At 68.5% G+C, this 228,478-nt stretch carries 207 protein-coding genes and 2 tRNA genes (1 of these 209 running past the window's edge); 87 read left to right on the top strand and 122 right to left on the bottom strand.

Annotation, left to right across the window (positions count from 1 at the left end; all coding sequences use genetic code 11):
* Positions 1-1,032 carry the 5' portion of a cell division protein ZapE gene (gene zapE, locus AB6732_RS06130; RefSeq protein ID WP_370959135.1) on the bottom strand. 18 nt of this gene lie to the left of the window's left edge, so 1,032 of the gene's 1,050 nt are visible here — the first part of the coding sequence; it begins with the start codon at positions 1,030-1,032; the stop codon falls past the left edge of the window.
* 236 nt (positions 1,033-1,268) lie between these two features.
* On the opposite strand from zapE, the gene AB6732_RS06125 reads away from it, so the two are divergent.
* From AB6732_RS06125 to ybaK, 3 genes are read left to right on the top strand one after another with little or no spacing between them, the layout of a single operon-like run.
* Positions 1,269-2,186 (top strand): sulfurtransferase, encoded by a 918-nt coding sequence (locus tag AB6732_RS06125; protein WP_208188902.1) that lies wholly within the window; start codon positions 1,269-1,271, stop codon positions 2,184-2,186.
* Between the two features lie 22 nt (positions 2,187-2,208).
* Entirely contained in the window at positions 2,209-2,703 is a 495-nt protein-coding gene (locus tag AB6732_RS06120) for a SufE family protein (RefSeq protein WP_370959134.1), read from the top strand.
* 6 nt (positions 2,704-2,709) lie between these two features.
* Positions 2,710-3,198 (top strand): Cys-tRNA(Pro) deacylase, encoded by a 489-nt coding sequence (ybaK, locus tag AB6732_RS06115; RefSeq protein WP_370959133.1) that lies wholly within the window; start codon positions 2,710-2,712, stop codon positions 3,196-3,198.
* Positions 3,199-3,226: 28 nt separating this feature from the next.
* Here the strand turns inward: ybaK and AB6732_RS06110 are convergent, their stop codons facing one another.
* Entirely contained in the window at positions 3,227-4,498 is a 1,272-nt protein-coding gene (locus tag AB6732_RS06110) for an alpha/beta hydrolase family protein (RefSeq protein WP_370959132.1), read from the bottom strand.
* 57 nt (positions 4,499-4,555) lie between these two features.
* Between AB6732_RS06110 and AB6732_RS06105 the strand changes: the two genes are divergently transcribed.
* The 9 genes from AB6732_RS06105 (at position 4,556) to AB6732_RS06065 (ending at position 14,664) form a co-directional block, all read left to right on the top strand.
* A complete protein-coding gene (locus tag AB6732_RS06105; protein WP_370959131.1) occupies positions 4,556-5,050 on the top strand; it encodes a hypothetical protein in 495 nt (164 codons plus the stop codon).
* 46 nt (positions 5,051-5,096) lie between these two features.
* Positions 5,097-5,516: a peptide-methionine (R)-S-oxide reductase MsrB gene (gene msrB, locus AB6732_RS06100; protein ID WP_370959130.1), complete on the top strand. Its 420-nt coding sequence runs from the start codon at positions 5,097-5,099 to the stop codon at positions 5,514-5,516.
* Between the two features lie 338 nt (positions 5,517-5,854).
* Positions 5,855-7,225 (top strand): DUF6421 family protein, encoded by a 1,371-nt coding sequence (locus AB6732_RS06095; RefSeq protein ID WP_370959129.1) that lies wholly within the window; start codon positions 5,855-5,857, stop codon positions 7,223-7,225.
* A 37-nt stretch (positions 7,226-7,262) separates the two neighbouring features.
* Positions 7,263-7,985 carry an SDR family NAD(P)-dependent oxidoreductase gene (locus AB6732_RS06090; RefSeq protein WP_370959128.1) on the top strand — a complete coding sequence of 241 codons (723 nt, stop codon included), beginning with the start codon at positions 7,263-7,265 and terminating at the stop codon, positions 7,983-7,985.
* A 53-nt stretch (positions 7,986-8,038) separates the two neighbouring features.
* Positions 8,039-9,094 carry a low specificity L-threonine aldolase gene (locus AB6732_RS06085; RefSeq protein WP_370959127.1) on the top strand — a complete coding sequence of 352 codons (1,056 nt, stop codon included), beginning with the start codon at positions 8,039-8,041 and terminating at the stop codon, positions 9,092-9,094.
* A 136-nt stretch (positions 9,095-9,230) separates the two neighbouring features.
* Positions 9,231-9,830: a DUF3000 domain-containing protein gene (locus tag AB6732_RS06080; RefSeq protein WP_370959126.1), complete on the top strand. Its 600-nt coding sequence runs from the start codon at positions 9,231-9,233 to the stop codon at positions 9,828-9,830.
* A 45-nt stretch (positions 9,831-9,875) separates the two neighbouring features.
* Positions 9,876-11,174, top strand: a complete 1,299-nt coding sequence (locus tag AB6732_RS06075) for an HRDC domain-containing protein (protein ID WP_370959125.1) — start codon at positions 9,876-9,878, stop codon at positions 11,172-11,174.
* A gap of 128 nt (positions 11,175-11,302) precedes the next feature.
* A complete protein-coding gene (locus AB6732_RS06070) occupies positions 11,303-12,547 on the top strand; it encodes an acetyl-CoA C-acyltransferase (RefSeq protein WP_370959124.1) in 1,245 nt (414 codons plus the stop codon).
* Positions 12,544-14,664 carry a 3-hydroxyacyl-CoA dehydrogenase NAD-binding domain-containing protein gene (locus AB6732_RS06065; protein ID WP_370959123.1) on the top strand — a complete coding sequence of 707 codons (2,121 nt, stop codon included), beginning with the start codon at positions 12,544-12,546 and terminating at the stop codon, positions 14,662-14,664. Before AB6732_RS06070 ends, AB6732_RS06065 begins: the two co-directional genes overlap by 4 nt.
* 5 nt (positions 14,665-14,669) lie before the next feature.
* On the opposite strand, the gene AB6732_RS06060 is transcribed toward AB6732_RS06065, so the two are convergent.
* The 5 genes from AB6732_RS06060 to dxs all read right to left on the bottom strand — a co-directional run bounded on the left by AB6732_RS06060 (position 14,670) and on the right by dxs (position 19,090).
* Entirely contained in the window at positions 14,670-14,813 is a 144-nt protein-coding gene (locus tag AB6732_RS06060) for a hypothetical protein (RefSeq protein WP_370959122.1), read from the bottom strand.
* A 72-nt stretch (positions 14,814-14,885) separates the two neighbouring features.
* Entirely contained in the window at positions 14,886-15,863 is a 978-nt protein-coding gene (locus AB6732_RS06055; protein WP_370959121.1) for an aldo/keto reductase, read from the bottom strand.
* Positions 15,864-15,946: 83 nt separating this feature from the next.
* Positions 15,947-16,507, bottom strand: coding sequence for a hypothetical protein (locus tag AB6732_RS06050; protein ID WP_370959120.1), 561 nt, complete (start codon positions 16,505-16,507; stop codon positions 15,947-15,949).
* Entirely contained in the window at positions 16,500-17,120 is a 621-nt protein-coding gene (locus tag AB6732_RS06045; protein ID WP_370959119.1) for a DUF402 domain-containing protein, read from the bottom strand. The genes AB6732_RS06050 and AB6732_RS06045 overlap by 8 nt, the downstream gene beginning before the upstream one ends.
* Complete coding sequence (gene dxs / locus AB6732_RS06040) at positions 17,117-19,090, bottom strand: 1-deoxy-D-xylulose-5-phosphate synthase (RefSeq protein WP_370959118.1); 1,974 nt, start codon at positions 19,088-19,090, stop codon at positions 17,117-17,119. Before dxs ends, AB6732_RS06045 begins: the two co-directional genes overlap by 4 nt.
* Before the next feature lie 273 nt (positions 19,091-19,363).
* Between dxs and AB6732_RS06035 the strand changes: the two genes are divergently transcribed.
* The 3 genes from AB6732_RS06035 to AB6732_RS06025 all read left to right on the top strand — a co-directional run bounded on the left by AB6732_RS06035 (position 19,364) and on the right by AB6732_RS06025 (position 21,978).
* Positions 19,364-20,404: an NADP-dependent oxidoreductase gene (locus AB6732_RS06035; RefSeq protein WP_370959117.1), complete on the top strand. Its 1,041-nt coding sequence runs from the start codon at positions 19,364-19,366 to the stop codon at positions 20,402-20,404.
* Entirely contained in the window at positions 20,401-21,285 is an 885-nt protein-coding gene (locus AB6732_RS06030; RefSeq protein WP_370959116.1) for an alpha/beta fold hydrolase, read from the top strand. Before AB6732_RS06035 ends, AB6732_RS06030 begins: the two co-directional genes overlap by 4 nt.
* Positions 21,286-21,372: 87 nt before the next feature.
* On the top strand, positions 21,373-21,978 hold the full coding sequence (locus tag AB6732_RS06025; protein ID WP_370959115.1) for a TetR/AcrR family transcriptional regulator: 606 nt from the start codon (positions 21,373-21,375) through the stop codon (positions 21,976-21,978).
* Positions 21,979-22,088: 110 nt separating this feature from the next.
* On the opposite strand, the gene acnA is transcribed toward AB6732_RS06025, so the two are convergent.
* The 4 genes from acnA to AB6732_RS06005 all read right to left on the bottom strand — a co-directional run bounded on the left by acnA (position 22,089) and on the right by AB6732_RS06005 (position 28,872).
* Positions 22,089-24,923 carry an aconitate hydratase AcnA gene (gene acnA, locus AB6732_RS06020; RefSeq protein ID WP_370959114.1) on the bottom strand — a complete coding sequence of 945 codons (2,835 nt, stop codon included), beginning with the start codon at positions 24,921-24,923 and terminating at the stop codon, positions 22,089-22,091.
* A gap of 106 nt (positions 24,924-25,029) precedes the next feature.
* Positions 25,030-25,440: a VOC family protein gene (locus AB6732_RS06015; protein WP_370959113.1), complete on the bottom strand. Its 411-nt coding sequence runs from the start codon at positions 25,438-25,440 to the stop codon at positions 25,030-25,032.
* An 82-nt stretch (positions 25,441-25,522) separates the two neighbouring features.
* A complete protein-coding gene (locus AB6732_RS06010; protein WP_370959112.1) occupies positions 25,523-26,863 on the bottom strand; it encodes a class I SAM-dependent RNA methyltransferase in 1,341 nt (446 codons plus the stop codon).
* Positions 26,860-28,872, bottom strand: coding sequence for an APC family permease (locus AB6732_RS06005; RefSeq protein ID WP_370959111.1), 2,013 nt, complete (start codon positions 28,870-28,872; stop codon positions 26,860-26,862). Before AB6732_RS06005 ends, AB6732_RS06010 begins: the two co-directional genes overlap by 4 nt.
* A gap of 115 nt (positions 28,873-28,987) precedes the next feature.
* Between AB6732_RS06005 and AB6732_RS06000 the strand changes: the two genes are divergently transcribed.
* Both AB6732_RS06000 and AB6732_RS05995 read left to right on the top strand, forming a co-directional pair.
* Positions 28,988-29,662 carry a TrkA family potassium uptake protein gene (locus tag AB6732_RS06000; protein WP_066212282.1) on the top strand — a complete coding sequence of 225 codons (675 nt, stop codon included), beginning with the start codon at positions 28,988-28,990 and terminating at the stop codon, positions 29,660-29,662.
* Positions 29,659-30,381, top strand: coding sequence for a TrkA family potassium uptake protein (locus AB6732_RS05995; protein ID WP_066212281.1), 723 nt, complete (start codon positions 29,659-29,661; stop codon positions 30,379-30,381). Before AB6732_RS06000 ends, AB6732_RS05995 begins: the two co-directional genes overlap by 4 nt.
* A 96-nt stretch (positions 30,382-30,477) precedes the next feature.
* On the opposite strand, the gene AB6732_RS05990 is transcribed toward AB6732_RS05995, so the two are convergent.
* The 4 genes from AB6732_RS05990 to dut all read right to left on the bottom strand — a co-directional run bounded on the left by AB6732_RS05990 (position 30,478) and on the right by dut (position 32,896).
* Positions 30,478-31,251: a DUF3159 domain-containing protein gene (locus AB6732_RS05990; RefSeq protein ID WP_370959110.1), complete on the bottom strand. Its 774-nt coding sequence runs from the start codon at positions 31,249-31,251 to the stop codon at positions 30,478-30,480.
* A gap of 69 nt (positions 31,252-31,320) precedes the next feature.
* A complete protein-coding gene (locus tag AB6732_RS05985) occupies positions 31,321-31,647 on the bottom strand; it encodes a hypothetical protein (protein ID WP_370959109.1) in 327 nt (108 codons plus the stop codon).
* A 5-nt stretch (positions 31,648-31,652) separates the two neighbouring features.
* Positions 31,653-32,360, bottom strand: coding sequence for a DUF3710 domain-containing protein (locus tag AB6732_RS05980; protein WP_370959108.1), 708 nt, complete (start codon positions 32,358-32,360; stop codon positions 31,653-31,655).
* Positions 32,361-32,422: 62 nt separating this feature from the next.
* Positions 32,423-32,896, bottom strand: a complete 474-nt coding sequence (gene dut, locus AB6732_RS05975) for a dUTP diphosphatase (protein WP_066212271.1) — start codon at positions 32,894-32,896, stop codon at positions 32,423-32,425.
* 151 nt (positions 32,897-33,047) lie between these two features.
* Between dut and AB6732_RS05970 the strand changes: the two genes are divergently transcribed.
* Entirely contained in the window at positions 33,048-33,530 is a 483-nt protein-coding gene (locus tag AB6732_RS05970; protein ID WP_370959107.1) for a DUF3093 domain-containing protein, read from the top strand.
* Between the two features lie 136 nt (positions 33,531-33,666).
* On the opposite strand, the gene AB6732_RS05965 is transcribed toward AB6732_RS05970, so the two are convergent.
* Positions 33,667-33,969 (bottom strand): DUF4193 domain-containing protein, encoded by a 303-nt coding sequence (locus AB6732_RS05965; protein WP_370959106.1) that lies wholly within the window; start codon positions 33,967-33,969, stop codon positions 33,667-33,669.
* 246 nt (positions 33,970-34,215) lie between these two features.
* Between AB6732_RS05965 and sepH the strand changes: the two genes are divergently transcribed.
* Positions 34,216-35,571: a septation protein SepH gene (sepH, locus tag AB6732_RS05960; RefSeq protein ID WP_370959105.1), complete on the top strand. Its 1,356-nt coding sequence runs from the start codon at positions 34,216-34,218 to the stop codon at positions 35,569-35,571.
* Positions 35,572-35,631: 60 nt separating this feature from the next.
* Here sepH and AB6732_RS05955 read toward each other — a convergent pair whose 3' ends face one another.
* The 3 genes from AB6732_RS05955 to AB6732_RS05945 all read right to left on the bottom strand — a co-directional run bounded on the left by AB6732_RS05955 (position 35,632) and on the right by AB6732_RS05945 (position 40,365).
* Positions 35,632-36,834: an alkaline phosphatase family protein gene (locus tag AB6732_RS05955; protein WP_370959104.1), complete on the bottom strand. Its 1,203-nt coding sequence runs from the start codon at positions 36,832-36,834 to the stop codon at positions 35,632-35,634.
* Positions 36,831-37,574 (bottom strand): DUF5998 family protein, encoded by a 744-nt coding sequence (locus AB6732_RS05950; protein ID WP_370959103.1) that lies wholly within the window; start codon positions 37,572-37,574, stop codon positions 36,831-36,833. Before AB6732_RS05950 ends, AB6732_RS05955 begins: the two co-directional genes overlap by 4 nt.
* 73 nt (positions 37,575-37,647) lie before the next feature.
* Positions 37,648-40,365 (bottom strand): GNAT family N-acetyltransferase, encoded by a 2,718-nt coding sequence (locus AB6732_RS05945; protein WP_370959102.1) that lies wholly within the window; start codon positions 40,363-40,365, stop codon positions 37,648-37,650.
* A 67-nt stretch (positions 40,366-40,432) separates the two neighbouring features.
* On the opposite strand from AB6732_RS05945, the gene AB6732_RS05940 reads away from it, so the two are divergent.
* Positions 40,433-42,913: a DNA topoisomerase (ATP-hydrolyzing) subunit A gene (locus AB6732_RS05940; RefSeq protein WP_370959101.1), complete on the top strand. Its 2,481-nt coding sequence runs from the start codon at positions 40,433-40,435 to the stop codon at positions 42,911-42,913.
* A 65-nt stretch (positions 42,914-42,978) separates the two neighbouring features.
* Positions 42,979-43,497: a DinB family protein gene (locus AB6732_RS05935; RefSeq protein ID WP_370959100.1), complete on the top strand. Its 519-nt coding sequence runs from the start codon at positions 42,979-42,981 to the stop codon at positions 43,495-43,497.
* Here AB6732_RS05935 and AB6732_RS05930 read toward each other — a convergent pair.
* From AB6732_RS05930 to AB6732_RS05915, 4 genes are read right to left on the bottom strand one after another with little or no spacing between them, the layout of a single operon-like run.
* Positions 43,487-44,458 carry a GNAT family N-acetyltransferase gene (locus tag AB6732_RS05930; RefSeq protein ID WP_370959099.1) on the bottom strand — a complete coding sequence of 324 codons (972 nt, stop codon included), beginning with the start codon at positions 44,456-44,458 and terminating at the stop codon, positions 43,487-43,489. The two genes, AB6732_RS05935 and AB6732_RS05930, sit on opposite strands and share 11 nt — an antisense overlap.
* A 45-nt stretch (positions 44,459-44,503) precedes the next feature.
* The gene (gene cydD / locus AB6732_RS05925; protein WP_370959098.1) at positions 44,504-47,899 is read right to left on the bottom strand and encodes a thiol reductant ABC exporter subunit CydD; all 3,396 of its coding nucleotides are present in this window, start codon (positions 47,897-47,899) and stop codon (positions 44,504-44,506) included.
* A gap of 3 nt (positions 47,900-47,902) precedes the next feature.
* A complete protein-coding gene (gene cydB / locus AB6732_RS05920; RefSeq protein WP_370959097.1) occupies positions 47,903-48,952 on the bottom strand; it encodes a cytochrome d ubiquinol oxidase subunit II in 1,050 nt (349 codons plus the stop codon).
* 13 nt (positions 48,953-48,965) lie between these two features.
* Positions 48,966-50,552 carry a cytochrome ubiquinol oxidase subunit I gene (locus tag AB6732_RS05915; protein WP_370959096.1) on the bottom strand — a complete coding sequence of 529 codons (1,587 nt, stop codon included), beginning with the start codon at positions 50,550-50,552 and terminating at the stop codon, positions 48,966-48,968.
* 234 nt (positions 50,553-50,786) lie between these two features.
* Here AB6732_RS05915 and AB6732_RS05910 point away from each other — a divergent pair, with 234 nt between their 5' ends.
* A complete protein-coding gene (locus AB6732_RS05910) occupies positions 50,787-51,182 on the top strand; it encodes a BlaI/MecI/CopY family transcriptional regulator (protein WP_066212239.1) in 396 nt (131 codons plus the stop codon).
* Positions 51,183-51,190: 8 nt separating this feature from the next.
* Positions 51,191-52,147, top strand: coding sequence for a M56 family metallopeptidase (locus AB6732_RS05905; protein ID WP_370959095.1), 957 nt, complete (start codon positions 51,191-51,193; stop codon positions 52,145-52,147).
* A 41-nt stretch (positions 52,148-52,188) separates the two neighbouring features.
* On the opposite strand, the gene AB6732_RS05900 is transcribed toward AB6732_RS05905, so the two are convergent.
* Positions 52,189-54,297, bottom strand: a complete 2,109-nt coding sequence (locus AB6732_RS05900) for a type IIA DNA topoisomerase subunit B (RefSeq protein ID WP_370959094.1) — start codon at positions 54,295-54,297, stop codon at positions 52,189-52,191.
* 198 nt (positions 54,298-54,495) lie between these two features.
* Between AB6732_RS05900 and AB6732_RS05895 the strand changes: the two genes are divergently transcribed.
* The gene (locus AB6732_RS05895; protein ID WP_066212230.1) at positions 54,496-54,714 is read left to right on the top strand and encodes a hypothetical protein; all 219 of its coding nucleotides are present in this window, start codon (positions 54,496-54,498) and stop codon (positions 54,712-54,714) included.
* 191 nt (positions 54,715-54,905) lie between these two features.
* On the opposite strand, the gene AB6732_RS05890 is transcribed toward AB6732_RS05895, so the two are convergent.
* From AB6732_RS05890 to AB6732_RS05880, 3 genes are read right to left on the bottom strand one after another with little or no spacing between them, the layout of a single operon-like run.
* Positions 54,906-55,829, bottom strand: coding sequence for a MaoC/PaaZ C-terminal domain-containing protein (locus AB6732_RS05890; RefSeq protein ID WP_370959093.1), 924 nt, complete (start codon positions 55,827-55,829; stop codon positions 54,906-54,908).
* The gene (locus tag AB6732_RS05885) at positions 55,826-57,163 is read right to left on the bottom strand and encodes a 3-oxoacyl-ACP reductase (RefSeq protein WP_370959092.1); all 1,338 of its coding nucleotides are present in this window, start codon (positions 57,161-57,163) and stop codon (positions 55,826-55,828) included. Before AB6732_RS05885 ends, AB6732_RS05890 begins: the two co-directional genes overlap by 4 nt.
* A 16-nt stretch (positions 57,164-57,179) precedes the next feature.
* On the bottom strand, positions 57,180-58,481 hold the full coding sequence (locus tag AB6732_RS05880) for an acetyl-CoA C-acetyltransferase (RefSeq protein WP_370959091.1): 1,302 nt from the start codon (positions 58,479-58,481) through the stop codon (positions 57,180-57,182).
* Between the two features lie 100 nt (positions 58,482-58,581).
* Between AB6732_RS05880 and AB6732_RS05875 the strand changes: the two genes are divergently transcribed.
* Entirely contained in the window at positions 58,582-59,385 is an 804-nt protein-coding gene (locus AB6732_RS05875) for a TetR/AcrR family transcriptional regulator (protein WP_370959090.1), read from the top strand.
* Positions 59,378-61,453 carry an acyl-CoA dehydrogenase gene (locus AB6732_RS05870; protein ID WP_370959089.1) on the top strand — a complete coding sequence of 692 codons (2,076 nt, stop codon included), beginning with the start codon at positions 59,378-59,380 and terminating at the stop codon, positions 61,451-61,453. The genes AB6732_RS05875 and AB6732_RS05870 overlap by 8 nt, the downstream gene beginning before the upstream one ends.
* Before the next feature lie 55 nt (positions 61,454-61,508).
* Here AB6732_RS05870 and glgA read toward each other — a convergent pair whose 3' ends face one another.
* Complete coding sequence (gene glgA, locus AB6732_RS05865) at positions 61,509-62,723, bottom strand: glycogen synthase (protein WP_370959088.1); 1,215 nt, start codon at positions 62,721-62,723, stop codon at positions 61,509-61,511.
* A 101-nt stretch (positions 62,724-62,824) separates the two neighbouring features.
* On the opposite strand from glgA, the gene glgC reads away from it, so the two are divergent.
* The 4 genes from glgC (at position 62,825) to AB6732_RS05845 (ending at position 69,407) form a co-directional block, all read left to right on the top strand.
* Positions 62,825-64,276: a glucose-1-phosphate adenylyltransferase gene (gene glgC, locus AB6732_RS05860; RefSeq protein ID WP_370959087.1), complete on the top strand. Its 1,452-nt coding sequence runs from the start codon at positions 62,825-62,827 to the stop codon at positions 64,274-64,276.
* 99 nt (positions 64,277-64,375) lie between these two features.
* The gene (locus AB6732_RS05855; protein WP_370959086.1) at positions 64,376-65,827 is read left to right on the top strand and encodes an SDR family NAD(P)-dependent oxidoreductase; all 1,452 of its coding nucleotides are present in this window, start codon (positions 64,376-64,378) and stop codon (positions 65,825-65,827) included.
* An 87-nt stretch (positions 65,828-65,914) separates the two neighbouring features.
* The gene (pepN, locus tag AB6732_RS05850; protein WP_370959085.1) at positions 65,915-68,518 is read left to right on the top strand and encodes an aminopeptidase N; all 2,604 of its coding nucleotides are present in this window, start codon (positions 65,915-65,917) and stop codon (positions 68,516-68,518) included.
* A 106-nt stretch (positions 68,519-68,624) separates the two neighbouring features.
* Complete coding sequence (locus AB6732_RS05845; protein ID WP_370959084.1) at positions 68,625-69,407, top strand: phosphodiesterase; 783 nt, start codon at positions 68,625-68,627, stop codon at positions 69,405-69,407.
* A gap of 58 nt (positions 69,408-69,465) precedes the next feature.
* Here the strand turns inward: AB6732_RS05845 and AB6732_RS05840 are convergent, their stop codons facing one another.
* The 7 genes from AB6732_RS05840 to AB6732_RS05810 all read right to left on the bottom strand — a co-directional run bounded on the left by AB6732_RS05840 (position 69,466) and on the right by AB6732_RS05810 (position 74,566).
* Positions 69,466-70,170 carry a Type 1 glutamine amidotransferase-like domain-containing protein gene (locus AB6732_RS05840; RefSeq protein ID WP_370959083.1) on the bottom strand — a complete coding sequence of 235 codons (705 nt, stop codon included), beginning with the start codon at positions 70,168-70,170 and terminating at the stop codon, positions 69,466-69,468.
* The gene (locus tag AB6732_RS05835) at positions 70,167-71,225 is read right to left on the bottom strand and encodes a biotin/lipoate A/B protein ligase family protein (protein ID WP_370959082.1); all 1,059 of its coding nucleotides are present in this window, start codon (positions 71,223-71,225) and stop codon (positions 70,167-70,169) included. The genes AB6732_RS05840 and AB6732_RS05835 overlap by 4 nt, the downstream gene beginning before the upstream one ends.
* Before the next feature lie 121 nt (positions 71,226-71,346).
* The gene (locus tag AB6732_RS05830) at positions 71,347-71,601 is read right to left on the bottom strand and encodes a type B 50S ribosomal protein L31 (RefSeq protein ID WP_066213029.1); all 255 of its coding nucleotides are present in this window, start codon (positions 71,599-71,601) and stop codon (positions 71,347-71,349) included.
* A 115-nt stretch (positions 71,602-71,716) separates the two neighbouring features.
* Positions 71,717-72,127 carry an NAD(+)--rifampin ADP-ribosyltransferase gene (arr, locus tag AB6732_RS05825; protein WP_370959081.1) on the bottom strand — a complete coding sequence of 137 codons (411 nt, stop codon included), beginning with the start codon at positions 72,125-72,127 and terminating at the stop codon, positions 71,717-71,719.
* A 41-nt stretch (positions 72,128-72,168) separates the two neighbouring features.
* A complete protein-coding gene (locus tag AB6732_RS05820; RefSeq protein WP_370959080.1) occupies positions 72,169-72,975 on the bottom strand; it encodes a TrmH family RNA methyltransferase in 807 nt (268 codons plus the stop codon).
* Positions 72,976-72,982: 7 nt separating this feature from the next.
* Positions 72,983-73,768 carry a sulfite exporter TauE/SafE family protein gene (locus AB6732_RS05815; RefSeq protein ID WP_307497064.1) on the bottom strand — a complete coding sequence of 262 codons (786 nt, stop codon included), beginning with the start codon at positions 73,766-73,768 and terminating at the stop codon, positions 72,983-72,985.
* Between the two features lie 12 nt (positions 73,769-73,780).
* Complete coding sequence (locus AB6732_RS05810; protein WP_370959079.1) at positions 73,781-74,566, bottom strand: ABC transporter ATP-binding protein; 786 nt, start codon at positions 74,564-74,566, stop codon at positions 73,781-73,783.
* Between the two features lie 64 nt (positions 74,567-74,630).
* Between AB6732_RS05810 and serB the strand changes: the two genes are divergently transcribed.
* Positions 74,631-75,551: a phosphoserine phosphatase SerB gene (serB, locus tag AB6732_RS05805; protein WP_370959078.1), complete on the top strand. Its 921-nt coding sequence runs from the start codon at positions 74,631-74,633 to the stop codon at positions 75,549-75,551.
* Positions 75,552-75,629: 78 nt separating this feature from the next.
* Here the strand turns inward: serB and AB6732_RS05800 are convergent, their stop codons facing one another.
* On the bottom strand, positions 75,630-76,373 hold the full coding sequence (locus AB6732_RS05800) for an SDR family oxidoreductase (protein ID WP_370959077.1): 744 nt from the start codon (positions 76,371-76,373) through the stop codon (positions 75,630-75,632).
* 65 nt (positions 76,374-76,438) lie between these two features.
* Positions 76,439-77,164: a beta-ketoacyl-ACP reductase gene (locus tag AB6732_RS05795; protein WP_370959076.1), complete on the bottom strand. Its 726-nt coding sequence runs from the start codon at positions 77,162-77,164 to the stop codon at positions 76,439-76,441.
* A 149-nt stretch (positions 77,165-77,313) separates the two neighbouring features.
* Here AB6732_RS05795 and AB6732_RS05790 point away from each other — a divergent pair, with 149 nt between their 5' ends.
* The 3 genes from AB6732_RS05790 to AB6732_RS05780 are packed head-to-tail and all read left to right on the top strand — an operon-like array spanning position 77,314 to position 79,079.
* On the top strand, positions 77,314-77,802 hold the full coding sequence (locus AB6732_RS05790; protein ID WP_370959075.1) for a DUF3099 domain-containing protein: 489 nt from the start codon (positions 77,314-77,316) through the stop codon (positions 77,800-77,802).
* Positions 77,799-78,089: a hypothetical protein gene (locus AB6732_RS05785; protein ID WP_370959074.1), complete on the top strand. Its 291-nt coding sequence runs from the start codon at positions 77,799-77,801 to the stop codon at positions 78,087-78,089. Before AB6732_RS05790 ends, AB6732_RS05785 begins: the two co-directional genes overlap by 4 nt.
* Positions 78,090-79,079 (top strand): SURF1 family protein, encoded by a 990-nt coding sequence (locus AB6732_RS05780; protein ID WP_370959073.1) that lies wholly within the window; start codon positions 78,090-78,092, stop codon positions 79,077-79,079.
* Positions 79,080-79,210: 131 nt separating this feature from the next.
* On the opposite strand, the gene AB6732_RS05775 is transcribed toward AB6732_RS05780, so the two are convergent.
* Positions 79,211-80,812 (bottom strand): ABC-F family ATP-binding cassette domain-containing protein, encoded by a 1,602-nt coding sequence (locus AB6732_RS05775; RefSeq protein ID WP_370959072.1) that lies wholly within the window; start codon positions 80,810-80,812, stop codon positions 79,211-79,213.
* Between the two features lie 233 nt (positions 80,813-81,045).
* On the opposite strand from AB6732_RS05775, the gene AB6732_RS05770 reads away from it, so the two are divergent.
* The 5 genes from AB6732_RS05770 (at position 81,046) to AB6732_RS05750 (ending at position 85,036) form a co-directional block, all read left to right on the top strand.
* Entirely contained in the window at positions 81,046-81,723 is a 678-nt protein-coding gene (locus tag AB6732_RS05770; protein ID WP_370959071.1) for a biotin transporter BioY, read from the top strand.
* A gap of 17 nt (positions 81,724-81,740) precedes the next feature.
* The gene (locus AB6732_RS05765; RefSeq protein ID WP_370959070.1) at positions 81,741-82,448 is read left to right on the top strand and encodes an energy-coupling factor ABC transporter ATP-binding protein; all 708 of its coding nucleotides are present in this window, start codon (positions 81,741-81,743) and stop codon (positions 82,446-82,448) included.
* A complete protein-coding gene (locus tag AB6732_RS05760) occupies positions 82,445-83,086 on the top strand; it encodes an energy-coupling factor transporter transmembrane protein EcfT (protein ID WP_370959069.1) in 642 nt (213 codons plus the stop codon). The genes AB6732_RS05765 and AB6732_RS05760 overlap by 4 nt, the downstream gene beginning before the upstream one ends.
* A gap of 85 nt (positions 83,087-83,171) precedes the next feature.
* Entirely contained in the window at positions 83,172-83,639 is a 468-nt protein-coding gene (locus tag AB6732_RS05755) for an Lrp/AsnC family transcriptional regulator (protein ID WP_370959068.1), read from the top strand.
* The gene (locus tag AB6732_RS05750) at positions 83,636-85,036 is read left to right on the top strand and encodes an aspartate aminotransferase family protein (RefSeq protein WP_370959067.1); all 1,401 of its coding nucleotides are present in this window, start codon (positions 83,636-83,638) and stop codon (positions 85,034-85,036) included. The genes AB6732_RS05755 and AB6732_RS05750 overlap by 4 nt, the downstream gene beginning before the upstream one ends.
* 94 nt (positions 85,037-85,130) lie before the next feature.
* On the opposite strand, the gene AB6732_RS05745 is transcribed toward AB6732_RS05750, so the two are convergent.
* A complete protein-coding gene (locus tag AB6732_RS05745; RefSeq protein ID WP_370959066.1) occupies positions 85,131-86,630 on the bottom strand; it encodes a class I adenylate-forming enzyme family protein in 1,500 nt (499 codons plus the stop codon).
* 49 nt (positions 86,631-86,679) lie between these two features.
* Between AB6732_RS05745 and AB6732_RS05740 the strand changes: the two genes are divergently transcribed.
* Positions 86,680-87,576 (top strand): neutral zinc metallopeptidase, encoded by an 897-nt coding sequence (locus tag AB6732_RS05740; RefSeq protein ID WP_370959065.1) that lies wholly within the window; start codon positions 86,680-86,682, stop codon positions 87,574-87,576.
* A gap of 122 nt (positions 87,577-87,698) precedes the next feature.
* On the top strand, positions 87,699-88,136 hold the full coding sequence (locus AB6732_RS05735) for a hypothetical protein (RefSeq protein WP_370959064.1): 438 nt from the start codon (positions 87,699-87,701) through the stop codon (positions 88,134-88,136).
* A gap of 98 nt (positions 88,137-88,234) precedes the next feature.
* Here AB6732_RS05735 and polA read toward each other — a convergent pair whose 3' ends face one another.
* The 5 genes from polA to AB6732_RS05710 form a co-directional block, all read right to left on the bottom strand.
* A complete protein-coding gene (polA, locus tag AB6732_RS05730; RefSeq protein WP_370959604.1) occupies positions 88,235-90,889 on the bottom strand; it encodes a DNA polymerase I in 2,655 nt (884 codons plus the stop codon).
* A 172-nt stretch (positions 90,890-91,061) separates the two neighbouring features.
* Positions 91,062-91,604, bottom strand: coding sequence for a dihydrofolate reductase family protein (locus AB6732_RS05725; protein WP_370959063.1), 543 nt, complete (start codon positions 91,602-91,604; stop codon positions 91,062-91,064).
* A 79-nt stretch (positions 91,605-91,683) separates the two neighbouring features.
* A complete protein-coding gene (locus AB6732_RS05720; RefSeq protein ID WP_370959062.1) occupies positions 91,684-91,905 on the bottom strand; it encodes a hypothetical protein in 222 nt (73 codons plus the stop codon).
* A complete protein-coding gene (locus AB6732_RS05715; protein ID WP_370959061.1) occupies positions 91,902-93,113 on the bottom strand; it encodes an anion permease in 1,212 nt (403 codons plus the stop codon). Before AB6732_RS05715 ends, AB6732_RS05720 begins: the two co-directional genes overlap by 4 nt.
* Positions 93,114-93,222: 109 nt before the next feature.
* Positions 93,223-93,981 carry a hypothetical protein gene (locus AB6732_RS05710; protein ID WP_370959060.1) on the bottom strand — a complete coding sequence of 253 codons (759 nt, stop codon included), beginning with the start codon at positions 93,979-93,981 and terminating at the stop codon, positions 93,223-93,225.
* Positions 93,982-94,018: 37 nt separating this feature from the next.
* On the opposite strand from AB6732_RS05710, the gene AB6732_RS05705 reads away from it, so the two are divergent.
* From AB6732_RS05705 to AB6732_RS05690, 4 genes are all read left to right on the top strand, one after another.
* Entirely contained in the window at positions 94,019-94,639 is a 621-nt protein-coding gene (locus tag AB6732_RS05705) for an L-threonylcarbamoyladenylate synthase (protein WP_307497089.1), read from the top strand.
* Between the two features lie 172 nt (positions 94,640-94,811).
* Positions 94,812-95,780 carry a helix-turn-helix domain-containing protein gene (locus tag AB6732_RS05700; RefSeq protein ID WP_066213016.1) on the top strand — a complete coding sequence of 323 codons (969 nt, stop codon included), beginning with the start codon at positions 94,812-94,814 and terminating at the stop codon, positions 95,778-95,780.
* Positions 95,781-95,974: 194 nt separating this feature from the next.
* Positions 95,975-97,993, top strand: a complete 2,019-nt coding sequence (locus tag AB6732_RS05695; protein ID WP_370959059.1) for a primary-amine oxidase — start codon at positions 95,975-95,977, stop codon at positions 97,991-97,993.
* Positions 97,994-98,149: 156 nt separating this feature from the next.
* Positions 98,150-99,547 (top strand): aldehyde dehydrogenase family protein, encoded by a 1,398-nt coding sequence (locus tag AB6732_RS05690; RefSeq protein WP_370959058.1) that lies wholly within the window; start codon positions 98,150-98,152, stop codon positions 99,545-99,547.
* Between the two features lie 129 nt (positions 99,548-99,676).
* Here AB6732_RS05690 and AB6732_RS05685 read toward each other — a convergent pair whose 3' ends face one another.
* Positions 99,677-100,522, bottom strand: coding sequence for a molybdenum cofactor biosynthesis F family protein (locus AB6732_RS05685; RefSeq protein ID WP_370959057.1), 846 nt, complete (start codon positions 100,520-100,522; stop codon positions 99,677-99,679).
* Between the two features lie 201 nt (positions 100,523-100,723).
* On the opposite strand from AB6732_RS05685, the gene AB6732_RS05680 reads away from it, so the two are divergent.
* From AB6732_RS05680 to AB6732_RS05670, 3 genes are read left to right on the top strand one after another with little or no spacing between them, the layout of a single operon-like run.
* Entirely contained in the window at positions 100,724-101,620 is an 897-nt protein-coding gene (locus tag AB6732_RS05680) for an SDR family NAD(P)-dependent oxidoreductase (protein ID WP_370959055.1), read from the top strand.
* Positions 101,621-101,670: 50 nt separating this feature from the next.
* On the top strand, positions 101,671-102,498 hold the full coding sequence (locus tag AB6732_RS05675; protein WP_370959053.1) for an SDR family NAD(P)-dependent oxidoreductase: 828 nt from the start codon (positions 101,671-101,673) through the stop codon (positions 102,496-102,498).
* A gap of 51 nt (positions 102,499-102,549) precedes the next feature.
* Entirely contained in the window at positions 102,550-104,052 is a 1,503-nt protein-coding gene (locus tag AB6732_RS05670; RefSeq protein ID WP_370959051.1) for an APC family permease, read from the top strand.
* A gap of 108 nt (positions 104,053-104,160) precedes the next feature.
* Here the strand turns inward: AB6732_RS05670 and AB6732_RS05665 are convergent, their stop codons facing one another.
* Genes AB6732_RS05665 through AB6732_RS05650 form a run of 4 tightly spaced genes read right to left on the bottom strand, consistent with a single transcriptional unit; the run spans position 104,161 to position 108,247 of the window.
* Complete coding sequence (locus AB6732_RS05665) at positions 104,161-105,165, bottom strand: sugar phosphate isomerase/epimerase family protein (RefSeq protein WP_370959049.1); 1,005 nt, start codon at positions 105,163-105,165, stop codon at positions 104,161-104,163.
* A 3-nt stretch (positions 105,166-105,168) separates the two neighbouring features.
* Positions 105,169-106,335: a Gfo/Idh/MocA family protein gene (locus AB6732_RS05660; protein WP_370959047.1), complete on the bottom strand. Its 1,167-nt coding sequence runs from the start codon at positions 106,333-106,335 to the stop codon at positions 105,169-105,171.
* Positions 106,332-107,447 carry a Gfo/Idh/MocA family protein gene (locus AB6732_RS05655; RefSeq protein WP_370959045.1) on the bottom strand — a complete coding sequence of 372 codons (1,116 nt, stop codon included), beginning with the start codon at positions 107,445-107,447 and terminating at the stop codon, positions 106,332-106,334. The genes AB6732_RS05660 and AB6732_RS05655 overlap by 4 nt, the downstream gene beginning before the upstream one ends.
* The gene (locus AB6732_RS05650) at positions 107,444-108,247 is read right to left on the bottom strand and encodes a sugar phosphate isomerase/epimerase family protein (protein WP_370959043.1); all 804 of its coding nucleotides are present in this window, start codon (positions 108,245-108,247) and stop codon (positions 107,444-107,446) included. Before AB6732_RS05650 ends, AB6732_RS05655 begins: the two co-directional genes overlap by 4 nt.
* 168 nt (positions 108,248-108,415) lie before the next feature.
* Here AB6732_RS05650 and AB6732_RS05645 point away from each other — a divergent pair, with 168 nt between their 5' ends.
* From AB6732_RS05645 to AB6732_RS05635, 3 genes are all read left to right on the top strand, one after another.
* Positions 108,416-109,621, top strand: coding sequence for an ROK family protein (locus AB6732_RS05645; RefSeq protein ID WP_370959041.1), 1,206 nt, complete (start codon positions 108,416-108,418; stop codon positions 109,619-109,621).
* 194 nt (positions 109,622-109,815) lie between these two features.
* On the top strand, positions 109,816-110,922 hold the full coding sequence (locus AB6732_RS05640; RefSeq protein WP_370959039.1) for a Gfo/Idh/MocA family protein: 1,107 nt from the start codon (positions 109,816-109,818) through the stop codon (positions 110,920-110,922).
* Positions 110,922-111,680, top strand: coding sequence for a ThuA domain-containing protein (locus AB6732_RS05635; protein ID WP_370959037.1), 759 nt, complete (start codon positions 110,922-110,924; stop codon positions 111,678-111,680). Before AB6732_RS05640 ends, AB6732_RS05635 begins: the two co-directional genes overlap by 1 nt.
* Before the next feature lie 127 nt (positions 111,681-111,807).
* Here the strand turns inward: AB6732_RS05635 and AB6732_RS05630 are convergent, their stop codons facing one another.
* The 4 genes from AB6732_RS05630 to AB6732_RS05615 all read right to left on the bottom strand — a co-directional run bounded on the left by AB6732_RS05630 (position 111,808) and on the right by AB6732_RS05615 (position 116,943).
* Positions 111,808-113,202: a GntP family permease gene (locus AB6732_RS05630; protein ID WP_370959035.1), complete on the bottom strand. Its 1,395-nt coding sequence runs from the start codon at positions 113,200-113,202 to the stop codon at positions 111,808-111,810.
* A gap of 107 nt (positions 113,203-113,309) precedes the next feature.
* The gene (locus AB6732_RS05625; protein ID WP_066212153.1) at positions 113,310-113,942 is read right to left on the bottom strand and encodes a bifunctional 4-hydroxy-2-oxoglutarate aldolase/2-dehydro-3-deoxy-phosphogluconate aldolase; all 633 of its coding nucleotides are present in this window, start codon (positions 113,940-113,942) and stop codon (positions 113,310-113,312) included.
* A complete protein-coding gene (locus tag AB6732_RS05620; RefSeq protein ID WP_370959033.1) occupies positions 113,939-115,615 on the bottom strand; it encodes an amidohydrolase family protein in 1,677 nt (558 codons plus the stop codon). Before AB6732_RS05620 ends, AB6732_RS05625 begins: the two co-directional genes overlap by 4 nt.
* A gap of 8 nt (positions 115,616-115,623) precedes the next feature.
* On the bottom strand, positions 115,624-116,943 hold the full coding sequence (locus AB6732_RS05615) for an alanine racemase (protein WP_370959032.1): 1,320 nt from the start codon (positions 116,941-116,943) through the stop codon (positions 115,624-115,626).
* Between the two features lie 183 nt (positions 116,944-117,126).
* Between AB6732_RS05615 and AB6732_RS05610 the strand changes: the two genes are divergently transcribed.
* From AB6732_RS05610 to AB6732_RS05600, 3 genes are all read left to right on the top strand, one after another.
* The gene (locus AB6732_RS05610) at positions 117,127-118,122 is read left to right on the top strand and encodes a sugar kinase (protein ID WP_370959031.1); all 996 of its coding nucleotides are present in this window, start codon (positions 117,127-117,129) and stop codon (positions 118,120-118,122) included.
* Entirely contained in the window at positions 118,119-118,865 is a 747-nt protein-coding gene (locus AB6732_RS05605; protein ID WP_370959029.1) for an IclR family transcriptional regulator, read from the top strand. The genes AB6732_RS05610 and AB6732_RS05605 overlap by 4 nt, the downstream gene beginning before the upstream one ends.
* A gap of 84 nt (positions 118,866-118,949) precedes the next feature.
* Positions 118,950-119,354: a RidA family protein gene (locus AB6732_RS05600; RefSeq protein WP_066212148.1), complete on the top strand. Its 405-nt coding sequence runs from the start codon at positions 118,950-118,952 to the stop codon at positions 119,352-119,354.
* 114 nt (positions 119,355-119,468) lie between these two features.
* On the opposite strand, the gene AB6732_RS05595 is transcribed toward AB6732_RS05600, so the two are convergent.
* On the bottom strand, positions 119,469-119,951 hold the full coding sequence (locus AB6732_RS05595; RefSeq protein WP_370959026.1) for an Lrp/AsnC family transcriptional regulator: 483 nt from the start codon (positions 119,949-119,951) through the stop codon (positions 119,469-119,471).
* A gap of 126 nt (positions 119,952-120,077) precedes the next feature.
* Here AB6732_RS05595 and AB6732_RS05590 point away from each other — a divergent pair, with 126 nt between their 5' ends.
* Positions 120,078-120,761, top strand: a complete 684-nt coding sequence (locus AB6732_RS05590) for a YitT family protein (RefSeq protein ID WP_370959603.1) — start codon at positions 120,078-120,080, stop codon at positions 120,759-120,761.
* 1 nt (position 120,762) lies between these two features.
* Here AB6732_RS05590 and AB6732_RS05585 read toward each other — a convergent pair whose 3' ends face one another.
* From AB6732_RS05585 to AB6732_RS05550, 8 genes are all read right to left on the bottom strand, one after another.
* Complete coding sequence (locus AB6732_RS05585; RefSeq protein WP_370959024.1) at positions 120,763-121,752, bottom strand: HoxN/HupN/NixA family nickel/cobalt transporter; 990 nt, start codon at positions 121,750-121,752, stop codon at positions 120,763-120,765.
* A 49-nt stretch (positions 121,753-121,801) separates the two neighbouring features.
* Positions 121,802-122,782 (bottom strand): urease accessory protein UreD, encoded by a 981-nt coding sequence (locus tag AB6732_RS05580; protein ID WP_370959602.1) that lies wholly within the window; start codon positions 122,780-122,782, stop codon positions 121,802-121,804.
* A 2-nt stretch (positions 122,783-122,784) separates the two neighbouring features.
* Positions 122,785-123,399, bottom strand: a complete 615-nt coding sequence (gene ureG, locus AB6732_RS05575; protein WP_370959022.1) for an urease accessory protein UreG — start codon at positions 123,397-123,399, stop codon at positions 122,785-122,787.
* 10 nt (positions 123,400-123,409) lie between these two features.
* Positions 123,410-124,126: an urease accessory protein UreF gene (locus AB6732_RS05570; protein WP_370959020.1), complete on the bottom strand. Its 717-nt coding sequence runs from the start codon at positions 124,124-124,126 to the stop codon at positions 123,410-123,412.
* On the bottom strand, positions 124,126-124,599 hold the full coding sequence (gene ureE / locus AB6732_RS05565; RefSeq protein WP_370959018.1) for an urease accessory protein UreE: 474 nt from the start codon (positions 124,597-124,599) through the stop codon (positions 124,126-124,128). The genes AB6732_RS05570 and ureE overlap by 1 nt, the downstream gene beginning before the upstream one ends.
* 37 nt (positions 124,600-124,636) lie before the next feature.
* Positions 124,637-126,763: an urease subunit alpha gene (gene ureC, locus AB6732_RS05560; protein WP_370959016.1), complete on the bottom strand. Its 2,127-nt coding sequence runs from the start codon at positions 126,761-126,763 to the stop codon at positions 124,637-124,639.
* Between the two features lie 8 nt (positions 126,764-126,771).
* On the bottom strand, positions 126,772-127,074 hold the full coding sequence (locus tag AB6732_RS05555) for an urease subunit gamma (protein WP_208188992.1): 303 nt from the start codon (positions 127,072-127,074) through the stop codon (positions 126,772-126,774).
* Positions 127,075-127,235: 161 nt separating this feature from the next.
* A complete protein-coding gene (locus tag AB6732_RS05550) occupies positions 127,236-128,930 on the bottom strand; it encodes a cytosine permease (RefSeq protein WP_370959014.1) in 1,695 nt (564 codons plus the stop codon).
* Positions 128,931-129,274: 344 nt separating this feature from the next.
* On the opposite strand from AB6732_RS05550, the gene AB6732_RS05545 reads away from it, so the two are divergent.
* The 3 genes from AB6732_RS05545 (at position 129,275) to AB6732_RS05535 (ending at position 133,579) form a co-directional block, all read left to right on the top strand.
* Entirely contained in the window at positions 129,275-131,152 is a 1,878-nt protein-coding gene (locus AB6732_RS05545) for a beta-glucoside-specific PTS transporter subunit IIABC (RefSeq protein ID WP_370959012.1), read from the top strand.
* 31 nt (positions 131,153-131,183) lie between these two features.
* Complete coding sequence (locus tag AB6732_RS05540; RefSeq protein WP_370959010.1) at positions 131,184-132,617, top strand: glycoside hydrolase family 1 protein; 1,434 nt, start codon at positions 131,184-131,186, stop codon at positions 132,615-132,617.
* Between the two features lie 119 nt (positions 132,618-132,736).
* Positions 132,737-133,579: a PRD domain-containing protein gene (locus AB6732_RS05535; RefSeq protein WP_370959008.1), complete on the top strand. Its 843-nt coding sequence runs from the start codon at positions 132,737-132,739 to the stop codon at positions 133,577-133,579.
* Positions 133,580-133,648: 69 nt separating this feature from the next.
* Here AB6732_RS05535 and AB6732_RS05530 read toward each other — a convergent pair whose 3' ends face one another.
* The 4 genes from AB6732_RS05530 to AB6732_RS05515 all read right to left on the bottom strand — a co-directional run bounded on the left by AB6732_RS05530 (position 133,649) and on the right by AB6732_RS05515 (position 138,979).
* Positions 133,649-134,515: an HAD-IIB family hydrolase gene (locus AB6732_RS05530; RefSeq protein WP_370959006.1), complete on the bottom strand. Its 867-nt coding sequence runs from the start codon at positions 134,513-134,515 to the stop codon at positions 133,649-133,651.
* Between the two features lie 138 nt (positions 134,516-134,653).
* Positions 134,654-135,508 carry an alkaline phosphatase family protein gene (locus tag AB6732_RS05525; protein WP_370959004.1) on the bottom strand — a complete coding sequence of 285 codons (855 nt, stop codon included), beginning with the start codon at positions 135,506-135,508 and terminating at the stop codon, positions 134,654-134,656.
* Positions 135,509-135,667: 159 nt separating this feature from the next.
* Positions 135,668-137,713 carry a right-handed parallel beta-helix repeat-containing protein gene (locus AB6732_RS05520; protein ID WP_370959002.1) on the bottom strand — a complete coding sequence of 682 codons (2,046 nt, stop codon included), beginning with the start codon at positions 137,711-137,713 and terminating at the stop codon, positions 135,668-135,670.
* A 105-nt stretch (positions 137,714-137,818) separates the two neighbouring features.
* Positions 137,819-138,979 (bottom strand): ROK family protein, encoded by a 1,161-nt coding sequence (locus tag AB6732_RS05515; protein WP_370959000.1) that lies wholly within the window; start codon positions 138,977-138,979, stop codon positions 137,819-137,821.
* A 125-nt stretch (positions 138,980-139,104) separates the two neighbouring features.
* Here AB6732_RS05515 and AB6732_RS05510 point away from each other — a divergent pair, with 125 nt between their 5' ends.
* Genes AB6732_RS05510 through AB6732_RS05495 form a run of 4 tightly spaced genes read left to right on the top strand, consistent with a single transcriptional unit; the run spans position 139,105 to position 143,538 of the window.
* Positions 139,105-140,418: a Gfo/Idh/MocA family protein gene (locus tag AB6732_RS05510; RefSeq protein WP_370958998.1), complete on the top strand. Its 1,314-nt coding sequence runs from the start codon at positions 139,105-139,107 to the stop codon at positions 140,416-140,418.
* The gene (locus AB6732_RS05505; RefSeq protein WP_370958996.1) at positions 140,415-141,707 is read left to right on the top strand and encodes an ABC transporter substrate-binding protein; all 1,293 of its coding nucleotides are present in this window, start codon (positions 140,415-140,417) and stop codon (positions 141,705-141,707) included. The genes AB6732_RS05510 and AB6732_RS05505 overlap by 4 nt, the downstream gene beginning before the upstream one ends.
* The gene (locus AB6732_RS05500; RefSeq protein WP_370958994.1) at positions 141,704-142,666 is read left to right on the top strand and encodes a carbohydrate ABC transporter permease; all 963 of its coding nucleotides are present in this window, start codon (positions 141,704-141,706) and stop codon (positions 142,664-142,666) included. Before AB6732_RS05505 ends, AB6732_RS05500 begins: the two co-directional genes overlap by 4 nt.
* Positions 142,663-143,538 carry a carbohydrate ABC transporter permease gene (locus AB6732_RS05495; protein ID WP_370958992.1) on the top strand — a complete coding sequence of 292 codons (876 nt, stop codon included), beginning with the start codon at positions 142,663-142,665 and terminating at the stop codon, positions 143,536-143,538. Before AB6732_RS05500 ends, AB6732_RS05495 begins: the two co-directional genes overlap by 4 nt.
* A 21-nt stretch (positions 143,539-143,559) precedes the next feature.
* On the opposite strand, the gene AB6732_RS05490 is transcribed toward AB6732_RS05495, so the two are convergent.
* Genes AB6732_RS05490 through AB6732_RS05480 form a run of 3 tightly spaced genes read right to left on the bottom strand, consistent with a single transcriptional unit; the run spans position 143,560 to position 146,419 of the window.
* Positions 143,560-144,489 (bottom strand): hypothetical protein, encoded by a 930-nt coding sequence (locus AB6732_RS05490; RefSeq protein ID WP_370958990.1) that lies wholly within the window; start codon positions 144,487-144,489, stop codon positions 143,560-143,562.
* Between the two features lie 59 nt (positions 144,490-144,548).
* The gene (locus AB6732_RS05485) at positions 144,549-145,730 is read right to left on the bottom strand and encodes a sensor histidine kinase (RefSeq protein ID WP_370958988.1); all 1,182 of its coding nucleotides are present in this window, start codon (positions 145,728-145,730) and stop codon (positions 144,549-144,551) included.
* On the bottom strand, positions 145,724-146,419 hold the full coding sequence (locus tag AB6732_RS05480; RefSeq protein ID WP_370958986.1) for a response regulator transcription factor: 696 nt from the start codon (positions 146,417-146,419) through the stop codon (positions 145,724-145,726). The genes AB6732_RS05485 and AB6732_RS05480 overlap by 7 nt, the downstream gene beginning before the upstream one ends.
* Before the next feature lie 195 nt (positions 146,420-146,614).
* Between AB6732_RS05480 and AB6732_RS05475 the strand changes: the two genes are divergently transcribed.
* The 5 genes from AB6732_RS05475 (at position 146,615) to AB6732_RS05455 (ending at position 151,561) form a co-directional block, all read left to right on the top strand.
* Entirely contained in the window at positions 146,615-147,094 is a 480-nt protein-coding gene (locus AB6732_RS05475; protein ID WP_370958984.1) for a DM13 domain-containing protein, read from the top strand.
* Positions 147,094-147,582, top strand: coding sequence for a DoxX family membrane protein (locus tag AB6732_RS05470; protein ID WP_370958982.1), 489 nt, complete (start codon positions 147,094-147,096; stop codon positions 147,580-147,582). Before AB6732_RS05475 ends, AB6732_RS05470 begins: the two co-directional genes overlap by 1 nt.
* Before the next feature lie 45 nt (positions 147,583-147,627).
* Positions 147,628-149,640 (top strand): glycosyltransferase family 39 protein, encoded by a 2,013-nt coding sequence (locus AB6732_RS05465; protein WP_370958980.1) that lies wholly within the window; start codon positions 147,628-147,630, stop codon positions 149,638-149,640.
* Positions 149,641-149,741: 101 nt separating this feature from the next.
* Complete coding sequence (locus tag AB6732_RS05460) at positions 149,742-151,112, top strand: NAD(P)/FAD-dependent oxidoreductase (protein WP_370958978.1); 1,371 nt, start codon at positions 149,742-149,744, stop codon at positions 151,110-151,112.
* Positions 151,113-151,165: 53 nt separating this feature from the next.
* Positions 151,166-151,561 carry a hypothetical protein gene (locus tag AB6732_RS05455; protein WP_370958976.1) on the top strand — a complete coding sequence of 132 codons (396 nt, stop codon included), beginning with the start codon at positions 151,166-151,168 and terminating at the stop codon, positions 151,559-151,561.
* Between the two features lie 12 nt (positions 151,562-151,573).
* Here AB6732_RS05455 and AB6732_RS05450 read toward each other — a convergent pair whose 3' ends face one another.
* The 4 genes from AB6732_RS05450 to AB6732_RS05435 are packed head-to-tail and all read right to left on the bottom strand — an operon-like array spanning position 151,574 to position 156,169.
* Entirely contained in the window at positions 151,574-152,197 is a 624-nt protein-coding gene (locus tag AB6732_RS05450; RefSeq protein WP_370958974.1) for a GyrI-like domain-containing protein, read from the bottom strand.
* Between the two features lie 29 nt (positions 152,198-152,226).
* Positions 152,227-153,399: an acyl-CoA dehydrogenase family protein gene (locus AB6732_RS05445; RefSeq protein ID WP_370958972.1), complete on the bottom strand. Its 1,173-nt coding sequence runs from the start codon at positions 153,397-153,399 to the stop codon at positions 152,227-152,229.
* Complete coding sequence (locus tag AB6732_RS05440) at positions 153,396-154,661, bottom strand: beta-ketoacyl synthase (RefSeq protein WP_370958970.1); 1,266 nt, start codon at positions 154,659-154,661, stop codon at positions 153,396-153,398. The genes AB6732_RS05445 and AB6732_RS05440 overlap by 4 nt, the downstream gene beginning before the upstream one ends.
* Positions 154,658-156,169, bottom strand: a complete 1,512-nt coding sequence (locus AB6732_RS05435) for a class I adenylate-forming enzyme family protein (RefSeq protein ID WP_370958968.1) — start codon at positions 156,167-156,169, stop codon at positions 154,658-154,660. Before AB6732_RS05435 ends, AB6732_RS05440 begins: the two co-directional genes overlap by 4 nt.
* Before the next feature lie 234 nt (positions 156,170-156,403).
* On the opposite strand from AB6732_RS05435, the gene AB6732_RS05430 reads away from it, so the two are divergent.
* From AB6732_RS05430 to AB6732_RS05420, 3 genes are all read left to right on the top strand, one after another.
* Positions 156,404-157,456 (top strand): iron ABC transporter substrate-binding protein, encoded by a 1,053-nt coding sequence (locus tag AB6732_RS05430; RefSeq protein WP_370958966.1) that lies wholly within the window; start codon positions 156,404-156,406, stop codon positions 157,454-157,456.
* 121 nt (positions 157,457-157,577) lie between these two features.
* A complete protein-coding gene (locus tag AB6732_RS05425; protein ID WP_370959601.1) occupies positions 157,578-159,062 on the top strand; it encodes an ABC transporter permease in 1,485 nt (494 codons plus the stop codon).
* Positions 159,059-160,219: an ABC transporter ATP-binding protein gene (locus AB6732_RS05420; protein ID WP_370958964.1), complete on the top strand. Its 1,161-nt coding sequence runs from the start codon at positions 159,059-159,061 to the stop codon at positions 160,217-160,219. The genes AB6732_RS05425 and AB6732_RS05420 overlap by 4 nt, the downstream gene beginning before the upstream one ends.
* On the opposite strand, the gene AB6732_RS05415 is transcribed toward AB6732_RS05420, so the two are convergent.
* The 5 genes from AB6732_RS05415 to AB6732_RS05395 all read right to left on the bottom strand — a co-directional run bounded on the left by AB6732_RS05415 (position 160,210) and on the right by AB6732_RS05395 (position 163,653).
* Positions 160,210-161,214, bottom strand: coding sequence for a sensor histidine kinase (locus tag AB6732_RS05415; RefSeq protein ID WP_370958962.1), 1,005 nt, complete (start codon positions 161,212-161,214; stop codon positions 160,210-160,212). The genes AB6732_RS05420 and AB6732_RS05415 overlap by 10 nt on opposite strands.
* Positions 161,207-161,881 (bottom strand): response regulator transcription factor, encoded by a 675-nt coding sequence (locus AB6732_RS05410; RefSeq protein ID WP_370958960.1) that lies wholly within the window; start codon positions 161,879-161,881, stop codon positions 161,207-161,209. Before AB6732_RS05410 ends, AB6732_RS05415 begins: the two co-directional genes overlap by 8 nt.
* 40 nt (positions 161,882-161,921) lie before the next feature.
* The gene (locus AB6732_RS05405) at positions 161,922-162,665 is read right to left on the bottom strand and encodes a phosphatase PAP2 family protein (protein ID WP_370958958.1); all 744 of its coding nucleotides are present in this window, start codon (positions 162,663-162,665) and stop codon (positions 161,922-161,924) included.
* 134 nt (positions 162,666-162,799) lie between these two features.
* Positions 162,800-163,270: an N-acetyltransferase family protein gene (locus tag AB6732_RS05400; protein WP_370959600.1), complete on the bottom strand. Its 471-nt coding sequence runs from the start codon at positions 163,268-163,270 to the stop codon at positions 162,800-162,802.
* Positions 163,271-163,299: 29 nt separating this feature from the next.
* A complete protein-coding gene (locus AB6732_RS05395) occupies positions 163,300-163,653 on the bottom strand; it encodes an ArsR/SmtB family transcription factor (RefSeq protein WP_370958956.1) in 354 nt (117 codons plus the stop codon).
* Between the two features lie 105 nt (positions 163,654-163,758).
* On the opposite strand from AB6732_RS05395, the gene arsB reads away from it, so the two are divergent.
* The 4 genes from arsB (at position 163,759) to AB6732_RS05375 (ending at position 167,158) form a co-directional block, all read left to right on the top strand.
* Positions 163,759-164,853, top strand: coding sequence for an ACR3 family arsenite efflux transporter (gene arsB / locus AB6732_RS05390; protein ID WP_370959599.1), 1,095 nt, complete (start codon positions 163,759-163,761; stop codon positions 164,851-164,853).
* On the top strand, positions 164,850-165,260 hold the full coding sequence (locus tag AB6732_RS05385) for an arsenate reductase ArsC (RefSeq protein WP_370958954.1): 411 nt from the start codon (positions 164,850-164,852) through the stop codon (positions 165,258-165,260). The genes arsB and AB6732_RS05385 overlap by 4 nt, the downstream gene beginning before the upstream one ends.
* 66 nt (positions 165,261-165,326) lie before the next feature.
* Entirely contained in the window at positions 165,327-166,733 is a 1,407-nt protein-coding gene (locus AB6732_RS05380; protein ID WP_370958952.1) for an FAD-dependent oxidoreductase, read from the top strand.
* A gap of 86 nt (positions 166,734-166,819) precedes the next feature.
* Entirely contained in the window at positions 166,820-167,158 is a 339-nt protein-coding gene (locus AB6732_RS05375) for a transcription initiation protein (RefSeq protein ID WP_144628359.1), read from the top strand.
* A gap of 45 nt (positions 167,159-167,203) precedes the next feature.
* Here the strand turns inward: AB6732_RS05375 and AB6732_RS05370 are convergent, their stop codons facing one another.
* From AB6732_RS05370 to AB6732_RS05295, 16 genes are all read right to left on the bottom strand, one after another.
* On the bottom strand, positions 167,204-168,025 hold the full coding sequence (locus AB6732_RS05370; RefSeq protein ID WP_370958949.1) for an SDR family oxidoreductase: 822 nt from the start codon (positions 168,023-168,025) through the stop codon (positions 167,204-167,206).
* A 35-nt stretch (positions 168,026-168,060) separates the two neighbouring features.
* Positions 168,061-169,380 carry a threonine/serine exporter family protein gene (locus AB6732_RS05365; protein ID WP_370958947.1) on the bottom strand — a complete coding sequence of 440 codons (1,320 nt, stop codon included), beginning with the start codon at positions 169,378-169,380 and terminating at the stop codon, positions 168,061-168,063.
* A gap of 54 nt (positions 169,381-169,434) precedes the next feature.
* On the bottom strand, positions 169,435-169,866 hold the full coding sequence (locus AB6732_RS05360; protein ID WP_370958945.1) for a universal stress protein: 432 nt from the start codon (positions 169,864-169,866) through the stop codon (positions 169,435-169,437).
* A gap of 159 nt (positions 169,867-170,025) precedes the next feature.
* A complete protein-coding gene (locus AB6732_RS05355) occupies positions 170,026-172,359 on the bottom strand; it encodes a glycoside hydrolase family 65 protein (protein WP_370958943.1) in 2,334 nt (777 codons plus the stop codon).
* Between the two features lie 96 nt (positions 172,360-172,455).
* Entirely contained in the window at positions 172,456-173,190 is a 735-nt protein-coding gene (locus tag AB6732_RS05350; RefSeq protein WP_370958941.1) for an HAD family hydrolase, read from the bottom strand.
* Between the two features lie 9 nt (positions 173,191-173,199).
* Entirely contained in the window at positions 173,200-174,231 is a 1,032-nt protein-coding gene (locus AB6732_RS05345) for a LacI family DNA-binding transcriptional regulator (RefSeq protein ID WP_370958940.1), read from the bottom strand.
* A 172-nt stretch (positions 174,232-174,403) separates the two neighbouring features.
* A complete protein-coding gene (locus AB6732_RS05340) occupies positions 174,404-174,781 on the bottom strand; it encodes a VOC family protein (RefSeq protein ID WP_370958938.1) in 378 nt (125 codons plus the stop codon).
* A 60-nt stretch (positions 174,782-174,841) separates the two neighbouring features.
* Positions 174,842-177,703: an AAA domain-containing protein gene (locus AB6732_RS05335; protein WP_370958936.1), complete on the bottom strand. Its 2,862-nt coding sequence runs from the start codon at positions 177,701-177,703 to the stop codon at positions 174,842-174,844.
* Between the two features lie 135 nt (positions 177,704-177,838).
* Complete coding sequence (locus AB6732_RS05330) at positions 177,839-178,831, bottom strand: hypothetical protein (protein ID WP_370958934.1); 993 nt, start codon at positions 178,829-178,831, stop codon at positions 177,839-177,841.
* Between the two features lie 6 nt (positions 178,832-178,837).
* Positions 178,838-180,025: an acetyl-CoA carboxylase biotin carboxylase subunit family protein gene (locus AB6732_RS05325; protein WP_370958932.1), complete on the bottom strand. Its 1,188-nt coding sequence runs from the start codon at positions 180,023-180,025 to the stop codon at positions 178,838-178,840.
* Positions 180,022-181,218, bottom strand: coding sequence for an MFS transporter (locus AB6732_RS05320; RefSeq protein WP_370958930.1), 1,197 nt, complete (start codon positions 181,216-181,218; stop codon positions 180,022-180,024). The genes AB6732_RS05325 and AB6732_RS05320 overlap by 4 nt, the downstream gene beginning before the upstream one ends.
* Positions 181,211-182,371, bottom strand: coding sequence for an ATP-grasp domain-containing protein (locus AB6732_RS05315; RefSeq protein ID WP_370958928.1), 1,161 nt, complete (start codon positions 182,369-182,371; stop codon positions 181,211-181,213). The genes AB6732_RS05320 and AB6732_RS05315 overlap by 8 nt, the downstream gene beginning before the upstream one ends.
* Entirely contained in the window at positions 182,361-183,377 is a 1,017-nt protein-coding gene (locus tag AB6732_RS05310; RefSeq protein WP_370958926.1) for a pyridoxal-phosphate dependent enzyme, read from the bottom strand. The genes AB6732_RS05315 and AB6732_RS05310 overlap by 11 nt, the downstream gene beginning before the upstream one ends.
* Positions 183,371-184,300: a hypothetical protein gene (locus tag AB6732_RS05305; RefSeq protein WP_370958924.1), complete on the bottom strand. Its 930-nt coding sequence runs from the start codon at positions 184,298-184,300 to the stop codon at positions 183,371-183,373. Before AB6732_RS05305 ends, AB6732_RS05310 begins: the two co-directional genes overlap by 7 nt.
* 1,234 nt (positions 184,301-185,534) lie before the next feature.
* A complete protein-coding gene (locus AB6732_RS05300; RefSeq protein WP_066210431.1) occupies positions 185,535-186,140 on the bottom strand; it encodes a TetR/AcrR family transcriptional regulator in 606 nt (201 codons plus the stop codon).
* A gap of 9 nt (positions 186,141-186,149) precedes the next feature.
* On the bottom strand, positions 186,150-187,034 hold the full coding sequence (locus AB6732_RS05295; RefSeq protein WP_370958921.1) for an AvrD family protein: 885 nt from the start codon (positions 187,032-187,034) through the stop codon (positions 186,150-186,152).
* A 126-nt stretch (positions 187,035-187,160) separates the two neighbouring features.
* Here AB6732_RS05295 and AB6732_RS05290 point away from each other — a divergent pair, with 126 nt between their 5' ends.
* Positions 187,161-187,766: a TetR/AcrR family transcriptional regulator gene (locus tag AB6732_RS05290; RefSeq protein ID WP_066210435.1), complete on the top strand. Its 606-nt coding sequence runs from the start codon at positions 187,161-187,163 to the stop codon at positions 187,764-187,766.
* 169 nt (positions 187,767-187,935) lie between these two features.
* On the opposite strand, the gene AB6732_RS05285 is transcribed toward AB6732_RS05290, so the two are convergent.
* Together AB6732_RS05285 and AB6732_RS05280 are read right to left on the bottom strand one after the other, a co-directional pair.
* Positions 187,936-188,008 (bottom strand) — tRNA-Ala (locus AB6732_RS05285).
* A gap of 137 nt (positions 188,009-188,145) precedes the next feature.
* Positions 188,146-188,586, bottom strand: coding sequence for a MarR family winged helix-turn-helix transcriptional regulator (locus AB6732_RS05280; RefSeq protein WP_370958919.1), 441 nt, complete (start codon positions 188,584-188,586; stop codon positions 188,146-188,148).
* Positions 188,587-188,636: 50 nt separating this feature from the next.
* Between AB6732_RS05280 and AB6732_RS05275 the strand changes: the two genes are divergently transcribed.
* Genes AB6732_RS05275 through AB6732_RS05265 form a run of 3 tightly spaced genes read left to right on the top strand, consistent with a single transcriptional unit; the run spans position 188,637 to position 190,482 of the window.
* On the top strand, positions 188,637-189,059 hold the full coding sequence (locus AB6732_RS05275; protein WP_066210439.1) for an organic hydroperoxide resistance protein: 423 nt from the start codon (positions 188,637-188,639) through the stop codon (positions 189,057-189,059).
* 1 nt (position 189,060) lies between these two features.
* On the top strand, positions 189,061-189,456 hold the full coding sequence (locus AB6732_RS05270) for a DUF1304 domain-containing protein (RefSeq protein WP_370958916.1): 396 nt from the start codon (positions 189,061-189,063) through the stop codon (positions 189,454-189,456).
* Positions 189,457-189,471: 15 nt separating this feature from the next.
* Positions 189,472-190,482 (top strand): NADP-dependent oxidoreductase, encoded by a 1,011-nt coding sequence (locus AB6732_RS05265; protein WP_370958914.1) that lies wholly within the window; start codon positions 189,472-189,474, stop codon positions 190,480-190,482.
* Between the two features lie 190 nt (positions 190,483-190,672).
* On the opposite strand, the gene AB6732_RS05260 is transcribed toward AB6732_RS05265, so the two are convergent.
* From AB6732_RS05260 to AB6732_RS05210, 11 genes are all read right to left on the bottom strand, one after another.
* Complete coding sequence (locus tag AB6732_RS05260; protein WP_370958912.1) at positions 190,673-192,082, bottom strand: ABC transporter substrate-binding protein; 1,410 nt, start codon at positions 192,080-192,082, stop codon at positions 190,673-190,675.
* The gene (locus tag AB6732_RS05255; RefSeq protein ID WP_370958910.1) at positions 192,079-192,330 is read right to left on the bottom strand and encodes a hypothetical protein; all 252 of its coding nucleotides are present in this window, start codon (positions 192,328-192,330) and stop codon (positions 192,079-192,081) included. The genes AB6732_RS05260 and AB6732_RS05255 overlap by 4 nt, the downstream gene beginning before the upstream one ends.
* Before the next feature lie 30 nt (positions 192,331-192,360).
* Entirely contained in the window at positions 192,361-193,170 is an 810-nt protein-coding gene (locus AB6732_RS05250; protein ID WP_370958908.1) for an ABC transporter ATP-binding protein, read from the bottom strand.
* A complete protein-coding gene (locus AB6732_RS05245; RefSeq protein WP_370958906.1) occupies positions 193,167-194,303 on the bottom strand; it encodes an ABC transporter ATP-binding protein in 1,137 nt (378 codons plus the stop codon). Before AB6732_RS05245 ends, AB6732_RS05250 begins: the two co-directional genes overlap by 4 nt.
* The gene (locus tag AB6732_RS05240; RefSeq protein WP_370958904.1) at positions 194,300-195,169 is read right to left on the bottom strand and encodes an ABC transporter permease; all 870 of its coding nucleotides are present in this window, start codon (positions 195,167-195,169) and stop codon (positions 194,300-194,302) included. The genes AB6732_RS05245 and AB6732_RS05240 overlap by 4 nt, the downstream gene beginning before the upstream one ends.
* Entirely contained in the window at positions 195,166-196,200 is a 1,035-nt protein-coding gene (locus AB6732_RS05235) for an ABC transporter permease (protein ID WP_370958902.1), read from the bottom strand. Before AB6732_RS05235 ends, AB6732_RS05240 begins: the two co-directional genes overlap by 4 nt.
* On the bottom strand, positions 196,197-197,858 hold the full coding sequence (locus AB6732_RS05230; protein WP_370958900.1) for an amidohydrolase: 1,662 nt from the start codon (positions 197,856-197,858) through the stop codon (positions 196,197-196,199). The genes AB6732_RS05235 and AB6732_RS05230 overlap by 4 nt, the downstream gene beginning before the upstream one ends.
* A 379-nt stretch (positions 197,859-198,237) precedes the next feature.
* Positions 198,238-198,918, bottom strand: a complete 681-nt coding sequence (locus AB6732_RS05225) for a DNA alkylation repair protein (protein ID WP_370958898.1) — start codon at positions 198,916-198,918, stop codon at positions 198,238-198,240.
* An 89-nt stretch (positions 198,919-199,007) separates the two neighbouring features.
* Positions 199,008-199,352, bottom strand: coding sequence for a zinc ribbon domain-containing protein YjdM (locus tag AB6732_RS05220; protein ID WP_370958896.1), 345 nt, complete (start codon positions 199,350-199,352; stop codon positions 199,008-199,010).
* 126 nt (positions 199,353-199,478) lie between these two features.
* On the bottom strand, positions 199,479-200,699 hold the full coding sequence (locus AB6732_RS05215; protein WP_370958894.1) for a PLP-dependent aminotransferase family protein: 1,221 nt from the start codon (positions 200,697-200,699) through the stop codon (positions 199,479-199,481).
* A gap of 56 nt (positions 200,700-200,755) precedes the next feature.
* Positions 200,756-201,427, bottom strand: coding sequence for a TetR/AcrR family transcriptional regulator (locus AB6732_RS05210; protein WP_370958892.1), 672 nt, complete (start codon positions 201,425-201,427; stop codon positions 200,756-200,758).
* A gap of 152 nt (positions 201,428-201,579) precedes the next feature.
* On the opposite strand from AB6732_RS05210, the gene AB6732_RS05205 reads away from it, so the two are divergent.
* The 5 genes from AB6732_RS05205 (at position 201,580) to AB6732_RS05185 (ending at position 207,836) form a co-directional block, all read left to right on the top strand.
* Positions 201,580-202,569: an ABC transporter substrate-binding protein gene (locus AB6732_RS05205; protein WP_370958890.1), complete on the top strand. Its 990-nt coding sequence runs from the start codon at positions 201,580-201,582 to the stop codon at positions 202,567-202,569.
* 27 nt (positions 202,570-202,596) lie between these two features.
* Positions 202,597-203,517: an amino acid ABC transporter permease gene (locus AB6732_RS05200; RefSeq protein WP_370958888.1), complete on the top strand. Its 921-nt coding sequence runs from the start codon at positions 202,597-202,599 to the stop codon at positions 203,515-203,517.
* Complete coding sequence (locus AB6732_RS05195) at positions 203,517-204,275, top strand: amino acid ABC transporter ATP-binding protein (RefSeq protein WP_370958886.1); 759 nt, start codon at positions 203,517-203,519, stop codon at positions 204,273-204,275. Before AB6732_RS05200 ends, AB6732_RS05195 begins: the two co-directional genes overlap by 1 nt.
* Before the next feature lie 120 nt (positions 204,276-204,395).
* The gene (locus tag AB6732_RS05190; RefSeq protein ID WP_370958884.1) at positions 204,396-206,108 is read left to right on the top strand and encodes an amidohydrolase; all 1,713 of its coding nucleotides are present in this window, start codon (positions 204,396-204,398) and stop codon (positions 206,106-206,108) included.
* Positions 206,109-206,111: 3 nt separating this feature from the next.
* The gene (locus AB6732_RS05185; protein WP_370958882.1) at positions 206,112-207,836 is read left to right on the top strand and encodes a thiamine pyrophosphate-binding protein; all 1,725 of its coding nucleotides are present in this window, start codon (positions 206,112-206,114) and stop codon (positions 207,834-207,836) included.
* Positions 207,837-207,889: 53 nt separating this feature from the next.
* Here the strand turns inward: AB6732_RS05185 and AB6732_RS05180 are convergent, their stop codons facing one another.
* Complete coding sequence (locus AB6732_RS05180) at positions 207,890-208,645, bottom strand: SDR family NAD(P)-dependent oxidoreductase (protein ID WP_370958880.1); 756 nt, start codon at positions 208,643-208,645, stop codon at positions 207,890-207,892.
* 446 nt (positions 208,646-209,091) lie between these two features.
* On the opposite strand from AB6732_RS05180, the gene AB6732_RS05175 reads away from it, so the two are divergent.
* Both AB6732_RS05175 and AB6732_RS05170 read left to right on the top strand, forming a co-directional pair.
* On the top strand, positions 209,092-210,483 hold the full coding sequence (locus AB6732_RS05175) for an NAD-dependent succinate-semialdehyde dehydrogenase (RefSeq protein WP_370958878.1): 1,392 nt from the start codon (positions 209,092-209,094) through the stop codon (positions 210,481-210,483).
* A 213-nt stretch (positions 210,484-210,696) separates the two neighbouring features.
* On the top strand, positions 210,697-211,536 hold the full coding sequence (locus AB6732_RS05170; protein ID WP_370958876.1) for a ScbA/BarX family gamma-butyrolactone biosynthesis protein: 840 nt from the start codon (positions 210,697-210,699) through the stop codon (positions 211,534-211,536).
* Here the strand turns inward: AB6732_RS05170 and AB6732_RS05165 are convergent.
* The gene (locus AB6732_RS05165) at positions 211,527-212,150 is read right to left on the bottom strand and encodes a ScbR family autoregulator-binding transcription factor (RefSeq protein WP_370958874.1); all 624 of its coding nucleotides are present in this window, start codon (positions 212,148-212,150) and stop codon (positions 211,527-211,529) included. The two genes, AB6732_RS05170 and AB6732_RS05165, sit on opposite strands and share 10 nt — an antisense overlap.
* Before the next feature lie 48 nt (positions 212,151-212,198).
* On the opposite strand from AB6732_RS05165, the gene AB6732_RS05160 reads away from it, so the two are divergent.
* Positions 212,199-213,170, top strand: coding sequence for an NAD-dependent epimerase/dehydratase family protein (locus tag AB6732_RS05160; RefSeq protein WP_370958872.1), 972 nt, complete (start codon positions 212,199-212,201; stop codon positions 213,168-213,170).
* A 222-nt stretch (positions 213,171-213,392) separates the two neighbouring features.
* Positions 213,393-214,220 carry a DUF6357 family protein gene (locus AB6732_RS05155; RefSeq protein WP_370958870.1) on the top strand — a complete coding sequence of 276 codons (828 nt, stop codon included), beginning with the start codon at positions 213,393-213,395 and terminating at the stop codon, positions 214,218-214,220.
* Between the two features lie 10 nt (positions 214,221-214,230).
* Here the strand turns inward: AB6732_RS05155 and AB6732_RS05150 are convergent, their stop codons facing one another.
* From AB6732_RS05150 to AB6732_RS05090, 13 genes are all read right to left on the bottom strand, one after another.
* Positions 214,231-214,605 (bottom strand): VOC family protein, encoded by a 375-nt coding sequence (locus tag AB6732_RS05150; RefSeq protein ID WP_370958868.1) that lies wholly within the window; start codon positions 214,603-214,605, stop codon positions 214,231-214,233.
* A 121-nt stretch (positions 214,606-214,726) separates the two neighbouring features.
* A tRNA-Ala gene (locus AB6732_RS05145) sits at positions 214,727-214,799 on the bottom strand.
* A 101-nt stretch (positions 214,800-214,900) separates the two neighbouring features.
* The gene (gene rsfS, locus AB6732_RS05140) at positions 214,901-215,302 is read right to left on the bottom strand and encodes a ribosome silencing factor (protein WP_370958866.1); all 402 of its coding nucleotides are present in this window, start codon (positions 215,300-215,302) and stop codon (positions 214,901-214,903) included.
* A 68-nt stretch (positions 215,303-215,370) separates the two neighbouring features.
* Positions 215,371-216,948 (bottom strand): hypothetical protein, encoded by a 1,578-nt coding sequence (locus AB6732_RS05135; RefSeq protein WP_370958864.1) that lies wholly within the window; start codon positions 216,946-216,948, stop codon positions 215,371-215,373.
* Positions 216,949-217,017: 69 nt separating this feature from the next.
* Positions 217,018-217,683, bottom strand: a complete 666-nt coding sequence (gene nadD, locus AB6732_RS05130; protein WP_370959598.1) for a nicotinate-nucleotide adenylyltransferase — start codon at positions 217,681-217,683, stop codon at positions 217,018-217,020.
* 1 nt (position 217,684) lies between these two features.
* A complete protein-coding gene (locus AB6732_RS05125; protein WP_370958862.1) occupies positions 217,685-217,927 on the bottom strand; it encodes a hypothetical protein in 243 nt (80 codons plus the stop codon).
* Positions 217,928-218,015: 88 nt separating this feature from the next.
* Positions 218,016-219,320 carry a glutamate-5-semialdehyde dehydrogenase gene (locus AB6732_RS05120; protein ID WP_370958860.1) on the bottom strand — a complete coding sequence of 435 codons (1,305 nt, stop codon included), beginning with the start codon at positions 219,318-219,320 and terminating at the stop codon, positions 218,016-218,018.
* Positions 219,321-219,346: 26 nt separating this feature from the next.
* Positions 219,347-220,480, bottom strand: a complete 1,134-nt coding sequence (gene proB, locus AB6732_RS05115) for a glutamate 5-kinase (RefSeq protein WP_370958858.1) — start codon at positions 220,478-220,480, stop codon at positions 219,347-219,349.
* Positions 220,477-222,087 carry a GTPase ObgE gene (obgE, locus tag AB6732_RS05110; RefSeq protein WP_370958856.1) on the bottom strand — a complete coding sequence of 537 codons (1,611 nt, stop codon included), beginning with the start codon at positions 222,085-222,087 and terminating at the stop codon, positions 220,477-220,479. Before obgE ends, proB begins: the two co-directional genes overlap by 4 nt.
* A gap of 144 nt (positions 222,088-222,231) precedes the next feature.
* Positions 222,232-222,492 carry a 50S ribosomal protein L27 gene (gene rpmA, locus AB6732_RS05105; RefSeq protein WP_066210496.1) on the bottom strand — a complete coding sequence of 87 codons (261 nt, stop codon included), beginning with the start codon at positions 222,490-222,492 and terminating at the stop codon, positions 222,232-222,234.
* 44 nt (positions 222,493-222,536) lie between these two features.
* On the bottom strand, positions 222,537-222,845 hold the full coding sequence (gene rplU, locus AB6732_RS05100; protein ID WP_066210498.1) for a 50S ribosomal protein L21: 309 nt from the start codon (positions 222,843-222,845) through the stop codon (positions 222,537-222,539).
* Positions 222,846-223,131: 286 nt separating this feature from the next.
* Positions 223,132-224,679 (bottom strand): bifunctional hydroxymethylpyrimidine kinase/phosphomethylpyrimidine kinase, encoded by a 1,548-nt coding sequence (gene thiD / locus AB6732_RS05095; RefSeq protein WP_370958853.1) that lies wholly within the window; start codon positions 224,677-224,679, stop codon positions 223,132-223,134.
* A gap of 148 nt (positions 224,680-224,827) precedes the next feature.
* On the bottom strand, positions 224,828-228,391 hold the full coding sequence (locus tag AB6732_RS05090) for an Rne/Rng family ribonuclease (RefSeq protein ID WP_370958851.1): 3,564 nt from the start codon (positions 228,389-228,391) through the stop codon (positions 224,828-224,830).
* Between the last annotated feature and the right edge of the window lie 87 nt (positions 228,392-228,478).

Genomic DNA, 228,478 nt, shown 5'->3' with positions numbered 1-228,478 from the left:
CTGCTGCGCCTCGCGCGCCAGGGCTGTCAGGCGGGACACGGCACGGAAGTACTTCTTCTGGTAACCGCCGGCCATCATCTCCGGGGTGAAGAGCTGGTCGAAGGACACCCCACTGGCGAGAATCGGCACGTCCTTGTCGTAGAGGCGGTCGGCCAGCACCACGAAGCGCAGTGCGACGGCCTGCTCCGTCACCGGGGTGACGCCCTTCCAGACCACGGCCTCGACGCCGTCGAGCAGAGCGCGATACCGGCTCGGGTGCACGCCGGCCAAGTGGGAGATGAGGCTCGGGAAGTCGTCCACCGCCACCGTCTTGCCCTCGAACTCGGCCTTCATCCGGGAATTCAGCTCATCGGCACGGACCGGCTGGGGCGCCGCCGGCAGGCCGCGGTGACGGAAGTCCTCGCCGTCCACACGGATCACGTCGAACTGATCGGACAGCACCTGGATCTCGCGCTGGAAGTCGACGGCGGCGAAGCGCCCCTCCCCCAGCGAGCCCGGCAGGGTGTTGGAGGTGGCCGCAAGCTTCACGCCGGCGTCGGCCAGTTCGCGCATGAGCCGCGACATCAGGACGGTGTCGCCCGGATCGTCCAGTTCGAATTCGTCGATGCACACGAGCTTGTAGCTGCTCAGCGCTTCCACGGTCTTCCGGAAGGAGAGCGCGCCCACCAGATTGGTGTACTCGACGAAGGTGCCGAAAGCCTTCGGCCCGGGAACGGCGTGCCAGAGCGAGGCGAGCAGGTGGGTCTTGCCCACGCCGAATCCGCCGTCGAGGTAGATGCCCGCCCGGCCGGCGTCCTTTTTCTTGCCGAAGAACTTCCCGAACAGCCCTCCCGAGGAGGACGCGCCCACACCGGCCGCGAACTCCCGGAGGGCCTTCACCGCGGCGGCCTGACTCGGATGCGCAGGATCGGGACGGTAGCTGTCGAAGGACACCTCCCCGAAACGGTAGGTGGGAGCGAACCCCGCCAGGATCTCATCGGCTGAGACGGCGGGCGTCCGGGTGGAAAGCTGTTCGATCTGCAAGGGTTCCATTCCTCCAAGGCACGGCAGCCCGGGCGACTGAACCGCAGTGCCCAGGATACCGGGCCTTGGCCCCTCGACGGGGGCGGGCTTCCTCACACCCCGGGAATATCGACGACGGCGCAGTGTTGCCCGATGTGAACTCTCACCTTCCCTGGGGAGCCGGCGTGGTTAAGGTTGACTCAACGGCACAGTCCCGTCCCCGGGGCACGAGCCGATCCTGTCCCCGAAGAAAGCCAGGCTGACCCATGAGCATCGCCCCTGAAGAGAACGACAAGTTCGCCAGCTACGCACACCCGGAACGCCTGGTGTCCACGGACTGGCTCGCCGAGCAGATCGCCTCCGGCGCCGTCGCGGACGGCCGCCTCGTGGTGGTCGAGTCGGATGAGGACGTCCTGCTGTACGAGACCGGCCACATCCCCGGCGCCGTGAAGATCGACTGGCACACGGACCTCAATGACGAAGTGACCCGCGACTACGTGGACGGCGCCGCCTTCGCCGAGCTCGCCGCGTCCAAGGGCATCTCCCGCGACTCCACTGTCGTCATCTACGGCGACAAGTCGAACTGGTGGGCCGCCTACGCCCTCTGGGTCTTCACCCTGTTCGGTCACGAGGACGTCCGTCTCCTGGACGGCGGCCGCGACAAGTGGATCGCCGAGGGCCGCGAGCTCGTCACCGACGTGCCTGCCCCCGCCGCCGGCGACTACCCCGTCGTCGAGCGTGACGACCAGCCGATCCGTGCCTTCAAGGAAGACGTGCTCGCCCACCTCGGCAAGCCCCTCATCGATGTCCGCTCCCCCGAGGAGTACAGCGGCGCCCGCACCCACATGCCCGCCTACCCGGAGGAAGGCGCGCTCCGTGGCGGCCACATCCCCACCGCGGCCTCCGTCCCGTGGGCCCGCGCGGCCGCCGAGGACGGCAGCTTCCGTTCACGTGAGGAACTGGACGCCATTTACGGCGGCGAAGCCGGACTCACCGCAGGTGACGAGGTCATCGCGTACTGCCGTATCGGCGAGCGGTCCAGCCACACCTGGTTCGCGCTGAAGTACCTGCTGGGCTTCGAGAACGTCCGCAACTACGACGGCTCCTGGACCGAATGGGGCAACGCCGTGCGCGTCCCGATCGTGAAGGGCTCCGAGCGCGGCGAGGTTCCGGCCGGCTTCTGAGCCAGGCGTAGGATTGATGCCCATGAGCAGTCAGCTTCCCTCCGCCCAGCTTCCGCCAGCACTTCCACCGGCACTGGCCGAGATCGTCGAGGAGTTCCAGGCTCTTGAGGAGCGGGACCGCCTTCAGCTGCTCCTGGATTTCTCCCGGGGCCTGCCGGAGCTTCCCGCACGCCTCAAGGACCACCCGGAGCTTCTCGAGCAGGTGGTCGAGTGCCAGTCGCCCCTCTTCCTCACCATCGAGGCGGAGGGCCGCGGGGCTGACGCCCGGATCCAGCTCTTCTTCCAGGCGCCGGCCGAGGCTCCCACCACGCGCGGTTTCGCGGGTGTGCTCCATGAGGGTCTGAACGGCCTCAGCGCGGCCGAGATCCTCGCGGTTCCGGATGACATGCCGGAGCTCCTGGGTCTGACCCGCGCGGTGTCCCCACTCCGGATGCGCGGCATGACCGCCATGCTCGGAAGGATCAAGCGCAAGGTGACGGCCTACGTGGCCCAGTCGACCGCCGTCGCGCCGTCCTGATCCGGCATGGCCGGTAAGAAACACAGCACCGGGACCCCGGCCACCCTCGCTCTCGAGGAGGCCGGGGTCCCGTTCACGCTGCACGCGTACGAGCACGACCCCCGGAACACGAACTTCGGGCTGGAAGCGGCGGAGGCCCTCGGCTTCTCCCCTGACCAGGTGTTCAAGACCCTCATGGTGCAGCTCGCAGACGGCATGGCCGTGGCCATCGTGCCCGTGAGCGGCACCCTGGACCTCAAAGCCGCCGCCTCCGCGTTCGGCCAGAAGAAGGCGTCCATGGCCGACCCGGCCGCGGCCCAGCGCCGCACGGGCTACGTCCTGGGCGGGATCTCGCCCCTGGGTCAGCGTTCGCCGTCGCCCACGGTCCTTGATGACTCGGCGTTTGAGCACGCCACGATCCTGGTCTCCGGCGGACGCCGGGGTCTCGACGTCGAGCTCTCGCCGGAGGACCTGAGCCGCCTCACCGGCGCTGTGCGCGCCACGATCCGCGCCTGAGCGGCACGCCGCGCCTCACAGGACGGCCTCAGACCGCCGCGGCCGGCCCCTTCCGCTCCTCCAGCTGGGCACCGAGCCACTCCCGGAGGGTCGACTCCCAGCGCTCCCGGTCCACGTTCCACTCCCGCGTGTGTCGCGCCTGCTGGAACGGCACGAACGTCACCATCTCCGGGTTCTTGGCGGCGAGCTTCTCCGACGGCCCATAGGGGACGAAGTCGTCGTCCACGCTGTGCAGGATGAGGGTGGGGGTCCGCAGCTCGATCGAGCGGGTCACCCAGTCCATGGACTTGAGGTCCACGGGCGCGGACAAGCCGGTCAGCCGTCGGCCCAGAGGATGGGACAGCATGAACTGCCCATAGCGCCCCACCTCGGCGGGGATGCGGTTGAGCCGCGCCTGGAAGGCGAGCACGTCCACCCAGTCGATCACCGGAGCATCCAGGACCAGCGCCCTGATGGCATGCCGATTGCGGGCCTGATCCGCGGCCTGCAGGGCGACCGCTCCGCCCATCGACCAGCCGAACAGCACCACGTCCGTCGCACCGTGGTCCAGGGCGTAGCCGATCGCGGCCTCGACTTCGCGCCACTCGGTGGACCCCAGGCCGTAGCGCCCCGCATCCGCCGGAGGGGCCTCACCGTCATTGCGATAGGAGATGAGCAGGCTCGTCAGGCCGAGTTCCTGGACCACGGGCAAGGCCCGCAGGCCTTCCATCCGCGTCGCGCCGCGACCGTGCACCATGATCGCCCAGACGTTCTGACCACCGGGGGCGGCGTGTTTGCGGTGCCCCGCGCCGGAGGCGTCCTCCGGCGCGGGGACCAGCCAGGCGGGGAAATCGCCGATCTCGTCCCGAAGCAGGACCTCCTCGAAGTCGATCCCGAGGGCGGCCGGGTCCGGATAAGTAGCCCCGCCCCAGCGGCCCCACCGCACCCGGTCCAGACTGCCGGAGTAGATCTCCTCGATCTCGCGCTGCACCGTGCCTTCCAAGGGCGAATAGGAGGTGATGCGGCCGATCCTGGCCAGGCCGGCGTCGCCGTCGAAGTGGAAGCTGTAGACCCCGTCCCCGGTGTTCTCCGCCGTGGCGCGGAAGATCGCCTCGGGGCCGCGGTCACCCTGCACGACGGCGAGCAGTTCCTCCCCTTGGCTCTTCACCCGGTCCGGGGTGATGATGCGCCGGGCGAAGTAGGCGGCCAGGGCCGAGCTCCCGGCCCCCAGCAACGCCGTCGCCGCCAGGGCCGACGCGACGCCCAGTCCCGCGATCCTGAAGAAACCATGGCCACGTGCCGTGCTGCTCTGTTCTTCCATGACATCCATTCTGCTGGCTGTGGCCGGGAATCTCCTGTACCGGACTAGTCTTGTCACATGATTCAGCCAATCGTCATCCTGACGGAAACCACACTGGACGGCTCGGACCGCACGAGCCTGGAGGAACTCCTGGACGGCGGGGAGTTCTCCGCGAAGCTCCTGGTCCAGGCCGACACGCAGCGGCATCTGCTGGTCGATTTCGTCGAACATCTCTCGCTGCTCGAGTTCGCCGAGGCCTTCCGCGAGCTGGGCGCCAAGGCTCCTGACGCCGCCGACGCCCGGCAGGATGCTTCCCAGATTCTCGAGAAGTCCCTGGCCGCCCTGGAGGGCCTGTTCCAGGAGATCGACGGCAGTGTCGTCGACGAAGGGTCCGCCGTCCAGGCCCTCGTGGACGCCGTCAAGGAGACCGGCGCCAGCCAGGCCGTCGTGTTCACGCGTCCGCACGCCGTCCTGGACACCTTCCATGCGGACCTGGCGAGCAAGGCACAGCACGCCCTCGGACTTCCTGTGCTGCATCTCTACGCGGGTTCGGGATTCATCGGGGACTCCTGAGCGTTAACACCTGTGCCGAACAGATCATCGGAGTGAGGAGCACATCATGGATCGCCCGGGAAACGGCGCAGAGGTCGTCAAGAGTGACCAGGAGTGGCGTCAGGAGCTGACGCCCGAGGAGTATCAGGTGCTGCGCCAGGCCGGCACGGAGCGTGCATTCACCGGCGAGTACTGGGACACCAGGCAGGAGGGTGTGTACAGCTGCCGTGCCTGTGGCGCGGAGCTGTTCACGAGCTCGGAGAAGTTCGACTCGCACTGTGGCTGGCCGTCCTTCTTCGCGCCACTGGCCGAGGGCCGGGTCCGGTATCTCCGGGACTCCACTCTGGGCATGGAGCGCGTCGAGGTGCGCTGCGCCAGCTGTGACTCGCATCTGGGGCACGTCTTCGAAGGCGAGGGGTACGACACTCCCACCGATCAGCGGTACTGCATCAACTCGGTCTCGCTGAAGCTGCGGCCCGCCGAATAGAGCAGGAGATCACGGCTCACCGGCCGGTCCCGGACCTTCGGTGAGTCCGCTGTGAGGGGCGTGAGTCCGCTACATGAAGTAGCGGACTCACGCCCCTTGTCGCTGACTCAGCGGGGCTTGTCGAGGCGCCGGCGAACTCGGCAGGAGGAAGCTTCCGCCGTCCGTGGGCCTCGAACCGCCAGAGACCCACCAAGCATAAGAACTGCTGTTGCTTCGCCCGAATTTGCATCAGCCCTGGTTGCTCACGGCTACGCTGAATCCAGATGTCACGGTGTGGCGGATCACACATGATCCCCCGCACCTTCCCCCTCGGGGAACAGAGGAAAAGGAGCCTGGCCATGACCGCCACCACCATCGAGACCACCTCCCGCGTCACTGCCGAGCACCCGGCCTGGCAGCGTCTGAAGGCCGCTGCCAGCAGCGTGCAGCCGTTCCAGTCCAAGAACGGCGCCATCGAGGATGCCGCGAATCACGCCGCAGCGGCCGAGGCTATCGACACCGTCGTCGCAGCCGTCGCCGAGCTGGCCCCGCACTTCCCGCATGACGCCGAGTACCTCACCCTTCTGCAGAAGGACCTGAAGGCCTGGGCCGCCGCAGGCTTCGGCGAGCCGGACTTCCTCGACTCCCTCATGGCGTTCCAGCCGCAGGAGCACCGCATCGACGGCCTCCAGCACCTGGTGGTCTTCCCGATGTACACCCAGAACGGCAGCACCCAGCGTCTGCTCGAGGCCGTGCTGGTGGAGGTCCTGTGGCCCGAGTTCATCTCCGAGCTCGAAGCCGGCGCGTACTCCAACAAGCTGTTCGTCCCGCTGAGCTTCGTCGACTTCACGGCCGGTTACGACACCAACTCCGCCGTGCTCTTCCCCGAGTCCGTGGCCGTCCGCGAGACCCCGGCCTTCACCTGGGGCGCCATCTTCCAGGACCGCGAAGCAGCCCGCTTCCGCCGGGTCCTGAAGGCCGCCGCCGAGATCACCTCGCTGGACCTCCCCGAGGATGCCGCCGAGCTGATCGAGGACCAGCAGCTGACGCAGGAGGCCTTCATCATGTGGGACCTCATCCACGACCGCACCCACATGCGCGGCGATCTGCCCTTCGATCCGTTCATGATCAAGCAGCGCATGCCGTTCTTCCTCTACTCCCTCGAAGAGCTCCGCTGTGACCTCACCGCCTTCCGCGAGTCCGTCCTCGTCGAGAAGGACGAGAACGCCAGCCCCGAGGCCCGCAAGCACGCCAAGCTCGTGCAGTACGCGGTCATCTTCGACCGGATCTTCCGCTTCTCCATCACCGGCTCCCGCGTCCGCAACTACGACGGCCTCGGCGGACAGCTGCTCTTCGCGTGGATGCACCAGCACCGCGTGCTGCACTGGACCGACGGCAAGATGAGCATCGAGTGGGACAACGTCGCCGACGTCGTCGTGGCCCTGGGTGAGCAGATCGAAGAGCTGTACTGGCGCTCGATCGACCGCCCGAAGGTCGCCCACTGGATCGCCGCGTACGAGATGATCTCCGCGACCGTCACGCCGCACCCCGCCTCCGTGTGGGCCAAGGGCCCCGACGCCCTGCCGCTGACCGGCACGCCGCGCGAGATCACCGACCAGGTCATGGACGACGAGTTCCCGCTCTCCATGTTCTTCGAGGCCCTCGAGAAGAAGATGCGCACCGTCATCGAGTCCACCGCGGGCATCACCGGCGCCACCGCGCTGTCCTGAACCACGGCACCCTGAACGAGAGCCTAGACTCGACATCATGAACAACCTCACCGTTGTCGTCGCCGGCGGCAGCAGCCCTTCCGGGGTTGCTGCCGCCGCGGCGTTTTCCCAGGCTGGACACCGCGTCTACACGATCGGTTCCTCCCCCGCCCGTATCGAGGCGGCCGCGACCGCCGCCACCGAGGCCTCCGGGCACACGGTCACCCCTCTGGTCTGCGATCTCTCCGACCATGCCGCCGTGGAGCGGCTCGCGGCCGAGATCACGGACGACGCCGGCGGCGTGGACGGCGTGCTGCACCTCGTGGGCGGGTGGCGGGGCGGGACCTCGCTGCTGGATCAGAGCGACGAGGACTGGGACTTCCTGCACCGCCAGGCAGTCCAGACCCTGCGCAACACCAGCCGAGCATTCCTCCCGGCACTCCTCGCCTCGTCGTCCGGGCGGTTCGTCATGGTGGGTTCGACCATCGCCGAGAATCCCACGGCCAAGGGCGCCAACTACGCCGCCGCCAAGGCCGCGGCGGAGGCCTGGACCCTCTCCGTGGCGGACGCTTTCCGCACGTCGGAGACCGGCGACGCCGCCGCCGTCGTGCTCGCGGTGAAGTCCCTCGTGGATGAAGCCCAGCGCGCCGCCCACCCCGAACGCAAGTTCCCGGGCTACACGGACGTCACCCAGCTCGCCCAGGCGGCTCTCGACCTCTTCGGCGAAGACGCGGCGGATCTCAACGGCACGCGCCGGATCCTGCCGGCCTGGAACGCGTGACCCGCATCCTTTCCCATCGCCTCCCGACAACAGAACAGGAAACACACGCCGCCATGGCATCCGCACCCCTGCATGACGTCACCAGCCGGGGCTTCGCCTCGGACAACTACTCCGGCGTCCACCCGGAGATCCTGGAAGCCATCGCCCAGGCCAACCACGGGCACCAGATCGCCTACGGCGAGGACCAGTACACCGAACGCCTCGGAGAGGTCCTTGAGGGCCACTTCGGCGCCGGGATCGAGTACTACCCGGTCTTCAACGGCACCGGCGCCAATGTGGTGGCCCTCCAGTCGCTGCTCCCCCGCTGGGGCGCGGTGGTGTGTGCCACCACGGCCCACATCAACGTCGACGAGAACGGCGCGCCCGAGCGGATGGGCGGCATCAAGCTGCTTCCCGTCCCCACGGAGAACGGCAAGCTCACCCCCGAGCTCATCGACCTGGAGGCCTGGGGCTACGGTGACGAGCACCGCGCCCAGCCGCTGGCCGTCTCCATCACCCAGAGCACCGAACTCGGCACCGTGTACACCCCGGAGGAAGTCCGCGCGATCGCCGATCACGTGCACGCCAAGGGGATGAAGCTGCACATGGACGGCTCCCGGCTGGCCAACGCGGCCGCCACCCTCGGCCTGCCGCTGCGCGCCTTCACGCGCGACGCCGGCGTCGACATCCTCTCCTTCGGCGGCACCAAGAACGGGCTGATCTTCGGCGAGATCGTCGTGGCGCTCAACCCGGAGGCCGCGCCCGGCCTGATCTACCTGCGCAAGATGAGCATGCAGCTCGCGTCCAAGATGCGCTTCATGTCGGCGCAGTTCATCGCGCTCCTGGAGGGCGACCTCTGGCTGCGGTCCGCGAGCCACGCCAATGCCATGGCTCAGCGCCTGCGGTCCGCCGTGGAGGGCCTGCCCGGGGTGGAGATCACCCAGGACACGCAGTCCAACGGCGTCTTCGCCATCCTCCCGGAGGGCGTGGCGGACGCGGTGCGGGCCAAGTTCCGCTTCTATGACTGGGACGCCGGCCGCCGCGAGGTCCGCTGGATGTGCTCCTTCGACACCACCGAGGCCGATGTGGACGCCTTCGCCGCCGCCCTGCGCGCGGAACTCGGAGCCTGACCGGACTCCGCTGATCCGGCGTCATCGCGCCGGATCAGACACTTCGGAGCCCCAGGAGGGGCCGCCGAAGCGTCAAACTCGCAACGTGCGGGCGTGGCTCAGGCGAGCCGCGCCCGCACCGCAGTATTCTCGTGCCGTGAACGCCAATGCCCCGTTGCCCTCGGGCTTCAACAGAGCACTCTCCTCGCTGAAGGCCGCGCGGTCCCGCGCGGAACTCCGGCTCGAGGAGATCCCCGCTCCGGCACGGCTCGCGCCCTTCGCCGTGGCGCTCGGCGCGGAGATCTCCCCCTCGGCACTGGGCCCCGGCCTCGCGGACGCCGAAGGACTCGCCGACCTGGCCACCGGCCGCTTCATCCTGCTCCACGATCCGGCCGGATCCGAGGTCTGGGGCGGAGACTTCCGGGTGGTGACGTTCATCCGGGCGCAGATGGACGCCGAGATGGGTAACGACGAACTCCTGGGCACCGTCGCCTGGACCTGGCTCGTCGAAGCGCTGCAGAATCACGGCGCCGAGTACCGCTCCGCAGGCGGCACCGCGACACGGGTGCTGTCCGATTCCTTCGGGACGCTCGCCGAGCGCGGCAGCACCATCGACATCGAACTCCGCGCCTCGTGGACGCCTGCGGACTGGCGCGTGCAGAACCACCTCGAAGCCTGGGCGGACATGGTGTGCTCCTTCGCCGGTCTCCCCCCGCTGCCTGAAGGCGTGACGGCCCTTCCGGGGCGACGTTTTTGAGCCTCCGGCGGTCCCACTCCGGGGCACCGATAAACTGAGAGCACCATGACCCTGAAGCGAAACCTGACCACGGCCGGCGATCCGGCCGCTGACACAGCCTCCCATGACCTGGACGACCTCGCCCTCGAGGCGCCCGACGTCGTCGAACTGGACACCCCGCGCGAAGGCGTCCCCTTCGTCATCAGCACCGACGCCGGCCTGCAGCGCTGCGCCGACGCGCTGGCCGCCGGAACCGGCCCCGTCGCCGTCGACGCCGAACGTGCCTCCGGCTTCCGGTACGGCCAGCGTGCGTTCCTCGTGCAGATCCGCCGCGAAGGCGCGGGAACCTGGCTCATCGACCCCGAACCGTTCGAGGATCTCGAACCGATCCAGGCCGCGCTCGATGGTTCCGAATGGATCCTGCATGCCTCCACCCAGGACCTGCCGTGCCTGAGCGAGCTCGGCCTGTGGCCCTCGGCCCTGTTCGACACGGAGCTCGCCGCACGCCTGGCCGGGCTGCCGCGCGTCGGGCTGGCCGCCGTGATCGAGCAGCTCCTGGGCTTCCGCCTGGCGAAGGAGCACTCCGCCGCGGACTGGTCCACCCGCCCCCTGCCCGAGCCGTGGCTGAAGTACGCCGCCCTGGACGTCGAGGTGCTCATCGAGCTGCGGGAGGAACTGATCGAGCTCCTGAGCAGCCAGGGCAAACTGGAGTTCGCCCTGGAGGAGTTCCAGGCGATCCTGGACGCCGGCGTCGCGCCCCCGCGCAAAGAACCCTGGCGGCGGACGTCCGGCATGCACCAGATCCGTGACCGCCGGCAGCTGGCCGCGGTGCGTCAGCTCTGGCTCGAGCGCGAGGACCTGGCGCGCAAACGCGACGTCGCACCAGGCCGCCTCCTGCCGGACTCCGCGCTCATCGCCGCGGCCCGGGCCATGCCCACCACGGTGCCGCAGCTGATCGCCACCCGGGGCTTCGACGGCCGCGCGGCGCAGCGCGAAGCACCCCGCTGGCTCCGCGCCCTCATGTCCGCCCGGGACACCGACGACCTTCCCCCACTGCATCTGCCGACCAACGCCCCGCCTCCCCCGCGCGCCTGGGCGGACAAAGACCCGGTCGCCGCCGCCCGGCTGGCCACCGCCCGCCAGGCGCTCACGGATCTCGCTGCGGAGTGGGACATGCCCGTGGAGAACCTGCTCACGCCGGATCACCTGCGGCGGCTCATGTGGCGTCCGCCCACGGAACTGACCACGGAGAGTGTAGACGGCGCCCTCGCGGAACTAGGTGCGCGCTCCTGGCAGCGGAAGCTCACGGTGCCCCTGCTGCTGGAGGCACTGCTGCACCCCCAGCCGGAGTCACCGGCCGCCTGACCACACTCTCGGACACCCCTTGCCCCAACAAGTTACTGGCGAGTAACATGTGGTTGAACGCGTCCGGCGCCCGCCGGGCAGAAGCGTGTCGCCCGCTCGGCGGGCGTTGAACTCAACGAGGAGCAAGCGTGAGCCGCATCCGCAATGGCCTGGCCGGCCGCGATGTCGTCTTTGTCGACGGCATCCGCACACCGTTCGGCAAGGCAGGAGACAAGGGCATCTATGCCGAGACCCGTGCCGACGACCTGGTGGTCAAGTGCATCCGAGAACTGATGCGACGCAATCCGGGACTCCCGGCCGAGCGCGTGGATGAGGTGGCCATCGCCGCCACCACCCAGACCGGCGACCAGGGCCTGACCATCGGGCGCACCGCGGCACTGCTCGCGGGTCTCCCCCAGTCCGTGCCAGGCTTCGCCATCGACCGCATGTGCGCGGGCGCCCTGACCGCCGTGACCACCACCGGCTCCGGGATCGCCTCGGGCGCGTACGACGTCGTCATCGCGGGCGGTGTGGAGCACATGGGTCACCACCCGATGGGTGTCGGAGCCGATCCCAACCCCCGCTTCCTCGCCGAACGGATCGTGGATCCCGCCGCCCTGAACATGGGCAACACCGCCGAGAACCTCCACGACCGCTTCCCCGCCATCACCAAGGAGCGCGCCGACGCCTACGCCGTCGCCTCGCAGCGCAAGGTCGCCGAAGCCTACGAGAGCGGCGACATCCAGGCGGGCCTCGTCCCTGTGGCGAGCAAGAAGGCCGGCGCCGGCTGGACCCTGAACACCGTGGACGAGCCGCCGCGGCCCGGCACCACCCTGGAGGACCTCGAGGGCCTCCGCACCCCCTTCCGCCCGCACGGCCGCGTCACCGCGGGCAATGCCGCCGGCCTGAACGACGGCGCGACGGCGGCCCTGCTCGCCGATGCGGACACGGCCGAAGAGCTGGGCCTGCCGGTCCGCATGCGCATGGTCTCCTACGCCTTCGCCGGCGTCGAGCCGAGCGTCATGGGCTACGGCCCCGTCCCCTCCACCCTCAAGGCCCTCGAGAAGGCCGGGCTGGGGATCGAGGACATCGGACTCTTCGAGATCAACGAGGCATTCGCCGTGCAGGTCCTGAGCTTCCTGGACTACTTCGGCATCGCCGACGACGATCCCCGCGTCAACCGCTTCGGCGGCGCGATCGCGCTGGGCCACCCCCTCGCCTCCTCGGGCGTGCGCCTGATGAACCAGCTCGCCCGCCAGTTCGAACAGGACCCGAGCGTCCGTTACGGCATCACGACGATGTGCATCGGCCTCGGCATGGGCGGCACGATCATCTGGGAGAACCCCCACCACCCCGACTACGGAACCGACGCACAGGCAGGAGAGGCAGCATGAGTCTCGACGATTTCACGGAACTCGCAGAGCTCTTCAGCACGGAGACTGTGACCCACTCGCTGGTCCAGGACGTGCCCCTGCCCGGCATCGGCACGCTGGCGCTCGTGACCCTGGACAACGGGCTCGACCACCGCAAGCCCACCACGCTCGGCCCGAACACGCTCCTCGAGCTCGGGCGCACGCTCGAAACCCTTGCGGAGCGCGCGGCCAAGGGTGAGATCCAGGCCGTGGGCATCACCGGGAAGCCGTACTTCCTCGTGGCCGGCGCCGACTTGACCGCGGTCTCCGCCATCTCCAAGCCGGAGCACGGCCTGGCCATGGCCCAGCTGGGTCACGAGGTGTACGGCCTGCTGCGGAACCTGCCGGTGCCGAGCTTCGCGTTCATCAACGGCCTCGCTCTGGGTGGCGGCCTCGAGGTCGCCCTCCAGTCCACGCACCGCACGGTCAGCGCCTCCGCCGGCGCCCTCGGCCTCCCCGAGGCCTTCCTGGGCCTCGTCCCGGGCTGGGGTGGCGTCTATCTCCTGCCGCGTCTGATCGGGCCGGAGAACGCCGTCAAGGTGATGATCGAAAACCCGCTGAACAACAACCGGACCCTCAGCGGCAAGCAGGCCCTGGAACTCGGCGTCGCGGACGCCCTCTTCGACGCCGCCGACTTCCTGGAGCAATCCCTCTCCTGGGCAGCCCAGGTGCTCAGCGGCGAGGTCACACCGGAACGCACGCACGCCGTCGACGCCTCCGATCCGCAGGTGGCCGAGCGCTGGCAGGCGGCGGTCGACGCCGGACGCGCCTTCGTGAGCCGCAAGATCTCCGATGCGGCCCCGGCCCCCGGCAAGGTCCTCGACCTGCTCGAGGCCAACCGCACCCAGACGCAGGAGGAGTCCGCCGCGGCCGAGTGCGAGGCCCTGGCCGGGCTCATGCAGACCGGCGAGTTCCGCTCGACGGTCTACGCGTTCCTCGATCTGGTGCAGAAGCGCGCCAAGCGTCCCGCCGGGGCGCCGGACGCCAAGCTGGCGCGTCCTGTCACCAAGGTGGGCGTGGTCGGCGCCGGTCTCATGGCGGGCCAGCTCGCCCTGCTCTTCGCCAAGCAGCTCAAGGTGCCCGTCGTCATGACGGACATCGACCAGGAGCGCGTGGACCGCGGCGTCTCCTACATCCACGGTGAAGTCGACAAGCTGCAGGCCAAGGGCCGGATGTCCGCCGACGCGGCCAACCGGACCAAGGGGCTCATCACGGGCGCCGTGGACAAGCAGGCGTTCGCCGACGCCGACTTCGTGATCGAAGCGGTGTTCGAGGAGCTCTCCGTCAAGAAGCAGGTGTTCGCGGAAGTCGAGGCCATCGTCTCCCCCGAGTGCATCCTGGCCACCAACACCTCCAGCCTGTCCGTCACGGAGATGGCGCGCGATCTGGAGCACCCGGAGCGGCTCGTCGGCTTCCACTTCTTCAACCCGGTGGCGGTCATGCCGCTGCTGGAGATCGTGCGGGCGCCGAAGACCTCGGACGAGACTCTGGCCACGGCATTCCAGCTCGCCAAGAACCTGAAGAAGAGCGCCGTGCTCGTCAAGGACGCCGCCGCCTTCGTGGTGAACCGCGTCCTCCTGCGGCTCATGGGCGAAGTGACTGCCGCCTTCGACGAGGGCACTCCGGCCGACGTCGCGGACAACGCGCTGCGCCCCATGGGCCTGCCGATGACTCCGTTCACCCTCGGCGCCATGGTCGGCCTGCCGGTGGCGCAGCACGTGCAGGAATCCCTGCACGCGGCCTTCGGCGACCGCTTCACGGTCTCGGCCAACCTCCAGGCCCTGATCGACAACGGCGTGAAGGGCCTCTGGGCCCCGACCGACGACGGCGGCCAGGAGATCCCGGAGCGCGTGCTGGCCCTGATGACGTTCGGGGACAGCCCGTCGACGTCCGAACAGGTCCTCACGCGCACCCAGGACGCGCTGGCGGAGGAGATCGGCCTCATGCTCGAGGAGGGCGTGGTGGCAGGTCCCGAGGACATCGACCTCTGCATGATCCTCGGCGCCGGCTGGCCCATGTTCCTGGGCGGCATCACGCCGTACCTGGACCGGGTGGGCGCCTCCGAGCGTGTCAACGGCAAGCGGTTCCACGCGGCCTGAGCCACTCACCCTGAGCCGCGCGGGCGACGGGGACCACGACGACGGGGACGGCACCAGCGGGTGCCGTCCCCGTCGTCGTCGTTGCTCAGCCCGGTGCTCTCACCCGCAGCCCCCGCCCCGATCGACTGCTCCACAGGATTCCATTCCACGGAGAAATCCTTCGAAAAAGGAATCGTGGGGAGCAGTCGATGGGCCGTGAGAGGCGCCGAGACCAGCCGAGGCTAGAAGAGCGCGACCTTGGGCACGGGCGGGAAGATCTCGTCCAGGACGGTCAGATCCTCAGGGCTGAGCCGCGCTTCGACCGCGCGCGCGTTCTGCTGGATCTGCTCGACCTTGGTCGCGCCGGCGATCACACTGCTGACAGGCTCCTGGGCCAGGAGCCATGCGAAGGCCACCTCGACCTCGGTGAGTCCGCGCTCCCGTGCGAACTCCGAGTACTTGCCCATCTGCTCCCAGTCGGCGTCGCGCACCATGTTCTGGCGCGTGTGGCTGAGGCGTGAACCCTCGGGCACGCGGTCCGGCGCGTACTTGCCGGTCAGGAAGCCGTTGGCGAGCGGGAAGTACGGCAGAACCCCGAGACCGTAGGCGCGGGCGGCCGGGAGGACTTCGAGCTCCGCGCGGCGGTCCAGCAGGTTGTAATGGTTCTGGCTCGAGATGAACCGCTCGGTGCCGAGCGAGTGCGCCAGGAACTCCGCCTCGGCGATCTGCCAGCCGGCACGGTTGGAGTGGCCGATGTACCGCACCTTACCAGCCGTCACGAGGTCATCGAGGGCCCGGAGCGTCTCCTCAACCGGCGTCCCGTCGTCCGGGGTGTGGAACTGGTACAGATCGATCCAGTCGGTGCCGAGACGCCTCAGGGACGCCTCCACAGCGTTGATGATGTAGCGGCGCGAGCCACGAGCGCCGTAGTCCGCGCCGTTGGCGCCATTCATGTCCATGCCGAACTTGGTGGCCAGGACCACCTCGGAGCGTCGGTCCCCCAGGGCCTTGCCCAGCATCTCTTCGCTGAGGCCCGGCGTCGCGCCGTAGACGTCCGCGACGTCGAAGAGCGTGACGCCCGCGTCCAGCGCCGCGTGGATGACGGTGTCCGTGCCTTCCTGGGTGAAACTCGGCGTGTTCGGCCGGCCGAGGTTGTTGCACCCCAGGCCGATGGTGGACACGACGAGTCCGGATGTTCCCAATCTGCGGTATTCAGTCATGGTGCCAGCCTATCGAATGCCCCCTGGCAGTGCTCAGGCCCCTCCGGGCACACCGGAAGGGCCTGAGCAGAAGCACTCTGGAATCAGAGGCTGAACGACGCTCCGGGGCCGGCCGGGTGGCGGCGCTTGAGAGCCTCAGGCTCGGAGTACGGCGCGACGCCGACGGTCAGCTTGGTCGGGTCAAGATCGGCTTCGCGCGCCACCGACACCACGGCCTTGACGGCCTTGGACGGCTCGGGCGAGATCAGGAAGATGTTGAGCTTGCCGTTCTCGATGGTGCTCCGGTCCACCACGCCCAGGCCGCGCCACGCGAAGTGGCCCGTCAGTGCGGCGACGGCGGAACGCTCCAGGTAGCGGTCCCGTTCGGTGCCATCCTTGGTCTTCAGCGCGAACTGAGCGACCACCCAGTGCTGCTCCTCGACCGGGATCTCGGCAAAGCCGTCCTCAGCGCACTGCGCGCCGAACGCCTCCAGCAGCGCCACCGCGGCCTCGTCCGACGCCACGGACTGCACATCGTCCTTGCTCACATGGCCGACGACGCCGTGGTTGACCACGACCACGCCTTCCTCCTGCTCGTACCAGGCCTCGCGGAAGCTGAGGACGCCGTCCTCGTCGCGCCGGTAGGCGCGCAGCAGTTCATTCATCGTTCTCTCCGTCTTCTGGGATCCAGTCATCGTGCCAATCACCCGCGCGGGTGGCCTCCAGGCCTCGTGCCAGCCACGCGTCCGCCACGCCCACGAAGGGCGCCCGACGCGCTTCCACCGCTGCGAGGACGTCCCGGCAGGAGCCTTCCGTCGTCTCCACCAGCCAGGCCGGGTAATGCATGCTGACGCGCCGCTCGGCGAACTCGTCCTCGTCGTCGATGTAGCTCGCTCCGTCGGCGAGCAGGATCACATCGAGGTCCATGTCCACCACGTGGAATTCGGTGACGGCGGGCCTGATGCGCTTGAACTCGTGCCCGACCGCCATGTCCACGTACACCCGGACGTCACCGGGATGCGTCTCGTCGTAGAACGTCGCGACCCATTCCCCCTCGCGGGGCACGAGCAGCACGTTGTGGCTGCTGGTGTAGAACGCCGCGCCGGGCCGGGAGCAGAACTCGCCCTGGGCCTGGTACACCCACCAGCCGTGCTCGTCCTCACCGAGGTACCGGCCCGGCACCACCCAGTGGGCGGTGCCGTCCCATTTGCGGTTGCGGGCGACGACGAGTTCCCCGGGAACGACGTCGAGCGGACCCCGGGCGGATCCGGCCGTCACAGGGCCGGAATGCTTCCCGTGCTGGGCGCCTGCTGACCCGGGAGGGGACGCGCGAAGGGGACCTTCGTGCCGAGAACCTGGGCGACGACGTCGTGCGTCACCTGCTGCGCCGTGAGACCGACGCGCTCGAGGACTTCGCCCCGCGTGCCGTGCGCGAGGAACTCCGCGGGAAGCCCGACCTCGTTCAGCGCGGTGTCGACGCCGGCGGCCCGCATCTCCTGCCGGATCCTGGACCCGACACCGCCTGCGCGGACGCCGTCCTCCAGGCACACGACCAGACGGTGGCGCGCGGCGAGGGCGATGATCGAACGGGGCACGGGAAGGACCCAGCGGGGATCGACCACCGTGGAGGTGATGCCGTGGGCGGCGAGGCGCTCCCCCACTTCGAGCGTCAGCTCGCTCAGGGCGCCCACCGAGATGAGAAGCACGTCGTTCTCCAGCTGGCCGTCGGACGGGCGGGCGAGCACGTCCACACCGTCCTTGAGGCGCTCCACGGCGTTGACCTCGGGACCCACGGCACCCTTGGAGAAGCGCACCACACTTGGCGCGTCGTCGATCGCGACCGCTTCGCGCAGCTCCTCCCGGAGACGGCTCGCATCGCGGGGCGCCGCGAGGTGCAGGCCCGGCACGGTCTGCACCATGGCCATGTCCCACATGCCGTGGTGGCTGGGCCCGTCAGGACCGGTCACGCCGGCGCGGTCGAGCACCAGGGTGACTCCGGCCTTGTGCAGGGCGACGTCCATCAGCAACTGGTCGAAGGCGCGGTTCAGGAAGGTCGCGTACACGGCGACCACGGGGTGCAGCCCACCGAAGGCGAGCCCGGCCGCCATGGTAACGGCGTGCTGCTCGGCGATGCCGACGTCGATCACGCGATCCGGGTGCCGGGCCGCCATCTCGCTGAGACCCACGGGGATCAGCATGGCGCCGGTGATCCCGACGATGTCGTCCCGCTCGTCCGCGATGGCGGCGATCTCCTCGCCGAAAACGCTCGTCCAGGACCGGGCCCCGCCATTGGAGGTCGGCAGACCGGTCTCCGGGTCGATGACGCCGACCGCATGGAACTGATCCGCCTCATCGGCACGGGCGGGCGCATAGCCCCGGCCCTTTTCGGTGATCGTGTGCACCAGCACGGGGCCGCCGAAGTTGCGGGCCAGGCGCAGGGCCTCCTCGACGGCGGCCTCGTCATGGCCGTCCACGGGGCCGATGTACTTCAGGCCCAGGTCCTCGAACATGCCCTGGGGCGCCCACCAGTCCTTCACGCCCTTCTTGGCGGCGTGCAGGCTCTTGTAGGTGAACTGGCCGACCGGGCCGCCCTCCTGCAGGCGCGTCTTCCACCAGGTCATGGCGCCCTCGTAGCCGGGCTTGGCGCGCAAGGCGTCGATCGTGGGACGCAGCGAGGCGAGGTAGTCGGCGAAGCCGCCGACGGTCGGAGCGTAGGAGCGGCCGTTGTCATTGACGACGATGACCACCTTGCGGTCCTTGTCGGCCGCGATGTTGTTCAGGGCCTCCCAGGCCATGCCGCCGGTCAGGGCGCCATCGCCGATCACCGCGACCGTGTAGCGGTCGCTCTCGCCGCGCAGCTTGCGGGCGCGGGAGATGCCGTCCGCCCAGGACAGGGAGGAGGATGCGTGGGACGACTCGACGATGTCGTGCTCGGATTCGCCGCGGTCCGGGTAACCCGAGAGACCGCCCTGCTGCCGGAGCGTGGCGAAATCCTGCCGCCCGGTCAGGAGCTTGTGCACGTACGACTGGTGCCCGGTGTCGAAGACGATGGAGTCGACGGGCGAATCGAAGACCCGGTGCAGCGCGATGGTCAGTTCCACCACTCCCAGATTGGGACCGAGGTGTCCACCCGTCTGCGAGACGTTGCTGATCAGGAACTCACGGATCTCCGCCGCGAGGGGTTCCAGCTGGTCCTGGTTCAGCCGCTGCAGATCATGCGGTTCCCGGATACCTTCCAAGATGCCCAAGGGCCCTCCTTCTCCCGCCGGTTGTGCTCTCCCACTTTACCGCCTCCCCGGACAGGGAGACGTCGTGACTTCGCCGGAAACGGAAGACTCCGACCCCGCAAGCGAGTGGAGACGTCGGCGGTGCCGAACGCGGCAATCACCCCGGGGACCCGCGCTGGCACCCTCCTCTGCTCGCTCCGGCAGGTCGGATCGGACAGCAGAACAGCCTTGACACTTAGTTGAGTTGAGTCATAATTGAGTGTACTCAGTTATTAGTTTCCGGAAGGATCAGCCATGCGAGCGTTCACCGTCACCAGATACCAGGAGCCACTGCGCGAAGCCGACGTCGCCGAGCCGTCCCTTGGCGACCACGATCTGCTCGTGGGGGTGCACGCAGCCGGCCTCAACCAGCTGGACGAGAAGATCCGGCTCGGCGAGTTCAAACAGATCCTCCCGTACAAGCTCCCGCTGGTCCTCGGCCACGACCTCGCCGGGACAGTCCTCCGGGTCGGCGCCGAGGTGCGCGGCTTCAAGCCCGGCGACCAGGTCTATGCCCGCCCACGCGACGGCCGCATCGGCACCTTCGCCGAGCGCATCGCCGTCGCCGAGGACGACGTGGCGTTGAAGCCCACAACACTGAGCATGGTGGAGGCCGGCTCGCTGCCACTCGTGGCGCTGACCGCCTGGCAGGCCCTGGTGGAGCGGGGCGATGTGAAGCCGGGGCATAAGGTTCTCATCCATGCCGGCGCCGGAGGGGTCGGCTCGATCGCCATTCAGCTTGCCAAGCATCTCGGCGCGACCGTCGCCACCACGGCGAGCGGCGCCAACGCCGACTTCGTCCGCGGCCTCGGGGCGGACGTCGTGATCGACTACCGCGCCCAGGACTTCGAACAGCTCCTGAGCGGATACGACCTGGTGCTGGACAGCCTGGGCGGGGAGAACCTTCAGAAGTCGCTGCGCATCCTCCGGCCCGGCGGGAAGGCGATCGGGATCTCCGGCCCGCCCGACCCGGCGTTCGCCCGCGAAGCCGGCCTCAACCCGGTGCTGCGCCTTGCGATCGCCGGGCTCAGCGCCGGGATCCGCAGACAGGCGAAGAAGCTCGGCGTCAGCTACGAGTTCCTCTTCATGCGCGCCAGTGGGGAGCAGCTGCGCCGGATCAGCGCATTGGTCGACGACGGCGTGCTGCGCCCGGTCGTCGGGGAGGTCTTCGGTTTCGAGCGGACCCCGCAGGCGCTGGGATCCCTCGCCAAGGGCGGCCTCCGCGGCAAAGCGGTCGTCACGCTGGCCGACCGGGCCATGCCCACTACGGAGCCCTCAGGAAAGACGGCATCATGAGCGACATCAGCACGCCTGCGGACTCCAGCGCACCGAGCGACCCCCTGGTGACCTCCTACGCGATGGCACCGACCCGGACGATCACCGCCGGCGGCGTCACGTACGCCTACCGGGAGCTCGGACCGAAGGGAGGCATCCCGGTCGTGTTCTTCGTGCACCTCGCGGGAACCCTGGACAACTGGGATCCCCGGATCATCGATCCGATCGCGGCGAACCGCCACGTCATCACGTTCGATCAGCCCGGCGTCGGCGCCTCCACCGGAAAAGTGCCCGGCAGCATCGAGGCGATGGCGGACGACGCCTACACCTTCATCCGGGCACTTGGTTTCACGACGATCGACGTCTTCTCCTTTTCGATGGGCGGTATGATCGCCCAGGATCTGGCCCTCAAGCATCCGGGCCTCATCCGCAGGCTGGTGCTGGCGGGCACCGGGCCGCGCGGAGGCAAGGACATGGACAAGGTCGTCGGCACCACGTACCGGGATATCCTCCGCGCCGCCCTGGCCCGATCAGATCCTAAGGAGTTCCTGTTCTTCAACCGCGATGCCGCAGGAAAGCAGGCCGCGAAGGCGTTCGTGAAGCGCCTGCAGGAGCGCACGGCCGACCGGGACAAGCCGGCCAGCACCCGGGCGCTCCGGGTGCAGCTCAAGGCCATCCAGCGGTTCGGCCGCTCCGCGCCGTCGGACCTGTCGAAGCTCACCCAGCCCACCTTGATCGCGAACGGTGACAACGACCGCATGGTGCCGTCCGCTCTCTCCTGGGACCTTCACCACCGCATCAAGGGATCCGAGCTGATCATCCACTCCGGTTCCGGCCACGGCGGCATCTTCCAGTTCCACGCCGAGTTCGTTCCCGCCGCCGTCGAATTCCTGGGCGATTGACCCTCCCTCGCACCGCACCGTACCGCGCTGTCTCCGGGGATATAGTCAACTCCGAGTACGGTCAGTTTTTTCTTGGGAGGAGCCACCATGTCTGTCGCGCCCCAGCCGCTCGGACGACGCGAGCGGAATAAGCAGCAGAAGCTCGATCGCATCACCGCCGCGGCCGACGAACTGTTCACCGAACACGGCGTCGATGAGGTCACGACGCAGCAGATCGCCGACAAAGCCGACATCGGCACCGGCACCCTGTTCCTCTATGCCAGGACGAAGGGAGAGCTCCTCCTGCTCGTCCAGAACGCCCACTATGCCGAAGCGCTCGAACGAGGCCGGGCGGATGCAGAAGCCGCCCCGGAGACCCTCGACGCGGTGATGCGCATCGTGCGGCCCATCGTGGAATGCAACCGCGTCCAGGTCGACAACGGGCGCACCTACTTGCGGGAGATGGTCTTCGGAGACCCGGCCGAGCCGCACCACGCCGCGGCCCTGTCGATCGTCGCGCAGACCGAGGAGGCCATCGCCGGCGTCCTGGCCCGGGAGGAGCCTGCCGGACTCTCGGAGGCCGCGACCAGGGCCCACATCATCTCGGCGATCATGTTCCTCGGCATGGCGGCAAGCGAGAACGCCGCCCTGAGCACGGAGGCGATCGTGCAGGACATCAGGACTCAGATCAGCGTTCTGCTGCCCACCACGTGACCCGGTGACGCGAATGCCCCGTCAGGCCGAAGCCTGACGGGGCATTTGCGGTGGATCCTGGAGTGACGGTGAGTCAGCTACCAGGGCCTCCTGCCTCCGAGCCGATCAGCTCAGGAACCGCTGATCTGGCGCAGCACGTACTGGAGGATGCCACCGTTGCGGTAGTAGTCAGCCTCACCGGGGGTGTCGATGCGGACGACGGCGTCGAAGGACTTGCTCGTGCCGTCCTCCTTGGTGGCCGTGACCTTGAGGGTCTTCGGCGTCACGCCTTCGTTCAGCTGGGTCACACCCGAGATCGAGAACGTCTCGGTGCCTTCCAGGCCCAGAGTCGCAGCGTTCTCGCCCTCCGGGAACTGGAGCGGCAGGACGCCCATGCCGATCAGGTTCGAGCGGTGGATGCGCTCGAAGCTCTCGGTGATGACGGCCTTGACGCCCAGCAGCGCGGTGCCCTTGGCAGCCCAGTCACGGCTGGAGCCGGAACCGTATTCCTTGCCGCCCAGGACGACCAGCGGGGTGCCCGCTTCACGGTAGTTCTGCGCCGCGTCGTAGACGTAGGCCTGCGGGCCGTCGGGCTGGGTGAAGTCGCGGGTGAAGCCACCCTCGACGCCGGCGCCGTCGTTGAAGTCGGCGAGCAGCTGGTTCTTGATGCGGATGTTCGCGAACGTGCCGCGGATCATCACCTCGTGGTTGCCACGACGGGAACCGTAGGAGTTGAAGTCCTTGCGCTCCACGCCGTTCTCCAGCAGGTAGCGACCCGCCGGGGTGTCCGACTTGAAGGAACCGGCCGGGGAGATGTGGTCCGTGGTGACGGAATCGCCCAGCTTGAGCAGCACGCGGGCGCCCTCGATGTCCGTGACGGGCTCCGGCTGCGCCTTCATGCCCTCGAAGTACGGGGGCTTCCGGACGTAGGTGGAGTCCTCGGCCCAGGCGAAGGTGTCGCCGGCGGGGGTGTCGAGCGCCTTCCAGCGGTCGTCGCCCTCGAAGACGCCTTCGTAGCCCTTGGCGAACATGCCCTCGTCGATGGAGGAGTCGATGACCTGCTGGACCTCGACCGGGTTCGGCCAGATGTCCTTGAGGAACACATCGTTACCCTGCTCATCCTGGCCCAGGGGATCGACGTCGAAGTCGAAGTCCATGGTGCCCGCCAGAGCGTACGCGATGACCAGCGGCGGGGAGGCCAGGTAGTTCATCTTGACGTCCGGGTTGATGCGGCCCTCGAAGTTGCGGTTGCCCGAGAGCACGGCCGTGACGGAGAGGTCGTTGGCCTGGATGGCCTCGGAGATCTCCGGCTCCAGCGGACCGGAGTTGCCGATGCAGGTGGCGCAGCCGTAACCGACGATGTAGAAGCCGAGCTTCTCCAGGTACGGGGTCAGGCCGGACTTCTCGTAGTAGTCCGTGACGACCTTCGAGCCCGGGGCGACGGAGGTCTTGACCCACGGCTTGGCCGTGAGGCCCTTCTCCACGGCGTTGCGGGCCAGCAGAGCGGCGGCCAGCATCACGGACGGGTTCGAGGTGTTGGTGCAGGAGGTGATCGAAGCGATCGACACGGCGCCATGGTCCAGCTCGAAGCTGCGGCCGTCGGCGGTCGTCACGGTGACCGGCTTGGACGGACGTCCGTTGGCCCCGTTGGCGGCGGAGGCCACCACGGTGACCTCATTGTCCTCGGTCATGTGGGAGTCCGGCGAGAAGGACGGGGAGTCGGAAGCCGGGAAGGACTCGTCCAGCGCCTCGTCCACGCTGCCGTCGGCAAGCGTGACGTAGTTGTGGATGTCCTTGCGGAACTGCTCCTTGGCGTCCGTGAGCTCGATGCGGTCCTGAGGACGCTTCGGGCCCGAGATGGACGGAACCACGGTGGACAGGTCCAGCTCGAGGTACTCGGAGAAGCGCAGCTCGCGGGACGGATCGTGCCAGAGGCCCTGTTCCTTGGTGTAGGCCTCCACCAGGGCGACGTTCTCCTCGCTGCGGCCGGTGAGGCGCAGGTAGTCGAGGGTGACGTCGTCGATCGGGAACATGGCGGCCGTGGAGCCGAACTCCGGGCTCATGTTGCCGATGGTGGCGCGGTTGGCGAGCGGCACGGCCGCGACGCCTTCACCGTAGAACTCGACGAACTTGCCGACGACGCCGTGCTTGCGCAGCATCTCGGTGATGGTCAGCACCACGTCGGTGGCGGTGGCGCCGGCCGGGATGGAGCCGGAGAGCTTGAAGCCCACGACGCGCGGGATGAGCATGGAGACAGGCTGGCCGAGCATCGCCGCTTCGGCCTCGATGCCGCCGACGCCCCAGCCCAGGATGCCCAGGCCGTTGACCATGGTGGTGTGGGAGTCGGTGCCCACGCAGGTGTCCGGGTAAGCGCGCAGCTTGCCGTCCACCTCACGAGTCATGATGGTGCGCGCCAGGTACTCGATGTTGACCTGGTGCACGATGCCGGTTCCCGGCGGGACGACCTTGAAGTCGTCGAAGGCCGTCTGGCCCCAGCGGAGGAACTGGTAACGCTCCCCATTGCGCTGGTATTCGATCTCCATGTTCCGCTCGAGCGCCCCGGCATTGCCGAAGGCGTCGATCTGCACGGAGTGGTCGATGACCATCTCGGCGGGCGCCAACGGGTTGACGCGCTTCGGGTCACCGCCCAGATCCTTCACGGCCTCGCGCATGGTGGCCAGGTCGACCACACACGGCACGCCGGTGAAGTCCTGCATGATCACGCGGGCGGGGGTGAACTGGATTTCCGTGTCGGGCTCGGCTGCCGGATCCCAGGCGGCCAGGGCGCGGACATGGTCGGCGGTGATGTTGGCACCGTCCTCGGTCCGGAGCAGATTCTCCAGAAGGACTTTCAAGCTGTAGGGAAGGCTTTCCGCGCCTTCCACAGAGTTCAGCCGGAAGATTTCGTAATCGGTGCCTTTGACGTTCAGTACGCCCTTGGAACCGAAGCTGTCCACAGTGCTCATATAGCAGGACTCCTCTCGCAACACTTTCATCTTTGTCGCGTCACAGAACGCATGCTAGTTAGGTCTGCCTAACCGTTCATGACTGGCGCGCCACCGGCCGGATTCCTCACTGACCGGCGATGTTGACCATCCACGTGACGCCGAACCGGTCCACGACCATGCCGAAGGTGTCGCCCCAGATCTGCCGTTCGAGCGGCATCACCACCTGTCCGCCCTCGGAGAGTGCGTCCCAATAGCCCTGCAGTTCCGCTGCGTCATCACCCGAGAGGCTCACCGAGAAACCGGCGTGGCCCGTGAACTGCATCTGGTTCGGCGTGTCCGCCGCCATCAGCGTGAAGCCCGCGGGGGTCTTGAGCAGCGCGTGCATGATCTTGTCGGCCTCGGCCGGGTCCTCGGACGCGTGGAATTCACCGAAGGTGTTGAGCGTCAGTTCACCGCCGAGCGCACCTTGATAGAACTCCATGGCCTGCCGGGCGCTGTCCTGGAAGTTCAGATACGGGTTGAGGTTCGATGCCATGACGGGCTCCTTTCGCGGCGCCGCCATGGCGCCCCACGGTCAAGCTACACCCGGTGTCAGCACCCCGCAATGGTCCCGGACGTCAGGCTTTCGGCAAGAGCAGACCGACGGTCTCGAGGTGGTGCGTGTGGGGGTACAGGTCGAAGGCCCGCAGGCCGGCGAGCTCCCAGCCCTGGCCCTCGAAGAACTTCACATCGCGGGCGAACGACGCCGGGTCGCAGGACACGTAGGCGATGGCACGAGGGCCCGACTCCGCCAGTTGCTGGACCACGGTCCGGCCGGCGCCGGCGCGCGGCGGGTCGAGCACGACGGCGTCGAGCCGCCGGGGCCGCTGCCGCAGCACGCGCTCGACCTTGCCCTGAACGATCTCGACGTGCCGCTGACCGTGGAAGTTCTTCCGCGCGTCGCGGCTGGTCCCGGGGGCGCCCTCCACCGACAGCACGGCGCCGCTCTCGCCGACGGCGGCGGCCAAGGGGGCGGTGAAGAGGCCCGCGCCGGCGTAGAGGTCGGCGACGGAGGCGCCTTCGCGCAGGAAGCCGCCCTCACCCAGGAAGCCGGTGACGGCGTCCATGAGCGTCTGCGGCGCACGGCGGTGGATCTGCCAGAAACCTTCGCCGGTCACGCGGTACTCGAAGCCGTTCACGCTCTCCCGAACCCAGGAGCGGCCCCGCCAGCGCAGCAGCTGCTTGCTGGCCGGGTCCATCACGGCCACCGAAACACCGTCCGGGATCTGCGCGACGGCGCGATTGAGCGCTCTGCCCTGCTCCTTCTCCCCCAGCGCTTCCTCGGGCCAGAGGATCACCAGTGGCTGCGAGCCGTTCGCCGGTGCCGCCACCTCGACGCGGGTGACGCCCTTCCAGAGGTGGTCCCACAAGCCGAGGTCGACGATCGCCTCGGACGCGAGCGGCATGGAGTCGACGGGCAGCACCTCCTCCGAGCGGTGAGCGTGCATGCCGAGGCGGCCGTCCGCCGTCACGGCGAACGCCATCCTGGTGCGCCAGTGCAGGCCCTGGCCGGCGTCGTCCTCCACGGCCTCCACCACGGTGCTCCGGTCCAGACCCGCCAGACGCTGGAGCTGCTCCGCCAGCACCGCCTCCTTGAGGCGCCGCTGCGCAGGCAAGGTGGCGTGGCCGAACTCCGCCCCGCCCAGCGGCTGCGCGGAGGTCCGCGCGGCGTCAAGGGCGGACGCCTGACGCCACGGATGCTCCTGACGGTCCGGCGAGGGCTCCAGGACCTCGACGACGTCCCCGCGCCAGAAACGGGCCTCCGGGGCGGACTCGGTCAGGCGGACCCGCACCTGCTCCCCGGGCAGACCGTGGCGGACGAACACCACGCGCGAGTCGTGGCGGGCCACCGTGTGGCCACCGTGGGCAACGGGCCCCAGGGTGAGAGTGACGGTCTGCTCTGCGGAGTGTGGATTCACCTGAGTTCCTGCAATTGCTGGGCTTCCTTGGACGATTTGAGCTGCCACGGCACACTGGCCACCATGACTCCGGGTTCGAAGTGCAGACGGGTCTTGATGCGCAGAGCGGTCTGGTTGTGCACCAGCTGCTCCCACCACTTGCCGACCACGTATTCGGGGATGTAGACCACGATCAGATCGCGCGGAGAGTCCTTCCGCATGTTCTTGATGTAGTCGAGGATCGGCGTGACCGTTTCGCGGTAGGGGCTGGCCAGGACCGTCAGCGGGACCGGGATGTCGAGCTTCTCCCAGTCCTCGACCGTGCGGGCCGTCTCCTCGGGGCTGATGTCCACGATCACGGCGTCGAGCTTCCACGGACGGGAGGCGCGCGCGTACGCGAGGGCGCGCAGCACCGGCTTCCGGACGTGCGAGACCAGCAGGACCGCGTGCACCCGGGACGGCAGCGCCCGGGGCGCGGAATCCTCGTCGACGGCGAGTTCCTTGGCGACGTTGTCGTAGTGCGCCCGGATGCTCCACATGATGAGGAACAGCACGAGCATGGCGAGCAGGGCGATCCAGGCGCCCTGTTCGAACTTGGTGATGAGCACGATGGTCAGCACGAGCGCGGTCATGCCGAAGCCGAGCATGTTGATGGTGCGGGACTTCATGAGCCGGAGCCGGGTGGCCTTGTCCCGGACCTTCTTCAGCTCGCGGCCCCAGTGCCGGACCATGCCGAGCTGGCTTGCCGTGAACGAGATGAACACGCCCACGATGTAGAGCTGGATCAGCTTCGTGACGTCGGCGTTGAACGCCAGGATGAGGACCAGCGCGCCTGCGGCGAGGGCCAGCACGCCGTTGCTGTAGGCGAGGCGGTCGCCACGGGTCTTGAGCTGGCGCGGCAGGTAGCCGTCCTGCGCGAGGATCGAGCCGAGCACCGGGAAGCCGTTGAACGCCGTGTTGGACGCGAACACCAGGATGACGCCGGTGGCTGCCACGATGACGTAGAACGGGATGGAACCCGCGCCGAACACGGTCTGCGCGATCTGGCTGATCGCCGGGTTCTGGATGTATCCCTCGGGAAGCGGCTTGCCGTCCTTCAGGAACTCCGTGGCGGGGTCCAGCACGATGTGGACCTTGGTGGCGTTGGCGAGGAAGAGGATGCCGGCGAGCATGGTCGTTGCGATGACACCGAGCAGGAGCAGCGTGGTGGCCGCGTTCTTGCTCTTGGGCTTCTGGAAGTTGGGGACGCCGTTGCTGATCGCCTCCACACCGGTCAGGGCGGCGGCGCCCGAGGAGAAGGCCCGGAGCAGCAGGAACGCCCCCGCCAGGCCGACCAGGCCTTGGTCGAAGTGGCTCTCGGGGACGATCTCGAACGCTGCGGACTCGGCCAGTCCCAGCGTGCCCGTGGCGGCCTGGATGGCGCCCACGAGCGACATGCCGATGATGGCCGCCATGAAGATGTAGGTGGGCAGGGCGAAGACCGAGCCGGCCTCCTTGATGCCGCGCAGATTGATCAGCGCCAGCACCACGACGCCGAGCGTCGCGATCAATGCCTGGCTCCCGTGCAGGGACGGCACGGCCGTGGCCAGGTAATTGGCGGCCGAGGACATTGACACGGCCACCGTGAGGACGTAATCCACCAGGAGCGCCGACGCGACGGTCAGACCTGCGAACTTGCCGAGGTTCACGTTCGCGATCTCGTAGTCGCCACCGCCCGAGGGGTAGGCGTGCACGTTCTGGCGGTAGGACGCCACCACGGTCAGCAGGACGACGGCGACCGCCAGCCCGACCCACGGGGACAGCGCGACGGCGGAGACCCCGGCCAGGGCGAGGGTCAGGAGGATCTCATCGGGGGCGTACGCCACGGAGGACAAGGCGTCCGAGGCGAAAACCGGCAATGCGATGCGCTTGGGCAGCAGGGTGTGGGCCAGTCGGTCGTTACGGAACGGCCGGCCGACGATCACCCGCTTGACCGCATTCAGAAGTGACAGCACCTGACTACGGTAGTCTGCGCGGTGCCCCTGTGTCATGACGGGCGGAAATCTCCCGGCCTTCTCGGCACGGATGACGCCCCGCCCCGGATACAGTGGTGTTCTGATCCGTACGGATGCGCACCCGCCATCCGCAGAATTGAAGGAATGGTTCGTGGCGCATTTCGTCATCATGGGCTGTGGCCGTGTGGGCGCGACCCTGGCCCACACGCTGGAGGACTCCGGCCACAGCGTGGCCATCATCGACCAGGACGAGCGGGCCTTCCGCCGCCTGCGCAACGGCTTCCAGGGCCGCAAGGTGACCGGCGTCGGCTTCGACCGCGACACCCTGCGCCACGCCGGGGTCGAGGAGGCCTATGCCTTCGCCGCCGTCTCCAGCGGTGACAACTCCAACATCCTGGCCACCCGCGTGGCCCGCGAGACCTTCCACGTCCCCCACGTGGTGGCGCGGATCTACGACCCCGGACGCGCCGAGATCTACCAGCGGCTCGGCATCCCCACGGTGGCCGCCGTGAAGTGGAGCGCCGATCAGGTGCTGCGCAGGATCCTGCCGGAGCAGTCCATCACCGGTGACTTCCGCGAACCGTCCGGACGCCTGGTCCTGACCGAGCTCGCCGTGGACCACGGCTGGGAGGGCCGTCCTCTGACCGAGCTCGAAGAGGCCGCGGACATCCGCGTGGCGTACCTGACCCGCTTCGGTGAAGGCGCCATGGTGCACGCCGACTCGCGCTTCCAGGAAGGCGACAGCCTGCACGCCATCGTCCCCGTCAAGCGGCTCGACGCCGTGACCCGGATCCTCTCCAAGGCACCCGTGAAGGAAGCAGAGTGAAAGTCGTGATCGTCGGCGCGGGAAGCGTCGGAAGCTCCATCGCCCGGGAACTCCTGGGCCACCAGCATGACGTCCTGCTGATCGACCTCAAGCCCGAAGTGATCGGCCGCAGTGGGCTGCGCGGCGCACACTGGCTGGTGGGGGACGCCTGCGAGCTCAGTGTGCTGAAGGAAGCTCGCCTGGACGACGCCGACGTGGTGGTCTCCGCCTCGGGCGATGACAAGGTGAACCTCGTGGTGTCCCTGCTGGCCAAGACCGAATTCGGCGTGGGCCGGACCGTGGGCCGTGTGAACAACCCGAAGAACGGGTGGATGTTCGACGACTCGTGGGGCGTGGATGTCGCGGTCAACACCCCACAGCTCATGACGGCCCTCGTGGAGGAGGCCGTGGAGATCGGCGACGTCGTCCGGCTCCTGACACTCCAGACGGGAGTCTCCTCCTTGGTCGAGTTCACCGTGCCGCACGACGCCTCATTCATCGGCTCCACGGTCGGCGATATCGACTGGCCGCAGGATGCGACGCTCGTGGCCATCCTCCGGGATCAGGCTCCCATCACGCCGAGCCGCGACGACGTCATCGAGGGCGGCGACGAGCTCTTCTTCGTCACGACCCTGGCGGCCGAGGACGAACTCCGCCAGCTCCTCTCGGCCGCCCACACGGGCGAATCCGCGCCGGAATCCGCAGCGGCTCCCCAGTACGACGACGGCTTCGACGGCTGAGCGGAGCACCCTCTCCGGACACGACGACGGCGGGGCGCGGCGAATGTTCGCCGCGCCCCGCCGTCGTCGTCGGACCGTCCTCGCACAGGCCGGCCGTCAGGCCTCCGGGGCGCGCTCCTCGACCGGAGCCGCGGGCCTGCTGAGCAGCCAGGCGAGCCAGAGGCCCAGCACGTACAGCGGGGTCCCCATGATCAGGCGCGTCGTCCCGAGGGCGGTGAGGCCGGCGTCGCCCATGAAGTAGAGCGGAAGCTGGACCGCCAGGCGCAGGCCGAAGATCGCGATGATCACCCAGGTCGCAAGGGTGTAGCGCTTGAGACGCACCGGGTCCTGGCGCCAGTGCACGCCCTCGTTCCGCAGGAAGCCGAACAGAAGGCCGGCCAGCGGCCACTTCACGATGATGGAGATCACGAGCGCCAGGAGGTAGCCGCCGTTCGTGAAGAAGCCGGGCACGTAGAAGTCGGAGGCCTTGCCCGTGCTCTGCGCGACCCAAGCGGAGATCGCGACACCCACCACACCGGCCAGCGCCATGGTGAGCTTCTGCTTCTGGATCAGACGGAGAGCCGCGAAGACCGCGCTCACAGCCAGGGCCACGCCCAGACCCCAGCCGAGGGATTCCGTGACGGTGTACAGGACCAGGAACACCAGGCCCGGCAGGATGCTCTCGCAGATCCCCTGCCAGCCCCCGGCCGTACGGAGCAGATCGACCCGGCCGTCCTCATGGTGATGGACGCCGGCAGCGGCGGCGACGCTCCTGGCCAGGTCCTGCTTGTCGGGGCCGGTGTTCCCGGGGTCCGGGCTTGCGGCGCCGCCTGCCGGGGTGGCGGGCGCGGCGGCGCCGGGCTCCACGGTGTTCCGGTCATCAGTGGTCATGGGGTGCTGGCCTTTCCAGACGCCGTGCGGATCCCGACCGGTGCGGTCTGGACCGTCGGAGTGCATGCCTCAGTGTTCGCCGGCCGAGATGATCTCGTAGCCGGGGTTGATGATCGTGGCCAGGCCGCTCCGGGACGTGAGCATGCCCCTGACCCGGAGCGTGGAGCCGGGTTCGATGCCGCCGACGGAGCGGCGCCCCAGCCACAGCAGGCGGATGTCCGCCACCGAGCGGTCCCCCGCGGGAACCGGCAGTTCAGGTCCGCTCACTTCCCCCAGACGCGCCGTGAAGCGCGGCTTGCTGCCCTTGGGCTCAAGGGTGACTGAGGAGATCCGGCCCACCCACTCGCCACGGAGCCGGGCGACCGGTCCGTGGCCGGGGATGTTCGGTTCCGCCATGGGAATCAGCCGATCTCGGTGATCTCGGGCCCTCGTTCGGGAGCCTGGAAGGACGGCCTGCCGTCCTCAGCCTGCGGGGCCTCCGCGGAGGCCTTCGGCATGGTCAGCGGCAGCAGCTCGCGCGGCGGCATGGGGCTGTCGCCACGCACCACCACGAGGGCCCGGAAGAGCTCCTCCAGTTCCGTGGCGGCCTCCCGCTGGATGGCCGCGGGACCGCTGAAGACGCCGCGCAGGAACCAGCGCGGGCCGTCGACGCCCACGAAGCGGGCCACCCGGTAACCGGCCGTGCCGTCCGGGGCTTCGGCGGGAACGCTGGCGATCAGCTCGGCGCCGAGAGTGCCTTCCAGCTCGTCGATCTGGCCGCCCTGGCTGCGCACCGACTCCGCGATCTGCTCGCGGATCTCGGGCCAGAGGCCTTCGGAACGGGGCGCGGCGAACGCCTGGACCTGGACGGAGGAATCGCCGATGTCCAGCGACACCGCGATGACCCGCTGGCTGGATTCCTCGACTTCGAGGCGGAGCTCGAGGCCGGGCCGGGGCGAGACCAGGATCGCGCCGAGGTCGAGGTATTCCTCGCGGTCCTCGATCTCGTGGACGTCGAAGGGGCCGCTGGTCGAGCGGCCTTCGGTGTCCTGCTCCTCGATCACGGACTCACTGGGGGTGAGGACTTCGTCGGATTCACGCTGGGATTTGCGGGACCTGCCGAATAGCATGCGGGATTCTCCTCAGTGGCTTCGTGTCAAGGGCGCCGTGGTGCCGTGGTTGTGGGGTGCGTTCAGGCGTGTGAGCCGGCGAAGCCGCCGGTCGATCCGAAACCGCCAGCGCCGCGGACCGAGTCCGGCAGTTCACTCACGGCGACGAAACGGGCGTGCTCCACGCGCTGAATCACCATCTGTGCGATTCTATCGCCGCGGCGCAGATCGATCGCCTGCTCGCGGTCCGTGTTGATCAGGGTGACGGCGATCTCCCCACGGTAACCCGCGTCCACCGTGCCGGGAGCGTTGACGATGCTCAGCCCCTGCTTGGTGGCCAGGCCGGAACGGGGGTGGATCAGGGCGACGTAGCCGAAGGGCAGGGCGATGGAGACTCCGGTCGGAACCAGGCGCCGCTCCCCCGGTTCCAGGTGCACGTCGACCCGGGCCCGCAGATCGGCTCCCGCGTCGCCCGGCTGGGCGTACGACGGCGGCTCCAGGCCGTCGTCGAGCATGCGGAGTTCAACATCAAGGGTGTGCGGTTGGGGTTCAGTCACGCGCTCAAGCCTAGTACGGCCGTCCGGCCTCCCGCTGAACCCGCCGGCCCCGTCCCCGGCCCCTGGGAGGGGTGCTGAGCACCCGCGGGCGGCCCCTCGTGAGAGCCCGGGCCGAGATGAAATGCCCAGGGAAAGGTGCCAAGCTAGTGTCATGCCCTCCACGAACACCGGTCCGGCCATGCCTTCGGACGCCTCCACCACCCCTGCGCTCTTCAGCGAGCGGCTCTGGCCCGGGCTCGGCGCCTGGATCATCGTGGCGGTCCTGTCCCTCGCCGGAATCCTGGTGCTCGCGCCGATCGGGATCGGATACGGCGTCGCCGCCGCCATCGTGATCTTCCTCCTCGTGGGCGGTGCGCTGTACGCGAACACCCCCCGCATCGAAGTCACCGCCACGGAATTCCGTGCCGGCAAGGCCGTCATCGACCGCGCCTTCCTCGGCGAGGTGCAGGCGTTCAGTCACGACGAGGCCTTCCAGGAGCGCGGTCCGCGGCTCAACGGCCTCGCCTTCCTCTGCATCCGCGGCTGGGTGGACCCGGTGGTCCGCGTCGAGATCACCGATCCCGAGGACGAAACCCCGTACTGGCTCGTCTCCACCCGGCGGCCCCAGCAGCTCGTGGCGGCACTGACCTCCTGAGACCGGCACGACCCCGTACGGTCGGCCGCACATCCCCCATTGACGGCGAAGGGCCGGTGCAACTGCACCGGCCCTTCGCCGTGGGTGAACCGTGGCGCCCGGCTGCCGGGTGCCGTCGTGCCGGACGCGCCGTGTCTCAGCCTTCGCAGTCGACGCAGTACGCCAGACCGCCCTGTTCACGGGCGATCTGGGAGCGATGCCGCACCAGGAAACAGGAGGCGCAGGTGAACTCGTCCGACTGCTCCGGAAGGACGATCACTTGGAGCTCTTCGTGGGACAGATCCGCCCCGGGCAATTCGAAGGAATCGGCGAGGTCCGCCTCATCCTCGTCCACCACGGCAGAGGTGCCGTCAGCACGGTGCGTGGTCTTCAAGGCTTCCAGGGACTCGTTCGCCCGGTCTTCCTCGGTCTTGCGGGGCGCATCGTAATCGGTGGCCATGTGGTGTTGTTTCCCCCTTATGAGAAATCGGGAAGCCACCCTCGAGTGGCCAGGAACTACAGCGTCAACGTCGAGAGAGCGGATTTTGTGCCCGAGCCGGAGCCCGCGCCCGATTCTGGCGGAGATCCGGCCTTAAAGCCAGTCAATACGGGGGAAATTTCGCGGCACGCCCTCGAAGCTGACCGCGATGCCGCCCCGGAGATGGCAGAGTTTCGATTGACGGCAACGCACACATGGAGGTACAGGATGCAGGAGCTGCGGCTTCTCGGAGTTCACGACGACGGTGATCGCCTCTTGCTCAGCGACTCCAGTGGAGAACGCTACGAGCTTCCTCTCGATGAGGCGCTGCGCCGCGCCATCGCCCGGGCGGCCGCCCGGCCCAGTGCCCGGGGCGGTTCCGCTTCCGCTCTCAGCCCGCGCGACATCCAGGCCCGCATCCGGGCCGGCGCCACTGCGGCCGAGGTCGCCGAGGAATCCGGCCTGCCCCTTGCCAGCGTGGAACGCTACGAGGGCCCCGTGCTGGCCGAACGCGCCCACGTGGCCGATCAGGCGCGCGGCGTCGAGGTTCCGGGACACCTGGACGACGGCGAGGGCTACCGCAGTGCCTTCGGTCAGGACCGGGCGTTCCTGGGCGAAATGGTCGAGCACCGCCTCAAGCAGCTCGGCGTCCCCGTCGACGGCCTGAGCTGGGACTCCAAGAAGGTGGCCCACGGCCTCTGGGAGGTCACGGCGGACTTCGACATCCCCGAATCGCTCGGCGGTCAGCTCGGTGAGGAACCGCCGGCCCGCTGGACCTACTCCCCGCTGACCAAGACGCTGCAGAACGCCAACCGCTGGGCGCAGCACCTCAGTGAGCTCGAACCCCTTCCGCTCCATGTGGACAGCCCGTGGGGCAGCCGCCGCCTCTCGGCCGTGCGCGACCACCCCTTCGACGTGGAGGCCGACGCGGTCGAGCAGCCCGCGTCCGACGACCTCCTGAGCGACTCCGAGAGCCTGGTCGACCTCCTGAACTCCCGGCGCGGTCAGCGCCTCGGGGTCGACGAGGACAGTGACGACACCCTCGCACTCCTGCTCTCGCAGGGCGTGCCCGCGGCTCACCCCCGCCCCTCCGAGGTGGACGAAGAGGAGGACGACACCCCGGCTGCGGAGGTCCCCCGGCTGCGCCTGGCCCTGCCCGAAGAGGAGGAGCACGAGGACGACGGCATCTCCCTGTCCGACGGTGTGAGCACTCACACCCGCGAGATCCGCGTGGTGCCGCCGGCGGAGCGCGGAGGCCGTAAGGGCGGCCCGAGCCTCGCTGACGAGATCTTCGCCAACGCCACCGAGGAGGAGGCCGAAGCAGGCGAACGCTCCCCTCTGCGGCAGCGTTCCGTGCTGCGTGGTGCGAGCTTCCACAAGGATCCCGAGGACTTCGCACGCGCCGAGGCCGAGCGCCGTCAGCGCGAAGAGGACGCCCGCCGCGACGACGAGTCCCAGAAGGGGTCGCGTTCTGCGAAGGACGACTCCGCCGACTCGGAGAACAAGTCCCCGGAGAAGCCGGCCAAGAGGCGCAGCGTGCCCAGCTGGGATGAGATCGTCTTCGGCACCAAGGGCGACAACTGACAGCAGACGGTGACGCGGCTGGTCACCGCCGGCCGCGACGGTTCATCCGGCCCAGGCCTGTCAGGACCGGCGTCGGCCCGTCCCGCCGCGGCTTCCGGCCTTGGGCCCGTTCGCCAGGAAACTGAGCAGCGGCACTTCACGTTCTGCCCTGGTCAGCGAGCCATGCTGACCGATCATCTCCATGGCCTCCGGCCTGACCCTGCGGAGATCGAAGAACGCGACCTCTTCGCGAGCCAGGATCAGCACGTCGCCGATCCTCGGCAGCACTTCGTCACGGACCGCCCCGAAATAGCCGTCGCGGATCGCCTGGTCCTTCTCCAGCACCCAGATCCGGTCGCCGAAGCGTGATTCCCACGCCCGCCGCAGGAGGGCGGGATCCCCACCCTCCTCCAGGTGCAGATGCAGCATCCGTGGCTCGCCGGCGGTGTGCCGGACACCGTCGATGAGCTCCGGGAAGGCCGAGAAGTCGACGCGGCCGCTCCTCGGGACATCCACCATGCCGTGGTCCGCCGAGACCAGCACGCGGGTGTCCTGCGGAAGCCGGGCCGCCAGCTGACGGAGGGTGAAGTCCACCTCCTCGAGTGCAGCCAGGAACTCCGGGGAGTCCACGCCGTACTTGTGGCCGGCTTTGTCCACGTCATTGAGGTAGAAGTACACCAGGCCCGGCTTCTGGAGGATGTCCACGGCCGCGCCGATCCGGCCGGCCAGAGTCCCGGAGCCGTGGAACTCCGTCCCGCGCAGCGCGGCATGGGTCATGGACGAGGACGCGAAGCGCGGAATGCTGACCGTGTGCACCGGGACCTGGGCGGATGCCAGCTCGAAGACGGTCGGCAACGGCTGCCAGCGGGCGGGATCCACCCCGGCGTCCCAGTTGCCGAGCTGGTTGACGACCTTGCCCTGATCCGGGTCCAGCACGTCATAACCGACCATGCCGTGCTGCCCGGGAGCCGCACCCGTGCCGAGGCTGGCGAGGGAGCTGGCCGTCGTGGTGGGGAAAGCCGCGTCGAGGCGCACGGGGAGCCCGGAGCCGCCGGCCTGGACCAGCGACCTCATGAACGGCACGTGGGCCGCATACCGCTTGAGCACCTGGGCACCCATCCCGTCCACCAGGACGAGGCAGACGCGGCTCGCCGCCGGGATCTTCAGCGCGTTGGGCAGTCCTGCGGCGCCGGCGGCGGAAGCCGCGCTGCTGAGAAGGTCGGCGATGCTGCGGCGGCCGTACGCCGGGACCTGGGGCGGCGCCGTCGTCGTCGCGTCCGTCACTGGCGGTGGCTGCTGCGGGAACCGAGGCGGCCGGAGAGCGCCGCGAGGCCGCGGGCCGGCTTCCGGACGGGCGCGTGTGGGGCCGCCTCGCCGCGCGGAGCGGGGGCCGTCTGAGTCTCGGGGAGGTCCCCGACGCGCTGGCCGGTGCTCGCGGAACGCAGCGAATGGGCGAACTGGCGGGCCTGCTTGAGCGACTTGGGGCCGTCCGCCTCGGCGCTCACGCGCAGCACGATGTCCTCGGCGCTGCTGGTGCCATTGAGGCCGTGGTCGGCCTCGCACTGCGGATCGCCGCACGTGGCGGGCATCAGGTCGAGGCGGCGTCCACCGGACCACGCGATGGACAGGGTCAGCTCGCGCGGCTGTTCCTTGCCGCTGTACTCCTGAGGCTGGGCGTACACGAAGCCGAGCACCACGCTGCGGATCTGGTGCAGCGGCACCGTCTCGGTGGAGACCTGCGCCATGACCTGCTCCCCCTTGTCATCGAGCTGGTGGTCGTCCACATGGACGACCACCAGGACGTCGTGGGTGAGCACGAGGGCGGTGACGTGACGGCGCACTTCGGCGCGGTCGAAGTGTGTCTCGAGGTGAACGAGCTGCTGGAGCGGGACCTGGCCGTCCAGAGCGTCCTGGATGACGTCCATGACCAGTCGCGGGTAGAAACCCGCCCGGTCCACGGCGGCCCGGAGATCACTCATGGGATGTGCCTTTGAGGTGCTGCTGGGCTGGCTCATGGAATCCATTTTCCCATGAGCCGGCGGGTCCACGCGAATGCATCTCCCGCGCGACGGCGACCTCGCCGCCGCGCGCTCTCGCTCACTGGTTGCGCAGAGCCCTCCGCGCACTGTCGGTGCGCTGCGCCGCATTGGCGATGTGCACGGTGGCCGAGAGCACCGTCAGCCCGTGCTGGCCCACGAGCACCGGGGTGAACTCCAGCAGGGCGATCTCCGGGTGGTTGTCCTTCAGCTCGGCGACCGTGAACAGGAGGTCGGCCAGTGCCGACGTGTCCATCGGAGGCAGGCCCTCGTAGCCGGTCAGCTTCACCGCCGCCTTGGGAGCGTGCACGAATTCCCGAGCCTCCTCCTCGCTGAGCGGCGGGACCCGGTACGCCCAGTCGTCCAGCAGCTTGACCGCATCGCCGGCCAGCCCGTATGCCACCACGGGTCCGAGCAGCGGGTCCTCGATCGCGCGGAGCGTGCAGGCCTGACCCACCCCGGCCATGGACTGCACTTCGAGATCCGTGGCGCCGTAGACCGCCAGCACGTCCTTCATCTGCTCGACGTTCCGGGCCAATGACTCGCGGTCCTGGATGTTGAGGCGCACTCCCCCGAGGTCCAGGCGATGCCGCAATGCCGGGCTGAGAGTCTTCAAAGCCACGGGCCAGCCGAGCTCGTCCGCCGCCTCCTGCGCCTCCGCCACCGTGCTGAACTGCCGGGACGGGAGGACCTGGATCCCGTAGCAGCCCAGGAGCGACTCCAGACGATCCTGGTCGAGAGCCACGAGCTGCGGTCCCTGCACCGGCCTCAGCCACTCCGCGAGCAGGGCGGCGGCCCGCTCGCGTGGCTCCCGGGACGCAAGGTCACCCGTCATGTCCGGGGCGGACTCGGCGGACAGCTCCCGATCCCGCCAGCTCACATAGCCTGCGACGGCGGCCACGGCGGCCAGCGCTGCGCCAGGGCTTTCGAACGCGGGCAGGCCTCGCTGCCCGTCGGACGTGCCTCCGAGCACCCCGCTCTCCCGCTGGGCCGGATCGAAATTCCCGGGGAAGACCGCCACCAGGGGCTTCTCCCCCTCCCGGGCGAGGGACGCCAGACAGTCCACCAGCGCGTCATGCTCGAGCCCGAGCGACGGCAGCACCGTCACCACGATGCTGTCCACCCCGGCGTCGTCCTGGAGGGCGGCGATCTCGCGCCGCAGCCGGGCCAGCGCCACGGACTGCCCGCCGTCGAGTGAGAGGGCGCCCTGCACGGTTCCGATCACCAGACCGTGGCCTTCCGCGGTGTCGGCGACGATCCTGGCAAGGTTCAGCGAATTGGAGAGGATCCCCACGCGGCCGCCGCGGGGCAGGGGCTGAGCCTCGACCAGCTGGGCGACATCCAGTAGCTCCTCCATGGTCCCGACCCGGATGACCCCGGCCTGCCGCAGCATGGCGTCCAGCGCCCGGGCGGGCGCCTGCGTGGTGCGGACCGCATGGCCGGGTGGCAGGCGGAGGCCGATGGTCTCCGGCTTCGCCACGATCACCGGTTTGCTCCGGGCCAGGCGGCGCGCGATCCGCGAGAACTTGCGGGGATTGCCGAACGACTCCAGGAACAGCCCCACGGCGCGTGTGCGGGAGTCGTCCTCCCAGTACTGCATGACGTCGTTGCCGGAGACGTCGGCGCGGTTGCCCGCGGAGACGAAGCTGGAGATGCCGACCGCGCGCCGCTGAGCCGTGGCGTAGAGCGAGATCCCGACGGCGGCGGACTGGCTGAACAGCCCGAGCCCGCCCGGCGCCGGCATGCCCGGCGCCATCGAGACGTTCAGGGCGACGGCGGGATCGCTGTTGATGAGCCCCAGGGACGCCGGACCGATCACACGCATGCCGGCGGCCCGGGCTTGGCGCACGATCTCGTTCTGGCGCGCGAGGCCCCGCTCGCCGTCGTCCGCGAAGCCGGCGGTGATGATCAGCACACCCCGCACGCCGGCGGCGCCGCACTCGGCCACGACACCGGGCACCTCGTCGTACGGCACCGCGATGACGGCCAGGTCCACGGGCCCCGGCACCTCGGTGATGCTGCCGTAGCTCAGCCCGCCGCCCACCTCGAGCGCGGAGGGATTGACGGCGTAGACGGTCCCGGTGAACCCGCCCTCGAGCAGATGGTGCATGATCTCGTGGCCGATCTTGCCCCAGTGGCGGCTCGCGCCGATCACCGCCACCGAAGCCGGCGCCAGGAGTTCCTGGACGCTGCGGGCCTCCGCGCGATGCTCGCGGGACTCCATCACGGCGCGGGATTTCACGGTGGGGTCGATGTCGAAACCGACCAGGATCACGCCGTCCTCGAGCTGACGCTGCACCTCGTACCCGGCGTCGGCGAACACGCTGAGCATCTTCCGGTTCTCCGGAAGGACCTCCGCCGTGAACCGCCGGATGCCGTTCTCCAGGGCCGCCGCGGCGAGATGTTCCAGGAGGATCGAGCCGAGCCCCCGGCCCTGGTGCCGGTCCGAGATGTTGAAGGCGACCTCCGCTTCGCGGGTGCCGTCCAGCCGGTCGTACCGGGCGATGCCGACGATCTCCCCGGCGATCGTGATCACGAGGGCGACGCGGTCCCGGTGGTCCACCTCGGTGAAGCGCTTGAGCTCCATGCGGCTGAGCTTGGCCTTGTAGCTGAAGAAGCGCAGATAGATGGAGGACTGTGACTGGGCCTGGTGGAAGGCCTGCACCGCCTCGGCGTCGGACGGGGCGATGGGCCGGATGTGACCGGTGCCTCCGTCCCGCAGCACGACATCGGCCTCCCAGTAGTCCGGATATCCAGCAAGTTCAGCCGCGCGCGCCATAAGCTTTAGAGTAGTCGTCGCGCCACCGGGGCGCGCCGCAGCACACCACGAGGTCATTCGTAAATCCATGGCGCGACGCACCACTAGCCGGGGAGCCCAGCCCCTAGAGCCGTTCACTGAGAACATCGTCGAGATCGACGTCACCACGGAGATGGAGACGTCCTTCCTCGAGTACGCCTATTCGGTGATCTACTCCCGTGCCCTCCCGGACGCCCGGGACGGCATGAAGCCCGTGCAGCGGCGCATCCTCTACATGATGAGCGACATGGGCCTCCGGCCGGACAAGGGCCACGTCAAGAGCGCCCGCGTGGTCGGCGAGGTCATGGGCAAGCTTCACCCGCACGGTGACACCGCCATCTATGACGCCATGGTCCGCATGGCCCAGGACTTCTCCCTGCGCCTGCCGCTCATCGACGGCCACGGCAACTTCGGCTCGCTCGACGACGGCCCCGCCGCCCCGCGTTACACCGAAGCGCGTCTGGCGCCGTCCGCCATGGCGCTGACCGGGAATCTGGACGAAGACGTCGTCGACTTCGTCCCGAACTACGACAACCAGCTCACCCAGCCCGAGGTGCTGCCGGCGGCCTTCCCGAACCTTCTGGTCAACGGCGCCTCCGGCATCGCCGTGGGCATGGCCACCAACATGGCCCCCCACAATCTGGGCGAGGTCATCGCAGGCGCCCGGCACCTCCTCGACCACCCGGACGCCACTCTGGAGACCATCATGGGCTTCATCCCGGGCCCGGATCTGCCCGGCGGCGGACGGATCGTGGGCCTGGACGGCATCCGGGACGCCTACGCCACCGGCCGCGGCAGCTTCAAGACCCGCGCCAAAGTCACCGTGGAGCAGCTCTCCGCACGGCGGACCGGCCTCGTGGTCACCGAGCTCCCGTACATGGTGGGCCCCGAGAAGGTCATCGAGAAGATCAAGGACGCGGTCAACGCCAAGAAGCTGGCCGGCATCAGCGACCTGGTGGACCTCACGGACCGCCAGAACGGGCTGCGGCTCGTCATCGAGCTCAAGAACGGCTTCAACCCGCAGGCCGTCCTGCAGCAGCTGTACCGCCTGACGCCCCTGGAGGACTCCTTCGGCATCAACAACGTCACGCTGGTGGACGGTCAGCCGCGCACGCTCGGCCTGATGGAGCTCCTGCACGTCTACCTGGGCCACCGCCTCGACGTCGTCCGCCGCCGCACCGCCTTCCGGCTCGGCAAGAAACAGGACCGTCTGCACCTCGTGGAAGGCCTGCTGATCGCGATCGTCGACATCGACGAGGTCATCCAGATCATCCGCTCCAGCGACGAGGCCGCCGTGGCCCGTGAGCGGCTCATGTCCATCTACGACCTCTCCGAGGCTCAGGCCAACTACATCCTGGAACTGCGGCTGCGTCAGCTGACCAAGTACTCGCTGATCGAGCTGGAGAAGGAGCGGGACGAACTCCGCCGGCAGATCGCCGAACTCGAGGAGATCCTCGCCTCGGACGCCCGCCTGCGCGAGGTGGTCTCCGCCGAACTGGCCGAGGTCGCCGAGCAGTACGGCACTCCCCGTCGCACGGTCCTCCTGGACAAGGAGGACGTCCCGGTCAAGGCCCTCGCCGCGCCCGCGGGCAAGAAAGCCGCGGCCCAGCAGCTGCCCCTGGAGATCGCGGACGAGCCCTGCTGGGTGGTCCTCAGCGCCTCCGGCGTCGTCGCCCGCACGGACTCGGCCGAGCCACTGGCGGATCCGGGCAACCGCGCCAAGCACGACGTCTTCGTCTCCACCGTCCGCACCACCGCCCGCAGTGAGCTGGGCGCGGTGACCGACCGGGGCCGGATGCTGCGGATCCAGGCCATGGACCTGCCCGTCGTCCCCATGCCGGGCGGGGCGCCGAACCTCGCGACGAGCGTGCCGGTCAAGGAGTTCCTGCCCCTGCCCAAGGGCGAAAGCGTCATCGGCATCGTCCCCCTCAACGAGGTCGTCGCGCTCGGCACCGCACAGGGCGTGGTGAAGCGCCTGCAGCCGGACTACCCGCTCAACCGCGAGGACTGGGAGGCGATCACCCTCAAGGACAAGGACCGTGTGCTCGCGATCGCCCCCGCGCCGGATGACTCCGAGCTGGTCTTCGTCTCGCGGTCCAGCCAGCTGCTCCGGATGGGCGCCACCGCGGTGCGGCCGCAGGGCCGTCTCGCGGGCGGCATGGCCGGCATCAAGCTGGCCGACGACGACGAGGCGATCTTCTTCGGCGTCGTCGCCGCGGGCGATCCCTCCGCCGTCGTGGTCACCATCGCCGGATCGTCCGACGCGCTGCCGGGCACCAACCCGGGCGCCGCGAAGGTGACTGAGTTCTCGGAGTTCCCGGTCAAGGGGCGTGCGACGGGCGGCGTCCGGGCACACCGGTTCCTGAAGGGCGAGGACCGGCTTCTCCTGGCCTGGGCCGGTCACGGTCCCGCCCGGGCGTCCAGTGCCGCGGGCGTGGCGCGGTCCCTGCCGCAGGAACACGGCCGCCGCGACGGTTCGGGAGTGCCCCTGAGCCAGTCCGTGGATCTGATCGGACCGAGCCTGGGCTGAGACCACCGGTCTCCGCCCAGGCCGGCGGGTCGGCCCTTTCACGACCTGCTGACTATGCTGGACCCATGGCGATTGAACCGGATGTGAAGGACTGGACCTGGGTGATCGAGAGGATCTGCCCCGAATGCGGCTTCGATCCCGCAGACATCACGCCCGCGGACGTGGCACGGGAGATCCGGACCCATCCGGCCCGCTGGGAGGCCGTGCTGGCCCGCCCCGACGTCACGGTCCGTCCGGACGAGTCCACCTGGTCGCCTCTCGAGTACGCCGCCCATGTGCGGGACGTGCTGGAGCTGTTCCGGGAGCGACTGCATCTCATGCTCGGCCGTGACGGCGTGGAATTCGCCAACTGGGATCAGGACGCCACCGCCGTGGCGAAGGAGTACCGCCAGGAGAGCCCCCGGCGCGTCGCGCATCAGATCGCCGAGGAGACGGAACTCACCGCCCGGGCGTTCGAGGAGGCGCCCGGCCAGCTGCTCGGTCACCGCGGGCTGCGCAGCAACGGCTCACAGTTCACGGTGGCCTCGCTCTCCAGCTACTTCCTCCACGACGTGGTCCACCACCTGCACGACGTCACGGCGTAGCGGGGATCAGCTTCTCCCAGACGGGGGCCCGGTTCACCACGCGGTAGCCGAGGCCCTCGTACAGCGCCAGGGCACCGGTGCCGTTGCCCGAGTCCATGTCGAGTGCCGCCGTGGTCATGCCGTCCGCCGCGTAGCGCCGCAGCGCTTCCTCCAGCAGATGCCGGGCGAGTCCTCGGCCCCGGTGGTCGGGGTGTACGCCGACCAGTTCGGTGTACCCTTCCACCCGGCCGTGGAGCCGTTCGATCTCCGGGTCATGGCTGCCGAGGTGGTACGCCACGGGCAGCCCGGTGGACGTCTCGCGCACCACGAAGCTCCATGCCCTCCGGACTTCGGGATTGCCCACGCGTCGTGCCCAGGACTCCTCTGTCCGGGGTGCGCTGCCCCAGTGCCCCGCGAAGGCGAGGTTGTGCAGCAGACGAGTCGCCTCGTCCAGGTCCGGCGTCCAGTCCAGGAGCTCGTAGCCCGGCGCAATCGGACGGGCCGGAGGCAGTTCGTCCAAGCCTCGGTGCATCTCGTTGAACCACCGCACGATCCCGAAGCCCTCCGACTCGAGCAGCCTCGCCGGGCCCTTCACCTGGTCCTCGTGCTGGGCCCGGAGCGCCATGCCCGGCAGCCCGCGGTCGGCGGCGAGGCGCCCGGCCCGGTCCTGCTGCCAGTGGAGAACACCCCTCCCGATGCCACGCCGCAGCCAGGCGGGGTCCACGCCGCCTTCGGTGCGCACGACGGCGCCGTCCCCCACGGCGGTGATGCGACCGTGGGCGCGGGGCACGCCGTCGTCGTCGAAGGCCAGGATGGCGTCCGAGCCCGCGTCGTGCAGCTCGAAGAACGTCTCAAGGTCCTCGGCCTTCTCGAACCACGTGTGCCGCTCCGCCTCGGCGATCCGCGCCACGAGCTCCGCCCAGGCCGGAATGTCGGTCCGCAGCGGTGCCCGGACCAGGAGTCCCCCGAATTCCTCAGTCATGGCGCCAGCCTATCGCTAGGCGCCGTGACGGCTCGGCGCCCCGGCTCATCGGGCGTGCGGGGGTCCTCCCACGGGTTCGCGGTCCCCGAGGTCCAGCCGCCCGGGGACGCGGGCGAGGTCCTCGTCCCGGTGTGAGACGACCACCAGGGTCTCCCCCTCCAGCGAGGTGACGAGGTCGTTCAGGAGCGCATCCGCCGCCTCCGCGTCCAGATGGGCCGTCGGCTCATCGAGCAGCAGCACGTTCGCCCCGGCCAGGAGAGTCCTTGCGACGGCAAGACGCTGCCGCTGGCCTCCGGACAAGAAGCTGCCGCCCGGCCCGATGCGCGTGTCGAGACCATCCGGCATGCTCCGGACCGCGTCGGCGAGCCCCACACGTTCGAGGCTCTCCCACAGCGCATCCTCTCCAGCGGAATCCGCCCGTGCGCGGGCCAGGGCCAGGTTGCCGCGGACCGTCGAATCGAACACGTGCGATTCCTGGGGGCACCACGCGATGCGGCCGTGCACGGTGATCGTCCCCTCACGGGGTGGCAGGAAGCCCAGCAGCGCAGCGAGCAGCGTCGATTTGCCGCTGCCCGACGGTCCGGAGATCCCCAGGGCCCGGCCCGGCGCGGCAGCGCCGCTGAGCCCGGTGAAGACCTTGCCCGAGTCCGGCCACGCGACGGACAGGTCCTCGAAGGACAGCCCGCTGGGGGTCGCGGCTGGCTCCACGACCCGGGTCCCCCGCGACTCCCGCACCGGTTCCGGAGCGGTGGCCGCCGTGAGGCGTTCCTCGAGGCGACGGAGCGCAGGCTTGAGGCGGCTCGCGGAGAGATGCGCCTGGAACGGCTCCTGCAGCGCCAGCAGCATGAAGGCGACGACCGCGGTCCGTTCCGCCAGTTCCTGCCCGGTCCCGAGCGCCACCGACTGCACGACGACGGCGGCCGCCCCCGCGGCGCACGCCGCCACGCTGAGCGCCAGCCCGGACCCTTCGGCCCACGCCGCGCGACGTGCGGCCCGGACCATGGCGCCGGAGAGGCGTCCCGCCTGCTCGACCACCCGCGCGCTGAGGCCGTTCCCCCGCACGTCCTTCCAGGACTGCAATGCGGACGCGACCCAGCGCAGGAGGGCCGACTTGCTCTCCAGCACGGCGCGGCTGGAGCGCCGGTCGGCCCTGACGGCCACGGCCGGGGCCACGAACAGCCCGACGATGCACACCAGCACGGTGACGGGAAGTGCGGCCGGCAGGACGAAGGCCGTGGCGGCCACGGCCAGCACGGCGGTGCCCACGGCGATCCAGCGGGGCGCCAGAACCCGTGGCAGGATGTCGCGGTACTCGTCGACATCGGCCACGACGGTGTCGAGGACGTTGCCGCCCTGCATGACGCGACGGATGCCCAGGGCCCTCCCGGAGAGCCCCTCCCACACGCGGGCCCGCAGGCTCGTGGTCACGCGGAACACGGCGTCGTGCATCACGAGCCGGTCGCAGTACCGCAGGACCGCCCGCCCGATGCCGAAGAACCGCACGCCGACGATCGCGGCCATCAGGTAGAGGATGGGCGGCTGGGAACTCGCCCGGACGATCAGCCAGCCGGACAGCGCCGCCAGGGCCACCGAGAACAGCTGGGCCAGGACACCCAGCGCCGCGGCCCGCACCAGCCGCCAGCGGGATCCGGAGAGGAGCGACGCAGAGACACGGGTGGGCAGCGGGACCGCGCGCGACGGACGGCCGTCCTCGCTCTCCGCGTGGGAATCAGCGGATGCCGCAGATCCGCCGTCGACGGCTGCCGGGGAGGCAGCAGCGAGTGTGGCCGCCTGAACATCCGAGGGATGAGCGAGTCCACCGCTGACGGGCACCGGCTCATCCGCCAGCGCGAGCGTCGCGGGTTCGTGGCTGACCAGGAGCACGGGAAGCGTCTCCGAGAGTTCGCGGAGCGAGGCACGGACCGTCGCGGCGCGGACAGGGTCCAGGTGGGCCGTGGGTTCGTCCACGAGCAGCACCTCTGCGCCGAGTTCCGTGAGCAGGAAGGCCCGGGCGAGGGCCACACGGCGCTGCTCCCCCGGACTGAGGTCAGCGATCCGCAGGTCGAGGAGATCGTCGGCGGCCGCCAGACGAGCGCTCCGGTCCAGCCGCTCCGTCGTCGCCTGCTCCCCGGCCCAGAAGGCCAGTTCGTCCCGCACCCGTTCCTCCAGGAACTCGGGATGCTGCGGAGCGTAGGCCACGGCGAGTTCGCCGGTTTCCCCCGGACGAGATCCCTCCGGAGACGCCTGGCGCAGGCGCAGCACCGTGCCCACGGCGTCGGCGCCCGGTTCCAGCGTTCCGGCCAGGGCCGAAAGCAGCGTGCTCTTGCCGCAGCCGCTCGGACCCGTGAGCGCGACGATGGCTCCCGGCCGCAGCGTGGCCGTCACCGGTCCGAGAGTGATCCCTCGGGAGGGGAAGGTCACCGCCAGGCCTTCGAGCCCGAGCCCGGGGCCCCTCACGGAGGCGACGCTCTCGACCTGAAGTCGGCGCGGCTCCGGAGCCTCCAGGACCTCGTCCACCGCTTCCAGCGCCAGTTTGCCGTCCTCACTCGCATGGTACGCGGCGCCCATCGATCGCAGTGCCTGATAACACTCCGGCGCCAGGATCAGAGCGATCAGCCCCGCTTCGAGCGGCATCTGCCCGTGGACCAGACGCACACCGATCGTCACCGCCACGAGGGCGACGGAAATGGTGGCGATCAGTTCCAGGGCCAGTGCGGACAGGAACGCGGTCCGCAGCGTCGCCATCGACTCCCGGCGATGCTGTTCACCGACCGCCTCCAGCGCCGACCGCTGCTCCTTCGAACGTCCGAGCCCCAGGAGCACGGGCAGGCCCCGCGCGAGTTCCACCAGATGCGAGGAGAGGACGTCGAGCGAGCGGTACGCCTTCAGGAGGCTCTCCTGGCTGTGCCGCCCGATCAGGATCATGAACAGCGGCACCAGCGGGATCGTCAGCACGATGATCAGGGCGCTGAGCCAGTCGGCCAGCAGGATCCTCGCCCCCACGAGCAGAGGCACGGTCGCGCAGTTGACCAGGCTGGGCAGGAACTCGGTGTAGTAGCGGTCCAGCTCATCCAGCCGCCGGGTCGCCAGCAGGGCGTCGGCGCCCCGACCCGTGGAACCGGCAGGACGTCGTCCCCCGAGGAGGGCGGCGAGCAGCCGCGTCCGCAGGCTCTCCTTCACGTCGACGACGGCGGCCCGCGCGGCGACCGACTGCCCCCACGCGGAGGCGGCCCGGAGCAGCGCTCCCAGCACTCCTCCGCCGACCAGCGGGACGAGCGCGTCGGCGTCGGCGGCCCGGCCCGCGGCGAGGAGAGCTATCCCTCCGGCCAGGGCCTGGGCCAGCAGCACCAGACCCAGGGCGTTGACGGCCCCGAACAGCCCCATCACATAGACGGGACCCTTGGGCCCGGGCGGGAACGGTGACTTCCTGGTCCGCGCCATGCGTCAGGACTGCCTGGTGAGGGCGCGCTGCAGGACGGCCGGCAGCACCGTGTGGGACTGCGGGATCAGCTCAGCGCTGATCCGGCGGCGGAACACCCAGTACGTCCACGCCTGGTAGGCGATGACGAGCGGCAGACCGATGCACGCGACCACCGTCATGAGACCCAGCGTGTAGTCACTGGAGGAGGCGTTCGAGATGGTCAGGTTGAAGGCCGGATCCAACGTGGACGGCAGGACCACGGGGTACACGGCGGAGAAGATCGCCGCCGTCCCGCTCGCCAGGAAGGCGCCGAGCAGGATGAACGCCTTTCCTTCCTGAGCCTTGCGGGCCAGAAGCCACGCGCAGACCGCCGCGACCACGGCCAGACCGGTGAGGGCCCAGCTCCACCACTTGCCGTGCTGGAACTGCACCAGCAGGACCCAACCGGCGATCGGGAGAAGGCCGAGGGGCAGCCAGCGGATCAGCCAGCGGCGTGCGCGGTGCCGGATCTCGCCGTCGGTCTTGAGCATGAGGAACGCGAGGGCGTGCACGAGCGCGAACAGCACGACGGCGAAGCCGCCCAGGAGTGCAGGAGGCGTCAGCCAGGCGAACGGTCCACCGACGCGGTCGCCGTTGGCGTTCAGCGGCAGTCCCGTCGTGCTCAGGGCCAGCGCCGCACCGACGCCGAACGCCGCCACGAAGGAGCCCAGGGCGATGGCCCAGTCCCAGGTGGTGCGCCAGCGGTCCGTGTTGATCTTGCCGCGGTACTCGAAGGCGACGGCGCGGAAGATCAAGCCCAGGAGCACCAGGAGCAGCGGGAGGTACAGGGCGGAGAAGAGGGAGGCGTACCAGTTCGGGAAGGCCGCGAACGTGGCGCCGCCCGCCGTCAGGAGCCACACCTCATTGCCGTCCCACACCGGGCCGACCGTGTTGAGGAGGACGCGCCGTTCCTTGTCGTTCCGGGCGAAGAGCTTCATGAGCATCCCGACGCCGAGGTCGAAGCCCTCGAGGAAGAGGTAGCCGGTCCAGAGGACGGCGATGGCGATGAACCAGATGGTGGGCAGGGTTTCCATGCTGTCTCTCCTCTCAGTAGGCGAAGGCCAGGACGTCGGTCTCCCGCTGGGAGCCTCCGCGTCCGTCCTCGTCCGGGGTGTCGTCGTGGTGGGCCAGCTCCGGCATGGCCGAGGCCACCCCGCCGCGGATGTAGGTGGTCAGCAGCTTGATCTCGACCACCATGAGCACCGCGTAGACCGTGGTCAGGGCGATGAGGGAGGTCAGGATCTCCCCCGCTGAGACTCCCGGTGAGACCGCCGCGGCCGTGTACATGAACACGGGGTCGATGCCGTTCATATCGGGGTTCGGCGCGACCACGAAGGGCTGACGTCCCATCTCCGTGAAGATCCAGCCCGCGGCGTTGGCACCGAACGGCGCGAGGATCCCGAAGACGGCCAGGCGCATGAGCCAGCGGCTTGCGGGCACGGTTCCCCGGCGGGTCAGCCAGAGCGCGACGACGGCGGCGAGTGCGGCCAGTCCTCCGAACCCGATCATCATCCGGAAGCCCCAGTAGGTGACCTCCATGACGGGCACGTACTGGATCTCCTTGCCCGCGCGGTCGCCGAGCTTCGGATCGTTCGGCAGGTGGGTGCCGTACTTCTCCTGGTACTCCGGCACCAGGGTGTTCACGCCCTTGACCTCGGTGGTGAAGTCACCCTTCGCCAGGAAGGAGAGGAGCCCCGGGACCTCGATCACCGCGACGATGTTGGAGCAGTCCTTCGACCCGAGGTCTCCGACGCTGAGCACCGAGAACTGGGTGCCGTCGTGGCAGGCGGCCTCGGCGGCGGCCATCTTCATGGGCTGCTGCTCGAACATGAGCTTGCCCTGCAGGTCTCCGGTGATCGACGTGCCGGCGAAGGAGATGGCGGCCACGATGGCGCCGATGCGGAGCGAGCGGAGCCACACGGTGTGGTCGGTCTTGTCGCGGCCGGGGACGGAGCGTGCCTCGCCCACCACCACCCGGCCCGAGGCGTCGACCGTGTCGATGCCGTCGGTCCGGCGCCGCCACAGGTGGTACCAGGCGATGCCCAGGAGGAATCCGCCGGCGACGGCGAGGGCGCCCATGATGGTGTGGCTGAACGCCACGACCGCGGTGTTGTTCGTGAACACCGCCCAGGCGTCCACCATGCGTCCGCGTCCGTCCTCCAGCGTCACACCCACGGGGTGCTGCATCCAGCTGTTGGCCACGATGATGAAGTATGCGGAGATGACCGAGCCGATCACCGCGATCCACAGGCAGGCGAGGTGGACACCCTTCTTCAGCTGCTTCCAGCCGAAGATCCAGAGTCCCAGGAACGTCGACTCCACGAAGAAGGCGAGCAGGGCCTCCATGGCGAGCGGGGCGCCGAACACGTCACCGACGAAGCGGCTGTATTCGCTCCAGGCCATGCCGAACTGGAACTCCTGCACGATGCCCGTGGCCACGCCCATGATGAAGTTGATGAGGAAGAGCTTCCCCCAGAACTTGGTCATGCGCAGGTACTCGGCCTTGCCCGTGCGATACCAGAGCGTCTGCATGAAGGCCACCACGAGGCCGAGGCCGATCGTGAGCGGCACCATCATGAAGTGATAGACGGTGGTGATGCCGAATTGCCACCGTGCGACTTCCAAGGCGTCCATGGATTCCCCATTCCCTCGTCGAGGCACAACTTCTACGTTTCGTAGAAAACCTTCTTCTACAGAGTGTAGAACAAAAAGGACCGTGACGCCGCCGCACGTGACACGCGAGACAGAGGCTTCTACTGAACGTAGAAAAACGGGCCGAAACACGATAGATTGAGAGCTGCGCACCCACCGGGGACACCCGTCCCCTGAGGGTCATCATCAGCATTACAGAGGAGATGGACGCTTTCAATGGCAAGCCTCGGGGATCTTGAGCGATCCGTCATGGACCTGCTGTGGGCCGGGACGGAGGCCACCACGGCCAACGACCTGCGGGATCAGCTCGCCAGCACCGACGCGGCCAGCGGAGGCAAGGAGCTCGCCGTGACCACGGTGCTCACCGTGCTTTCCCGGCTGGAGAAGAAGGGCCTCGTGGCCCGCGAACGCGGCACCCGCCCGCATCGCTACCGCGCCGTCTCCACGCGCGCCGAACACACCGCCGAGCTGATGCGCGAGGTGCTGGGCTCCGCTCCGGACCGTGAAGCCGTCCTGGCGACCTTCGTCGGTTCGGTCAGCCCCGCCGAAGCCGACGCCCTCCGTCGTCTGCTGGGTGTGGACCCCTCTTCGGACCTCCCCTCCAGCAGCTGAGGCATGCGGTGCTGATCACCGCCTGGTTCCTGGCGGTCCTCGCGATCATCCTCGCCTGGCCGGCACCGGTCCTCCTGGCCCGGAGCTCCTGGCCGTCCCGCTCCCCCTTCGCCGCACTGGTGCTCTGGCAGGCCATCGGCCTCGCGGGCGGGCTCTCCATGATCGGCGCCATGCTCTGCTACGGGCTCTCACCGCTCGGCGACAATCTGGTCGCGGGGCTTCACGCCTTGCTTCTGGTGATGCTGGGCAGTCAGTCCACCGAAGGACTCGGCTTCTGGCATGCCTTCGCGCTGTCGACCGCCGGGGTGCTGACCGTGCACCTGCTCTTCACGCTGTTGCTCACCTACGTGCGGATCAGCACCGAGCGGCGCCGGCACCGCGAGCTCCTCGGCATTCTCAGCCAGCCGCACGGCGACTCCGGCACCGTGGTCATCGCCCATGCCGCGCCCGTGGCCTACTGCCTGCCCGGCGGAGCCCGCTCCATCACCGTGCTCTCCGACTCCCTCATGGATGCCCTGGACGAGCGCGAACTCGCCGCAGTCCTCGCCCATGAGGACAGCCATCTGACGCAGCGGCACCACTTGCTGCTCTGGGCCTTCGCCGCCTGGAGGGCGGCTCTCCCCTGGCTTCCCACCACGCGCGTCGCCCAGCGCGCGGTGAACGAGCTGCTGGAGATGCTCGCCGACGACGCCGCGTTGAAAGTCAGCGACGCCGGAACCCTGGTGCGCGCGGTCGCCGTCGTCGCGGATGGGCAGCAGCCGCGCCGCACCGCCCTGGACGCCGACACGGCCCTGGCCGGCGACGACGCTGCGGTGTCCGCCACGACGGTGGCCCGCGTGAAACGACTGCTCGCCGGTGCCCCCGCACTCCCGGCCGCGCAGCGCGCCGTGGTGCTGGCGTCCTCGGTCCTGCTGCTCCTGGCGCCGACCGCACTGCTGATCGTGCCGGGCGTCATCCACCTCTAGGACAGCCCCGGCTCGAGGACAGCGGCGCCGGCCGGGCCGGGTCAGGCGTCGATGCGTTCCCGGTCCAGGTGCTGCGCGCCGGCCACGATGAAGTCCTTGCGCGGTGCCACATCCGAGCCCATGAGGAGTTCGAAGACGCGCTCGGCGCTCTCCGCGCTGTCGATGCTGACCCGGCGCAGCGTGCGGTGCCGCGGATCCATGGTGGTCTCCGCCAGCTGGTCGGCGTCCATCTCGCCCAGACCCTTGTACCGCTGGATGGGCTCCTTGTAGCGCTTGCCCTCCCCCTGAAGGCGGTCCAGGAGCGTGAGCAACTCCTGCTCGGAGTAGGTGTAGATGATCTCGTTGGCCTTGGACCCGGAGTTCACCACCTCCACCCGGTGCAGCGGCGGCACAGCGGCGTACACGCGGCCCGCTTCCACGAGAGGCCTCATGTAGCGGTAGAAGAGCGTGAGCAGCAGGGTGCGGATGTGGGCGCCGTCCACGTCGGCGTCGGTCATGAGGACGACCTTGCCGTAGCGGGCGGCGTCCAGGTCGAAGCTCCGGCCGGAGCCGGCTCCTACCACCTGGATCAGGGCGGCGCATTCGGCGTTGGAGAGCATGTCGCCCACCGACGCCTTCTGCACGTTCAGGATCTTGCCGCGGATGGGCAGCAGGGCCTGGAAGTCCGAGGACCGGGCCAGCTTCGCGGTGCCGAGCGCGGAGTCACCCTCCACGATGAACAGCTCAGAGCGGTCCACGTCGCTGCTGCGGCAGTCCGCGAGCTTGCTGGGCATGGTCGAGGACTCCAGAGCGTTCTTCCGCCGCTGGGTCTCCTTGTGCACCCGCGCCGAGACGCGGGACTTCATCTCGTTGACGACCTTCTCCAGCAGGAGGGAAGCCTGAGCCTTGTCATTGCGGTTCGTGGAGGTCAGCCGCGAGGTGATCTCCTTCTCCACCACGCGGGAGACGATGGCGCGAACGGCGGGCGTGCCGAGGATCTCCTTGGTCTGGCCCTCGAACTGCGGTTCGGCGAGGCGGACGGTCAGCACGGCGGTCAGGCCGGCCATCACGTCGTCCTTCTCGACCTTGTCGTTGCCGGCCTTCAGCTTGCGGGCGTTGGCCTCGACCTGCTTGCGGAAGGTCTTGAGCAGCGCCTGCTCGAAGCCGGCCAGGTGGGTGCCGCCCTTGGGCGTGGCGATGATGTTGACGAAGCTGCGCACGGTGGTGTCGTAGCCGATCCCCCAGCGCAGGGCGATGTCCACTTCACAGTGGCGCTCCACCTCGGCCAGCTGGCTGTGACCGTGATCGTCCAGGACCGGCACCGTCTCCTTGAAGGTGCCGGAGCCGTTCAGCCGCCAGATGTCGGTGACCGCGGAGTCCGCGGCCAGGAACTCGGCGAACTCCGAGATGCCGCCGTCGTGGTGGAAGACCTCTTCATAGGGGCCGTCCGCGCCGGGCGTCCCGGCGAGCCGGCGCTCGTCCCGGACGGTGATCTTGAGCCCGGGCACCAGGAAGGAGGTCTGGCGCGCACGTCCCGTGAGTTCGTCATACAGGAACTTGGCGTCCGGGGTGAAGATCTGGCGGTCCGCCCAGTAACGGATCCGGGTGCCGGTGACACCGCGCTTCGCCTTGCCGACCACGTCCAGCATGGAGTTCTCCAGGAACGGGACGAACTTCGCGTCCGGCTTGGGCTTGCCGCTGCCGTCCTCGAAGCGGCCAGGCTCCCCTCGCCGGAACGACATCTGGTAGGTCTTGCTGCCGCGGTCCACCTGGACGTCCAGACGGGCGGACAGCGCGTTCACGACGGACGCGCCCACGCCGTGCAGACCGCCCGAGGCGTTATAGGAGCCGCCGCCGAACTTGCCGCCGGCGTGCAGCTTCGTGAACACGACCTCGACGCCGGTGAGCCCGGTCTTCGGTTCGATGTCCACGGGGATGCCGCGGCCGTCGTCGTGCACCTCCACGGAGTTGTCCGCGTGGAGGATGACCTTGATGTCGTGGCCGTACCCGGCCAGGGCCTCATCGACCGCGTTGTCGATGATCTCCCAGAGACAGTGCATGAGGCCGCGGGAATCGTTGGATCCGATGTACATGCCCGGACGTTTGCGGACGGCTTCCAGCCCTTCCAGGACGGAGAGGTGCCGGGCGTTGTATTCCGAACTCGGTGACACGGGTGGTGGACTCCTTTGGGGCCTGAAGACGCTCTTTTCAGGGTAGCGGCAACCGCCCTCGTCCCCGCGCAGGCGCACCGTGAGGAGCGCCACCACGAGACGCCCGACTACGCGCAGAGCGAAAGAGACCGAATTGTGGCATGTATCGGGCCTGTCCGCTGGTTATATAGACGTACAGAACTTTCGAAGGAGGCCCCGATGTCAACAGCAATTGCGGAACGTACGCTCAACGCGGCTGACCGTTGCGACCGTTGCGGCGCCCAGGCATTTGTCCGGGTGGTGCTTGAGGCCTCTGGTGGAGAGCTTCTCTTCTGCGGGCACCACGCCCGTGCGGTCGAAGCGACTCTGAAGCCCCTGAGCCGTGAATGGCACGACGAGACCTCCCGTCTCCTGGAGAAGGAAGTCGTCGTCGACTAGGACTCACCGAGTCCGTCACAGCGGAAGTGCCCGGTCCCTTGAGGGGCCGGCCACTTCTGTGTTCCAGGCACTTCTGTCTTCCAGGCACTTCTGTCGTCCGGACACGAGGTCAGGCTGACACATGAGGCTGACACACGAAGGGCCGGTGGCCGGGAGATCTCCCAGCCACCGGCCCTCGCGTCGTCAACGGGTCAGGACTCCGGCCCGCTCAGTGGATCCACGGTTCCGTGGAAGTGCCTCCGGGCGCTGCGCTGGTTCCACGCCTGGAACTCCGTGCCGGACCACGCGCCGTCCGCTTCCTCGTCGCGGATGCCGACCGCGACTGTGGCGGGCAGGTACACCGGCGCTTCGAAGGTGACGTGCCACCGGACCCCGGCGTCGCTGTCGTGGCCGGACTCGGCCAGCGCCCGCGCCACGGAGTACATCCCGTGCGCGATCGAGGTCTTCATGCCGAGCGCCTTAGCACTCAGCGAGCTGAGGTGGATGGGGTTGTAGTCACCGGACACCGCGGCATAGTCCCGGCCCGTGTCCACGCCCAGCCGCCAGAGTCCCGTGGGCACCGGCGGGCGGAAGTCCTCCCGCTCGGGAGCGGGCACGGCGGTGTCGACGCCGGGAAGGAAGACCCCCTTGGCCAGGTAGCGCGAGGTGCCACGCCACAGGAGTTCCCCCGTGCCGGCGTCGAGCACATCCGCCACCATGTCCACCAGGGTCCCGGAGCGATGAGCCCGCAAGCCCTCCGCGTGGGCGCGCACCGTGAGGCGGGCGCCGAACGGGATGGCGTCGTAGTGCTCCACCGTGTTCTCCAGGTGGACGAGCCCGAGCAGCGGCAATGGGAAGTCGTCACGGGTCATGACGCTCATCGCGACCGGGAACGCCAGCGTGTGAACGTACGCGGACGGCAGCTCGGAGCGGACCGTCCCGTGGACCAGCCGCTGGAAGGCGGTGACGTGCTCGATGTCCACCGTCACCGATTGCACCTCGTGCACGGCACGCGGCACGACGACGGGCTGTTCCTTCTTCAGGAGCCGCTGCTTGGCCGCAGCTCCGGCCGCGTTGAGGTACAGCTTGGCCAGCGACGGCATCTCCTGCAGGATGACCGTTTGCTCGCCGCTCATGCCCCCACCAGATTCTGTCCGCAGACCCGCAGCACCTCGCCGTTGACACCACCGGCGGCGTCGCTCGCGAGGAAGGCGATCGCCTCCGCCACATCACCGGGCTGTCCGCCCTGCTGAAGCGAGTTCAGGCGCCGCGCCACCTCGCGGGTGGCGAAGGGGATGCGCGCTGTCATCTCGGTCTCGATGAAACCGGGGGCCACGGCGTTGATGGTGCCGCCGAGTCGGGACATGCTCGCGGCGGTCGCCTGCACCATGCCGATCACGGCCGCCTTGGACGCGCCATAGTTGGTCTGGCCCCGGTTGCCGGCGATGCCGGAGGTGGAGGCCAGGCTCACGATGCGCGGCCGGTCGCTGAACAGCTCCGAGGCGAGGAACGCCTCGTTCATGCGCAGCTGCGAGGCGATGTTGACGGCGACGACGCTGTCCCAGCGGGCGGGGTCCATGTTGGCCAGGAGCTTGTCCCGGGTGATGCCCGCGTTGTGCACCACGATGTCCAGGCGGCCGAAGCGCTCCTCGGCCAGAGCCAGGATCTTCGCCGCGGCGTCCAGGGCGGTGATGTCCGCCTGCAGGGCGATGCCGCCCACGCGGTTCGCCACCTGCGCCAGCTGCTCCCCCGCCGCCGGGACGTCCACCAGGATGGTGCGCGCGCCGTCGCGGCTGAGGGTCGTGGCGATCGCGGCGCCGATGCCCCGCGCGGCGCCCGTGACGACGGCGACCCGCCCTTCCAGGGGCCGCTCGCCTCCGTCCGGCACGGCCGGCGCGTCGGTGATCTCGAGGAACTGGCCGTCCACGAAGGCCGAGCGCGCCGAGAGGAAGAAACGGAGCGCTCCGAGCGCTGCCGGGCTGTCCGCGGGGACGTCCTCTTCCAGCACGAGACCGTTGGCCGTCGCCCCGGCCCGGAGCTCCTTGGCCAGGGACCGGACGAAGCCGTCCACGGCGCGCCGGGCCGCCGACGTCGCCGGGTCACTCGCCGTGCGAGGTTCCCGCGAGAGGGTGACCACGCGCGCCGAGGGGCGGAGCTGGCGCAGCAGCTGACCCGCCTCCAGCACCGGCGCCGAAAGATCCGAGGGGTGGGTCAGTGCGTCGAGCACCAGGACGAGCGCGGCGAGCTTCTCCGCGCCGCCCACGGAACGCCGGACGTCCAGGCCCCAGCCCAGCAGTTCGGAAGCCACTCCGTCGGCGCCGGTGCCACGGCCGAGCACCACCACGGGTCCCTCGAGGAGTGACTGGCCCGGGGTGTAGCGACGCAGGACCGCCGGCTGGGGCAGCCCCAGCTTCCGGGCGAGGTCGCGGCCGAAGCCGCGGCTGACGAATTCGGTGTACTTGTCTGCCATGTTCCGTTCCTGCCGCTCAGTATGCTTCGAGGATCGCGACGACACCCTGACCGCCGGCCGCGCAGACCGAGACGAGGCCGCGCGCCGGACGGCCGTCCACCTGGCCCTTCTCGTGCAGGGCCTTGGCGAGGGTGGCGACGATGCGGCCGCCCGTGGCCGCGAAGGGGTGGCCCGCGGCCAGCGAGGAGCCGTTGACGTTGAGCTTCGCACGGTCGATCGCACCGAGCGGCGCGTCCAGGCCGAGGCGGTCGCGGCAGAACTCCGGGTCCTCCCACGCAGCGAGGGTGCTCAGGACCGTTCCGGCGAAGGCCTCGTGGATCTCGAAGAAGTCGATGTCATCGAAGGTCAGCCCCTGACGCGCGAGCATCCGCGGCACGGCGTAGGCCGGCGCCATGAGGAGCCCTTCCTTGCCGTGCACGAAGTCGACGGCTGCGGCCTCGCCGTCCAGCACCGTGGCGAGCTTCGGCAGCTCGTGCGCATCGGCCCATTCCTCGGAGGCCAGGAGCACGGCGGAGGCGCCGTCCGTGAGGGGCGTCGAGTTGCCGGCGGTCATGGTCGCAGGGGTGGGCAGGCTCTTGCCGAACACGGGCGAGAGCTTGGCGAGCTTCTCCAGCGAAGTGTCCGCACGGAGGTTCGAGTCACGGCTCAGACCGCGGTAGGCGGTGACGAGATCCTCGAAGAAGCCGCGGTCGTAAGCGGCGGCCAGGTTCTTGTGGCTGGCCAGGGCGAGTTCGTCCTGCGCTTCGCGGGTGATGCCCCACTCCGCCGTAGTGATCGCCTGGTGTTCGCCCATGGACAGCCCAGTGCGCGGCTCACCGGTGCCGGGAGCGTTGGGCGCGAGGTCCTTGGGGCGCAGCTTGGACAGGGCCTTGAGCTTCTGCTGAGCGGTCTTGGCACGGTTCAGTTCCAGCAGGATCCGGCGGAGGCCTTCGCTCACGGCGATCGGGGCGTCCGACGCCGAATCGACGCCACCGGCGATGGCCGAGTCGATCTGCCCGAGCTTGATCTTGTTGGCGAGCCCCAGCACGGTCTCCAGACCGGTGGCGCAAGCCTGCTGAAGATCGTAGGCGGGGGTGTCGGGCGCGAGTGCCGAACCCAGGACCGCTTCACGGGTCAGATTGAAATCGCGCGAGTGCTTCAGCACGGCCCCGGCGGCCACCTCGCCGACGCGCTCACCCTGCAGTCCGAACCGCGCCACGAGCCCGTCCAGAGCCGCGGTCAGCATGTCCTGATTGGAGGCGGTGGCGTACGCGCCATTGGCGCGGGCGAAGGGGATGCGATTGCCGCCGACGACGACGGCCTTCCGTACGGTGGTCATGTTCCGCTCCGTTCTGCACGGGCGGCTTTCCGGCGCCCGTGCGGCAGGGTTTCCAATCGAAGAGTTACTGATACCCAGCGTACCTGATACGCTGGGTATCGTGAACCCCGCCACACAGCAGCGCGCCGCGTCCCGGCAGCCTTTCCCGGCAGAACCCGAGGCGCCCGGCGACGACGAATCCCCCGCCAGCACGGACGGCCGCGCCGCCCGCTGGCAGCACCACCGCCTTCAGCGCCGTGCGGAACTGATCCGCGCCGCCCGGCGAGCAGTGCACCGCCTCGGACCGGAAGCGTCCATGGAGGACATCGCCTCCTCCGCCGGCACCTCCAAATCGGTGTTCTACCGCTACTTCGGCGATAAGTCCGGCTTGCAGCAGGCCGTCGGTGAAGTGGTCCTGGACCGCATGCAGGCGAGGATCCGCGAAGCCGTCCAGGAAGCGACCTCCCCCGCTGAGGGTCTGTTCGCGATGGTGAACGCCTATCTCCAGATGGCCGAGACCTCCCCCAACGTCTACGCGTTCGTGACGCAACGCGGCACCGGAGAGAGTGATGGGCCGGGTCCTGCACAGGACGCCACCTTCGGCCACTTCCTCAACGCCGTGACGGACATGATCGCCCAGCCCATGGAAGAGCTCCTGGCCGAGCCCGGGGCCCTGCTGGACTACTGGCCCCGCGCCGCCATCGGGCTGGTGCGAGCGGCTGGCGAACAGTGGCTCCTGAGCCCGACCGGCCCCCAGCGGCCCAGCCAGGCGGAGATGGCGACCACCCTCACCTCCTGGCTCGTCGACGGCGTGCGGCCCATGGTCGCGGCGCCCGTCACCACCGACCAATCACACGAATCCAGGCACGCGGGCTCCGCACCCGGGCCTGCCCCGACCACCGGAAAGGAAGAGCACCATGACTGAAGCACTCCAGAACGTGCGCCGCAGTGAGAAGCAGGACGCCGGTAAGGAACCCCGGGTGGACGTCGCGCTCCTGGGCGAACGTCTCCTCGGCACCTGGGCGGAGGTCCGTCGCGAAGCGCGGGCCCTGGCCGGCAAGGAGGAGTTCCACAAGATCGAAGGCATCACCCACGTGGAGCACCGCGCACGGGTGTTCGAGCAGCTGAAGGGACTCGTGGATCACGGCGCCGTGCACCGCGCGTTCCCCGCGCGCTTCGGCGGCTCCGATGACCACGGCGGGAACATCGCCGGCTTCGAAGAACTGGTGACCGCCGATCCTTCGCTGCAGATCAAGGCCGGTGTCCAGTGGGGCCTGTTCGGCGCCGCGGTGCTGCACCTCGGCACGGAGAAGCACCACGAGAACTGGCTGCCGTCCATCATGTCCCTCGAGACGCCCGGCGCCTTCGCCATGACCGAGATGGGCCACGGTTCGGACGTCGCGAGCATCGGCACCACGGCCACGTACGATCCGGCCACGGAAGAGTTCGTGATCAACACGCCGTTCAAGGCGGCGTGGAAGGACTACCTCGGCAACGCCGCCAAGGACGGCATCGCCGCCGTGGTCTTCGCCCAGCTGATCACCCAGGGTGTCAACCATGGGGTCCACGCCTTCTACGTCCCGATCCGTGACGCCGAGACCAAGGAGTTCCTGCCCGGCATCGGCGGCGAGGACGACGGCGTCAAGGGCGGCCTCAACGGCATCGACAACGGCCGCCTGCACTTCAGCCAGGTGCGGATCCCCCGCGAGAACCTGCTCAACCGCTACGGCGACGTCGCCGCCGACGGCACGTACACCTCCCCCATCGCGAGCCCGGGCCGCCGCTTCTTCACCATGCTCGGCACCCTCGTGCAAGGCCGCGTCTCCCTGGACGGCGCGAGCGTCGCCGCCAGCAAGATCGCGCTGGCCTCGGCCATCCGCTACGCGAGCCAGCGCCGCCAGTTCAACGCCGGTTCCCCCGTGGACGAAGAGGTGCTCCTGGACTACCAGCGCCACCAGCGCCGGCTCTTCACCCGGCTCGCCACCACCTACGCGGCGAGCTTCGCCCACGAGCAGCTGCTCGAGAAGTTCGACGCCGTGTTCTCCGGCAAGCAGGACACGGACGAGGACCGCCAGGATCTGGAGACGCTGGCCGCGGCCCTCAAGCCGCTCAGCACCTGGCACGCCCTGGACACCCTGCAGGAGTGCCGTGAGGCCTGCGGCGGCGCAGGGTTCCTGATCGAGAACCGTTTCGCCTCGCTCCGCGCGGACCTCGACGTCTACGCGACGTTCGAAGGTGACAACACCGTGCTGCTCCAGCTCGTGGCCAAGCGCCTGCTGGCCGACTACGCCAAGGAGTTCCGGAACGTCGACTTCGGCGTCATGGCGCGCTTCGTCGCGGCTCAGGCGTCCGACGTCGCGCTCAACCGCACCGGGCTGCGCCAGGTGGCGCAGTTCGTGGCCGACACCGGCCTGCCGCAGAAATCCGCCCTGGCGCTCAAGGACGAGGAGAGCCAGCGGGCTCTGCTGACCAGCCGCGTTCAGAGCATGGTCGCCGAGGTGGGCGCCGCGCTCAAGGGTGCGAACAAGCTGCCGCAGGCCAAGGCCGCTGCCCTGTTCAACGAGCACCAGGACCAGCTGATCGAGGCGGCCCGTGCGCATGCCGAGCTGCTGCAGTGGGAGGCCTTCACCGAGGGCCTGCGCGGCATCGAGGACGCCGGCACCCGCGAGGTCCTGACCTGGGTCCGCGATCTGTTCGGCCTCTCGCTGATCGAGAAGCACCTCTCCTGGTACCTGATGAACGGCCGCCTGTCGATGCAGCGCGCCCGCACCGTCGGCGACTACATCAACCGCCTGCTGGTGCGCCTCCGTCCCCACGCCCTGGATCTGGTGGACGCCTTCGGCTACGGCCAGGAGCACCTCCGCTCCACCGTGGGCAGCGGCGCCGAGCTGGTCCGTCAGGACGAGGCCCGTGCCTACTACCGCACCCTCCGGGCCTCCGGAGACGCCCCGGTGGACGAGAAGGTCCTCCTGGAACGCGCCAAGAGGAAGTAGCCCGTTATGCGAAAGCCCCCTGCGCCGCACGGTGCAGGGGGCTTTCGCATAACCGTCAGCTCTGGTCGCCGCCCTGGGGCAGCACCGTGCGGTAGACGTCCAGGGTCGTCTGGGCGATCGAGTCCCAGGAGAAGTTCTCCTCGGCCCGGCGGCGTCCCGCCCGGCCCATCGTGCGGGCCTTCTCCGGGTCGGAGACGACCTCGTTGAGCGCGGCCGCGAAGTCATTGACGAACTTCTGCGGATCCAGCGGCGTCCCCGTGCCGTCCGTGACCTGTTCCAGCGGCACGAGCAGACCGGTTTCGCCGTGCGCCACGACCTCGGGGATGCCACCGGTCGCACTCGCGACGACGGCGGCGCCGCACGCCATGGCCTCCAGATTGACGATGCCGAGCGGCTCGTAGATGGACGGGCACGCGAAGGCGGTCGCGTGACTCAGCACCTGGATGAGTTCACGGCGCGGGAGCATGCGCTCGACGACCACGACGCCGTCCCGCTCAGCCTGGAGACCGGCGATCAGCTCGGCGGTCTCGGCCGCGAGCTCCGGGGTGTCCGCCGCACCGAGGCACAGGACAAGCTGGACATCGGGGGGAAGCTGCTGAGCCGCCCGCAGCAGATACGGGACGCCCTTCTGGCGCGTGTTGCGGCCGACGAAGACCACGCTGGGACGCGACGGGTCGATGCCCAGGGCGCGGACGGCGTCGTCGTCCTCATCGCGTTCCCAGAGGGAGACGTCGATGCCGTTGTGCACCACGTGGACCTTGGCCGGGTCGACGTTGGGGTAACAGCGCAGGATGTCCTGGCGCATGCCTTCGGAGACGGCGATGATGGCGGCCGCAGCCTCGTACGAGGTCTGTTCGACCCACGAGCTGAGGCGGTAGCCGCCGCCCAGCTGCTCGGCCTTCCAGGGCCGGAGCGGCTCCAGGCTGTGAGCGCTCAGGACGTGCGGGATGCCGTGCAGCAGCGAGGCGAGGTGGCCGGCCATATTGGCATACCAGGTGTGGGAGTGGACGAGGTCGGCTCCGGCGACGTCCGGCACGATGCTCAGATCGACGCCGAGCGTCTGGACCGCCGGATTCGCATCCTGCAGCTCGGCGGGGGTCGCATAAGTGCTGACCGTGGCGCCGTGGAAGTCGGTGTCGCGGGGCGCGCCGAAGGCGTGGACCCGCAGATCAACGTGCGAAGCGAGGACGCGACTCAGCTCGGCAACGTGCACTCCGGCACCGCCATAAATATCAGGCGGAAATTCTTTGGAAACAATATCGATTCGCACGTTTACAACGTAGTCCCAAGTGCCCAACTGATCTAGTGTGAAAGCTGTTCGGTGGTCTACATGACGGCCGTCACACTCGGAACGTACGCAGGAGTACCCATATGGCACTGAAAAAAGTCCTTGCAATAGTCCTGGCCGGCGGAGAGGGCAACCGGCTCATGCCGCTCACGGCTGACCGGGCTAAACCGGCGGTGCCCTTCGCGGGCAGCTACCGACTGATTGACTTTGCTTTGTCAAACCTGGTGAACTCCGGTTATTTCAAGATCGTGGTGCTGACGCAGTACAAGTCCCACAGCCTTGACCGGCATATTTCCGAGACGTGGCGCCTGTCCACCCAGTTGCAGAATTATGTGGCCTCGGTGCCGGCACAGCAGCGCATCGGCAAGAGCTGGTTCCTCGGCAGCGCCAACGCGATTTACCAGTCCCTGAACCTGATCCACGACGCGCAGCCTGACATCGTGGTCGTCGTCGGCGCGGACCACGTGTACCGCATGGACTTCCAGCAGATGGTGGCGCAGCACGTGGCCAGCGGCGCGAAGGCGACCGTCGCCGCCGTCCGCCAGCCGCTCGAGATGGCCGACCAGTTCGGCGTGATCGAGGTGGATCAGGAGGACGCCTCCAAGATCTCCGCTTTCGTGGAGAAGCCCACGAGCACCCCCGGCCTGGCCGCCGCTCCGGATCAGTTCCTCGCATCCATGGGCAACTACGTCTTCGACGCGGACGCCCTGGTGGAGGCCCTGACGCTCGATGCCGAGCGCACCGACACGAAGCACGACATGGGCGGGGACATCATCCCCCACTTCGTCTCCCGCGGCGAGGCCGGCGTGTACGACTTCACCACCAATTCAATCCCCGGCGCCACCGAACGGGACCGCACCTACTGGCGCGACGTGGGCACCATCGACTCGTTCTACGACGCCCACATGGACCTCATCTCCCCCGTGCCGGTGTTCAACCTCTACAACCGCGACTGGCCGATCTTCACCCGCCAGACCATCTCCCCGCCGGCCAAGTTCGTGAAGGGCCGCAACAACACGGTCGGCACCGCGCTGGACTCCATCGTCGCCAACGGCGTGGTGGTGTCCGGCGGCATCGTCGAAGGCTCGGTGCTCTCCAACGACGCGTACATCGAGGCCGGGGCCCGCGTGCTGGACTCCGTGCTGATGGACAACGTGTACGTGGGTGAAGGGGCCATCGTGCGCCGGGCCATCCTGGACAAGAACGTGAGGATCCCGAAGGGCGCCACGATCGGCGTCGACCGGGACCTGGACGAGGCCCGTGGCTTCAAGGTCACCGAATCCGGGATCACGGTGCTGTCCAAGGGGCAACCGGTTCCGGAACCGGATGAGGATGAGCTCGCCCTGTCCCGGAGCCTGCGGGGCACCGTGCCGGAGAGCGTGAAGGCCGCCGTCGAGGAGTACGACGAGCTCAAGGCCGCGATCGACAAGGTCTCCCTGGTGCAGACCGAGACCACGGAGGCGCCGGCCGACGAGGACGCGGACTCCGCCGACGACGCCGCAGCAGCGGTGACGCTGAACGCGAAGGGCTCCTAGCGCCCGGCTGCACAGATTCACAGTGAGCGACGGCGGTCCCGTGCGGGCCGCCGTCGCTCGCGTTCCGAGCAGTGGGCCGCGCCCACTAAAATAGGGGAAATGACCACCCCCGAACTCACACCGGATGAGATCGAAGCCTGCCTCAAAGTCCTCAACACGATCCACGTCTATGACGAAGAGGATCCGGACTACATCGCCGTCCGTCGCGCCACCGGCAAGATGTTCAAGGCCGTGAAGCGGCACCGGCGCAACGAGAAGCGCGACGCGATCGCCGAAGCGGACCGCTCCGTCATGGCGCTCACCGCCACCGCCGCCCCGGACCGGATCGACGACGAGACCCGCGGCAACAAGCTGTCGAGTTCGGCGACGGGTGAGATCGCGGGGCACCTCATCAGGTCCCGCCCCTGCTACATCTGCAAGCAGCACTACACCCAGGTGGATGCCTTCTACCACCAGCTCTGCCCGGACTGCGCCGCCATGAGCCACGCCAAGCGGGACGCACGCACCGACCTCACGGGACGCCGCGCACTGCTGACGGGCGGCCGCGCGAAGATCGGCATGTACATCGCGCTGAGGCTGCTGCGCGACGGCGCCCACACGACGATCACCACACGGTTCCCCAAGGATGCGGCGCGCCGCTTCGCCGCCATGGAGGACAGCGCCGAGTGGCTGCACCGCCTGCGGATCGTGGGCATCGACCTGCGTGATCCCTCCCAGGTCATGGCCCTCACCGACTCCGTCGCCGCCGCCGGACCGCTCGACATCATCATCAACAACGCGGCCCAGACCGTGCGCCGCTCCGGCAACGCCTACCAGCCGCTCGTGGAGGCCGAAGACGAGTCCCTGCCCGCAGCCCTGCAGGAGGGCAACGGCGGACCGGAGCTGGTGACCTTCGGGCACGCCCATGACAAGCACCCCCTCGCCCTGGCGTCCAGCGTCCTTGAGCACCCCGTGCTGGCGGGGGATGCGATCACGTCGCTCGCGCTCTCGACGGGCTCGGCGTCGCTCGACCGCATCGCGGCCGGCACCGCCATTGACGCCGGCGGTCTGGTCCCCGACCTCGCCACCATCAACTCGTGGACGCAGGTGGTGGACCAGGTGGACCCGCTGGAGATGCTGGAAGTGCAGCTCTGCAACGTGACCGCACCCTTCCTGCTGGTCAGCCGCCTGCGGGATGCCATGCGGCGGTCCACCGCCCGGCGCAAGTACGTGGTCAACGTGAGCGCCATGGAGGGTCAGTTCTCCCGCGCCTACAAGGGACCGGGCCACCCGCACACCAATATGGCGAAGGCGTCCCTGAACATGATGACCCGGACGAGTGCGGGCGAGATGTTCGAGAGCGATCAGATCCTCATGACCGCCGTGGACACCGGCTGGATCACGGACGAGCGCCCGCACTACACCAAGGTCCGGCTCATGGACGAGGGCTTCCACGCGCCCCTGGACCTGGTCGACGGCGCGGCCCGGGTCTACGACCCGATCGTGATGGGAGAGGCGGGCGAGGACCAGTACGGGGTCTTCCTGAAGGACTACAAGCCCTCCCCCTGGTGACCTGCTCATCGTGACGAAGTGACGGCGGCTGGCCGGTGAAGGCGCCACTTCACCGGCCGTGGCCGCCGTGCATGGTTAAATGTTCGGGTGCAAAACCAGAATCTGAAACGCCTCGAGGCGCAGGACCGCTCCGCCGCGGTGAAGACCCTCAGCTATGACGTGACCCTGGACGTCCGCGACGCCGAGGACCCGGCCGTCGCCTGGTTCCCCAGCGAAAGCGTCATCACCTTCGAGGCGACCCCCGGCGGCTCCACGTTCCTGGACTTCATCGGGGACAGCGTCCAGGCGGTGTTCCTGAACGGCAAGAAGCTGCCCGTGGACGAAGTGGTCGACGGCAGCCGGATCCGTCTGGACGGCCTCCGGGAACTCAACCAGGTCACGGTCCTGGCCCGCGCCCTCTACAGCCGCTCCGGCGAGGGCCTGCACCGTTACGTCGATCCCGCGGACGGCAAGACCTACCTGTACACCCAGTACGAGCCGGCGGACGCCCGGCGCGTGTTCGCGAACTTCGAACAGCCCGACCTGAAGGCCCGCTACACCTTCCACGTCACGGCCCCGGCGCACTGGCACGTCGCGTCGAACGGCGCCGAGACGGCCCGCACCCCCCTGGCCAGCGACGCACGGGCCGCACGCTGGGACTTCGCCGAGACCCTGCCGCTCAGCACCTACATCACCGCGGTGCTCGCCGGCCCGTACTTCACGGCCGAGGACAGCTGGACCGGCACGGATGTCGACGGCGAACCGCTCGTGGTGCCGCTCGCGCTGTACTGCCGCGCCTCCCTGGCGGAGTCCTTCGACACGGCGACGCTGTTCGCCCAGACCAAGCGCGGCCTGGACTTCTTCTCCGAGCTCTTCGACTACCCCTACCCCTGGGGCAAGTACGACCAAGCGTTCGTGCCCGAGTACAACCTCGGCGCCATGGAGAACCCCGGCCTCGTCACGTTCACCGAAGAGTACGTCTTCGCATCGAAGGCCACGCAGGCCCAGTACGAGCAGCGCGCCAACACCCTGCTGCACGAGATGGCGCACATGTGGTTCGGCGACCTCGTGACCATGCAGTGGTGGGACGATCTGTGGCTCAAGGAGTCCTTCGCGGACTTCATGGGCACCCTCGGCGTCGACCGTGCCAGTGACTTCACGACCTCCTGGGTGAACTTCGCCAACCAGCGCAAGGCCTGGGCCTATGTGCAGGATCAGCTGCCCACGACGCACCCGATCGTCGCGGACATCCCCGATCTGGAAGCCGCCAAGCAGAACTTCGACGGCATCACCTACGCCAAGGGCGCCGCGGTGCTCAAGCAGCTGGTCGCGTATGTGGGCTTCGACGCCTTCGTCGAGGGCGCCCGCAGCTACTTCAAGCGCCACGAGTTCGGCAACACCACCCTGGCCGATCTGCTCCACGAACTGGACGCCGCGTCCGGCAAGGAACTCGCGTCCTGGTCTGAGGCCTGGCTGGAGACCTCCGGTATCTCGACGCTGCGTCTGGAGATCCAGGACGACGACGGCGTCATCACCGCCGCGGGCATCGTCCAGGACGCTGTGGACCCCGTCACCGGCGCCACCTCGCTGCGCCCGCATCGCTTGCGTCTCGGCCTGTACGAGCCGGACGCCACGGGACGCCTGGTCCGCACCGAAGTGCTGGACCTCGACGTCGACGGCGCCGAGACGGAGGTCGAAGCCCTGACCGGCCGCGCCCGTCCCGCCCTGGCGTTGCTGAACGACGACGACCTGAGCTACGCCAAGATCCGGCTGGACGACGTCTCCTACGAGACCGTCACCGGGCAGCTCGATCGTCTGGATGATCCGATGGCGCGGGCTCTGGCCTGGAACGCCGTGTGGAGCGCCACCCGGGACGGCCAGCGCCCGGCCGAGGAGTACCTCCGCATGGCGATGCGCTTCGCTCACATGGAGAGCACCATCGGCGTCCTCCAGTCGGTGCTGAGCAACGCCGTCTTCGCGGTCAACCACTACGTGCCGGCCGACGGCCGCGACGCGCTGCGAGACGAACTGACGCGGACCGCCGTCGCGCGCCTTCAGGACGCTGAAGCCGGCTCGGATGCCCAGCTCGCCTGGGCGCGCTGCGTCATGGCTCTCAGCCTGCACAGCGGCGAGGCACTTCACCTGATCACCGGCCTGCTGGGCGGTGGCCGCCAGGTGGACGGGCTGGTCCTGGACACCAAGCTCCGCTGGGCTGCGCTGCAGGCCCTGGCAGCCCACGGACGACTGGACCGGCCCGCGCTCGACGCGGAGCTGGCCCGCGAGGACAACGCGGACGCCCGCGCCGGGCACGCTCTGGCAGTCGCGGCCCGGCCGACCGCCGAGGCCAAGGCCGAGGCCTGGGCCGCGTGCGGCCCGGACACCGAGCTCTCCAACCGCAACTTCAGCGCGACGATCGCCGGTTTCATGACCGGTTCCGGCAAGCTCCTGGCACCGTACGTGGAGCCGTACTTCGAGCGGCTGACCAGCGTGTGGGGCTCCATGAGCATCGGGATGGCGAGCCGCCTGGTCCTCGGGTTCTTCCCGGACGCACAGGATCTCGCCCCCGACCAGGCGCCGGCCGAGCACCCTGTGGTCGTGCAGTGCGACGAGTGGCTCGCCGCTCACGAGGATGCCCCGCGCGCACTCCGCCGCCTCATCCTCGAGGAGCGGGACAAGCTGGTCCGTGCCCTGAGGGCACAGGCGGCGGGCTGATCATCAAGGCGTGACTCCCCGGAGAGCCGGTCGTCCCCTGGGACGGCCGGCTCTGCTGTTGGAGGAACACGTTGACGCATCACGACCCATGCGACAAAGTGCGAGGGTGAGCTACTCGATCGCACACCTCAGTGACTCCCACCTTCGCGCAGGTGCGTTGGTCTCCTCTCCGGCCGAGGCTCTGCACACGGCACTCCGCTCAGTGCTGGCTCTTGATCCTCCGCCTGACTGCGTGGTGATCACGGGCGATCTGGTCGAGCACGGCACCGCTGAGGAATACCGGGTCCTTCAGGAAGTCGTCGCGGGATTCCCCTTGCCGCTGAAGCTCGTGGCGGGTAACCACGACGAACCTGGCGACCTCGTGGCGGCCTTCGGAGGGTCAGACCTTCTGGGACGGTCAACGTCCACCCATTACGTCGAGGAATTCGCAGGTTTCGCCCTGGTGGTGTTGGATTCCTGGCAGGCCGGGGTTCCGTCCGGAAGGCTGGGACCCGAACAGCTCTACTGGCTGGACGGCACCTTGGCCTCACTCCGAGCGAAGCCGGTCTTCGTTGCTCTGCATCACCCGCCGGCACCGGTCGGGATTCCCTTCCTGGACGGCATGCGCCTGGAGGATGAGGACAAGTTGGCCGACGTCATCGCTCGCCATCCTCACGTCGTGCGAGTGCTGGCCGGGCATGTTCACCGCGCGGTCACGGCCCCGTTCGCGGGCACGATGCTGGCGGTCGCCCCCAGCACGTACCTCGCCTCCGGCCTGACGCTCGACGGCTCGGTTCCCCACTACCGGGCTGACCCGACGTCGTACCTCTTGCATCTCGGAGACGGGCCACAATGGGTCACTCACGTGGTGCCCGTCAGTCACGCAGCGGCGCCGATCGCCGGTTTCTGATGGTGAGTGACCGCGAAGCGATGCCCTCAAAGGGCCGTCGAGTCGGAATGGCCCTGGCTCAGCCGAGCAGCTGCAGCGGGATCTCGCGTTCGACGGCGGCCCCGCCGTCGAGCTCCACACGGAAGGCCTGGCTGCCCGGGCGCTCCGCGAAGCCACCCTCCAACTCACCGTCCCGGAAGAGCAGGGCGGCGTAGTCGTCGACCGTGTAGCCCGCCGGGAGGGCACCGTCGGCGACCCAGCCCAGGTACCGCTCGCGGCGTCCCGGCTCGCCGCGGTAGTGCGGGCAGGCGCTCCCCCGCAGCAGACCGAGCCCATCGTTCAGGGGAGCCAGGGCCCCGAAGGAGTCAGTCGAGGACGCCTCGTACCAGCAGTTCATCCCGGCACTGATACCGGCCAGCACGGTGCCCTGCGCCGCGGCCTGCTCGACCAGTTCCGCCACGCCGTGCCGTCTCCACAATTCCAGGAGGTTGACGGTGGAGCCGCCGCCCACATAGATCACGTCCTGGTCGAGGAGCATGGCCGGGTCGGTGTATCCCCACGGGTCCCGGCAGAAGAGCGAGAGCACCGACGTCGTCGCGCGCCCGCGGAAGGCGTCCTCGAAGCGCCGGATGTAGCCGCCGTCGTCGCCGCTCGCGGTCGGCACGAAGCAGACGTTCGGCCGGGACGAGCCGCTCAGGGCGAGGATCTGATCATCGATCAGGGAGGCGCCGTCCTCGGACATGGAGAACCCGCCACCGCCGAGCGCCAGGATGGTGCCCCTCATGGCACGCGGTGCAGCCACTCGGGCGTGGAGAACTTGCTCGCGGCGAGCTCGCGCGCAGCGGCCAGCTCGGCCTCGCTGAGTTCGGCGCGGATAGCGCCGTACCGTTCGGCGAAGACCTCCATCATCACGTCGATGATCGCCAGCCGGTCCAGGCCGGCCTGGCGCTTGAGCGGATCCACACGCTTCTTCGCGCTCCGCGTGCCCTTGTCCGAGAGCTTCTCCTGCCCGATCCGCAGGACCTCCACCATCTTGTCCGCGTCGATGTCGTAGCTCATGGTCACGTGGTGCAGCATGCCGCCGTTGGCGAGCCGCTTCTGGGCCGCGCCGCCGATCTTGCCCTGGTCCGTCGCGATGTCGTTGAGGGGGACGTAACGGGCCTTCACGCCCACCCGTTCGAGCGCCTCGATGACCCAGGCGTCCAGGAAGGCGTACGACGCTTCGAAGCTCTGCCCGTCCACGAGGCTCTGCGGCAGGTACAGCGAGTACGTGATGCAGTTGCCGCCCTCCATGAACATCGCCCCGCCGCCGCTGATGCGGCGCACCACGTTGACATGGTGGCGGGCGACGCCCTCGGGGTTCAGCTCATTGCGGTACGACTGGAAGCTGCCGATGACGACGGCGGTCTCCTCCCAGTCCCAGAAGCGCAGCGCGGGACGGCGCTCCCCCGCCCCGACGGCCCGGGTGAGCACCTCGTCGAGGGCGACGTTCACCTCGGTGGGCAGAACGCCGGGGCCGATCAGCTCCCACTCGTGATCCCGCCAGGTGCTGGCCAGGCCCAGGGCCCGCCGGACGGCCGTGGCGACGGATTCCGGGCTGAAACCGAAGAGCTGCGCGTTGACCGGCAGCGCATCCTTGATCCGGCTCGCCAGGACGCTGGAGGGAGAGTCCGCGGGCGAGCCTTCGATTGCGGCGTTGATGGCGTCCAGGGCCTCGTCCGGCTCCAGGAAGAAGTCCCCGCTGATGGAGACGTCCGCCAGTTTTCCGTCGCTCACCTCCAGGTCCGCGACGACCAGTTTTCCTCCGGGAACCTTGAACTCACCATGACACTTCGGCATGTTGTCCAGCCTATCGCCCTCGGCTTGAGGGTTGCCGCAGCCTGCCCGTCAGCGCCGCCTGCCCGTTAACGCCGAAAGGGGCCACAGCCGAGCTGTGACCCCTTCCGGGAAGGCAAGGAGATTACTTCTTGCCGAAGCCCTTGAAGCGAGCGTTGAAGCGCTCCACGCGGCCGGCGGAGTCCATGATGCGCTGCTTGCCCGTGTAGAACGGGTGCGACTCAGAGGAAACTTCCACGTCGATGACGGGGTAGGTGTTGCCGTCTTCCCACTCGATGGTCTTCGAGGAGGTCGCGGTGGAGCGGGTCAGGAACTTGACGCCGGAAGCCAGATCGTTGAAAACGATGGCCTGGTACTTCGGGTGGATATCAGACTTCATCTTGGGGCCTTTGTTCGCGCCACTGGATTTTGCCAGCAGCAGGGATGATTCGGTGGCCATGACGGCCAGCTATCAACTCTACAGCATCGGCCCCTGCCCGGGCCAACCGGAGAGGTCAGTTGATGATCTCTGCGCGCTCGTCCGCTCGGATCGCCGCAAGCCGGTCGCGCCAGCCCTGCAGCGCCTCCGGGGTCAGCTGCGTCCAGTCGTTCACTTCGCCGAGGATCCGCAGGGGTTCCGTACTGCGGTAGGAGCGAGTGGGGTTGCCGGGGAACTTCTTGTCCGTGACGTTCGGATCGTTCTCAAAGTCGCCGGTCGGCTCCACGAGATACACCCGCGGCTCGCCCTCCCCTGCGGCGAGTTCCGCGGCCAGCCCGGCCCCGTCCCGCAGGGCGGTGAAGTAGATGTGGTTCATCACGATCTCCGGCTTGTAATTGGACCGGAACCCCGCCGTGAGAAGATCTCCGGCCTTCAGATCGGCTTTGGTGCCGTGATAGAACGGTCCCTCATCCAGTGCTTCGCTCATGACTCCACGGTAGCAACGCGGACCGGGTGCCGCACCGGCTGTCAGCGCGCCCGCAGCTCCCAGAACGCGACAGCGGACGCCGCCGCCACATTGAGCGAGTCCACGCCGGGGCGCATGGGGATCTCCACCGCGACGTCGGCTGCCTCCAGCGCCTCGGGCGTGACGCCGGCGCCCTCGGTCCCGAGGATCAGGGCGAGCCGTTCCGGGCTGCGCGCCGCGAGGGCGTCGATGGTCAGGGACTCCGGCGTGAGTTCCATGGCGGCCACCGTGAAGCCCGCCGCCTGAAGCTCCCCGATCCCGTCGGGCCAGGAGTCCAGCCGGGCCCACGGCACCTGGAAGACCGTGCCCATGCTCACGCGGATCGACCGGCGGTACAGCGGGTCGGCGCATCGCGGCGTCACCAGCACCGCGTCGATGCCCAAGCCGGCGGCGCTGCGGAACATGGCCCCGAGGTTCGTGTGGTCCGTGATGTCCTCCAGCACGGCGACCCGCCGCGCGCCGTCGAGCACCTCCTGCAGCGCACGGGGTGCGGGCCGCTCCATCGCGGCCAGGGCGCCCCGGTGGAGGTGGAAGCCGGTGATCTCCTCCAGGACCGAGGACTCCCCCACGTACGCCGGGACGTCGGGGAACTGTTCGAGGATGTCGGCGAGGTCCTTGATCCACTTCTCCGTGAGGAAGAAGGAACGGGGCCGATGGCCGGCGGCGATGGCCCGCCGCACCACGCGGGACGACTCCGCGATGTAGAGGCCGCGCTCGGGTTCGGTCTTCAGGCGCAGCTGGACGTCGGTGAGGTTGCGGTAGTCGGCGATGCGGGGATCGGAGGCGTTCTCAAGGGCGATGAAGGGCACCCAAGGATTATGCCAGCAGCTTGCCCAGCATCACGGCCAGCGCCAGGAGGCCCAGCACCACGATCACGGTGCGGAGCACCACGGGCTTGAGCTTCTGCCCGATCTTCGCGCCCAGCAGGCCGCCGATCAGGGACGAGACCGCGATGAGGGCCACCACGGGCCAGCTGATCCGGTCGAAGGCGAACAGCAGATAGGACACCGCCGCGACGACGTTGACCGCGAGGACCAGGAAGTTCTTCATCGCGTTGGCCTGCTGCATGGTGCCGGCCATGAAGACCCCGAGGATGCCCACCAGCAGCACGCCCTGCGCGGCCACGAAGTAGCCTCCGTAGACGCCCGCCAGGAACACCAGGATCAGGAGCAGGACTCCGTGGTTCTTGTCCTTGAGGGCATTGCCCGGCACCTGCTCGCGGTTCCGGACCCAGCGCTGCAGCCGGGGCTGGAAGACCACCAGGAGGAGCGCGCACACGATCAGCACCGGGGCGACGTACTGGAACACCTCCTCCGGGAGGTGCAGCAGGAGGTAGGCGCCGGTGACCCCGCCGAGCAGCGAGGCCGGCATGAGGGTGGCCAGCGACCGCCAGCGGCCCTGCAACTGCTTCCGGTATCCGAGGGCGCCGGAGACGTTGCCGGCGATCAGGCCCATAGCGTTGCTGATGGATGCCGTCACGGGCGCCGTTCCCAGGGCGACCAGCACGGGGAAGGTCACGAGCGTGCCCGAGCCCACCACCGTGTTGATGGTCCCGGCCCAGATGCCCGCGAGGAAGATCAGCGCACCGTGCAGCCACTCCATGACGGGCGGCTCCTAGGCGCGGGCGCGGGCGGTGTACCGTCCGGCGTCGTGTGTGACGGTCAGCGGCAGGCCGAAGGTGGTGCTGAGGTGGTCCTCGGTCAGCACATCGGCGATCGGACCGGCGGTCACCACCTCGCCGTCACGCAGCAGCAGGGCATGCGTGAACGACGGTGGGACCTCCTCCAGGTGATGCGTCACCAGGATGGTCACCGGGGACATTGGATCGGCGGCGAGCTTGGACAGCTCGGCGACGAGCTCCTCGCGTCCGCCGAGATCCAGGCCGGCGCCGGGCTCGTCGAGGAGGAGCAGCTCGGGGTCGGTCATGAGGGCACGCGCGATCTGGGTGCGCTTGCGTTCGCCTTCGCTCAGCGTGGCGAACTGACGGTTGAGGAGAGGTCCCATGCCCCAGGCGTTCAGGAGGCGGAAGGCGCGGCGCTCGTCGGCGCGCTCATACCCCTCACGCCAGCGGCCCGTCACGCCGTAAGCGGCGGTGACCACCACGTTCAGAACGGTCTCGTCCTCCGGGATGTGGTTGGCGAGGGCGGCCGAGGAGAGCCCGATCCGGGGACGCAGTTCGAAGACGTCTACGCGGCCGAGGCGCTCGTCGAGGATGTCCACCGTGCCGTCGCTCGGGTGCATCCGCGCACCCGCCAGCTGGAGCAGCGTGGTCTTGCCCGCGCCGTTCGGACCGAGCACCACCCACCGCTCGCCGTCGTTGACCTGCCAGGAAACATCGTTCAGAAGTGTTTTCCGGCCCCGGCGCACCGAGACATGGCTCAACTGGAGGACTTCGCTCATGACATAAAACCCTAGGGTAAAAGTGGGTTCCATGGATAACCGCAACGCTGGCTACCATGGCTGAATGCAGTCACACTTCTCCGCCCTCGCCTATGCCCCGGAACTCTCCGCCACAGCCCTGCAGGAGGCGTCCGCCGTCCTCGCACGGCACGGAGCAGTGGAGGGCGAGTGGCGGCCCGTCAGCGCGGAGGGGTTTCAGGCGGCCGAGCTGACCGTGGTGGCCCCGGCCGATGCGGACGCCGCCTCGGTGGTGCCGGAGCAGTGGCTCGTCTCGGCCCGTGAAGCGCTGGCCGAGGCCGGTCTGAGCATCGACGTGGCCGTCGTGCCGTACGCGCTCCGCCAGGCCGAACGGAAATTCCTCATCATGGACGTCGACTCGACCCTCATCCAGCAGGAGGTCATCGAGCTGATCGCGGCCCACGCCGGCAAGGAGGCCGAAGTGGCCGCGGTGACCGAGGCCGCCATGCGGGGCGAGCTCGACTTCGCAGCGAGTCTCCATCAGCGCGTGGCCCAGCTGGCAGGCCTGCCCGAGACCGTCTTCGACGAGGTCCGTCAGGCCGTCCGGCTCAGCGTGGGGGCCCAGCGGCTCGTGGACGCCTTCCATGGCGCCGGTCACCGGGTGGCCGTGGTCTCGGGCGGCTTCAATCAGATCCTGGGGCCGCTGGCCGAAGAACTGGGTCTCGACTTCTGGCTGGCCAACGACCTGGAGGTCCAGGACGGCCTGCTGACCGGCCGTGTCGCCGGCGACGTGGTGGACCGTGCCACGAAGGCGAGCCGGCTCCGCGAATGGGCGCAGGCCTCCGGCGTGCCGCTCGAGGCCGCGATCGCGGTGGGCGACGGCGCGAACGACCTGGACATGCTCGCGACGGCGGGCCTCGGCGTCGCGTTCAACGCGAAGCCCGCCGTGCAGGCCGCCGCGGACGCCGCCATCAACGTGCCGAATCTGGATGCCGTGGCGGTCCTGGCAGGCGTTCCGCTGGCCTGACCCGGACTCCCGTCAGACGCACGACGGCGGCCGCTCCCCTGAGGGGTGCGGCCGCCGTCGTCGTGTCCGGGGCGGGTGCTACTTCTGGAAGTGCCCCGCGCCGCCGGCGTACTCGGTGTGGCCCGTGGGGACGTCGGCCGTCGCCATGCGGGCGACCTCGACGCCGAACTCCTCCACCGTGAACAGCTTGCCGGCCTCGGCACGGCGCTCGGCGATCGCACCGGGACGGGCGCGATCGAGCAGGGTGGCCGTGACGGTGCCCTCGATCATGTCACCCGAGATGACCACGAAGCTGATGCCCTTGGCCTCGAGCGCCGGGATGAACTCGCGCAGTGCGGTCTCGCCCGCACGCTTGCTGCGCGCGACCGGCTCGTACTCCGGCATGGTGGGCACAGTGTCGATGAAGTGGGCCTGGTGGCTCGTGACGAACACCACACGGGACCCGGCCGGCATGACGGCCGTGGCGGTCTCGAGCATCTTGACCTGAGCGTCGCGGTTCAGGCGCAGCGCGTAGTCCTCGCCGAGGCCCGTCTCCATGCCGCCGGAGGCGTTCAGGACGAGGATGTCCAGGCCGCCGAAGTTCTCCTGAGCGGCCGAGACGAGGGCCTGTGCGCCCTCCTCGGTGGTCAGATCGGCGGAGACGGCCACTGCGCGGCCACCGGCCTCGGTGATCTGCTGCACCACCTTGTTGGCGCGGGGCGCCTTCTGACGGTAATTGACGACGACGGCCGCGCCTTCACCGGCGAGGATCTTGGCGACCTCGGCCCCGATGCCGCGGGAAGAGCCCGTGACGATGGCGGTCTTGTTGTCCAGAGTTCCCATAAGTGCTCCTTGGAATCAGGGAAGAAAATTCAGGGGGAATCGCGTGAAGCGGAAGACGTGAGGGGTCAGTGACCCATGCCCAGGCCGCCGTCCACCGGGATCACGGCGCCGGAGATGTAGGCGGCTTCATCGCTGGAGATCCAGCGGACCACGCGTGCCACTTCCTCGGCCTCGGCGAAGCGGCCGGCCGGGATGGTGGAGAGGTAGTTTTTCTGGGTCTCCTCGGGGAGCTCGGCCGTCATGTCCGTGTTGATGAAGCCGGGGGCCACCACGTTCGCGGTGATGCCGCGCGAGCCGAGTTCACGGGTCAGCGAGCGGGCCATGCCGACCAGGCCGGACTTGGAGGCCGAGTAGTTGATCTGCCCGGGCGAGCCGTACAGGCCGACCACGGAGGAGATGAACACCACACGGCCCTTGCGCAGGCGGATCATGCCCTTGATGGCGCGCCTGAGCACGCGGAAGGAGCCGGTGAGGTTGGTGTCGAGCACGGAGGTGAAGTCGTCCTCGCTCATGCGGAGCAGCAGCGTGTCCTTGGTGATGCCTGCGTTGGCGACCAGGACCTCCACGGGACCGTGAGCCTCTTCCACCTGCTTGAACGCGGCATCGAGGGAGGCCTCGTCGGTGACGTCCGCCTGGACTCCGAGGATCCCCTCGGGCAGCTCCGTGGCGGTCCGGTACGTCACCGCGACCTTGTCACCATTGGCCAGGAACTCCTGGGCGATGGCCAGTCCGATGCCCCGGTTCCCGCCGGTGACCAGGACGCTGCGGCCCGTGGTGCTCTGCTCGCTCATGCACGCTCTCGCTTCCATACTCATCATTCGATGATTCGACACTCATCCATCGAAACGTCATTCGATACGGATTGCATCCTATCGGTCCGCTCGTTTTTGGGCTCATGGCACACGGTGCGAGAATGGATGTGAAGCATATTGGAGCGTGAGTGAGAACCGTGACGAACCAGCAAGGCGGAGGCCGGCACCCCAAGTCGGCCCAGAACGCCGAGGTCGTGAGCATCACCGACGCCGGTGCCGCGCATTCCGATGAGATCCGCTCCCGGATGATCAAGTACGCCGTCGCCATGGGCATCCGCATGGTCTGCCTCGGACTCTTGTTCGTGCTGGACGGCTGGTTCAAACTCATCGCCGTCGCCGGTGCGGTCTTCCTTCCGTGGTTCGCCGTGATCATCGCCAATGGCGGGGACAAGGCGGAAACCCCCAGCGACCACCTGCTCGGCATGCCGCTCCAGGCCGCCCTTCCGGCCGAAGCCACGGAACCGGGCGACGACATTTCGGAGGACACCGCCTCGTCCCCGGGCGAGGACGGGGATGCTGGAGTGATCATCCAGGGCGAGATCGTCGAGCAGTCTCCGTCGGCTGAACCGGCCGACCCTACCGAGCGCCCGACCCCGCGGCAGGGAGACGCCGCATGAGCTTCTTCGACGCCTTGAGCCAGGCCGGCACGGGCCGGAGCGCTCAAGCCGCCCCGGAGGCCATCTGCTCCCGCAAGGGCTGCCGCACTCCCGCCGCCTGGCAGGTGCTCTGGAACAATCCGAAGATCCACACGCGGGAACGCCGGAAGATCTGGCTCGCCTGCCCGGAGCACCGCGACTGGCTGGAGGACTACCTCCGCCAGCGGTCCTTCTGGAAGGAGACCGTGCCGTTCGATCCGACTCCCGAACCGACCACGGATCCCGACACGCCAGGAGCGCCGGCCTAGATGTACCGTTTCCTCTTCTCCCGCCGCTGGATGGGGTACTTCGTCCTGGCCATCGTCTTCGCGATCGCGTGCGTGCTCCTGGGCCGCTGGCAGATGGACCGCCGGGCCGAAACCCAGGCCAACATCAACCGGATCGTCACCAACTACAACTCCGCTCCGGTGGCGTTCGCCCAGGCGAAGCCGCTGTTCGAGCACATGGACACCGCCCGCGAGTGGTCGCAGGTGAAGCTCCATGGAACGTACCTGCCGCAGGACCAGCTGATCGTGCGGAACCGGACCCTCAACGGACAGCCCGGATATCAGGTGCTGGTGCCGTTCCGGGTCAATTCCGGCGACACCGTGATCGTGGACCGCGGCTTCCTCCCCATCGGCAACAAGGAGAACGGCCGGCCGGACTCGATCCCGGACGCGCCCCGCGGCGACGTGACCGTGGTGGTGCGGCTGCGGCCCTCTGAGCCGGCCCTGGACCGTGGGGCGCCGTCCGGGCAGATCGCCTCGATCGACCTGAACCAGTTCGCGAGCCAGGTGAAGTACCCGCTCCTCACGGGCGCCTACGGCCGCATGGCGTCCGAGTCCCCCGCACCCGCCGTGGCCCCGATGCAGCTGCCGATGCCGGACACGGATGAGGGCACGCACCTCTCGTACTCACTCCAGTGGTTCGCCTTCGGCGTGCTCATGATCCTCGGCTTCGGCTACGCCGCCCGTCAGCAGGCCAAGAACGACGCCCTGGATGCGGAGGACGCCGAGCTCGCGCGAGCCGCCGCAGCGGCCGGTGAGGCACCCGACGACGGCGGCCAGGACGGTGGCGAGCACGGTGCAGAGTCGGCGGCGGGCGCGGGCGCCGTGCCGCCGTCGTCGCACACCGCGGCGAAGTACTGGCGTCAGAACCGCAAGAACGCCGAGCGCAAGACCGCCGAACGGCGTGCCGCCGGACGCCGCAGCGCCGAGGACGAGGAAGACGCGATCCTCGACGCGCAGGGGTTCAAGTAGGCGACGACTCGGACGTCCGCGTCGCCTGACCCCCGGAACCGCAGAGGGCCCCACGGAGTCATCCGTGGGGCCCTCCGCTGTTCTGCTCGGCTCTGTTCGGTTCTGCTCGGCTCAGCTCAGCTCAGCTCAGCTCAGGCGAGCGTGATCAGGTCCAGGTAGTCGGCGTTCCAGAGGTCCTCGACACCGTCCGGGAGCAGCACGACGCGCTCCGGGTTGAGGGCCTCGACCGCACCCTCATCGTGGGAGACCAGCACGACGGCGCCCTGGTAGTTGGCGAGGGCGCCGAGGATCTCGGCGCGGCTGGCCGGGTCCAGGTTGTTGGTGGGCTCATCGAGGAGCAGCACATTGGCGCTGGACGCCACGATGGTCGCCAGGGCCAGACGCGTCTTCTCTCCACCGGAGAGCACACCGGCCGGCTTGTCGACGTCGTCGCCCACGAACAGGAACGAGCCGAGGATGCTGCGCACCTCGGTGTCGGTCATGTGCTGCGGCGCGGCGGACCGCATGTTCTCCAGGACCGTCCGGTCGTGGTCGAGCGTCTCGTGTTCCTGGGCGTAATAGCCGATCTTGAGCCCGTGGCCGGCGATGACCTCGCCCGTGTCCGGCGCGTCGACGCCGGCGAGCATGCGCAGGAGCGTCGTCTTGCCGGCGCCGTTCAGTCCGAGCACCACGACGCGGGAGCCGCGGTCGATGGCCAGGTCCACATCCGTGAAGATCTCCAGCGAGCCGTACGACTTGCTCAGGCCCTCCGCGGTCAACGGGGTCTTGCCACAGGGCGCGGGCTCGGGGAAGCGCAGCGCGGCCACGCGGTCCGCGGCGCGCACGTCCTCCAGGCCACCCAGCATCCGCTCGGCGCGCTTGATCATGTTCTGCGCGGCCGTGGCCTTGGAGGCCTTGGCGCGCATCTTGTTGGCCTGATCGAGCAGGACGGAGGCCTTCTTCTCGGCATTCGCACGCTCGCGACGGCGGGCGCGCTCGTCCGTCTCGCGCTGCTGGAGATAGCGCTTCCAGCCCATGTTGTAGTAGTCGATCGTCGAACGGTTCGCGTCGAGGTGGTAGACCTTGTTGACGGTCGCCTCGAGGAGCTCCACGTCGTGGCTGATCACGATCAGGCCGCCCTGATGGCTCTTGAGGAAGTCCCGCAGCCAGGCGATCGAGTCGGCGTCGAGGTGGTTGGTGGGCTCATCCAGCAGCATGGTGTCCGCACCGGAGAACAGGATGCGGGCCAGCTCGACGCGACGGCGCTGACCGCCGGAGAGCGTCTTGAGCGGCTGGTTGAGGATGCGCTCAGGCAGGGCCAGGTTCGCGGAGATCGTGGCGGCCTCGGACTCGGCGGCGTATCCGCCTCCGGCCAGGAACTCGGCTTCCAGACGGTCGTACCGGTTCATGGCCTTGCGGTGCACGGCCTCGTCCTCGCTGGCCATCTCCTCCTGCGCCTTCTTGAGCTTGCGCGTGATGACGTCGAGGCCGCGGGCCGAGAGGATCCGGTCCCGGGCGAGCTGCTCCATGTCCGGCGTGCGGGGGTCCTGCGGCAGGTAGCCGATCTCGCCGGCGCTCGTCACAGTGCCACCGGCCGGAACGCCCTCGCCTGCGAGGACGCGGGTCAGGGTGGTCTTGCCGGCGCCGTTGCGGCCGACCAGGCCGATCTTGTCACCCTTGTCGATGCGGAACGTCACCTGGTCCATGAGCAGGCGCGCGCCAGCGCGCAATTCGAGGTCTTGGACGCTGATCACGAGAGTGCCTTCCGAAGGGTGCGTGGGAGTGGCCGATTCGGTGTCCACGACGGACACGACACACCAGGAGTGCGGGAGGGGCCTCATCGATTCTACCGGCTCCTGTCTCACGCCCTTCACGCCGCTTCGTCCGGCCTCTCCCGCACGCACTGTGGAATCCAACGACCCGTTCCCGATTCCCTTAGAGGAAGCCCACAAAAATGGCCCGATTCCGCGGTTCTAAGGTGGAGCGCATGGCACAGCTGAAAGAGGAAACCGTGACCGAGCAGACGCCCCTCCCCGCAGGTGACACCCGTTCCGCCGAGCGCTGGGGAGCCCGCGACCTGGCACTCGTGGCCGTCTTCGCCGCCCTGGTCGCCGCGTCCGCACTCGTCCCCGGCATCAGCATCGGGGGCGTCGGCGTCCCGATCACCATCCAGACCCTGGCGGTGGTGCTCACGGGCCTGGTGCTCGGCGGTCCGCGGGCGATCGCCGCCGTGGGTCTCTACGTGGTGCTGGGCCTGGCAGGTCTGCCGATCTTCTCCCAGGGACGCGCGGGACTCGGCGTCCTCGCCGGCCCCTCGGCCGGTTACATCATCGCGTTCCCGCTCGTCGCGGGTCTGGTCGGCTTCCTGGCCACCCGCGTGCTGCGCAAGCGCCTCAAGCCCCGGACCCTGTGGTTCTTCCTGGCCGCGTTCGGGAGCAGCCTGCTCCTGACGCACACGCTCGGCCCTCTGGGCATCATGATCAACGGGCGCACGTCCCTGTCTGCCGCGTTCCTCGCGGATCTGGCCTTCTACCCGGGCGACATCCTGAAGAACCTGGTGGCAGCTCCCCTGGCCGTCGCCCTGCACCGGGCATTCCCCGACATCCTGCTGCGCCGCGCCGCCGCCCAGGGCGCCCCTGCCCCGGCGTCCGCCGAGCAGCGTTGAGCGGAGACGGCGGTTCCATGAGCGCCCTCGAACTGCGCGACGTCGTCGTCCGGATCGCAGCCGACGACGACCGCCCCGCCCGCACCATCCTGGACGTGCCACGCCTCGACCTCGCGGAGCGCCGCATCGGCGTACTGGGCGCCAACGGCTCGGGCAAGTCCACGCTGCTCCGCCTGCTGAACGGCCTGCAGGAGCCGAGTTCCGGGACGGTGACCGTTCACGGCAGGGACACCCGGCGGGAGGGTCGCGCGGTGCGCGCCGAGGTGGGCTTCGTGTTCACCGATCCCCTCAGCCAATTGGTGATGCCCACCGGCCGCGAAGATCTGGAGCTCTCCTTGCGCCGCACGGTGCCCCGCAAGGACCGCCGCGCGCGGGCCGAGGAGATCCTCAGCCGCTTCGGTCTGCTCCCTCTCGCGGATCAGAGCGTCTACGAACTCTCCGGCGGCGAACGTCAGCTCATGGCGCTGGCGAGCGTCCTGGCCGTGGAGCCCCGCGTCCTGGTCCTCGACGAGCCGTCCACTCTCCTGGACCTGCGGAACCGCGAACTCCTCCGCCGGACGCTGGCCGGCCTGCCCCAGCAGATCGTCCTGGCCACGCACGATCTGGAACTGGTCCTGGACATGGAACGGGTGCTGGTGGTCGAGAACGCACAGGTGGTGTTCGACGGCGGCGCCGCAGACGCCGTCGCGCACTACCGCCGCCTCTGCCTCGCCGAGCGCTCATGAGCACCGGGCGCTATCCCCTCGGCGATTACGTGCCCGGTGACTCGTGGCTGCACCGCTCACCCCTCGGACTGAAGTTCCTCGGTGTGGTGCTCCTGGGCCTGGGCACCTTCTGGCTCAAGTCCTGGATGGCGTCCCTTGCGGTCCTGGCGGTCATGATCCTGCTGTTCGCGTCGGCACGGCTCGGGGGCCGTCGGCTGGTCCGCCTGGTGGCCGGGCCGGCCCCGCTGCTGCTGGCCGTTCTGGCGTTCCAGTGGTGGCAGCTGGGGCCCGCCCAGGCCGTGAGCATCGTGGCGAACGTGTACGCCTGTATCGTGGCCGCCTCGCTCCTCACCCTGACCACCCCCGTTCCCGCGCTGCTGGACGGTGTGGTGTCCGCTGCCCGGCCCCTGAAGCGCTGGGGCGTGGATCCGGAACGGCTCGCGCTGGTCATCGCGATCACGCTGCGCAGCATCCCGTACCTCATCGGCACCTTCTCCACGGTGCGGGACGCGGCACGCGCCCGGGGTCTGGAACGGAATCCGCGGGCACGCGCGATGCCCGTGCTCATCGCCACCGTGGCGTACGCCCAGAGGACGGGCGACGCCCTCGCGGCCCGCGGACTGGCCGACGCCGAACCTTCGGACACACACCGTTCCTGACCGTAAGCCATGAATTCCATCGTCTGACGAACATTTTTCAACTGATTCCGTTGCTTAATCGGCAGATTTGCCACAGAATCGGACTATGAGCCGTGGAAAGAACGCCCTCCAGCTCGATGACACGTCGAAGCGACTGGTGGAACTCCTGCAGGAAGACGGACGCCGGTCCTATGCGGATCTCGGCAAGGCCGTCGGCCTGAGCGAGGCCGCCGCGCGGCAGCGGGTGCAGAAACTCATGGACGCCGGGGTCATGCAGATCGTGGCCGTCACGGACCCCATGAGTCTGGGATTCCACCGGGTGACCATGATCGGGGTGAAGACCACGGGCGACACCCGCCGCGTGGTCGACACCCTGGCTCAGCTCCCGGCGGTCTCCTATCTGGTGCTCAGCGCGGGGTCGTTCGACATCCTCGCCGAACTGGTGTGTGAGGACGACTCAGATCTGATCGACCTGCTCAACAGCCAGATCAGGACCATCGACGGCGTGGCATCCACGGAGACGTTCGTCTATCTCGAACTCCGGAAACAGAAATACGGTTGGGGAACACGATGAGAACACCTTTCAGCCCTGAGGGACCGCACGACACCGCAGCACTGCAGGAGAAGGCGGCCAAGCACCTCTGGCCCCACTTCACCTCCCGCAAGGTGCTCAACGACGGCATCCCGATCGTCACGCGCGGCGAAGGGCACCACATCTACGACGCCGACGGACGGAAGTACATCGACGGCCTCTCAGGCCTCTTCGTGGTCAACGCCGGTCACGGACGCCAGCGGATCGTCGACGCCGCCGCGCGGCAGATGATGCAGCTGGACTTCATGCCTCTCTGGTCCTATGGCCACCCGGCGGCCATCGAACTGTCCGAGCGGCTCGCCTCCTACGCACCCGGCGAGATGAACAAGGTCTTCTACACCACGGGTGGCGGCGAAGCCGTGGAGTCCGCCTTCAAGCTCGCCAAGCATTACTGGAAGCTGCGCGGCAAGCCGATGAAGCACAAGGTGATCTCCCGCGCGGTCGCCTACCACGGCACGCCCCAGGGCGCCCTCGCGATCACCGGCATCCCGGACATGAAGAAGTTCTACGAGCCGCTCACCCCCGGCGGGCACCGCGTGCCGAACACCAACTTCTACCGCGCCGGCGAGATGGGCGCCCCGAGCGACGACCTCGAAGCGTTCGGTCAGTGGGCCGCCAACCGTATCGAGGAGGCCATCGTCTTCGAGGGCCCGGACACCGTGGCCGCGGTCTTCCTGGAGCCTGTGCAGAATTCGGGCGGCTGCTTCCCGCCGCCGCCCGGCTACTTCCAGCGCGTCCGTGAGATCTGCGATCAGTACGACGTGCTCCTGGTCAGCGACGAGGTCATCTGCGCCTACGGCCGGGTGGGCGACTTCTTCGCCTCCAAGGCCCTCGGCTACGAGCCGGACATCATCACCTCGGCCAAGGGCATCACCTCTGGATACGTCCCCCTGGGCGCGATGATCGTGGCGGACAAGGTGTCCGAGCCGTTCAACTCCGTGGAGAACACCTTCTATCACGGCTTCACCTTCGCCGGTCACCCCGCTGCCGCGGCCGCCGCGCTGGAGAACCTCGACATCTTCGAGGAGGAGGACCTCAACGGCCGGGTCCGGGAGAACTCCCCGCTCTTCCGCGCGGAGCTTGAGAAGCTGCTGGACCTCGACATCGTGGGCGACGTTCGCGGTGAGGGTTACTTCTTCGGCATCGAACTGGTCAAGGACAAGGCCACCCGGGAGACGTTCAACGCGGAGGAGTCGGACCGGCTGCTGCGGGACTACCTCTCCCCCGCCCTCTGGGACGCCGGGCTGTACTGCCGCGCCGACGACCGCGGCGACCCCGTCATCCAGCTGGCGCCGCCGCTGACCATCGGACCGGCCGAGTTCCGTGAGATCGAAGGCATCCTGCGCTCCGTGCTCAAGGACGCGTCCGCCAAGATCTGACGCATCACGGGACCGATTCCGGGAACGTTATCGGGCCGTGGGCCCCGGCTGAAGAGTCGGCGCCCACGGCCCGTGGCGTACCGGAAACCGCGAATCAGACGGGAAGCCTCGGCACCCGGGGGTCGCCGTCGAGGATCCAGTCGCGCAGCAAGGCGCGACTGACCTTCCCGCGGGCGGTCAGCGGCACCTCCCGCAGTTCGTGAAACGCCTCGGGCAGCATCCGGGGATCCAGAAGGTCGGCCAGGCCCATCCGCAGCTGTCCCTCCCCGATTCCTCGGTGCTCCGTCCGCACGGCCGCCACCAGGCGCTCTCCACGGAGCGGATCGTCGACGCCCGCGACCAAGGCGAACTCGACGCCGGGCAGCGTGCTGAGCGCCCGCTCGATCTCCTGCGGGTGAAGCACGAGTCCGCCACTCTCGACCATGTCGGAGGCCCGGCCCAGGAAGTGCAGCTCCCCCTCGTGGAGGAACCCCTGATCGTGGACCGTCGCCCACTCGCCGAACCGCTCGAAATCCTTCGCCTCGCCCCAGAGGTAGCCTTCACCGACCATCGCGCTGCGCACGGCGATGGACCCGGTATGCCCATCGGGAAGCGGCACGCCTGACGGATCGAGGATCGCGAGCGACACACCCGGGAACGGGCGGCCCACACTCGTCGACGCCAGGAGACGATCCGTCAGAGGATCCTCGGGCGCCAAGCAGGAACCGCTCACGAAACTGAGTTCCTGCGCGCCGTAGTACTCGTGGATCCGAGCCGCCGGCGCCCAGCGCCGGGCCGCTTCGAGCGTCCGGGGATCCAGTTTGGCGCCGGCGACGACGATGCTGCGCAGCGAGGAGGCGTCGGAGCCCGCCAGGATGCCGCCCTCGGCCAGCACGCGCAGCATCGACGGAACGAGCACCAGGCGCGTCACGCCGTCGTGTTCCACGGCCTCATGCACCGCGTCCACGTCGAACGCTTCGAGCGTCCGGAACTCCGCGCCGGCGTGGAGGCACTCGGACAGCGCGTACAGCCCGAGTCCCGAGGACAGCGGCCCCGGGGCCAGCGTGACCTCGTCCCGGGTGAGCCCGAAGAACTCCGTGGACGAGACGAACGACGCCTGCCAGGAGGCCCGGGTCCGCACGATCGCCTTCGGCAGGCTCGCCGTGCCGGAGGTCAGAGCGAGCAGGAAGGGAGTGTCCGCCGGCCCATCCACGAGCTCACCTCCCCGCGCGGCTGCATGATGCACGACGACGGTCTCCCGGCTCGGTCCGCCCGGCACCGCTGCGAGGTGCCTGTCGGCGCGGGTGGCGAGGGCATCCGGCGCACCCCAGCGGGCGGCGACTTCGGTGCGGATCCGGGCCCTGAGATCGTCCGGGAGGCCTGCGTCGAGCACCACGCACCGTCGGGCGCCGCTCACTCCGGCGACCCAGCGGAGGATGAAATCGAGGGAGTTCGGCTCCTGGAGAAGGAAGTAACCGCCGTCGGGAACGTCGTCCAGCAAGACCGCCGCCCCCGCGCGCAATTCCTCCCAGCTCAGGGATTCACGGCCGACCCGCACGGCCCGCGCCTCCGGCGAGTCCTGTGCCCAGGAACGGAGGCTGGAGAGGAAGGGCACGCAAGGATTTTACCGGCCTGCGGCTCCGGCAGCACGCTACTCTGGGGGCATGAGTTTCAACGAAGGCAGTCAGCTGGATTCCTCGCAGGTGGAGGACCGGCGGGGTATGAGCACCGGCGTGAAGGTGGGCGGCGGCATCGGCGGCGGTCTGCTGATCCTGGTCCTGACGCTGCTGGGGGTCAATCCCTCGCTCCTCGGTGACCTCACCGGCACCGGTGAGCAGCCGCCCGCGCAGAGCCAGCAGTCCGGCCAGGGCAGCGCCGCCCAGTGCCGCACCGGCGCGCAGGCGAATCAGCAGCTCGATTGCCGGATCACCGGCACGGTGAACAGCCTGAACGCCTTCTGGCCTGATTATCTCCGGCAGTACGGCAAGCAGTACCCGCGCCCCAAGACGGTCCTGTTCACTCAGCGCACCCAGAGCGGCTGCGGTCCCGCGACCACCGAGGTGGGGCCCTTCTACTGCCCTGCCGACCGCACCGCGTACTTCGACCCCGGATTCTTCCAGGAGCTCGTGACCCAGTTCGGATCCTCTGGCGGGCCGCTCGCGCAAGAGTATGTGGTGGCCCACGAGTTCGGGCACCACGTCCAGAACATCCTCGGCACCATCGACTACGCCCAGCGCGATCCCCAGGGCCCGCAGTCCGGCGGTGTCCGGGTGGAGCTCCAGGCCGATTGCTTCGCGGGTATCTGGGCCCACTATGCCAGCACCCAGCCGGATAAGTCCGGCGGGCAGCCTTTCCTCAAGCCGCTGAGCCAGAGCGACATCCGCGATGCCCTGTCCGCCGCGTCCTCCGTGGGTGATGACCGGATCCAGAAAGCCGCCACGGGCCGGGTGAGCCCCGAATCCTGGACCCACGGTTCGAGCGCTCAGCGCCAGAAGTGGTTCCTCACGGGCTACCAGTCCGGCGATCTGAACAAGTGCGACACGTTCTCGGGCCGGGTCTGACCGGCATGAGACACGACGCCTGGCAGGTTCTCCGCAGGACGTCTCACCGTTCCCGGCGGCACACCCGATTCATCGTGCCGCTCACAGCGGTCGCGATCCTTCTGGGTGCCTGTGCACCAGCCGTGGGAACGCCCACCGAGACCTCCCGCGCGGACAAGCCGACCCTCGAAGAAGCCAAGAAGACCGTGCTCTCCCTCGAACGGACGGTCCTGGACTCCGTGCCCAGCAGTTCTCGGGGGACTCAGTTCCTCAACGAGAAGTCCAGCCTCATGGCGTGTCAGGGCGAGCAGAAACTCTGGTCCGGCGCGGGCGAGGTCACCTTGGTCGGCCAGCCCGACAAGGCGGCGATCCTGGCCACGGTGAAGACCGAATTCGGCGGCAAGGATGGCTGGACACTGACGGACAAGACCGATGACGACGGGCAGTCCGCCGTGGACCTGCTCCACCGCGACGGGACCCATCTGATCGTTGGCTTCTCCGCAAAACCCGACAGGCTGCGTGTCGACGCCTTCAGCACCTGCTTCGACTTCCCGGAGTACAAGTACGGCGAGGAGTACTGAGCACCGAGTCACCGCACAACGACGACGGCGGCCGTCCCGGATTCCTCCGGGACGGCCGCCGTCGCGCTGTGTCGGACGCCGGTGACTGTAGCGCTGTGTCAGTGTCCGGCGTCGTGCCAGCTGTGGCCCTCGCCCACCTGGACGTCGAGCGGCACGGTCAGTTCTGCCGCGTTGCCCATCTCCCGGATGACCAGCTTCTCAACCTGTTCACGCTCACCTTCGGCCACTTCCAGGACGAGTTCGTCATGGACCTGGAGCAGCAGGCGGGACTTGAGGCCTTCCTCCTGGAGCGCCCGGGCGACACCCAGCATGGCCCGCTTGATGATGTCCGCGGCGGAGCCCTGGATCGGCGAGTTGAGGGCCACGCGCTCCGCGATCTCCCGCAGGTGCCGGTCCGTGCTGGTCAGGTCCGGGAGGTACCGGCGACGGCCTTCGATGGTGGCCGTGTAGCCGTCCTGCCGGGCCTGCTCGACGACGCCGCGCAGGTAGTCACGCACGGCGCCGAAGCGGTCGAAGTAGTCCTTCATGAGGGTCCGCGCCTCGTCCACCGAGATCTCCAGCTGCTTGGAGAGCCCGAAGCTCGTGAGCCCGTACGCGAGGCCGTAGGACATGGCCTTCACCTTGGACCGCATGGCACTCGTGACGTCCTCCGGGGCCACCCCGAAGATGTGGGAGCCGACGTAGCGGTGCAGGTCCTCGCCGTCGCGGTACGCCTGGATGAGCCCGGCGTCCTCGGAGAGGTGCGCCATGATGCGCATCTCGATCTGCGAGTAGTCGGCGGCGAGAAGGCACTCGTAACCCTCGGAGACCTCGAAGAGATCGCGGACCCGCCGGCCTTCCTCGCTGCGGACCGGGATGTTCTGCAGATTCGGGTTGTTGCTGGAGATACGTCCCGTGGCCGCGACGTTCTGGGCGTAGGTGGTGTGGATCCGGCCGTCATCGGCGACGGACTTGTACAGGGTCTCCACCATCTGACGCAGCTTGGAGGCCTCGCGGTGGGCCATGAGCTGGACCAGGAACTCGTGTCCGGTCTTCTCCAGCAGGTTCTTCAGGCTCGCCGCGTCCGTGGTGTAGCCGGACTTGATCTTCTTGGTCTTCGGCAGGGCCAGCTCCTCGAAGAGCACCGTCTGGAGCTGCTTGGGCGAGCCGAGGTTGACCTCGTGGCCGATCGCGGCGTAGGCGCCCTGCTGGGCGATCTCCACCTGGCGGGCCAGATCGTCGAGCTGTTCCTGCATCTTCTCCCGGGAGACCGAGATGCCTGCAATCTCCATGTCGGCCAGGACGCGGGCCACGGGAAGCTCGAGCGTGAGGAGCAGCTGATCGGCCTGGCGCTCCACGAGCAGCGGGGCCAGGTGGTCGCTCAGCGCGCGCACGGCCGCCGCTTCCCGCACCAGCGCCTCGGCGCGGGCCTGCGCGGCGGTGCCGTCGACGTCGAGACCGAGATCGAGCTGCCCGGCGGGGACGGCAGGGGCCGACTCCAGGGTGATCTTAAGGTGGTGCTGCACCAGCTCGGCGAGCTCGTAGTTCCGGCGGTCGGGCTGGATCAGGTAGCCGGAGATCGAGGTGTCATCCACGACGCCCTCCAGCGTCAGACCACGGGCGTGCAGGGCCTTGAACGCTTCCTTGTACTCATGGATGGCCTTCTCCTGGCCGCTGTCCGCGAGCCAGGCGGCGAGCACACTCTCGGTGGCGGCGTCGAGCTCGGTCAAATCCAGGTACCGGGCGGATTCACCGCGCAGGATCGCGATGGCGCTGGCCTCCTGGCCGATCCCACCGCTCACCGAGGCGACGGCCAGGGCTGCCGGGATGCCGCCGCTGTCCCCTGCCAGGAAGGTGCCGAGCGACTCCGCGTCGGCCCCGATCTCGAAGGGCGGCAGCTCGACGCCTTCGTGCTGGACGCCGTCGGTGTCCTCGCCGTACAGCGCGAACAGGCGGGTGCGGAGCGTCCTGAACTCCAGCGCGTCGAAGAGTTCCTCCACGGCGTCCTGGTCCGGTCGCGGAGCGGCCAGTTCGTCCAGGCCGACGCCCAGGTCCAGATCCGTCAGGAGCCGGTTGAGCCGGCGGTTGCGCTTGACGTCCTCGATGTGGGCGCGGAGCGAATCGCCGACCTTGCCGCCGATGCTGTCGAGGTTCTCCAGGATCCCCGGGAGGCCGCCGTAGAGGTTGATCCACTTGGCGGCCGTCTTGGGACCCACGCCGGGCACGCCGGGGAGATTGTCCGCCGTCTCCCCCACGAGCGCCGCCAGATCCGAGTACTGCTCGGGACCCACGAAGTACTTCTCCCGGACAGCCTCCGCGTCCATGCGGGGGATGTCCGAGACGCCCTTCTTCGGGTACAGGACGAAGACGTTGTCCGTGATCAGCTGGAAGGCGTCACGGTCGCCCGAGACGAGGAGGACCTCCCAGCCCGCCTCCTCACCCTGCGCGGCAAGGGTGGCCAGGATGTCATCCGCCTCATAGCCGGGCATGCGCAGGGTCTTGATGCCCCAGGCGCCCATGACCTGGTCGATCAAATCGATCTGACCGCGGAACTCCTCAGGCGTGGCGTTGCGTCCGCCCTTGTACCCGTCGTATTCCTTCTTGCGGAAGGTGGTGTCATCCGAGACGTCGAACGCGACGGCCACGTGGGTGGGCTGCTGGTCCTTGATCAGGTTGATCAGCATCGAGGTGAAGCCGTGCACCGCATTGGTGTGCTGGCCGGTGGACGTGGCGAAGTTGTCCGCGGGAAGGGCGAAGAACGCCCGGAAGGCCATGGAATGCCCGTCCAGCACCAGGAGCCGCTTCCGGGTCTCCTGAGAGGCCTGGTCCGCCGGTGCCGGAGCAGTGGACTCGAGGGGCTCGGACGGACCGGTGGACGTGGTTGCAGCTACCGCGCTCTGGGATGTTTCACTCACCCTGCCAGCGTAGTGGCACGCCCGGACATTTTCACCCGGCGGGCTTGAGCGCGTACCGGAGTTCCAGGACGTTGCCCACGGCGGCGCTCTCCATCAGTTCGAGCTGACGTATCCCGCCGGTGAGTGGCAGGATGCGCTTCCCGGAGCCCAGGATGACCGGCATGACCGTGAGGATGAGTTCGTCGAGATGACCGGCCGCCGCGAACTGAGCGGCCAGCTCACCGCCGCCCATGACCCAGACGTCCTTGTCCCCGGCGTCGCGCAGGAAATCCGGGACGAACTCTTCGACGTCCCCGCGGATGAGCGTGACGTCGCCGCCCGGATACACCGGCATCTCGTGGTGGGTGAACACCCAGACCGGCGTGCCGCTGTACGGCCACTCGCCTTCGAAGTGGTCGAGGATCCACTGGTAGGTGGTCCCGCCCATGACCAGGCATCCGACGCCGGCGTAGAACTCCTCGATCCGGCCTTCAGTGCCGGTCTCCTCGGCGTTCAGAAGCCAGTCGAGAGAGTCGGATTCCGTGGCGATGAAGCCGTCGAGGGACACTGCGGTGAAGTACTGGAATTTCCCCATACCTCACCCTAGCCCGACGACGCCGGGCCGGTCGCCCTCGCAGGCGCCCGCCCGCTGAAGTGCCTACTTGCTCAAGTGCCTACTTGCTGAAGTACGGGACGATCAGGTAGATCCCGAACAGGACCGCGATCCCGCAGGCGCCGAAACACAGGTACGCGAGCGACCGCGCGAGGCGCGGGGACTTCTGCTCGGCGTCGGCCGCGATGGCGGTCAGGCGCACGCCCAGCGAGTACAGCACCACCAGGATGACGGCGGAGACGAGCGTGACGCCCGCGACCTGCAGCAGTTCCAACCACTTCATTCCTGGACCTCGTTGTTCGTCGCCTTGGGGGCCTTGGAGGCCTTCTTCTTCTTCTGGAAGCGGACGGCCGTGCCGGCCTCTTCAACCTCGACCGCATTCGCGTGGCTCACATGCGACTTGCGGGAGTAGACGAACATGGCGACGATCGTGCCGATGCCGACTGCGATCGCGATGGCCGTGCCGACCGGGCCGGTGCCCACCAGCAGCGCCGTGAGGGCGCCGACGACGGCCGCCGCCGGAAGCGTGAAGAGCCAGCCGGTGGCGATCTTGCCCACCATGCCCCAGCGCACCGTGGTGCCCTTACGGCCCAGGCCGGAGCCGATCACCGAACCGGACGCCACCTGCGTGGTGGACAGCGCGAAGCCGAGGTGCGACGACGCCAGGATGGCGGCGGCCGTGCTGGTCTCCGCCGAGAAGCCCTGGGCGGGCTTCACCTCGGTCAGACCGGAGCCCATGGTCCGGATGATGCGCCAGCCGCCGGAGTACGTGCCGATGGCGATGGCGAGAGCACAGGCCGCGATGACCCAGAACTCCGGGCCGGAACCGGCCGGCTGCGTGCCGCTGGCGATCAGGACGAGGGTGATGATGCCCATAGTCTTCTGCGCGTCGTTGGTGCCGTGCGCCAGAGCGACCAGGCTGGACGTGAAGATCTGGCCGGTGCGGAACCCACCGCGCTTCTGGGTGAGCTTGTCACCGGTCTCCGGATCATGCCGCGAGGTCAGCGCATAGGCCAGACGGGTGCAGATGTACGCGACGCCGCCCGCGATGACCGGCGCGAAGACCGCCGGGAGGATGACCTTCAGCATCACCGTGTCGAAATTGACCGAGTACACGCCGATGCCGACCACGGCCGCGCCGATGAGGCCGCCGAACAGGGCGTGTGACGAACTGGACGGCAGGCCCTTGAGCCAGGTGAACATGTTCCAGAGGATCGCGCCCATCAGACCGGCGAAGATGATCTCCGGAGTGATGTGCACACCGTCCGAGCCTTCCCGGATGATCCCGCCCGAGACGGTCTTGGCGACCTCGGTGGAGAGGAAGGCTCCCACCAGGTTCAGCGCCGCGGCGAGAGCGACGGCCGTCTTGGGTTTGATGGCGCCGGTGGCGATGGGTGTCGCCATGGCGTTCGCGGTGTCGTGGAAACCATTTGTGAAATCGAAGAACAGAGCCAGCACAATAACCAGCGCTGCCATGAAGGTGACGTCCACCCGGGCCCAATCTGTATGTCGTGAGTCAGCCGCAGCGCGCAGGGACGCCACATCGCTATGTTAAGGGCAGTTGACGAAAGCATGAAAATCCGGTGAACCACCGGCGCGCTCAGCCCTGGTGTTCCTCCGAAGCCGGGCGGTGGGACGGATCCAGCGCTGCCGCGATCTGGCGCTCCAGCGCCGAGAATGCGGTCTGCGGGACGGCGAGAAGACCGTCGAGCTCCTTGCGGACCCGGCGGTAGGCGGCCTGGCGCTCCGGCGCGGTCGACCCGGGGTCGACGGCGATGTTGAGCAGCTGCCGCGCGCGGGACAGGCGTTCACGCTCCTCCGGCGAGAACGCCGCGTCCTTCATCCTGTGCGCGTTGCGCTCCGCGACGTCGAACGCATGACCGTAGGCGAGCACAGCCTCGCGGTACGCCTCGAGATCCTCGCGGCTCAGTTCCTCCTGACCCACCGGCCGCAGGGAGTCCGCACGGCGCTTGGCCTTGAGGTACTCCACGGTCAGCGGCTCCCCGACGTCGCTCATGCCGGGGAAGTCGATCATCTTGGCCACGTCCAGCTCGTATTCTAGCCAGCGGGCATTGATGGCGTCGTGATCGGCCAGGAGGCGCGAGGCGTCCTGGACCGGCGACGGCGCGGCCTTCCCGTCCTCGGTCCCGGGCTCGGGCGCGCCGGACTCCGCCGGCTGCGGTTCGCCGCCTCCGCTCGGCTCCGGAGGGAGGCCGGCCCTGAGCCGCTCCAGTTCCAGGCGGCGCCGGTGACGGATTTCGCCCTCCTTGGAGAAACGGTGCCACCATCCGCCGGCGACTGCGCTGAGCGGGAAGATCAGCCACCAGAACGCGACGAGGTGTCCCCAGAACGAATCCATCCTCACACGCTACCGGAGCCGACGTATGCTCAGAAGCATGGCCCGCTATTTCGACATTCACCCCCTGGACCCTCAGCCACGCCTCGTGCAGCAGGTGGTGCAGATCATCCGCGACGGCGGCCTGGTGGCCTACCCGACCGACTCCTGTTACGCACTCGGCGCCGCGCTGGGCAATCAGGAGGCGCTCAACCGCATCCGCCAGATCCGGCACCTGGATGACAAGCACCATTTCACCCTGGTCTGCAGTAGCTTCGCCCAGATGGGCCAGCTCGTGAACATCGGCAACGACGCCTTCCGCGACATCAAGGCCGTGACCCCGGGCAGCTACACGTTCATCCTCCCGGCCACCAAGGAGGTGCCGCGCCGCCTCCTGCAGCCCAAGAAGAAGACCGTGGGCGTGCGCATCCCGGACCATCGCGTGACGCAGGCGATCCTGGACGAGCTCGGCGAACCACTCCTGTCCTCCACCCTGCTGCTGCCCGGTCAGGAGACCCCCATGGTCGAGGGCTGGGAGATCAAGGAGGAGCTGGACCACCAGGTGGACGCCGTGATCGACGCCGGCGAATGCGGCGCGGAGCCCACCACGGTGATCGACTACTCGAGCGGCTACCCGGAGATCGCCCGCTACGGCATGGGCGATCCGTCCCGCTTCGAATAACCGGCCCGCGCCGGACAGGACGGCGCCGCATCCACCCGCCCACGCGGGCTTCATATACCCCGTCGCAGGGCCGCAGGGCTTCTCATCCCCGTCCTGGATCATATACAATCCTGGGCAACCGAACTGAGATCTCCATCACACGATGGACGTCTCTGATCAACGGATGGGAATCATGATGCACGCTCCCGTACACGGCGCCGCCGGACAGCCCGTCAGCTTCCAGCGCAGCCACGACTTCGAAGCCTTCCGGGAGAGTGTCTCCTCTTCCTTCGTCCCGTTGAAGGTGTCCGGCCCGGAGCACGGGGTGTTCTTCAGCAGCATCCGCTCCGCCTCGGCCCTGGACTTCCACCTGACCGAGCTCACGGCGGGCGGGCATCAGGTGGAGCGGACGCCCGAACTGATCCGGCAGGGCGGCGAGGACTACTACAAGGTCAGCCTCGTGCTGGCGGGGTCGAGCCTCCTGATCCAGGACTCCCGCGAGGTGTTCCTCCAGCCCGGCGATCTGGCGGTCTACGACACCTCCCGGCCGTACTCCGTGATCTCCGAGGAACAGACCCGCGTGCTCGTGGCCATGTTCCCGAAGTCCACCTTCGAGCTGCCCGAGTCCCAGATCCACCAGATCTCCGCTGTCAACCTCGCCGCTCCGGGGCAGCTCGGCAGCCTCGCCGCCGCGCTGCTCGCCAAGGTGTCCACGAGTCTCGACCAGCTCTCGGGCCCCTTCGGCGTGCGGATCGCCAACTCCTGTCTGGACGTCCTGGCCACCGCGTTCGCCGGGTCGCTGGGCGCCCAGCGTCCCGTCGTCGACCCGCGGGAGAAGCTCCTGGCCGACATCCACGCCTACATCGAGCGCAACCTCGCCTCGCCGGACCTGACCCCGGGCTCCATCGCGGCGGCCCACTACATCTCCACCCGGCATCTGCACGGCCTGTTCCACTCGCAGGGCGTGACGGTGTCCGCCTGGATCCGCCAGCAACGCCTCGCCCGCTGCCAGCGCGAGCTCTCCGATCCGTTCCTCGTGAACCGCTCGGTCGCCTCGATCGCGGCGTCGTGGGGCTTCCCGGATCCGGCCCACTTCAGCCGCACCTTCAAGTCGACGTTCGGCGAGAGCCCCCGCGACTTCCGGATGCGCTTCGCCGCCTGACGTCCGGACGACGGCGGGTGCGCCGCCGTCGTCGCGCATCGCGGCCTTGTCCGGGAGGGCGCGGGTTGGCCGGGAGAGCACAGGCCTTGACCATGCCTGAAGCCTTCCCTCCCCCGTCGGCCCGGAACGCCTAGCGTGGGAGGGACAGTGGGCGTCGGCCGGACCGGCGCCCGGCATCGCGGAAGGACCACTTGATGGCGCACGGGCACACGGACACGACTCTTCACACCCACGGGGAACGGACCACGGAGCCGCGCGAGGTGGCGCATCCGCTGGACCCGCTCACGGCGGAGGAGATCGCACGGACCCGGGCCGTTCTGGAGGACGCCGGGCTCCTGGGATCCTCCGTCCGCGTGCCGCAGCTCCTGCCGCTGGCCCCCGAACCCGCGTGGCTCGACGAGTGGCAGGAAGGCTCACCCCTGGAGCGCCGCGTCGAGATCGTCCTCCTGGATATCGCCACAGGCGAGGCCACCCGGGCCGTCGTGCTCCTCGGCGAACCGGGGTCTGACGACGTCGGGACCGTGGAGTCGGTCCGCACGATCGACACGGACACCGAAGGCCAGCCGCAGTACCTCTTCGAGGAGTACGAGCGGGTCGAACGGATCGTCAAGGACGACCCGTCCTGGCAGGCCGCCATGGATCGGCGAGGTCTCGGAGACCGCCGGGAGCTCGCCTTCTGCGCTCCGCTGGCCCCAGGCCACTTCGGCCGTGAGGACGAGAGCGGCACGCGGGTCATCCGATCCCTCACCTTCCTCCGCGACCACGAGGGCGACAGCCCCTGGGCCCATCCCGTCGAGGGACTGGTGGTCCACATCGACCTCACCCGCGAGCGCGTCATCCGTGTGGATGACGAGGGGGACGTGCCCGTCCCTGAGGCATCCGGCGACTACTCGCTCTCCGCCTGGGGGCCGGCCCGCGAGAGCCTCAAGCCGATCGAGATCACCCAGCCCGAGGGGCCGAGCTTCCGGGTGGACGGCTCGAAGGTCACGTGGGAGAACTGGTCGTTCCGGGTGGGGTTCAACGCCCGGGAGGGTCTGGTGCTCAACGGCCTGAGTTTCCGGGACGGTCAGCGGGAGCGCAGCGTCCTGCGCCGGGCCAGCGTCCCCGAGATGGTGGTGCCGTACGGTGACACGGCGATCGGGCGTTACTGGATCAGTTACTTCGACGCCGGCGAGTACCTCCTGGGGAAGAACGCCAATGCGCTCACCCTCGGCTGCGACTGTCTCGGCGTGATCCACTACTTCGATCAGTTCGTGGCGGACGACCACGGGCACCCCGTGAAGATCCCGCACGCGGTCTGCATGCACGAGGAGGACTACGGGATCCTCTGGAAGCACACGGACACCGAGGGCAACACGGAGGTCCGCCGCTCCCGCCGCCTGGTCATCTCCTACTTCTCCACCATCGGCAACTACGACTACGGCTTCTTCTGGTACCTGTACCTGGACGGGACGGTCCAGCTGGAGGCGAAGGCCACCGGGATCGTGTTCGCGGGTGCGGGTCACCCCGGCGCCGAGAACCCGCATGCCCCCGAGGTGGCCCCGGGTGTCTTCGCCCCGGTGCACCAGCACCTGTTCTGCGCCCGTCTGGAGACCGCCGTGGACACCCCGGAGAACTCGCTCTACGAGGTCGAGGTGCGTGGCGTCCCCACTGGTCCGTCCAACCCCTACGGGAATGCCTTCACCTGGGAGGAACGGCTCCTGCCCACGGAGTCGGCCGCACGCAGGAAGGCGGACCCCTCGATGGGGCGCGTCTGGGAGGTCCGGAGCGGCTCCGCCACGAACGCCGTCGGCCGTCCCACCGCATACCGGCTCCACCCGCACACGGGGCCGGTCCTCATGGCCCAGCCGGAGTCGACGGTGTTCCAGCGGGCGACCTTCGCCACGGAGCACCTGTGGGCGACGCCGCTCCACAGCGATGAGCGGTTCCCGGCGGGCGACTTCCCGAACGCCAATCCGGGCGGCGCGGGTCTCCCGGCGTGGACGGCGGCCGACCGGCCCTTGGAGGACGAACGTCTGGTCCTCTGGCACGTCTTCGGTCCCACCCACGTCCCGCGCACCGAGGACTGGCCCATCATGCCCGTGGACTACTCGGGCTTCAGCCTCAAGCCGCACGGTTTCCTGGACCGGAACCCCGCCCTCGATCTCGCGGACGGCGCCAAGAGCGCCGGCGGCGGGTGCTGCGGCGGCGAGCAAGCCTGCACCTGCCACTGACCACGGCGCGCGACGACGGCGACGGCCCGGCCGCCGTCGTCGTGATCCGTCCGCGGATCATGCGCTGCCGGACAAGCCGCGCACGCTGGGAGCCGATGACGGCCAGGTCGCCCGGTCCTAACGTGAGGGAAGCACCGTCCATCAGGAGGAGGAACCATGGAACAGTACGAGGAACTGCTGAACGCCGTCCAGGCCGGTGACGGCGGGCGGGAGATCCGCGACGTCGCCACCGGAGAGGTCATCGGCCGGGCGCCGGTGGAGGGCGTGGAGGACCTCGAGGCGGCGATCGCCCGGGCGACGGCGGCGCAGCCGGCCTGGGACGCTCTCGGCCATGAGGAGCGGAGCCGGCTGCTCCACGCCGCCGCCGACGCGGTCGAAGCCCACGGCGAGGCCCTGGCCCGCCTCCTGTCCCGTGAACAGGGCAAGCCGCTGGACGGCCCGAACGCCCGTTTCGAAGTGGGCGCCTGCTCCGCCTGGCTGCGCGCTGCGGCGGACACCGTGCTGGAACCGCAGGTTCTGGTCGACGACGAGAGCGGCCGGGCGGAGCTGCACTATCGCGCGCTCGGGCTCGTCGCGGCGATCGGACCGTGGAACTGGCCGCTCATGATCGCCGTCTGGCAGTTCGCCCCGGCGCTGCGCATGGGCAACGCGGTGATCGTCAAGCCCTCCGAGTACACGCCGCTGAGCGTCCTGGCGCTCGTGCACGTGGTGAACTCCGTGCTTCCCGCCGGCGTCCTGGAAGTGGTGAGCGGCGACCGTGAGGTCAGTGCCGCCCTCGCGGAGCACCCCGCCATCAGCAAGGTCATGTTCACGGGTTCCACGAAGACGGGCAGCTCGATCATCCGCAGCTCCGCGGACACCATCAAGCGCCTCACCCTGGAGCTGGGCGGGAACGACGCCGGGATCGTCCTGGACGATGTCAATCCAGTCGCCATCGCGGAGGACCTCTTCTGGGGCGCGTTCATCAACACCGGCCAGACCTGCGCGGCCCTCAAGCGGCTCTACGTCCACTCCTCCGTCCACGACGCGGTGGTCCGCGAGCTGGCCGCCGTCGCCGCCCGCACCCCGATGGGTCCGGGGCTGGAAGAGGGCAATCTGCTCGGTCCGGTGCAGAACGAGGCGCAGTTCCGCATTGTCCAGCGCCTGGTGGACTCTGCGAAGGCCTCCGGGGCGACGCTCGCCACCGGCGGAACTCCCCTGGGCGGGACGTTCTTCCCCATCACGATTGTCACCGACATCGCCGACGACGCCGACCTGGTCCAGGAGGAACAGTTCGGTCCGGCGCTGCCCGTGGTCCGCTTCGACGATGTGGAAGACGCCATCGCCATGGCGAACGCCGCGTCCGTGGGGCTCGGAGCCTCCGTGTGGTCTTCGGACCGCGCCCGCGCTCTGGAGCTGGCGTCACGCCTCCAGGCCGGGACAGTCTGGGTCAACAGCCACGGCGGCCTGCACCCGATGGTGCCGTTCGGCGGCGTGAAGCAGTCCGGCTACGGCCTGGAGTTCGGCGTCGAGGGGCTCAAGGCCGTCGCGGCGAGCCAGGTCATCAGGAGCTGACGCCCGACTCCGGACGTTCTTGAGCACGTGAAAGCCCCCGGAAGATTCCTTCCGGGGGCTTTCACGTGCGGCTCGCGCCGCCGGTCAGGCGAAGTCAGGCCGGGTCGGACAGAGCCGGACCGAGCCGGCTCAGACGAAGTTGAGGTTCTCCGGGTGGACCGTCATGGACACCAGGCGGCCGTGGGCGCCGAAGGTGAAGTGGGTCGGGACCTCACCGGTCTCGTCGAGACCGAAGAGCACGCCGTGTGAGCGGATGGCGGAGGCGTCCCGGTGGTCGGCGATGGTCACCGAAGCGCAGGGGATGACCTTCTCTCGCCACGCGAAGACGTAGATGCCCGGCCGTACCTGCCAGACCGAGTTCTCATCCGTGTCCGCCAGGCCCTTCTCCGGTCCGGCGAGGCACTGCCACGTGTACCACTGCTCGGAGAGGTAGATGTGCTCGTAGGCGTGTTCGGGGCTGTAGTCCCACACGACACGGCGGCCGATCAGGGCCGACGTCGGGGCGGGCGCCGCGCCGCTCACCTCGCCGCCGCCGATCACCGCAGAACCGATGTCGTGCCGCACCCGTGTGGCGCCGGCCGGACGGTCCTCGTCCAGGATGGTGCTGAGCACGCTCAGGGCACGCCCGTCGCGGAGGTCCAGCACCAGCGACACGGCCTGATCCTGACGGAAGCGGTGGTGGAACTGGACGAAGTAGAGACCGTCGTCCACCAGGAAGGCTTCGTAGGCATCCGTGCCCTGATGAGCTTCCAAGGTGTCATCCGGGCCGGGCTGGTAGTCCCAGGACACCTCGCTGTCGGTGAACGCATGGGTGACGCTGGTGCCGCGCTCATCGGTCACCACGATCACCTGCCCGGCCAGACCGGTGTCATGCGGGGCCTTGTTGGCGTCGAACCCCGGGGCGAGGCCGTCCAGGGGAAGCCAGGTCGAGGTGTCGGAGAGCGAGGCGCCCGGAATCGTGCCGTGTTCCGTCATGATGCTCCTTGAAACTGCCGTGCTGAATACAGCGTGTCCATGCCCGACGGGCTGCCGGGCCTGCCTTCAGTCTGCTCCCGCCGTCCGCGTATTCCCATGGGTGTCCGCGCCCTGCACTTGCCCAGGGGTGAAGAGCCTCACGTCCACTTGCCCGGGCGGGCAAGGCAGTAGCCGTTCCGCGCAGGCCCTGGCGCTCTCGTCGTGCGGAGAGTTCAGGATGAGATCCATGAACTCGACGACTTCGCCCTCCGCGGCACGCTCCCCCGAGGCGCTCCCGTGAACACCGGACTGGGCGGCCGGTTCGCGGTGGTGACCGGCGCGGCGAGCGGCATCGGCCGCGCGGTGTGCGCCGCGTTGCTGTCCGAGGGCTGCGCGGTGGCTGGTCTGGACCGCGACCAGGCCGCCCTGGACCGCGCCGCCCAAGAGTTCGCCGCGTTGCCACCGTCGCCGGACGGCTCGCGCCTCGCGACGTCCGACGACGGCGCGCCCGCACCCGCGGCCGCCGCCTTCGTACCGCTGTGCCTGGATCTCTGCGACGAGACCACGGTCCAGACGGCGTTCGCGTCCCTGGCGGACCGCTTCGGCTCCTTGGATCTCCTGGTCTCGTGCGCCGGGGTCTCCGGGCCGGTCGGCACACCTCTGGAGGACACGGAGCTGCGGGAGTGGCGGACGGTGCTCGACGTCAACCTCCTGGCCCCGTTCCTGGTGCTCAAGCACGCCCTGCCGCTGCTGCGCGAGGGGCGGCAGCCCGCCGTCGTGCTTCTGGCGAGTGACTCGGCCGTCGTGGCGGCGCCCGGCATGGCCCCCTACTGTGCGTCCAAGGCCGGGCTGGTCCAGCTGGGGCGAGCGGTGGCGGTCGAGTGGGCCGGGCACGGCATCCGGGTCAATTCCCTCTGCCCTTCCGTGGTGGACACGCCCATGAGCCGGACCGATCTGGAGAAACCCGGTGGCTTCGCGGACGCCGCCTTCCCGGTGCAGAGCCCCGAGCAGGTGGCGCAGCAGGTGCTGTTCCTCCTGTCGCCGCAGCTGGGTCCTGTCAACGGGACCACCCTGCTCAGCGACTTCGCGTACAGCGCCCGCAGCGCCTTCCCGGCCTGACACGGCCTTCCCCACCTGATTTTGGAGGACACCTTGCTTTGGAGGACATCATGACCACAGATCCTGAAACGAACACCGCCCCTGAGACCCCGTCACAGGTCGTCCTGATCACCGGCGGAGGCACGGGCATCGGCGCCGCGATCGCCCGCGCCTTCGCCGCTGCCGGGGACACGGTGGTCGTGGCGGGCCGCCGTGCGGAACCCTTGCTGGCGATCGCCGAGGAGATCAACGGCACGGCGCTCGTCCTGGACGCCTCCGACGCCGCATCCGCCCAGGAGGGCGTCGCCGAGATCGTCCGCCGGCACGGACGGCTGGACGTCCTGGTCGCGAACGCGGGAGGCCACGGCTTCTCCTCCGCTCTCGACACCGACGACGCCGCCTGGGACGCCGCCCTGCGCGCCAATCTGAACACGGCCTTCGTCACGGCCCGCGCCTGCCTCCCGGAACTCATCCGCAGCTCGGGCCGGATCGTGGTGATGTCCTCCCTCGCAGGGCTCTTCGCTGGCCCATCCGTCGTCGGCTACACCACTGGCAAGCACGCCTTGATCGGCCTGACACGGAGCCTCGCCCGCGACTACGGCCCCCACGGTGTCCGGGTCAACGCGATCTGCCCCGGCTGGGTGCGGACCCCCATGGCCGACGCCGAGATGGACGAATTCGCGGCACAGGCCGGCATCGCCTCCCGGGAGGACGCCTACCGGACCGTGACCCGCAACGTCCCCCTCGGCAGGCCCGCGGAACCCGAGGAGATCGCTTCAATCGCCGTGTTCCTCGGCTCACCTGCCTCCTCGTACATCACCGGCGCCGTGCTCGTGGCCGACGGCGGCGCCCACGTCGTAGACGTGCCCACGATCGCTTTCGCCGACGCCGGTCTCTGACCAGCCGCCCCCCATCCCCTCGCATTCGCTTCACCGTCAAGGAGATACAGCGTGGAAAAACTCCCAGCTTCAGCGAGCCCGGCGTCAACCGGCTCGGCCTCCGGCCTCAAACGCGGCACGCTCGGCACCCCCGGCGTCGTGTTCCTGGTGCTCGCCGCCGTCGCTCCGCTCACCGGCACGGTGGTGGTTGCCTCACTCGCGATCGCCCTCGGCAACGGCGGAGGCACGCCCTTCGCGTTCCTCGTGATCGCCGCCCTCTTCCTGATCTTCGCGGTCGGCTACGCCCAGATGTCCCGCGTGCTGGTCAACGCCGGAGGCTTCTACGCGTTCGTCCTCAAGGGCCTCGGCCGGACCGGCGGTCTCGTGGCGGGACTCATCGCGACGCTGGGCTACAACTTCTTCGTGGTCGGCACCATTGGGACCAGCGGCTTCTTCATGCAGACGATCATCGCCCAACTGACCGGCCTCGACGTGCACTGGTACGTGTGGGGTCTGCTGTCCATCGTGGCGTCCTTCCTGCTGGCCCGCCGCGGCATCGACATCAGCTCCGCGGTGCTCGGCATCGCCCTGGTGCTGGAGACCCTGGTGCTCGTGGTGTTCGACATCTCGGTCCTGGTCCGCACCGGCTTCAGCGTGGAGGCCTTCTCCCCGGACGCGATCTTCTCCGGATCGCTGCCTATCGGGCTCCTGCTCGCGGCGACGGCGTTCCTCGGCTTCGAAGCAACCAGCCTCTTCGGTGAGGAGGCCAAGAACCCCTCCCGCACGGTGCCCCGTGCCACCTACATCGCCGTGAGCATCATCGGCGTGGTCTTCGCGCTGACCAGCTGGGCCGTGGTGAGCGCCACGGGCGTCGCGCAGGCACAGAGCGCCTCACAGGAACACCTCGAATCCGGCGATCTGCTCTTCAGCCTGGCCGGCCAGTACCTCGGGGATCCGCTCGTGAAGATCATGATGGTCCTCCTGCTCGTGAGCCTCTTCGCGGCGATGCTGGCCTTCCACAACTCGGCGGCCCGCTATCTCTACGCCCTGGGCCGCGCCCGGGTGTTCCCCTACGCCCTGGCCCGCACCAACGCGGGAGGGTCCCCGGTGGTGGCGTGCGTCGTGCAGGCAGTGTTCGCCGTCGTCGTGGCAGGGGCGTTCGCCCTGGCCGGCCTCGACCCGATCACCTCGCTCGTGCCGAGCATGATCGGCTTCGGCACGCTGTGCATCATGGTGCTCCAGGTGCTCGCGGCCCTCGCGATCATCGTCCACTTCCGGCGGCAGCGGGACCCGCGGATCGGCCGGACCTTCGTGGCGCCGCTCATCGCCATGCTGGGCCTGGGGACGATCGTGGTCCTGGCGATCATCAACTTCGACATCGTGGCCGGCTCAGACGCCCTGGCCGTGCGGCTCCTGCCGCTCCTGCTGGTGGCGGCCGTCGTCGGCGGGCTGATCCTCGGACCGTACCTCCGGCGCAAGCGGCCTCAGGTGTACGCGGCGCTGGCCGAGGACATGGACAAGGCCGGTCTCGACGACGCGGAGGAACCCGAGCCGCTCCCCTCACCCACCGCCTGACCACGCACCTGCGCGACACGTACCCGCGCGAGGGAACAGCTGATGCCCGGATACACGCCGTATCCGGGCATCAGCTGTTCTCTCGCGGAGGACGGGACGTGCGCGTCGTCAGCTCTGGTTGCTGAAGGCGGCGTCGAAGGACTGGGAGCTGGGCTCCAAGTCGAAGCGCTTCAGGGCCGCCAGGGCCTCCGGCGCACCCTGCAGCCGGTCCATCCCGGCGTCCTCCCACTCGACCGAGATGGGGCCGTCGTAGCCGATGGCCGTAAGCGCGCGGAAGGAATCCTCCCACGGCACATCCCCGCGGCCCGCCGAGACGAAGTCCCAGCCCCGGTGCGGATCGCCCCAGGCCAAGTGGGAGGACAGGATGCCCGCCCGGCCGTTGCCCATCCGCATCCGGGTGTCCTTGCAGTCCACGTGGTAGATCCGGTCCGCGAAATCGGTGATGAAGGAGACCGGGTCGATGCCCTGCCACATCATGTGGGACGGGTCCCAGTTCAGCCCGAACGCCTCGCGGTGCCCGATCGCCTCGAGCGCCCGCTGCGTGGACCAGTAGTCGTAGGCGATCTCGCTCGGGTGGACCTCATGGGCGAAGCGCACGCCACACTCGTCGAACACGTCGAGGATGGGGTTCCAGCGGTCCGCGAAGTCCTGGTAGCCGGCGTCGATGACCTCGGCCGGGACCGGCGGGAACATCGCCACGTACTGCCAGATCTTCGACCCCGTGAACCCGACCACGGTCTTCACGCCGAGCTTCTTCGCGAGCCGCGCGGTGTTCTTCAGCTCCTCGGCCGCGCGCTGCCGCACGCCCTCCGGGTCGCCGTCGCCCCACACCGCGCTGCCGACGATCGCCTGATGCCGGAAGTCGATCGGGTCGTCGCACACGGCCTGGCCCTTGAGGTGGTTCGAGATGGCCCACAGCTTCAGGCCGTGCTTCTTGAGGATCCCGAGCCGCTCGGCGATGTAGTCGTCATCGTCCCAGCGCGCCGCGTCGAGATGCTCACCGGAGACGGCGATCTCCAGTCCGTCATAGCCCCAGCCGGCGGCCAGCCCGGCCACCTCGTCCAGGGTCAGGTCGGCCCACTGGCCGGTGAAGAGGGTGAAAGGTCGTGCCATGGCTCAGGCCTCCTGGGTGGCTGGGGATGCGGGATGAAGATCGACGACGGCGCCACGCGCCTCCGCGGACCGGGCGGCTGCGTCCAGCACGGACTGCACCTGGAGCCCGTCCGCGAACGACGGGGACGGTGTGCCGCCGTCCCGGATCGCGACGAGGAAATCACGCACCTGGTGCGTGAAGGTGTGCTCCCAGCCGATCACGTGACCCTGGGGCCACCACGCCGAGACGTAGGGGTGTTGCGGCTCCGTGACGAGGATCGTCCGGAAGCCTTGTTCCTCCACGGGGTCGGCGCCGTCCAGGAACTGCAGTTCGTTGGGACGTTCCAGGTCGAACGCCAGGGCGCCCGCGCTGCCGTAGACCTCGATCCGCAGCGCGTTCTTCCGGCCGAACGCCATGCGGGAGGCTTCCACCGAGGCGACCGCGCCGCCGTCGAGCGCCAGGGTCAGCCAGGCCGCGTCGTCCACCGTGACGTCCTCCAACCCGTCCGGGCCGCGGCGCCGGGGCACGAACGTCTCCAGGCGGGCGGACACGCCGGTCACGGCGTGGCCGGTGAGGAACTGGACCTGGTCGATCGCGTGGCTGGCGATGTCGCCGAGGGCGCCGCTGCCGGCCGTTTCGCGACGGAGCCGCCAGGACATGGGCGCTTGCTCGTCGGCGAGCCAGTCCTGAAGGTAGGAGGCCCGCACCTGGCGGATCTCCCCCAGGCGGCCGTCCCCGATCAGGCGCCGGGCGTAGGCGAGGGCCGGGACGCGGCGGTAGTTGAAGCCGATCATCGACTTCACCCCGCGACGAGCGCCACGCGCAGCAGCCTCGACCATGGCCTGCGACTCCTCGAGGGTGTTGGAGAGTGGCTTCTCGACCAGGACGTGCTTGCCGGCCTCCAGCGCGGCGATGGCGATCTCCGCGTGGGTCCAGCCGGGTGTGCAGATGTCCACGACGTCGATGTCCGGCCGCGCGATCACCTCGCGCCAGTCCGTGGCCGACTCCTGCCAGCCGAACCTCTCGGCGGCCTCCGCCACCTGGGCGCCGTCCCGGCCCACCAAAACTTTGCGTTCGAACGCGGGCACGTCGAAGAACGAGGCCACATTCCGCCACGCTTGCGAATGCGCCTTCCCCATGAAGGCGTAGCCGATGGCCGCGACGCCCAGGGGCCGGGTCTCCCCGCTCATGCCGTCCCCTCCAAGGTGGCCGCGAGCGGATCCCAGTCCTCGGGCAGCGGCGCGGACGGCTCCGCGGAGCTGTCCACCGTGAGGAATTCCCCGCGTTCCACGGAATCGGAGATGGCGATCATCGTGTCCAGCACGTGGAAGGCCAGCTCGCCCGTGGCCCGATGCGGCGCCCCGGCGCGGATCGAACGGGCGAGATCCAGCACGCCCATGCCACGGCCTTGCGCCGCCCCGCTCGCCGGGATGCCGGTCCAGTCGTCCTCGCCGGGGCGGATCAGCTGAAGCTCGCCGTCGAAGTTGTTGGGGTCCGGGATCAGCAGTGTGGCCTCGGTTCCCGTGACCTCGACGTAGCCCGTCCGGACGTGAGGCGACTGGAAGCTGAAGACGCTGTGCGAGGAGGCGCCGCCCTCGAACTCGATCTGCGCGCTGACGTGGGTCGGGACCTCGACGTCGAAGGTCTCACCGGCCAGTGGACCGGTCGCCACCGTGCGCCGCGTCAGCGCCGCCGACCCCATCGCGGCGACCCTGCGGGCGCTGCCGAAGGTCTGGACGAGGGCCGTCACGTAGTACGGACCCATGTCGAACAGGGGCCCGGCGCCCCGCTGGAAGAGGAACGCCGGGTTCGGGTGCCAGCGGTCCGGCCCGGGGTACTGCATGACGGTCTGTGCGGTGAGCGGCGTGCCGATGTCGCCGCGTTCGATCACGCGGCGCGCCGTCTGGAGCCCGGCTCCTAGGAAGGTGTCCGGCGCGCAGCCGACCCGCACCCCCGCGGCGGCAGCCGCCTCCAGCACCTCCCGGCCGCTCTCCCGGTCCAGGGCGAGCGGCTTCTCGCTCCACACGTGCTTCCCTGCGCGGATCGCCTGCAGCGCGACGTCGGCGTGCACGGCCGGGATGGTGAGGTTGACGACGATCTCGACGTCCGGGTGCTCCAGCGCCAGCTCGGGCGTGCCGTGCTCCACGATCCCGTATTCCTCGGCGCGAGCCTTGGCCGCCTCCGGGTAGAGATCCGTGATGGCGACGACCCGGATGTCCGGGAAGACGGTGAGATTGTCCAGGTACTGCTTGCTGATGTTCCCGGCGCCAATGAGCGCGACGCCGACGGGGCCGCGGCTCATGCGCCGGCCTCGGCGCGGGCGTCGCTCTCCGGACGGCCGGCGTCGAGGTAGGCCAGGGAGGCGGCGAGGCCCTCGAAGATGTCTCCGGCGTAGTCATCGAACTCCACGACGCCCACTTCCAGACCCGGGGCGGCGTCGATGACATCCCAGATGTTCACCTCGCCTTGACCGGCCGGGAGCTGTGAGGCGGTGATCCCGGCCATCTGCTCGGGGTCGAAGCCGTCGCTGGGAAGCACGGTGATGGGACCGTCTTTGAGGTGCACGGCGACCACGCGGTCACCGAGCCGACGGAGGAACGCGGCGGGATCCTGGCCGCCAGCAGCCACCCAGTAGGCGTCCGCCTCAAGGACGACTTCGGGGTCGAGGAGGCCCGCGAAGAACTCGAGGGCCGTGGCGCCCTCCAGGGTGGACCCGATCTCCCAGTAGTGATTGTGATAGCCGACACGGATGCCGTACTCGGCGCCCTTCTTGGCAGCGGCGTTCAGGCGCTCGGCGATGTCCCGCACGCTCCCGGCGTCCTGCCACTGCGCCGGTTCGACGAAGGGGTCGATGACGGTGCCGATGCCGAGTTCACGTGCCGCCGTGAAGATCTCGTCCTGGTCCGCGGACAGCAGCGAGGCGTGGCCGGTGGGCGCCGTGAGCCCGTTCTCCCGCAGGGCCGGTCCGAGCTGATCGGCCAGCGCGGCGAAGCCGTACGGCTCCACCTGGGTGAACCCGAGCTCGGCGAGACGCCGGAGCGTCCCCGGAAGGTCCTGGCTGAGCGCGTCGCGGACGCTGTAGAGCTGCACGGAGTAGGACATGAGTGGGGCACCCCTTCTGACTGCTGATGGACATCCTGTGACATGGGTCATCCTCGGCCCAGGCTACGCCCCACGCTAGGGGCCACTTATGACGGAAGTCAAGCAAAAGTGCCTGGCGTTTTCTGAAAAGTCGCTCCCGACGCGCCCTCCTTGTGCTAAGTCTTATGCATGACCAGTAGCTCCCCCGCCGCGCCCGGCGCCGTCGACCCCACCGCACCGAGCGGACCCGGCCAGCTCTTCCAGCTGCTCCGGGACGGCAAGGCCCGCACGCGCGCCGAGATCATGGGGCTCACGGGGCTGGCTCGGACCACCGTGGTCGCCCGCCTGGACGCGCTGCTCGGGGCGGGCCTGATCGAAGCCGCCGGCGAGGCGGCATCCTCGGGCGGCAGGCCGCCGTCGCGCTTCGCCTTCCGCGCCTCGCGCCGGATCGTGCTGGCCGCGGACATCGGCGGCGCCCACGCGACGGTCGCCGTCGCGGATCTGGGCGGAGCCATCCTCGCGCGCCACTCGGAGCCGCGGGACATCGCCGACGGCCCGGAATCCACCCTCGCATGGATCGCCGCCACCGGGCGGGAACTTCTGGCAGATCTCGGACGGGACGAGCGGGAACTCGCCGGAATCGGCGTCGGCCTGCCCGGGCCCGTGGAGCACGAGACCGGGCGTCCCGTGAACCCGCCGATCATGCCCGGCTGGGACGGTTTCGACGTGCCCGCGCGCCTGGCGCAGGAGTGGCAAGTGCCGGTCCTGGTGGACAACGATGTCAACATCATGGCCCTCGGCGAACAGCACACGCACTGGAGCGAACACCGGGAGTTCCTCTTCGTGAAGCTGGCCACGGGCGTCGGCTCGGGCATCATCGCCGGAGGCCGGCTCCAGCGCGGCGCAGACGGCACGAGCGGCGACATCGGCCACGTCCGGGTGCCCGACGGCGAGGACGTCCCCTGCCGCTGCGGCAACACCGGGTGCCTGGAAGCGGTGGCGTCCGGACCTGCGCTGGCGGCGAAACTCCGCCTCCAGGGCCTCGACGCCGACCGGGGCTCCGACGTCGTCGCCCTCGCGGCCCGCGGCGAAGTGGCCGCCATCCACGCCCTGCGACAGGCGGGACGGGACCTCGGCGAAGTCCTCGCGTTCTGCGTCAACGTCCTGAACCCGTCCGTGATCGTGGTGGGCGGAACGCTCGCGCAGGCCGGGGATCCGCTCATGGCCGGCGCGCGGGAGGCCGTGTACCGGCGGTCCCAGCCGCTCGCCACACGGCATCTGAGGATCGAGCCGTCCCGCGCGGGGTCCGACGCCGGCATCCTCGGCGCGAGCCGCCTCGTGATCGAACACCTCCTGTCCCCCGAGTCCATCGAGGCGGCGATCGCCCACGCCTGAGCGCCACGGGCCTGCGCAAGCGCCGATGTGCAAGCTCCGATGTGCAAGCGCTGACGCAAAACCCTTGACGCGCCGGGCGGCGCGTGAAAATCTGCTCTTGGCTTCTTGTGCGTTACTTATGACTTTTATTGTGCAAAAGTCCTCTCAAAAGCTCCGAGAACCATCCCCTCTCCACCACCCGAAAGGAACCACCTGTGACTCAGGAACCCACCCGGCCGGACGCTGAGCAGCTGAGGGTCGGCGTCGTCGGCATCGGCTGGGCCGGCCAGCAGCACTTGGAGGCGTACTCCCGGATCCCCGGCGTCCGTGTGGTGGCCCTGGCCGCCATGGAGGCCGAACCCCTCGCGAAGCTCCAGGCGGAGTACGACGTCCCCGCGACCTACGCCCGCTGGGAAGACATGCTCGACGCCGGTGGTCTCGACGCCATCAGCGTCGCCGTGCCGACCTTCCTGCACGCGCCCATCACGGTGGCGGCCCTGGAACGCGGCCTCCATGTGTTGAGCGAGAAGCCGCTGGCCAAGGACGCAGTGGAAGGCCAGGCGATGGTCGACGCCGCACGTCGCGCCGGTCGCGTCCTGGACGTGGCGTTCAACCACCGCCGCCGGGGCGACATCGGCGCCCTGAAGACGGTCATCGACTCCGGCGAGATCGGCCGCCCGTACTACGCCAAGGCGGCGTGGCTCCGCCGCAAGGGCATCCCGACCCTCGGCAGCTGGTTCACCAACCCGGCGCTGGCCGGCGGTGGTCCGCTGGTGGACATCGGGGTGCACGTCCTCGACTACTCGCTGCATCTGCTCGGCGAGCCGAAGGTGCTCTCCGTCAGCGCCACCACGCACTCCGAACTGGGACACCGCGGTCTGGGCGGCAGCGGCAGTTACAAGGCGACCTCCACCGAACACCGCTTCGAAGTCGAGGACTTCTCCTCGGCGTTCCTGCGTCTGGAGGGCGGCGGCGCGCTGCTGATCGAGGCCGGCTGGGCCAGTTACCGCAACCCCGACGACGAGATCAACTTCCTCGTCTACGGCACCGACGGCGGCGCCGAGCTCCGGGTGGCCGGCGAGCCGATGCCGGAAGCCGGGCACCTGACCGTCTACAAGGACACCGGCGAAGCGAGCGCCGACTACGCCCCGGTGATCGGCCCCAACGGGATGCACCAGCAAGTGGTGGAGGACTTCGTCTCCGCGGTCCGCTCCGGCCCCGAGGAGTGGGCCCGGCACGACGGCTCGGTCGCCCTGGGCCGTGCCCGGATCATCGATGCCGCTTACCGTTCCGCCCGCGAGAACCGGGAGGTTCAGCTCTGATGTCCCGTCCCCTGCGCATCCTGGTGTGGAACGAAGGCGTCCACGAATCACTCAACGAACCCGCCCACATCGGCGAGATCTACCCCGACGGCATGCACGGCGCGATCGCCGACGGACTCCGGGAACTGCTGCCCGGCGCCGAGGTCTCCACGGCCACCCTGGCCTCCACGCCGGACCACGGCCTGACCGAGGAGGTCCTCGCGGCCACCGACGTCCTCCTGTGGTGGGGCCACATGGCGCACGCCGAGGTGGATGACGCCGTGGTGGAGCGCGTGCAGCGGCACGTCCTGGGCGGCATGGGTCTGCTCGTGCTGCATTCGGGGCACTTCTCCAAGATCTTCATCAAGCTCCTGGGCACCAGCTGCTCCCTCGCGTGGCGCAACGACGGCGAGCGGGAACTGGTGTGGAATGTGAAGCCGTCCCACCCGATCTCCGAGGGGGTAGCGAACCCGATCATCATCCCTGAGCAGGAGATGTACGGCGAGCTGTTCGACATCCCGGATCCGGACGATCTGATCTTCATCAGCTCCTTCGCCGGGGGCGAGGTGTTCCGCTCCGGCGTCACCTTCACCCGCGGCAAGGGCCGGATCTTCTACTTCAGCCCGGGCGATCAGGAGTACCCGGTGTACCACCACCCCGAGGTCCGCAAAGTCCTGGCCAATGGCGTGCGGTGGGCGGCGCGGCCCGGTCTGGACCGGCGCGAGCCCGGCGTCCAGAACCTCCAGAGCGGCTGGTACGAGGCGATCCCCGCGGTCTGACCACGACTGGGCCGCGCAACACGAAGGGCCGGTCACCGAGAGGTGGCCGGCCCTTCGCCGTCGTCGTTGCCGGAAGTCACGGGACGATTCCGCCGGGGAGGCGCCGTGCTCTAAAGAGAGCGCTCCGTCAGGAGACGAGCACCCAGAGCAGGCTCGCCATGCCGAAGCCGACCACCGAGAGCACGGTCTCCAGCACGGTCCAGGTCTTCAGCGTGTCCTTGACGGACATGTTGAAGTACTTGGAGATGATCCAGAACCCGCCGTCGTTGACGTGGCTCGCGATGATGGAGCCGGACGAGATGGCCATGACCAGAAGGGCCAGCTGCGGCTGCGAGTACTGTCCGGAGGTCAGCGCCGGGGCGAGGATGCCGCCCGTGGTCACGATCGCCACGGTCGCGGAGCCCTGGGCGATGCGCATGCCACAGGCGATCACGTAGGCCGAGACGATGAGCGGCAGACCCGCCTCGGACAGCGAGGTGGCGACGGCCTTGCCCACACCGGTGGCGGCGAGCACCGCACCGAAGAACGCGCCCGAACCGACGACCAGCAGGATCATGCCCACCGGACGCAGCGAGGAGGAGCTGAGCTCGGACAGGTCCTTGGACGTCATCCCGTTGCGGATGCCCAGGAGCCACATGGCCAGCAGCACGGCGACCGTGAGTGCGATGGCCGGGTTGCCGAAGAAGATCAGCACGTCCCGGAAGCCTCCCGCGGGAAGGAACACGTTGCCGAAGGTCGCTCCCAGGATCAGGACCATGGGCAGGCCGATGGTCAGCGCGACGACGCCGATGTGCGGCTCGCGCCCCTTCGCCTCCTCGGATTCGGGGACGATCCGGTCCTCGGGGACATCGACCATGACGCGCTTGCCGATCCAGGTGCCCCAGAGCATGCCGGAGACGAACCAGGCGGGGATGCCGCAGGCGAGGCCCATGATGATGATCCAGCCGAGCTCCACGTGGAAGAGGCCGGCCGCGGCCACGGGGCCAGGGTGAGGAGGCAGGAACGCGTGGGTCACGGACAGACCGGCCAGGAGCGGCAGTGCGTACAGGACCAGGGACTTGCCGCCCCGGACCGCGGCCACGTAGACCAACGGGGCCAGGACGAAGATGCCGATGTCGAAGAAGACCGGGATGCCGAGCACGAAGCCCGTGATGCCCATGGCGAGCGGGGTGCCCTTCTCGCCGAACACCTTCACGAGGCGGCCGAGCAGCACTTCCGCGCCGCCGGAGCGTTCCAGGATGGCGCCCAGGACCGTGCCCAGGCCGATGATCAGGGTGATGTGGCCGAGGATTCCCGCGAAGCCCTTTTCAATGAGGGCGTCGCTGCTCTTGATGGGCGATCCCACCAGCTGCTCGACCGTCACGCCGCCCACCAGGGCCACGAGCACGCCGGTGCCGACGAGGGCGATGAAGGGTTCGACCTTCACCTTGATGATGAGGAAAAGCAGGAGGGCGATGCCCACGCCTGCCAGCAGGAGCAAGCCTGCTGTGTCGTGGCGCAGCCACGACAGGAATCCATCCATGTTCTCTCCTTTGAGCTGTTCGCCGCCGGGGGCCGGGGCGCGGATGATCTATTGGGGGGTGAGGGTTGGGGGGAACGTCAGTGCCCGGGGTTTCAGAGCCCGGTGCCTCAGAGGGCCTGGACGAAGGCCTTGGCGCGCGCGGTGATGTCGTCCCAGTCCCCGGCGTCGACGGCGGCCGGCGGCACCACGGAGGTGCCACAGCAGACGGCCAGCGCGCCGGCGTCGAGGTAGCCACGAGCGTTTCCGGCGTCCACGCCGCCGGACGGCAAGAGCTTGATCCCCGGGAATGGTCCCTGAAGGTCCTTCAGGTACTGCGGTCCGAGCTGGCGGGCCGGGAAGATCTTCACGATCTCCGATCCGAGGTCCAAGGCCGCGGCGACCTCGGTGGGGGTCATGGCGCCCAGGCTGATGGGCACTCCGGCCTCCCGCGCGACGGCGGCCACGTCCGGGCGCAGGCCCGGAGTGACGAGGAACTGAGCGCCGGCGTCGATGGCCTCGCGCGCCTGCGCGGCGGTCATCACGGTGCCCACGCCGACGACGGCGCCATGGTCACCTGCCGTCTCGGCGGCTCGGCGGAGGTGCCGGGTCACGTCGGGGGTGGTGAAGGTGAGTTCCAGGGTGCGGATGCCGCCCTTGGCCAGGGCCTCCGCGAGGCGCGCGGCGTCCGGGATGGCCTTGGCACGGACCACGGCCAGGGTGCGGTCCTCCGCGAGAATCCGTTCGAGCTCCGAGTTGTTCATCGCTGTGCTGCTGTTCCTTCCGGGGTTCGGTGGAGCGCGCGGCCCGCGCGGGCTCCGGTGGGCCGGCCGCCGGCGATGGCCGCCGTGCCGTTGACGAAGACGTAGTGGATGCCCTCGGCGGCCTGTCGCGGCTGCTCGAAGGTGGCGGTGTCCCGGACGGTCTCCGGGTCGAAGAGCACCAGATCCGCCGCATAGCCTTCGCGGACCAGACCCCGGCGGTCCAGCTTGAGGCGCGCCGCGGGCCGGCCGGTCAGATGGTGCACGGTCTCCTCGAGGCTGAGCAGCCCGAGCTCCCGGCAGTAGTGGCCGAGGTAGCGCGGGAACGTGCCCCAGGCCCGGGGGTGCGGCTTGCCGCCCACCAGGAGTCCGTCGCTGCCGCCCGTGTGGGTGCGGTGCACCATGATGGCGCGGACGTTCTCCTCATGACCGACGTGCTGGAGGATGCCTGTGCCGCAGCGGTCCTCGAGCAGGATCCCGGCGAAGACGTCGAACGGCTCTCGCCCTTCCTCCTGTGCGATCTGTTCGATGGTGCGGCCCACGTAGCCGGCCAGCGCCTGGTTCTGCACGCCACTGATCTCCAGGGTGTCCCATTCGGCGACGACGCCGTGGCAGCCGTCGGATCCGTAGATCTCCACGTTCTCGCGGATCCTCGCGCGGGTCTCCGGATCGCGCAACCGGTCCAGCGTCGCGTCCGTCCCGCCTGCCGAAGCCCAGCTCGGAAGGATCGCGGACAGCGTCGTGGCGCCGGGAAGGTACGGGTACGTGTCCAGGGTGATGTCCACACCGTCGTCCAGCGCCTCATCGATCAAGGCGAGGAGTTCGCCCGCCCTGCCCTTGTTCTCGGCGAAGTTCATGGTGGCGTGGGAGAGGTGCAGCGCACAGCCGGTGTCCCGGCTGAGGCCGATCATCTCGGCATACGCGTCGAGCGCGCCCCTGCCGTACGAGCGGTGGTGCGGGGCGTAGAAACCACCCAGCTCCCCCACCGTGCGGCACAGCGCGCCGAGTTCCTCGGTGGTCGCGTACATGCCGGGCGTGTACGTCAGACCGGAGGACATCCCGACGGCGCCCTCCTCCATCGCGGTCCGGACCACCTCTCGCATGCGTTCGACGTCGTCAGGGGTCGCCTCGCCCTCGTCGAAGCCCATGACGAGCGCCCGGACGGTGCCCTGGGGCACGAGGTACGCGGCGTTCGTGGCGATCCGGCCGCCGTCGGCGTCCGGACGGTCCAGCCGGTCCAGGTACTCCCGCACGGACCGCCAGTTCCAGTCGAAGTCCTCCGGATTGTCGTTCCATCCGGCGATCTTCTGGCGGACCCCGGCGAGCGTGGGGTCATCCACCGGGGCGTAGGACAGGCCGTCCTGACCCAGGAGTTCCGTGGTGACACCCTGGCTGAGCTTGGCGTAGTGGTCCGGGGTGACCAGGAGCTGGAGGTCCGAGTGGGCGTGCATGTCGATGAACCCGGGGCTCAGGACCAGCCCGTCGCCCTCGATGATCTCGCAGCCGGACTCCACGTGCTCCCGGAGCTCGCCGGGACCGGCGATGCAGGCGATCACCTCGCCGAGGAGCAGGACGTCGGCGGCCCGCCGCGGCTCGCCGGTGCCATCCACGAGGGTCACATTCGTGAAGAGGATCTGGGTGCCGCTGTTCTGGGGAGCGCTGATCTGGGAAGACATCGTCGCTCCTAGAAGAAGGTCCGCACGGCGCCCACCACGGTGGGCGCGTCGGTGTCCCGGGTGGAATCGAGCACGGGGATCACCGTCCACTTGTCCAGAGCCGTGCACGGGTGGGAGAGGCCGAGACGGATCACGTGTCCGGGTTTGAGGTCCACGGTTTCGGGGAACCGCAGGAAAGCGTGCTGGTCGTTGACCGCCGTGATCTCGGCGCCGTCCAGGGGCACGCCCGGCTCGCCGAGGCCGGGGCTCAGGAACTGCGGGACGGGCAGGCCCTCGTCGAAGGGCAGATCGCGCTTGCCGCCTTCGAGGATGGCCAGCCCCGGCTCGGGCTGGGACACCACGCGCACCCAGGCGTGCATGGCCGAACGGAACGATGCCGGGCCGTCCGGATCCTGCCGGGAGAACGGCGAGATGCCGTGGTAGAAGCCGTCGTCGTGGACGATGTACGCGCCGCTGCGGATCACGACGTCCACGCGGGGCGTGCCGTCGCCACCGCTCGTCCGGACCGGCCCGAGCACGTCCACGACATCGTCGAAGTAGGCGCTGCCGCCCGCGGTGACCAGCAGCTCGTCCGCGTCGTAAAGCCCTTCGGCGAGCAGCGCTTCGTGCAGTGCGACGACGTCGGCGAGGTAGCCGCGCACGGCGGCCAGGCCGGCGTCGTCGGCCGTGTGGGCGAGGGCGCCTTCGTAGCCGCCCACGCCGACCAGCCGGAGCCTCGGCGACGCGTGCACCGCGCGGGCGATGGCCAGCGCTTCCTCGTGGCTGCGGGCTCCCGTCCGTCCGCCGTGACCGCCGCGTTCGACGATGACGTCCAGGGTTCCGTGCCCCGCCGGGCCGTCCCCGGCCAGTTCGCGGTCGAGCAGGGCGACGGTGTCCGGCGAGTCCACCCAGGAGACGATCCGGGCGCCGTCGGCGGCCTGCTCCGCGGCCCAGCGGATCGCCTGCGGGTCGGTGAGGCTGTTGGCCAGCATGAGGCGCGTGAATCCGAAGTGGCGGGCCACCCGGAGCTGTGCCGCATTGGCGAGCGTGATGCCCCAGGCGCCGAGATCCATCTGCTGCGCCCACAGCTCGGGCGACATGGTGGTCTTGCCGTGCGGTGCGAGCAGGACGCCGCGCTCCTCGCACCAGTCGGCGAGCAACCGGGCGTTGAAGTCGAGGGCATCGCGGTCGAGGGTGAGCAGCGGGGTCTGAAGCCGGTCGAGCCCACGGCCTCCGAAGTCCGCGAGCCGGAGACCCTGCAGGGCCGACGGCACGGCCTTATGCCGGAAGTCGAGGATCTCCTCCCCCACGCTCCTGACCCGGGCCGGGTCGTACATGGTCTGGCTCACTGGTGCACCTCGTCATCGTGGTCGCTCTCCTGGCGCTCACTGCGTGAGAACCGGGGAGATCATGCGTTGCGTAATTTGCAATCGGTATTGCAAAATGTCTGCCTTCATGTTTAGCATTGAGCCGGGGCCGCGTCAACGGATGCGGCCGGAATCGTGTGAGCAGACCGTCGCAAAGGAGCCGAGATGCCACGAGCCATCTGCCTGGGAGAGACCATGGCGATGCTGACCCCGGGCGGCAACGGGAATCTGGAGACCGCGGACACGCTGCACCTCGGAGTGGGCGGAGCGGAGTCGAATGTGGCGCTGGGCCTCGCGGCGATGGGGCTGGACACGGCCTGGATCAGCCGGGTCGGCGACGACGGCTTCGGACGGCGCATCCTGCGCGAACTCGAGCGGCACCGAGTGCGGACCGACGGCGTCCAGCTCGATCCCGAACGCCGCACGGGCCTCTACGTCAAGGTTCCCGGCGACGCCGGCACCGGCTCGGCGATGCTCTACTACCGCAGTGGCTCCGCGGCCTCGGCGATGGATCCGGGCCTGCTGGAGGATCCCGCCGTCGCGGCCCTGCTGGACGACGCCGACCTCATCCACCTGAGCGGCATCACCGCCGCCCTCGGAGACTCGTGCCGCGATCTGCTCCTGGCTCTGCTCTCCCGGCCCCGCGACCGGCAGCTGATCAGCTTCGACGTCAACTGGCGGCCCGCGCTGTGGGAAGGCCGGGATTCCACGGTCCTCCGCCGGCTCGCCAATCTGGCGGACATCGTCCTCATGGGCAAGGATGAGGCGCTTCTCGCCTTCGGCACCCAGGATGAGCGCGAGCTCCGCGCCCTGCTGCCCGATCCGGGCGTGCTCGTCCTCAAGAACGAGGCGATCAGCGCCATCGCCCTGGGGCACGACGGCGAACGCTGGGAAGTGCCCGCGCTTCACGTCGAGGTGGTGGAGCCGGTGGGCGCCGGGGACTCCTTCGCCGCCGGCTACCTGAGCGGCGTCGTGTCCGGCCTGGAACAGCCGCTGAGCCTGCGCCGCGGTCACGTCGCCGCGGCCTGCACCCTCACGGTCCACGGTGACCGGGGGCCGCTCCCGGACGACGAGGATCTCGACCGCATCCTCCGCTGCCCCGAGCGCGAGTGGGACGCCATCACCGTGGCTCACGGCCGCTTCCTAGTGGGACAGTCATGAGCCAGAGTCTGCTGCGCGCCCTCGACCTGCTCTCAGCCCTGGCGGCAGGCCCCGCCACCCTCGACGAACTGGCGTCCACGGCCGAAGTTCACAAGACCACCGTGATGCGTCTGCTGCACAGCCTGGAGGACCGGAGGTTCGTGGTCCGGGACGCCCAGCAGCGGTACCGTCTCGGCTCGAAGCTGTTCGAACTCTCCAGCCTCGCCCTGGAGCAGAGGGACATCCGCAGTTCCGCCCATCCGCACCTGGCGCGGCTCAACGAGGCCACCGGACACACCGTGCATCTCGCCGCCCCGGAAGGCCGGGACATCGTCTACATCGACAAGCTGGAGTCCCGCCATCCAGTGCGCATGTACTCGCGGATCGGTCTCACCGCCGCGTTGCACGCCGCCGCAGTGTCCAAGGTGATCTTCGCGGACCTGCCCCTCGAGCAGCGGAAGGCCCTGGCCGACAGCCTGGAGTACACCCGCTACACGGACAACACCATCACGGGCCCGGCCGCCTTCCTGCGCGAGCTGGACGTGGTGGCCGGCCAGGGCTGGGCGCTCGACGGCGAAGAGTTCGAGGAGTTCGTGCACTGCGTCGCCGCGCCCATCCGAGATGCCGGCGGCCGGGTGGTCGCGGCCGTCTCCTGCTCCGTCCCGACCGTGATGCTCGACCGCGAAGGCCTTCTGGGCCTGCTGCCCGCGCTCCGGGAATGCACGGATGCGGTGTCGGCCGAGCTCGGCTACACGAAGCGGTGACAGCTCCGCGGCCGGCCTGACCGTTCTCAATCAGCACCTCCCTCAGTAAGCACCGAACCTGAATCAGCACCGAAAGGAATCACCATGAGCTCCAAGGAAATCGTCTTCACGGAGAACGCCCCGGCCCCAGCCCACACCTTCTCCCAGGGGGTGAAGAAGGGCGGCCTGTTCCAGGTCTCCGGCCAGGGCCCGATGGATCCCGAGACCAACCAGTACATCGGCGACGGCGACGTCCGCGTCCAGACCCGTCGCACCCTGGAGAACGTCAAGGCCATCCTCGAGGCCGGCGGCTCCTCCGTGGAGGACGTCGTGATGTTCCGCGTGTACCTGACCACCCGCGACGACTTCTCCGCCATGAACGAGGTCTACGGCGAGTTCATCCAGGAGAACGTCCCGAGCGGTCAGCTCCCCAGCCGCACCACGGTGTTCGTGGACCTGCCCCACGAGGTCATGCTCGTCGAGATCGACGCCCTCGCCGTCACCGCCTGAGCACGGCGAACGCCGTCCGGAGCCTGATCCCTCAGGCGAACCACCGGGCAGCATGAAGGCCCGGAGCGGACAGCCGCTCCGGGCCTTCGGCGTCCCCCGAAGCGCGCTTCAAGCTCAGCCCTCGGTGGCCCGGCGTTGCAGCAGCGCGCGCGTGCGGAACGGCATCGTCTCTTCGAGCGACACCGCCGTGCTCGACCGGACCACTCCCGGCACCGCGACCATCGCCTGCGTGACCCGGTTCAGATCCGAGGTGTCCCGCGCCACCACCTTGACCAGGAAGTCGGCATCGCCGGTCGTCTTGTGGATCTCCACCACCTCGGGGATCTCCTGGACACTCCGCACCGCCGTCGCGCTGTCCGCCTGAGCGATCGCCAGCGAGACGAACGCGACCAGCCCATAGCCAAGAGCGGACGGCGGCACCCGCTGGGTGAAGCCGAGCAGCAGTCCCTGACGGTTCATCCGCTGCAGCCTGGCGTGCACGGTGTTCCGCGAAACCCCCACCAGTTGAGCGAGCCGCAGCACGGAAGCACCGGGTTCCTCGTCCAGGGCGAGCAGAATGCGGGCGTCAAGCGCGTCCAGGCCATGAGGGTCATTCATCGGTGAATCACGCTTCCTCTTGTCAGAAATACAGGATTTCCGGGAGATGTCTTGGCACTCATCCCAATGAAAGTGAACGAGCTTGCGCGGATATCCCAGTCTTCCGAGAATTCTCTCATGACCATCATGCAGGCCCGTCGTTCCCAAGACGTCCCCTCGACTCATCCGGACTCCCCCGTCGCCGCCTCCGGCACGGCTGCCTCCGTCACCCCGGAGACCTCCCGGCACGGGCTCGCGGAAGACCTGCTCGGGCTCATCACGGGAACGTTCATCGCCTCCCTCGGCCTGTACCTCCTGCACAGCAGCGGGACGGTGACCGGCGGGACGGCGGGGCTGTCCCTCCTGCTTAGTTACGCCGTCGGGGCCCCGTTCGGCGTGGTCTTCCTCATCGTGAACGCCCCGTTCTTCGCCCTGGCGGCGTGGAAGAAGGGATGGAACTTCACCCTCCGCACCATCGTGTGCGCCCTCGCCGTCTCCGCGCTGACGTCCCTGCACCCCCTGGCCCTCGGCGAGATCCACTTGAACCCCGGCTACGGTGCACTGGCCGGCAATCTCCTCTCCGGCGTCGGGCTGCTCATCCTGTTCCGGCACAAGGCGAGCCTCGGCGGATTCAATATCCTGGCGCTGCTCATCCAGGAACGCATCGGCTGGCGTGCCGGCTACGTGCTCATGGTGGCCGATGTCCTCGTGATCCTCGGAGCGCTGGCGGTCGTCCCCTGGAACCTCGTCCTGCTGTCGGCGGCCGGGGCGATCGTCCTGAACATCATCCTGGCGTTCAACCACCGCCCGGGACGTTACACGGGGATCTGAGTCACGCGGCCGTCTGCCGCACCCGGCGCGCCAGGGCCGCGACAGCCCAGACCACCAGGAAGGACGCGACCAGGAGCAGGCCGGCGTCGCCCAGATCGATCGAGGCCAGGAACCCGGTGACCGGATCCTCCAGGCCCAGGAGCTCCCGGAAGAGCGCCCCGAGCGTGATGGTGGCGACGAACAGTGCCGAGACGGCGGACATCCCGGTCACCACCAGGTTGAAGCGGAGCCGCTGCAAGGGCTGGGCGAGCGCGTTGCGGTAGAGCGTCATCATCGCGGCGCCGTTGGCCGTGTCGAAGAGGGTCATCGCGGCCGAGAACGCGAACGGCATGGCCAGCAGCGCGACGGCGGGCACCCCGGCCAGGACGGCCGACGCGGAGGTCACGAGCAGGCCGACCGTCGTGGCGGTGTCGAAGCCGAGACCGAACAGGAACCCCACCGCATACAGGTGGCGCGGCGCCTGCACGGACTTCAGCGGCGCGGCCACCAGTCGCGCCGCCAGGCCGCGGGGTTCGAGATCCCGCGTGCTGACCGGCCGGCCCTCCCTCAGCATCCGGGCCGTCCGGGCCGTGCCGAAGAAAGCGCCCGAATTGAAGAGCCCGAGGGCCAGGAGGAAGAATCCGGACACTGCCGCCCCGGTGCAGGACAGCACGACGTTCGCGGTGCTGCCGTCGGCGAAGAGCTGCTGCATGGATCCCACCCCCAGCACGACGAGCGCGCAGGCCAGCACCACCACGGTGCAATGCCCCAGGCTGAACGCCAGGCCGACGCCGGTGTGATACCTGCCCTGCGCGGCGAACCGGCGGCTGGAATTGTCGATGGCCGCGATGTGGTCCCAGTCGTAGGAGTGCTTCACGCCGGCCAGGTAGGCCACCGCGCATAGTCCGAGGGCGGCGCCGGACTGAGGCCCGGCGGCGGCGAGGAGGAACGCCCCGGCCAGGAGGTGCAGGACGAGGACCACGGCTGCGGCCCGGAGGGTCTTGTGTCGCATCTCGGTACTTCCTCAGGTCTGTGATTGCGGCGGTCGGTGTTTTCCGCCGTCAGTATTTGCGTAGCTCAACGGGCGACTGCCCGTGCCATTCCCTGCGCATCCAGTTCAGCGCCCCGTGGAGGACGGCCTCGGCGGACTGAGTGCTGCCGGTGAGGGCTCGCAGGACGAAACCCGGCACGGCCAGGCGGGTGATCCCCAGGAGTGCGCCCGACGACGCCGGCGGCAGCAGGACGCCGAGCTCCTCGCGGAGCCGCTGCACGGCGTCGTCGTCCGCACGCGGGTCGACCACGAGCAGAGTGGCGAGGTGCGAGTGTCCGCCGAGCATGAGGCGGGCAGTGCCGCCCTGGTCCGGGCGCAGCAGGAGATTGTCGGAGACCGCCAGCCGGTCCCCCACGTGCACGCGGGTGCGCAGGGACACCTCGTCGAAGCGGAACGGCGTGCCGTCGGGCGCCCAGCCATGCGTGACGGTCTCGGCGAGGGCGAGCGACGCCATCGGATGCATCCACACCTCGGTGTCCTGGTGGTAGCTGGCGGCCTGATAGGCGATCAGCGCGTCCGGAACGGATTCGAGGCGCGCGCCAGCCTCCAGGCGGAACTCCTGGCTCGACCGGGCGGGCCCCTGAGGCGTGCGGTAGACCTTCGTGGCCGATTGCGTGGTCAGCAGAAGGGCAGTGTCCGCGCCCAGCTCGGCGCCGAGCACGTACCGGTCCCCGCCCAGATAGCCGCCGCCCGGGTTGATGGCGGTGACCAGGACCTGCTCAGCCTGCCCAAGCTGCCCGGTCTGTTCCGCGGTCCCCTGCTCGGCGGTCCTCTGACCGGGGGACCAGGCCTGGTCCCCCGGATAGAGCGGCCGGAGCATCCGGAGTGCACCGGAGTGGAACTGCCCGGCGACCACGGAGCGGCCGTTCCGTGCCTCGAGCCGGAGGCGCACCTCGCCGGTGAGCGGCTCGGCAGGAGAGCCCGACGGCTCCACCGGGCCGGACTCAGGAGCCCCGTGGGACCCGACAGCCCCGCTGGACTCAACCGTCATGGTCACGCGAGGTCCGTCATGAGCACGTCCCGGCGGATCCAGTTCAGCACATAGTCCAGGCCGTCGTCGGTCTTGAGGTTGGTGAAACAGAACGGGCGGTCTCCGCGGAACGACCGCGAATCGCTCTCCATGACGGCCAGGTCCGCGCCCACATGCGGCGCCAGATCCGTCTTGTTGATGACCAGCAGGTCCGACTTGATCATGCCCTGCCCGGCCTTGCGCGGGATCTTCTCCCCCTGTGCCACGTCGATGACATACACGGAGAAGTCCACGAGTTCCGGGCTGAAGGTGGCCGAGAGGTTGTCACCGCCGGATTCGACGAAGATCAGTTCCAGCCCCGGATGACGTTCCTTGAGGTTCTCGATCGCGGCCGTGTTCATGGAAGTGTCCTCACGGATTGCCGTGTGCGGGCAACCGCCCGTCTCCACGCCGACGATCCGGTCCTCCGGGAGCACTCCGTTGCGCGCCAGGATCTTCGCGTCCTCGATCGTGTAAATGTCATTCGTGATGGCGGCCATCGAGAAATCGTCGATGAGCGCACGGGTCACGCGCTCCACCAACTGGGTCTTCCCGGCGCCCACGGGGCCGCCGATGCCGATGATGACGGGATCGTTCATGGTCTGCTCCTCAACTGGCGAACATGCGCGCACGCTGGTGCTCGTGCCGCATCTGATGGATTTCAAGGGCGGGCGCCGCGGCGCCGAAATGGCGCTCCTCGGCGGTCCTGGACCGTTCGACGGCGGCGGGCACCCGGGCGCGCACGCCCGCCAGGACGCGCTGCCCGGAGAGCTGGCCCAGCGGGATGGCCCGCACGGCGTTGTAGGCGAGGGAGGTCAGCGCCGCCGAAAGGTGCGCCTCCACCACGGTGTCCTCGTCGAAGCCGAGCCCCTGGGCCGCGAGGGCGAACGCGAGGACGAAGTGGCCCTGACAGTCCCCCGCGGCCACCGCGTCGGCGTAGGCGTCCACGGCCGGCGACGGGAACGACTCCCGGGCGATCTCGAGCAGACGGCGGCCCATGCGCAGGCTCGCCTCCCGGAGCTGGCGCGGGATGAGCAGCGCGCCGAGTTCGGCGTCGAGCTCCTGAAGACCGGCGAGGGCCGCTCCCCCGGGTCGCTCCCGCAGCGCCGTCGCCAGCCGGCAGGCCCGGCGCACCGCGATGGCGTCCGTGAACGTCAGCTGGGTGCTGAGGTACCCCTCCAGCCACGCCAGCAGGGTGTGCTCGTCCGTCACCTCGCCGCTGTCCAGGTACGGTTCCAGGCCGAAGGAATGGCTGAACGCACCGGTCGGCAGGGCCGAGTCGGTGAGCTGGAGGAGCGCCGCGACGCTGGGGCCGGTTCCGGTCATCAGTGGGTGTGCTCCGCGTGACGGAACGGCACGGCCATGACCCGTTCCTGGCGGCTGTACGGCACCTGGTGGTGGTTCAAGAAGTCCTCCACGGTGTGGTCGTACTGGCACACCATGACCTCCGCGGCATAGTCCGAGTCCGGCCCGAAGAACTGCGCCTGCAGATGGCGGTTGCCGAGCGAGTGGGCCGTGAACAGAGCCTCCCCGATGCTCCGCGGCGCGATCACCAGCACGTCGCTCGCCTCGACCGCCACCACGACGGCGTTCCCCTCCTCCGCGAACAGCACGTCGCCGTCGCGCAGATCGGGTGAGCCGGCCGGCAGCCGGATGCCGAGCTCGCGGCCGTGGTCACTCGTCACGCGCTGAATCCGCTTGGCCAGGTCTGCCACGGGGAGGGTGACCTTCTCGCGGTGGCCGGCCGGGAAGGGGTGGTCCTCGTCATGGACGTTGCCGAGGATGCTGGTCACGATCATGGTCGTCTCTTTCTCCGGGTCCGGACTGGAACAGGTGTCAGAACAGGAAGTACCGCTGGCCGAGAGGCACGGTGTCCACGGGATCGCAGGTCACGACCACCCCGTCCACGCGCACCTCGTAGGTCTGCGGGTCCACGTCGAGCCGCGGGGTCTCCCCGTTGAACGGCAGGTCCTGTTTCCGCAGCGTGCGGATGCCGTGGACCGGCCGGATGACCTTCTTCAGCCCCAGGGCTGCGGGCACGCCCGCGTCCACGGCCGCCTGTGAGAGGAAGGTGATCGAGGAGGCCTGCACGCTGCCGCCGTAGGCGCCGAAGGCCATGCGGAGGGTCTGCGGCTGGGGCGTGGGGATCGAGGCGTTCGGGTCTCCCATCACGGAGTTGGCGATCGTGCCGCCCTTGAGGACCAGGTCCGGCTTCACTCCGAAGAACGCCGGATCCCAGAGGACCAGATCGGCGAATTTGCCCACTTCGACGCTGCCCACCGAGTCCGCGATGCCCTGCGCGATGGCGGGATTGATCGTGTATTTGGCGACGTAGCGCTTGATGCGGAAGTTGTCCGAGTCCGTGCCGGCGTCCGGTGCCGTCGTGCTGCCGTCGGCGTTCAGGTGGCCGCGCTGGGCCTTCATCTTGTCGGCCAGCTGCCACGTGCGGGTCACCACTTCCCCCACGCGGCCCATGGCCTGCGAGTCGCTCGACATGATCGAGAACACCCCGAGGTCATGCAGCACGTCCTCGGCGGCGATGGTCTCGGGCCGGATGCGTGAATCGGCGAACGCCACGTCCTCGGGGATCGCCGGGCTCAGGTGGTGACACACCATGAGCATGTCCAGGTGTTCCTCGGCCGTGTTGCGGGTGAAGGGGATGGTCGGGTTGGTCGAGGCCGGCAGGACATTGGGCTGGGCCGCGATCGCGATGATGTCCGGCGCGTGACCGCCGCCGGCGCCCTCCGTGTGGAAGGTGTGGATCACCCGGTCCCCGATCGCCGCCACCGTGTCCTCCAGGAAGCCGCATTCGTTCAGGGTGTCCGTGTGGATGGCGACCTGCACGTCGTATTCGTCCGCGACCTGCAGCGCCCTGTCGATCGAGGAGTGCGTGGCGCCCCAGTCCTCGTGGATCTTGAGCCCGATGGCGCCGGCGCGGATCTGCTCCGCGAGAGGCTCCGTGGTGCTGGCATGCCCCTTGCCGAGCAGGCCGATGTTCATCGGGAACGCCTCCGCGGCCTGGAGCATGCGGCCGATGTGCCAGGAACCCGGGGTGACCGTGGTGGCCTTGGTGCCTTCCGCCGGTCCCGTGCCGCCGCCGATCATCGTCGTCACGCCGGAGGCCAGAGCGGTGGGGATCTGATCCGGGGAGATGAAGTGGATATGGGTGTCGAGGCCACCTGCGGTGAGGATCTTGCGTTCCCCCGCGATGATCTCGGTGGACGAGCCCACCACGATGTCCACGCCGTCCTGGATGAGCGGGTTCCCGGCCTTGCCGATCGCCTGGATGTGGCCGTCGCGGAGCGCGACGTCGGCTTTGTAGATCCCGCTGTGGTCGACGATGAGCGCGTTGGTGATGACCGTGTCCGGGACGTCGCCGCCGTCGCGCGTCACCTGGCCGTTCTGCCCCATGCCGTCGCGCAGCACCTTGCCGCCCCCGAACACCACTTCCTCGCCGTACACCGTCAGGTCCCGCTCCACCTCGGCGAACAGCCCGGTGTCACCGAGCCGGACGCGGTCACCAGTGGTGGGCCCGTAAAGCTGGGCGTACTGCGTGCGCGGGATCGCGAGGTTCGGCAGGCCACCTTCTTCATCCGCAGCCGACAACGACGGCGCCGTGTCATCCAGCGGGCCCTCGGTCAGTCCACGGAGGCCGTACACCTCGCGCGCCCCGGCGAGCGGGACGAGCCGCACGGTCTTGGTGTCGCCCGGCTCGAAGCGCACGGCCGTGCCGGCCGGGATGTCGAGCCGGAGCCCGTGCGCGGCCTGACGATCGAAATCGAGCCCGCGGTTGGTCTCGGCGAAGTGGAAATGCGATCCGACCTGGACCGGCCGGTCGCCCGTGTTGGTGACGGCGATCTCCGTGACGGGACGGCCCGCGTTGAGCGTGATGTCGCCGTCCGCCACCAGGGTCTCGCCCGGCGTGAAGGACGGGGACGAAGCGGTGCTGTTCTCGATGCTCATGGCTCGGCCTAACGGATCGGTTCGTGGACGGTGACGAGCTTGGTGCCGTCGGGGAAGGTGGCCTCGATCTGAACGTCGTGGATCATCTCCGGCACCCCGTCCATGACGTCCTCGCGACGGAGGATCGTGGCGCCCCAGGACATCAGGTCTGCCACCGATCGGCCGTCCCGCGCCCCTTCGATCAGTTCGTAGCTGAGGATGGCGATCGCTTCGGGATAGTTGAGTTTCAGCCCGCGCGCCTGTCTGCGCCGCGCCAGATCGGCGGCGACCACGATCATCAGTTTTTCCTGCTCACGTGGGGAAAGACGCATGGGGAGGCTCCTGCGGACAGGAGTGACGGTTCAGGGGCTCCGGCACTCACGGGGTGGGGGGAATTTGATCGTACGACCACACGCGGCGGATCTGTTTCATGGGGCAACAGAACCGTGGCGTGTCGCCGTTTGTTACCGACAGGCTCACGGCCGTCGCTGCCTCACCGCGGATCGGCAGGCAGGACGTGCGCGCCGCTGCGGTCCGTCGCGAGAGCGAGCGAGGACACGTAGCGGATCTCGCCCTCGGGCCCGTCCACGGCGGAGCGGATCATGTCCGGGCGTTCGAATTCCAGCCCCGTGACGTGGCACAGCAGCGTCTCCCCGGAGGGGTTGCCGTGCTCGTCGAACATCGGCAGGTCAACGCCGTCGTCGGCACGGCGCAGGTAGTACTTGCCGCGGGTCAGGATCGCCATGAGCGGGGTGGCGATGAACGCGACCAGCACGGCGACCACGGGCGAGAACGGCTGGATCGCGGGACCGAAGGCCCCGAAGAAGACGGCGATGGAGAGGCCCGCCGAGAGGATCATCGAGACGAAGCCGACCGGATTAATCGCGTAGAGCATGCCACGGCGGAACTCCGGCACCTTCGGGGAGATCTTCAGGACGTACTTGTTGATCCCGATGTCCGTGGCGACCGTGACCACCCACGCCATGGCGCAGTTCGCGTAGAAGCCGAGGATCGCGTTGAGGAAGGAGAACATGTCCGCCTCCATCAGGACCAGGGCGATGCCCACGTTGACCACCACGAACACGAGCCGCCCCGGGTAGCGGCGAGTGAGCCGCGTGAAGGAGTTGGTCCAGGCCAGCGAGCCGGAGTAGGCGTTGGTCACGTTGATCTTGATCTGCGAGATGACCACCAGGACCACCGCGAGCGTCATGGCGAGCCACGGCGGCATCATCTCCCGGTAGACGCCCAGGAACTGGTGCACCGGCTCGTTCGCCGTCGCCGACGCCGCCGGGTCCAGCCGCGCGACGAGGTACACCGCGATGAACAGGCCGACCGCCTGCTTGATGGCGCCGAACACCACCCAGCCCGGGCCGGCCAGGATCACCGCGCGCCACCAGGAGCGGCTGTTCTCCGGCGTCTTGGGCGGCATGAAGCGCAGGTAATCGATCTGTTCGGCGATCTGCGCCATGAGCGAGAGGCAGACACCGGCGGCGAGCATGGCCGAGGCGAGATCCACCCCGCCCTGCCCCGAGGTGCCCTGGTAACTGAGGAAGGCGCCGAGCGAATCCGGGTGCGCCGCCACGAGGTAGACGAGCGGCACCACCATGAGCAGGAGCCACAGCGGGGTGGTCCAGACCTGCAGCTTCGCCAGGGCGTTCATGCCGAAGATGACGAGCGGGATGATCAGCGCGGAGGAGATCAGATAACCCAGCCAGCGCGGGATGCCGAGCCCCAGCTCGAGACCCTGCGCCATGATCGAGCCTTCGAGGGCGAAGAAGATGAAGGTGAAGACGGCGAAGATGACGTTGGTCAGGATGGAACCGTAGTAGCCGAAGCCGGATCCGCGGGTGATGAGGTCCAGGTCGATGTTGTAGCGGGCCGCGTAGTAGGCCAGCGGGAAGCCGGTCACGAAGATGATGACGGCCGCGATCGCGATGCCGAGCAGCGCGTTGACCGTGCCGTAGGCCATGCCGATATTGGCGCCGATGGCGAAGTCGGCCAGGTACGCGATGCCGCCCAGCGCGCTGGTCGCGACGACGCCGACGCCCCACTTCCGGTACGAGCGCGGCGCGAAGCGGAGGGTGTAGTCCTCCAGGCTCTCGCGGGTCGCCGCCTGGGCGGCGGCGTCCTGCGAGGACGCGTGCTGAGCCGGTGGGGTCTGAGGTGTGGTGAGGGTGTCCTGCGTCAAGAGCTGCCTCCTGGTGATCGGATGAGGTTCCTGCTCAGCACGCTACGGAGCCACGATGCCCCCGGGATGACGCCGGTGTTTCGGCGAGGTATCGACGTGTGTCGGCAGCGTAAATCCGCGTTTCGGCGACATTTCGCGGAAGCGGCCGCGAAGCCGTCTCGCACCACTTGCCTGTGAATCAGATCACGTGTATCTTCAACTTTTGTGGTCCTCTGAGGCCACGAAGGATTGTCACCCGGGATGAACCGGGGCAAGACCTAGGAAACACCCCTGCGGGTGGGTCCTAGGTCTTTTGTCGTTTCCGGGCCAGTGCGGGCACGGAACACAGGAAGAAAGGACCCACCATGGCATCGGTCGATTACCGGTCGCTGGCCGCCGACATCCTGCGGGAGGTCGGCGGGGAGGACAACGTGTCCAGCGCCGTGCACTGCGCCACCCGGCTGCGCCTGCGCCTCAAGGACGAGGGGAAGGCGGACACCGCCGCCGTCGAGAAGCTCCCCGGCGTCATCACCGTGATGAAGGCGGGTGGCCAGTACCAGGTGGTCATCGGCAACGACGTCCCCACCGTGTACGCGGAGCTGAGCCGGATCACGCGCTTCGGCTCCGAGGACGCGGGCGCCGCCGGGGGCGACGCTCCCTCCCAGGGCAATCTGTTCAACCGCTTCATCGACATGGTCTCCGGGATCTTCACCCCGATGCTGTGGCCCCTGGCAGGGTCGGGCCTCTTCAAGGCCTTCCTCACCATGGCCACCACGTTCGGCTGGATCAAGGCTACCGACCAGAGCTACATCATCCTGGCCGCGGCCGCCGATGCGCTCTTCTACTTCCTGCCGGTCTTCCTCGCTGTCACCGCGGCCCGCCGTTTCAAGGCGAACCAGTTCACGGCCATGGCGATCGCCGGCGCCCTCGTCTACCCGACCATCGTGGCCCTCGCGGCCGACGGCAAGCCCGTAGCGTTCGCCGGGATCCCCGTCGTGATGATGAACTACACCAGCTCAGTCATCCCGATCATCGTGGCGGTCTGGCCGCTCGGCTACCTCGAGCGCTTCCTCGCGAGGATCCTCCCCTCGGCCGTCCGCAATTTCCTGGTCCCGCTCCTCAGCATCGCGATCATGGTCCCGCTGACCCTCATGACGGTCGGCCCGGTCACCACCTTCGTCTCCGCCGGCATCTCGAACGGCGTCTCGGCGATCTTCGGCTTCGCCCCGTGGCTGGCGGGCGCCATCATGGGCGGCCTCTGGCAGGTCTTCGTCCTCTTCGGCCTGCACTGGGGCTTCGTCCCGCTCATGGCCACCGATCTCGCGACCCTGCACTACTCGATCATGTTCGGCCCCGTGGTCCCGGCCGTGCTCGCCCAGGCCGGTTCGATGCTCGCCGTCGCCCTCCGCAGCCGGAGCGCCAAGCGCCGGGCCGTGGCCGCGCCCGCCGCCCTGTCCGGATTCCTGGCCGGTGTGACCGAGCCGGGCATCTACGGCGTCAACCTTCCCCTGAAGAAGCCGTTCTACTTCGGCATCGCGGGCGGCGCCGTCGGCGGTGCGATCGCGGGCATGGGCGGCAGCGCGGCCACGGCGTTCGTGTTCCCGTCGCTGCTCTCCCTTCCCGCCTTCTCCCAGGTCGGCAGCTTCGCCGTCCTCATGCTGGGCGTCCTGGCCGCGGTCCTCATCGCCTTCCTCCTCACCTTCTTCTTCGGCCCCCGTGAGCAGGCGGACGACGACGCCGCGGCCACGGCCGTGCAGGAACAGTCCGGCTCCGCAGTGGCAGCCGTCGGGAACATCACCGTCCTGGCCCCCGTCACCGGGGCGGTCGTCGCCTTGGCCGACGTCCCGGACAAGGTCTTCGCCTCGGGCGCGATGGGCGCGGGCCTCGGCATCGTTCCCGAAGAGGACCGGGTCTACTCCCCCGTCTCCGGCACCGTCCAGGCCGTCATGAAGACCGGCCACGCCTACGGCATCAAGTCGGACGACGGCGTCGAGGTGCTGGTGCACATCGGCATCGACACCGTGCAGATGAAGGGCGAGGGATTCGTCTCCGCCGTGTCGCGCGGTGACCACGTCGAGGCCGGCGCTCTGCTCGCCATCGTCGACCGCGCCAAGGTCCTGGAGGCCGGCTACGACACCACCACCCTCATGGTGGTCACCAACACCAAGGACCTCACCGCCGTCGTGCCCCTCGCCCAGGGCCGCCTGACGCACGGGGTGCCGGCGCTCGACGTCGAACTCTGATCCGGTCCCGAAGAGAACAAGGAGCACCAGCATGAGCAACACCGTGACCCGGCCCGCGACCGGCCCCTTCCCGGAAGGCTTCCTCTGGGGCGGCGCGACCGCCGCGAACCAGGTGGAGGGCGCCTACGCCGAAGGCGGCAAGGGCCTGTCCATCCAGGACGTCATGCCGCACGGCATCACCACGCCCCCGACCGAGGGCCCCACGCCGGACAACCTGAAGCAGGTCGCCGTGGATTCGTATCACCGGTATGCGGAGGACATCGCGCTCTTCGCCGAGATGGGGTTCAAGGTCTACCGCTTCTCCATCGCGTGGAGCCGCATCTTCCCGCGCGGCGACGAGGCCGAGCCGAATGAGGAGGGCCTCGCGTACTACGGCCGTGTCCTGGACGAGCTGGAGAAGCACGGCATCGAGCCCCTCGTGACCATCAGCCACTACGAGACCCCGCTGCACCTCGCCCGGCAGTACGGCGGCTGGACCAACCGGGAGCTGATCGGGTTCTACGAGCGGTACTGCCGGGTGCTGTTCGAGCGCTTCGGCTCCCGCGTGAAGTACTGGCTCACGTTCAACGAGATCAACTCGGTCATCCACGAGCCGTTCATGTCCGGCGGCATCCCGACACCGCGCGAGGACCTGACGGACTCCGACCTCTACCAGGCCATCCACCACGAGCTCGTGGCGTCCGCCCGGGTGACGCGCCTGGCCCGCGAGATCATGCCGGAGGCCAGGATCGGCTGCATGATCCTCGCGCTGCCGGTGTACCCGCTCACGCCCGCGCCGGCCGACGTCGTGAAGGCGATGGACACCGCCCACGCCAGCTACGCGTTCGGCGACATCCACTGCCGCGGTGAGTACCCGGGCTACCTCCTACGCTTCTTCCGGGACAACGGCATCGAACTGGACATCACAGACCAGGACCGAGAGGACCTGCGGAACACGGTCGACTTCGTCTCCTTCAGCTACTACATGAGCATCTGTGAGACCGCCGATCCGGACCACCAGGTCCAGGGGCCCGGGAACATCATGGGCGGTGTGCCCAACCCGACCCTCGAGGCCTCCGAATGGGGCTGGCAGATCGACCCGCAGGGCCTGCGCGTGGTGCTGAACGACTACTGGGAACGCTGGCAGAAGCCGCTCTTCATCGTGGAGAACGGCCTGGGCGCCAAGGATCAGCTGGTCGAGGTGGACGGCGTGAAGACCGTGGAGGACGACTACCGGATCCGCTACCTGAACGACCACCTCGTGCAGGTGCGCGAGGCCATCGCCGACGGCGCGCAGGTGCTCGGCTACACCACGTGGGGCTGCATCGACATCGTCAGCGCCTCCACAGCGCAGCTGAGCAAGCGCTACGGCTTCATCTACGTGGACCGGAACGACGACGGCTCGGGCACCCTGGAGCGCCACCGGAAGAAGTCTTTCGGCTGGTACCGGGACATGATCGCCGCCAACGGCGCCAACCTCGTCTGACCTCTTCCGCATCCCTGCCGTGTGGCGGGACCGCCCGGTCCCGCCACACAGCCGTATCCTCTCCCCAGGAGCTCCCCCGGGGGGTTCCGCCCGATTCCGACAGACAGGCAGCACCCATCGTGGAGATCCTCCGCGTTTTCAACAACAACGTCGTCCTGGCCCGCAACGACGCGGGGCAGGAGACGATCCTGACCGGCCGCGGCCTCGGGTTCCAGGCCAAACCGGGCCAGCAGGTGGACCCGGCCAAGGTGATCCGGGTCTTCGTGCCGGAGAACGGCCGCGATCCGGACAATTTCGGCGCCGTGGTCGCGGCGATCCCGCCCGAGCATCTGCTGCTGGCCGATCAGGCGCTCAAGGCCGTGTCCGCCGAGTTCAGCGACGCCGTGGGATCGACGCTCCTGGTGGCCCTGGCCGATCACCTGAGCTTCGCCATCAAGCGCGTCCGGCAGGGCATCCGGCTCGAGTATCCGCTGCGCTCCGAGGTCCTGCACCTCTACCCTCACGAGTTCCGCATGGCCCGCCGGATCGTGGAGCATGTCAACGCCACCGTGGAGGTTCGCCTCCCGGAGGAGGAGTCCGTGGCGGTGGCCCTGCACCTGGTCAACGCGGGATTCTCCACGGGAAATCTGGCGTACACCTACCGCATGACGGGCGTGCTGACCCAGTTGTTCGAGGTCATGGAGACCGCCTACGGGCGACCCTTCGACCGCGACTCGGTGAACGCGGCCCGCTTCATCACCCACCTGCGGTACTTCTTCGTGCGGGCCCACTCCGGGCGTCAGCTCAACGAAGGGAATGACAAGCTGTTCACCGCGATCCGGGAGGCCTACCCGGCGGATTACGCCACCGCCGTGAAGCTCCAGTCCGTGCTGGAACTCCGGCTGGATCAGGAGCTCACGGACGACGAGGTCGCCTACCTCACCCTGCACCTGGCCCGCATGGCGGACGATTCCCGGGGCTGAGCGGGCGGGGCCGGCTGGTGTGGCCCCCGGGTTTGGCGGCCGGGCCCGGGCAGGCTTCCCGGCCGGGTGTCAGCCCAGCAGGCCGAGTTCCGCCAGCGCGCGGGCCACACCGTGCTCCGCGGGACCGGCCGTCATCCGATCCGACACCGCCATGAGGTCCGGCGCCGCACCCTCGACGGCGATCCCGATCCCCGCGTACTCCAGCATCTCCAGGTCGTTCGCGCTGTCACCGATCGCGATGATGTCCTCCCGGGCCAGTCCGAGATGGTCCTGGACCACCTGGATGCCCACCGCCTTGTGGGTTCCCGCGACAAAGATCTCGCCAGCAGTGTCACCGAGCGCCGACAGGGAGCTGGGCACGAGCCCCACCTCGGGGCCGAGTTCGGCGATCACCTGGGTCAGTGGGGTGTCCGAGGCGAAGCAAGACACCTTCGCGAAGGAGGTGCCGCGCAGGTCATCGGCATACTGCATGGGGCCGAGGATGTCCGCCGCGGGGTCCACGGTGGCACTGTGCCGTCCCGGGCTCGTCTCCCGCCCCGCGAAGATGGGGGCCAGGACCTCGCGGAGCCGCTGATCCACCCCGTGGCGGCCGTGCAGGGCATGCGGGGCCTCCAGGATGTAGGCGGCGTGGTGGGCGTCGAGAGCCTCGATCACGCGATCCGCCAGTCCCTGCTCGAACCGGGTGTCCCGCAGGGTCTCACCGCCCACGTCCACGCGGGCGCCGGCTCCGGAGACAACGCCGTCGAACCCAGGGGCCAGGATGCGGTCCGCGATCATCGCGAGGGGCCGGCCGGTGCACAGGAACACCTTGTGCCCGACGCTCCGCGCCAGCTGAACCGCCTCGACATGCGCGTCCGGGACCAGGCCGTGATCCGCGTAGGTGCCGTCGATGTCCAGGAAGACGGCACGGGGACGGAAGGGCTGCTGGCTGGTCACGCGGGAACTCCTCGGGTTGATGTCGGCCCTTCCGATCCTATCGGCTGACCACTCCCCTCCGCGGGTCGGCGACCACCCAGTGGACACGACGACGGCTGCCTCCCGCCGTGCCTCGCGGCGACGGCGCCTCCGCGGGGCTCAGCCGAGCGGGCTCCCCACGAGTCCCCAGGACGGTTCCGGTTCGATCCCGAGCAGGGACAGGATATGCGGGTGGACGTCCGCATGGTCCACATCAGTGCGCTGGCCGGGGCCGCCGAGACCGGGACCTGCGGCGCACATCCAGGCCGTGCGTTCCTCGTCGCTGTCGCCGCCGTGGTGCCCGGCGTCGCGATGTCCGTGGTCGGTCAGGACGATCACGGTCCAGTCCTCCTCGCCCCGGGTGGGACGCTGTTCGATCGCGGCGAGCATGACGCCGATCTGCTCGTCACAGCGCTCAATCGCCTCCTGATACCGCGGGGTGACGCCCTCGTGGTGCCCGACCATGTCGACCAGGAGAAGGTACGCGAACGTGACCGTCGGCGCGTCGTGGAGCAGCGTCCGCGCCACCCGGGACGTGACCGCCTCGTCCATGACCTCGATGACGTCGAGTTCCCCTTCCTCGGAGTCGACCGGCAGGCCTGGCCGGTACCCGCCCGGCGCGAACACCGGACCACCGGCGGACTCCGTCACTAGGGGTCCCCAGGCCGCCGCGGCGAATGTGGTGGCCCCGGGCACGTGCTCCCGCACGCGCCTCAGGAAGTCCGGGTACTCCTCAAGGCGATGACCCGCGAGCTGATTGTCCCGGATGCCGTGGACGTCGGAGTAGACGCCGCTCGCGACCGTGGACCACACCGGCCCGGAGATGGTGGGGTTGCGCTCGTCGACACGCACCGGCGCCAGGAATCCCTGCCGTGCCAGCGCGTCGAGATGCGGGGTGTGGGCTTTCAGGAGGCTGTCGTGACGGCAGCCGTCCACGCCGATCACCAGGATGTGCTGCTTCTTCGCTGCGGGCATGTCGTCTGCCGCCTTTCGGTGTGCTGGTGGTGCCGCCGGGTCTGGCCACGGCGCGGGGCGTGACGGAGCCACGCCCACTCTCGCAGGCCGGGAGCCGGACCTCAAGGAGGCCCGGCGCCCGGCCGGCTCGGTGGTGAGAGCTGGTGCGGTGAGACCCGGTCAGCGCGTCGAGATCTCGCTGACCGCCAGATTGCCCCAGGTCAGATTGGCCGCCTTGACGACCAGCCGGATCTTGCCCGTCGTCACGGCGGACGGCAGCTGGACCGTCTTCCGTTCGACGGCCGCGGAGTTCCCGGTCCAGCCCAGCTGAGCGTTGGAGAGCTGTGTGACCCAGGCGGAGCCGTCCCAGCTCTGCACATCGACGGTCTTGATGCCCTGGCCGGCGCCGAAGATGGTCGCCAGCTCCACCGCCTTCACGGTCCTGGGGCTCGCGAACTCCAGGGTGATGTTCCCAGGGAACTGGACCCCGCTGGACGGACTCGCCCAGGGGGTCAGATCGCTGCCGTCGGCGATGGCGGCGGGCACGGTGGACTGACCGTTGCCGAAGCTCGTCGTCACCGTCGGCGCCGCCTCGTTCAGGCCCGCTCCCGCAGTCGACTGCACCGCGCCGAGATCCGCCATGCCCGAGGGCAGCAGCGTGCCGCGGACGTCCCGGCCGCCGTCGAACGGGATGTCCAGTCCCTGCGCGGTGGCGAGCGATCCCGCGGTCGGGGCGTAGCCGGCCAGGTCGTTGATCGAGGTGGCAGCACCGGGCGCGCTCAGGCCGGCCGTTCCGCTGAGGGCGGCGCGTTCACGGGCCGGGATGGGTCCGCTCTGGTAGAAGTTCCGGTCGTAGCTCACCGCGGCGGAGTCGCGGTAAGCGAGGCCCGCGCCGTTGTAGATGATGTTGTTGCGGAAGCTGACATTGGAGACCGAGGTGTTCCAGACCTTGACCATGCTGAATTCGGCGCGGTCCGGGTTGTTGGCGATGAACGGCGTCAACGGGGTCCAGATGGTGTTGTTGTAGATGTCGATGTTCTTCGCGTTCGTGGACAGCGCGAAGATCTGATTGCCGTCGCCCTGGCTCACGTTGTAGCGGATGGTCGCCTCCGCGGGACCTGTGCCGGTGGAGACGGCGATGAAGAAGCCGCCCTCGTTGTCGTGGCTGTAGTTGTACTGCACCAGGCTGCGGTGCACGGAGGCGTCGGCATCGAAGCCGTTGCCATCGCTCGCCAGTCCCCAGTACTTGGTGCCGGACACCTCGTTGTGCTCGACCACCGTGTCATCGGCGCCGGCCCACCAGATGCCGACGTTGCCGTGGTTCTGGGCGGTCTCGTCCACCCGGTTGTGATCGATCCGGGCGCCTTGGGCCTGCATCACCGTGATGCCGCCGGCGGAGATGTCATGGACGGTGTTTCCCGTGACGACCGTGCCCGTGCTCGGCGTCCAGGCGCGGTAGCCGCCCGCGGGGACCGGCATGAAGTCCCAGAGGTCGTTCCAGCCTTCGCGCTGCATCCAGGAGGACCACGTCACGATGCCGTAGGAGCGCGAGTCGGCCACCTCATTGCCTTCGATCCGCAGGCCCCGGTAGAAGGTGGGGGTCGTGGAACCGAGGGCGGAGACGATGATCCCGCCCACCGAGGGATTCGAGGAGTCGTTGCCGCTCGTGGCCCCCTGGATCCCGTGGACGTAGCTGTTCCGGACGGTCACCCCGTCCACCGCACCGTAGTCGCGCGCCGTGACCTGGATGCCGATCCGCGGCGTGGCTCCGCCGCTGGTGTTGGTCACCTCCAGCCCGTCGATGGTGATGTCGTGCTCGTTCTCCACCTTCACGGCGGCGTCCACGGCGCCCGCGCCGTCGATCCGCGGCTTGGCTCCGGTCCCGTAGCCGCCGACGACGATCGGCTGGCCTGGCGAGCCGGAGCCGTGCGTGGCGAGCTGCCCGGTCCACTGCCCGCCCGCCTTGAACAGGATTCGGTCTCCCGGTCCGAACGTCTGGGCCGAGACCTTGGACAGGCTCTTCCACGCGGTCCCCGGGGACCGGCCGTCCGCCGTGTCGCTGCCCGCCGGGTCGACGTAGTAGCTGGTGGCGGTCTGCACTGCCGCCTGGATCCGGGCCGGCGCCGTGACCTCTCCCGGCAAGGCCACGGCGGGAGCCAGGCCTGTCGCCAGGAGGACACCGCTGCTGGCAAGGATGGCACCGATGGTGCTGGTCCGTCGCTTCATGGCACTCCTCATCGAGTTCAATAATGAAAGGAGTTTTAATTAAGTACAGGCGGTCCGGACCCGCGTCAAGAGTTTTCCCAGCCTCGCTGAACCAGAGAGCCGCAGTCAGGAGGCCGCGGCGAGGGGCGCGGGCAGCACGCTCTCGACGTCGTACAGCTGATCGTCCACCAGGTTCAGCGCATGGCGCAGCGCCCCGGACACGACCGCGCGCTCCCCCAGCGAGGACAGGCTGAGCTGGGGCGCCTCGATGCACAGCGGCGCCAGGTAGCGGGCGAGCGGCTCCAAGAGGATCTCCCCGGAGCGCGACACGCCGCCGCCCAGGACCACGAGTTCCGGGTCGAGCGTCAGGACCAGAGCGGCGATGCCTTCCGCCAGGTCGCTGGCATAGCGCTCGACCGCCCAGCGAGCCTCGGCGTCGCCGGTCTTGGCGGCGTCGAACACCGTGGCCGCCACGGATTCACCGGGCGTCCCCTCACTCAGACCGGAGAAGGCCGCGAGTCGCGACGGCGCGCGATGCCAGCCGACCAGCGGCAGCGCCCCGATCTCCCCGGACAGCCCACGGGCTCCGCGGTACAGCTTCCCGTTGATGAAAAGCCCCGCACCCGTCCTCATACCGCAGTGGATGTACGCGACCTCGCTGTAACCGGCGGCCACACCCTTCCAGGCCTCCGCCATGGCCGCAAGGTTGCAGTCGTTCTCCACCGCCACGGGGCAGGCGTAGTCCTCGGCGAAAGCGCCGGCCAGATCGGCCCCCTCCCACTCGGGCAGCGCCACGGAGTGGGTGACCACGCCCGCGGTGCTCACCGTGCCCGTGGTCCCGACGCAGACGGCGGACAGCGCGGACGGCGTCAGGCCGGCGTCGGCCACCGCCTGGGCCGCGGCGGCCCGTGCCGCCCGGAGGCGCGCCTCACGCCCGTCCCCGGGCAGGACCGGCGCGGAGGATGAGCCAACGGGCTCTCCCGCGAGATCCGCCACGACGGCCCGCACGGTCACCGATCCGATGTCCACGCCCATGACATGGCCGGCGTCCGCCCGGAATTCCACCAGGCGCCGAGGACGGCCCACCTGACCGGTCTCCGGATCATGGGAGAAAAGCCAGCCGGCCTCCAGGAGCGAGTCCACGATGCCCTCCACGGTGGGCCGGGACAGCCCACTCTGCGTGGCCAGCTCGGTCAGGCCCATCGCGCCCTGCTCACGGAGCAGTCGCATGGTCAGGACGGCGTTCTGCCGTCGCAGGCGGGAGGTGTCCCCTCGGCGCAATTCCACATTCACTCCTTCTCGAGGTCTTGACAGTTCCGTTCCCGGGACCTCAGATTAAAGAAACCTCTTTTAATTTCTATGGTCAGGGGAACCACGTGCAGTCTGCAAGTCCCATCGCGTCCACTCCTCCAGTGGACGCACCCACCCTCGCCGTGATCGGCGCCGGCCTCCGCAGCACGGTCTACGCCCAGCGGGCCCGGGCGACCGGCGCGGCGCGGATCGTCGCGGTCGCGGAACCGGACCCGGTGCGCCGCGAGCGGTTCGCCCGCGAACACGGCATCCCGGCGGAGAACGTCTTCAGCGGATGGGAGGATCTCCTGGCCGGCGAACGCCTGGCCGACGGCGTCATCATCGGCACCCAGGACCGGATGCATGCCGGACCGGCAGTGGCCGCGGCCGGGAAGGGCTATCACATCCTCCTGGAGAAGCCGATTGCGCCCACCGAGGAGGAGGCCACCCGCATCCTGGCGGCGGCGGAGGAGAACGACGTCATCCTGGCCGTCTGCCACGTCATGCGGTACTCCCCCTACACGCGGGCACTGCGGAAGATCCTCGAAGACGGCACTATTGGTCAGGTGATCAATGTTCAGCATCTGGAGCAGGTGGGCTGGTGGCATCACGCTCACTCCTTCGTCCGCGGCAATTGGCGCAAGGAGGCGGAATCCGCCTCGCTCCTTCTGGCCAAAGCTTGCCACGACGTCGATTGGCTTGCCTACATGATGGGAGCAATCCCACAGCGTGTCTCCTCCTTCGGGTCGCTGACCCACTTCACGGCGTCAGCCCGCCCCGTGGGCGCCGCCGACCGCTGCTGGGACTGCCCGCTTGAAGCGATCTGCCCGTACTCGGCCAAGCGTTTGTACCTGGGGTGTCTGGGTGATCCGGAGAAGGAGTTCTGGCCGCTGTCCGCCGTCACGGAGGACGCCACCCCTGAAGGGGTGGAGCGGGCGCTGCGCACCGGCCCGTACGGCCGCTGCGTCTACGCCTGCGACAACGACGTGGTGGACACCCAGACCGTCTCCCTCGAGTTCGGCGCCGGCGCGACGGCGACCATCACCGTCACGGCCTTCGCCGCCCTGGAACACCGCAAGACCCGGATCTTCGGGACGCACGGCTCGATCGACGGCGACGGCCGCCACCTCCGGATCCACGATTTCGTCTCGGACAGCTGGACCGAGATCGACACCGGCGGGGGCGACGACGCCTCCATGGCCGGCGGGCACGGCGGCGCCGACGAATCCCTGGCGGATGCCTTCTTCGACGCCCTGCGCCACGAGGATCCGTCCCGGATCCTCAGCAGCGGACGCGAGAGCCTCGACACCCACCGGGTGGTCTGGGCCGCGGAGACCGCCCGGAAGCAGGGCACCGTGGTCACGATCCCGCCGGCAGCACTTTCAGCGACACACCTTTCAATGACGAAACAGGAAGAATCGGAGTACACAGCATGAAGAACCAGAAACTGCGGGTCCTCACCGCCGTCGTCCTGGCCGGCGCGGTGGCCACCGGCGCCTCCGCGTGCGGCCAGAAGAACAGCGCCGCCTCGGCCGCCGAGCGGACGCTGAGCTATCGCTCCATCTGGAGCGCCGACGAGCCGCAGGCCAAGATCCTCAAGAGCGCCCTGGACGACTTCGCCCAGCAGGAAGGCGTCAAGGTCGACGTCAAGTTCGTCGGGCGCACGGGCGGTGACGCCCTGACCACCGAGATGGCCGCAGGGAAGGGGCCGGATCTGTTCGACGCCGGCTCGGACAATCTGCCCGCGTGGCGGGCCCAGAACCTGGCCGCCCCGGTGGACGACGTGCTGAAGATGCCCGTGCCGGGCGAGAACGGCAAGACGGTCGGCGATCTGGTGCCGGCAGCCCTGCAGAAGGCCGCCTCGGATGACAAGGGCCTGGGATTCCTTCCGCACACCGCCATCTCGACCGCCGTGTGGTTCGACGCCGCCAAGCACCCGGAACTCGCGTCCGCTCCCCCGAAGACCTGGGATGAGTTCGTCGCGTACCTGAACAAGGCCAAGGCCGCCGGGCGGACCCCGATCTGCCAGGACGGGACCGTCCCGTTCTACAACGTCTACTGGCTGTACTCCGCCCTGGTGAACGCGGGCGGCTCCGGCAGCCTGCTCGGTCTTCAGAAGACGTCGGACGCGTGGGACAAGCCCGAAGTCCTGGCGGCCGCGGGCAAGGTGGAGCAGCTGGCCAAGGGCGGCTACTTCCAGCCGAACTTCATCGCGACCAAGTACCCGGCCGCCCAGAACGACTGGGTTCAGGGCAAGTGCGATCTGAACATCAACGGCACCTGGCTGGCCAGTGAGGTCGCTTCCGCCACCCCGTCCGGCGCTCAGATCCGCTCCTTCCAGCTCCCGGTGGGCGGCAAGGACTCCGTGGAGGCAGGCGCACTGGGTCTCGGGGTGAACGCCAAGGGCAAGAACGCCGAAGATGCCAGGAAGTTCCTGGCCTTCTTCGAACAGTCCAAGTACCAGAAGCGCATCGCGGACGAGGCGAAGAACATCCCGGCCCGCAGCGACGTCCCCGCCCCGAAGGCCCTCTCGGATGCCCAGAAGGCGCTGGCCGAGGCCAAGGACGTGCACCTGACGTACGACACCGCCGCAGGCAACAAGGCCTGGTGGAACGACATGTTCCTGCCCCTGGACGACCAGCTCCTCCAGGGCAAGATCAGTGCCGCGCAGTTCGTCCAGCAGGGCAAGCAGAAGTCGGCTCAGATCATGGCCGGGCAGAAATGACCAGTCGCCTCGCGGATGCCGGGGCGGTCCCGCAGAGCCGGACCGCCCCGGCGGAGGTGGCCCGCAAGCCGCTGTTGCCGTCCCGGGAGAAAGTCTTCTGGGCCTTCCTCGGACCGGCCCTGGTGCTCTACACGCTGCTGTTCGTGGCGCCGTCCTTCTTCGGGGTCTGGGTCAGCCTGACCAAGTGGGCCGGTCCGGGTTCGGACATGTCCTGGCGTGGCCTGCAGAATTACGTGTCGCTCCTGGGCAATGAGGCCTTTCTCCGTTCCTTCGGCAACACCCTGGTGCTCGCGGTGGTCAGCGGGACGCTCGTCTTCGGCGTCACCTTCCTGAGCATGGTGGTGCTGCGCCAGCTGAAAGGCCGGGCGTTCATCCGCTCCGTGGTCTTCCTGCCGGTGATCATCTCCCCCATCGCGGTCGGCGCGGCCATCGGCTTCCTGCTGAACCCCGACGGCGTGGCGAACCGCATTCTCGGCTTCTTCGGCATCGCGCCGATCGGCTTCCTCGGACCGGACACCGTGTTCGCCTGCATCATCGGCGGGGTGGTCTGGTCCTCGACCGGCCTGTACATCGCGCTCATGCTCTCCGCCATGGATGCCATCCCGGAGGACCTCTACGAGGCGGCCCTTCTGACCGGCGCGTCGAAGTGGCAGCAGTTCCGCTTCATCACGCTGCCCCTCTCCTGGGACGTGTTCGCCGTGGCCTCGGTGCTGTGGGTGGTGAACAGTCTCAAGACCTTCGAGATCGTCATCGCCTTCACCACGGGCGGCGCGGTCGGCGTCCCGCCCATCCAGGCCCGCACCGTGGCGGTCCAGCAATACAACTCGGTGGTGGTGAGCGGCGGGGTGCCGGACCTCGGGGCCGGCGCCGCCATGGGCGTCATCGTGACCGTCCTGACCATCATCCTCATCGTCCTGGTCCGCCGGATCACGGCCCGCGAACAGGTGGAGCTCTCATGAAGAAACTCGGCCGTTTCTGCGGCAACGTCTTCGTCCCGTCCGTGACCGTCGCCGCCCTGTGGGTGTGGGTGGCGTTCAACCTGGTGCTGGTCGCCTGGATCGGCATCCAGTCGCTCAAGACCTCGGGCGACATCATCCAGAACCCGTTCGCCCTGCCCACCGACCCGCAGTGGAAGAACTTCGGCACGGTCTGGGAGCTCGGGCAGTTCGCCCAGGCGGCGCTCAACAGCGTGGTCGTCACGGGGCTCGGGGCGCTGCTCATCGTGGCGATCGCCGCGCCGGCCGCTTATGTGCTGGCCCGGTCGAGCAAAAGGGTGGCCGGCCCGCTCACGGCGTATTTCGCCGTCGGGCTCTCGATTCCGCTGCAGACGCTCGCGGTGCCGATCGTGGTGGCGAAGCTGGGTCTGAGCAGCTTCATGGTGGACTGGGTCACCGGTTGGTGGGACGACCGGATCACGCTGCTGATCTTCGAGGTCGTGTTCTCGCTGCCGTTCGCGGTCTTCGTCCTCACGGGCTTCTTCCGGTCCCTGCCGCACGAGGTGGAGGAAGCCGCGGAGGTCGACGGCGCGGGCCCGCTCACGCTGTTCCGGCAGATCGTGCTCCCGCTGGCGAAGCCGGGGCTGACGACCGTTCTGGTGCTCAACATCATCGGCCTCTGGAATTCGGCGTTGCTCGTGATGCTGATCGTGTCCGATCCGGAGCAGCGCACCCTTCCGGTGGCTCTGCTGAACCTGTACTCCGCCATGCAGTACAGCTCCGATTGGGGCGGCCTGTTCGCCGGGATCGTGATCCTCGTGTTCCCCATGGTCGTGCTGTACCTGTGGGTCGGGCGGAGGATCATCGACGGCATGACCGCCGGCATGGGCAAGTAGCGCCACCCGGGAAGACCTGAGTCAGGCCACGCGCCGTCGTCGCCGGATCATTCCGGCGACGACGGCGTCCACGGCGCCGATCACCAGCGCCACCAGCACGTATCGCCACGACATTCCCGCCGGTCCGAGCGCTGCGACGAAGGTCTCGCCGGCCGCTTCCAGCGCGTCCTGGGGATTGCGGAGGAGCACCCGGGAGCCCGCCGCGGCCATGATGCCGGTGAAGAGCGCCGGCACGATCCAGAGCAGGAGCAGCGCGACGATCCAGGCCAGCACACGGCCCACGCTGTGCACGCCGCACCAGGCCAGCACAGCGCCCACCAGGACGGCGGGGAGCCACTCCAGCAACGGCAAGGGGGACGCGATCCGGAACGGGCCATCCTGCGCGTACAGCAGCGTGCTGAGCCACGAGTCGAGGACGAGTGCGCCCACCGTCAGGCCCAGGGCCGCCCCTGGCACCGGCGCACGGGAGACGAGCACCGCGACCAGCAGGCCCACCACGATGGACGCGATGATCGCCCCCAGGATGGTCCCGAAGTAGAGATCGCTCCGCGAGTCCTCCGACAGTCCGGGTCGCACTTCGGACGCCGTCTGCGCGGTGGCCGCACCCTGCACGAGCAGGAGCCCCACCCAGGCCAGGACGAATCCCGCTGCCCGTCGTGGCCGGGCGGCCCTCCGGAGCAACAGGCCGGCCAGAGCCGAACCCGTCACCATCAGGGACACGAGCAGGATCAGGGAGTACTGGCTGAACGGCAGAGCGACCAGCGGCATCGCGTCCGGCGACGCCGCATCCGACCAGAGGTTCTGGAGCGGCAGTCGCATGCCCTGAACGAGCCACGGCAGCAAGCCCACCAGGGCACACACGACGCCGAGCAGGAAGCAGGCCCAGTCGGGCAGGCCGGAGCGCGTGCGTGAGCTGAGAGCTGGGGCCGTGTCCGTGTCCGTGGTGTCCATGTCCTGATCATGGCATGGGCGCTCCGGCGTCGTGCTTCCCACGGGCTGATCGGGCAGGGTCAGCCCGCCGAAAGCGCGTGTGGCGGAGTGTCTCCGGCACCGGCCCGGCCGAGCGGCAACGTGACCTCCAGCTGGAATCCATCGGGGACCTGGCCGGCCCGGACCTTCCCGCCGTGCGCCTCGACGATGCCCCGCACGATCGCGAGCCCGAGACCCGCTCCCGAGGAGAGCGCGGACGGCTCTTCGGCGGTCCGGGCGGTGTCCGCCCGCCAGCCGACGTCGAAGATCCGCCCCAGATCCTCGGCGGCGACGCCGGGGCCCTGGTCGAGCACCGTCAGCACCAGGCGGTCCTCCCCTACGGTGTCCGCCGCGATGAGGATCTCCGAATGCTCCGGGGCGTGCCTGATCCCATTGCTGAGCAGATTCCCCAGCACCCGGCTCAGCTCGCGCGGATCCGCCCAGAGCACCCGCCCTTCGACGCCACGTTGCGAGATCCGGATGTCCTTCCGTTCCGCCAGCGACTGGACGTCGGTCACGGCATCCGACACCAGGTCGAGCAGCTCCACCAGCTCCGGATGAAGCCGCAGCGTGCCCTCCTGGAGCTTGGACAGTTCGAACAGATCGTCCACCATCCTCGTCATCGCTTCGGCGCGGGACCCGATCCGGCGCGCAGTGGCCCCGGCGTCCTCCACGACGCCGTCCTCCAGCGCTTCCGCGAGCGCCCGGATCCCCGTGAGAGGAGTCCGCAGATCGTGAGAGATGCCGGCGTAGAACTGCCGCCGCGCGGCGTCGAGCTTCTCCAGTTCGGCGCGTGCGGCCGCCAGCCGCCGTGACGTCTCGGCGAGTTCCGCGGACAGTTCGTTGAACTCCTGCCAGCCAGGCGTCCCCGCCACGACGACGGCGCCGTCCCCCACCCGCTGCGCCGAGGCCACGAGCGCGTCCAGGGACCGTCGTGCTGTCCTGCCGGTGATGAGGACGGCCGCGGTGACGCTCAGGACAGCCGACACCCCGAGCACCCACACGAGGACCGTGAGGTCGTGGGGTGAGAAGAACATCTCGACGAGCACGGCGAGCGTGGAGCACGCGATGGAGAGGACCACCGCGACGATCACGATCGCGAACTGGGACGCGATCGACCCACGCCTGTTCCAGCGCAGGGCCAGCCACGCGAGCAGGCTGACGGCGCCGGTGCACACGGCCGTCGTCACGACGATGAGCAGCAGATCCGCGGGGCTCAGCATGACGGCTCGATCGTGAAGCGGTACCCGGCTCCCCACTCGGTGCGGAGATAGCAGGGGTACCGTGGGTCCGTTTCGATCTTCTCCCGCAGCCGCCGGACGTGCACGGTCACTGTGGACGGGTCGCCGAAGCCCCAGCCCCACACCTCGCGCAGGATCTCGTCTCGGCTCACCACCTGGTCGGGATGCTGGACGAGGTAGAGGAACAGTTCGTACTCCCGCGTGGTGAGCGCCACCTCCCGCTGGTCCGCCCAGACCCGGCGATGTGCGGGGTCGATCCGGAACCGCCCTGCCGTGAAGGCCGCCGGTGCGCTGGAGGAGACCCGGCGCCGGACCAGGGCCGCGACCCGCAATTGCAGCTCACGCAGGGCGAAGGGTTTGCTGAGGTAGTCGTCGGCCCCGTGTTCCAGACCCTCGATGCGGTCCTCGACAGCGCCCAGGGCGGTGAGCATCATGATCGGCACATCGGAGAACGTGCGCACCTCGCGGCAGAGCTCGTCCCCGCTGAGTCCCGGCATCATGCGGTCCACGATCAGCACATCGGGCACCTGGTCCCGCAGGGCGTCGCGGGCGCTCGCCCCGTCGGCGTGCTGGGCCACCGCGTACCCCGCGGCACGCAGGTAATCGCTGACGATCATGCGGACGGTGGGGTCGTCCTCCACGACCATCACGCGGGCTGTTCCAGGGTCCATAGTCGAAGCTTAGCCGCGCCCGTCCCGCTCCGGACCGTGGCGGTTCTTACCGTTCTGAAAGGTCTCTTACGGCCGTGAAAGGACCGCCCCGCGAGCGCTTCCCGCCTGCTTGACTCGAGAACAGCGAGCGGCCCTCCTCCGGGCGGTGTCCCGCTCCCTGACCGGATCACCTCACCTCATAGAAGGAAGAACATCATGCGTACCAAGGCTCTCGTCGGTGCAGGACTTCTCGCTCTCGCCCTCTCCCTGTCCGCGTGCGGCGGCGCCGGGACCGCGGGCTCGTCCGGCGCCAGCTCCTCTTCCATGCCCGAGTCCAGCATGCCGGCAGCCAGCGGCTCGCCGTCGTCGATGTCCTCGGAGTCGCCCATGGCGATGTCCATGCACAAGGGCGAGTTCGCCGGGCTCAACGGCAAGTCCGTCAAGGGCACCGTGACCGTCGCCGACGGCAAGGTCACCCTGGCCGGCTTCTCCTCGGACGAAGGCCCGGATCTGCACCTCTACCTGGCGTCCGGGACGGATGAGGCGGCCATCGGCACGGGCACCCAGCTCGGCAAGGTCTCCTTCAACACCGCGTCCCAGACGTTCACCCTCCCGGCCGGCGCCGGGTCCTCCGCCTACGTGGTGGTGCACTGTGACAAGGCGAAGGCCGTGTTCGGCGCCGCCAAGCTGTCCTGATGGACCGCACCGGACCACGGATTCCCGCCCTCGCCGCCCCGATCCTCGTCGGAGCGGTGAGGGTGGTCCTCGGGATCCTGTGGCTGAACGAGGGCATCACCAAGTACCGTGCGGGCTTCGGCCGGGCGGACATCCTCCTGGTGGCGGGCAGCGCGTCGGGCAACAGCCGGGTTCCGGAGTTCTTCCAATGGTTCGCCACCGGTGTCCTGGGCAAGGCGCCCGAGCTGTTCGGCGTGGTCATGCCGCTGCTGGAGACCGGGCTGGGCGTGGCGCTCATCCTCGGGGTCCTGACACTGCCCGCCGCCGTGGGTTCAGTCTTCACGCTCATGACCTACTGGATGGCCGACCAGCTGATCGGGCAGTATCCGGTGATGGTGCTGCTGTCCCTGTGCGTGGTGCTGTGGCCGCGCAGCGCGACGCGCCTCGTGCTCGACAGGCTCCTGCTCCGGGTCCTCCGACGACGGCGGACGGGCACAGCAGGCGCATAGGGTCGCCACAGTCGCCACATGCCCTGCCGGGGTGTGCTGGTGTGCATGACCTCCAGCCCAGCCTCCCTGTCCCCCGCTTTCTCACCCTCCCTCGAGCGCCCGGCGCCCCGCACCGGGCGCTGGGGTCCCTGGCCGCTCGGGCTCCTCGCCCTGGGCCTCGGCGCCGCAGCGCTCACGGTGTGGGGCGTGTGGTCCGGCTCCCGCTCCGAGTACTACGCCTCGATCGCCCTCTCGATGAGCCAGAACTGGCACAACTTCTTCTTCGGAGCGTTCGACCCGTCTGGAACCGTGACCCTGGACAAGATCCCGGGTTCCTTCTGGGTCCCGGCGCTCTTCGTCCGGCTCTTCGGGTTCTCCACGCTCTCGGTCGTCCTGCCGAACGCCCTGGCCGCCGTGGCCGCCACCCTGCTGGTGGCGGTCACGGCGAAACGGGTGGCGGGCACCTTGGCGGGGCTCGTGGGCGGCGCTGTCGTGGCGACCACGCCCATCCTCGTGGCCGTGTCCCGCTCGAACCAGCCGGAGACGTTCTTCGTCCTGGGTCTGGCTCTCGCGGCCTGGGCCGCGGTCCGCGCACTGGAACAGCGGAGCCTCGGCTGGCTGCTGCTGGCGGGCGCCTTCGTGGCGGTCTCTTTCCAGACGTACATGCTCGAGGCCTGGGCGGTGTGGCCGGCCCTGGCCGCCGCCTACCTGTGCACGGCGCAGCCGTGGTGGCGGAAGCTGTGGCACACGGCGCTGGCCGGGGTCACAAGCCTGGCGCTCTCGCTCGTGTGGATCGTGGCGGTCGCGCTCATCCCGGCCACGGACCGTCCCTATGTGGGCAGCACGCTCCACAACGACCCCTGGGAGATGGTGTTCGGCTACAACGGCCTGGGACGCTTCGGGGAGAGCACCGCGGACTCCTCCGCCTACAACTCGTTCACTCCGCCGTTCTCCGGCTCGGCCGGCGTCTTCCGCCTCTTCAACGAGCAGCTCGCGGGGCAGATCGGGTGGCTGGTCCCGGTGGCGCTGCTCGCCGTCGTCGTTCTGGCGGTCCTCAGGTACCGGACGGCAGTGACGGTGTTCCTCGGCGTGTGGAGCCTGACCTTCGCGGCCATGTTCTCCGCCGTGGCCGGGATGCACCAGTTCTACACGGCGGCGCTCGCCGTGCCGATGGGCCTGGCGGTCGGGCTGGCGATCGGTGTCGCCCGACGACGCCGGGTGGTCTGGGCGCAGCTCGCCCTGCTGGGCGCGGCGATGGTGACTGCGGTGGCGATCGCGCTCGTCTACGGCGGCTACTCCGTGGCGGTCGCCGCCGTCCAGGTCCTCCTCGGGCTCGGGGCGATGGTCCTCATCCTCCGGGAGGCCCGGCGGGGCGCCGCCTTGAAGGTCTGGACGGCGGTCCTGCTGCTCGGCGGGCTGATCCTCACCCCGGCGGCATGGTCCGTGGTGACGATCGCCCACCCCAGTTCCACCAATCCGGTGGCCGGCGGCGTCAGCGGCATGAGCATGGGCGGTCCCGGTGGGACGGGAGCCCGCTTCGGCGGCAATCGGCAGGGCTTCGGCCAGGGACAGCCGGGGGCCATGCCGGGCACCCCACCGAGCGGATTCCAGGGCCGCGGGTTGAACGGCGCCCCGGGCGGCGCCGGTTTCCCCCAGGGCGCGGCGGGCGGCCGCGAGGGCGCGGCGTCGACGGCGCTGCTCAGCTACCTGAGGGCCAACCGCGGAGACGCGGACTACCTCGTGGCGACCTTCGGAGCTCAGGAGGCGGCGAGCCTCATCACGGGTTCCGGCGGCGAATCCGTGCTGCCCATCGGCGGCTTCAGCGGCAACGACCCCGCGCCCACCCTGCAGAAGTTCACGGCCCTCGTCAGCTCGGGCGCGCTGAAGTACGTGCTCGTGGGTGAGGGCGGCAGGGGCGGTGGCTTCGGCGGCGGCTTCGGAGGCGCAGCCGCCGGAGCAGCCACGACGACGACCGCCTCCGAGATCAGGACCTGGGTGGAGGCCAACTGCACGGCGGTCAGCGCCGACGGCGTCACCGGCCTCTACGAGTGCACCGCGACGGCCGCGCAAGGGGCGTGAAACCCTTCGCGCGGAGCTTTGTGGACAGGTCTTGTGGGCGGGCCGGACCGATGATGTGATGGTTTCTGAACGGCATTCACCACGGCGAAGGGACGTCCCAGTTGATCAACGGCCAGGTGTCCCATTGGTGGGACACGCTCGGTGCCCCGGAGCCGCGGCCCGCACTGCCCGGCTCCCTTCAGGTGGACGTCGCGATCGTCGGGGCCGGGTTCACCGGCCTCTGGACGGCTTACTACCTGAAACGGGATCATCCGGATCTGCGGATCGCCATCCTTGAACAGCGGCATGCCGGTTACGGCGCCTCGGGACGGAACGGCGGCTGGCTCACCAACTCCATCACGGGAGGCCGCGAGCAGTATCTGGCACGCCACGGCCGGGACGTCGTCGAACGCTTCCAGCGCGCCATGAACGAGACCGTCGATGAGGTGATCGCTGTCGCGGAGCGCGAGGGCATCGACGCGGACCTCGTGAAAGGCGGAGAGTTCAACGTCGCTTACACGGCGGCGCAGGAAGAACGTCTGCGCGCGACGGCGGCGGCCGAGCAGGGCTGGCGGCACACCGATGTGGACCTGCTGCCCGCCGTGGAAGCCCGGGAGCGGATCGCCGTGCAGGGCATGCGGGCGGCGCTGTGGCATCCCCACGCCGCCCGGATCCACCCCGCCAAGCTGGTGCAGGGGCTCGCCCGGACGGTGGAGAGCCTCGGAGTCTCCCTCTACGAAGGGACGCGGGCCCTGTCGATCGAACCGGGCCGGGTCATCACGGACCACGGCACGGTCTCGGCCGACACGGTGGTCCGCGCCACGGAAGGCTTCACCGCGCAGCTCAAGGGCCTGAAACGGCTCTGGCTCCCGATGAACTCCTCACTGATCGCCACGGAACCCCTCTCCCCGGAGGCCTGGGACCAGATCGGCTGGGCCGGCCGGGAGGTGCTCGGCGACTTCGCCCACGTCTACATGTACGCCCAGCGCACCGCGGACGACCGCATCGCCATCGGCGGGCGCGGAGTGCCGTACAAGTACGGCTCCCGCACGGATCTGGACGGGCTGACCCCGGAGCGGACCGTGCGCACGCTGGAGGAGATCCTGCACCGGTTCTTCCCGGCGACCCGGGGAGCCTTGATCGAGCACGCCTGGTCGGGGGTACTGGGCGTGCCGCGGGACTGGTCCGCGACCGTCGGGCTGGACCGTCACACCGGCCTCGCCTGGGCCGGCGGGTATGTCGGCACCGGGGTCACCAGCACCAACCTCGCAGGCCGCACGCTCCGCGATCTGATCACGGGGACGGAGTCGGAACTGACCGGTCTGCCGTGGGTCGGACACCGGGTGCGGCGCTGGGAACCGGAACCGCTCCGCTGGCTCGCCACCCACGGGCTGTACGCGGCGTACGGGCGGGCGGACCGTGCCGAGCTCGCGGGCCGCCCCACGACGTCCCCCATCGCCCACGCCGCGGACCGGATCACCGGGAGGGACTGATCATGCCGCTCCGGGCAGGATGACATGATGGGACCACCGACGAAGGAGATGACGTGTCCGGATTGATCGACGCCGCCCTGGACGAGGACGGCGCACTGACCGCCTCCACGACGCTCCCCGGCGAGCGGGACGTGGAGGTGCTGGCAGAGCCCGGCGAGCAGAGGCTCAGCCTGGAGCAGCTCATGGAGATCGTCGAGGACGCGCTCCGGCCCCTGGACCGCGGATCGTTCTCCGAGGCGGAGCGCGAGATCCTTGCCGCGCTCGACGGCGGCGCCGCGACGAAGGCGCCCACGCTCCGCCTGGACGGCGTGATCGTCGAGCCGGGCGGCGTCGTCGTGCTGCTGTACACCGCACTGTCCCCCGCCGGTGACTCCACCGTCTACTGCACGCTCGGGACGGACCAGGGCGTGGAGAGCATCGAGGTGGCCGAGGAGGACGTCCAGGGCTGACTCAACGCCGGCTCAGGGCTGCAGGCGCTCCACCGGCTGCCGGAGGATGGTGCGCTGTTTCTCCGGGGCCGTCCGGCGGAAGTCGCTCAGGTAGATCTCGTGGTGCTTCCCGCGGAGGGCGAGTCCCTCCGCCGGGACGAACTCGTGGTGGAGGCGATGCAGCACGGGGGCTTCGTCGTCGAACGAGCCGATATGGAGCGTCTGCACGCATAGCCCTTCCGCGAGCGCTTCGAACCGGACGTCGTCCAGGCGCGCCGGGCGGTTCTTCGCCCCGGCCTGCTCCTTGGCCGCCAGCACCTGGTCCTCGTCGATCCACTCGGGCACCAGCAGCATCATGGTCCAGTCCCACTGGGACTTGTCCCGGGCGGTGGTGAAGGCGTCCAGATCGTCCGCCCACCACAGCCCTTCGAGCGGCGGGACCACATAGTCACGCCCTGTCGTGGCGCGGCTGCCGAACTTCAGTTTGTAGGCCACCGGGTAGAGGGACTCGACCGCCTGCGTGAAGTCAGGCGAGGAGTTAGGGTCCCCGTGACCGTCGATCATGAGGTACCGCCGTTCCGGGACGGTGAGAATCCGGAACGCGCCCTTCGGCGCCTGGTACGAGTCCAGGGTCTTCTTGAGATCGATCTTGTCCATGGTGTCCCCTCGCTCCCGGTGGTGCTCGGTCAGTCGTCCAGCAGGGCCGCCGCGAACATCGGGCGTGCGGCGTCGGCCGACGGCGGGTGGAAGAGCCCCGCCGTCGCGTCCCGCCAGAGGCGGCTCAGTTCGGAGCCGTTGTCGAAGCCACTGCCCCCGGCGCACATCAGCGCGGTCTCGGCCGCCCGGCGTGCGGCGGTGGCCGCGTTGAGCCGGGCGCTCACGAGGCGCAGCGGCCAGCCGGCTCCGTGATCGACCAGCTCGTCGACGTCGCGAGAGTACGTGTCCAGCTGGGCGGGGACCGCCAGGTACTCGAGGTGGGCGTCGGCCAGCCGGGTCCGGTACTCCGGCACCTCGGAGAAGGGGGTTCCGCTCTTCGCCGAGCTGCGGCGCTTCAGGCCGGCGGCGCCCAGCTCCAGGGCGCGCCACGCCACCCCGGCGTAGACGGAGCCGATCATGAGCTGGAAGTGGCTCGTGATGGCGAACGTCAGCAGATCCGGCGTGCGGCCCGGCGGGATCCTCCGCACCACGTTCCCGGCCTTCAGCGGCACGCTCTTCAGGATCGTGGCGCGGCTCTGGGAGGCCCGCATCCCGAGCACGTCCCACTGATCCGACACCGCGATGCCGGGGGCGTCCCGTTCGAGGAAACCGTACACGAGCCGGGGGTTCTCCGGATCGGCCGCATCCAGGCCGTGCGCCAGCAGGCGGGTCCAGACCGGGGAGAGCGACGTGAAGATCTTGACGCCGGTGAACAGGTATCCGCCGTCCTCCTGAACCTCGGCCACCGTGGTGGACCCCTGCAGCACCCAGTCGTTGGACGGTTCGCTGATCCCGAAGGCGAAGACCTCCCCGGCCATCGCCTCCTCGAACACCCGGGTCAGGGAGTCATCGCCGCGCGCCCACAGCGCCCGCGCGACGCCGGTGCACATGAGATGCATGTTGATCGCCAGCGCTGTGGCCGGGGCCGCCGTCGCCAGACGATGCTGCAGCCGCGTGACCTCGAGCAGATTCAGGCCGGGACCGCCGAACTCCTCCGGGACGAAGAGCTGCAGATAGCCCAGTTCCCGCAGCTCGGCGAAATCCCCGTCGAAGAAACGGTTCTCCCGGTCATAGACGGCCGCCCGTTCGCGGAACCGTTCGAGCAGCTCCTGCGGCAGGTACCGCTCCGCCAGCTCAGCCTGCCGCGTCTCCCGATCGGTCACGGTGTTCCTCCTTCATCCGCGCGGGCCAGCAGCACCGCGGCATTGTGCCCGCCGAATCCGAACGACGTGGACAGCACACTGTTCACGCGGAGCGGCCGGGCGGTTCCGGCGACGATGTCCCAGTCGGGGAACTCGGGATCATCGAGGTTCAGGGTGGGCGGCAGGAGCCCGTCGCGCAGGGCGAAGATCGAGAGCACGGCTTCCACCGCTCCCGACGCACCCAGCAGATGGCCGGTGAGGGACTTCGTGGCGCTGATCGGGATGGTGTGGGCCACCGCGCCCAATGCCGCCTCGAAGGCGAGCAGCTCCGCCGCGTCCCCCGCCGGGGTGCCGGTGCCGTGGGCGTTGATGTGCCCGACGTCGGCCGGTTCCGCCCCCGCGTCGGCGAGGCAGTCGCGGATCGCCTGCGCCGCGCCCAGTCCCTGCGGGTGTGGCGCGGTCGGATGATGGGCGTCGCTGGACGCCCCGAACCCGGCGACCCGTGCCAACGGCAGCGCACCCCGGGCCGCGGCGTGCTCCGCCGACTCGAGGACGAGCGCGGCCGCCCCGGCCGACATGACGAAGCCGTTGCGCGCCCGGTCGAAGGGTCGGCTGGCCGCGGCGGGGTCATCGTCGTGACCGGTGGCCAGGGCCCGCAGGTTCGCGTTGGACGAGAGGTTCACCCCGTTGAGGCAATCCTCCATGCCCACCACGAGGACCGCGTCGGCGTAGCCGTGCCGGATGCGTCGCATACCTTCCCCGAGGGCGATGGTTCCGCTGGCGCACGTGGCGGACACGCCCTGGGCCGGGCCGCGCAGACCGTGACGCTGGCTGAGCAGCGCCGCGGCGGCGTCGGGCGCGCCATGCATCGAGAGCGTCAGCGGCACGGCCCGCGGGCCACGGGAGTCGAGGAGACGCGTGGCGTGCTGCATCGCGTCCACGGGGCCGGACCCCGTGCCCGCGATGACGGACACCCGCGCCGGATCCCACGGCAGTTCCGTGCCCAGGGCCCCGGCCTGTCCGAGCGCTTCCTCCGCGGCGGCGAGCGCCCAGTGCTGCACCGGGCTGAGGCGCCGCACGAGGTTCCGTTCCAGGACCGCTTCGGGATCGAAGCCCCGCACCTGGCCACCGATCCGCACGGGCAGGCCGTCGAACTCTTCACCCTCCAGGCGGCCGATCGCGCTCCGGCCCTGGGACACGGACTCCCAAAGCTGCTCCGCGCTGAGGCCGCTAGGCGTGATGGCCCCGAGTCCTGTGACGACGACGTCGCGCGGCGCGCTCACAGCCGGACCGCCGCATCGCCGTCGAGCAGCTCAGCCGTGGCCGGGCGACGGATCTTGCCGCCCACCGTCCGCGGCAGCCGGGGCGCCAGATACCAGCGGCGCGGCACGAACTGGGGCGCCAGTCGTTCCCGGGCCCAGGCCTGGAGATTCTCCTTGCCCGGGGCGTCCTCGCCTTCGAGCACGAGAGCCACCACACTGCCGAGCCGCGCGTCCGGCACGGCCACGGCGCACACGGCGCCGAGGCCCGGCATGCCCTCGAAGGCCCGCTCCACGTCGGGCAGCGCGATCTTGTGCCCGCCGCTGACCACGATGTCGCCGGACCGCCCCAGGAGTTCGATGCGGTCTCCCACGTGCCGGGCCTGATCGTGCACGGTGGCCCAGCCGTCCGGCTGCCGGAGCACCGCGTCCGTGGTGCCTGCCAGATACTCGTCCGAGCAGGCCGCCGCGCGGACCCACAGGGTGCCGGGCTCGCCGTGGGGCAGCTCCTCGCCCCCACCGTCCCGCACGCTGACCTCGATGCCGGGGTAGACAGAGAGGGCCGTGCCGTCCCCGTCCCGGCTGTCCCCGATGAAGCCGATCTCCGCGGCGCCGTAGTAGCTGATCAGGCGCACCTGAGGCAGCGCACGGGCGAGTCCAGAGCGGATCGCCGAGGACAGATTGGCTCCGCCCGTGACGATGAGGTCCAGCGAAGCGAACCGTTCCGGGTCCCGGCGTGCGGCATCCGTGATCGACTGAACCACCGCCGGGACGGCCACGACCCTGCTGACGCCGTCGGTCGCGATGCGCTGCCCCAGCCCGACCGGGTCGAACGTGTCGGCCACGTGGACGCTGCCGCCCGTCGCGAGGCATTCGATGACGGCGTAGAGGGTGAGGCTGTAGGAGACCGGTCCCGGCGCGAGAGTGCTCACTCCCGGCAGGGGTTCCAGGTGGGCGCTCGACACCGCCACGTTGTCCCGGTACTGCTGCCGGGTCTTCAGGAACGCCTTGGGATTGCTCGTGGTGCCGGAGGAGAACAGCAGGAGGAACGCCTCCCCGCCGTCGCGGACCGTCGGCGGCGGAGCGGGCGGAAGGCTCCGCTCCAGTTCCTGGAAGTCCGTCAGGCCGAGGAGGGTCCCCGTCCAGCCTCGCGCCGTGAGGGCCTGCGCGAGGTCCTCCGAGTCACTGATGACCACGCCGATCCCGGTCGAAAGGATCACGCCCACCCGGTGCTCCAGGGGCCAGCGGGGATCGATCGTGGCGGACACGGCACGGTATCCGGCCAGCCCGGCCACGATCCTCGCGGTGTGGAAGGCGGAGCCGATGCTCACGGCGGTGATCGGGATGCCCCGGGTCTCCGGAGCGGGGGCCGGAGGAGAGGTCTGGCCGCGGTGCAGGGCGTCCACGGCGGCGAAGGCCCGGCGCGAATCCTCCACCAGGTCCCGGTAGCTCAGCCGCCCGTCCGCCCCGGCGATGGCCGTCCGTTCGGGATGGCGTTGCGCGACGTCCAGCACGGTCCGGGTGATCGGCACCTGTGTCCTCCCCTGGTGGTCATCCCGGCACGGCCCGGCTCAGCAAGGCCTCGGGTTCGGGCCCAGTTTAGCAAGGGGCTCAGTGGCGGTCCGGGGACCATTCGGACGGCCCGCGACGTCACATTCGGAGACCCCCGCCCTTCGCGCATTGGCGCCTTTAGGCATAGCTAACCTAAGCTTGCTCAGGACCCTCCCCAGGACTCCGAACCCTTTTGCACGTAGAAAGCAGTTCCCATGAAGTTGCGTAAGAACGCTCTGGCAGGCATCGCCCTCGCCGCGACCGCCGCTCTCGGCCTGGCCGCCTGCGGTTCCGGCAGCTCCGCGCCCGCCGCGGGCGGATCCGGAGACTCCAAGATCTCCGGCGAGATCACGGTCTACAACGCCCAGCACGAGTCCCTGACGAAGGAATGGGTGGACGCGTTCACCCAGGAGACCGGCGTCAAGGTCACCGTCCGCCAGGGCGACGACTCGGAGATGTCCAACCAGATCGTCCAGGAAGGCGCCGCCTCCCCCGCCGACGTCTTCCTGACCGAGAACTCCCCCGCGATGGCCCAGGTGGAGAACGCCGGCCTGTTCGCGGATGTCGACAAGGCCACCGTGGACCAGGTCCCCGCCGCCTACCGGCCCTCCACGAACAAGTGGACGGGCATCGCCGCCCGCTCCACCGTGCTCGTGTACGACAAGAAGAAGATCTCCGAGGACAAGCTGCCGAAGTCCATGCTGGATCTCGCCAAGCCGGAGTGGAAGGGCAAGTGGGCCGCCTCGCCGTCGGGCGCCGACTTCCAGGCGATCGTCGCCGCATTGCTGGAGCTCAAGGGCGAAGCCGCCACCACCGAGTGGCTCAAGGGCATGAAGGAGAACTTCAAGGCCTACAAGGGCAACAGCACCGCGATGAAGGCCGTCAACGCCGGTGAAGTGGATGCCGCGCTGATCTACCACTATTACTACTACGGCGACCAGGCCAAGACCGGCGAGAACTCCAAGAACGTCACCCCGTACTTCTTCAAGCATCAGGATCCGGGCGCATTCCTGTCCGTCTCCGGCGGCGGCGTCCTGAAGTCCGCCAAGAACCCGGCCGCCGCGCAGGCGTTCCTGAAGTTCATCACCGGAAAGAAGGGCCAGGAGGTTCTCAAAAACGGGACCTCCTTCGAGTACGCGATCGCCTCCGACGTCGAGGCGAACCCGAAGCTCGTGCCGATCAAGGATCTGCAGGCCCCCACGGTGGACCCCGCCAAGCTGAACTCCGCCAAGGTCACCGAGCTGATGACGCAGGCCGGACTGCTCTGATTCCGTGACCGCTGATTCAACGGCCTCCGCTCCGGCGGAGACCACCGTCAGGCCGCCGCAGGCGGGCAAGGGCGCACGCCCTCGCCCGCCTTTCGGCGTCTCCGTGATCTCCCTGATCGCGATGCTCATCGCGCTGCTGTCTCTCATCCCGCTCGGGTACGTCGTCTACATGACGGCCACCACCGGCTGGGACACGGCGGTCTCGCTCATCTTCCGGCCACGCGTCGGAGAGCTGCTGCTCAACACCGTGCTCCTCGTGGTCCTCACCGTGCCGCTGTGCCTGGTGCTCGGCGTCGGCGGCGCCTGGCTGGTGGAGCGGACCACGCTCGCCGGGCACCGGTTCTGGGCCGTGGCCCTCGCCGCGCCCCTCGCGATCCCCGCCTTCGTCAACAGCTACGCCTGGGTCTCCGCCGTCCCGTCCCTGGAGGGGATCGGCTCCGGGGTGCTGATCTCCACGCTCTCCTACTTCCCGCTGGTCTACATTCCCGCCGCTGCGGCTCTCAGCCGCCTGGATCCGGCGCTGGAGCACTCGGCCGCCTCGCTGGGCCTGGGCCCGTGGGCGTCCTTCTTCCGCGTGGTCCTCCCGCAGCTCCGCGTGGCGCTCACCGGTGGCGCGCTCCTGGTCTCGCTGCACCTGCTGGCCGAGTACGGCGCCTTCGCCATGATCCGTTTCGACACGTTCACCACGGCGATCATGATCCAGTTCCAGTCCACCTTCAACGGCACGGCCGGCAACATGCTCGCCAGCGTCCTGGTGTTCCTGTGCCTGCTCCTGCTGCTCGCCGAGGTCCGCGGCCGCGGAACCGCGCGGTACTCCCGCGTCGGGTCGGGCAGTCAGGGCGTCGCCCTGCGGCTGCCGCTGGGCCGCTACCAGGTGCCGGCGCAGCTGTCCCTGCTGGCGCTCGTGCTGCTCGCCTTCGGGCTGCCCCTCGCGCTCGTGCTCCGCTGGGCTGTTCAGGGTGGCGCCGCCGTCTGGACCGCGGACGAGTTCGTCCCGGCCCTGGTGCAGACCCTCTTCTACGGAGTGGCCGGGGCCGCGGTGACCACCGTGGTGGCGTTCCCGCTGGCCTACCTGGCGGTGCGGAACCCGACGTGGTTCAGCAAAGCCCTCGAGCTGTGCAACTACGTCACCAGTTCCCTGCCCGGGATCGTGGTGGGCCTGGCGTTCGTGACGGTCACCATCCGGCTCGCCCCGGCCGTGTACCAGACCACCGGCGTGCTGATCGCCGCATACGTGCTGCTGTTCCTGCCGCGCGCCCTGGTCAGCCTGCGCTCCGGCCTGGTCCAGGCCCCCAAGGAGCTGGAAGAGGCGGCCCAGGCGCTCGGGAAATCCCCGTTCCTGGCGTTCCTCCGGGTCACGGTGCGCCTGACCGCCCCCGCGGCGGCCGGCGGCGCCGCCCTGGTGTTCCTGGCCATCGTCAACGAACTCACGGCGACGCTCCTCCTCTCCCCCAACGGCACGCACACCCTGGCCACCGAGTTCTGGAGCAAGAGCAGCGAGATCGACTACGCCGGAGCCGCCCCCTACGCGCTCCTGATGATCGTGCTCTCCGCCCCCATGACCTATCTCCTGTTCCACCAGTCCAAGAAAGCAGCCGGACAGTGACCTCCCCCTCCTCCGCCCACTCCGTCGCCCCCGGCGTCGCGCCCTCCGTGGCCGGCACCACCGACACCCATCTCGCGATCGACGGAGTGGTCAAGAACTTCGGCAGCCAGGAAGTGCTGCGCGGGATCGACCTCGCGGTCGCCCGCGGCGGCACCACGGCCATCGTGGGGCCTTCCGGGTCCGGCAAGACCACGCTGCTGCGGCTCATCGCCGGATTCGAACGGCCCGACGCCGGCTCCATCCGTCTGAGCGGCACGGCGGTGGCGCAGGGTTCCGCGTGGGTTCCGGCGCACCGGAGGAACGTCGGCTATGTGGCGCAGGACGGCGCACTGTTCCCGCATCTGTCGGTCGCCCAGAACGTGGCTTTCGGTCTCGCGGGTGACCTGGGCAGCCACCGGTCGTCTGCAGCGAAAGCCCGGATCCGTGAACTGCTCGAGATGGTCTCCCTGGATCCGGCTCTCGCCGCACGCCGTCCCCACGAGCTCTCCGGCGGCCAGCAGCAGCGCGTCGCCCTTGCGCGCGCCCTCGCCCGTGAACCCGAAGTGATGCTCCTGGACGAGCCGTTCTCCGCGCTCGACGCCGGCCTCCGCGTCGCCACGCGCCGCGCCGTGGGCGAGGTGCTCCGGACCGCCGGCGTCACCACGGTCCTCGTCACCCACGACCAGGCCGAGGCCCTGTCCTTCGCCGATCAGGTGGCCGTCATGCGGGACGGCGCCCTGGCCCAGGTGGGCAACCCCTTCGTGGTCTACACCCGGCCGTCCGACCGGGCCACCGCGGAATTCCTGGGCGAGGCCGTGGTGCTGGACGCCTGGCTCGAGGGCTCCCTCGCCATGTGCTCCCTGGGCGGGATCCCGGTCCGTCGTCCTCCGGCGCAGGGCAAGGTCCACCTGATGCTGCGGCCCGAGCAGATCCGCATCGCCCCGGACGGCCCGATCCGTGGCACGGTCGTGGACACGGACTACTTCGGCCCCGAGACCACCGTCCGGATCCGTCTCAATCCCCGTCCCATCGTGGCGGGCGGGCCCGAGATCCCCGGCGGCGGCGAGACGATCACCATCCGGCACTGGAACGCGTCCATCACGCGGCCCGGCACGGAACTGTGCCTCCGCGTCATCGGCGAGGGCGTGGCCTTCCCCTGGGACTCAGCTCAGGACTGAGCGCGACCGGGCCTCGCCGCGGGCAGGACGATGCGCATGACCGTGCCGTCGGTGTCCGACCGGACGAGTTCGGCCCGCCCTCCGGCCTGGGTGGCGATCTCCCGGACCAGGGCCAGACCGATGCCGTAACCACGTCGCCCGGTCCCGGCCGAGTCGTTGGTGCTGTGCACGAAGCGCTCGAAGATCCGCTGCCGATCGACGTCGGAGATCCCGCTGCCCGTGTCCGCGACACTGAGCGTGACGGTGTCCCGTTCCCGGCCCACCGTCACGGTGACGCGGCCGCCGTCGGGCGTGTGGGCCAGGGCGTTGTCCAGCAGCGCGAGGAGGGCCCGCCGCAGGCTCTGCGTTCGGATGACGGCGAAGGAACCATCCCGTGTTGCGCAGTCCACGGTCACGTGGCGGGACTCCGCGAGTTGCGCGGCGCTTTTCACGACCTCCGCCGCCAGGGCGCCGACGTCGATCGGCCCGGCGTCCGGTGTCGCGTCACCTCCGGTGGCTGCCTCCAGCAGCCCGTTGACCAGTTCCGTCAGCGCCGCGGTGTCCTGCCGGATCTGCGCGAGCGCCAGGCCGGCCGCAGAATCCGACGGGCTGGTCCGCTGTGCCAGCTGGACGCGCGCGTCCAGGATGGCCAGGGGCGTCCGCATCTCGTGGCTGGCGTCCTGCACGAACCGCCGCTGACGGGCGAGGGCGTCGCTGAGCGGGCGGATCGAGCTCCTTGCGCTGAACCAGCCGATCACCCCGGCCAGCACCACACCCACGAGTCCCACCAGGATCATGTCGCGGATCAGATCCCGCGTGTCCAGGGAGACGAAGACCGCCCCCGACTCCGCGGCATCGGGCCCCGGGCCGCCGGCCTTGCTGAAGAGGTACACGGTCGCCACGGCCAGCAGGCAGAGGACCAGAGCGCCGCACGCCGCGCTGATCCGGAGCGCGATCCGCAGCGCGGCCCTGCGAAGTTCCACCTGGTCAGGCCCGGGACGGCGGGGTTCAGTCATGAGGGTCACCGATCTGATAGCCGACACCGTGGACCGTGCGGACCACGGCGCGGGAGATCTTACGGCGGAGGTGGTGCACATGGGTGTCCACGAGGCCCGGGGTGTCCGTGGGCTGGAAGACCCGGGCCAGGATCTCCTCTCGGCTGAAGACCCTCTCCGGATCGGCCGCCAGGAGCGCGAGCAGCTCGCCCTCCTTGGCCGTGAGCGAGGCACTGAGCCCGTGGATGGAGCGCGCCTGCCGCCCCGCGGCGTCGAGTTCCCAGTCGCCGAAGTGGAGCGACGACGGCGGCGCCTCATACGTGCGAGTGAGCGCACGGAGGCGGGCGGCCAGCTCCGCGGCGTCGAAGGGTTTGGTCATGTAGTCGTTCGCGCCGGCGTCGAGCCCCCTGACCTTCTCCTCGGTCGCGCCGAGCGCGGTCAGGAGGAGGATCGGCGTCGCCACGCCGCGCTCGCGCAGGGCCGTGACGACGGCGATGCCGTCCAGGCCCGGCAGCCCGCGGTCGACCACGAGCACGTCCCAGTTCTGGGTGAGCGCGAGGTGCAGGCCCTCTCTGCCTTGGATGGCGAGCTGGACCCGGTACTCGGGAGCGAGGAGTTCGGCCGTCAGAGGACCCAGGACAGGATCGTCCTCCACCAGGAGCACGGAGGGCCGGGGCGCGGGATTCACAGGATCATTCTCGCTCCCCTGGCACCCCGGACGGTGTTCCTCAGCCGTGTCCTTCCATCTTACGGACCAGCTGGGCCACCGGCGGAAGGGCCAGAATCCGCGGAATCAGGGTGTTCCAGAGCCAGGTGAAAGCGAGCATCGCCGCACCGGTCACGAGGAAGGAGGCGAGCACGTCGGTCGGGTAGTGCACCCCGATGTAGAGGCGTGACCAGGCCACCATGAGCGCCATCGCCGCACCGGCCCAGACCGCGAGCCGGGCCCAACGGGTCCCCCGGAGGAGGAAGTACACGGCGAAGACCAGCGCCACGGCCAGGCACGTGTGACCGCTGGGGAAGCTGTTGGACCCGGTCTCGGGAGCCAGGGGGTCCAGGAGAAGAGCGGGGTTCGGCCGCGGACGCGCCACGATCAGTTTGAACACCTGCGACATCCCCCAGCCCCAGCTCACCGCCGAAGCGAACAGCACGGCCCGGAGGACCTGCCGTCGGACCAGCAGCAGTCCGGCGACCACCGCGATGATCAGCACCCCGCCCGCGGGGCTGAAGAGGGTGTTCAGCCCCATCGCGACGGCGGTCAGCAAGGCCTCGTGATGCCGGCTGAGTTCCTGGTCCACCCCGAGTTCCGCCCCGCTCAGGCCGGGCATCAGGCGGATGCAGAGCCCCAGCGTCAGGGCAGCAAGCGCGAGCACCGACGACGCCGGCAGCCAGTGCCGCGGCACGCTCAGCCGGGGGAAACCCCGGGGAGGCCGGGGCCGGGCGGGAAGGGCGGGCGTGGACTGCGAAGCCATGGATGTTCCTTTCGAACCGTGCGTGGCTCCGATCGTGTCAGGACGGTCCTCAGAAACTCTTAAGAAGTGCTCCGGTCCTGCCAAGGCGTCGAGTTCGGGGATCCCGTGGCGTGGTCATTGACCTCTCGCGTCGATCAGGAAGTCTTAGATCTGCGTTCGATGAGGAACGTGTCTTGCCAGGCGCCATCAGCGCGTTGAGCGATGCGTTCGCGGCGGCCGACGAGGCGGAATCCGGCGTTTTCGTGCAGGCGCAGGCTGGCCTGGTTCTGCGGGAAGATGCTGGATTGGATGGTCCAGATCCCGGCGGCCTCGGTGGAACCGATGAGCGCGGTCAGGAGGGTTTTGCCGAGTCCTTGGCCGCGTGCTGCGTGGTGGATGTAGATGGAGTGCTCAACGACTCCGGCATACACCGGGCGGGCGGAGACAGCCGAGACAGCTGCCCAGCCCAGCACCTCCCCGTCGACGTCGGCGACGAGGCGGTGGGCCGGCAGCCGTGAGGCGGTGAAGGCCTCCCAGGTGGGGGTGGTGGTTTCGAAGGTCGCCAGGCCAGTCGCGATCCCTTGGGCGTAGATCTCTTCAACGGCGAGCCAGTCATCGGATTCCATTGGCCGGACATGCGCCGCTGGTCGGGTGGTCACAGGCTCTCCACGAGCCCGGTGACCCGGTCCAGGGCGCCCTCGATGAGGGAGTAGTAGGCCCAGGTGCCGCGCTTTTCGCGGTGCAGCAGTCCGGCGTCGACCATGATCTTCAAGTGGTGCGAGACGGTCGGCTGACCCAGATTCAACGGCTCGGTCAGATCACACACGCAGGCTTCCCCACCCGGAGCGTTCTTCACGATCGAGAGCAGCCGCAGGCGGTTCGGATCGGCCAGGGCCTTGAACACCACGGCCCGGTCCGCGGCGTCCTCGGCGGCGAGGGCCGGCGAAGCGGAGGGCTCGCAGCAGGCCGTTCCCGCGGGGGTGAGCTCCAGAGTGCGCGAGGCGTTCATGAACCCATCCTCCCACATACATTGACATTCATCGATCTATGGTTTGATACTCAGGTAGATCGATGTTCATCAATGAAGAGTGTGGGTGTGGTGGGTTCTCAGGTCATGGACGCCGCGAGGGATGCGTCCCCGGAAGCCGGTGGGCGTTTGTCGCGGATGGATCGGTTCTTGCCGGTGTGGATCCTGGTGGCGATGGCTGCGGGCCTGGCATTGGGGGCGTTGATGCCCGGGCTGGGATCGGTGCTGGAGGCGGTGAAGGTGGGGCAGGTGTCCTTGCCGATCGCGGTCGGGTTGCTGGTGATGATGTATCCAGTTCTGGCCAAGGTCCGGTATGACAGGGCTCATCGGGTGCTGGCGGATCGGAAGCTGATGATCGCTTCGCTGGTGTTGAACTGGGTTCTGGCGCCGGCGTTCATGTTCGTGCTGGCGTGGGTGTTCTTGCCGGATCTGCCGGAGTACCGGACCGGGCTGGTGATCGTGGGTCTGGCCCGGTGTATTGCGATGGTGCTGATCTGGAACGATCTGGCCTGTGGTGACCGGGAATCCGCCGCAGTGCTGGTCTTGCTGAACTCGGTGTTCCAGGTCCTCGCATTCGGGGCGCTGGGCTGGTTCTACTTGCAGCTGCTGCCCGCCTGGCTCGGTTTGCCCACCACCAGTGCGGAGTTCTCCTTCCAGACGATCACGGCCTCGGTGCTGGTGTTCCTCGGTATTCCCCTGGTCGCAGGTTACCTGACCCGGACCGTGGGCGAGCGGCTCAAGGGCCGCGCCTGGTATGAGGATAGGTTCCTGCCCCGTCTGGGCCCATGGGCGCTGTACGGGCTGTTGTTCACCATCACCGTGCTCTTCGCCTTGCAGGGCGGCACGATCCTGGCTCGTCCCCTGGACGTGGCCCGGATCGCGGTCCCGCTGCTCGTGTATTTCGCCGTGGTCTTCGCCGTTGGAATGGTCGCGGGCAAGGTGCTGGGTCTGGGATACGCCCGCACCACCACTCTGGCGTTCACCGCGGCAGGGAACAATTTCGAGTTGGCGATCGCCGTGGCCATCGGCACCTTCGGAGTCACCTCGGGGCAGGCCCTGGCCGGGGTCGTCGGCCCGCTGATCGAAGTGCCGGCACTGCTCGGCCTGGTCTACGCGGCCCTCTGGGCCAGAACCCGCTACTTCACCATCCCCAACCAGTCCGCCCTCCAGGAGATCTCATGAGCACTGAAACCAAGAAACCCTCCGTGTTGTTCGTCTGCGTCCACAACGCCGGCCGGTCCCAGATGGCCGCGGCGTACCTCACCAGCCTCTCCGGTGGGTCGATCGAGGTCCGTTCCGCGGGCTCGCAACCGGCCGAGCAGGTCAATCCCGCCGCGGTGGCCGCAATGGCCGAGGTCGGGATCGACCTGTCCGCCGAGATCCCCAAGGTCCTCACGACTGAGGCCGTGCAGGAATCCGATGTGGTCATCACCATGGGCTGCGGGGACACCTGCCCGTTCTTCCCCGGCAAACGGTACGAGGACTGGGTTCTGGAAGACCCGGCCGGGCAGGGCCTGGAGGCTGTTCGTCCGATCCGGGACGAGATCAAGGCCCGGGTCCAGGACCTGATCGCTGCCCTCACGAAGTAGCAGCCCACCGCACGAGAGTATCCAGGCGCCGTCAAGGGGCGTCGCGAACCCTTGAGGAGAATCCACATGGACAGCACTTCGCAGCTTCCCGTAGCCGTGATCGGAGCCGGCCCGATCGGCCTGGCCACCGCCGCACACCTGCTCGAGCAGGGCCTGGACCCGGTGATCTTCGAATCCGGGCCCACCCCGGCCGCCGGGATCAACCAGTGGCGGCACATCCGCCTGTTCTCCCCCTGGCGGTTCAACCTCGACGCCGCAGCCGTCCGGCTCCTGGAACCCACCGGCTGGAAATCCCCCCGGCTCACGGCCTTGCCCTACGGGGCGGAACTCATCGACGAGTACCTGGCGCCCCTGGCCGCACACCCTGTGATCGCGAAGCGCCTCCACACCGGAGCCCGCGTGATCGCCGTGACCCGCGCCGGGCTGGATAAAACCCATAGCCGCGGCCGGGAGCAAGCCCCGTTCCGGATCCGCGTCCAGCACGCCGACGGCACCGTCACCGACCACCTCGCAGCCGCGGTCATTGATGCCTCCGGCACCTGGAACACCCCCAACCCTGTCGGGACCGGCGGGCTGCCCGCGATCGGCGAAGACACCGCCGCGGACCGGATCACCACGCCTCTTCCCCACGTGCTGGGCGCCGAACGAGACCGGTTCGCCGGGCAACGCGTCCTGATCATCGGCTCCGGACACTCCGCAGCGAACACTCTGATCAACCTCGCCACCCTGGCCCGGGATGAGCCCGAAACCCGGATCCTCTGGGTGATCCGGGCTGACACTGCCGCTCGCGTCTACGGTGGCGGGGACGCCGACGGGCTCCCAGCCCGTGGACAGCTCGGCACCCGCCTGCGCCGCCTCGTCGAGGCCGGCACGATCCAGCTGACCACCGGATTCCACACGCAACGCATCGATGCCGCCGACGATCACCTGGTTCTCACCGCCGTGGATGGGCGCACCTTGGAAGCCGATGTCGTGGTCCCGGCCACCGGGTTCCGCCCCGAACTGGACATCCTGCGCGAGCTCCGCCTGGACTTGGACCCCATCGTCGAAGCCCCCACCCGGCTCGGGCCGCTGATCGATCCGGAATTCCACTCCTGCGGCACCGTCCCACCCCACGGCGCCCGGCACCTGGCCCACCCCGAACAGGGCTTCTACATCGTCGGTTCCAAGTCCTACGGCCGCGCCCCGACCTTCCTCCTCGCCACCGGTTACGAACAAGTCCGTTCCATCACCGCGGCCCTGGTCGGTGACACCACGGCCGCGGACGCGGTACACCTTGTCCTGCCCGAAACCGGGGTCTGCTCTGCCGAAGCTGGGACCAGCTGCGACGCCCCTCCAGGCCAGGACACGGAAACCGAGACCGAGTCCTGCTGCCGCACCCCTGAACCGGCATTTCTCGGCATCCCCACCGGGCTGGTCCATGGGCGAGTCGCGGCAGAATCATTCGCTGCTGGAAAGACTGAAGAAACGTGACCGGCACTCCGTCACGCGACTTCTAGGAGGGTCCGACGGCGAACCCACCCCTTGCGCACGGGGACCCTCCGGGCCAGGATCGGCGTATGACCAAGTACCTGATTTCCTTCCCGAGCGACGCGATGGTGGTCTCGGAGGAGGACTTCCCGACCGTCGTCGCGGAGTCCCATGCCGTCATCGCGGAAGCCCAGGCCGCGGGCGTGTACGTCTTCGGCGGTGGCATCAACGAGGAGGTCGAGCCGGTCCGCGTCGGGGCGGACGGCACGATCAGCCCGGGCCCGTATCCGGGCCTCGACATCCGCGGTGGCTTCACGATCCTCGAGCTGCCGGACCGCGCGTCCGCCGAGGCCTGGGCTGCGAAGATCGCCGCCTCGTGCCGTTGTCCGCAGGAACTGCGGGAGTTCATGTACGACCCGATGAGCTGAGCGGGACGTCCTCGCTCTGCCTCGGCCGTCGGCGCCGGAGCGTTCTCAGGCGATCCAGGGGCGGGTGAAGCCGAGCACCCGTTCGCCGTCGCCGTCGGCCAGCGAAACGCCCACGAAGTTCCGTGCGGCGTCGGAGGTCTGATTCCGGAAATGGAACTCCGGCGCGGTCGCGATCTCCGCGATCACGGCACCCGCACTCTCGGCAGACTGGGCCCGGGAGAACGCTCCGGTGCTGCGGCTGATGTAGGCGTCGAGCAAGGGCCCGTAGGCGCCGGCATCCATGGGGCGCGAGACGTTCGCCACGAACTCACTGGCCACCGCGGCAGGTTCGATCACGCCCACCTGCACGCCGAACCGTTCGGCGACCACCGCGAGCGACTGCATGAAACCCTCCACGGCGAACTTCGCCCCGCAATAGGCGTCGGCGAACGGCTGGCCCACGGCTCCGCCCACGCTCGTGACGGTAAGGATCCGGCCGCGTCCCTGTTCCCGCATGCCGGGCAGAACCAGCTTGGTGAGGTTCACGGGCGCCAGATAATTGACGTCCAACTGGGCCTGGATCTGCTCCATGGACAGCTGTTCGGCCGTCGCCACGCTGCCGCGGCCGGCGTTGTTGATCAGCACGTCGATGCGGCCGTGGTCGGCGAGCACGCCGCGCACCACGCGTTCGGCGGCGCCGTGATCCACGACGTCGAGCTCCCGCACGTCCAGCTCCACGCCGGCGTCGCGGGCAGCGGTGTGGAGGGCGGCGGCCCGGGAGGTGTCACGCAGCGTGGCGACCACGGTGAGGCCCCGGCGCGCCAGGTCGACGGCGGCGTGCAGGCCCATGCCGGAGGAGGTTCCGGTGATCAATGCGACATCAGACATGCGGTCATCGTACGCCCCCGCACTGGCGGGACGGATCACCGCACGCGCCTTCCGAGGCGCGCCAGGTGCACACCGAGCGCGACACCCGTGCCGATGCCCAGGCTGATGGCCGCGGCCGTGCCGAAATGCTCCGCCGCATTGCCCCCGCCCATCGCCTGGAGGATGCCGAAGAACACCGGGATCCCGGGGAGCAGGGCGCCCGTGATGCCCATGAGCGCGAGCACCTGATACGGGTAGCCGGTGCGCTTCACCAGGGCTGCGCTGAGGAGACCGAGGACGACGGCCGAGAGTGAACTCGCCCAGACCGCGGACAGACCGGCGATCAGGAGCAGCACTTGGTTGACGGCGCCCGTGACCACGCCCAGGAAGGCTGCCGGCGCCACCAGCGCCAGCCTCCCGCCGTTGGCGAACGCATTCGCCACGGCGCCCAGGGCGGAGAACACCAGCACCAGATACCAGGGCAGCGTGGGCAGAGCGTCGAGCCGTGGATGGGCCATGCCGAGGACTTCGCCGAGCGCGAAGGTGAACCCTCCGCCGATCGCGATGCCTCCGGCCGCGATGGCGACGCTCGCCACGCGGGTCATGGCGGATAGATGGTCGGCCTCGATGGCGTCGGTGACCGCCCCGATGACCTGCGGCAAAGGGATCAGCAGGAGCCAGTTCACCGCGATCGCCGCGGCCGCGCCCACCGGATCCACGAATCCGAGCTGGACGAGGGCGGTGGCGAAAGCGCCCGCGGCGCAGCTCTGCACGGCGATGGCGAACAGCCGGGGCAGTCGCAGCCCGCCGATCGCCACTCCCGCCAGGGAGGTCACGGCCTGCACCAGGGCCGCTGCGACCCAGGCCTGCCAGCTCACGCCCAGTTGCATGCTGATGAAGAACGCCAGGAGTGTCAGCCCGAGCGTGACCACCCACCACGGAGTGGCCGTGTCCCGCAGCCGTTCGACCTCCTGCCGCGCCGCCGTGAGGCCGTCGTGGGCCGCGGCGGAATCGGCCCAGCTCCGGGCGTCCTCAACGGTGCGCTCAGCGAGTCTGTCGAGTGCGCGCGCTCTGGTGCAGTCGATGGCGTCGAGCGACCGGGCCGCGCCGGAGAGGGAGACCGTGCCGCCGTCGCGCGTGACGGCTTCCAGCAGCAGCATCCGGCCGAACGAATTGAGCACGAGGCCGTCCAGGCCGAGCTCGCGCCCGTACCTCCCGAGGGCCTCCTCAGTCTGGCGCGTGGTCTGGCCGGACTCCAGGAAACCGTGGCCCAGCGCGGACAGGAAGGCCAGGCACAGCCGCACCTTCTTGGCGGACAGGCCCGCGGCGGCGGGTTCGGGCACGCTCAGGCCGGAGGACGGGGCTGCTGCTTCCATGCCTCGATCCTAGGGTGCCCCGGCGGGTGACGGCGTCGTGCCGTTCCGTGCGGACTACTCGGTGGTGTCCGCGATGTAGACGTTGCACTTGGCCTCGTGCGCCACCGAGTTGGCGACGCTGCCCAGGACACGGGCCAGGCCCCTCATGCGGCGGTTGCCCACCACGATCACGCTGGCGTCGTGTTCTTCGGCGTGGGCGATGAGCGCCTCGGCGGGGGTGCCCACGACGGAGAAGGCTTCGACCTGGACACCGTCGGCGGACAGCGTGCCGGCGACCGTCCTGGCGGTCTCGGCAGCCTTCTCCTGGCGGTCGCCGAAGATCACGGCACGCTCGTAGTTGGCGCCGTGCAGAGACGCCTTGGTGCCTTCATAGGCGGTGACCACGTGCAGCGTGGCGCCGAAGCCCTGGGCGAGTCGCAGGGCCTGCTCGGCGGCTCGCGCTGCGGTCTCGGTTCCGTCCACTCCGACGACGATGATCTCCGGCATGCTGGTGCTCCTTTTCAACGATGATGGCCTGGTCAAAACGGTACCGTGCGGACCCTCGGCCGAAGCGGGATCATCCGTAACAAACCCCGGAACTCGGCCTGAAAGTGATGGAGAAAACACCGTGCAGGGCGACGCGGGCCACCCACTCCGGCCGCTCACTCAGGAGCGGGTCAGCACCGTCTGCAGCCCGGACGTGGCGGGCGACTGCGGGAAGACGCTCGGCGCCGGGGACGGCACCGGCGCGAGGGCCACCCGCACCGGATCGGCCCCCACGTGGACGAGCTGGTCCCGGACCTGGACCTCCAGAGGCCCACCGGATTCGACGCTCAGCATGATCTCGCCCGGCGCCAGCCGCACGGCGAGCACCGAACCCCGCATCCGCAGGCGGAAGGCGAGCCCCTCCCAGCCTTCCGGCAGCCGGGGGTCGAAGAGCGGGTGCTCCCCCTGGTCTCGGAAGCCCGCGAAGCCGTTGACGAGGGCGGCCCAGACGCCACCCGCCGAGGCCGTGTGGACGCCGTCCACCGTGTTGTGGTGCAGATCGTCCAGGTCGATGAACGCCGCCGTCGTGAAGTGCCGGAGCGCCACGTCCCCATACCCGACCTCGGCCGCCATGATGCCCTGCACGCACGCGGAGAGCGTCGAGTCGCCGGTGGTCAGCGGATCGTAGAAATCGAAGGCGCGCTGTTTCTCTTCGGCGCTGAAGTCCTGCCACTGCAGGAACATCGCGAGCACCGTGTCCGCCTGCTTGAGCACCTGATGCCGGTAGATCACCAGCGGGTGGAAGTGCAGCAGCAGCGGGTACTTGTCCCGTGGCACGTCCCAGTCCCAGGGTTCCAGGGTCATGAAGTCGGCATCCTGGGCATGGACGCGCAGATCGGTGTCGTAAGGCAGGGTCATCCGCTCCGCGGCTTCGGACCAGAGCTGCCGCTCCGTCACTCCGGCGAAGTGCCCCTCGACGGCGGCCGCGGCCCGGAGATTGAACCGCGCCATGACGTTCGTGTACAGGTTGTTGTTGACTACGGCCGTGTACTCATCCGGACCCGTGACACCGTGCAAGTGGAAGCGTCCGTCCTTGCCGAAGAAGCCCAAGGAGACCCACATCCTGGCGGTCTCGGAGAGGATCTCCGCCCCCTCTCCCGTGCGGAATTCCTCATCGCCCGTGGCCCAGACATACCGGGCCGCGGCGAAGGCGACGGCGGCGTTGATGTGGAACTGCGCGGTGCCGGCGGCGTAGTACGCGCTGGCCTCCTGGCCGTTGATGGTGCGCCACGGGAAGAGGGCGCCATCCACACTGAGCTCGGCGGCCCGGGCCCGCGCCGCGGGCAGCATCGAGTGCCGGAACGCGAGCACCTTGCGGGCGGCATCCGGGGACGTGTAGCTGAGGTAGGGCATCAGGTACACCTCCTGGTCCCAGAAGTAGTGGCCTTCGTAGCCCGAACCGCTGACGCCCTTGGCGGGGATCCCGGACACGCCCGCTTGCGCGGTCGCCTGGCCCAGCTGGAAGAGATTCCAGCGGACCGCCTGCTGCAGCTCCGGCTGCCCGGGGAGCTCGATGTCCGCGGTGGACCAGTACTCCGCCCAGTGTGCGGCCGATTCCGCGGCGAGCTCCTCGAAGCTGAGAAGCGACTCCTCGGCGCGGGCCAGGAGCGTCTCCGGCGTGTCTGGACCCACGGCATAGGAGACGCGCTTTTCGAGCACGAACTCCTCCCCCGGGTCGACCGGCAGGACGTAGCGGACCGAGCTCCGGTCGGCGTCCGTCTCCGTTGAAAAGGGCGGGAGGGCGCCCGGTGCCACATGATCGACCGCGACGGCGACGCTCTGGCGGGAGGCCGCCGTCGTCCAGGCGAGCCGCAGGGAGCCCTTGGCGCCGTCGCTGGCTGCCGGCATGAGCACGCGGCCGGCGTGACGTCCCGAGCGACGGGGGTCGTGATCCGAGTGGTCCTCGGCCGGCTGATCCTGCCGGTTCACCACCTGAGAAACCGCATCCAGCACGATCCGGCGGTCCGCGCTCAGGCGCAGTTCGACGGCGAGCGAACCGCGGTGGCTCTGCCCGAGCACCCGGCGTTCGACCGTGGTGACGACCGCGCCGGAAGCGCACTGCCAGACGATGGCGCATTCGTAGACCCCGCTCGCGAAGTCCAGGGTGCGGCGGTAGTCGAGGACCGGCACGGCGCCGAGCGCGAGCTCCTCGCCGTCCACGCGCAACAGCGTCTCCTGCGCGTCCGGCACGTACAGCATCCGCTGGCCCTGCTTGGCGAAGCCGTAGGCGTTTTCGGCATGGCGGATGTCGAACGTTTCGTGGAAACCGTTGATGAAGCTGCCCGGCAGGAAGGCGTCGGCGGCGGAAGCATGGGAGCCGCGCACGCCGAGGTGACCGTTGCCGAGGGCGAAGACGGTCTCCAGGGCGCCTTCCGATCCGGGCGTGTACGACGTTTCGAGCAAGGCCCAGGGGTCGGCGGGGAATCGGGTGCGGTCAGCGGAGATCAGAGACATGGGAAGGCTTTCGGACGCTGGATCGATCGGGGGGGACGCCGGGACGTGGGGGAAGTGTCCTGGCGGAGTGTGGGGTGGGAGTGGGGCGAGGCAGGATCAGGCAGGGAGCAGTTCGTCGAGATCGGACACCACGAGCGTGGCCCCGGCGGAGCGCAGGACATCCTCCCCCGCTCCACGGTCCACGCCGATCACGGCGCGGAACCCACCGGCCGCTCCGGCTTCGACTCCGGAGACGGCGTCCTCCACCACCGTGGCTGCCGCAGGGTCCACTCCGAGCAGCTCGGCGGCCCGCAGGAACGTAGCCGGATGCGGTTTGCCGGGCAGCCCCTCGCGGGCCGCGACGTTGCCGTCCACCACGATGGGGAACAGATCCGCCATCCCTGCCGCCTCCAGCACGGCCGGAGCGTTGCGGGACGACGACACGACGGCGAGCTTCACGCCGCGCTTCCGGGCTGCCGCCACGAAGCGGGACGAACCAGGGTACGGTTCGATGCCGTCCTCGATGATCTGGGCGAACAGGCGGTTCTTGAGGTTTCCGAGCCCGCGGACGGTGCGTTCGGTCGGCGCGTCGTCGTCCTGGCCCTCGGGCAGGGTGAGGCCTCGCGAGGCCAGGAATTCGCGGACTCCGTCATACCGCGGCCGCCCGTCGATGTGGGCGTAGTAGTCGGCATCCGTGTAGGCCGGTCCGATGCCTTCGACGGCGAGAACGTCCTCGAACAACGTGCGCCAGGCCTGTTCATGGGCAAGAGCGGTGGGGGTCAGCACGCCGTCGAGGTCGAACAGGAGCGCCTCGGTGCCGTCCCAGATCGACGTGTTCAGTGATGTGGTCATGGGGAGTCCTCAGGGTTGACGCCGGGGGCGGCGGGTGGTCTTGCGTTCGATCAGGGTGACGGGCAGGCGATGGACCTGCGGCTCCCCCGCCCGTCCTTGAAGGCGTTCGGTGAGCAGATCGGCGGCGAAGGCCGCCTGGTCCGCCACTGGCTGCGCGACGGTGGTGAGCCCCAGGACGGTGCTCATCGGGTGGTCGTCGATGGCGATGAGCGAGACGTCCTTCGGAGCGGACAGCCCGTGCTCGCGGAGTGCCTTGAGCGCTCCGAACGCGGCCTCGTCACAGGCCGCGAACACGGCCTCCGGGAGGCCCCGGTTGTCGATCAATTCGGTCATGGCCCGGTACCCACCTTCGATACTGGACGGTTCCTTGATGATGCGGTCAGGATGCACCTCGAGATGGTGTTCCGCCAGAGCCTGCGTGAACCCTGCGAGGCGGTCGCCCGAGGTGCCGACGGTTCCGCGGTCATCCTCGCCGACCGCCAGGATGGCGAAATCCCCGTGCCCGAGGCCGACGAGGTGACTGGTCGCCGCGTGGGCCGCCCGAACGTCATCGATCCCTACGGTGTCCCACGGTACGCCGCTCAGTCCCATGCTCGCCACCTCCAGAGGAGAGGCGGCCAGCGCCTCCACCTCATCGTCGCCGAGGTCGACGCCGAGCAGCAGCACGCCGTCGACGCGCTGAGCCAGGGCGTCCAGATCACCGAAGATCCTCTCGCGGACGTCGGCGCGGCCGCGAAGGCTGATGAGCACGGAGTCGAGCCCGCTGTCGGCGAACACCTCCTCGGCCGCTTCCACCGCCTCGGCGAAGAACCAGGTGGTGGCCCTGGGGACGATGATCGCCACGGATCCGGTCCTGCCGCCTGCCAGTCGCGCCGCGGCGGACGAGGCGCGGTATCCGAGTTTGGAGGCTGCGTCCTCGACCCGGCGCTGGGCGTCCTCTGACACGTTGGGGAGTCCCCTCAAGGCCCGCGACACGGTGCAGATGGACAGGCCGGACAGCAGGGCGACATCCCGGATCGTCGCGCGGTTACGCTCAGTCAAGGAACACGGCCTCAACCCTTTCATGGTGCATATTCCGGCGCGATGGAGTCAGCGCCGACAGTGATTGTAAGCGTTTACACTCACCGCTGACAACGCCGCGTTCGGGGATGTCATACAAGGGTGGCTGTGGCGTCGCAACGCGCCTGGTCAGCCGTCGCCGGGCGTCATGCCGTCAGCCGTTCACCCTTTCCGAGGCGCTGCGCTCGACGCAGAATTCGTTGCCCTCAGGATCGTGCAGGGTCACCCACCCGGTCCCGTCGGGCCGCCGGTGGTCACCCTGGACGGTGGCCCCGAGCGAGAGCAGGCGTTCGACCTCCTCGTCGCGGCTGCGGTCCTGGGGCTGAATGTCCAGATGCATCCGGTTCTTCACGGTCTTGCGGTCATCGACTCTGACGAACAGCAGCGCACCGGCGGCGGACGTGACCATGGCTTCGGGATCGCCGGGCGCGTCGTCGTCGCCCAGTGAACCGTCCAGGGCTTCCGCCCAGAACCGTGCCAGCTGGAAGGGGTCTGCCGCATCAAGGGTGATGTGCCGGATCAGTGAACTCATGGTTCCAGCCGACCACGAAGCGGGCGATCCGTCCAGAGCGATCCCCTGTTGAGCCTGTGGTCAAACCCGCGCCGATGCGGCGAGGGCTCCCCGGATGCGGTCTTCTTCTCCGCTCTCAGTGGTGCGGAGCCGAAGGAGAGGCAGCCCTACGCGTTGCAGGACCGAGTCCTTCACTCTGTCCCGCCTCAACTGGGCTGGATTGTTCTCGTGCCAGGCGAACCCGTCCACCTCAATGGCGAGTTGCGGTAGCTGAGTCACGGTGTTGTAAACCACGAAGTCGACCGAGGACGTCCGCCGGACAAACGCACGCTGCTCATCGTTCAACGAAGTTCCTCGAGCTACGAGATTCTTGAGGAAGACTTGCTCCTGCAATCGAAGATGGCCATGGGCCGGCTCGGCAAGGATGTCTCCGATCAACACTCTGATGATCTCCTCCGAGCGGTACTTCGCCGTGCTGCTGAGCCGACCCGCCAGGGGAGCCAATTGCGCGTCAAAGTCTCGGTACAGCAGGTCGAAAACCGACACCACCGCGCTCGGCTCGACGGCCTGATCGGGATAGTGGTACTCGATGTAACCGATCAGATCCCGTATATGCCGGCTCTTCGGAAGCTGGTCGAAGTTTGTGACGAGCACAAAGGTGTCGATGGCTCGGGACACAGCGACATTGATGAGCCTGGGGTCGTCGACGAACTGCAGGCCGCGGAGGCCCTGCCAGGTCTCGGACAGCACCGTTGTCAGCACCACCATGCGTTTCTGTCGGCCCTGCAATCGATGCACGGTGTCGACTGTGTCCATCTGATCGCTCAGTTGCGCTGCGGCCTTGTCAGCCTGCTGTCGGTACGGCGCCGCGAACGCAATGTCCTCCAGCCGGGTGCCCGGCGGAGCTGCGGGGAGAACTTCCTGAAGCACGACGTCGATTTCCCGCTGATTCGATTTCCCGCCTCCTCGGTGCTGGCGCATGTGATTGCCGCGAGCTGTGGGATGGACCCTCATGGCCGGCGCGGCCCGGCCGTCGCTGCTCGTATAGGGAATCAGTTGGCCATCGTAGAACGCACGATTGCAGAAGCCGATAATCGCAGGATGACAGCGATAGTGCTCACGGAGCAGAGTCACCGGCACCGCTTCGCCGTAGAGAAACTGCAACGAGGAGAGGATGCTCTGCTCGACATAGTCATAAGGCGGAGATGGTGCCGGCAGTGCGCCCTCCGGCATCGAGCTGATCTGCGGAAGTTGCTTGCGGTCACCGACAATGACGAGGTTTCGGCACACCGACATCGCCAAGCTCGCACTCAGGAGGTCGACCTGCGACGCCTCGTCAATGATGAGGTAGTCGAACAGATTGCCTGCCGGAATATTTCTTCGCAAAGAGTGACAGGTGCTGAGAACCAATGGGTACTCGTGAACTAGCGAGCGAAACGATGTGGCGTGCCGTAGCGAGTCCGGGGTGAAGTCGGCCCGGCCGCCTTGACCGACTCTTGATGCAAGCGATGCAGCAAATGTCTCAAGCGACCGCAGCTGCCGCTGGCGGGCTACTTCTTCGAAGTCGGAACCATCGAGCTCGCCGTCGAGCCTGGCGATGTCTGAGACGAGTTCGGCAATGCGCTTTTGGTAGTACGCGGACTGAAGCGCGAGAACAGTTTCAACGTCGGCCGGATCGATGTCTCGTATACGCCCATACTTGAAGAATTTCCTCACCCGACCGATGAGACCCGGGCGGTAACCAAACTCCATTTCGAGGGAGGACTCAGCAAGGAACTCCAGGATGCGCGAGGTGGGGCGGCGCAAAAGCGGAAGCGAGTCGACACTCACCGACTTTTCGTCGTCGCAGCGTCGTCGGAAGTGATCATACTCCAGCCGGTACTCGGCGAGGAGCGCCCGAGCCTGTGCCCGTTCGCGCTCCATGGCTTGTAGCGCTCTCAGCCGCTCGTCGAGCTCGGCAAGCTGCGTGGGATCCGGTGCGGGCGGCGAGCAATGGGCAAAGGCGACAGCAGCTTCATTGCGCTGCCTTTGGCCCGCGAAAAAGGCTTCCTGTTTCGTTCGGTTTCCGAGCTCAGCCACTATATGACCGAACCCGTACTCTTGGAGCTTCTCACCCACATTCTCGACAGCGGAGTTGCTCAACGACACCACGGCAACGCTCCCCAGATCGTTGACGACGATGTTTGCGATCAGGTTCAAGATGGTCTCCGTTTTTCCGGTCCCGGGCGGTCCCTCGATCACCGAGATCTGATGCGTCAGCGCTTTCTCGGTAGCCTCCTGCTGGCTGAGGTTGCTACGAAATGGATACACCCGCTTAGCTGGCGCAGACCGTGGTGACGGCAGCCCTCCCGAAAGATACCTTGCGAGCACGCTCTCCGGATGGACGAAATCGAACGATCGATAGGCCCGGACTATCGGGTCGGATTCAGGATCCTTCGCCTCGATGATCTCTCGGAAATAGCCCAAGACTGCACTGGACTGGGCAGAGCGGTACGTCGCGTCAGCCATGATGACCACGTCTTCCGCCTCGTACCAACACGTTTTCTCGATGCCATCCCGGCTGGTCCAGAACAACTTCCTCAGTCGCCCATCCGGGCCATCGAACTCGAAGATCTCGGGAGCCGATGACCACAGAACTCCGCGCACCAAGACCACATGCTGGTCCGGCACAAGAATCGGGGTCCCTGGGGCACAGACGGCCGCCCGCACCCGGCTGTATGAGTACGCGATGCGTGGGCTTCCTGCGTGCTTCGGCACAAAGGTCAAGGTGATCTTGGACGCGCCGATGGCGAAGGAGTCCACCTCGTGCGTGCTGTCCGACCATCTAGACTTCGGGTCTTTTCGCGTGAGTACGAGTGCGCTCCGTGGATCAACCAAAATAGCCTCCTCAAAACCGTTAAACGACCAGGCATCCTGCCGTCGACCGAATACACGGGCCTGCATGGGCTGACGCCCGCCTGAGAGTGGAATCGGGCGTCAGCTCATGGCGGCCACCTCACACGTCACCGTGTACACGCCTCAGCCGAATTTCCCAAAGGCCTGCACCGGTTTGAATGCGGCGGCCCTTGAGAAATGAACCTAGCGAGCAGCTGCGGCAAGCGCTCCGTCGACCGCTGTCCTGGTCAGCAAGTCCGCAATGTCCTCCCCAGTGGCCTTTCTGTGGTAATTGATCCCGCCGGGATTCACGAGGTTGAGCTCGACGAGGTATGGATACGCCATATCAATCCCCACGAAACGAATTCCGAAGTCCTTCAGCCGCTCACCGATCTTCTCGCTCAGGGCAAGCTCATCCGCATTCAGCTCGAGCGCACCGACATCGCCGCCTGTCGAAGCGTTGCCGCGGAACTCGGCACCTTTGCCCGTCTTCTTGAACCCCCCGACAACCTTTCCGTCGGCGATCATCACCCGCTTCTCGGTTCCCTTGAGCTCCGGCAGGAACTCCTGAAGCACTGCATACTTCTCCGCCTGGCCGAAGGCCTCCCGCGTGAACATCTCGTACTTCTGGTAAGCGTTGCCCGTCGCTGACTGAAGAAGGGCGGAGAAATTGGCGTCGCCTGCAGTCAGCTTGAACACGTCTGCACCGCAGCCGGCATTCGGCGGCTTGATCACCCAGGAGATGTCACCATTGGACTCGCAGACCTGACGGAGGGTCTCCTCGTCGCAGGAAACAAACGACTCGGGAAGATTGTCCTGCAGATCAAGAGCCGCGATTCCGATCTTGTTGTTCATGAAGAAGAGACCGCTGGGGTCGTTGACGAAGGGGACTCTGCGCTCCAGGAGCCACAGGAGCTGGAAGAACTCCTTTTCACGGTCGGGGTGACTGTAGTCCAGCACCCAGACGAGATCGAAGTCTTCACACGAGCGCATCTCATCCATGATCACGTGCGGTTCGCCGACAGCCCCGCCTTCGAAGGTGGCCTGCTTGCACTGAATGACCCCTTGGAGGTAGCTGAGCGTATCGACATCACCGAGGGCGACCTCGTGGCCCTGGCGGTGCAGGGACTCCGGGATGAGGAAGTTATTGACGAACTTGTAATCGTTGGTCTGGATCGTCAGAACAAGAATCTTCATGTTTCCCTACTTGAGTTCAAGGTTTGCAGCATTGATTGCTCGCCGAATACGGGCGCGTTCGTCTGTCGAACCACAAAAAACGACCAGGCTGTGCCGGGTACTCGACGAAACGATTTCGCCGCGCTCCGCTTCCGGCAGCAAGATGGAAGCCTCTACGACCCCGGGGAGACTGAGCATGCGGTCCGTCCATTGCTCATCGGTGGACTTCATTCCCGTGAGATCCAGAAACTCGACACCCGCCGTGACCCCTGATTCCTGGACCACCGGGAGCCTACCGGTGAGCATCGCATCGAACCAGAGTTCGAACGACGACCGGCCACGAACCAGGCCGACCATGTCCGAGATGCGATCGCCCCCTGGTCTGCCGTGCGACTCCACCAGCTTGGGTCCCGCGTCATCCAGGATCAGCTCAGTGTGAGACAAGCCGCTAAGGTGGCCTGCGGCGCTGAGAATCTCTTTGGTGGCGTGCTCGAGAGCGTCTCGGACCTCGAGCGAAACGTCCGCCGGAAACTCGTGCCCGGTCTCGATGAAGCCCGGAGGACCGGAAGTGAACTTCCGGGTGACACCGAGAATCGAATGCTCCCCGTTCCAGCTGAGCGCCTCGACCGAAAATTCCGGACCGACAACCCGCTGTTCCACGACCGCGCCCTGCGACATCCACGACGTGTCGATCGCCGACAGGGTCGCGCTCACCGTTCCGGGGTCCAAAGTAACGATGTTGCGGCTTCCGCTTCCGTCTGCGGGCTTCAGGATCGCCTGCGTGCCGATCTTCTCGACAAACCGAACGACCTCGTCGCACCGTGACACCGCGGCGAAAGGAACGTTGAGCGGGTTGCCCTCTCCGAGGACACGGCGAAGCTTGGATTTGCTGCGGAATGTCTCGAGGGTGACAAAGTCCAGGTATCCCGGAAGGTCCCACCCAAGCGCAGCATTCACAAGACTTGCCACCTCGGTCGACTTATCCCCGAACGCAAGGCAGATCGATCGAGAGTCACCATCCGCGTCTCGTGCGAGAACAGCCCGGGCAACCTCAACCGGGTCGAGTGGATCTTGAACGAACAGGGGCTCGAGCCCCCCGTATTCGCTCAAGTCCTGACCGGGCTGAATCACTGGAACAACTGACAGGCGGCCGAACCGTCTCGCTGCCTCCAGGACTATCCCCCGGGGAGTCGGAATGTAGATGGTGAACCTCAACTCAGCTCCTTCTTTCGTAAACCCCAGAGTGCGAGGACCATACCGAGAAGGCCCGCGAAGAGACCGGCGGCGCTGGCGGCCGGACCAGTGCCAACGGCACTCAGAATCCCGCCGGTCATGGCGCCACCGGCGAATGAGGCTGCTCCGGACACTGATCCGATGAGGCCGAACAGCCGACCCAGTCCCCCGTGTCCGAGGGAGAGCCCGGATGCGGTCTCATCAAGAGTCGGACTGACGAGAGCCTCGCCAAGAGTGAAAAGCACAACGAATGCCACAACTGCGGGGGCGGCCCATCCGAACATGAGCACGACGAATCCGGCGACCAGACTGCCGTATCCCAGGACCAGAATGCGACGTGAACTCAGACGACCGAGCAGGTGCACGAGGAGGAGATATTGAAGCCCAAGGATCAGAGCAGCATTAGCAATGTAAAACCATGACGAGGCTTGATCCGTGTGGAATGCCTGCTTGGCGGCAAGCGGCATCAGCAGGTTCCACTGCGAATATGCGAACCAGTACGACGCGACCAGCAACAGCAGCACTGCGATCTGCCGACGCTTTCCAGATGCAAACAGGCGGTCTTCAAGCACCGGTGGATCAGCACTGGGCCGAACTCCGGCGCCACGGGATTCAAAGCGCACAAAGACGATGACAGCACCCATGACCAGGTAGCTGATCAATGAGGCGGCGATGATCATGTTGAATCCTGTGACCTGGAAGAGGATCGCCCCGATGGCAGGACCGATCAGGGCACCCGCATTGACCGCCGCCGACCGGAGTGAAATCAGCTTTCGCGAACCGGCCGCAGCAAGAAGCTCAGTCTTGATCCCTAGAGACACACTGGTGGACCCGATGCCCGCAACAATGCTTCCCACAAGGTAGCTGGCAAAATCATCACGGAACAGGAAGGTGGAGAGTCCGGCAGCCCTCACCACGAGCCCGCAGAGCGCCACGCTTTTCGAGCCGAACCTCGCCACCAAGGATCCGAGAAATACCGACGCAATCTGTCCGGACCCGGTCATCGCCCCTACGACGATTCCAATGCTGGCGACGCCCAGTCCTCTGCGCACGAGCTCAAGCGTGAGCAGCGGCAGGAACATGAAGGTCGTGATGCCGGACGCGACGATCAGAACCAGCAGCGTCCAGGAAGATGTTGGGATCTTCGCTGGCGCAGGCGTCAACGTCTCAGTCACCGGAAACCGTCACCCTCAAGTGCCGGCTGGCTGAAACCGCGTAGTCCTGGGCCAGCCCTGGCTCCGCCGCCGTCGCATAGATGTTTCCGATCCGAGATTTGTAGTCCCCCACGTGTGAGATCTCAGCTCCGACCGCCTTGGCCGGGATCCAGCCGATGTTCCCAGGAAGGCCATCGAGCAGATCGAGTCCGTCGATCGACGTCAAGGTTCCAGCTGTCTCCGCATAGACACTGACGTGAGAGTGCCCACCTCGGATGTTCCTCACGAGAGAACACGGTTCTTCTCCAAGGGCATCTGCGATCAGGATGTCGTAGATATCGATCCCTGTCGTCTGATGAATCGCAGGACCGATGAGCGCACCGGCCATTCGGGCGTTGATCTCAATCAGCTCAAAACCGTTCGCCGTCTCACAGAACTCGATGTGGGCGAACCCGGCTTCGAATTCGACACTCTCCAGGATCGTCTTGGCCCACGCCTCCACACTGCCCTCCCATGAAGTGCCGTGAAGATGGGGAAACGTCTTCACCAGCTCCACAAAGAGAGGTTCGGGTGACATGATCCGGTTGGTCACGCCCAGCAATGCCGTCGACCCGCCCCGGGTATAGGTCTCGGCGCTGTAGACCGGACCTCTGAAGTAGGGTTCCACTACCCATTCATCCGACACCAGATTCCGCTTTTCTGCAGACTCTTCTAGCTCCAGACGCGTCGGGAACAGTTCAATGTTCTGTGACCCGGTGCCCTTCCGCGGCTTCAGAATATGTGGCGACTGATCGATGCCCGTGCGCACCTTTCCGAATGCGGCATCGGTGGTGTGTCGAACCCATGCCTTGTCCCGGAGCTTCTCCAGCCTCTCCGACGACGTGAGATGCGGGAGCCCCAGTTCCTCGCAAAGCGCCACCGCTTGAATCCCCCACGTATCGGTGGGGCTGAGCAGGCCAACAAGAGAGTCGCCATGCTCCTCAAGGCGGGCCCGAACCGCATCGAGATCGAAGGTGTCGCATTGCTGGATGTCCACGTCCCGGCCACCTGGTAAATACATGCCCGGGACCCCCGCCAGGACGATGAGATGGAGGTCTCGGCGCCGCGCAGCGGCGTCGAGAAGCTCGAGATTGACGGTCATCGCCTCGAGAGCGACGATAGTTTTAGAACTCATTCCAATCCTTCAGGGGAAGTTCGGCTCGATCAAGACGGCTCCACGGGAGTGCCAGGTCGTCTCGACTCCGCACGAATATGGGTGCCAATTCGTCGTAGTGCATGACAGGTTGAGAGATGTAAGGCAGCAAAGCCTGTGCGTAACGATGACCGGTGTCGGGAGCGATCATGACCACTGATTCGCCTTCGGCGAGATTTCTATGGATCATCTTGTCGGCGACCAGATAGGCACATCCGGACGACAGGCCTGCGAACAAGCCGATCTCCTGATACATCCTTGCCGTTGCCGTGGCCGCTACACCGAAGCTCAGCCAGTCGATCGATCGGTAGAGATCTCTCTCGACGTTGTCGAAATGAATGGCGCTACCGATTCCAGCGATGATCATGTCGGGGTCTTCGACGTGCTCCGAAGAAAACGTCACGGACCCGAACGGCTGGATTCCGTGGACTACGACGTCGTGATTCGACTTCAAACCATTGGATATCCCTTTTGTCGAGGCGCCGGAACCGACACTCCCCACGAGATGAACAATCTCTGGACGCTCAGGGAAGGTTAGCTCGGAGGCGATTTCCGCATACCCGTCATAGTGCAGCGGATCGTGATATTGACGCATCCAGTACGCATCAGGCGTGGCCTCGATATATGCCTGAACCCTCCGAACCCGCTCACCCTGATCGAGCTTCAGCGAAGCGGATGGTGGGACGCTCTCCACCTCAGCGCCGAGAGATTTCAGTTGCGCCTGGGTGACGGCGTCAACGGTCGTCGAAGCGAAGATCTTGCAGCGCAAGCCGAATTTATGGGCCGCCATCGCCAGCGCAACCGCGTAAATACCACTCGAACTGTCGACAAGAATTGATCCTCGATCAATGCGCCCCTCGTCAAGAAGCGTTCGCACCGTCGTTACAGCGGAGGCGACTTTCATAGACTCAAAGCGCAAGACATGGAACCCCGGTCTCACTGTGAGAAGGGCCGGCTTGGAGAGAAAGTCCGCTGGATGAGTCAGCATAATCCCACACTTCCTTCATAGCATTCCATCAAACTACGGGAGAACATCCGCTTGACCTCGTCAGCCTCCGCGGCCGCTGGGCGCTCCTCGAAGAGCAGGCCGGCTACGCTTCCGGTGTGGCCGCGCACGACGCCGGCAGCACCCAGCTCTCGGTAGCTGCCGAGGAGACTTTCAACGGACGGTGACCATAGGTAGTCCTGCGCCAGCCGGGCACTCTCCGTCGCCTCCGCAGCCACTGCCGCAGCAGATCCGGCGTCCATACCGGCCACGAGTCGAGACAAGGACGCCGCGTATGCGTCGCGATGTCGGCAGTACGAGTCGAGCAGCAAGCCACGGTCGAAGTGCTTTGTCGCAGTCGTCTCGCCTCCGAAGGCCCAATAGGCATAAAAACCGACCCGCGATTCGAATCGTCGGTAGACCCTCTGCAGTCCACTGAAATAGATCGACTGATAATCATGAAAGATCGGATCAGACCGCTCGATATGACGAAGGATCTCCCGCATCGCTTCATCGGTCACGGGCGAACCATGAAGCTTGAAGAGGCATCTGATGACGGAAACGATGTCAGCGGTCGAGCTTGCCATGCCCTTGCCACGTGGAATGTCACTCAGATACCGGAGCACCACATCTTGGCGAGGGAACCCCGTCATTCCGTAAAAGACATCTTCGGCCTTCCTCCTCAAGCTGTCGTAACTATCGCGATGTTCAAGACCGCCAGGCTTCGCGGGGCTGGCATAGGTGATGCTCTGATTCGGGCCGTGCAGGGTCAGAAGCGCAACCTCGTCCGCGCTACCCGACCATGCTGGACCCTGCCAGAGCTCACCTACGGACCCGGAGCAGGTGCCAATCGCGAGAACATCCAACTCTTGTCGCGCCAGATGCGCAGATTCACGCATCAGGGCGTGACCATCGTCGTGCGCCACGGATATCTCCTTTTATCGACGAACCACAGTCGCCATATCGTGAAACTCTTGTTGTTGAATAGCATTTGGACGACCCAGAACCTCCTGTCACGCAAACGGTGACACCGGCCGGATTCTGATCGGTGAATCTGAACAAGCAGCCCCGCGGGACTGCTATCAAACACATTTTCGAGCAGGGCGACGCCGAAGATCCGGATCACCTCCGATGTGGGCTACGCAGGCAACAGAATGGCGGGCTGGCCGGCCGCAGGCTGCCCGCTCCACCTGGCCCCAATAGGCGCACGAGGCTCGCGCTCGATGCTCTTCGCTGGCTCAGGCCTCACCTCAATGAACCCGGCAGCACGTCGAGTCAGCCGCGGCTTCATCACACAGAAGACAAAGAGTGATTCTCAAAGGGACCCTTTCCTGACGTCGCTGAACCAACTCCAGGCTGGATCGCTCTTGACCAAGTCACTGCCACTCGCCGTTCCGGCTCTGAATGGAGGCGAACGACCGAAACTGCGAGATATACGTTACATACCCTATCTTAATGAGGATCGTCCTTGCACTACGACCTGTCGTCCATATCAGGTCCGCTGGCGAGCGCGATTTTCTTCCGTCGCTCCATGGACAATGTGGGTAACGCCCGGCTGGAGGCTTGTCGCCATCAAGGTTGTCATCGCAGGACACGTCACCACCTTTCGGCCGATAGCGGCACCGCAGGGAACCCGAAGAGGAGTGTGGGCCCGACGCGGCGGGGCACCGTAAACCTGGGCCGCAATCGAGATGCCATCGCCGTCATCGCAAGGAGCGGCGCGGTAGACTGCTCGCGCCCATCCCCAGGCGGGCCCTCCCGGCAGTTCGCGGCCTGATATGGATATGGGCTGCTGACCGCCTCGGCGTGATGCCTCGGCCTGGTCAGCAGCCCTCCGAGCATCAATAGCCCGATTCCCAGCGGTGGAACGACGGCGAAATGCTCGTCACGAAGCCAGGCGGCTTCCTGCACCCTTTCCGCGCGATGGCCCGTTGGCCTCGCCCCCCAGAACAGGAGGCCACCAGAATCACCTTCAAGCCCCCAATGACCATGAAGGTGAGCCCATCACGCGTCCGCGCTCCCCCGACGAGTCTCCCCATCAGATGCCCACAAGACGTCAACGTCTCGACGCCTTTACGTTACACCACCTGTCATAATATTGATCTGATGCGCTCAATATGACCGCGGACGGCAGCGTGTTCCAGCGGTGCTCACGCGTGGTCAGGCCGGGTCCTCGGCACGATCCCTGCCGGTCTCAAGCAGCAAGACGATCTGCCCAACCGTCTTGCCCATGATCTCGGGCAACTCACTCCACCGCCCGCTGAACGCGACCAGCTCTTTCGCCCCTAGACCCGACGACACGATCAACCACGCCGCAGACTCGCAGTCGACGCCTGAGCGAAGACGCCCTTCAGACTTGGCCAGTTCCAGCTGCCCGACGACGAACGCCTTCCACGTGCGGAATGGGTCGATCCGCCGCTCGGGGTAGAACCGTCGGGACTCCTGTGCGATCCGGATGCCAGCCCTGACGATCGGCTGAGAACTGATGTTCACGGCCACCGCATGAAACGTGGACTGGAGCACCGCGAGCGGGTCACTCCCGGCTGACGCACCGGCGCGCTGCGCTTCCCGCATACTGTCTCCCTCGGCATTCAGAAGGGCGGCGCCGATGTCGACGACGGAACCGAAATAGCGATTCACCTCCTGAAGCGGCGCAGGGAGGACGCGAGCGACGTCCGACAGGGCCACGTCCGCAAGTGGCATGTCGACAAGCAACGATGCTGCGGCCGAGAGAATCTCCTGCCTGCGCTCTGAGTCAGGAATCATGCCCGCACCTCACCTCTCACTGAAGTACGCCAGATCCGCCACACCTTCGACGCCCACCGATGCCAAGGATCGGACACGCACGGTCCGCAGCCGCCGGCCGTCGATCGCCACGGCGCCCTCCCGGTCCAACGTCGTCACGGCTTCAAAGGGTCCGGGGACGATCGGCCGTCCACCATGAACCGCAATGGTCATCGTCCGCATCCACAGATTGTCCACGCCAGTCCGGTCTGTCGCGTGAGCCCGGTACACCAAAGCCTGAGCCAGCTGGCCCATGGTGACAAGGAAGTCGATGGCTGACGCATACGCCGGGGCCTGGTCGGCAGTCGTCCCGATCGCGAGGACATGCCTCGATCTGAGTTCATGGACCATGGCATCAGGCTCGTCCACCGCAGACGCGATCGAGTGGTCCCGATAGTCGAGATCACTGATCGTCTCAGCCATCGTCGAAGGCTTGATCGCCGCCACGGCAAGCCCCAATTCGACCTTCATGTTCCCCACCCGGGCCGAGCACCATTCGAGCGACCGCCCGCCATGTGCACGCCTGCTCATCTCAAGCGCGACCGGGACGTCGGTCAACCGATCCCACGGTTCGCTCCCCGCCCGGATCTTCACGTACCTGACCCAGTATTGCGTATCGCTTTGAGACGTGAAGGCCTCCCGCGAGTGGGTCTTGGCGAGTGCTGTCATCGGGAGTGCCAGCGCGTCCACCGAGCTCAGATGCGGACGGCGGGAACGCCCGTCTGACCCGAGCGACCACAGCACCGGATAAGTGACTCGCCCCTGCCATAGCTTGCCGTCGCCGTCGCCGTCTTCCAGCAACTCGTGCTTGACCTGACGGTATCCGCCGCCGAAGTACCGATGTTCCGCGGGACCGAGCTCATCTTCAAGACTCATCCCGCCAGGCCTCTCCCCCACGATTTCTCCTTCGTCACGCAGAGATCCATTACAGCGCCTTCACTATATTAATTCACCGACGGCGAGACAAGGACCGCGAAGGAGGCGGCTTGATAGACTGGCCGCATGGCAACCAAACGAGGCCGGCCGCTCTCTTCTGATGTCAGCGAAGCCCTGCGACAGGCCGCCGAACGCATCATGCGGAGCTCGGGTTACTCAAGCCTCACCGTCGACGGCCTCGTGGCAGAGGTCGGCACCACGAGGCCGACGTTTTATCGCAGGTACCGTAACGTCGGACACCTGGCGTTCGACGTCATCCAGCATCGATTCGGCGTGAACGAGATCGAGGACACGGGAGCCCTTAGCTCCGACCTCCTCCGGCTTCAGCGCCAGGAGGTCGCGATGTTCGCCGATCCGTTGCTGCGGAACAACCTCCCAGGGCTGCTGGAGACGATCCGTATCGACGAGTCGATCCGGCACCTTTACCTCACTCAGTTCATCGGGCCCCGCCGGGCCAATGTGCAGGCCGTCTTGGATCGGGCCGTCACCCGCGGAGAGATGGAAGCCTCGCAGATGGACCTCGACTGGATCTGCGATCTACTCCTGAGCCCACTGCTCACCAAGGCACTCCTGCCAGTGGGCGCGGGTCTCACGGACGAACTCGCCCGCCGAACCGCCGAACTGGCCTTCGATCAGGCGACACGGAGCAGTGCGGTCGTAGCCCGAGGCTGAACTGCCTCGCCCTGCGTGGAACCCTCAGCCCCCAGCGGCCCTCGTCCGCCAACCTCGTCTTGTTGGTGCCACTGGGTTCACATTCCCGAGCGGAGCTCCCTAGGCAGGCACAGCGACCGTGGCCCCCAAAAACGCCGAAGGGCCGGTCTCTCGACCGGCCCTTCATCTGTGGAGGTAAGGGGATTCGAACCCCTGACCTTCTGCATGCCATGCAGACGCGCTACCAACTGCGCCATACCCCCCTATTCACTTGTCCACCTCGCCGGGAAATCGTTCCCCGCCGCTGCGACTCATATAGCTTAGACCACCGGTGGCGGATCGCCCAAATCGAGCCCTGACCTGCGCTTCCATACCTCAGAAGCCCAGGTTGGCCCGACCCTCACCGGAGCCCGTCGAGGGAGCTCATCACGGTCATCAGGAGACTCTTCAGTTTCTCGGCATCCTCGCGGCCAAGCCCCACGATTTCCCCCAACCGACCCGGCACTTCCGCCACCACCTCGCGGAGAGCCAGCCCCTCCGGCGTCAGGGACACCAGCACGCGCCGCTCATCCTCCGGCGAGCGGTGCCGAGTCAGTCGCCCCGCCGCCTCGAGACGCTTTAGTAAGGGTGTCAGGGTGCCACTGTCGAGCCGCAGCCGCTCCCCCAGCTCACCGACACTCAGGGAACTCTCCGCCCTCCACAGCGCGAGCATCACCAGATATTGCGGGTAAGTGAGGCCCGATTCGGCCAGCAGCTCCCCATAGGCGCGCGTCACGGCGCGCGATGCCGCGTGCAGCGGGAAGCACAGCTGCGCGTCGAGGTCGAGTTGTTCGTAGGACATGTCTCTATTCTAGATTGCGCATTTGTATTTTGCACAATATAGTTGCGTACATGACTACAAAAGCTCTCTACACAGCCACCGCCGTCGCCCATGGAGATGGCCGCAACGGCCACATCCAGTCCTCCGACGGCCTCCTCGACGCCCCGGTCCGCACCCCGAAGGAACTCGGCGGAGCCGGCGGAGCCACCAACCCGGAACAGCTCTTCGCCGCCGGGTACGCCGCCTGCTTCCACTCGGCACTCAAGCTTGTGGCGGCACAGGCCAAGCTCGACGCCGGTGAATCCGAAGTCGTTGCCGACGTCTCGCTGCACTCCCTCGACAATGGCGGCTACGGCCTCTCCGTCCGCCTCGAGGTCGACCTGCCCGCACTCCCCCGCGAGCAGGCTCAGGAACTGATCGAGAAGGCGCACCAGGTCTGCCCGTACTCCAACGCGACGCGCGGCAACATCGACGTCGAACTCGCGGTGGCCTGACATGACCGTCCTCGCCGTCGTCGGCCTCATCCTGAGCGGCATCGCCGCGCTCGTGCACGTCTTCATCTTCTGGATGGAATCCTTCGCCTGGACCTCGCCGCGGGCGCGCGCCGTGTTCGGCACCAGCGAGACCGAAGCCACCGCCACTCGTGAGCTGGCCTTCAACCAGGGCTTCTACAACCTCTTCCTGGCGATCGCCGTCCTGCTCGGCATCATCCTCGTGGCCGCCGGCCAGCCCGCCGTCGGCAACACCCTCGTCTTCACCGGCGCCGGCTCGATGGTCGCCGCCAGCCTGGTGCTCCTGCTCTCCAGCCCGGAGAAGGCATCCGCAGCGCTCAAGCAGGGCGTGATCCCCGCGCTTGGCGTCATCTCCCTCATTCTCGGCATCACCCTCTGACCCGGAAGGAACCCCATGACTGACTTCACCACCACCGAGATCCAGCTCGCCCGCCGCCCCGAAGGCTGGCCCGTGCCGGAGGACTTCAACACCGCGACCGTCACCCACCCCGCGCTCGAGCCCGGTCAGGTCCGCGTCCGCAATGAGTTCATCTCCGTGGATCCGTACATGCGCGGCCGGATGAACGACACCCGCAGCTACGTCGCCCCTTATCCCCTGGGCGAGGCGATCGCGGGCGGCGCCATCGGCCGCGTGGTGGAGTCCGCTTCCGACGTTCTGCCCGTCGGCACGGTGGTGCTGCACCAGCATGGCTGGATGGACGGCGTCCAGGATGCCGCCGAGACATTCCGTGCCGTCCCCGAGATCCCGGGCGTGCCCCTCTCCCTGCGTCTGCACATCCTCGGCATGACCGGCCTCACCGCCTACGTGGGCCTCACCGAGATCGCGAGCCTCAAGGAAGGCGAGACCGTCTTCATCTCCGGCGCTGCCGGCGCCGTGGGCACCGCGGCCGGCCAGATCGCGAAGCTTCTGGGCGCCAAGCGCGTCATCGGCTCGGCCGGGTCCCCCGAGAAGGTCGCCCTGCTGACCGAGAAGTACGGCTACGACGCCGCGTTCAACTACAAGGACGGCGACGTGCGCGAACTCCTCGCGGCCGCCGCTCCGGAGGGCATCGACGTCTACTTCGACAACGTCGGCGGGGACCACCTCGAAGCCGCTCTGGACGCGTTCAACGACGGCGGCCGCGCGGCACTGTGTGGCGCGATCTCCGCGTACAACACCACGGAGCGCACGCCGGGCCCGGACAACATGGCCAATATGATCACCCGGGGTCTGCGGCTCCAGGGCTTCACCCTCGGCTCCTACCTGCACCTCGGCCAGGAGTTCTCCGAGCGGATGAACGGCTGGTTCAGCGAGGGCCTCATCAGCTACGACGAGACGATCGTCGACGGCGTCGAGAACACCGTCGAGGCGTTCCTGTCCATGATGCGTGGCGCCAACACCGGCAAGATGCTGGTCCGTATCTAGCCACCTGCGCGGTTCGACCCCCGGCTTGGTGGACGACCCACGGAAATTTCCGTGGGTCGTCCACCAAGCCGGGGGGTTTTCCGTTGCGGCGCACCCGGAGAACGCTGAAAGGGCCCCGGAACCTCCATGGTTCCGGGGCCCTTTCAGCGCGGCGCGCCCTCCCCAGTGCGGCCGGGCCTGAGGGGTGGGACTACTTGGTTCCGCCCAGATGCGCCGCCCACGGGTAGTAGACGTAGTCGAACGACGCCGGGGCGCCGGTGATGCGGTTGTTCATCCACACGTCGTTGCGGAGCTCCACACCCGGGAACATCGGGTTCATCTCGTCGAGGAGTTTCTTCTCCGCCTGTGCCACCACGGCGGCACGCTGCGCCGGATCCTTGGTGGCGCGGGCCTGGGCGAACAGGGTGTCGATGCCGTTGTAGCCGGACTGGTTGAACGTTCCGCCGGTCACCGCGGTGGTGGCGAGCCAGTCGAGCGGGTTGGGGATGCCTGGCCAGAACTGCGTGTAGAGCAGGTCGGTGGCGCCTCGGGTGGCCGGGTCGTACAGGTAGTTGGAGTAGCCGGTGGCCGGAACCACGTTGAGCTTGAACTTCAGGCCGATCTTGTCCGCGGAGTCCTTGATCGACACCCCGAGCTGCTGGGTCTCGGCCTGAGCCGGGACCACCAGAGTGATCTCCTTCGCCTTCACCTCCGCCGGGACATCCGCGAGGAGCGCCTTGGCCTTCTCGATCTGAGCGGTGCCATCCGAGGCGACCGTGCCGGCGAGCTTATTCAGCTCATCCTTGGCGAAGCCGTACACGGACGGCGGGGTCTGCAGCTTGCTCGGCGTGCCGAGGCCCCCATACACCGTCTGTCCGATGCCCTTCCAGTCGATGGCCAGCTGCAGTGCCTTGCGGACGTTGGTGTTCGCCAGAGCGCCCTTCGGGTTGGCGACCACGAGCGTCGTCTCCAGAGGCGCCGCGCCCACGTAGTACTTACCGGCCGAGGAGGCCTTGAGCTGGGCGGTGCCGGAGGTCGGCACGTTGTATGTCCCGTCGATCTGTCCGGCCAGCAGACCCGAGGTGATCGCGTTGTCATCGGTCAGGAAGGTGAAGTCGATCTGCTTCACCTTGGGCTTGAGGTCCTTGTTCCAGTACCCGTCATACCGGGTGGCCGAGATCGACTGACCCTGCTTCCACTGGCTGAAGCGGTACGGGCCCGTGCACATGAGGCCCGTGTCCGGCGAGCCGAACTTCTTCCCGGCCTTCTGGTGGAACGCTTTCTCCACCACGACGCCGGCGGAGCTGGCCATCTCCTCGTTGAACAGATAGTCCGGCTTGGTGAGCTTGACGGTGACCTGGTGCTCGCCGCTCTTGGCCACGGAGGCCACGTTCGCGTAGAGGTAGTTGTAGAAGGAGGTCTTGTCCTTCAGGTTCACGTCCAGGCTGTAGGCGACGTCGTCTGCGGTCATCGGGGTGCCGTCCCAGAACGTGACGTCATCCCGCAGCTCATAGACCCAGGTGAGCGGGTCAGGATTGGTGAAGGACTTCGCCAGACCCGGCTTGATCTGGAAATCCGGGGTCTGCTGGAGCAGGCTCTCGCACATGTTCGAGTTGATCATGTTCGGGTGTAGTCGGCGGCGTGGAAGGGATCCACGGTCTGCGGCTCGCCTTGGAAGACGTTCCACGTGACCTTTTCGACCTCGGCGCCACCCGCTGGGGTGAGCGTGGTCAGGCCGCCGTCCGTGCCCGACGTCGTCGTCTGCACGGCTTTGCTGCTGCAACCGGCGAGAGCCTCAACGGCGATCAGGCCGATGGCGACGGCCGAAGCGCCGCGGCGGCGCGGGCTGAGGGTGGAGGGATGGTGCATGGGTGGCTCCTTGAGAGGGTGATGCAGAAATCAGGACCGTGCGGAGACGGTGAGGGGATCCCAGCCCTCGCGCGGAACACTGTCGCGCAGGAGGCGGGTGTAGGGATGCTGCGGGTGGTCGAGCACCTGGGCGGTGGCGCCGTGCTCGACCACTTCGCCGTGGCGCATGACGATCGTGTCGTCGCACACCTGACGGATGACCGCGAGGTCATGGCTGATGAACAGGTAGCTCACGCCCCTTTGCTCGCGGATGTCGGAGAGCAGATTGAGGATCTGCGCCTGGATGGAGACGTCGAGGGCGGAGACGGCTTCGTCCAGAATGAGGATCTCCGGCTCGGCCGCGAGCGCCCGGGCGATCGCCACGCGCTGCCGTTGCCCGCCCGAAAGCGCCTTCGGCAGGGCGTTCAGCTGGCGTTCGTCGAGGCCCACGAGCTCCCCGAGTTCCCGCACCCGCTTCTTGGTCTCCTCCCGGTCGAGCCGGAAGTGGACGCCAAGCACCTCGGCGAGGCAGTCCCCGACCCTCTGCCTGCGGTCCAGCGACGTGTACGGATCCTGAAAGACGATCTGGATGTTCCGTCCGCGTTCCCGCAGCTCACGGACGGTACGGGCGGGCCGGGTGCGATCCTCTCCGCGGAACAGGATCCGCCCTTCCGTGGGGTCCTCCAGGCCGATGATCATCCGCGCCGTGGTGGTCTTGCCGGATCCGGACTCCCCGACGATCCCGAGGGATCCTCGCTCGCCCAAGGCGAAGCTGACCCCTGCGACCGCGGTGGCCTCGTGGCGTCCCTTGCCGAACTTCTTGGTCAGCTGCTCGACGACGAGCAGTGGTGTGGTGCTCACAGGGTCTCCTCCCCCGGTTCGACAGTCGACGGCGTGTCGCCGCCGTGCGCGGCCGTCCCCGCCGCGATCGGCACGGCCGCCGCAGCTCCCGACGGGCGGGTCAGCAGCTTCCCGTGCAGCTCGGGCATCCGGAGGCAACGGCTGTCCCCGTGCCCGCCGATCTGGAGGAGCGGCGGCACACCGGCCCGACACGCTTCCTCGGCGAACGGGCAGCGCGGGGCGAAAGCGCAACCGTCCGGCGCCTCGTAGGCCGTGGTGGGGTGACCCGGCAGGGCGGGGAGACGATCCGCCCGGTGGGTGATCTCCGGCCGGGCGCGGACGAGCGCGGCGGTGTACGGGTGCAGCGGATCGTGGTGCAGCCGGGTCGCGGTCTGGCGTTCGACCACCTGTCCCGCGTAGAAGACCACCGTGTCGTCGCAGACCGCGCTGGCCAGCTCCAGGTCGTGCGTGATGAAGAGCATCGACATCCCGTACTCGGCCTGCATCCGCTTGAGGATCACCATGACCTCCGCCTGCGTGGTGACGTCGAGCGCCGTCGTCGGTTCGTCGGCGAGGATCAGGCGGGGCCGGACGGCCACCGCGGCGGCGATCATGACTCGCTGCAGCAGACCGCCACTCAGTTCATGCGGGAACTGCCGCAGGCGCCGTTCGGGGTCGTGGATGCCCACCTCGTCCAGCAGGGCGACAGCGCGCGCCTCCGCCGCCTTCCGCGGCATCCTCTGATTCGTGCGCAACGCCTCGGTGAGGAAGTCACCGATCCTGCGGACCGGGTTCGTGTGGGCACGCGCGTCCTGGAAGATCATGGACACGTCACCGGCGCGGTACTTGCGCAGCGCTTCGCCCCGGAGATCGAAGACCTCCTGGCCGTCGAAGCGCACCTGGCCCGTGACCTCTGCGCCGGGAGGCAGAAGGCGGGCGATGGTGCGGACGGTCATGGATTTCCCGGAACCTGATTCACCCACCAGGCCGAGTGCTTTGCCCTCTTCCAGTTCGAACGAGACGTCCCGGAGCACGGTCCGCAGCTCATGGGCGACGGGCAGCTTCACGGTCAGGCCGTCGACGGACAGGAGCGGCCCGGTCGAAGCGCGCCGGGAAGCCTCTCGCGGAGTGGCGGAGGGGGTGAGGGACATCATGAGCGGGCCTCCGAGCGTTCGGTGAGGCGGTCGCCGAGCACGTTGACGGCGGCGACCGTGATGACGATGAGAGCACTCGCGAAGAGCGCCTCATCCGGGTGGCCCTGCAGGATGCCCGACATTCCGGTGCCGACGGTGGCGCCCCAGTCAGCGGTGGGCGGCTGCACCCCGAGGCCGATGAAGGAGAGGCCGGCAAGGTCCATGAGTGCGAAGCCGAAAGCCAGGGTGGCGTTGGCGACGATCAGGCCGGCGATGTTCGGCAGGATGTGCCGCAGCGAGATCAGGAGGCCCCGGACGCCTTGCACCCTCAGTGCCGCGACATAGGGCAGATTGCGTTCACGGAGTGCCGCACTGCGGACGATCCGCCCGATGTACGGGATGTAGGCGATGGCGAGCGCCGCGATGGCCGCCGTCAGACCCGCCCCGAAAAGCGCCGTCGCCAGGATGGCGAGCAGCAGTCCCGGGAAAGCGAACACGGCGTCCATCACCCGCACCGACACCTGGTCGAACCAGCCGCCGAACCACACGGCGGCCAGGGCCAGCGCCGTGCCGAGGACAGTGGAGACGAGCACCACCAGGAACGGGCCGAGCAGTGCGGTCTGGGCACCGAACAGCAGACGCGCCAGCAGGTCACGTCCGTTGCCGTCGGTTCCGAGCAGGTGCTCCGCGCTGGGGTCCTGGTACGCCTCGGACAGGCTGACGGCGTTGGGGTCGGCGGGCACCAGCAAAGGGCCGAGCACGGCCAGGAGGACGACGACGGCCAGGACTCCGGCCGCGATCCGTCCGGAGGCCCCGAGGGAACCGGAACGGCGTAAGCGGCGCGCGCTCCGGGCGATCATGCGCCGGTCGGCGGCGGCGGTGGTCATGAGGCGCTCCTTCCGAGCGTGACGCGGGGGTCGAGCAGCGAGTAGAGGATGTCGATGGCCGTGTTCAGCAGGATGAACGACCCCACATAGACCAGGCAGATCGCCTGGACCACCGGGAAGTCCTTCTGCTGCACGCTCGAGACCAGGAACTGGCCGAAGCCACCGAGCTGGAACACCTGTTCCACCACGACGCTGCCCGCGATGAGACCGGCGATGGTCAGGCCCGCCACGGTCAGCACGGGCATGGCCGCGTTGCGGATCACGTGGCGCTGGACGATGAACCGGCGCGGCAGGCCCCGGCTGATGGCGGTCTGCACGTGGTCGGCCTGCAGTTCCTGGCGGATGGCCGCCTGGGCGAGGCGCGCCACGAAAGCCACGGACGCCAGCGCTAGTCCCAGAGCCGGGAGGACCATGTGGTAGACCGCGTCCAGGCCGGGCGCCCCCGCCCCGAAGACCGGGAACCAGCCCAGATTCACGGCGAAGACGAGGATGAGCAGCACCGCCGCCACGAAGGTCGGGACGGCCATGACGGCCGTCGCGAGACCCATGGTGGACCGGGACACGATGCCAGGCTTGAGCCCTGCGAACACCCCGATGACCAGCCCGAACACGAGCACGATCACCGCGGACAGCGCCACCAGGAGCAGCGTGTTCGAGGCGCGCGCGGCCAGCAGATCGGACACCGGCTGGTTGTAGATGATCGACGTGCCGAAGTCACCGTGCAGCACGCCGCCCAGCCACCGGAGGTACTGGAGCCACAGCGGATCGTCGAGGTGGTACTGGGCTTTCAGCTGGGCGATGCCCTCGGGCGGGAGCGACCTGCCGTGGGTGAGGAACGTGAGCGGATTGCCCGGCGCGGCGTACAACGCGCCAAAGACCACCAGACTGGCCACGAACAGGGTGGCGAGCAGGCCGCCGATCCGTTGCGCGATGAAGCGGAACAGCCCCCAATCGGGTCCGCGGCGCGGAGTCTCGGACGAGGCCGGAGCCGTGACCGGGGAGGCCGGCCCGGCGTCGATCTGTTCACTCATGCCGGGATCCTGTCCTCTGCGGCGCGCTGCCGCCCGCCCTGCGCGTCCTCGGCCAGGTGCACGGTCCTGCCCCCGACGACGGTCCGCACCACGCGCGCCTCCAGGAGCTCCTCGAGCGGCGCGCTGAAGATGTCGCGGTCCAGCACGATGAAATCGGCATGGAGCCCCGCGGCCAGCCGCCCGTAACGGTCCTCGGAGCGGCAGGCCCAGGCAGCGTCCCGGGTGGCGTGTTCGACGGAATCGGCCAGGGGCACGGCGTACCGCGGCAGGTTGGCCTCGCGGCTCGGGTCCAGTGCCGAGCGCCGGGTGGCCGCGACGTACATGTTCGGGAGCGGGGCTTCGGGCGAGGTGGGCGAGTCGGTGCCGAAGACCAGGGGTGCGCCGGCGTCGCTCATCTCGGGCCACGGGTAGCCCCGCTCAACGCGGGCGTCCCCGAGCTGAGCCCGCCAATTGTCCTGGATGGCCGGGTCGGCATGGACAGGCTGCATGCTGGCGGTGATGCCCAGGGCGGCGAGGCGTTCGATGTCGGCGGGGTCCGCCACTTCCAGGTGCTCGATCCGGTGTCGGCGCTGGGCCGGCCCGTTCTCGGTCACCGCGCGCTCGACGGCGGCGATCGCGATCCTGATCGCCTCGTCGCCGATCGCGTGCATCGCCACCTGGAGTCCGGCGGCATCCGCGGCGACCACGACGGGGGCCAGTTCCTCGAGGCTCCAGACCGGGTCGGCGCTGCTCCCGTCGGCATAGGGCGCTCCCAGCGCGGCGGTGCAGCCGTCGACCGTGCCGTCCACCATGACCTTGATCCCGGTGATCCTCAGCCATTCGGACTGCTGTTCGGCGGCCAGGGCCGCGACCTTTTCGACCTGGGCGAGGTTCTGAGCCGGGTCGCCCGTGGGCTGGACCCGCCAGTGCGCGACGATGCGGGCGGTGAGCGTGCCGTCACGTTCGGCGCGCCGCATGGCGGCGAGGTCGCCGTCGTCGAGCGCCATGTCCGTGGTGGCGGTGACGCCGGTCCGCCGGTAGCTCTCCAGTGCGGCGGCGAGGGCCACGTCCCGGTCCGCATCGCTGACGTGCGCGTCCAGCACGGGCCAGACCAGGCGGTGCATGGCGGTCTCGTCGACGTACCCGGTCGCGTGGCCCTCGGCATCGCGGTGCACCGTGCCCCCGGGCGGATCCTGGGTGGCGTCGTCGATGCCCGCCATGTCCAGGGCGGCGGTGTTGAGCCAGATCGAGTGGAAATCGTAGGCCTGGGCGAAGACCGGACGGTCGGCGACCACGGTGTCCAGCTGGTGGCGATCCGGCACGCCGCCCGGGAGTGCCCCGTGATTCCAGCCGTGGGCCCGGATGACGGGGACCTCCGGGTGGGCGGCGGCCCACTCACCGATCCGTCGCTGGATCTCGTCGAGGTCCGTGGCGCCCCAGAGATCCACTTGGGCGGCGGCCTCTCCCGTGCCGACGACGTGGGCGTGTCCGTCGACGAAGCCGGGCAGGACCGTGGCGCCGTCCAGGTCGATCTCCCGGACATCGTCGCCGGCGAGACGCCGTGCGGTCTCCTCGTCACCGACGTAGGCGATCCGCCCGTCGACGACGAGCAGTGCTTCCGCCCACCGTCGTCTGTCCGCGGTGAAGAACCTGGCGTTCCCATAGAGTTCGGATGCCAACGCTGCCTGCTTTCCCTGAGTTTGGTCACATGAGGTGTGCTGTCCGCCCCGGCCGTTGAAGCCGTTGCGGAGCCTGCGCCAAACGTAGGGAAGTAAAATGTTTTACTCAAGGAGTTTCCGGGCTCACCGGACGTCAGGATCCGACAGCGGACCCCTAAATCCCCGAAAATGACTGTGATTCAGCTCACTGAAAAAGTTTCAGACAAGGACGATTTCCACCCTTCTCACGAGCACTCGGGGCGTCACAATCGGCTTCGCGGAGTCCCCGCCGGCCGGCCGTGGCGAACCCATCGCGGAATTCGCCACGGTGGCGGTCGCGATGGGTTCGCCCCGGCCGGCTCTGGCGGTGATCTGAGCGCGACCACGACGCCGGCTGGACTCAGCCTTCCTTGCGGCGCACCATCTCCGTGATCCACACCGGGGCGAAAGGCGAAGTGCAGCCCGGCGGCGTGGGGTAGTCCTTCAGGACTTCGAGCCGCTCCCCGATGTCCAGGGCGCGGGCCCGCAGCGCAGGATGTTCGATCCCGATCTGCGCGAGGCAGTGGTTCATCGCCCACTGCAGGCGCTCCGGCGCGTCCTTCATCCTGGCTTCGATCGTGTCCAGGAGGCCGTCCAGGTCCAGGCCCTCGGGCTTCTTGGCGACCCGGTCCACCGTGAGCATCCACCCTGCGCTCGCCACCACGGGGTCCTCGTCCGCGAACCACAGGAGCCGCAGGTCCTCGGCGTGCGGGGACTTCTTGACGACGTAGTTCACGAGCCAGTCCTGGACCTTCGGGGCGCGGGCCTCGCGCAGCATCGTGTCGAGCTCGTCGCGGCTGAACTCCTTGGGACGGCAGATCAGCAGGGACAGCAGCCTGGCTGCGGTGTCGCCGGTGGCCCAGAGCTCGCGGGCGAGGTCCTGCTGGGTTTTCAGGCGTTTCGCGATGGCCCGCAGCTTGCCGAGATTCACGCCGTGGTCGTCGCCGTGGCGGAGATTGACCTCACGGGCCCGTGGGTCGTCCAGTGCCGCGAGCTCTTCCATCAGCCCGGCCACGGTGGTCGCCTCGGTGGTTGCGGACATCGCGTCTCCTGTCGCTCGTGAGCCTCACGGTGCGCTGAGTCATGGTGCTCTGTGTCAGCCTACGCCGCAGGAGCGCAGGCCGAACCGGATCAGACCTTCTTGACCACGCTGGATTTGAGCTGCATGGGCCCGAAGCCATCCACCTTGCAGTCGATGTCGTGATCCCCCACGCCCTCGATCAGCCGGATGTTCCGCACCTTGGTGCCCACCTTGATGGAGGTGGGGCTGCCCTTGACCTTCAGGTCCTTGACGATCGTGACGGTGTCACCGTCGGCGAGCACCTTGCCCACGGCATCCTTGATGACCTTCTCCGCACTCTCCTCGGCGGACGCGGGCTCCCATTCGTGGGCGCATTCCGGGCACACGAGGAGCGCGCCCATCTCGTAGGTGTACTCGCTGGAGCACTCGGGGCAGGGAGGCAGGGTTTCACTCACCGTCAGATTTTATCCGGGCGAGGCTCTCCTGCGCAGCGTGCTCCGGTTCGCTGCGCTGTGCAAGGGCCGGCCGCAGCCATGCTGCGGCCGGCCCCGGCAATTAGAACCCCACTCCCCGACCCGGCCTCACCGACCGGCGATGGCGCCGCCCAGGCGCTTCACGCCTTCTCGCAGGGTGTCCTCATCCTCCAGCGAGAACGCCAGCCGCAGCTGCGAGAGGCCCGGCGCCCCGGCGCCGAAGTCCGGACCGTCGTAGAACGCGGTCCCCGGAACGAAGACCACCTTGGCGTCGATCGCGGCGTCCAGCACCGTGTGGCAGGAAACCCCTTCAGGCAGATCCAGCCAGGTGAAGAACCCGCCACGCGGCACGCTCCAGCGGGTCCCCGCCGGCATGTGCTCCTCCAGTGCTTCCCGCACGGCCGCGGCCCGGCCGCGGTACAGGCCACGCGCCGTTGTGAGCGCCGTCTGCCAGTCATGACCCAGCACGTACTCCTCGATGAGCGCCTGGCTCAGCACCGATGCGCAGATGGTCGTGGCTTCGGAGGCGAGCTGCAGCGGACGGCGCAGCGGCTCGGGCGCCACGGCCCAGCCCACCCGGAGACCGGGTGCCACGATCTTGGAGAACGACCCGAGGTAGATGACGTTCTCCGGATCGAGCTGCTGCATGCTCTGCTGGACCTCACCGTCGAAGGACAGGAGGCCGTAAGGATTGTCCTCGATGATCGGCACCCCGGCGCGGCGGCACACCTCGACCACCCGTGGGCGCCGCTCGGCCGAGAGGGTGATCCCGGTGGGGTTGTGGAAGTTGGGGATCGTGTAGAGCGCCTTGACCGTGCGGCCCTGCGAGCGCAGCCGGGCAATCGTCTCCTCGAGGGCGTCCGGGCGCAGGCCGTCCTGGTCCATGGCGACATGTTCCACCTCCACCTGCAGCCCAGCGAACACGCCGAGCGCGCCCACATAGGTGGGCCCCTCGGCCAGGATCACGTCGCCCGGATCGCACAGCAGCTTGATGACCAGCTCCAGGGCCATCTGCGAGCCGGCGGTGATCTGGACGCTGTCCGCGTCCACGGGGATGCCTTCCGCCGCCATGACCCGCACGACGGCGTCGCGCGCGCCCTGCGTCCCGGTGCCGGAGCCGTACTGGAGCGCTTCCATGCCGCGCTCCGTGACGATCCGTGAGGCGGCGGCTCCCAGCTCCGCGAGAGGAAGGACGGTGAGGTCCGGGTTGCCGCCGGCGAGCGAGATCACGCCCGGCTGCATCGACACCTCCCAGAAGTCGCGCACCGGAGAGGGGCGGTAGCCGGCCGCGCGGGCGGCGGGCTGGAGGAAGGTGGGGGTGGTGCTCATGGTCGCCTCATTCAGGGTGGGTGCGGCACCGGCGTCGTCGCCGGTCTGGCCTGGTTTCAGTGATAGTCGACGGCGGTTGCGCCCGCCGTCGCGCGAGGGAGTTTCAGTTCGGATTCGACGAAGCTGTGGAGGATCGCATGCATGCGCGGCGCGGTCATACCGAAGGTGCCGTTGATGGCCTGGAAGGCCAGGCCATCGGTGAGCCCCAGGACCGAATTCACCACGTCCTCCACGGTGCGGTCGGTGACGGCCTGGCCGGAGTCGAGGGCGTCCTGGATCGCCTCGGTGAAGAGCCGCTGCCAGTAGCGGAGCCGGTCGTTGACCTTCTCCGCCAGGGACGGGTCCAGGCGCGCGGCGGCGTAGAGCTCGAACCAGAACCCCCACGCGTCGGTGAAGTCCTTCTCCCCCATGACCGCGTAGTCGATCAGGCCGCGGAGCTTGCGGGCGGCGTCCGCTCCGCCGTGCCGCGAGGCGATCTGACGCCATTCGGCCTCGGACTCCTCCATGCGGTGCTCCACGCAGGCCTCGATCAGCTTGTCCCGGGTGCGGAAGTAGTGCTGGATCATGCCCACGCTGAACCCCGTGGCGTCCGACACCGCCCCGAAGGAACAGCCGGACAGGCCGGAATTCACGATCACGGACGCGGTGGAGCGAAGGATCTCGACCCGCCGTTCGGCGATGGCCTCCTCGGTGACGGCATTGCTCCTGCGACGCACCACGGTGCCCATGGACTTCCTCCTGACGGATTGCAGTGACATTCAGAACGCTAGCGGATCGCCCTTGACAGTGACTCGCATCACTCAAATAATAAGTTGAACTTATTGAAGTTTTCAACAGCAACCCCAGCTGCCTCCCCTCCAGCCGCCAAGGAAGACCCACCATGAAAAAGATCGCCGACAAGAAGATCGCAGCCGGCCGCCTGGCCCGCCGCACGGCTCTCACCCTGACCGCCCTCGCCCTCGTGGCCGGCACCTCCGCCTGCACCAACGCCGAGACCCCGGCGGCGGCGGGCAACCCGGGAGCCTCCGGCACCAATGCCCCCGGCGGGGTGGGCGCGGGTGGCCGCACGGCGGCGGAGGCCGTGCAGGCGGATCCCGCGGTCGAAGCCCTCGTGCCGGCGGCCCTCAAGCAGAAGGGCGCCCTCAGCCTCGTCACCGACCCGACCTACGCGCCCATCACCTTCACCGACAGCAGCGGCGCCTTCGTGGGCCTCGAGCCGGACCTCGCCGTCGCCGTCGGCAAGAAGATGGGCCTCAAGGCCGACTTCAGCAAGGGTGACTTCAACGGCATCATCGCGGGCATCCAGGCCAAGCGCTACGACGCCTCCTGGGCCGCCTTCTCCATCACGGCCGACCGCGCCGCGCAGGTGGACATGGTCAGCTACATGAAGGGCGGCACGTCCGTCATGGTGAAGAAGGGCAACCCCTCCGGCGTGCAGAAGGTGGAAGACCTCTGTGGCAAGACCGTGGCGGCTCAGACCGGCACCACGCAGGCACTCTCCGTCCTCCCCGCCTTCCAGAAGCAGTGCGCCGACGCCGGCAAGGGCCAGATCACCGCACTGATCCTCCCGCAGCAGGACAACGTGAATCAGGCCGTCTCCACGGGCCGCGCCCAGGCCATGGCCGCCGACAACGCCCTCGTGGCGTACTACTCACAGCTGCAGCCGGACGTGTTCTCCGCGGTGGACAGCATCCTCGTGGAACCTGCGCTCACGGGTGTGATCACCAACAAGGCGGACTCCGCCCTGGCCAAGGCGTTCCAGAAGGCTCTCGGCTCGCTCATGGCGGACGGCACCTACCAGAAGATCCTCTCCGCCTGGGGCATGTCGGCCTCCGCGATCCCGGCCTCCGCGATCAACCCCGTCAAGTAGCCCGCGCGCCGACACCAGGAGCACCCCGTGACCCCTTCCAGCCCCGGAACCGTGACCGAAGACCACGGCCGGATCGATTACCTGGCCATGTCCGGGCTTCCCGTCCTGAAACGACGGCGCCCCGGGCAGGTGGTCTCCGTCATCGTCATCGCCCTCCTCATCCTCCTGATGGTGGGCACCCTGCTGACCAACCCCGGCTTCGGCTGGCCCACCGTCGGCAAGTACCTCTTCGACACGCGCATCCTTGCCGGTCTGCTCCTGACCCTGGAGCTGACCGTCATCGCCGAGGTCATCGGCTTCGCGGTCGGCATGATCCTGGCCGTGATGCGGATGAGCCCCAACCGGCTCATCTCCGGTGTGGCCGGCGCCTACATCTGGTTCTTCCGCGGCACACCGCTGCTCGTCCAGCTCCTCTTCTGGGGCTTCGCCGCGGCCCTGTTCCCCACCATCGGCATCGGCATCCCATTCATCGGACCGAACTTCGTGGAGTGGAACACCAATGACGTCATCTCCCTGATGGGGGCGGCCATCCTGGGTCTCGGACTGAATGAGGCCGCATACACGGCGGAGATCATCCGGGCCGGTCTGCTCAGCGTTCCCGCCGGACAGACGGAGGCCAGCCGGTCCATGGGCTTCAGTCACCTGAAGACCCTCTGGTACGTGGTGATCCCCCAGTCCATGAAGGTGATCATCCCGCCCATCGGCAACAACGTGATCTCCATGCTCAAGACCACCTCGCTCGTGATCGTGATCGGCGTCGGCGACCTGCTCTACAACGCCCAGCAGATCTACGCCCAGAACCTCAAACAGATCCCCCTGCTGATCGTGGCCAGCATCTGGTACATCGCCCTGACCAGCGTCCTGAGCTGGTTCCAGTCGCGGCTCGAGAAGAAGTACTCCAAGGGCACCGCCCGTCCGGCCAAGCCCGCCAAGAAGGAGGCCCGCTGATGGCTACCGTCGAGTTCCTCAACGTCCACAAGAGCTTCGGCCCGGTCGAGGTCCTCAAGGGGATCGATTTCCGTGTGGAACCGCAGCAGGTGGTGTGCCTGATCGGCCCGTCCGGCTCCGGCAAATCCACGCTGCTGCGCTGCGTGAACCACCTCGAGGTCACCACCGCAGGCGCCATCCTGGTCAATGACCAGATGATCGGCTACAACGTGCACGGCGACCGTCTGGTCGAAGCGTCCGACGCCGAGATCGACCGACGACGTGCCCGCATCGGCATGGTGTTCCAGAGTTTCAACCTCTTCGGGCACATGACGGCCCTGGAGAACGTGATGTTCGGCCCCACCAAGCTGCTCAAGACGCCCAAGGCCCTGGCGGAGAGCGAGGCCAGGGAACTCCTGGCCAAAGTGGGCCTGGCCGAGCGTGCCAACAACTACCCGTCCCAGCTCTCCGGCGGTCAGCAGCAACGGGTGGCGATCGCCCGGGCCCTCTCCATGAAGCCCGACCTCATGCTGTTCGACGAACCCACCTCGGCCCTGGACCCCGAGCTGGTCGGCGAAGTGCTGGACGTGATGAAGCAGCTGGCCGCGAGTGGCATGACCATGATCGTCGTGACCCACGAGATGGGGTTCGCCCGTGAAGTGGCGGACGTCGTGGTCTTCATGGACGGCGGCGTGATCGTGGAACAGGGCCTCCCGGACGACGTCCTCCTGAACCCGCAGCACGACCGCACCCGGTCCTTCCTCTCCAAGGTCCTCTGACGGAGCTCCTCCGACGCAAGTTCTCTGACCAGGAACCCTGCCGCGGAGTTCCCGCACCCGGCGCCTGCTGCCACGGACCGTCGTCGTCCCGCCCCTCGCCTCTTCGACCGAAAGCCCCCCATGCGCACCCTCACCACCTTCCACCGGTCCGCCGCCCAGGCCCACCCTGTGGTGCTCCACCACGCCACCTTCCACACCCTGGAGGACGGGTCCTCGCCGGAGGCCCTCCTCGTCTTCGGCCAGGACATCGCCGCGGCTGGGACGCTCGAGCACTGCCTCACGGCAGCGGCGGCCCTGAGCCCCGCGGCGCCGGAGGTCGTCGACCTGGGCGGCGCCGTCGTCGTCCCCGGCTTCATCGACGCACACGCCCACCCGCTCATGTACGGCCAGCTCATGACGTGGGTGGACTGCGGACCGGAGAAGGCCGGGTCCATTCCCGAGATCGTGGCGCTCCTGCAGGAGGCCGCGAGAGACCTGCCGGCTGGCCTGCCGGTGCGCGGCTACGGGTACGAACACCGGAACCTCGTGGAGGGCCGCCACCCCACGCGGCACGAGCTGGACCAGGTGGCCACCGACCGTGAGGTGTACCTGATGAACGCGTCGGGGCACGGCGGGGTGGTGAACAGCTTCACCCTGGAGCTCCACGGCGTCACGCGGGACACCCCGAATCCCCCGGGCGGCGAGTTCTTCCGGGACGCCGACGGCGAGCTCACGGGCGAGCTGTCCGACGCCGCCTGCAACGTCCTCACCGGGGTGCATGGCGTGAAGGTGGGCCACCACGGTCCGAACTTCCACCTCGCCGACGCCCCGGAGGAGCACCTCCGTCAGCTCGCGACCGCCCAGGAGAAGTTCCTGGCCGGCGGGGTGACCGCGATCGGCGACGCCCAGGTGTCCCGCCGCGAGTTCGACATGTACCTGCGGCTGGCTGAAGCCGACGGCCTGAAGACCCGCGTGAGCATGTATCTGCTGTCCCATCTGCTCGACGACGCGCTCGAGATGGGCCTGCACGGCGCCTTCGGCAACGACATGCTCAGCTTCGCCGGGATCAAGCTCTACGCGGACGGGACCCTGGGCGGCTGGACCGCGTACTTCCCGGACGGCTACGTCGGCGATCCGTGCCGGACCGGCCAGCTCTACCACGAGCCCGCTGAATACCGGGAGCTGATCCGCAAAGCGCACGCCGCGGGCATTCAGACGGCCACCCACGCGCAGTCCCCCACCGCGCTGGAGATGGTCATCGGGGCGATCGAAGCAGCTCTGGAGGACCGTCCGGACGACGACGCGCGGCACCGGATCGAACACTGCGGTCTGCCGACGCCCGAGCAGATCGAGCGGATGGCCACCGCCGGAATCTTCCCGGTCAATCAGCCGCAGCACTACTACAACTGGGGCGAGGGCGTCACCGCCGCCATCGGCACACCCGGCGAGCGCTTCAACCCGCTCGGTGAATTCGTCCGGGCCGGTGTGCCGGTCACCATCAGCTCCGACGCCCCCGTGGCAGATCCGCTGCCCCTCGAGGCCATCCAGGCCGCGGTCACCCGTGTCACCCGCCGGGGCCACCGGCTCGGTTCCCTCGATCTGCGCATCACCCGTGAAGAGGCCCTGACGGCGCACACCCTCACGGCCGCCCGGGCGATCGGACGGGAAACCGATCTCGGCTCCCTCGCGGTCGGCAAGCGGGCCGACTTCGCAGTACTGTCCGCCGATCCCCTCACGGTCCCCGAGGACGAGATCGCCCGGATCCAGGTCCTGCAGACCTGGGTGGACGGGCGTCGCCGCTTCCTCGCCGGAACCCCCACCGCCATCCCCGCACAGCACGCGAACCAGGACTGAGCCATGAACACCATCACCTCCCCCGAGCAGCAGCCGATCGAGGCCGGACCGTACGCCAACGCCGGGCTCGCGATCATGACGACCCTGAGCAACTACGGCATCGACACGATCTTCGGCATCCCCGGCACCCACAATCTCGAGTTCTACCGCCACCTCGCGCCGCTGGGGATCCACCCCGTGACCAGCCGTCACGAACAGGGCGCCGGGTACGCCGCGGACGGCTGGGCTCAGCAGACGGGACTGCCCGGCGTCGTCATCACGACGTCCGGCCCGGGTCTGCTCAACGCCCTCTCCGCCGCCGGGACGGCCTATTGCGAATCCCGCCCCCTCCTCCTGCTCTCCCCCGGCCCGGCACTGGGTGACGAATTCGCGGACCGCGGAGCGCTGCACGAGACCAAGGACTCGACGGCGGCCGCCGGAGCGATCGTCGAGTGGAGCCTCCGCGCCACCTCCGCCGAGGAGGCCGTGGAGGCCATTCACCGGGCCTTCGCGCTGTTCCGCGGCACCCGTCCGCGCCCGGTCCACCTCGAAGTGCCCCTGGACGTCCTGGAAGGCCCCGCTGCGCTGAGCAGTCGGCTTCTCGCCGCACGCCCCGCGCCGGCCCCCGCCCCCGCGGACGACGACGCCGTCGCCACCGCCGCGCGACTGCTCGCCGGGGCGGCCCGCCCGGTCCTCCTGGCCGGCGGCGGCTCGCTGCCGGGCCGTGGCGCTCTGCGCGCCTTGGCGGAATCCCTGCCGGCCCCCGTGGTCACGACCCTGAACGGGAAGGGCGCTCTCCCTGAATCCCATCCGCTCTCCCTCGGCTCCGACATCCGTCTTCCCGCGGCGCAGGCGCTGTGCAATGACGCCGATGTCCTGCTCGTTGTTGGCTCCAAGGTGGGCGAGGCCGAACTCTGGGGTGGCGAGGTGGCGCCCCGTGGCACGGTGATCCGGGTGGACATCCTGGAACGCCAGATGGACACGAACCTGAGCGCGGACGTCCGGCTGGTGGGGCACAGCGCGGCAGTGCTCCCGCAGTTGCTCGAGGCGGTGCGGAGCGCGCTCTCTGAGGCGGCGACCGCCCCTCCCACGGGCCACGAGCCGCGCGGCTCCGGGCTCACGGCCCGGCTCAGCGCCCTCCGCACCGAGCTGAAGGACGCCGGCCGGGCGATGGCCCCGGATCTCGCCGCCCTGGCCTCCGAGATTCAGGCCGCGGTCCCGGCGGACACGATCATCGCCGGCGACTCCTCACAGATCACCTACTTCGGCACGTCCACCTTCATCCCCCAGGACGAACCGCACTCGTTCCTCTACACCCCCGCCTACGCCACGCTCGGCTACGGGTTGCCTGCTGCGATCGGGGCCAAGGTCGGCGCTCCGGACCGGCCCGTGGTGGCGGTCGTGGGCGACGGCGCGCTGATGTTCGCGGTGCAGGAGTTCGCCACGGCGGTGGAGCAGGGCCTGGACCTCGTGGTGGTGTGCGTCGACAACGGCGGCTACGCCGAGATCAAGCAGAACGAGGCGGACCGCGGGATCCCCCCGGTGGGCGTCGAACTGCGCCAGCCGGACTGGGCGGCGCTCGCCACGGCCTTCGGCGGACACGGCGTGTCGGTGAGGGCCGCGGCGGAGGTGCGGCCCGCCGTCGAGCAGGCACTCGCCTCAGGAGGCGTGCAACTCGTCCATGTGCCGCTCGGGGTCTTCAGCGACGCTCGCGAGGACGGCGAGTCGCCGGACGACGCACAGGGCTGAGCGACGGGTCACGGGGCAGTGCCGCCCCGGGACCCACGCTGCCGCAGCGGAACCTACTGCGGAGCCATCCTGAGAGCGCCGTCCATGCGGATCGTCTCGCCGTTGAGGTAGTCGTGCTCGACGATCATCGTCACCAACCGGGCGTACTCCTCGGGGCGGCAGAGCCGCTGCGGGAAGGGCACGCTCGCGGCGAGGCCCGCCCGGTACTCCTCGCTCACCGTGGCGAGCATGGGTGTGTCGACGATCCCCGGAGCGATGGTGCAGACCCGGATCCCGTGCCGTGCCAGATCGCGCGCGGCCGGCAGGGTCATGCCCACGACGCCGGCCTTCGACGCCGAGTACGCCACCTGGCCGATCTGGCCTTCGTAAGCGGCGACGGAGGCGGTGTTGATGATGACGCCGCGCTGGCCATCGTCGTCCGCGGCCGTGGCAGCGATGGCTTCCGAGGCATAGGCGAGGACGGTGAAGGTCCCGAGGAGGTTGACGTTGAGGACCGTGGCGAACAGCTGGGGGTCGTGGACGCCGTTCCTGCCAAGGATCCGGCGGCTCGGGGCGATCCCCGCGCAGTTCACCACGGTGCGGAGCGGCAGCTCCGCGCCGGCCTGCTCGACGGCGGCCTGGACCTGAGCCGCGTCGGTCACGTCGGCGGGGATGAAGGTCACGCCGTCGGGCGCCGAAGCGTGCTCCAGCTGCTGCGGGAGGTCCAGGGCGAAGACGCGGGCCCCACGCTCCACGAGGGCGGCCGCCGTGGCCGCTCCGAGGCCGGAGGCCCCTCCGGTGACGAGGGCTGCTGTGGCGGTGAGTTCCATGGACCCGGCTCCTTGAGTGGAAAGCTTGCGTGGAAAACGGGACCCCGGACGGTTCGTGCCGATCCGCGGGACCCGAGCTGACGTGGGACGGCTTCGTGAGCGTCCTCACAGGACACTTGGCAGGCTAGCAACAGTCCTGCTCCGGGGCCAGAGCAGCCCGTCCGGGACCTTCCCGGCGTCGCCCTTGGGAATAAATCATCTGGAACTATAGTATTTACTCATCAGACCTTGTGGCCGGAGTCACAGACCCCTCGCGGGCGACGTTTTCCGGCCCCACGCAATCCTTCGCATTCAGGGGGCGCGCGGGGATAGGCTCGTGAGGCACGGCGTCCGCAAGACGGGCAGGGGCTAGCCGAACCGCGTCTGCCAGTGGAAAATGAATGCGTGTAGAAAATTAGGTCCGGTTCCCACCGGACCTCGTAGCTGAAGCGAAAAGGACACGTTCAATGGCGACGACCACAAAACAGGGCTACCGGGTCACGAACCCTGCCACCGGCGAGGTCGTGGAGGAGTTCCCCTTCTCCACCGATGCTGAGGTGCAGGATGCGCTGACCAAGGCCCAGACCGCCTACGAGGACTGGGGATCGCGGACCATCGAGGAGCGCGCCGCCGTCGTGCAGCGCGCGGCCGAACTGTTCGAAGAGCGCAAGGAGGAGCTCGCCCGCATCGCCGCCACGGAGATGGGCAAGCCGTTCCACGAAGGTGTCGAGGAAGCCGAGTTCTCCAGCGCGATCGTCGGTTACTACGCCGAGCACGGCCCCGCCTTCGTCGCGGATCAGGAGGTCCCGACCCTCGCCGATGGCAAGGCCGTCATCCAGCGCCTGCCGATCGGCCCGCTGCTGGGCATCATGCCGTGGAACTTCCCGTACTACCAGGTGGCACGCTTCGCCGGCCCGAACCTCGTGCTCGGCAACACCGTGCTTCTGAAGCACGCCGAATCCTGCCCGCGTTCCGCGCTGGCGATCGAGCAGATCTTCCGCGATGCCGGCGTCCCCGAGGGGGCCTACGTCAACGTGTTCGCCACGCACGAGCAGATCTCCACGATCATCGAGGACCCGCGCATCCAGGGCGTCTCCCTGACCGGTTCAGAGCGTGCCGGCGCCATCATCGGCGCCCAGGCCGGCAAGGCCCTCAAGAAGGCCGTGCTGGAACTCGGCGGTTCCGACCCGTACGTGATCCTGGATTCCGATGACATCAAGGAAGCCGCCGCCACCGCGTGGGGCACCCGCATCTACAACACGGGCCAGGCCTGCAACTCCAACAAGCGCATGATCGTCATGGAGGACATCTTCGACGACTTCGTGTCCGAGCTGACCGAGCTGGCCAAGGCCGTCAGCCCGGCCAACCCGCTGGAGCCGGGCGAGAACTCCTACGGCCCCATGTCCTCGCGCCGTGCGGCCGAGGACCTCGACGCCCAGGTGCAGGACGCCGTCGCCAAGGGCGCGACCCTGCACGCGGGTGGTGTCCTGGCCGAGGGTGACAGCGCGTACTACTCCCCCGCCGTCCTCACGGGCGTCACCCCGGACATGCGCGCCTTCCAGGAGGAGCTGTTCGGCCCCGTGGCCGTGGTCTACAAGGTCACGAGCGATGACGAGGCTCTCGAGCTGGCCAACAACACCCCGTTCGGCCTCGGCGGCGCCGTGTTCGCCAAGGACGAAGACCGTGCCCGTCAGATCGCGGACAAGCTCCAGGTGGGCATGGCCAACGTCAACACCCCCGCCGGCGAAGGCGCCGAGCTGCCGTTCGGCGGCGTCAAGCGCTCCGGTTTCGGCCGCGAGCTGGGCCCGCTGGGCATGGACGAGTTCGTGAACAAGCGCCTGTACTTCGTGGCCAACTGATCACGTCGATCCCGGTTCAGGGGCGGTGCACCGGTTCGCCGGTGCACCGCCCCTGTCATTTCACGGCGGCCCCTCCCCGGGGGCTCCACGGAGTTGTACGATCAAGCCACGAGGGGGCGCATCATGGCGGCTTATTCCACGGCTGGGAGACCGATGGGAACAGCCGGCCTCCATCAGGACGCCGGGGGCCGACATCTTGACTTCTCTGCCACCGTGCCACGGGAGCTCGTCCACAAGACCTCATTGTCGGAGGTCCTGCTGACGGAGATTCAGCGGCTGGACGAGAATCACTTCGTCGTGGGCGCTCAATGGCCCCGCTGGCACGTGTTCTACCGCGGCCCCGGCGGTCGCCCTGATTCCATGCTCCTCGCGGAGACTCTGCGGCAGTCGGTGATCCTGCTCGCCCACAGCAGCGGGGTCCCCCTGGACCGCAAGTTCCTCATGCCCCACCTGGTTTTGGAGGTCTCGCCTTTCGACCGTGACCCCCAACGGCCCACCGAAGTGACCGTCGGCCTGGATGTGGTCCGGTCCCAGGAGCGCGCCGGCATGTTCACCTCGCTGGAGGTCTCGGCGCGCTTCATGTCCGGAAACCTCAGGATCGGAACCGGCTCGGCCGCCGCACGGATCCTGGACGCGCGAACCTACCAGCGTTTCCGGTCCCAAGTCTCACCCGAGCCGCCGGGTCCACGGCCCGCCCGCGCCCTCGATGCCGCACAGGTGGGGCACGGGGACGGCCGGCATGTGCTGCTGGGAGCCTCCCAGGAGCCGTCCAGCTGGCCCTTGGTGGTCGACATCGCCCACCCCGTGTTCTTCGACCATCCTCTCGATCACGTCCCGGGAATGCTCCTGGTGGAGGCCGCACGCCAGGCGATCCGTGTGGCGGAGGGACGGCCCGACGTCGATCTGGAGAGTTTCGCCGCAGAGTTCAACCACATCGTGGAGCTCTGGTATCAGGCGGCCGTGAACGTCGTGATCCTCGAGGCTGGAACCGCCCACGTCGAGATCACGGCGGGTGATACCACCTTGATGTCGTTCAGAGGCCTCTATGCCTGAGGGGCGAACAGCTCGTGAGTGTCCCATCGCCGGAGATCCGTGGCGATGGCCGGCAGCATGAAGGCCCACATCTGACGGATCCTCTCCATGACGTCCGCGCGTCCCGTCAAGACGTTGGAGACCATCTGCACCCCGGTGAAGGACGCCACGAGGTACCGCGCGAAATCAGCCGCGTCGACATCGTCGCGGATATCGCCCTCAGCCTGGGCCTGGGACGCCAGAAAAGCCATGGTGTCGATCCAGTCCTGATATGGCCCGGTGACGTCGGCGTCGAAGGCGGAGGCTTCGAAGGTGAGGCGGATGCCGGCCCTGACCACGACGTCGTCGAGCAACTGCTGACCGAACACGCGGCAGAGTTCGATGATGGTGGGCAGCGCCTTCTGCCCGAGGGCGGTGACTTTGTCCCCCGCGTCACGCGACCGAGTGTGCTGAGCCTCGATCACCGCGAGGGCGATCTCCTCCTTCGACTTGAAATGGAAATACAACGCGCCTTTGGTGACCTCCGACTGCGTGGAGATCTCGCTGAGGCTGGCGTTGCCGTATCCAGCGCTTTCAAAAACCTTTGAAGCACCTTCGATGACGGAACTCCGGGTTTCGATGGCCCGCTGCTGCATTGCGGAGGAGGACCTTTCGTCGTGGGGTCAGGAGGAATACTTGTCTCTATGAAAGACCCAACCGCCGGGGCGGGCAAGACGGCGCACCGGGATGTGGATGGTCCGACGGCGATCCTCCTGGTGGGTTCCACGGGCTTCATCGGAAGCCGGATCGCGGCTTCGCTCCTGGGCGCCGAGGGCGTTCGGCTCACCGTACTGTCACGGAATCCGTCAGAGAGTCCCCTCGCCTCACACGCTATCACCGTCCCCGGCGACCTCAGAGACCCTCACAGCCTCGCGAAGGCGCTCGGCGGCGTCGACGTGGTGATCCATGCCGCCTCGTACGTCGGGGCGGATCCACGGCTGGCGGACGAGATCAATCGTCAGGGCACGGCGAACTTTCTGACGGAATGCCGCCGACACGGTGTCGACCGCTTCGTATACCTCAGCACCACGAGCGTGTACGGCAGCGGTCCGCACCACGGCATCACCGAAATGGACCGCACCTATTCCCCACAGTCTCCGGTCAGCGCCGCGCGAGCGGAAGCCGACCGCATGGTTCTTCACAGCGGCGGCACCGTCATCAGGCCGAATCTGGTTTTCGGCGCCGGCGACCAATGGTTCATTCCAGGCCTGGTGAAAATGCTCCGGACCAGGGTTTGGCCGGGCGATGGGTCGGCATTGTTATCGCTCATCGGAGTGAGAGAACTGGGAGAAATGGCTGCTCGCCTCGCCCTTTCACCGAAACATCATGGACGGGCCTTCCACGCTGTCGGATCGCGACCGGTCACGGCAGCGGAATTGCTGACGAAGGTCTCCGCCGAACTGCGCCTCCCCGCCCCGGCGTTCGGGCCCGAGGACGTGGGACGCGACGCCCTGACGAAGGCCGGATTCACCGCTCATCAAGTGGACCTGGTCACGCGGGACCACTGGTATTCGGGGGCCGGGCTTCGCGACGTCACGGGGTGGAATTCAGAGGCCGATCCCTTGCCGGATGCCGCCGATTGGGCCTGGTACCGGACGAAGATCACCGGGAGATAACAATACGATCATATGGTGCAAAACCGGCTGAACGGTTTGTTTACTTCCTGGTCCAGGAATAGACTAAGAGCGTTGATACCACCAACCGAGCTCGGTTGATCTGTCAGCGAAGCTGGATTGGGGGGAGGTGCGGTCACTGGCCGCACCTCTTGCTTTAAGGGATGTTTCCGGGGTTTGCTGTACCCGCCCACCACTCCCGGCCGGCACCATGAGGAGCGCTCCATGACCGTCGTCTTCAGCAGAGACCCCTGGATGCCGACCGCCATCCGAGAGGGCGGAGCTCTCAGCCTCCGCATCGTAGGTGGAGCCGATGCCAACCATGACCCTCGCGAGTTCAGCATTCCCCTCACCGAGCCCCAGCTCGAGGTCATCCAGCACGACCTGGAACGTCACCTCCTGCTCTGGAGCGCGTTCCTGCCGCTCTGTTACGACGCCGGGATCAAAGGCCCGCTCAAGACTCCTGCGGCAATGGCCCTCCTCGACCCGATCCTGTTCGGGACGCCTCAGGAGATCGACGCGCTGTTCCGTCGCATCCCGTGGGACAAACGACAGCTCGTCGCCCAGGGCGCCGACATCCCACCGCTGGAGCGCGGCAAGGTCAAGGACGCCGTCCGCACCGCCACGCAATACTCCGACTGGAACCGCATGTGGGAGTACGACGCCGATCAGCGGCGGGCCGCGCGAGGTGTCCGTCTCGGTCCGCTCGACGCGGCGCTGCTGAAGTACACCGGACGCTATGCGCAGGGAGGGAAGACACCCGCGCGCCACTCCTCCGCCGTCGAGCCCGAACTCCTGCCGCAGGTCCTCGAAGTCATCGCTGTCGCCGAGCGCGCGACTTCCGGCATGCCGATGTCACCGGGCTGGGACGGCGGAGAGCAGGGCGAACAACGACGGCGTGAGTGGAACCGCATCAAGGAGTCGGCCCAATCGGCGGTCAGGTCCGCCTACCCCGATCTCGTCGACGATGCGGTGGAGACGGTCAGCTTCCTGGTGTGCAGCGAGGCCCATGACTTCGCCGACGCTCTGGCCGAGGCCGACGAACAGGACTGACCGTGGCGCCTCAGCTGTCGCTTCGGGGCCGGACCAGGCAGAAGGGGTGTCCGACGGGATCTGCGTAGACGCGGAACCCCGGGTGGTCCTCAGACCCCTCCAGAAGGGTCGCGCCAGCGGCGAGAACCGCCGCTTCGCCCTCCTCGAAGTCCTCCACGCGCACGTCCAGGTGAAGCTGCTGAGCGGGATCTCCAGAGGTCCAGTCCGGTGCGTGGAACTTCTCGGTCCGCTGCAGGTCCAGGGACGGCAGGCCCGGACCCAGGTCCAGCGAGATCCACTCCTCGTCCTCATAAGTCCTCGACGCGCCCAGCAGCGCTTCGTAGAAGGGGGCGAGGACGCGAGGGTCAGGGCAGTCGATGACGATTCCACTCAGGCTTCCGATCATGCCTTCAGTCTTCGCGGGCAGGACCGCCTGCGCAAGACCCCTTGTGCCGCAAGCGTCGTGCGCCGCAGAGGCCGACCCCGGAAACGCCGAAGGGCCGGTCTCTCGACCGGCCCTTCATCTGTGGAGGTAAGGGGATTCGAACCCCTGACCTTCTGCATGCCATGCAGACGCGCTACCAACTGCGCCATACCCCCGTATTCACTTGTCCACCCCGCCGATCAAGCCTGCTTTCCCGGCCGGGGCAACTCATCCAGTGTAGACCATCAGCCGGATGAGCAGCAAATCAGCGGGCCGTTCAGGCGCTGGCTTCGTCCTCATCGCTCGCGGCGGCGGAGTGCTCCGGAAGTTCGAGATCCACCACGGGGCAATCCTGCCAGAGGCGTTCCAGCGCATAGAAGACGCGCTCTTCGCCGTGCTGGACATGGACGATCACATCGGAGAAGTCCAGGAGGATCCACCGACCGGCCGCGCGGCCTTCCTGACGGAGGATCTTGCGGCCGCTGGCGATCAGCTGCTCCTCGATCTCGTCGGCGATGGACTTGACCTGCCGTTCGGAAGCGGCGGAGGCGATGACGAAGATGTCGGAGAACGGCATGCGCTCACTGACGTCCAGAGCCAGGATCTCCTCGGCCTGCTTGTCATCAGCTGCCTTGCCGATCAGTCGGGCCGTTTCAATCGCGGAAGAGCTAGCGCTCACAGGTCTCCTTTGTCACACACAGTTGCCGCTGGACGGATGCCAGCATCATTCAATTCTAATCCCTGCGGTCAGCGGCCACCGGCGGAGATGGCCAGGATCACACCGACCACCAGCGCCACGCCGCCCAGCGCCAGCACACCCCAGTACAACAGCCGCAGCCGCGTGGCGACATGCACGCCGGCCGTGCCTACGTCCAGCGGGTCCAGACCATGTGCGTCCCGCGCGGCGACCGGACGCGATTCCACGGCCACAGCGCCAGGCGCAGCCTGCGGCGCGGCCGCAGGCTTGACGGGTGTCTGCCGGGCCGCATCGCGCGGCGCGGGCGCGGGCTCCGCCACCGTCACGGGCGCGGCCACCGGAACCGTCGGGGTGAAGACCTTGCCGAGATTCTGCGTCTCCGGCGCCGGACCATCGGCCGCAGGAACGACGACGCCGGCCGCCTCCCCCTCAGTCTCTCCGGCGCTGGCGAGGGCCTCCGCCTGAGCCAGCAGCTGTGCGCGGCGTCCGGGCTTGCGCCCCTTGCCGCCCTTCTTCCCGTGGTTCGCCGAACCCGGCACGGGGGCCTCCGGCTGAGCTGCCGCCGTCGTCGCCCTCGTCTCCGGCTCGACGGACTCCGAACCCGGTGCGGGCACACGCTGCACCTGGACCGTCTCAGGCGCAATTTCCTCGCCCGGCCCGGGCGCGGTCGGGGCGGCCGCCGGCTTCTGCGGCTTGCGGGGCGGCACCGGGATCTGGACCTGAGTGGTCGGAGCCTTGATGACGGGGTGGGCCACACCGGGCACCTCGACCGTCTCCTCCCGGGACACGGCCCCGAGATTGTGGGCGGTGGCCGGAGCGAAGGAAGGCTTGGGTCCGGCTTTGGCGTTCTCCGCCTCCCGGGCGAGCTCTTCCTTGCGCTGCGCGCGCTGGTTGAGGATCGCGGCGCGTTCCGCCATGGCGATCTGCTCGGCCAGGACGTCCTGGTCCACCTCGCCGGGAGCCGCGCCGGGGTTCTCGGCGAGCTTCGCGAAGTACTCCTGGGCCTGGGCGGTGAACCGCTCACGCTCCGCCAGCGCCTCCTCGAGGCTCATGTCCTCGGGAAGGGGCTCCCCCGCGCTCTTCGGGACGACTCGCACCGCTCCAGTGCCGGGGACTGGGCCGAGGCTGACGCCCATAGCGGGGCGCCCTGTGCCTTCATCGCCCGAACCGCTCTGTCCAGGCCCGGCGCCGTCGGACGGGGGCATCGGCACCACGGGCCGTTGCCTCGTCTCGAGGGCCAGTTCCTGGAGCCGTCGCTGCCTGCGGGTGGGCGTGCCACCGCTGAGCTGTTCTTCCTTCTCCGCGAGATCCTTGATGGCCCGGAGCGCGGCGCGGTCCCGCGCCCGCAGCTGCGAGCTGCGTTCCGTACGTACCGGCTCGGCGTCGATCGGACCTTCGGCGACGCGGCGCGTGCGGCCCGTGGGAGGGGCGGTCTGCCCGCTTGCCGCGGGAGTCCGAACTGGCTTGTCGGCGTTGTCGGCCGCGGGCGCGACTGAGCCGCCTCCCGTGGGCTCGTCCTGCTGAGCGTCAGGAGTCGGCGAGTCCGCAGCGGTGGTCTGCACCGTTGCCCGCTCGCGCGCCTCACGCAGTTCTCGTCGTGTGCGGAAAGGCTGCTCTTCCTGACTCATCAGTTAATCATCCAGTTCCGTTCAATGGTGCGGGGTGCCCGCGAAAGGCCCGCCCCGCCGTTCAAGTGTTCAGCGTCCCCGTGAAGGAACGGACGGCAGCACGTCAGGGTTCCCCGGGACAGAAGATGCCGCATCGCGTTCGTACAGGCCGTACTTGGCAATGTACTGCACAACACCGTCCGGCACGAGGTACCACACCGGATTTCCCTCGGCCACGCGGGCGCGGCAATCCGTGGAGGAGATCGCCATGGCCGGCACCTCCAGGAGGCTGACATCCTCACGGCCCAGGGCGTCGAGTTCGTGCCCGGGCCGGGTGACGCCCACGAAGTGAGCCAGCTTCCAGAGTTCCTCGGAGTCCTTCCAGGAGACGATCTGGGCCATGGCATCGGCACCCGTGATGAAGAACAGGTCGGAGCCCGGACGCAGACGGTGGAGATCCCGGAGCGTGTCGATCGTGTAGGTGGGACCTGCACGGTCGATGTCGACACGGCTGACGGTGAAGCGCGGATTCGAGGCCGTGGCGATCACCGTCATGAGATAACGGTGTTCGGCCGGGCTGACCTTCTTCTTGGCTTTCTGCCAGGGCTCGCCGGTGGGGACGAAGACCACTTCGTCCAAATGGAACTTGGCGGCCACCTCACTGGCGGCCACCAAGTGCCCATGGTGGATCGGATCAAAGGTGCCACCCATCACCCCGAGGCGGTGACGGCGCGGCTCCTGGGTGCCGCTGGGAATGTCAGTGTCCCTGGTGGCTGTGATCGTGCTTGTTGGTGTGCTGACGGTGCGGATCAGCGTGTTCCTCGACGGCGTCGTGACGGTTGCCCAGATTGCTGTAGGACACGGTGATGAAGAGAAGCGTCAGCAGGATCGCCATCATCACGCCGCCCACCACGAACGGCGGGGCGATCAGCGGAGCGAGCTCTTCGTGGCCGCCCTCGGCGGCTGCCTGGATTACAGTGGTGGCCAGCTGAGCCAACATGGTGTTCCCTTCACAGTGCTTCTTCCCGGATCACTCCGGGGGCGACCAGCGACGCTGCCGCCGTGACGTTGTTCAATCCTACCCGCACTCAGGCGCGGGTCTGCCCTTCGCCCTGGACGATCCACTTGGTGGTGGTCAGCTCCCCCAGGCCCATCGGCCCGCGGGCGTGGAGCTTCTGCGTGGAGATGCCCACCTCGGCGCCCAGCCCGAACTCGCCGCCGTCCGTGAAACGGGTCGAGGCGTTCACGATCACCGCTGCGGAATCGATCTCCGCGATGAACTTCTCCGCATTGCGCAGATCGTTCGTCAGGATCGCTTCCGTGTGGCCCGTGCTCCAGGTGCGGATGTGCTCCAGCGCCTCGTCGAGGGTGTCCACCATCGCCACCGCGAGGTCGAGGTCCATGTACTCCGTGCCCCAGTCCTCGTCCGTGGCGGCCGAGACGTCCTCGCCCGGAGGCAGCAGCGCCGCGACCCGCCCGTCGACGTGGAGCCGCACGCCGGCGTCGCGCAGGGCACGTGCCACGGCGGGAAGCACGGTCGAGTGCGAGTGCACCAGGAGGGTCTCCACGGTGTTGCAGACGCTCGGACGCTGAGTCTTGGCGTTGAGGAGGATCTCGACGGCCATGTCCTCGGAGGCGGACTCGTCGATGTAGATGTGCACATTGCCTTCGCCCGTCTCGATGACGGGAACGGCGGAGTTCTGCACCACGGTCTGGATCAGCTCACGGCCGCCGCGCGGGATGAGGACGTCCACACGCCCACGCGCCCGCATGAGCACGTTGGCGCCGTCACGGCCGTAGGCGTCGATGGTCTGAATGGCGTCCGCGGGCAGACCGACGGAGTCCAGGGCGTCCCTCAGGACTTCCACGAGTGCCTCGTTGGTGCTGGCGGCAGCCGAGCCGCCACGGAGGATCACGGCGTTCCCGGCTTTGAGCGCGAGCCCGGCGATGTCCACGGTCACGTTGGGGCGGGCTTCGTAGATGGCCGCCACCACGCCCATGGGCACGTTGACCTGGCGCAGGCGCAGGCCGTTCGGCAGGGTCTGGCCGCGGACCACGGTCCCCACGGGATCGGGCTGGGAGGCGAGGTTCTCCAGCGCGTCGGCGAGGCCCTGGATGCGCGCGGGAGTCAGGCTCAGGCGGTCCAGCATCGCCTTGGACGTGCCGTTGCCCCGGCCGCGCTCCACATCCTGGGCGTTCGCGGCGAGGATGCGTGGCTCGTGGTCCAGAAGCGCTGCGGCGATCGCTCGCAGCGCTTCGTCCTTCCGTGCCCGGGTGGCACGGGCGATCCGGCGGGACGCGGTGCGTGCCCGGTCGGCGATCGCGTGGACCGCGGCTTCGACGCCGTGCAGCTGCGCGTCGTCGAGGCCGGTGGAAAGAGCGGTGTCAGTCATGCGACAAGTTTAGGCCAGTGTCCGCCTCAGAGGACGACCAGGTCGTCAACATGAACCACTTCGCGTTCATATTCGTGGCCCAGCTCGCGCGCCAGCTCCTTGGTGGACCGCCCGAGCATCCGAGGCAGCTCCTCCACGGAGTAATTCACGAGCCCGCGAGCCACCACGGTTCCGGCGGGATCGACCAGGTCCACCGGGTCGCCGGCCTCGAATTCACCGCGCACGGCGGTGATCCCCGCCGGCAGCAGCGAGCGGTGGTTCCGCGTCACGGCCCGCACCGCGCCGTCGTCGAGCACGATCTCACCGCGTGCGGTAGCCAGATGCGCCAGCCAGAGCAGACGGATGGGTTTCCTGTCGCCCTGGACGGAGAACCACGTCCCCACGTCCTCGCCCTGCAGGGCGGCCTGGGCGTTGGCCGTGGACGTCACGAGCGCGGGGATGCCGGACCCGGCCGCGATGCTCGCGGCCTGCACCTTAGTGGCCATGCCCCCGGTGCCGACGCCCGCCTTGCCGGCGCTCCCGACCACGACGCCGGCGAGGTCCTCCGGGCCGCGCACCTCGGCGATGCGGCGCGCACCGTCCTTCGGCGGACCGTCATATACGGAGTCGACGTCGGAGAGGAGCAGCAGAGCATCGGCCCGCACGAGGTGGGCCACCAGCGCGGCGAGACGATCATTGTCGCCGAAGCGGATCTCGTGGGTGGCCACGGTGTCGTTCTCATTGACGATCGGCACCACGCCGAGATTCAGCAGCCGGTCCAGAGCCCGGAAGGCATTGGCATGCTGCGTGCGGCGGACCAGGTCCTCCGCCGTGAGCAGCACCTGGCTGACGGTGATGCCGTGCACCGAGAACGCCTGGGTGTAGCGCGACATGAGCCGTCCCTGTCCGACGCTCGCGGCGGCCTGCTGGGTGGCGAGATCGCGCGGACGGCGCGCCAGGCCCAGGGGGGCCAGGCCCGCGGCGATGGCGCCCGAGGACACGAGGATGACCTCGGTGCCGCCGTTGCGGCGCTCCGCCAGGGCCTCCACGAGGGCGAGCACCGATTCCTCGGAGATCCCGCCCTGAATGCTGGTCAGCGAGGACGAGCCCACCTTGACCACCACGCGCTTGGCGTCACGCAGGACGGCGCGGCCCTCCTGCGTGAGCGGTGCGAGGCTCATGCCTCGTCCTCGTCACCCAGGCCTTCGGCGGAGAGGATGTCACGTTCGACGGCGGCGGCCTTGTCCTGCCGGCGCCCCTGTGAGGACTCGGTCCAGATGCCGGCCTTGCGCTCCGCTTCCAGCTCGGCTCGGGCGGCGGCCTTGGCGTCGCGGCGTTCCTGCTGCTCCTCACGCTTCTGGGCGCGCGTGGGACGCGAGCTCGTCTCGGCGTCGGCGATACGGATGTCCGTGCCACGCGGCGACGCGAGCAGTTCCGCGCCGGCGGCCATGGTCGGCTCCCAGTCGAACACGACACCGCTGTCGTCGCCGATCACCACGGTGTCACCGGGCTTGGCGCCCATCTTGAACAGTTCCGTCTCCACGCCGAGCTTGGCCAGGCGGTCCGCGAGGTAGCCGATGGCCTCCTCGTTCTCGAAGTCGGTCTGCTTGACCCAGCGTTCGGGCTTCTCGCCACGGACGCGGAACAGCGGCTCCAGATTGCGTTCCTCGCGGCGGATGACGAAGCCGGTCTCATTGACCGCGCGGGGCCGGAGGACGGTCAGGGCCACCACGGGCGCCGCGACGGCGAGCCGATCGCGAGCCTCCTGGACCAGCTCAGCCATCGCGAAGCCGAGGGTCCGGAGGCCCTCGTGGCTCGTGGCGGACACCTCGAAGACGCGGTAGCCGCGGGCCTCCAGGTCGGGACGCACGAATTCGGCCATGTCCTTGCCGTCGGGCAGGTCGACCTTGTTCAGCGCGACGATGCGGGGACGCTCGTTGAGCGGGATGACCTCTCCGTCGCCGTACGCCATGTCCACGGCGTAACGCTCGAGTTCCCGCTCGATGATGTCCAGATCGCTCAGCGGATCACGGTCCGACTCCAAGGAGCCGCAGTCCAGCACGTGCACGATGGCGGCACAGCGCTCCACGTGACGGAGGAAGTTGTGGCCGAGGCCCTTGCCCTCGCTCGCGCCCTCGATCAGACCAGGCACATCGGCGATGGTGAACCGGACATCGCCGGCCTGTACGACGCCGAGGTTCGGGACCAGGGTGGTGAACGGGTAGTCCGCGATCTTCGGGCGCGCTGCGGACATGGCGGCGATGAGGCTCGACTTGCCTGCGGACGGGAACCCGACCAGCGCGACGTCGGCGATCGACTTCAGCTCCAGGACGATGTCCCGCTGCTCCCCCTCGATGCCGAGGAGGGCGAAGCCGGGCGCCTTGCGGCGCTGCGAAGCGAGCGAGGAGTTGCCCAGGCCGCCGATGCCACCGGCTGCGGCGATGAACTCGGTGCCGGGCTCCACGAGGTCGGCCAGCACGGCGCCGTCGCGGTCCTTGACGACCGTGCCCTCGGGGACGGAGAGCACGAGGGTTTCGCCGGCCTTGCCGCCGCGCCAGTCGCCCATGCCGGGTCCGCCATTGCCCGCATGGCGGTGCGGCGAGTGGTGGTACTCGAGGAGAGTGGTGACCTGCGGATCGACCCGGAGCACCACGTCTCCGCCATTGCCGCCGTTGCCGCCGTCGGGACCACCCAGTGGCTTGAACTTCTCCCGATGGACGGAGACACAACCGTGTCCCCCATTGCCGCCGGAGACGTGCAGGACCACACGGTCCACAAAGCTCGCCACTGGTTCTCCTTTGTTCTGCTGTCGAAGATCCGCGTCGACGCGCGGCTTCCACAATGATTCTATGGTCCCGGCCAGAGCCTGGTCGGGATGTTAAACGCCGATGGGGCGGGCCTCAGGCCCGCCCCATCGAAAGTGTGCGACTGATCACTCAGCGGCTGCGGCCACCACGTTGACAACGCGGCGTCCACGGCGGGTGCCGAACTCGACAGCACCGGGCGTCAGGGCGAACAGGGTGTCGTCCTTGCCACGGCCAACACCGTTGCCGGGGTGGAAGTGGGTGCCACGCTGACGGACCAGGATCTCACCAGCGGAGACGACCTGACCACCGAAGCGCTTCACACCGAGGTACTGAGCGTTCGAATCGCGACCGTTGCGAGTGGAACTCGCGCCCTTCTTATGTGCCATGCCTTATGCCTGCCTTCTAGGTAGAAGTAATCCCGTGAAGGGTCTTACTTGATGCCGGTGATCTTGACGCGGGTCAGTTCCTGACGGTGACCCTGACGCTTCTTGTAACCGGTCTTGTTCTTGTACTTCTGGATGACGATCTTCTTGCCGCGCAGGTCTTCCAGGATCTCGGCAGTGACCTTGACCTTGGCCAGATCGGCAGCCTTCGTGGTGAGCTTGTCACCATCCACCAGCAGGAGGGCAGGCAGCTCGATGGTGCCACCCACTTCACCGGCGACGCGGTTCAGGGTTACGAAGTCTCCAACCGAGACCTTTTCTTGACGGCCGCCGGCGCGGACAATCGCGTACACCACTTGGGAACTCACTTCTCTCGACGATTCTTACTAAGTTTGCGTGCCGGACCAGAGGGAAATCTCCCATCAGGTCCTGGCTGTGCCTCTGCGCCGTCGGACCCTACGATAAGGGGCCGATAAAGGAGTCCGGGCGATTCCTCTTCAGGATCTTCCCGCAATACCCATGGGTTGGCGTTAGCACCGAAGGTCTAGCTTACGCTAGTCCTCACCCTCGCTGCAAATGAGGCTGGTCCACAGGGCGCCGAACGTGGTATGCCCCACGTGGCGCCTTTCCCGACATAAAAGTCTAGCGGATACCGGGCGCACTCCGCGGACCACGTCGGCGCGGCGCGTCAAAGAAGTCCACCTCGAAGCCGGAGGACACCGCGAACGCCTCCTGCATCCGGGCCCAGCGGGCCGGACCGGCCTGCCGGGCCGCCTGGGCGGTCCAGGCGATGGCCTGCCGAGTGGACTCGGCGAAGGCCGGATCCGAGTAGCTGCGGAGCCACACCGCGTAGGGGTGGCTGACCGGCGCACCCGCCTCCTCGAACTCACGGAACAGCGTGGCGCCCACTTCGGCGTAGAGCCAGTAGCAGGGCAGTACGGCGGCGACCAGGACGGCGTAGTCCCCCTCGGCGGCGCGGGCGAGCAGGTGGTCCACATACTGACGCGTCTCCGGACCGGGAGTCAGGCTGACCTCGCGGCCGACGAGCCATGTGCGGTGCAGCTCGGCCTCCACTTCCAGGCATTCGCGGGCGCCCTTGGCCCAGAAGGCCTGCTCGGCCTCCGTGGGGGCCAGCGTGCTCGCAGCGGCCAGCACGCGCGAGTACGCGTTGAGGTACAGGGCGTCCTGCGCCAGGTAGTAGGCGAAGTCCGCTTCCGCCAGACTTCCCGTTCCCAGCTGCTCGATGAAGGGCAGCGCATGGATCCGTTCCAGATCCGCTGCGGCGGCGGTCCATAGTTCCCCGGCGTAAGCCGCCTGGCTGCGGGCGCCCGCGAGGACCCCGTGGTGGAAGTGGTTCACCGGTCCGTGCCCATGGCCCACCTGGAGCTCGGACGAGGTCTTGATGGCCTCGAGAAGCCAGGCCTTCGCCTGGCGCACGGCATGCTCCGAGTCGTGCCCGGCGCCCAGCAGCGTCGCCACGGCGGAGGAGAGCGAGCAACCGGTCCCGTGAGTGTTCAGTGTCTCCACGCGAGGACCCTCGAACACTGTGACGTCAGAGACCGACCGGCCGCTCAGATCCACGAGCGCATCCCAGGCCGTCTCGCCCTCCAGATGACCACCCTTGACCAGCACGGACACCCCGTGGGCGGCGGCGAGGCGCTTGCCCTGTTCCAGGGCCGTCTCCCAGTCGACCGCAGGGCTCTCCCCCAGCAGCACGGCCAGTTCGGGGATGTTGGGGGTCACGACGTCGGCCAGGCCGAGCAGGCGCTCCAAGGCGGCCTCCGCTGCGGCATCCAGGAGCCGGTCCCCGCTGCTGGCCACCATGACCGGATCCAGGACCACGACCGGTGGCCGATGCTGTTCCAGCCACGAGCTGACGGTGTCGATGACCGCGGCATTGCCGAGCATGCCGATCTTCACGGCGTCGACGGTGATGTCGTCGCTGATCGCCTCGAGCTGCTGCGCCAGGAACTCCACGGGCGGGACGTGCACCCCTCGGACTCCCTGGGTGTTCTGGGCCGTCAGCGCCGTGATCGCCGCCATGCCGTAGCCGCCGTTGGCCGCGATGCTCTTGAGATCCGCCTGGATGCCGGCTCCCCCGCTCGGATCGGATCCGGCGATGCTGAGCACCCGCGGCCGGGGCGGAACCTCCGTCGGCAGGAGCGACGATGCGACGGGGACACGGGTCATGGCGGAACTCCAATCGGGGATGTGCCCCCAATGTAATACAGGAGGGGGCGCGGCATTCGCCACGCCCCCTCCTGTCAGGTGCTTCAGCGGTCACATGCCGTCCGCAGACGGTCTTCGACCACGTCCAGCCGTCCGAAGACGGCCGGACTCACAGCTCGGATGCGGGCACGCCGACACCGAGCACCAGCGGCTCCTCGCCGCTGGGACCCTTGTCCCGCGCCTGCCCGGCCTGCACGGACGCCCTGCGAACGGACCCGCTCTCCTGAGCCGCGGTCACCTCCACCTGCTGGACATCCGAGGCGCCGACGGCACTCTGAGCCCGGCGGGACGCACGAGGACGGCGCGCGGGACGTGAAGCCTGAGGGGCCTTGTCCTCGCGGGCCTCCGCGGCGGGAGCCGCCTGCTCCGCTGCCGGTTCCTGAGCCGGAGCGGCTTCCTGAGCCGGAGCCGCCGTCACGGGGGCCGACGGGCCGCCGATGCTGTCGAAGGCCGCTGCGAGGGCATCCAGGCTCAGCACGGGCGCCGGCTCCTGAACGGTCTCCTCAACCTGGCCCAGGGGCAGTTCGACCACTTCGCCGCCGATGGTCAGGACGGCCGCCGGACGATCCGTCTGGTCGTCCTCAGAGCCTTCGTGACCGTGTTCCCCATCGTGGGAATGCGCGGCGTGAGCCGCGGCAGCGATGTTGGCGAGCACCGCACGGGTGGCGGCGGCCTTCGCGGCCTTGTCCTCGTCGTCGTGCTCCGGAGCCGGCTGCTGCGCGGGAGTCTCCTCCACCGTCGCAGCGCTGGAACGTCCACGGCGGCGCTTGCGCTCCGATCGGGCGCTCGGCTGCTGCGGGGTCTCCGGACGCACGCCGTGCTGGTGCTCGAAGTGGCCGGTGGGACGGCGGGTGTCCAGGGGCTCGTCATGCGTGATGACGCCGCGGCCGGCACAGTGCTCACACTGCTCACCGAAGACCTCCAGGAGGCCGGTGCCCATCCGCTTGCGGGTCATCTGGACGAGACCCAGCGACGTCACCTCGGCCACCTGGTGCTTGGTCCGGTCACGGCCCAGGCACTCGACCAGGCGGCGGAGCACCAGGTCGCGGTTGGATTCGAGCACCATGTCGATGAAGTCGATCACGATGATGCCGCCGATGTCCCGCAGGCGGAGCTGGCGCACGACCTCCTCGGCCGCCTCCAGGTTGTTCTTGGTGACGGTCTCCTCCAGGTTTCCGCCACTGCCCGTGAACTTGCCGGTGTTGACGTCGACCACGGTCATGGCCTCGGTCCGGTCGATCACGAGCGAACCGCCGGACGGCAGGAAGACCTTGCGGTCCAGCGCCTTGTGGATCTGCTCGTCGATGCGCCACGCGGAGAAGATGTCCTTCGCGTCGGTCCACTTCTCCAGGCGGCCCACCAGATCCGGGGCCACGTACGTCACGTAGGCCTCGATGGTGTCCCACGCCTCCTCGCCGGAGACGATCAGCTTCGAGAAGTCCTCGTTGAAGACGTCACGGACCACCTTGATGGTCAGGTCCGGCTCGCCGTAGAGCAGCTCGGGGGCCAGGACCTTGGTGGAGCCGGTCTGGGACTCGATGGACTCCCAGAGGGCGCGGAGACGGTTGATGTCGTTGGTCAGCTCCTCCTCCGAGGCGCCTTCCGCCGCGGTGCGGACGATCACGCCGGCGTTCTCCGGCAGACGGTCCTTGAGGATGCGCTTGAGACGGTTGCGCTCGACGTCGGGCAGCTTGCGCGAGATGCCCGTCATGGAACCGCCCGGCACGTACACCAGGTAGCGGCCCGGGAGGGAGATCTGGCTCGTCAGGCGGGCGCCCTTGTGGCCGATCGGGTCCTTGCTGACCTGGACCAGCACGGAGTCGCCCGACTTCAGCGCATTCTCGATGCGGCGCGGCTTGCCCTCCAGCGACACGCTGTCCCAGTTGACCTCACCCGCGTACAGCACGGCGTTGCGGCCGCGCCCGATGTCGACGAAGGCGGCTTCCATGCTCGGCAGCACGTTCTGGACCTTGCCCAGGTACACGTTGCCGATCAGGGAGTCCTGCTGGGTCTTGGAGACGAAGTGCTCGGCGAGCACGCCGTCCTCGAGGACGGCGATCTGGATGCGGTCGTCCTTCTGGCGGACCACCATCTGGCGGTCCACGGACTCGCGGCGCGCCAGGAACTCGGCCTCGGTGATGACCTGGCGACGGCGGCCCGACTCACGGGACTCACGACGGCGCTGCTTCTTGGCCTCCAGGCGGGTGGAGCCCTTCACACTGGTGACCTTGTTGCTGACGGTCTCCGACGGCGTGCGCGGCGCGCGGACCCGGGTGACCGTGTTGGGCGGATCGTCGTCCAGGCCGCCGGTCAGTTCGAGGTCCTGATCGCCCCGGCGGCGACGACGACGGCGGCGCGACGTCACGCCGTCGCTCTCCTCCGTGTCCTCTTCGGCCGGCGACGCCTCCTCAGCGCCTTCGCCGCTGCGGCCACGCGAACGGCCGCGACGACGGCGGCGCGAGCGGCTGCCGGCGCCCTCGGTGGAGTCGTCCTCGTCCTCCTCATCCTCGCCGTCCTCGGTCTCCTCGCCTTCCGGGAAGGCCAGCGACAGATCAGGGGCGTGGAAGAGCACGGACGTCACATCTGCGGGGGCCAGGAAGAGGCCGGAGACCGAGGAGGTCTCCTCGGCCGACTCCTCAGTGACGGCGTCCGTGGAGGCCTCGACCGCGGCGGCAGGCTCCGCGGCTTTCTCGGCAGGGGCAGTCTCGGCAGGGGCAGTCTCCTCGGCGGGCACCGGCTCGGGGGCGACGATCCGCACGGCCTCGGCCGGCTCCGTGGCCTGCGCGGGGGCACCGGACTCCTGAGCGGACTCGGCCGGCTCGGTGACCTCGGCCTCGACCGCCTGCGGCGCCGCCTTGTACTTGCTCACCCGGCGACGGCGGACCGGCGCGGCCGTCTCCTCGGCTGCCGGAGCGGCGGGCTGCCGTTCGGCGGCGCGATCCGTGGCGGCCGCGGAGGCGTTCTGCGAACGGGCGTTTCGGCTCCGGGAATTCTGGGGGCGACCGCCTTCGGCGCGAGCACCCTTGGACCGGTCGGCCTGCTGGCGGCCACGCGACGACCGCGAGCCCTGGCTATTGGCGTCCTGCCGGCTCGTGTCCTGCTGGTTCGTGACCTGCGCCGGAGCCTCAGCGGCCACCGTCTCGGCCGCCACGTTCTCCACGGCCGGGGCGGCAGCGGCCTCAGGCTGCCGGGGCTCCGCGGCCGCGGCGTCGGCTGCCTTGCGGCGGCGAGCGGGCGCCTTACGGGTGGACGTCTTGGGAGCTTCAGCGGCCGGGGCTTCCACGACCGCCGGAGCCGTCTCGGCCTCGGCGCGGGGCTCCGGCGACGCGGTCGGAGCGGTGGCCTTGCGGGGCGCGCGTTTGCGGGCAGGCGCCTTCGCCGGCGCTTCAGTGCTCGCGGCGGCGGGCTCTGCTGCCGGTGCAGCCGGGGCGGACTCTTCCGCGACGGCGGCCTTCGCCCGGGACGGACGACGACGCGTGGTGGTCTTCGCGGGGGCTTCCCCGGCGTCAGCCGCGGGGGCTTCAGGTGCGGCCGGAGTCTCGGCCACCGGAGTCGGTGCGCCGGCAGGGGCGGACGCGATACGGCGTCGCGACCTGGCGGGCTTCTTCACCGCCTCCGTGGAGTTCTGTTCTGCGTTCGTTGCTTCCCCTGCGGGGAGATTTTCGGAATCCATGGTCAACATTCCCGCCCGACGGGAGCCCCCACACCCGGTCCCGCGCGAGGCGTTTCACGAAGTCAGCACCCTCGGGCACCGACGAAA

It is taken from the genome of Arthrobacter sp. RCC_34 (genome assembly GCF_041360795.1).
GTDB lineage: Bacteria > Actinomycetota > Actinomycetes > Actinomycetales > Micrococcaceae > Arthrobacter_E.
Note: the sequence above shows the minus strand (reverse complement) of the source record. Positions and strands in the feature narration are given on the sequence as shown.

Bases quoted from the DNA above. Each gene is read 5' to 3' on its own strand.
- AB6732_RS06125 (WP_208188902.1), top strand. From the start codon at position 1,269: ATGAGCATCGCCCCTGAAGAGAACGACAAGTTCGCCAGCTACGCACAC.
- AB6732_RS06120 (WP_370959134.1), top strand. From the start codon at position 2,209: ATGAGCAGTCAGCTTCCCTCCGCCCAGCTTCCGCCAGCACTTCCACCG.
- ybaK (WP_370959133.1), top strand. From the start codon at position 2,710: ATGGCCGGTAAGAAACACAGCACCGGGACCCCGGCCACCCTCGCTCTC.
- AB6732_RS06110 (WP_370959132.1), bottom strand. From the start codon at position 4,498: ATGGAAGAACAGAGCAGCACGGCACGTGGCCATGGTTTCTTCAGGATC.
- AB6732_RS06105 (WP_370959131.1), top strand. From the start codon at position 4,556: ATGATTCAGCCAATCGTCATCCTGACGGAAACCACACTGGACGGCTCG.
- msrB (WP_370959130.1), top strand. From the start codon at position 5,097: ATGGATCGCCCGGGAAACGGCGCAGAGGTCGTCAAGAGTGACCAGGAG.
- AB6732_RS06095 (WP_370959129.1), top strand. From the start codon at position 5,855: ATGACCGCCACCACCATCGAGACCACCTCCCGCGTCACTGCCGAGCAC.
- AB6732_RS06090 (WP_370959128.1), top strand. From the start codon at position 7,263: ATGAACAACCTCACCGTTGTCGTCGCCGGCGGCAGCAGCCCTTCCGGG.
- AB6732_RS06085 (WP_370959127.1), top strand. From the start codon at position 8,039: ATGGCATCCGCACCCCTGCATGACGTCACCAGCCGGGGCTTCGCCTCG.
- AB6732_RS06075 (WP_370959125.1), top strand. From the start codon at position 9,876: ATGACCCTGAAGCGAAACCTGACCACGGCCGGCGATCCGGCCGCTGAC.
- AB6732_RS06065 (WP_370959123.1), top strand. From the start codon at position 12,544: ATGAGTCTCGACGATTTCACGGAACTCGCAGAGCTCTTCAGCACGGAG.
- AB6732_RS06055 (WP_370959121.1), bottom strand. From the start codon at position 15,863: ATGACTGAATACCGCAGATTGGGAACATCCGGACTCGTCGTGTCCACC.
- AB6732_RS06050 (WP_370959120.1), bottom strand. From the start codon at position 16,507: ATGAATGAACTGCTGCGCGCCTACCGGCGCGACGAGGACGGCGTCCTC.
- AB6732_RS06035 (WP_370959117.1), top strand. From the start codon at position 19,364: ATGCGAGCGTTCACCGTCACCAGATACCAGGAGCCACTGCGCGAAGCC.
- AB6732_RS06030 (WP_370959116.1), top strand. From the start codon at position 20,401: ATGAGCGACATCAGCACGCCTGCGGACTCCAGCGCACCGAGCGACCCC.
- AB6732_RS06025 (WP_370959115.1), top strand. From the start codon at position 21,373: ATGTCTGTCGCGCCCCAGCCGCTCGGACGACGCGAGCGGAATAAGCAG.
- acnA (WP_370959114.1), bottom strand. From the start codon at position 24,923: ATGAGCACTGTGGACAGCTTCGGTTCCAAGGGCGTACTGAACGTCAAA.
- AB6732_RS06015 (WP_370959113.1), bottom strand. From the start codon at position 25,440: ATGGCATCGAACCTCAACCCGTATCTGAACTTCCAGGACAGCGCCCGG.
- AB6732_RS06005 (WP_370959111.1), bottom strand. From the start codon at position 28,872: ATGACACAGGGGCACCGCGCAGACTACCGTAGTCAGGTGCTGTCACTT.
- AB6732_RS05990 (WP_370959110.1), bottom strand. From the start codon at position 31,251: ATGACCACTGATGACCGGAACACCGTGGAGCCCGGCGCCGCCGCGCCC.
- AB6732_RS05985 (WP_370959109.1), bottom strand. From the start codon at position 31,647: ATGGCGGAACCGAACATCCCCGGCCACGGACCGGTCGCCCGGCTCCGT.
- AB6732_RS05980 (WP_370959108.1), bottom strand. From the start codon at position 32,360: ATGCTATTCGGCAGGTCCCGCAAATCCCAGCGTGAATCCGACGAAGTC.
- AB6732_RS05970 (WP_370959107.1), top strand. From the start codon at position 33,048: ATGCCCTCCACGAACACCGGTCCGGCCATGCCTTCGGACGCCTCCACC.
- AB6732_RS05965 (WP_370959106.1), bottom strand. From the start codon at position 33,969: ATGGCCACCGATTACGATGCGCCCCGCAAGACCGAGGAAGACCGGGCG.
- sepH (WP_370959105.1), top strand. From the start codon at position 34,216: ATGCAGGAGCTGCGGCTTCTCGGAGTTCACGACGACGGTGATCGCCTC.
- AB6732_RS05950 (WP_370959103.1), bottom strand. From the start codon at position 37,574: ATGGATTCCATGAGCCAGCCCAGCAGCACCTCAAAGGCACATCCCATG.
- AB6732_RS05945 (WP_370959102.1), bottom strand. From the start codon at position 40,365: ATGGCGCGCGCGGCTGAACTTGCTGGATATCCGGACTACTGGGAGGCC.
- AB6732_RS05940 (WP_370959101.1), top strand. From the start codon at position 40,433: ATGGCGCGACGCACCACTAGCCGGGGAGCCCAGCCCCTAGAGCCGTTC.
- AB6732_RS05935 (WP_370959100.1), top strand. From the start codon at position 42,979: ATGGCGATTGAACCGGATGTGAAGGACTGGACCTGGGTGATCGAGAGG.
- AB6732_RS05930 (WP_370959099.1), bottom strand. From the start codon at position 44,458: ATGACTGAGGAATTCGGGGGACTCCTGGTCCGGGCACCGCTGCGGACC.
- cydD (WP_370959098.1), bottom strand. From the start codon at position 47,899: ATGGCGCGGACCAGGAAGTCACCGTTCCCGCCCGGGCCCAAGGGTCCC.
- cydB (WP_370959097.1), bottom strand. From the start codon at position 48,952: ATGGAAACCCTGCCCACCATCTGGTTCATCGCCATCGCCGTCCTCTGG.
- AB6732_RS05915 (WP_370959096.1), bottom strand. From the start codon at position 50,552: ATGGACGCCTTGGAAGTCGCACGGTGGCAATTCGGCATCACCACCGTC.
- AB6732_RS05910 (WP_066212239.1), top strand. From the start codon at position 50,787: ATGGCAAGCCTCGGGGATCTTGAGCGATCCGTCATGGACCTGCTGTGG.
- AB6732_RS05895 (WP_066212230.1), top strand. From the start codon at position 54,496: ATGTCAACAGCAATTGCGGAACGTACGCTCAACGCGGCTGACCGTTGC.
- AB6732_RS05890 (WP_370959093.1), bottom strand. From the start codon at position 55,829: ATGAGCGGCGAGCAAACGGTCATCCTGCAGGAGATGCCGTCGCTGGCC.
- AB6732_RS05885 (WP_370959092.1), bottom strand. From the start codon at position 57,163: ATGGCAGACAAGTACACCGAATTCGTCAGCCGCGGCTTCGGCCGCGAC.
- AB6732_RS05880 (WP_370959091.1), bottom strand. From the start codon at position 58,481: ATGACCACCGTACGGAAGGCCGTCGTCGTCGGCGGCAATCGCATCCCC.
- AB6732_RS05870 (WP_370959089.1), top strand. From the start codon at position 59,378: ATGACTGAAGCACTCCAGAACGTGCGCCGCAGTGAGAAGCAGGACGCC.
- glgC (WP_370959087.1), top strand. From the start codon at position 62,825: ATGGCACTGAAAAAAGTCCTTGCAATAGTCCTGGCCGGCGGAGAGGGC.
- AB6732_RS05855 (WP_370959086.1), top strand. From the start codon at position 64,376: ATGACCACCCCCGAACTCACACCGGATGAGATCGAAGCCTGCCTCAAA.
- AB6732_RS05840 (WP_370959083.1), bottom strand. From the start codon at position 70,170: ATGAGGGGCACCATCCTGGCGCTCGGCGGTGGCGGGTTCTCCATGTCC.
- AB6732_RS05835 (WP_370959082.1), bottom strand. From the start codon at position 71,225: ATGCCGAAGTGTCATGGTGAGTTCAAGGTTCCCGGAGGAAAACTGGTC.
- AB6732_RS05830 (WP_066213029.1), bottom strand. From the start codon at position 71,601: ATGAAGTCTGATATCCACCCGAAGTACCAGGCCATCGTTTTCAACGAT.
- arr (WP_370959081.1), bottom strand. From the start codon at position 72,127: ATGAGCGAAGCACTGGATGAGGGACCGTTCTATCACGGCACCAAAGCC.
- AB6732_RS05815 (WP_307497064.1), bottom strand. From the start codon at position 73,768: ATGGAGTGGCTGCACGGTGCGCTGATCTTCCTCGCGGGCATCTGGGCC.
- AB6732_RS05810 (WP_370959079.1), bottom strand. From the start codon at position 74,566: ATGAGCGAAGTCCTCCAGTTGAGCCATGTCTCGGTGCGCCGGGGCCGG.
- serB (WP_370959078.1), top strand. From the start codon at position 74,631: ATGCAGTCACACTTCTCCGCCCTCGCCTATGCCCCGGAACTCTCCGCC.
- AB6732_RS05800 (WP_370959077.1), bottom strand. From the start codon at position 76,373: ATGGGAACTCTGGACAACAAGACCGCCATCGTCACGGGCTCTTCCCGC.
- AB6732_RS05795 (WP_370959076.1), bottom strand. From the start codon at position 77,164: ATGAGCGAGCAGAGCACCACGGGCCGCAGCGTCCTGGTCACCGGCGGG.
- AB6732_RS05785 (WP_370959074.1), top strand. From the start codon at position 77,799: ATGAGCTTCTTCGACGCCTTGAGCCAGGCCGGCACGGGCCGGAGCGCT.
- AB6732_RS05780 (WP_370959073.1), top strand. From the start codon at position 78,090: ATGTACCGTTTCCTCTTCTCCCGCCGCTGGATGGGGTACTTCGTCCTG.
- AB6732_RS05770 (WP_370959071.1), top strand. From the start codon at position 81,046: ATGGCACAGCTGAAAGAGGAAACCGTGACCGAGCAGACGCCCCTCCCC.
- AB6732_RS05765 (WP_370959070.1), top strand. From the start codon at position 81,741: ATGAGCGCCCTCGAACTGCGCGACGTCGTCGTCCGGATCGCAGCCGAC.
- AB6732_RS05760 (WP_370959069.1), top strand. From the start codon at position 82,445: ATGAGCACCGGGCGCTATCCCCTCGGCGATTACGTGCCCGGTGACTCG.
- AB6732_RS05755 (WP_370959068.1), top strand. From the start codon at position 83,172: ATGAGCCGTGGAAAGAACGCCCTCCAGCTCGATGACACGTCGAAGCGA.
- AB6732_RS05750 (WP_370959067.1), top strand. From the start codon at position 83,636: ATGAGAACACCTTTCAGCCCTGAGGGACCGCACGACACCGCAGCACTG.
- AB6732_RS05740 (WP_370959065.1), top strand. From the start codon at position 86,680: ATGAGTTTCAACGAAGGCAGTCAGCTGGATTCCTCGCAGGTGGAGGAC.
- polA (WP_370959604.1), bottom strand. From the start codon at position 90,889: ATGGCCTTCCGGGCGTTCTTCGCCCTTCCCGCGGACAACTTCGCCACG.
- AB6732_RS05725 (WP_370959063.1), bottom strand. From the start codon at position 91,604: ATGGGGAAATTCCAGTACTTCACCGCAGTGTCCCTCGACGGCTTCATC.
- AB6732_RS05720 (WP_370959062.1), bottom strand. From the start codon at position 91,905: ATGAAGTGGTTGGAACTGCTGCAGGTCGCGGGCGTCACGCTCGTCTCC.
- AB6732_RS05710 (WP_370959060.1), bottom strand. From the start codon at position 93,981: ATGGATTCGTTCTGGGGACACCTCGTCGCGTTCTGGTGGCTGATCTTC.
- AB6732_RS05705 (WP_307497089.1), top strand. From the start codon at position 94,019: ATGGCCCGCTATTTCGACATTCACCCCCTGGACCCTCAGCCACGCCTC.
- AB6732_RS05700 (WP_066213016.1), top strand. From the start codon at position 94,812: ATGATGCACGCTCCCGTACACGGCGCCGCCGGACAGCCCGTCAGCTTC.
- AB6732_RS05695 (WP_370959059.1), top strand. From the start codon at position 95,975: ATGGCGCACGGGCACACGGACACGACTCTTCACACCCACGGGGAACGG.
- AB6732_RS05690 (WP_370959058.1), top strand. From the start codon at position 98,150: ATGGAACAGTACGAGGAACTGCTGAACGCCGTCCAGGCCGGTGACGGC.
- AB6732_RS05685 (WP_370959057.1), bottom strand. From the start codon at position 100,522: ATGACGGAACACGGCACGATTCCGGGCGCCTCGCTCTCCGACACCTCG.
- AB6732_RS05675 (WP_370959053.1), top strand. From the start codon at position 101,671: ATGACCACAGATCCTGAAACGAACACCGCCCCTGAGACCCCGTCACAG.
- AB6732_RS05665 (WP_370959049.1), bottom strand. From the start codon at position 105,165: ATGGCACGACCTTTCACCCTCTTCACCGGCCAGTGGGCCGACCTGACC.
- AB6732_RS05660 (WP_370959047.1), bottom strand. From the start codon at position 106,335: ATGAGCGGGGAGACCCGGCCCCTGGGCGTCGCGGCCATCGGCTACGCC.
- AB6732_RS05655 (WP_370959045.1), bottom strand. From the start codon at position 107,447: ATGAGCCGCGGCCCCGTCGGCGTCGCGCTCATTGGCGCCGGGAACATC.
- AB6732_RS05650 (WP_370959043.1), bottom strand. From the start codon at position 108,247: ATGTCCTACTCCGTGCAGCTCTACAGCGTCCGCGACGCGCTCAGCCAG.
- AB6732_RS05645 (WP_370959041.1), top strand. From the start codon at position 108,416: ATGACCAGTAGCTCCCCCGCCGCGCCCGGCGCCGTCGACCCCACCGCA.
- AB6732_RS05635 (WP_370959037.1), top strand. From the start codon at position 110,922: ATGTCCCGTCCCCTGCGCATCCTGGTGTGGAACGAAGGCGTCCACGAA.
- AB6732_RS05630 (WP_370959035.1), bottom strand. From the start codon at position 113,202: ATGGATGGATTCCTGTCGTGGCTGCGCCACGACACAGCAGGCTTGCTC.
- AB6732_RS05625 (WP_066212153.1), bottom strand. From the start codon at position 113,942: ATGAACAACTCGGAGCTCGAACGGATTCTCGCGGAGGACCGCACCCTG.
- AB6732_RS05620 (WP_370959033.1), bottom strand. From the start codon at position 115,615: ATGTCTTCCCAGATCAGCGCTCCCCAGAACAGCGGCACCCAGATCCTC.
- AB6732_RS05610 (WP_370959031.1), top strand. From the start codon at position 117,127: ATGCCACGAGCCATCTGCCTGGGAGAGACCATGGCGATGCTGACCCCG.
- AB6732_RS05605 (WP_370959029.1), top strand. From the start codon at position 118,119: ATGAGCCAGAGTCTGCTGCGCGCCCTCGACCTGCTCTCAGCCCTGGCG.
- AB6732_RS05600 (WP_066212148.1), top strand. From the start codon at position 118,950: ATGAGCTCCAAGGAAATCGTCTTCACGGAGAACGCCCCGGCCCCAGCC.
- AB6732_RS05595 (WP_370959026.1), bottom strand. From the start codon at position 119,951: ATGAATGACCCTCATGGCCTGGACGCGCTTGACGCCCGCATTCTGCTC.
- AB6732_RS05590 (WP_370959603.1), top strand. From the start codon at position 120,078: ATGCAGGCCCGTCGTTCCCAAGACGTCCCCTCGACTCATCCGGACTCC.
- AB6732_RS05585 (WP_370959024.1), bottom strand. From the start codon at position 121,752: ATGCGACACAAGACCCTCCGGGCCGCAGCCGTGGTCCTCGTCCTGCAC.
- AB6732_RS05580 (WP_370959602.1), bottom strand. From the start codon at position 122,782: ATGACGGTTGAGTCCAGCGGGGCTGTCGGGTCCCACGGGGCTCCTGAG.
- ureG (WP_370959022.1), bottom strand. From the start codon at position 123,399: ATGAACGATCCCGTCATCATCGGCATCGGCGGCCCCGTGGGCGCCGGG.
- AB6732_RS05570 (WP_370959020.1), bottom strand. From the start codon at position 124,126: ATGACCGGAACCGGCCCCAGCGTCGCGGCGCTCCTCCAGCTCACCGAC.
- ureE (WP_370959018.1), bottom strand. From the start codon at position 124,599: ATGATCGTGACCAGCATCCTCGGCAACGTCCATGACGAGGACCACCCC.
- ureC (WP_370959016.1), bottom strand. From the start codon at position 126,763: ATGAGCATCGAGAACAGCACCGCTTCGTCCCCGTCCTTCACGCCGGGC.
- AB6732_RS05555 (WP_208188992.1), bottom strand. From the start codon at position 127,074: ATGCGTCTTTCCCCACGTGAGCAGGAAAAACTGATGATCGTGGTCGCC.
- AB6732_RS05545 (WP_370959012.1), top strand. From the start codon at position 129,275: ATGGCATCGGTCGATTACCGGTCGCTGGCCGCCGACATCCTGCGGGAG.
- AB6732_RS05540 (WP_370959010.1), top strand. From the start codon at position 131,184: ATGAGCAACACCGTGACCCGGCCCGCGACCGGCCCCTTCCCGGAAGGC.
- AB6732_RS05525 (WP_370959004.1), bottom strand. From the start codon at position 135,508: ATGCCCGCAGCGAAGAAGCAGCACATCCTGGTGATCGGCGTGGACGGC.
- AB6732_RS05520 (WP_370959002.1), bottom strand. From the start codon at position 137,713: ATGAAGCGACGGACCAGCACCATCGGTGCCATCCTTGCCAGCAGCGGT.
- AB6732_RS05505 (WP_370958996.1), top strand. From the start codon at position 140,415: ATGAAGAACCAGAAACTGCGGGTCCTCACCGCCGTCGTCCTGGCCGGC.
- AB6732_RS05500 (WP_370958994.1), top strand. From the start codon at position 141,704: ATGACCAGTCGCCTCGCGGATGCCGGGGCGGTCCCGCAGAGCCGGACC.
- AB6732_RS05495 (WP_370958992.1), top strand. From the start codon at position 142,663: ATGAAGAAACTCGGCCGTTTCTGCGGCAACGTCTTCGTCCCGTCCGTG.
- AB6732_RS05490 (WP_370958990.1), bottom strand. From the start codon at position 144,489: ATGGACACCACGGACACGGACACGGCCCCAGCTCTCAGCTCACGCACG.
- AB6732_RS05485 (WP_370958988.1), bottom strand. From the start codon at position 145,730: ATGCTGAGCCCCGCGGATCTGCTGCTCATCGTCGTGACGACGGCCGTG.
- AB6732_RS05480 (WP_370958986.1), bottom strand. From the start codon at position 146,419: ATGGACCCTGGAACAGCCCGCGTGATGGTCGTGGAGGACGACCCCACC.
- AB6732_RS05475 (WP_370958984.1), top strand. From the start codon at position 146,615: ATGCGTACCAAGGCTCTCGTCGGTGCAGGACTTCTCGCTCTCGCCCTC.
- AB6732_RS05470 (WP_370958982.1), top strand. From the start codon at position 147,094: ATGGACCGCACCGGACCACGGATTCCCGCCCTCGCCGCCCCGATCCTC.
- AB6732_RS05465 (WP_370958980.1), top strand. From the start codon at position 147,628: ATGACCTCCAGCCCAGCCTCCCTGTCCCCCGCTTTCTCACCCTCCCTC.
- AB6732_RS05450 (WP_370958974.1), bottom strand. From the start codon at position 152,197: ATGGACAAGATCGATCTCAAGAAGACCCTGGACTCGTACCAGGCGCCG.
- AB6732_RS05430 (WP_370958966.1), top strand. From the start codon at position 156,404: ATGAAGTTGCGTAAGAACGCTCTGGCAGGCATCGCCCTCGCCGCGACC.
- AB6732_RS05425 (WP_370959601.1), top strand. From the start codon at position 157,578: ATGCTCATCGCGCTGCTGTCTCTCATCCCGCTCGGGTACGTCGTCTAC.
- AB6732_RS05415 (WP_370958962.1), bottom strand. From the start codon at position 161,214: ATGACTGAACCCCGCCGTCCCGGGCCTGACCAGGTGGAACTTCGCAGG.
- AB6732_RS05405 (WP_370958958.1), bottom strand. From the start codon at position 162,665: ATGGCTTCGCAGTCCACGCCCGCCCTTCCCGCCCGGCCCCGGCCTCCC.
- AB6732_RS05400 (WP_370959600.1), bottom strand. From the start codon at position 163,270: ATGGAATCCGATGACTGGCTCGCCGTTGAAGAGATCTACGCCCAAGGG.
- AB6732_RS05395 (WP_370958956.1), bottom strand. From the start codon at position 163,653: ATGAACGCCTCGCGCACTCTGGAGCTCACCCCCGCGGGAACGGCCTGC.
- arsB (WP_370959599.1), top strand. From the start codon at position 163,759: ATGGACGCCGCGAGGGATGCGTCCCCGGAAGCCGGTGGGCGTTTGTCG.
- AB6732_RS05385 (WP_370958954.1), top strand. From the start codon at position 164,850: ATGAGCACTGAAACCAAGAAACCCTCCGTGTTGTTCGTCTGCGTCCAC.
- AB6732_RS05380 (WP_370958952.1), top strand. From the start codon at position 165,327: ATGGACAGCACTTCGCAGCTTCCCGTAGCCGTGATCGGAGCCGGCCCG.
- AB6732_RS05375 (WP_144628359.1), top strand. From the start codon at position 166,820: ATGACCAAGTACCTGATTTCCTTCCCGAGCGACGCGATGGTGGTCTCG.
- AB6732_RS05370 (WP_370958949.1), bottom strand. From the start codon at position 168,025: ATGTCTGATGTCGCATTGATCACCGGAACCTCCTCCGGCATGGGCCTG.
- AB6732_RS05365 (WP_370958947.1), bottom strand. From the start codon at position 169,380: ATGGAAGCAGCAGCCCCGTCCTCCGGCCTGAGCGTGCCCGAACCCGCC.
- AB6732_RS05360 (WP_370958945.1), bottom strand. From the start codon at position 169,866: ATGCCGGAGATCATCGTCGTCGGAGTGGACGGAACCGAGACCGCAGCG.
- AB6732_RS05355 (WP_370958943.1), bottom strand. From the start codon at position 172,359: ATGTCTCTGATCTCCGCTGACCGCACCCGATTCCCCGCCGACCCCTGG.
- AB6732_RS05350 (WP_370958941.1), bottom strand. From the start codon at position 173,190: ATGACCACATCACTGAACACGTCGATCTGGGACGGCACCGAGGCGCTC.
- AB6732_RS05340 (WP_370958938.1), bottom strand. From the start codon at position 174,781: ATGAGTTCACTGATCCGGCACATCACCCTTGATGCGGCAGACCCCTTC.
- AB6732_RS05335 (WP_370958936.1), bottom strand. From the start codon at position 177,703: ATGCAGGCCCGTGTATTCGGTCGACGGCAGGATGCCTGGTCGTTTAAC.
- AB6732_RS05330 (WP_370958934.1), bottom strand. From the start codon at position 178,831: ATGAAGATTCTTGTTCTGACGATCCAGACCAACGATTACAAGTTCGTC.
- AB6732_RS05315 (WP_370958928.1), bottom strand. From the start codon at position 182,371: ATGAGTTCTAAAACTATCGTCGCTCTCGAGGCGATGACCGTCAATCTC.
- AB6732_RS05310 (WP_370958926.1), bottom strand. From the start codon at position 183,377: ATGCTGACTCATCCAGCGGACTTTCTCTCCAAGCCGGCCCTTCTCACA.
- AB6732_RS05300 (WP_066210431.1), bottom strand. From the start codon at position 186,140: ATGATTCCTGACTCAGAGCGCAGGCAGGAGATTCTCTCGGCCGCAGCA.
- AB6732_RS05295 (WP_370958921.1), bottom strand. From the start codon at position 187,034: ATGAGTCTTGAAGATGAGCTCGGTCCCGCGGAACATCGGTACTTCGGC.
- AB6732_RS05290 (WP_066210435.1), top strand. From the start codon at position 187,161: ATGGCAACCAAACGAGGCCGGCCGCTCTCTTCTGATGTCAGCGAAGCC.
- AB6732_RS05280 (WP_370958919.1), bottom strand. From the start codon at position 188,586: ATGTCCTACGAACAACTCGACCTCGACGCGCAGCTGTGCTTCCCGCTG.
- AB6732_RS05275 (WP_066210439.1), top strand. From the start codon at position 188,637: ATGACTACAAAAGCTCTCTACACAGCCACCGCCGTCGCCCATGGAGAT.
- AB6732_RS05270 (WP_370958916.1), top strand. From the start codon at position 189,061: ATGACCGTCCTCGCCGTCGTCGGCCTCATCCTGAGCGGCATCGCCGCG.
- AB6732_RS05265 (WP_370958914.1), top strand. From the start codon at position 189,472: ATGACTGACTTCACCACCACCGAGATCCAGCTCGCCCGCCGCCCCGAA.
- AB6732_RS05260 (WP_370958912.1), bottom strand. From the start codon at position 192,082: ATGATCAACTCGAACATGTGCGAGAGCCTGCTCCAGCAGACCCCGGAT.
- AB6732_RS05255 (WP_370958910.1), bottom strand. From the start codon at position 192,330: ATGCACCATCCCTCCACCCTCAGCCCGCGCCGCCGCGGCGCTTCGGCC.
- AB6732_RS05245 (WP_370958906.1), bottom strand. From the start codon at position 194,303: ATGATGTCCCTCACCCCCTCCGCCACTCCGCGAGAGGCTTCCCGGCGC.
- AB6732_RS05240 (WP_370958904.1), bottom strand. From the start codon at position 195,169: ATGACCACCGCCGCCGCCGACCGGCGCATGATCGCCCGGAGCGCGCGC.
- AB6732_RS05235 (WP_370958902.1), bottom strand. From the start codon at position 196,200: ATGAGTGAACAGATCGACGCCGGGCCGGCCTCCCCGGTCACGGCTCCG.
- AB6732_RS05225 (WP_370958898.1), bottom strand. From the start codon at position 198,918: ATGTCCGCAACCACCGAGGCGACCACCGTGGCCGGGCTGATGGAAGAG.
- AB6732_RS05215 (WP_370958894.1), bottom strand. From the start codon at position 200,699: ATGAGCACCACCCCCACCTTCCTCCAGCCCGCCGCCCGCGCGGCCGGC.
- AB6732_RS05210 (WP_370958892.1), bottom strand. From the start codon at position 201,427: ATGGGCACCGTGGTGCGTCGCAGGAGCAATGCCGTCACCGAGGAGGCC.
- AB6732_RS05205 (WP_370958890.1), top strand. From the start codon at position 201,580: ATGAAAAAGATCGCCGACAAGAAGATCGCAGCCGGCCGCCTGGCCCGC.
- AB6732_RS05195 (WP_370958886.1), top strand. From the start codon at position 203,517: ATGGCTACCGTCGAGTTCCTCAACGTCCACAAGAGCTTCGGCCCGGTC.
- AB6732_RS05190 (WP_370958884.1), top strand. From the start codon at position 204,396: ATGCGCACCCTCACCACCTTCCACCGGTCCGCCGCCCAGGCCCACCCT.
- AB6732_RS05185 (WP_370958882.1), top strand. From the start codon at position 206,112: ATGAACACCATCACCTCCCCCGAGCAGCAGCCGATCGAGGCCGGACCG.
- AB6732_RS05180 (WP_370958880.1), bottom strand. From the start codon at position 208,645: ATGGAACTCACCGCCACAGCAGCCCTCGTCACCGGAGGGGCCTCCGGC.
- AB6732_RS05175 (WP_370958878.1), top strand. From the start codon at position 209,092: ATGGCGACGACCACAAAACAGGGCTACCGGGTCACGAACCCTGCCACC.
- AB6732_RS05165 (WP_370958874.1), bottom strand. From the start codon at position 212,150: ATGCAGCAGCGGGCCATCGAAACCCGGAGTTCCGTCATCGAAGGTGCT.
- AB6732_RS05160 (WP_370958872.1), top strand. From the start codon at position 212,199: ATGAAAGACCCAACCGCCGGGGCGGGCAAGACGGCGCACCGGGATGTG.
- AB6732_RS05155 (WP_370958870.1), top strand. From the start codon at position 213,393: ATGACCGTCGTCTTCAGCAGAGACCCCTGGATGCCGACCGCCATCCGA.
- AB6732_RS05150 (WP_370958868.1), bottom strand. From the start codon at position 214,605: ATGATCGGAAGCCTGAGTGGAATCGTCATCGACTGCCCTGACCCTCGC.
- AB6732_RS05135 (WP_370958864.1), bottom strand. From the start codon at position 216,948: ATGAGTCAGGAAGAGCAGCCTTTCCGCACACGACGAGAACTGCGTGAG.
- AB6732_RS05125 (WP_370958862.1), bottom strand. From the start codon at position 217,927: ATGTTGGCTCAGCTGGCCACCACTGTAATCCAGGCAGCCGCCGAGGGC.
- AB6732_RS05120 (WP_370958860.1), bottom strand. From the start codon at position 219,320: ATGACTGACACCGCTCTTTCCACCGGCCTCGACGACGCGCAGCTGCAC.
- proB (WP_370958858.1), bottom strand. From the start codon at position 220,480: ATGAGCCTCGCACCGCTCACGCAGGAGGGCCGCGCCGTCCTGCGTGAC.
- rpmA (WP_066210496.1), bottom strand. From the start codon at position 222,492: ATGGCACATAAGAAGGGCGCGAGTTCCACTCGCAACGGTCGCGATTCG.
- thiD (WP_370958853.1), bottom strand. From the start codon at position 224,679: ATGACCCGTGTCCCCGTCGCATCGTCGCTCCTGCCGACGGAGGTTCCG.
- AB6732_RS05090 (WP_370958851.1), bottom strand. From the start codon at position 228,391: ATGGATTCCGAAAATCTCCCCGCAGGGGAAGCAACGAACGCAGAACAG.